Annotated in this window: 202 protein-coding genes, 1 tRNA gene and 23 pseudogenes (2 of these 226 cut by a window edge); 138 read left to right on the top strand and 88 right to left on the bottom strand. The window is 63.1% G+C overall.

Annotated elements, in window-relative coordinates; all coding sequences use genetic code 11:
* Positions 1-636: the 5' portion of a 2OG-Fe(II) oxygenase gene (locus AB3L03_RS04410; protein WP_204510873.1), read on the bottom strand. 204 nt of this gene lie to the left of the window's left edge; only the first 636 of its 840 coding nucleotides appear in the window; it begins with the start codon at positions 634-636; its stop codon lies off the left edge, out of view.
* Positions 637-938: 302 nt separating this feature from the next.
* Between AB3L03_RS04410 and AB3L03_RS04405 the strand changes: the two genes are divergently transcribed.
* Complete coding sequence (locus tag AB3L03_RS04405) at positions 939-1,160, top strand: hypothetical protein (protein WP_085358728.1); 222 nt, start codon at positions 939-941, stop codon at positions 1,158-1,160.
* A gap of 59 nt (positions 1,161-1,219) precedes the next feature.
* On the opposite strand, the gene AB3L03_RS04400 is transcribed toward AB3L03_RS04405, so the two are convergent.
* On the bottom strand, positions 1,220-1,561 hold the full coding sequence (locus AB3L03_RS04400) for an H-NS family nucleoid-associated regulatory protein (protein ID WP_085358730.1): 342 nt from the start codon (positions 1,559-1,561) through the stop codon (positions 1,220-1,222).
* A 528-nt stretch (positions 1,562-2,089) separates the two neighbouring features.
* Complete coding sequence (locus AB3L03_RS04395) at positions 2,090-2,329, bottom strand: hypothetical protein (RefSeq protein WP_204510874.1); 240 nt, start codon at positions 2,327-2,329, stop codon at positions 2,090-2,092.
* 198 nt (positions 2,330-2,527) lie between these two features.
* Here AB3L03_RS04395 and AB3L03_RS04390 point away from each other — a divergent pair, with 198 nt between their 5' ends.
* Positions 2,528-3,274, top strand: coding sequence for a response regulator transcription factor (locus AB3L03_RS04390; RefSeq protein WP_085358734.1), 747 nt, complete (start codon positions 2,528-2,530; stop codon positions 3,272-3,274).
* A 12-nt stretch (positions 3,275-3,286) separates the two neighbouring features.
* Here AB3L03_RS04390 and AB3L03_RS04385 read toward each other — a convergent pair whose 3' ends face one another.
* Positions 3,287-3,559 carry a hypothetical protein gene (locus AB3L03_RS04385; protein ID WP_162847239.1) on the bottom strand — a complete coding sequence of 91 codons (273 nt, stop codon included), beginning with the start codon at positions 3,557-3,559 and terminating at the stop codon, positions 3,287-3,289.
* 239 nt (positions 3,560-3,798) lie between these two features.
* On the opposite strand from AB3L03_RS04385, the pseudogene AB3L03_RS04380 reads away from it, so the two are divergent.
* A pseudogene (locus tag AB3L03_RS04380) lies at positions 3,799-4,078 on the top strand (hypothetical protein); the annotation flags it as partial.
* An 887-nt stretch (positions 4,079-4,965) separates the two neighbouring features.
* On the top strand, positions 4,966-5,448 hold the full coding sequence (locus AB3L03_RS04375) for a phasin family protein (RefSeq protein WP_368508285.1): 483 nt from the start codon (positions 4,966-4,968) through the stop codon (positions 5,446-5,448).
* A gap of 279 nt (positions 5,449-5,727) precedes the next feature.
* On the opposite strand, the gene AB3L03_RS04370 is transcribed toward AB3L03_RS04375, so the two are convergent.
* Positions 5,728-6,519 (bottom strand): Crp/Fnr family transcriptional regulator, encoded by a 792-nt coding sequence (locus AB3L03_RS04370; RefSeq protein WP_085352704.1) that lies wholly within the window; start codon positions 6,517-6,519, stop codon positions 5,728-5,730.
* A gap of 465 nt (positions 6,520-6,984) precedes the next feature.
* Between AB3L03_RS04370 and AB3L03_RS04365 the strand changes: the two are divergent.
* From AB3L03_RS04365 to AB3L03_RS04350, 4 genes and pseudogenes are all read left to right on the top strand, one after another.
* A pseudogene (locus tag AB3L03_RS04365) lies at positions 6,985-7,167 on the top strand (IS21-like element helper ATPase IstB); the annotation flags it as partial.
* 75 nt (positions 7,168-7,242) lie between these two features.
* A pseudogene (locus tag AB3L03_RS04360) lies at positions 7,243-8,270 on the top strand (IS110 family transposase).
* An 885-nt stretch (positions 8,271-9,155) separates the two neighbouring features.
* A complete protein-coding gene (locus tag AB3L03_RS04355) occupies positions 9,156-10,496 on the top strand; it encodes a calcium-binding protein (protein ID WP_368508284.1) in 1,341 nt (446 codons plus the stop codon).
* A gap of 2,390 nt (positions 10,497-12,886) precedes the next feature.
* Complete coding sequence (locus AB3L03_RS04350) at positions 12,887-13,027, top strand: hypothetical protein (RefSeq protein WP_162847221.1); 141 nt, start codon at positions 12,887-12,889, stop codon at positions 13,025-13,027.
* A 583-nt stretch (positions 13,028-13,610) separates the two neighbouring features.
* Here AB3L03_RS04350 and AB3L03_RS04345 read toward each other — a convergent pair.
* The 8 genes and pseudogenes from AB3L03_RS04345 to AB3L03_RS04310 all read right to left on the bottom strand — a co-directional run bounded on the left by AB3L03_RS04345 (position 13,611) and on the right by AB3L03_RS04310 (position 20,813).
* A complete protein-coding gene (locus AB3L03_RS04345; RefSeq protein WP_026233824.1) occupies positions 13,611-14,324 on the bottom strand; it encodes a class II aldolase/adducin family protein in 714 nt (237 codons plus the stop codon).
* Positions 14,321-14,647 (bottom strand): hypothetical protein, encoded by a 327-nt coding sequence (locus AB3L03_RS04340; protein ID WP_368508283.1) that lies wholly within the window; start codon positions 14,645-14,647, stop codon positions 14,321-14,323. Before AB3L03_RS04340 ends, AB3L03_RS04345 begins: the two co-directional genes overlap by 4 nt.
* Positions 14,584-15,738 (bottom strand): carbohydrate kinase, encoded by a 1,155-nt coding sequence (locus AB3L03_RS04335; protein WP_368508282.1) that lies wholly within the window; start codon positions 15,736-15,738, stop codon positions 14,584-14,586. Before AB3L03_RS04335 ends, AB3L03_RS04340 begins: the two co-directional genes overlap by 64 nt.
* A 6-nt stretch (positions 15,739-15,744) precedes the next feature.
* Positions 15,745-16,752: an ABC transporter permease gene (locus tag AB3L03_RS04330; RefSeq protein WP_085352707.1), complete on the bottom strand. Its 1,008-nt coding sequence runs from the start codon at positions 16,750-16,752 to the stop codon at positions 15,745-15,747.
* Complete coding sequence (locus AB3L03_RS04325; protein ID WP_204510876.1) at positions 16,749-17,753, bottom strand: ABC transporter permease; 1,005 nt, start codon at positions 17,751-17,753, stop codon at positions 16,749-16,751. The genes AB3L03_RS04330 and AB3L03_RS04325 overlap by 4 nt, the downstream gene beginning before the upstream one ends.
* On the bottom strand, positions 17,746-19,230 hold the full coding sequence (locus AB3L03_RS04320) for a sugar ABC transporter ATP-binding protein (RefSeq protein ID WP_204510877.1): 1,485 nt from the start codon (positions 19,228-19,230) through the stop codon (positions 17,746-17,748). The genes AB3L03_RS04325 and AB3L03_RS04320 overlap by 8 nt, the downstream gene beginning before the upstream one ends.
* A 102-nt stretch (positions 19,231-19,332) precedes the next feature.
* Positions 19,333-20,335: pseudogene (locus tag AB3L03_RS04315) on the bottom strand (autoinducer 2 ABC transporter substrate-binding protein).
* 319 nt (positions 20,336-20,654) lie between these two features.
* On the bottom strand, positions 20,655-20,813 hold the full coding sequence (locus AB3L03_RS04310; protein WP_247479436.1) for a hypothetical protein: 159 nt from the start codon (positions 20,811-20,813) through the stop codon (positions 20,655-20,657).
* 210 nt (positions 20,814-21,023) lie between these two features.
* Here AB3L03_RS04310 and AB3L03_RS04305 point away from each other — a divergent pair, with 210 nt between their 5' ends.
* The 4 genes and pseudogenes from AB3L03_RS04305 to AB3L03_RS04290 all read left to right on the top strand — a co-directional run bounded on the left by AB3L03_RS04305 (position 21,024) and on the right by AB3L03_RS04290 (position 25,824).
* Positions 21,024-22,154, top strand: coding sequence for a sugar ABC transporter substrate-binding protein (locus AB3L03_RS04305; protein ID WP_018459502.1), 1,131 nt, complete (start codon positions 21,024-21,026; stop codon positions 22,152-22,154).
* A gap of 66 nt (positions 22,155-22,220) precedes the next feature.
* Positions 22,221-23,762, top strand: a complete 1,542-nt coding sequence (locus AB3L03_RS04300) for a sugar ABC transporter ATP-binding protein (protein ID WP_204510879.1) — start codon at positions 22,221-22,223, stop codon at positions 23,760-23,762.
* A pseudogene (locus tag AB3L03_RS04295) lies at positions 23,722-24,678 on the top strand (ABC transporter permease); the annotation flags it as partial. The gene AB3L03_RS04300 and the pseudogene AB3L03_RS04295, both read left to right, overlap by 41 nt.
* Before the next feature lie 186 nt (positions 24,679-24,864).
* Positions 24,865-25,824 (top strand): ABC transporter permease, encoded by a 960-nt coding sequence (locus AB3L03_RS04290; protein ID WP_204510880.1) that lies wholly within the window; start codon positions 24,865-24,867, stop codon positions 25,822-25,824.
* 15 nt (positions 25,825-25,839) lie between these two features.
* On the opposite strand, the gene AB3L03_RS04285 is transcribed toward AB3L03_RS04290, so the two are convergent.
* Entirely contained in the window at positions 25,840-26,739 is a 900-nt protein-coding gene (locus tag AB3L03_RS04285) for an SMP-30/gluconolactonase/LRE family protein (protein ID WP_204510881.1), read from the bottom strand.
* A 201-nt stretch (positions 26,740-26,940) separates the two neighbouring features.
* Here AB3L03_RS04285 and AB3L03_RS04280 point away from each other — a divergent pair, with 201 nt between their 5' ends.
* Positions 26,941-27,966, top strand: coding sequence for an aldo/keto reductase (locus AB3L03_RS04280; RefSeq protein ID WP_204510882.1), 1,026 nt, complete (start codon positions 26,941-26,943; stop codon positions 27,964-27,966).
* Positions 27,967-28,155: 189 nt separating this feature from the next.
* Here the strand turns inward: AB3L03_RS04280 and AB3L03_RS04275 are convergent, their stop codons facing one another.
* The gene (locus AB3L03_RS04275; RefSeq protein WP_204510883.1) at positions 28,156-28,959 is read right to left on the bottom strand and encodes a DeoR/GlpR family DNA-binding transcription regulator; all 804 of its coding nucleotides are present in this window, start codon (positions 28,957-28,959) and stop codon (positions 28,156-28,158) included.
* Positions 28,960-29,192: 233 nt separating this feature from the next.
* On the opposite strand from AB3L03_RS04275, the gene AB3L03_RS04270 reads away from it, so the two are divergent.
* The 5 genes and pseudogenes from AB3L03_RS04270 (at position 29,193) to AB3L03_RS04250 (ending at position 34,134) form a co-directional block, all read left to right on the top strand.
* Positions 29,193-30,212, top strand: a complete 1,020-nt coding sequence (locus tag AB3L03_RS04270) for an ABC transporter ATP-binding protein (protein WP_085357362.1) — start codon at positions 29,193-29,195, stop codon at positions 30,210-30,212.
* Positions 30,213-30,270: 58 nt separating this feature from the next.
* Positions 30,271-31,523, top strand: a pseudogene (locus AB3L03_RS04265) (ABC transporter substrate-binding protein).
* Positions 31,524-31,568: 45 nt separating this feature from the next.
* Entirely contained in the window at positions 31,569-32,489 is a 921-nt protein-coding gene (locus tag AB3L03_RS04260) for a carbohydrate ABC transporter permease (protein ID WP_085352715.1), read from the top strand.
* A complete protein-coding gene (locus AB3L03_RS04255) occupies positions 32,486-33,295 on the top strand; it encodes a carbohydrate ABC transporter permease (RefSeq protein WP_085352716.1) in 810 nt (269 codons plus the stop codon). The genes AB3L03_RS04260 and AB3L03_RS04255 overlap by 4 nt, the downstream gene beginning before the upstream one ends.
* On the top strand, positions 33,295-34,134 hold the full coding sequence (locus AB3L03_RS04250) for an endonuclease/exonuclease/phosphatase family protein (protein ID WP_368508281.1): 840 nt from the start codon (positions 33,295-33,297) through the stop codon (positions 34,132-34,134). The genes AB3L03_RS04255 and AB3L03_RS04250 overlap by 1 nt, the downstream gene beginning before the upstream one ends.
* 182 nt (positions 34,135-34,316) lie before the next feature.
* On the opposite strand, the gene AB3L03_RS04245 is transcribed toward AB3L03_RS04250, so the two are convergent.
* Positions 34,317-34,454 (bottom strand): hypothetical protein, encoded by a 138-nt coding sequence (locus tag AB3L03_RS04245; RefSeq protein WP_018459404.1) that lies wholly within the window; start codon positions 34,452-34,454, stop codon positions 34,317-34,319.
* Between the two features lie 38 nt (positions 34,455-34,492).
* Complete coding sequence (locus AB3L03_RS04240; protein WP_085395841.1) at positions 34,493-35,596, bottom strand: DNA topoisomerase IB; 1,104 nt, start codon at positions 35,594-35,596, stop codon at positions 34,493-34,495.
* Positions 35,597-35,856: 260 nt separating this feature from the next.
* Here AB3L03_RS04240 and AB3L03_RS04235 point away from each other — a divergent pair, with 260 nt between their 5' ends.
* Positions 35,857-36,681, top strand: coding sequence for a ribonuclease HII (locus AB3L03_RS04235; protein ID WP_085395842.1), 825 nt, complete (start codon positions 35,857-35,859; stop codon positions 36,679-36,681).
* 31 nt (positions 36,682-36,712) lie between these two features.
* Here AB3L03_RS04235 and AB3L03_RS04230 read toward each other — a convergent pair.
* The 4 genes and pseudogenes from AB3L03_RS04230 to AB3L03_RS04215 form a co-directional block, all read right to left on the bottom strand.
* Positions 36,713-36,886: pseudogene (locus AB3L03_RS04230) on the bottom strand (DNA ligase); the annotation flags it as partial.
* A 237-nt stretch (positions 36,887-37,123) separates the two neighbouring features.
* Complete coding sequence (locus tag AB3L03_RS04225) at positions 37,124-37,462, bottom strand: hypothetical protein (RefSeq protein ID WP_085395844.1); 339 nt, start codon at positions 37,460-37,462, stop codon at positions 37,124-37,126.
* A gap of 64 nt (positions 37,463-37,526) precedes the next feature.
* The gene (locus AB3L03_RS04220; protein ID WP_368508280.1) at positions 37,527-37,790 is read right to left on the bottom strand and encodes a GlsB/YeaQ/YmgE family stress response membrane protein; all 264 of its coding nucleotides are present in this window, start codon (positions 37,788-37,790) and stop codon (positions 37,527-37,529) included.
* Positions 37,791-37,814: 24 nt separating this feature from the next.
* Complete coding sequence (locus tag AB3L03_RS04215) at positions 37,815-38,273, bottom strand: YidB family protein (RefSeq protein ID WP_026233798.1); 459 nt, start codon at positions 38,271-38,273, stop codon at positions 37,815-37,817.
* Between the two features lie 172 nt (positions 38,274-38,445).
* Between AB3L03_RS04215 and AB3L03_RS04210 the strand changes: the two genes are divergently transcribed.
* The 3 genes and pseudogenes from AB3L03_RS04210 to dusA all read left to right on the top strand — a co-directional run bounded on the left by AB3L03_RS04210 (position 38,446) and on the right by dusA (position 39,930).
* Positions 38,446-38,586, top strand: coding sequence for a hypothetical protein (locus AB3L03_RS04210; RefSeq protein ID WP_018459397.1), 141 nt, complete (start codon positions 38,446-38,448; stop codon positions 38,584-38,586).
* 59 nt (positions 38,587-38,645) lie between these two features.
* Positions 38,646-38,735, top strand: a pseudogene (locus AB3L03_RS04205) (DUF3606 domain-containing protein); the annotation flags it as partial.
* Positions 38,736-38,970: 235 nt separating this feature from the next.
* Complete coding sequence (dusA, locus tag AB3L03_RS04200; protein WP_231190905.1) at positions 38,971-39,930, top strand: tRNA dihydrouridine(20/20a) synthase DusA; 960 nt, start codon at positions 38,971-38,973, stop codon at positions 39,928-39,930.
* Between the two features lie 33 nt (positions 39,931-39,963).
* On the opposite strand, the gene AB3L03_RS04195 is transcribed toward dusA, so the two are convergent.
* The 5 genes from AB3L03_RS04195 to AB3L03_RS04175 form a co-directional block, all read right to left on the bottom strand.
* Complete coding sequence (locus tag AB3L03_RS04195) at positions 39,964-40,518, bottom strand: TIGR02281 family clan AA aspartic protease (RefSeq protein WP_085385588.1); 555 nt, start codon at positions 40,516-40,518, stop codon at positions 39,964-39,966.
* 28 nt (positions 40,519-40,546) lie between these two features.
* A complete protein-coding gene (locus tag AB3L03_RS04190) occupies positions 40,547-40,750 on the bottom strand; it encodes a DUF1289 domain-containing protein (protein ID WP_085385590.1) in 204 nt (67 codons plus the stop codon).
* 44 nt (positions 40,751-40,794) lie between these two features.
* Complete coding sequence (locus AB3L03_RS04185) at positions 40,795-42,390, bottom strand: HAMP domain-containing sensor histidine kinase (protein ID WP_018459393.1); 1,596 nt, start codon at positions 42,388-42,390, stop codon at positions 40,795-40,797.
* Positions 42,391-42,527: 137 nt separating this feature from the next.
* Positions 42,528-43,805, bottom strand: coding sequence for a sodium:proton antiporter NhaD (gene nhaD, locus AB3L03_RS04180; RefSeq protein ID WP_018459392.1), 1,278 nt, complete (start codon positions 43,803-43,805; stop codon positions 42,528-42,530).
* A gap of 22 nt (positions 43,806-43,827) precedes the next feature.
* On the bottom strand, positions 43,828-44,700 hold the full coding sequence (locus tag AB3L03_RS04175; RefSeq protein WP_247370874.1) for an NAD(P)-dependent oxidoreductase: 873 nt from the start codon (positions 44,698-44,700) through the stop codon (positions 43,828-43,830).
* Between the two features lie 182 nt (positions 44,701-44,882).
* Here AB3L03_RS04175 and AB3L03_RS04170 point away from each other — a divergent pair, with 182 nt between their 5' ends.
* From AB3L03_RS04170 to AB3L03_RS04155, 4 genes are all read left to right on the top strand, one after another.
* Entirely contained in the window at positions 44,883-45,320 is a 438-nt protein-coding gene (locus tag AB3L03_RS04170) for a VOC family protein (RefSeq protein WP_018459390.1), read from the top strand.
* A gap of 53 nt (positions 45,321-45,373) precedes the next feature.
* Entirely contained in the window at positions 45,374-46,516 is a 1,143-nt protein-coding gene (locus tag AB3L03_RS04165) for an Mrp/NBP35 family ATP-binding protein (protein WP_368508279.1), read from the top strand.
* Between the two features lie 218 nt (positions 46,517-46,734).
* On the top strand, positions 46,735-47,826 hold the full coding sequence (locus tag AB3L03_RS04160; RefSeq protein WP_018459388.1) for a TRAP transporter substrate-binding protein: 1,092 nt from the start codon (positions 46,735-46,737) through the stop codon (positions 47,824-47,826).
* Positions 47,827-48,231: 405 nt separating this feature from the next.
* Positions 48,232-48,576: a hypothetical protein gene (locus AB3L03_RS04155; protein WP_085353024.1), complete on the top strand. Its 345-nt coding sequence runs from the start codon at positions 48,232-48,234 to the stop codon at positions 48,574-48,576.
* 57 nt (positions 48,577-48,633) lie between these two features.
* On the opposite strand, the gene AB3L03_RS04150 is transcribed toward AB3L03_RS04155, so the two are convergent.
* On the bottom strand, positions 48,634-49,614 hold the full coding sequence (locus tag AB3L03_RS04150; protein WP_231190903.1) for a sensor histidine kinase: 981 nt from the start codon (positions 49,612-49,614) through the stop codon (positions 48,634-48,636).
* Between the two features lie 227 nt (positions 49,615-49,841).
* Entirely contained in the window at positions 49,842-50,888 is a 1,047-nt protein-coding gene (locus tag AB3L03_RS04145; RefSeq protein WP_204510888.1) for an alpha/beta fold hydrolase, read from the bottom strand.
* Positions 50,889-51,194: 306 nt separating this feature from the next.
* On the opposite strand from AB3L03_RS04145, the gene AB3L03_RS04140 reads away from it, so the two are divergent.
* Both AB3L03_RS04140 and AB3L03_RS04135 read left to right on the top strand, forming a co-directional pair.
* The gene (locus tag AB3L03_RS04140) at positions 51,195-51,869 is read left to right on the top strand and encodes a response regulator transcription factor (RefSeq protein WP_007592584.1); all 675 of its coding nucleotides are present in this window, start codon (positions 51,195-51,197) and stop codon (positions 51,867-51,869) included.
* Between the two features lies 1 nt (position 51,870).
* Positions 51,871-53,279: pseudogene (locus AB3L03_RS04135) on the top strand (sensor histidine kinase).
* A gap of 69 nt (positions 53,280-53,348) precedes the next feature.
* Here the strand turns inward: AB3L03_RS04135 and AB3L03_RS04130 are convergent.
* A complete protein-coding gene (locus AB3L03_RS04130) occupies positions 53,349-54,650 on the bottom strand; it encodes a M20/M25/M40 family metallo-hydrolase (RefSeq protein WP_247370862.1) in 1,302 nt (433 codons plus the stop codon).
* A gap of 280 nt (positions 54,651-54,930) precedes the next feature.
* Here AB3L03_RS04130 and AB3L03_RS04125 point away from each other — a divergent pair, with 280 nt between their 5' ends.
* Positions 54,931-56,019 (top strand): TRAP transporter substrate-binding protein, encoded by a 1,089-nt coding sequence (locus AB3L03_RS04125; RefSeq protein WP_085395849.1) that lies wholly within the window; start codon positions 54,931-54,933, stop codon positions 56,017-56,019.
* 76 nt (positions 56,020-56,095) lie between these two features.
* On the opposite strand, the gene AB3L03_RS04120 is transcribed toward AB3L03_RS04125, so the two are convergent.
* From AB3L03_RS04120 to AB3L03_RS04100, 5 genes are all read right to left on the bottom strand, one after another.
* Positions 56,096-57,751: a TRAP transporter large permease subunit gene (locus AB3L03_RS04120; RefSeq protein WP_085352727.1), complete on the bottom strand. Its 1,656-nt coding sequence runs from the start codon at positions 57,749-57,751 to the stop codon at positions 56,096-56,098.
* 27 nt (positions 57,752-57,778) lie between these two features.
* Positions 57,779-58,360 (bottom strand): TRAP transporter small permease subunit, encoded by a 582-nt coding sequence (locus tag AB3L03_RS04115; protein ID WP_018459380.1) that lies wholly within the window; start codon positions 58,358-58,360, stop codon positions 57,779-57,781.
* A gap of 170 nt (positions 58,361-58,530) precedes the next feature.
* Positions 58,531-59,556: a GTP 3',8-cyclase MoaA gene (gene moaA / locus AB3L03_RS04110; protein ID WP_368508278.1), complete on the bottom strand. Its 1,026-nt coding sequence runs from the start codon at positions 59,554-59,556 to the stop codon at positions 58,531-58,533.
* A gap of 107 nt (positions 59,557-59,663) precedes the next feature.
* On the bottom strand, positions 59,664-60,161 hold the full coding sequence (locus tag AB3L03_RS04105; protein WP_204510891.1) for a hypothetical protein: 498 nt from the start codon (positions 60,159-60,161) through the stop codon (positions 59,664-59,666).
* A 139-nt stretch (positions 60,162-60,300) separates the two neighbouring features.
* Positions 60,301-60,990 (bottom strand): HAD-IA family hydrolase, encoded by a 690-nt coding sequence (locus tag AB3L03_RS04100; RefSeq protein ID WP_018459377.1) that lies wholly within the window; start codon positions 60,988-60,990, stop codon positions 60,301-60,303.
* A 167-nt stretch (positions 60,991-61,157) separates the two neighbouring features.
* On the opposite strand from AB3L03_RS04100, the gene rpiA reads away from it, so the two are divergent.
* From rpiA to gor, 3 genes are read left to right on the top strand one after another with little or no spacing between them, the layout of a single operon-like run.
* Positions 61,158-61,871 carry a ribose-5-phosphate isomerase RpiA gene (gene rpiA / locus AB3L03_RS04095; protein WP_085352729.1) on the top strand — a complete coding sequence of 238 codons (714 nt, stop codon included), beginning with the start codon at positions 61,158-61,160 and terminating at the stop codon, positions 61,869-61,871.
* A gap of 2 nt (positions 61,872-61,873) precedes the next feature.
* A complete protein-coding gene (locus AB3L03_RS04090; RefSeq protein WP_085352730.1) occupies positions 61,874-62,392 on the top strand; it encodes a DUF2059 domain-containing protein in 519 nt (172 codons plus the stop codon).
* A 55-nt stretch (positions 62,393-62,447) separates the two neighbouring features.
* Positions 62,448-63,836, top strand: a complete 1,389-nt coding sequence (gor, locus tag AB3L03_RS04085) for a glutathione-disulfide reductase (RefSeq protein ID WP_018459374.1) — start codon at positions 62,448-62,450, stop codon at positions 63,834-63,836.
* Between the two features lie 6 nt (positions 63,837-63,842).
* Here the strand turns inward: gor and AB3L03_RS04080 are convergent, their stop codons facing one another.
* From AB3L03_RS04080 to AB3L03_RS04050, 7 genes and pseudogenes are all read right to left on the bottom strand, one after another.
* Positions 63,843-64,982 carry a hypothetical protein gene (locus AB3L03_RS04080; RefSeq protein WP_018459373.1) on the bottom strand — a complete coding sequence of 380 codons (1,140 nt, stop codon included), beginning with the start codon at positions 64,980-64,982 and terminating at the stop codon, positions 63,843-63,845.
* A 572-nt stretch (positions 64,983-65,554) separates the two neighbouring features.
* The gene (locus AB3L03_RS04075) at positions 65,555-66,781 is read right to left on the bottom strand and encodes a carboxylate-amine ligase (RefSeq protein WP_143275438.1); all 1,227 of its coding nucleotides are present in this window, start codon (positions 66,779-66,781) and stop codon (positions 65,555-65,557) included.
* 21 nt (positions 66,782-66,802) lie between these two features.
* Positions 66,803-67,630, bottom strand: coding sequence for a class II glutamine amidotransferase (locus AB3L03_RS04070; RefSeq protein ID WP_018459370.1), 828 nt, complete (start codon positions 67,628-67,630; stop codon positions 66,803-66,805).
* 91 nt (positions 67,631-67,721) lie between these two features.
* Positions 67,722-68,347: pseudogene (locus AB3L03_RS04065) on the bottom strand (FMN-binding negative transcriptional regulator).
* Positions 68,348-68,420: 73 nt separating this feature from the next.
* The gene (locus AB3L03_RS04060) at positions 68,421-69,875 is read right to left on the bottom strand and encodes a PLP-dependent aminotransferase family protein (protein WP_204510892.1); all 1,455 of its coding nucleotides are present in this window, start codon (positions 69,873-69,875) and stop codon (positions 68,421-68,423) included.
* Between the two features lie 50 nt (positions 69,876-69,925).
* Entirely contained in the window at positions 69,926-70,522 is a 597-nt protein-coding gene (locus AB3L03_RS04055) for a redoxin domain-containing protein (RefSeq protein ID WP_368508277.1), read from the bottom strand.
* 15 nt (positions 70,523-70,537) lie between these two features.
* A complete protein-coding gene (locus AB3L03_RS04050) occupies positions 70,538-72,295 on the bottom strand; it encodes an MOSC domain-containing protein (RefSeq protein ID WP_368508276.1) in 1,758 nt (585 codons plus the stop codon).
* Between the two features lie 167 nt (positions 72,296-72,462).
* Here AB3L03_RS04050 and AB3L03_RS04045 point away from each other — a divergent pair, with 167 nt between their 5' ends.
* The 5 genes from AB3L03_RS04045 to AB3L03_RS04025 all read left to right on the top strand — a co-directional run bounded on the left by AB3L03_RS04045 (position 72,463) and on the right by AB3L03_RS04025 (position 75,366).
* The gene (locus tag AB3L03_RS04045; RefSeq protein ID WP_204510894.1) at positions 72,463-72,843 is read left to right on the top strand and encodes a nuclear transport factor 2 family protein; all 381 of its coding nucleotides are present in this window, start codon (positions 72,463-72,465) and stop codon (positions 72,841-72,843) included.
* A gap of 434 nt (positions 72,844-73,277) precedes the next feature.
* Entirely contained in the window at positions 73,278-73,751 is a 474-nt protein-coding gene (locus tag AB3L03_RS04040; RefSeq protein ID WP_368508275.1) for a tellurite resistance TerB family protein, read from the top strand.
* A gap of 2 nt (positions 73,752-73,753) precedes the next feature.
* Positions 73,754-74,116, top strand: coding sequence for a hypothetical protein (locus AB3L03_RS04035; protein ID WP_026233786.1), 363 nt, complete (start codon positions 73,754-73,756; stop codon positions 74,114-74,116).
* Positions 74,113-74,748 carry a TerC family protein gene (locus tag AB3L03_RS04030; RefSeq protein ID WP_204510895.1) on the top strand — a complete coding sequence of 212 codons (636 nt, stop codon included), beginning with the start codon at positions 74,113-74,115 and terminating at the stop codon, positions 74,746-74,748. Before AB3L03_RS04035 ends, AB3L03_RS04030 begins: the two co-directional genes overlap by 4 nt.
* 33 nt (positions 74,749-74,781) lie before the next feature.
* Positions 74,782-75,366: a TIGR00645 family protein gene (locus AB3L03_RS04025; protein ID WP_018459361.1), complete on the top strand. Its 585-nt coding sequence runs from the start codon at positions 74,782-74,784 to the stop codon at positions 75,364-75,366.
* Positions 75,367-75,387: 21 nt separating this feature from the next.
* Here the strand turns inward: AB3L03_RS04025 and AB3L03_RS04020 are convergent, their stop codons facing one another.
* Positions 75,388-76,326 (bottom strand): LysR family transcriptional regulator, encoded by a 939-nt coding sequence (locus AB3L03_RS04020; protein WP_085362156.1) that lies wholly within the window; start codon positions 76,324-76,326, stop codon positions 75,388-75,390.
* Positions 76,327-76,484: 158 nt separating this feature from the next.
* Here AB3L03_RS04020 and AB3L03_RS04015 point away from each other — a divergent pair, with 158 nt between their 5' ends.
* Positions 76,485-77,060: a hypothetical protein gene (locus tag AB3L03_RS04015; RefSeq protein WP_247409088.1), complete on the top strand. Its 576-nt coding sequence runs from the start codon at positions 76,485-76,487 to the stop codon at positions 77,058-77,060.
* 33 nt (positions 77,061-77,093) lie between these two features.
* Here AB3L03_RS04015 and AB3L03_RS04010 read toward each other — a convergent pair whose 3' ends face one another.
* Entirely contained in the window at positions 77,094-78,176 is a 1,083-nt protein-coding gene (locus AB3L03_RS04010; RefSeq protein ID WP_204510897.1) for a substrate-binding domain-containing protein, read from the bottom strand.
* Positions 78,177-78,288: 112 nt separating this feature from the next.
* Between AB3L03_RS04010 and AB3L03_RS04005 the strand changes: the two genes are divergently transcribed.
* Together AB3L03_RS04005 and AB3L03_RS04000 are read left to right on the top strand one after the other, a co-directional pair.
* Positions 78,289-79,773 (top strand): aldehyde dehydrogenase family protein, encoded by a 1,485-nt coding sequence (locus AB3L03_RS04005; RefSeq protein ID WP_231188636.1) that lies wholly within the window; start codon positions 78,289-78,291, stop codon positions 79,771-79,773.
* Between the two features lie 186 nt (positions 79,774-79,959).
* Positions 79,960-80,223 carry a hypothetical protein gene (locus tag AB3L03_RS04000; protein WP_085352740.1) on the top strand — a complete coding sequence of 88 codons (264 nt, stop codon included), beginning with the start codon at positions 79,960-79,962 and terminating at the stop codon, positions 80,221-80,223.
* A gap of 7 nt (positions 80,224-80,230) precedes the next feature.
* On the opposite strand, the gene AB3L03_RS03995 is transcribed toward AB3L03_RS04000, so the two are convergent.
* A complete protein-coding gene (locus tag AB3L03_RS03995; RefSeq protein WP_085362159.1) occupies positions 80,231-81,127 on the bottom strand; it encodes an alpha/beta fold hydrolase in 897 nt (298 codons plus the stop codon).
* 180 nt (positions 81,128-81,307) lie between these two features.
* Between AB3L03_RS03995 and AB3L03_RS03990 the strand changes: the two genes are divergently transcribed.
* The 4 genes from AB3L03_RS03990 to AB3L03_RS03975 all read left to right on the top strand — a co-directional run bounded on the left by AB3L03_RS03990 (position 81,308) and on the right by AB3L03_RS03975 (position 85,311).
* Positions 81,308-82,696: a class II 3-deoxy-7-phosphoheptulonate synthase gene (locus AB3L03_RS03990; protein ID WP_106943045.1), complete on the top strand. Its 1,389-nt coding sequence runs from the start codon at positions 81,308-81,310 to the stop codon at positions 82,694-82,696.
* A gap of 4 nt (positions 82,697-82,700) precedes the next feature.
* Positions 82,701-83,054, top strand: a complete 354-nt coding sequence (locus AB3L03_RS03985) for a diacylglycerol kinase (protein WP_085352742.1) — start codon at positions 82,701-82,703, stop codon at positions 83,052-83,054.
* 91 nt (positions 83,055-83,145) lie between these two features.
* Entirely contained in the window at positions 83,146-84,903 is a 1,758-nt protein-coding gene (locus AB3L03_RS03980) for an NAD+ synthase (protein ID WP_247409086.1), read from the top strand.
* 147 nt (positions 84,904-85,050) lie between these two features.
* Positions 85,051-85,311 (top strand): putative immunity protein, encoded by a 261-nt coding sequence (locus tag AB3L03_RS03975; RefSeq protein ID WP_368508274.1) that lies wholly within the window; start codon positions 85,051-85,053, stop codon positions 85,309-85,311.
* A 406-nt stretch (positions 85,312-85,717) separates the two neighbouring features.
* Here AB3L03_RS03975 and AB3L03_RS03970 read toward each other — a convergent pair whose 3' ends face one another.
* Both AB3L03_RS03970 and AB3L03_RS03965 read right to left on the bottom strand, forming a co-directional pair.
* Positions 85,718-86,911: a DUF2865 domain-containing protein gene (locus AB3L03_RS03970; RefSeq protein ID WP_368508273.1), complete on the bottom strand. Its 1,194-nt coding sequence runs from the start codon at positions 86,909-86,911 to the stop codon at positions 85,718-85,720.
* Between the two features lie 131 nt (positions 86,912-87,042).
* Positions 87,043-87,348, bottom strand: a complete 306-nt coding sequence (locus AB3L03_RS03965) for a hypothetical protein (protein ID WP_026233782.1) — start codon at positions 87,346-87,348, stop codon at positions 87,043-87,045.
* Between the two features lie 291 nt (positions 87,349-87,639).
* Here AB3L03_RS03965 and cysS point away from each other — a divergent pair, with 291 nt between their 5' ends.
* The 4 genes from cysS to AB3L03_RS03945 all read left to right on the top strand — a co-directional run bounded on the left by cysS (position 87,640) and on the right by AB3L03_RS03945 (position 91,669).
* Positions 87,640-89,022, top strand: coding sequence for a cysteine--tRNA ligase (cysS, locus tag AB3L03_RS03960; protein ID WP_085352745.1), 1,383 nt, complete (start codon positions 87,640-87,642; stop codon positions 89,020-89,022).
* 115 nt (positions 89,023-89,137) lie between these two features.
* Complete coding sequence (locus AB3L03_RS03955) at positions 89,138-89,647, top strand: GNAT family N-acetyltransferase (RefSeq protein WP_085385796.1); 510 nt, start codon at positions 89,138-89,140, stop codon at positions 89,645-89,647.
* Positions 89,644-91,242, top strand: coding sequence for a citramalate synthase (gene cimA / locus AB3L03_RS03950; RefSeq protein ID WP_368508272.1), 1,599 nt, complete (start codon positions 89,644-89,646; stop codon positions 91,240-91,242). Before AB3L03_RS03955 ends, cimA begins: the two co-directional genes overlap by 4 nt.
* A 49-nt stretch (positions 91,243-91,291) precedes the next feature.
* Positions 91,292-91,669, top strand: coding sequence for a VOC family protein (locus AB3L03_RS03945; RefSeq protein WP_018459348.1), 378 nt, complete (start codon positions 91,292-91,294; stop codon positions 91,667-91,669).
* On the opposite strand, the gene AB3L03_RS03940 is transcribed toward AB3L03_RS03945, so the two are convergent.
* On the bottom strand, positions 91,666-92,271 hold the full coding sequence (locus AB3L03_RS03940) for a TIGR00730 family Rossman fold protein (RefSeq protein WP_368508271.1): 606 nt from the start codon (positions 92,269-92,271) through the stop codon (positions 91,666-91,668). The two genes, AB3L03_RS03945 and AB3L03_RS03940, sit on opposite strands and share 4 nt — an antisense overlap.
* Before the next feature lie 276 nt (positions 92,272-92,547).
* On the opposite strand from AB3L03_RS03940, the gene AB3L03_RS03935 reads away from it, so the two are divergent.
* The 4 genes and pseudogenes from AB3L03_RS03935 (at position 92,548) to AB3L03_RS03920 (ending at position 97,051) form a co-directional block, all read left to right on the top strand.
* On the top strand, positions 92,548-94,428 hold the full coding sequence (locus AB3L03_RS03935; protein WP_368508270.1) for an ABC transporter ATP-binding protein/permease: 1,881 nt from the start codon (positions 92,548-92,550) through the stop codon (positions 94,426-94,428).
* Between the two features lie 83 nt (positions 94,429-94,511).
* Positions 94,512-95,211: pseudogene (locus AB3L03_RS03930) on the top strand (phosphatidylserine decarboxylase).
* Between the two features lie 86 nt (positions 95,212-95,297).
* Positions 95,298-96,179 (top strand): phosphatidylcholine/phosphatidylserine synthase, encoded by an 882-nt coding sequence (locus AB3L03_RS03925; RefSeq protein ID WP_018459344.1) that lies wholly within the window; start codon positions 95,298-95,300, stop codon positions 96,177-96,179.
* Positions 96,180-96,331: 152 nt separating this feature from the next.
* Positions 96,332-97,051: an RraA family protein gene (locus AB3L03_RS03920; protein ID WP_018459343.1), complete on the top strand. Its 720-nt coding sequence runs from the start codon at positions 96,332-96,334 to the stop codon at positions 97,049-97,051.
* Positions 97,052-97,069: 18 nt separating this feature from the next.
* On the opposite strand, the gene AB3L03_RS03915 is transcribed toward AB3L03_RS03920, so the two are convergent.
* On the bottom strand, positions 97,070-97,363 hold the full coding sequence (locus AB3L03_RS03915) for a hypothetical protein (RefSeq protein WP_204513921.1): 294 nt from the start codon (positions 97,361-97,363) through the stop codon (positions 97,070-97,072).
* A 327-nt stretch (positions 97,364-97,690) separates the two neighbouring features.
* On the opposite strand from AB3L03_RS03915, the gene AB3L03_RS03910 reads away from it, so the two are divergent.
* From AB3L03_RS03910 to AB3L03_RS03880, 7 genes are all read left to right on the top strand, one after another.
* Positions 97,691-98,464: a motility protein A gene (locus AB3L03_RS03910; protein WP_018459340.1), complete on the top strand. Its 774-nt coding sequence runs from the start codon at positions 97,691-97,693 to the stop codon at positions 98,462-98,464.
* Positions 98,465-98,487: 23 nt separating this feature from the next.
* The gene (locus AB3L03_RS03905; RefSeq protein WP_007592497.1) at positions 98,488-99,318 is read left to right on the top strand and encodes a flagellar motor protein MotB; all 831 of its coding nucleotides are present in this window, start codon (positions 98,488-98,490) and stop codon (positions 99,316-99,318) included.
* A 271-nt stretch (positions 99,319-99,589) separates the two neighbouring features.
* Complete coding sequence (locus AB3L03_RS03900; protein WP_085385797.1) at positions 99,590-101,488, top strand: potassium transporter Kup; 1,899 nt, start codon at positions 99,590-99,592, stop codon at positions 101,486-101,488.
* A gap of 139 nt (positions 101,489-101,627) precedes the next feature.
* Positions 101,628-103,556 carry a potassium transporter Kup gene (locus tag AB3L03_RS03895; RefSeq protein ID WP_368508269.1) on the top strand — a complete coding sequence of 643 codons (1,929 nt, stop codon included), beginning with the start codon at positions 101,628-101,630 and terminating at the stop codon, positions 103,554-103,556.
* A gap of 170 nt (positions 103,557-103,726) precedes the next feature.
* A complete protein-coding gene (locus AB3L03_RS03890; protein WP_247391225.1) occupies positions 103,727-104,053 on the top strand; it encodes a rhodanese-like domain-containing protein in 327 nt (108 codons plus the stop codon).
* Positions 104,054-104,061: 8 nt separating this feature from the next.
* On the top strand, positions 104,062-105,240 hold the full coding sequence (locus tag AB3L03_RS03885; protein ID WP_085395866.1) for an aminotransferase: 1,179 nt from the start codon (positions 104,062-104,064) through the stop codon (positions 105,238-105,240).
* 4 nt (positions 105,241-105,244) lie between these two features.
* Complete coding sequence (locus AB3L03_RS03880) at positions 105,245-106,351, top strand: polyamine ABC transporter substrate-binding protein (protein ID WP_247297618.1); 1,107 nt, start codon at positions 105,245-105,247, stop codon at positions 106,349-106,351.
* A 13-nt stretch (positions 106,352-106,364) separates the two neighbouring features.
* On the opposite strand, the gene AB3L03_RS03875 is transcribed toward AB3L03_RS03880, so the two are convergent.
* The 6 genes and pseudogenes from AB3L03_RS03875 to AB3L03_RS03850 all read right to left on the bottom strand — a co-directional run bounded on the left by AB3L03_RS03875 (position 106,365) and on the right by AB3L03_RS03850 (position 111,242).
* Positions 106,365-107,297 (bottom strand): lipid A biosynthesis lauroyl acyltransferase, encoded by a 933-nt coding sequence (locus AB3L03_RS03875; protein WP_204510907.1) that lies wholly within the window; start codon positions 107,295-107,297, stop codon positions 106,365-106,367.
* An 8-nt stretch (positions 107,298-107,305) separates the two neighbouring features.
* A pseudogene (locus tag AB3L03_RS03870) lies at positions 107,306-108,582 on the bottom strand (beta-ketoacyl-ACP synthase).
* A 99-nt stretch (positions 108,583-108,681) separates the two neighbouring features.
* Positions 108,682-109,887: a beta-ketoacyl-ACP synthase gene (locus AB3L03_RS03865; protein ID WP_368508268.1), complete on the bottom strand. Its 1,206-nt coding sequence runs from the start codon at positions 109,885-109,887 to the stop codon at positions 108,682-108,684.
* The gene (locus tag AB3L03_RS03860; RefSeq protein WP_007608856.1) at positions 109,884-110,354 is read right to left on the bottom strand and encodes a 3-hydroxyacyl-ACP dehydratase FabZ family protein; all 471 of its coding nucleotides are present in this window, start codon (positions 110,352-110,354) and stop codon (positions 109,884-109,886) included. The genes AB3L03_RS03865 and AB3L03_RS03860 overlap by 4 nt, the downstream gene beginning before the upstream one ends.
* 10 nt (positions 110,355-110,364) lie before the next feature.
* Entirely contained in the window at positions 110,365-110,652 is a 288-nt protein-coding gene (locus AB3L03_RS03855) for an acyl carrier protein (RefSeq protein WP_007592476.1), read from the bottom strand.
* 248 nt (positions 110,653-110,900) lie between these two features.
* Positions 110,901-111,242, bottom strand: coding sequence for a hypothetical protein (locus AB3L03_RS03850; protein ID WP_085352754.1), 342 nt, complete (start codon positions 111,240-111,242; stop codon positions 110,901-110,903).
* A 271-nt stretch (positions 111,243-111,513) separates the two neighbouring features.
* Between AB3L03_RS03850 and AB3L03_RS03845 the strand changes: the two genes are divergently transcribed.
* Positions 111,514-112,137, top strand: a complete 624-nt coding sequence (locus AB3L03_RS03845; protein WP_085395870.1) for a ParB-like protein — start codon at positions 111,514-111,516, stop codon at positions 112,135-112,137.
* 149 nt (positions 112,138-112,286) lie between these two features.
* Positions 112,287-112,430, top strand: coding sequence for a hypothetical protein (locus tag AB3L03_RS03840; protein WP_204510908.1), 144 nt, complete (start codon positions 112,287-112,289; stop codon positions 112,428-112,430).
* 17 nt (positions 112,431-112,447) lie between these two features.
* Here AB3L03_RS03840 and AB3L03_RS03835 read toward each other — a convergent pair whose 3' ends face one another.
* From AB3L03_RS03835 to AB3L03_RS03825, 3 genes are all read right to left on the bottom strand, one after another.
* Entirely contained in the window at positions 112,448-113,389 is a 942-nt protein-coding gene (locus tag AB3L03_RS03835; protein ID WP_368508267.1) for a hypothetical protein, read from the bottom strand.
* 198 nt (positions 113,390-113,587) lie between these two features.
* A complete protein-coding gene (locus AB3L03_RS03830; protein ID WP_026233779.1) occupies positions 113,588-114,166 on the bottom strand; it encodes a peroxidase-related enzyme in 579 nt (192 codons plus the stop codon).
* A gap of 103 nt (positions 114,167-114,269) precedes the next feature.
* Positions 114,270-116,009, bottom strand: a complete 1,740-nt coding sequence (locus AB3L03_RS03825; RefSeq protein ID WP_026233778.1) for an ATP-binding protein — start codon at positions 116,007-116,009, stop codon at positions 114,270-114,272.
* A gap of 429 nt (positions 116,010-116,438) precedes the next feature.
* On the opposite strand from AB3L03_RS03825, the gene AB3L03_RS03820 reads away from it, so the two are divergent.
* A complete protein-coding gene (locus tag AB3L03_RS03820) occupies positions 116,439-117,401 on the top strand; it encodes a catechol 2,3-dioxygenase (RefSeq protein ID WP_247409079.1) in 963 nt (320 codons plus the stop codon).
* Between the two features lie 3 nt (positions 117,402-117,404).
* Here AB3L03_RS03820 and AB3L03_RS03815 read toward each other — a convergent pair whose 3' ends face one another.
* Both AB3L03_RS03815 and AB3L03_RS03810 read right to left on the bottom strand, forming a co-directional pair.
* The gene (locus tag AB3L03_RS03815; protein WP_368508266.1) at positions 117,405-120,935 is read right to left on the bottom strand and encodes a molybdopterin cofactor-binding domain-containing protein; all 3,531 of its coding nucleotides are present in this window, start codon (positions 120,933-120,935) and stop codon (positions 117,405-117,407) included.
* Positions 120,935-121,417, bottom strand: coding sequence for a (2Fe-2S)-binding protein (locus AB3L03_RS03810; protein ID WP_085395874.1), 483 nt, complete (start codon positions 121,415-121,417; stop codon positions 120,935-120,937). Before AB3L03_RS03810 ends, AB3L03_RS03815 begins: the two co-directional genes overlap by 1 nt.
* Before the next feature lie 281 nt (positions 121,418-121,698).
* On the opposite strand from AB3L03_RS03810, the gene AB3L03_RS03805 reads away from it, so the two are divergent.
* The 9 genes and pseudogenes from AB3L03_RS03805 to AB3L03_RS03765 all read left to right on the top strand — a co-directional run bounded on the left by AB3L03_RS03805 (position 121,699) and on the right by AB3L03_RS03765 (position 130,331).
* On the top strand, positions 121,699-123,156 hold the full coding sequence (locus AB3L03_RS03805; protein WP_162496408.1) for a 6-hydroxynicotinate reductase: 1,458 nt from the start codon (positions 121,699-121,701) through the stop codon (positions 123,154-123,156).
* Positions 123,153-124,048: pseudogene (locus AB3L03_RS03800) on the top strand (UPF0280 family protein). Before AB3L03_RS03805 ends, AB3L03_RS03800 begins: the two are co-directional and overlap by 4 nt.
* 27 nt (positions 124,049-124,075) lie before the next feature.
* Positions 124,076-124,660: an amino acid synthesis family protein gene (locus AB3L03_RS03795; protein ID WP_085352760.1), complete on the top strand. Its 585-nt coding sequence runs from the start codon at positions 124,076-124,078 to the stop codon at positions 124,658-124,660.
* 24 nt (positions 124,661-124,684) lie between these two features.
* Complete coding sequence (locus AB3L03_RS03790) at positions 124,685-125,887, top strand: ABC transporter substrate-binding protein (RefSeq protein WP_018459318.1); 1,203 nt, start codon at positions 124,685-124,687, stop codon at positions 125,885-125,887.
* A gap of 151 nt (positions 125,888-126,038) precedes the next feature.
* Positions 126,039-127,928, top strand: a complete 1,890-nt coding sequence (locus AB3L03_RS03785; RefSeq protein WP_085352762.1) for an ABC transporter permease — start codon at positions 126,039-126,041, stop codon at positions 127,926-127,928.
* A complete protein-coding gene (locus tag AB3L03_RS03780; protein WP_018459316.1) occupies positions 127,925-128,716 on the top strand; it encodes an ABC transporter ATP-binding protein in 792 nt (263 codons plus the stop codon). Before AB3L03_RS03785 ends, AB3L03_RS03780 begins: the two co-directional genes overlap by 4 nt.
* A complete protein-coding gene (locus AB3L03_RS03775; RefSeq protein WP_007592446.1) occupies positions 128,713-129,417 on the top strand; it encodes an ABC transporter ATP-binding protein in 705 nt (234 codons plus the stop codon). Before AB3L03_RS03780 ends, AB3L03_RS03775 begins: the two co-directional genes overlap by 4 nt.
* A 26-nt stretch (positions 129,418-129,443) precedes the next feature.
* Positions 129,444-129,899 (top strand): MarR family winged helix-turn-helix transcriptional regulator, encoded by a 456-nt coding sequence (locus AB3L03_RS03770; RefSeq protein WP_007592445.1) that lies wholly within the window; start codon positions 129,444-129,446, stop codon positions 129,897-129,899.
* Between the two features lie 42 nt (positions 129,900-129,941).
* On the top strand, positions 129,942-130,331 hold the full coding sequence (locus tag AB3L03_RS03765) for a hypothetical protein (protein ID WP_368508265.1): 390 nt from the start codon (positions 129,942-129,944) through the stop codon (positions 130,329-130,331).
* 5 nt (positions 130,332-130,336) lie between these two features.
* Here the strand turns inward: AB3L03_RS03765 and AB3L03_RS03760 are convergent, their stop codons facing one another.
* Both AB3L03_RS03760 and AB3L03_RS03755 read right to left on the bottom strand, forming a co-directional pair.
* Positions 130,337-131,026, bottom strand: coding sequence for a hypothetical protein (locus AB3L03_RS03760; protein WP_085352764.1), 690 nt, complete (start codon positions 131,024-131,026; stop codon positions 130,337-130,339).
* A gap of 108 nt (positions 131,027-131,134) precedes the next feature.
* Positions 131,135-132,331, bottom strand: a complete 1,197-nt coding sequence (locus AB3L03_RS03755) for an amidohydrolase family protein (RefSeq protein WP_018459312.1) — start codon at positions 132,329-132,331, stop codon at positions 131,135-131,137.
* Positions 132,332-132,487: 156 nt separating this feature from the next.
* On the opposite strand from AB3L03_RS03755, the gene AB3L03_RS03750 reads away from it, so the two are divergent.
* The 8 genes and pseudogenes from AB3L03_RS03750 to AB3L03_RS03715 all read left to right on the top strand — a co-directional run bounded on the left by AB3L03_RS03750 (position 132,488) and on the right by AB3L03_RS03715 (position 136,394).
* Positions 132,488-133,261 (top strand): ferredoxin--NADP reductase, encoded by a 774-nt coding sequence (locus AB3L03_RS03750; protein ID WP_018459311.1) that lies wholly within the window; start codon positions 132,488-132,490, stop codon positions 133,259-133,261.
* 105 nt (positions 133,262-133,366) lie between these two features.
* Complete coding sequence (locus AB3L03_RS03745) at positions 133,367-133,693, top strand: hypothetical protein (RefSeq protein ID WP_204510915.1); 327 nt, start codon at positions 133,367-133,369, stop codon at positions 133,691-133,693.
* 109 nt (positions 133,694-133,802) lie between these two features.
* Positions 133,803-135,073 (top strand): annotated as a pseudogene (locus AB3L03_RS03740) (cytochrome P450).
* 137 nt (positions 135,074-135,210) lie between these two features.
* Positions 135,211-135,393, top strand: a complete 183-nt coding sequence (locus AB3L03_RS03735; protein ID WP_018459308.1) for a hypothetical protein — start codon at positions 135,211-135,213, stop codon at positions 135,391-135,393.
* Positions 135,394-135,406: 13 nt separating this feature from the next.
* Positions 135,407-135,607 (top strand): hypothetical protein, encoded by a 201-nt coding sequence (locus AB3L03_RS03730; RefSeq protein ID WP_204510917.1) that lies wholly within the window; start codon positions 135,407-135,409, stop codon positions 135,605-135,607.
* A gap of 3 nt (positions 135,608-135,610) precedes the next feature.
* On the top strand, positions 135,611-135,838 hold the full coding sequence (locus AB3L03_RS03725; protein WP_204510918.1) for a hypothetical protein: 228 nt from the start codon (positions 135,611-135,613) through the stop codon (positions 135,836-135,838).
* A gap of 15 nt (positions 135,839-135,853) precedes the next feature.
* The gene (locus AB3L03_RS03720; protein WP_018459305.1) at positions 135,854-136,117 is read left to right on the top strand and encodes a hypothetical protein; all 264 of its coding nucleotides are present in this window, start codon (positions 135,854-135,856) and stop codon (positions 136,115-136,117) included.
* Between the two features lie 34 nt (positions 136,118-136,151).
* The gene (locus tag AB3L03_RS03715; protein ID WP_026233777.1) at positions 136,152-136,394 is read left to right on the top strand and encodes a hypothetical protein; all 243 of its coding nucleotides are present in this window, start codon (positions 136,152-136,154) and stop codon (positions 136,392-136,394) included.
* A 38-nt stretch (positions 136,395-136,432) separates the two neighbouring features.
* On the opposite strand, the gene AB3L03_RS03710 is transcribed toward AB3L03_RS03715, so the two are convergent.
* Complete coding sequence (locus AB3L03_RS03710) at positions 136,433-137,683, bottom strand: DUF763 domain-containing protein (protein ID WP_026233776.1); 1,251 nt, start codon at positions 137,681-137,683, stop codon at positions 136,433-136,435.
* 125 nt (positions 137,684-137,808) lie between these two features.
* Here AB3L03_RS03710 and AB3L03_RS03705 point away from each other — a divergent pair, with 125 nt between their 5' ends.
* Entirely contained in the window at positions 137,809-138,957 is a 1,149-nt protein-coding gene (locus AB3L03_RS03705) for a mechanosensitive ion channel family protein (RefSeq protein ID WP_204510919.1), read from the top strand.
* Between the two features lie 87 nt (positions 138,958-139,044).
* Here the strand turns inward: AB3L03_RS03705 and AB3L03_RS03700 are convergent, their stop codons facing one another.
* The gene (locus tag AB3L03_RS03700; RefSeq protein WP_085353040.1) at positions 139,045-140,022 is read right to left on the bottom strand and encodes a tripartite tricarboxylate transporter substrate binding protein; all 978 of its coding nucleotides are present in this window, start codon (positions 140,020-140,022) and stop codon (positions 139,045-139,047) included.
* A gap of 105 nt (positions 140,023-140,127) precedes the next feature.
* On the opposite strand from AB3L03_RS03700, the gene AB3L03_RS03695 reads away from it, so the two are divergent.
* The 7 genes from AB3L03_RS03695 to AB3L03_RS03665 are packed head-to-tail and all read left to right on the top strand — an operon-like array spanning position 140,128 to position 146,300.
* Positions 140,128-140,835 (top strand): TetR/AcrR family transcriptional regulator, encoded by a 708-nt coding sequence (locus tag AB3L03_RS03695; protein ID WP_085385611.1) that lies wholly within the window; start codon positions 140,128-140,130, stop codon positions 140,833-140,835.
* Positions 140,836-140,864: 29 nt separating this feature from the next.
* Positions 140,865-141,749 (top strand): amidohydrolase, encoded by an 885-nt coding sequence (locus AB3L03_RS03690; RefSeq protein WP_018459299.1) that lies wholly within the window; start codon positions 140,865-140,867, stop codon positions 141,747-141,749.
* The gene (gene dctA / locus AB3L03_RS03685; protein ID WP_368508264.1) at positions 141,746-143,044 is read left to right on the top strand and encodes a C4-dicarboxylate transporter DctA; all 1,299 of its coding nucleotides are present in this window, start codon (positions 141,746-141,748) and stop codon (positions 143,042-143,044) included. The genes AB3L03_RS03690 and dctA overlap by 4 nt, the downstream gene beginning before the upstream one ends.
* A 42-nt stretch (positions 143,045-143,086) precedes the next feature.
* Positions 143,087-143,800 carry a PIG-L deacetylase family protein gene (locus AB3L03_RS03680; protein ID WP_011086622.1) on the top strand — a complete coding sequence of 238 codons (714 nt, stop codon included), beginning with the start codon at positions 143,087-143,089 and terminating at the stop codon, positions 143,798-143,800.
* Positions 143,797-144,480, top strand: coding sequence for a 4-carboxy-4-hydroxy-2-oxoadipate aldolase/oxaloacetate decarboxylase (locus AB3L03_RS03675; RefSeq protein ID WP_368508263.1), 684 nt, complete (start codon positions 143,797-143,799; stop codon positions 144,478-144,480). The genes AB3L03_RS03680 and AB3L03_RS03675 overlap by 4 nt, the downstream gene beginning before the upstream one ends.
* A 27-nt stretch (positions 144,481-144,507) precedes the next feature.
* Complete coding sequence (locus AB3L03_RS03670) at positions 144,508-145,377, top strand: hypothetical protein (protein WP_368508262.1); 870 nt, start codon at positions 144,508-144,510, stop codon at positions 145,375-145,377.
* Complete coding sequence (locus AB3L03_RS03665) at positions 145,377-146,300, top strand: DUF1932 domain-containing protein (protein ID WP_368508261.1); 924 nt, start codon at positions 145,377-145,379, stop codon at positions 146,298-146,300. The genes AB3L03_RS03670 and AB3L03_RS03665 overlap by 1 nt, the downstream gene beginning before the upstream one ends.
* 12 nt (positions 146,301-146,312) lie before the next feature.
* Here AB3L03_RS03665 and AB3L03_RS03660 read toward each other — a convergent pair whose 3' ends face one another.
* Entirely contained in the window at positions 146,313-146,624 is a 312-nt protein-coding gene (locus tag AB3L03_RS03660) for a hypothetical protein (RefSeq protein WP_368509125.1), read from the bottom strand.
* 213 nt (positions 146,625-146,837) lie between these two features.
* The gene (locus AB3L03_RS03655) at positions 146,838-148,079 is read right to left on the bottom strand and encodes an amidohydrolase family protein (protein ID WP_368508260.1); all 1,242 of its coding nucleotides are present in this window, start codon (positions 148,077-148,079) and stop codon (positions 146,838-146,840) included.
* A 142-nt stretch (positions 148,080-148,221) separates the two neighbouring features.
* Between AB3L03_RS03655 and AB3L03_RS03650 the strand changes: the two genes are divergently transcribed.
* Together AB3L03_RS03650 and AB3L03_RS03645 are read left to right on the top strand one after the other, a co-directional pair.
* The gene (locus tag AB3L03_RS03650; RefSeq protein WP_368508259.1) at positions 148,222-148,641 is read left to right on the top strand and encodes a nuclear transport factor 2 family protein; all 420 of its coding nucleotides are present in this window, start codon (positions 148,222-148,224) and stop codon (positions 148,639-148,641) included.
* Positions 148,642-148,819: 178 nt separating this feature from the next.
* On the top strand, positions 148,820-149,728 hold the full coding sequence (locus AB3L03_RS03645; RefSeq protein WP_368508258.1) for an amino acid ABC transporter substrate-binding protein: 909 nt from the start codon (positions 148,820-148,822) through the stop codon (positions 149,726-149,728).
* A 218-nt stretch (positions 149,729-149,946) separates the two neighbouring features.
* Here AB3L03_RS03645 and AB3L03_RS03640 read toward each other — a convergent pair whose 3' ends face one another.
* Both AB3L03_RS03640 and AB3L03_RS03635 read right to left on the bottom strand, forming a co-directional pair.
* On the bottom strand, positions 149,947-151,158 hold the full coding sequence (locus AB3L03_RS03640) for an acyl-CoA dehydrogenase family protein (RefSeq protein ID WP_368508257.1): 1,212 nt from the start codon (positions 151,156-151,158) through the stop codon (positions 149,947-149,949).
* A 43-nt stretch (positions 151,159-151,201) separates the two neighbouring features.
* Complete coding sequence (locus tag AB3L03_RS03635; protein ID WP_368508256.1) at positions 151,202-152,827, bottom strand: long-chain fatty acid--CoA ligase; 1,626 nt, start codon at positions 152,825-152,827, stop codon at positions 151,202-151,204.
* A 177-nt stretch (positions 152,828-153,004) separates the two neighbouring features.
* Here AB3L03_RS03635 and AB3L03_RS03630 point away from each other — a divergent pair, with 177 nt between their 5' ends.
* The 14 genes and pseudogenes from AB3L03_RS03630 to AB3L03_RS03565 all read left to right on the top strand — a co-directional run bounded on the left by AB3L03_RS03630 (position 153,005) and on the right by AB3L03_RS03565 (position 164,868).
* On the top strand, positions 153,005-154,858 hold the full coding sequence (locus AB3L03_RS03630) for a flavin-containing monooxygenase (protein WP_368508255.1): 1,854 nt from the start codon (positions 153,005-153,007) through the stop codon (positions 154,856-154,858).
* 39 nt (positions 154,859-154,897) lie between these two features.
* On the top strand, positions 154,898-155,716 hold the full coding sequence (locus AB3L03_RS03625; RefSeq protein WP_368508254.1) for a lytic transglycosylase domain-containing protein: 819 nt from the start codon (positions 154,898-154,900) through the stop codon (positions 155,714-155,716).
* A 197-nt stretch (positions 155,717-155,913) separates the two neighbouring features.
* A complete protein-coding gene (locus tag AB3L03_RS03620; protein ID WP_106943097.1) occupies positions 155,914-156,135 on the top strand; it encodes a hypothetical protein in 222 nt (73 codons plus the stop codon).
* 12 nt (positions 156,136-156,147) lie between these two features.
* Entirely contained in the window at positions 156,148-156,570 is a 423-nt protein-coding gene (locus AB3L03_RS03615; protein WP_354055523.1) for a hypothetical protein, read from the top strand.
* Positions 156,571-156,940: 370 nt separating this feature from the next.
* Positions 156,941-157,390, top strand: a complete 450-nt coding sequence (locus AB3L03_RS03610; protein ID WP_018459282.1) for a MaoC family dehydratase — start codon at positions 156,941-156,943, stop codon at positions 157,388-157,390.
* 62 nt (positions 157,391-157,452) lie between these two features.
* Positions 157,453-157,965 carry a hypothetical protein gene (locus tag AB3L03_RS03605; protein WP_204510927.1) on the top strand — a complete coding sequence of 171 codons (513 nt, stop codon included), beginning with the start codon at positions 157,453-157,455 and terminating at the stop codon, positions 157,963-157,965.
* Positions 157,966-158,286: 321 nt separating this feature from the next.
* Positions 158,287-159,444 carry a LuxR C-terminal-related transcriptional regulator gene (locus tag AB3L03_RS03600; protein WP_368509124.1) on the top strand — a complete coding sequence of 386 codons (1,158 nt, stop codon included), beginning with the start codon at positions 158,287-158,289 and terminating at the stop codon, positions 159,442-159,444.
* Between the two features lie 229 nt (positions 159,445-159,673).
* Positions 159,674-160,637, top strand: a pseudogene (locus AB3L03_RS03595) (helix-turn-helix transcriptional regulator).
* A gap of 81 nt (positions 160,638-160,718) precedes the next feature.
* Positions 160,719-160,967, top strand: a complete 249-nt coding sequence (locus AB3L03_RS03590) for a hypothetical protein (RefSeq protein ID WP_204510928.1) — start codon at positions 160,719-160,721, stop codon at positions 160,965-160,967.
* 150 nt (positions 160,968-161,117) lie between these two features.
* The gene (locus AB3L03_RS03585) at positions 161,118-162,236 is read left to right on the top strand and encodes a helix-turn-helix transcriptional regulator (protein WP_018459277.1); all 1,119 of its coding nucleotides are present in this window, start codon (positions 161,118-161,120) and stop codon (positions 162,234-162,236) included.
* A 113-nt stretch (positions 162,237-162,349) separates the two neighbouring features.
* Entirely contained in the window at positions 162,350-163,468 is a 1,119-nt protein-coding gene (locus tag AB3L03_RS03580) for a helix-turn-helix transcriptional regulator (protein ID WP_368508253.1), read from the top strand.
* Between the two features lie 230 nt (positions 163,469-163,698).
* Positions 163,699-163,956, top strand: coding sequence for a hypothetical protein (locus tag AB3L03_RS03575; protein WP_085352780.1), 258 nt, complete (start codon positions 163,699-163,701; stop codon positions 163,954-163,956).
* Positions 163,949-164,125: a hypothetical protein gene (locus AB3L03_RS03570; RefSeq protein ID WP_231188607.1), complete on the top strand. Its 177-nt coding sequence runs from the start codon at positions 163,949-163,951 to the stop codon at positions 164,123-164,125. The genes AB3L03_RS03575 and AB3L03_RS03570 overlap by 8 nt, the downstream gene beginning before the upstream one ends.
* A gap of 14 nt (positions 164,126-164,139) precedes the next feature.
* A complete protein-coding gene (locus tag AB3L03_RS03565) occupies positions 164,140-164,868 on the top strand; it encodes a sulfite exporter TauE/SafE family protein (protein ID WP_085352782.1) in 729 nt (242 codons plus the stop codon).
* Here the strand turns inward: AB3L03_RS03565 and AB3L03_RS03560 are convergent.
* Positions 164,865-168,053 (bottom strand): efflux RND transporter permease subunit, encoded by a 3,189-nt coding sequence (locus AB3L03_RS03560; RefSeq protein WP_085352783.1) that lies wholly within the window; start codon positions 168,051-168,053, stop codon positions 164,865-164,867. The genes AB3L03_RS03565 and AB3L03_RS03560 overlap by 4 nt on opposite strands.
* Positions 168,054-168,203: 150 nt before the next feature.
* Complete coding sequence (locus AB3L03_RS03555) at positions 168,204-169,445, bottom strand: efflux RND transporter periplasmic adaptor subunit (RefSeq protein ID WP_231188605.1); 1,242 nt, start codon at positions 169,443-169,445, stop codon at positions 168,204-168,206.
* A gap of 199 nt (positions 169,446-169,644) precedes the next feature.
* On the opposite strand from AB3L03_RS03555, the pseudogene AB3L03_RS03550 reads away from it, so the two are divergent.
* A pseudogene (locus AB3L03_RS03550) lies at positions 169,645-170,251 on the top strand (TetR/AcrR family transcriptional regulator).
* Positions 170,252-170,269: 18 nt separating this feature from the next.
* Here the strand turns inward: AB3L03_RS03550 and AB3L03_RS03545 are convergent.
* The gene (locus tag AB3L03_RS03545) at positions 170,270-171,772 is read right to left on the bottom strand and encodes an amidase (RefSeq protein ID WP_204510932.1); all 1,503 of its coding nucleotides are present in this window, start codon (positions 171,770-171,772) and stop codon (positions 170,270-170,272) included.
* 264 nt (positions 171,773-172,036) lie between these two features.
* Between AB3L03_RS03545 and rnz the strand changes: the two are divergent.
* A pseudogene (rnz, locus tag AB3L03_RS03540) lies at positions 172,037-172,938 on the top strand (ribonuclease Z).
* 61 nt (positions 172,939-172,999) lie between these two features.
* On the opposite strand, the gene AB3L03_RS03535 reads toward rnz, so the two are convergent.
* Positions 173,000-173,073 (bottom strand) — tRNA-Gln (locus AB3L03_RS03535).
* A gap of 299 nt (positions 173,074-173,372) precedes the next feature.
* Here AB3L03_RS03535 and AB3L03_RS03530 point away from each other — a divergent pair.
* From AB3L03_RS03530 to AB3L03_RS03505, 6 genes are all read left to right on the top strand, one after another.
* Complete coding sequence (locus AB3L03_RS03530; protein ID WP_085385621.1) at positions 173,373-173,735, top strand: DUF1428 domain-containing protein; 363 nt, start codon at positions 173,373-173,375, stop codon at positions 173,733-173,735.
* A 180-nt stretch (positions 173,736-173,915) separates the two neighbouring features.
* Positions 173,916-175,169: an ABC transporter substrate-binding protein gene (locus AB3L03_RS03525; protein ID WP_018459266.1), complete on the top strand. Its 1,254-nt coding sequence runs from the start codon at positions 173,916-173,918 to the stop codon at positions 175,167-175,169.
* 64 nt (positions 175,170-175,233) lie between these two features.
* Entirely contained in the window at positions 175,234-176,097 is an 864-nt protein-coding gene (locus AB3L03_RS03520) for a branched-chain amino acid ABC transporter permease (RefSeq protein ID WP_018459265.1), read from the top strand.
* A 13-nt stretch (positions 176,098-176,110) separates the two neighbouring features.
* A complete protein-coding gene (locus AB3L03_RS03515) occupies positions 176,111-176,992 on the top strand; it encodes a branched-chain amino acid ABC transporter permease (RefSeq protein ID WP_368508252.1) in 882 nt (293 codons plus the stop codon).
* 78 nt (positions 176,993-177,070) lie between these two features.
* Entirely contained in the window at positions 177,071-177,838 is a 768-nt protein-coding gene (locus AB3L03_RS03510; RefSeq protein WP_018459263.1) for an ABC transporter ATP-binding protein, read from the top strand.
* On the top strand, positions 177,835-178,554 hold the full coding sequence (locus tag AB3L03_RS03505; protein WP_085352790.1) for an ABC transporter ATP-binding protein: 720 nt from the start codon (positions 177,835-177,837) through the stop codon (positions 178,552-178,554). The genes AB3L03_RS03510 and AB3L03_RS03505 overlap by 4 nt, the downstream gene beginning before the upstream one ends.
* A gap of 80 nt (positions 178,555-178,634) precedes the next feature.
* On the opposite strand, the gene AB3L03_RS03500 is transcribed toward AB3L03_RS03505, so the two are convergent.
* The 3 genes and pseudogenes from AB3L03_RS03500 to AB3L03_RS03490 form a co-directional block, all read right to left on the bottom strand.
* Complete coding sequence (locus AB3L03_RS03500) at positions 178,635-179,207, bottom strand: invasion associated locus B family protein (protein WP_204510935.1); 573 nt, start codon at positions 179,205-179,207, stop codon at positions 178,635-178,637.
* A gap of 66 nt (positions 179,208-179,273) precedes the next feature.
* Positions 179,274-182,419: pseudogene (locus AB3L03_RS03495) on the bottom strand (efflux RND transporter permease subunit).
* Positions 182,416-183,588, bottom strand: a complete 1,173-nt coding sequence (locus tag AB3L03_RS03490) for an efflux RND transporter periplasmic adaptor subunit (RefSeq protein WP_204510936.1) — start codon at positions 183,586-183,588, stop codon at positions 182,416-182,418. Before AB3L03_RS03490 ends, AB3L03_RS03495 begins: the two are co-directional and overlap by 4 nt.
* Positions 183,589-183,964: 376 nt before the next feature.
* Between AB3L03_RS03490 and AB3L03_RS03485 the strand changes: the two genes are divergently transcribed.
* The 6 genes from AB3L03_RS03485 (at position 183,965) to AB3L03_RS03460 (ending at position 189,721) form a co-directional block, all read left to right on the top strand.
* On the top strand, positions 183,965-184,204 hold the full coding sequence (locus AB3L03_RS03485) for a hypothetical protein (protein ID WP_085352792.1): 240 nt from the start codon (positions 183,965-183,967) through the stop codon (positions 184,202-184,204).
* A 227-nt stretch (positions 184,205-184,431) separates the two neighbouring features.
* Positions 184,432-186,828 carry a TonB-dependent siderophore receptor gene (locus AB3L03_RS03480; RefSeq protein ID WP_231188603.1) on the top strand — a complete coding sequence of 799 codons (2,397 nt, stop codon included), beginning with the start codon at positions 184,432-184,434 and terminating at the stop codon, positions 186,826-186,828.
* A 2-nt stretch (positions 186,829-186,830) separates the two neighbouring features.
* Positions 186,831-187,520: a Fe2+-dependent dioxygenase gene (locus AB3L03_RS03475; protein WP_368508251.1), complete on the top strand. Its 690-nt coding sequence runs from the start codon at positions 186,831-186,833 to the stop codon at positions 187,518-187,520.
* A complete protein-coding gene (gene exbB / locus AB3L03_RS03470) occupies positions 187,517-188,437 on the top strand; it encodes a tonB-system energizer ExbB (RefSeq protein ID WP_085395901.1) in 921 nt (306 codons plus the stop codon). Before AB3L03_RS03475 ends, exbB begins: the two co-directional genes overlap by 4 nt.
* 3 nt (positions 188,438-188,440) lie before the next feature.
* Positions 188,441-188,896 carry a TonB system transport protein ExbD gene (gene exbD / locus AB3L03_RS03465; protein WP_018459254.1) on the top strand — a complete coding sequence of 152 codons (456 nt, stop codon included), beginning with the start codon at positions 188,441-188,443 and terminating at the stop codon, positions 188,894-188,896.
* Positions 188,897-188,905: 9 nt separating this feature from the next.
* Complete coding sequence (locus AB3L03_RS03460; RefSeq protein ID WP_085352796.1) at positions 188,906-189,721, top strand: energy transducer TonB; 816 nt, start codon at positions 188,906-188,908, stop codon at positions 189,719-189,721.
* Here AB3L03_RS03460 and AB3L03_RS03455 read toward each other — a convergent pair.
* The 7 genes from AB3L03_RS03455 to AB3L03_RS03425 form a co-directional block, all read right to left on the bottom strand.
* The gene (locus AB3L03_RS03455; protein WP_018459252.1) at positions 189,709-190,131 is read right to left on the bottom strand and encodes a hypothetical protein; all 423 of its coding nucleotides are present in this window, start codon (positions 190,129-190,131) and stop codon (positions 189,709-189,711) included. The genes AB3L03_RS03460 and AB3L03_RS03455 overlap by 13 nt on opposite strands.
* A 62-nt stretch (positions 190,132-190,193) precedes the next feature.
* Positions 190,194-190,874, bottom strand: coding sequence for a site-2 protease family protein (locus tag AB3L03_RS03450; RefSeq protein WP_368509123.1), 681 nt, complete (start codon positions 190,872-190,874; stop codon positions 190,194-190,196).
* Between the two features lie 161 nt (positions 190,875-191,035).
* Positions 191,036-191,428 carry a GFA family protein gene (locus tag AB3L03_RS03445; RefSeq protein WP_018459250.1) on the bottom strand — a complete coding sequence of 131 codons (393 nt, stop codon included), beginning with the start codon at positions 191,426-191,428 and terminating at the stop codon, positions 191,036-191,038.
* Between the two features lie 7 nt (positions 191,429-191,435).
* Positions 191,436-192,182, bottom strand: a complete 747-nt coding sequence (locus tag AB3L03_RS03440; RefSeq protein ID WP_018459249.1) for an SDR family NAD(P)-dependent oxidoreductase — start codon at positions 192,180-192,182, stop codon at positions 191,436-191,438.
* 15 nt (positions 192,183-192,197) lie between these two features.
* Complete coding sequence (locus tag AB3L03_RS03435) at positions 192,198-192,929, bottom strand: SDR family oxidoreductase (protein WP_018459248.1); 732 nt, start codon at positions 192,927-192,929, stop codon at positions 192,198-192,200.
* A 113-nt stretch (positions 192,930-193,042) separates the two neighbouring features.
* Entirely contained in the window at positions 193,043-194,872 is a 1,830-nt protein-coding gene (locus tag AB3L03_RS03430; protein ID WP_018459247.1) for an IlvD/Edd family dehydratase, read from the bottom strand.
* Positions 194,873-194,994: 122 nt separating this feature from the next.
* Positions 194,995-196,095 carry a LacI family DNA-binding transcriptional regulator gene (locus AB3L03_RS03425; protein ID WP_085395903.1) on the bottom strand — a complete coding sequence of 367 codons (1,101 nt, stop codon included), beginning with the start codon at positions 196,093-196,095 and terminating at the stop codon, positions 194,995-194,997.
* Between the two features lie 202 nt (positions 196,096-196,297).
* Between AB3L03_RS03425 and AB3L03_RS03420 the strand changes: the two genes are divergently transcribed.
* From AB3L03_RS03420 to AB3L03_RS03355, 14 genes and pseudogenes are all read left to right on the top strand, one after another.
* Positions 196,298-197,359, top strand: a complete 1,062-nt coding sequence (locus tag AB3L03_RS03420; protein WP_204510938.1) for an ABC transporter ATP-binding protein — start codon at positions 196,298-196,300, stop codon at positions 197,357-197,359.
* Positions 197,360-197,437: 78 nt separating this feature from the next.
* Positions 197,438-198,751 (top strand): ABC transporter substrate-binding protein, encoded by a 1,314-nt coding sequence (locus tag AB3L03_RS03415; RefSeq protein ID WP_018459245.1) that lies wholly within the window; start codon positions 197,438-197,440, stop codon positions 198,749-198,751.
* Between the two features lie 75 nt (positions 198,752-198,826).
* A pseudogene (locus AB3L03_RS03410) lies at positions 198,827-199,766 on the top strand (carbohydrate ABC transporter permease).
* A gap of 2 nt (positions 199,767-199,768) precedes the next feature.
* Positions 199,769-200,643, top strand: a pseudogene (locus AB3L03_RS03405) (carbohydrate ABC transporter permease).
* A 79-nt stretch (positions 200,644-200,722) separates the two neighbouring features.
* Entirely contained in the window at positions 200,723-201,709 is a 987-nt protein-coding gene (denD, locus tag AB3L03_RS03400) for a D-erythronate dehydrogenase (RefSeq protein WP_018459243.1), read from the top strand.
* A gap of 78 nt (positions 201,710-201,787) precedes the next feature.
* Positions 201,788-202,714, top strand: a pseudogene (locus tag AB3L03_RS03395) (sugar kinase); the annotation flags it as partial.
* A gap of 13 nt (positions 202,715-202,727) precedes the next feature.
* A complete protein-coding gene (gene eda / locus AB3L03_RS03390) occupies positions 202,728-203,378 on the top strand; it encodes a bifunctional 4-hydroxy-2-oxoglutarate aldolase/2-dehydro-3-deoxy-phosphogluconate aldolase (RefSeq protein ID WP_018459241.1) in 651 nt (216 codons plus the stop codon).
* 59 nt (positions 203,379-203,437) lie between these two features.
* Positions 203,438-204,607: an acetyl-CoA acetyltransferase gene (locus AB3L03_RS03385; RefSeq protein ID WP_368508250.1), complete on the top strand. Its 1,170-nt coding sequence runs from the start codon at positions 203,438-203,440 to the stop codon at positions 204,605-204,607.
* 118 nt (positions 204,608-204,725) lie between these two features.
* Positions 204,726-204,932 (top strand): hypothetical protein, encoded by a 207-nt coding sequence (locus tag AB3L03_RS03380; RefSeq protein WP_368508249.1) that lies wholly within the window; start codon positions 204,726-204,728, stop codon positions 204,930-204,932.
* Positions 204,933-205,053: 121 nt separating this feature from the next.
* Positions 205,054-206,277, top strand: a complete 1,224-nt coding sequence (locus AB3L03_RS03375) for a CaiB/BaiF CoA-transferase family protein (protein ID WP_018459239.1) — start codon at positions 205,054-205,056, stop codon at positions 206,275-206,277.
* The gene (locus AB3L03_RS03370) at positions 206,274-207,410 is read left to right on the top strand and encodes a thiolase family protein (protein WP_368508248.1); all 1,137 of its coding nucleotides are present in this window, start codon (positions 206,274-206,276) and stop codon (positions 207,408-207,410) included. Before AB3L03_RS03375 ends, AB3L03_RS03370 begins: the two co-directional genes overlap by 4 nt.
* On the top strand, positions 207,407-207,766 hold the full coding sequence (locus AB3L03_RS03365) for a Zn-ribbon domain-containing OB-fold protein (protein ID WP_018459237.1): 360 nt from the start codon (positions 207,407-207,409) through the stop codon (positions 207,764-207,766). The genes AB3L03_RS03370 and AB3L03_RS03365 overlap by 4 nt, the downstream gene beginning before the upstream one ends.
* A gap of 603 nt (positions 207,767-208,369) precedes the next feature.
* On the top strand, positions 208,370-208,897 hold the full coding sequence (locus tag AB3L03_RS03360; protein ID WP_085352807.1) for a carboxymuconolactone decarboxylase family protein: 528 nt from the start codon (positions 208,370-208,372) through the stop codon (positions 208,895-208,897).
* Between the two features lie 26 nt (positions 208,898-208,923).
* Positions 208,924-209,226, top strand: a complete 303-nt coding sequence (locus AB3L03_RS03355; protein WP_026233761.1) for a nucleoside triphosphate pyrophosphohydrolase family protein — start codon at positions 208,924-208,926, stop codon at positions 209,224-209,226.
* Between the two features lie 5 nt (positions 209,227-209,231).
* Here the strand turns inward: AB3L03_RS03355 and glsA are convergent, their stop codons facing one another.
* From glsA to AB3L03_RS03335, 4 genes and pseudogenes are all read right to left on the bottom strand, one after another.
* Positions 209,232-211,079: a glutaminase A gene (gene glsA, locus AB3L03_RS03350; RefSeq protein WP_368508247.1), complete on the bottom strand. Its 1,848-nt coding sequence runs from the start codon at positions 211,077-211,079 to the stop codon at positions 209,232-209,234.
* A gap of 22 nt (positions 211,080-211,101) precedes the next feature.
* Positions 211,102-213,177, bottom strand: a complete 2,076-nt coding sequence (locus tag AB3L03_RS03345) for a TRAP transporter permease (protein ID WP_368508246.1) — start codon at positions 213,175-213,177, stop codon at positions 211,102-211,104.
* A gap of 35 nt (positions 213,178-213,212) precedes the next feature.
* Positions 213,213-214,378, bottom strand: a pseudogene (locus tag AB3L03_RS03340) (TAXI family TRAP transporter solute-binding subunit).
* Positions 214,379-214,542: 164 nt separating this feature from the next.
* On the bottom strand, positions 214,543-214,764 hold the full coding sequence (locus AB3L03_RS03335; protein WP_018459231.1) for an acetyl-CoA carboxylase biotin carboxyl carrier protein subunit: 222 nt from the start codon (positions 214,762-214,764) through the stop codon (positions 214,543-214,545).
* Between the two features lie 94 nt (positions 214,765-214,858).
* Between AB3L03_RS03335 and AB3L03_RS03330 the strand changes: the two genes are divergently transcribed.
* From AB3L03_RS03330 to AB3L03_RS03305, 6 genes are all read left to right on the top strand, one after another.
* Positions 214,859-215,833 carry an IclR family transcriptional regulator gene (locus AB3L03_RS03330; protein WP_368508245.1) on the top strand — a complete coding sequence of 325 codons (975 nt, stop codon included), beginning with the start codon at positions 214,859-214,861 and terminating at the stop codon, positions 215,831-215,833.
* Positions 215,763-217,322, top strand: a complete 1,560-nt coding sequence (locus tag AB3L03_RS03325; RefSeq protein WP_368508244.1) for an acyl-CoA carboxylase subunit beta — start codon at positions 215,763-215,765, stop codon at positions 217,320-217,322. Before AB3L03_RS03330 ends, AB3L03_RS03325 begins: the two co-directional genes overlap by 71 nt.
* Before the next feature lie 422 nt (positions 217,323-217,744).
* Positions 217,745-219,442, top strand: a complete 1,698-nt coding sequence (locus AB3L03_RS03320) for a GMC family oxidoreductase (protein ID WP_368508243.1) — start codon at positions 217,745-217,747, stop codon at positions 219,440-219,442.
* A 262-nt stretch (positions 219,443-219,704) separates the two neighbouring features.
* Positions 219,705-221,219 carry an ATPase domain-containing protein gene (locus AB3L03_RS03315; RefSeq protein ID WP_368508242.1) on the top strand — a complete coding sequence of 505 codons (1,515 nt, stop codon included), beginning with the start codon at positions 219,705-219,707 and terminating at the stop codon, positions 221,217-221,219.
* Positions 221,216-222,925: a response regulator gene (locus AB3L03_RS03310; RefSeq protein WP_368508241.1), complete on the top strand. Its 1,710-nt coding sequence runs from the start codon at positions 221,216-221,218 to the stop codon at positions 222,923-222,925. Before AB3L03_RS03315 ends, AB3L03_RS03310 begins: the two co-directional genes overlap by 4 nt.
* Positions 222,926-223,104: 179 nt before the next feature.
* The gene (locus AB3L03_RS03305; protein ID WP_368508240.1) at positions 223,105-223,791 is read left to right on the top strand and encodes a hypothetical protein; all 687 of its coding nucleotides are present in this window, start codon (positions 223,105-223,107) and stop codon (positions 223,789-223,791) included.
* 219 nt (positions 223,792-224,010) lie between these two features.
* On the opposite strand, the gene AB3L03_RS03300 is transcribed toward AB3L03_RS03305, so the two are convergent.
* From AB3L03_RS03300 to AB3L03_RS03290, 3 genes are all read right to left on the bottom strand, one after another.
* The gene (locus AB3L03_RS03300; RefSeq protein WP_368508239.1) at positions 224,011-225,306 is read right to left on the bottom strand and encodes an MFS transporter; all 1,296 of its coding nucleotides are present in this window, start codon (positions 225,304-225,306) and stop codon (positions 224,011-224,013) included.
* A gap of 106 nt (positions 225,307-225,412) precedes the next feature.
* The gene (locus AB3L03_RS03295) at positions 225,413-226,609 is read right to left on the bottom strand and encodes an acetyl-CoA C-acyltransferase (RefSeq protein ID WP_368508238.1); all 1,197 of its coding nucleotides are present in this window, start codon (positions 226,607-226,609) and stop codon (positions 225,413-225,415) included.
* Between the two features lie 142 nt (positions 226,610-226,751).
* On the bottom strand, positions 226,752-227,522 hold the full coding sequence (locus AB3L03_RS03290; RefSeq protein ID WP_018459221.1) for an enoyl-CoA hydratase: 771 nt from the start codon (positions 227,520-227,522) through the stop codon (positions 226,752-226,754).
* Between the two features lie 151 nt (positions 227,523-227,673).
* Between AB3L03_RS03290 and AB3L03_RS03285 the strand changes: the two are divergent.
* Positions 227,674-227,713: pseudogene (locus tag AB3L03_RS03285) on the top strand (PaaI family thioesterase) (it continues 499 nt past the right edge of the window).

Genomic DNA, 227,713 nt, shown 5'->3' with positions numbered 1-227,713 from the left:
CGATGCGACAGAAAGGCGCATTCGACCAGGCGGACATGTGACCGGATCAGGGAGGCCGTGAAGAGTGGCGCCGTGTGTCTCCCAGAGGATCATGGTGTTGAACTGCGGGAAGATACGGCGTCCGAGAGCTGACATGTCGGCAGGCCACAGCTCGAGGCTGCCGCCGTAGGCTTCCGGCCAATCCCGGTTGAGATAGATGAGGAGATTGACCCGGTGGAACAGTCGGGTCGTCGGATGAACCTCGAAATCGCGATGAATCTTCGTGAAGCCTCCCGGAGGCGTTCGATGTACCCCCGCGAATTTGTGGGTTGGATCGGAGAGAAGATCGCGAACTCCAGTGATGGCCGACACGAACTCACGGAAACGAGCGCTATCCACCAGGCTCAGCAGATGTTGAGTGGCTGGCCCGAGCCCGTGAGAAATCTCCTGCTTCACCAGGCGATCGGTGTTTGTGGCAATCATGTTGGTTTCATGGAGCGCGACGCATTCGGCAGCAACCATATCCAGTAATTTCTCGGGAAATGCGTCGTGGACGACAATGTGCGGCCAGGGTTTTGCACTGGCGTATTCAGAGCGCAGGGCATCGCCTCGGGCGAAGAGGCCGCTTAGCGAGTGAAGTTGTACGTCGACATGCAATTTCGCGGACTCCCGCTGTGGCGGCTACGAGCTGCCCCCTTCCAGGCATGCTGCCCACAAATTTAATTCTATGACTAAAACTCCGCGAATTAAATGTCAAATTAAATAACTGGAGGTGTGAGCTGCGCACGGTGGAGATTGGGGGATCTTCTCCGAGGCAGAAATGTCGTTTCAGTCTGCTGCTCCGCGAAGTCGAATAGGCCCTGTGACCAAATTTAAATCATTAAATTAATATACATCAGTTGCCACGCGATGATTTTGGTCTATCCTGCAAAGCGGGCTGGCTGTTGCAGGATGATCCCATGACCCATCTCGATACCGACGGCGAAGATCGTCGTGAGTTCTTGAAGAGCTGCGGAAAATTTGCCGCCGTCACCCCTCCTGCCATGACGCTGTTGCTGTCCACCTCTCTTACGTCAACCGCGATAGCCAGTTCAGGCGGTCATATTGTTCATGGCAACAATGGCTACGGCAACGGCGGCGGTGACGGCAGTCCGAACAATAAAGAGGATCGCGATCGCTAGATGTTGCTGTGGACAGCCGCGCCATAGCAGTGTCTACGGCGTCGCGACCGTCGCGGGGCTCAACCGGTGCGGCGGCGCTTGTGGCTGGATGAACGGTTGATCAACAAATCGTTCAGCTTCTTGCCGGCTCGGAGCTGCGCCTTCAGCCAGCGGGGTTGCTTGCCACGACCGGACCAAGTCTCGGACGGGTTTTTCGGATTTTGATACTTCGGCAGCACGGGCGGGTAGGGGCGGCGCGCACGTTCCCCGTTGGGGGCCCCGGAAGTTCCCTCGATCCTGCGAAGCCGCTCTTCGAGCTTGGCTTTTTCCGCAATCATTCTCCGACTAAGAACAGTCGTCACTTCATCGTAAAGCCGCCACAGCTCAGCTGTGGTCGCGGATGCCCACTCTTCGTTCCCCATGGAAGCCGTCCCCACTACTTCCGATTTGAAATAGGAGGGGGGCTTATCAGGTCGAAGCCCCGTCGGGCAAGCCTGATCGGCCCGCGCACAGAACTCTAGTGTGCAGTGCGGTACTTCTTGGCGCTACCAGCCGGGCCTGTGCCTTCGACCGGCCGGTCGCCTCCCAGCCGGTCTCCGCCGGCGGACCCTTCGCATCGGGCCGAGCAAGCGCTGCTCGGCCATCGACACGCGACTACGTAAATTCTGCAATTCGGTGAATTGAACGATCAGAGATTCATGCGTTTGCCGCAAAACAGCCGAAGAATACATATGACCACCTACTCATTACCAGCGATGTCCCGTGACCGCAGATTGAAGTTTGCCGGGTTAGCGAAAATGTCGCCCGAACTTTGCTGACCAGGTTTTCATCGGTGCTGCTGCCGAAGCAGAGCCGTTATCGTTCGCGACGTCTGATTAATGGTTGGAAAATTTCCACTCCTCATATTGATCTTGGATGAATAGTATTACTTTTTGAGCCTCCTCTTCGTGTTATGGGGCGAGGCTTTCAGCTGCCTCGCTCCGGTCAAGTTTGTCGAATGTTAGATTTGAATCGTGAATGTGACTATATATCGTTCGTAATAAGTGGTCGGTGATGAGCTTGATGGCGGTTAACCAATCCTGACAGGCAGCCACATACTGGACCGCCAGATCTGCGGGAGAGTTTTGCAGATCATAGCCAGGTGAGAAGGCGCTGTTTTGTAGATGAATCGGCTGCTTCGGATTTTCCATGGAGGACCGCAATCCTACGGTGCTGCACGCATTCTCAAAGCGAGTTACAGTGGTGTGGCCATCATGCGTTGCCGATCGCCGTGACGAATTGACAGTGCGGCATTTTGGCAGAACGGATTGTTGTGCTTCCCGCGCGTCTTGAGGTGAATGCAGGAATAAAAACTGCCGCGCGGGGTATCAGGAATAGGCAGGGGAAGCATGCGCCGCATCAGAGTCGTCATCGCGGATCGGCACCCGATCGTCTTGCAGGGGATCAGCAGCGTCCTTGCGGCGCAGCGCGATTTCGCGATCGTGGCCGCCTGCGGCGATACTGCAAGCTGCATTGGGGCCATCCGACTTTTGGTGCCCGACATTGCACTGGTCGATATTGCAATGCCCAGTATCAGTCGACCTGACATTCTGGCTATCGCAAACACCGCTGGCCAAGGTACCCGGGTCATTTTCTTCGCTGAAAAGGCCGGCGATCAAAGGTCGCAGACGCTGGCCGCGGGCCGCGCCTGCCTCGTCCTCACGAGGGATGCTGAGCCGGAGATGCTGGTCGCGACCCTGAGGAAGGTTGCGGAACGCCAGGGGCCGGCATCGCGGTCGCCGTGCACAGGTGGCGAGGTCCGTGGGGAGTCTCACATCGGTGAGGAAAAGGCTCCGACGCAGCTGACCGACCGGGAACGGCAGATCATGAGACTTGTATCGGAGGGGCTGTCGAACAAGGAGATTGGGCGTTTCCTGAACATTACCGATGGTACGATCAAAGTCCACCTTCACCACATCTTCCAGAAGCTCGATATCAGCAATCGAACAGTTCTCGCGGCATTTGCAATTTCGCAAAACGGGCAACATGCGGCCGCACGTGAACTCGCCCCTTCCGGCCTACTACAGCAGGATTCGTCGGTTCGAAACGACGAGGACGTCAAGCGTAGCAATGTCCTTCCGGAACGTACGCGTTAGCTGGACATCGCATCATGCTGGGCGGTGAGCATCGGTTGCGGCGCGCAGATGCTCGGCCATGTTGCGGCAGGCTCCTTCGGCCTCAGCCAATGTTCGGAAGGGCGACCCGCTGATCTTGATCGCGCCGTTGTTCTCGTAGAGTGGTCGCCAACTCGCCAGGTACCCGAAGCGTCCGTGAAAGCCTGGACCGGTAGGGCTCTCCAGGCTGATCACAAACGAGAAGCCATCGCCGCTCGCGCTCCAGATCTCCATGTTTTCGATTGGCCGGTGAAATTGCAGTGGCATGGCAATCATCCGTCGTGCGCTGCTCTTGACCCAGCTAATCAGATATATGCATATTAAATATTAATTTGATACTCTCGATTGGGGCTCCGGCAACGGGCTAGCAAGCCCGAAAGGCCATGGAAATGCTGGCAGTCTGCCGGCGGCGCACGCCTCGCAATCTCCATTTTTCAAACAAATTTTGGTTGAAGGTCTATTTAATATATAATATCAATAAAGTAAATTTAAATCAAGGGGAGCGCATCGTGAGCCAAAGTGGCAATGAAGATGACGACCGGCGGGCGTTCCTGAAAACCTGCGGAAGATTCGCGGCCGTGACACCCCCGTCATGACGCTGCTGCTGTCGACCTCGCTGACCTCGACAGCCATCGCACGTTCAGGCGGACAGAACGGAGCAACGCATGGCGACGACAAGGGCCAGTCGTTCCTCGACAATGATCGCCCGTCCTCTGCAGCGTCGGGGTCCTCTGGCGGCGGGGCATCTGGAGGCGGGGCATCTGGAGGGGGGCACCTGGAGGCGGTGGCGGACCTGGGGGGCGGCGTGGTGGGGCATCTGCTGCCGGAGGGCCATCCGGCGGTGGCGGCGGGTCCGGCGGAGCGACCGGTGGCGAAGGACCTTTCGCGACGGGAGGGAACTCCGGAAATCCGGCCGCATATGGAGGGGTCGATTGTGCAGATGAAGAAGACGACGAGCGGAGGCACAAGCCCGAGTGCGAGCGAGCCGCCACTCGACTTTCGAGCGCAACCCGCTCCGAGCCTTAACAACGGTTCGATCCGCTGTTGTTGCAAGCTGAGCAGCCAGACCCAATGGAGCGTGCCGCGCGCCGGGGCACATGAGTACTTTTTTAACGCGCCGCCGCATCGTCATCGGCAACGCAGCATGCCGAATTAGTCGCGTTTTCCTTTGATTGCATATTTTTGCCCAAGTCAAAGCTGGCGGAATTCTCGCGGACATATTGCTAGGAGAACTCACATGAAAATCTGCGCTCGAGTGGACAACCCTGCCGCTGTTCTTCGCCAGCGTCTCGAAGCCCTTGCCTCTCAACTCGCAGAACTTGAGAGTCTCAGGGACCGGGTGGATCGAGAAGAGAACCATCAGCGCGAGCGGCGCCAGTGCGGCTATCTCAGACGACGAGCAAGCTCAGAGTGCAACCGAGCGGTCGCTGCAACGTCGCAGATCTAAAGCTCCGCCTTGTCGCAACCCATCAAATTATTTCAGCGAGAGTCCGAAAGCGAACGGATGTTTCGAATTTAATCGATCATATTTGGCTTCGGCAGGGGGCGAGCGGTTCATCCGCAGCAGCCTCCGGTCACGCCGAGAACAGGGGCGCTGGTTTTCTGGCGCAGTACGTGCCGGGAGCGGGGGTCTTCAATCCATTAACTAGTTTCGCTTGAAAGGATGAAAGCTCGTGAATGATGCCAATGTGAAAGTCGAAACGCAGGCCGATCCGGTGAATGAGAATACGAATGGTGCAAAACCAAGGATCGATTTGCCGCTTTTGAATTTCCAGGAACTCTTCCGTGGATTCGCCGAGCAGGGCGCCGCACAGACCAAGAAAAATATCGCGAGCATGAAAGCGACTTCCGAGGAGATCAGCGACATTCTCCGTGAAGCCTGCTCAATGAACGCCAGAGGGGCCGTCGATTACGGTGCCAAGGTCATCGAGATTTCCAAAGACAATACCAGGGCCACCCTGGAGTTTTTATCCCGGCTCGCTGAGACCAGGTCGCTGCTGGATATCGTGCATCTTTCGACCGCCCGAAGCCGCGAGGCTTTCGAAGTCGTCTCCGCACAGAATCGGGAGCTCTGGGAGTTCGCGCAGAAAGTTGCGATCGAGACGACCGAGCCCATCAAGACCAGCTTCAATAGGGTGTTTCACGAGACCGTCTGAACCGAGGCTACCGGCCGCGCGGTTCGACTGGACGGACATCTCCGCGACGAGGGGACGCTCGGTCCAGTCGATGGCGGGGCAGCGTGCCCTGACCGCACAACAGGTTGCAGGAGATCAAGATGGGTGTGGTGATGATCAAATGCCCGGAAACGGGCGACGCCATTTCGACGGGTATCGAAACCGATCGCGAAAGGTTTCGTTGCAGCGCGGTATTCTTTCGCGCACCTATTGCCGGGTCTGCGCGGCTACACACGAGTGGTTCGCGCGAGAGCCCTGGGTCTACGAGCCTGCCCTGGATAGTCGGTTGCCGGGCGGCTGGCAGGCGTCTCGCGCCGGCGCGGCGTGAATAAGTCCTGCTGCGCCACGCGAAACGATCCGATCGATTCTGCGGCTCATCACCTTGTAGCACTCGCATGCCACGGCTTCGAGCCGCGGCCGGTCAATCTCGAGCTGACCGCGGCGGTTGGATTTCAAGGCTCGTGACGCGCGCAATGCCCTCACAACATGCGTGACCGTGGTGCGCCGGACCCCCAGTAGCTCCGACATAGTCTCCTGTGTCAAAGGGAGGGGATTGCTGCTATTCGCCCGGTCGTGAATTTGAAGCAGCCAGCAGGCCATCCGGGCTTCGACGGAATGCAGTGCATTGCAAGCCGCGACGTGCTGAACCTGCGTCAGCAGCGATCTCGTGAAAATCTGCGCCATGGATGCGATGGCGGGGCTGCGCCCCAGAGCTGACAAAAATTGCGCCGCCGGAATCTGCAGCACGGGCCCTGGTACGCGGACGACTACCGTCACAGATGAGTGGGATGTGCCAAGCGCCAACGTTAGACCGATCGCACCTTCACGACCGATCACCGCTGTGGCGGCAGTCTGCCCGTTCGGCAAGTCCACGATGAAGGCAATCGCGCCGCCACAGGGGAAGAGAAGGTGCTCGATCCGATCTCCCGATCGGACCAGTACGGCGTCGCGCTCGAGCACGACTTTCCGCAGGTGAGGCGCAAGCAAAGCGAAATCGGCCGGCGGCAAGGCTGCTAACAATCGATTACCAACTCTGGTCGCGTGGTCCATCATGGGATTCGTCCCCACCGATGTCCGGCGCTAGGTCTCGTGCCGGCTGGTGCCAGCTGGTCTGCACTACTCAACAGCGATCCAATCGGTCACCGGAGATATGGTTCCAATTGGGAGTCGTGCGTGTGCGACGGCACCGCCACGCACGATCCCGCGAGATCCTGCGATTGGCGCCAACTGGAGACCGGCAGGCTCGCGGGCATTGCAGTTGATTTCGGCCGAGCCTATCGCTCGTCCGCCTTCTCGGGAACCGGAAGAGTGTCCTCTGAGCGGACGCTCTATGCCTGTGGGACGGATGCCAATTTTTGGCCGAATATGCTCAGGCGGCGACTGCCTAATCATTGAACGTTCTTAACTCGTGGCTAAACTCTTAATCAGGCGGGTCCCAGGTTTGGGCCCCGCCCACCGCACCTCGCAAAGCCTTAGGCCGATCCACGGTTTGAAGACCGAATTAAAACGGCTTTTCACGTCGAGACCGGCAACGATAGCTGGCGGTTCAAAAGCCGAGACGACGATCACGCGACCCGCGCTCGTCTCGCCTCCGCTATCCCGGCCAGCTCCGACGAGACGAGCGCTACCAGCAAACCCCGCCGCGCAAAGGGGTCAAAATTGGACGCCGATGAGGGGGCAAATTTGCAAACGATGACGTAATTGCGGTCGGCGCTCGTGGTATGCAAGCCGCATTATCGTCGAGCCCTCGCAATCACCTGATTCGAAGGAGCTCCCATGAAGCAGTACGTCGGGCTGGACGTCTCACAGAGAGAAACCGCCGTATGCGTTGTCAACGAGACTGGCCAAGTAATCTTCGAAGGAAAAGCCAAGTCTAATCCTGGTGCCTTGACCGACCTGCTTCGCAACATGCGCCTCAAGCCGAGCGTATCGGCTTCGAGACGGGTGCGATGGCGAGTTGGCTATGGCATGAACTCCGCAGGGTTGAGCTTCCGGTGGTCTGCATCGACGCTCGGCATGCGCACGCAGCTTTGTCGGCCCGTATGAACAAGAGCGGTCAGAATGATGCGCGAGGCCTTGCAGAACTGGTGCGAGTGGGATGGTATCGAGAGGTCAAGGTCAAAAGTGAGGAAAGCCAAAAGATCCGAGCGATCCTTGTCGCTAGATCTCGGCTAGTGTCGATGCGCCGAGACATTGAGAACCAGATTCGTGGCTTGATCAAGGAATCTGGATTACTATTCCCTCGCGCGATCGGCCAACAGTTCCGCAACCAGGTCAGCGAATTCTTAGGCGCTGATCATTTACTCCTCAACGTGATATCGCCGCTGCTCTCGATCCATGAGAACATCTGTCGAGAACAGGAAAAGTTCGACAACGAGGTCCGCCAGTTGGCGAAGCTGGACGAGACGACGCGGCGACTGATGACGGTCCCGGGTGTCGGCGTCGTCACGGCCCTAACGTTCCGCCACACGATCGATGATCCCTCGCGCTTCCGATCGGCGTCGACAGTCGGCGCTTACCTCGGCCTTACGCCGCGATGTAGCCAATCCGGCGAAACCGACACCAACGGAAAGATATCTCGACGGGGCGACCGGCTTCTCCGAACTTACTTGTTCGAGGCCGCCACTGTCCTTCTTTCTCGAACCAAAAAGTGGTCTTCTCTAAAGGCCTGAGGCATGAAGCTCGCCAACCGGATCGGCATGAAGAAGGCAAAGGTCGCAATTGCCCGAAAGATCGCCGTGATTCTCCACTGCATCTGGGTCGATGGCACATCGTTCGACTGGGTCCAGCCGAAGCCAATCTAATATTTGCTCGCAAGTTCCTGGTCCGGTCCGCCGGACTGGCGATGTCCCGCTGGGACGGTGGTTGTGGTGACCTCGGTCAATCGGCTGGTGGCGGTTCGCCCGCACTCCGCTGCAGACGTTGAGGCGCCCGATCCGGACATCATCATGAGGCGCTCGCGACCTCGGAAAGGACCATGACCCCATCTACGACATCAACCCAACTCGCTGAAGCCGCCAACGATGTCGATTGCCAATCCCGCTAGGCAATCGTCTCGCCATCCGCGATCGCTCCGTCTCCGCAACCTGACCAGCTCCGACGGAGCAATCGCTACGGGCGTGTCACTGGAGAGAGGAAGAATGGTAACTTGACAACAAACCGCAATTAAAGGGCCGATCTCCTCCAGAAGAATGTTCAAGGCGCTCGGGCCTTCTAAGCACGCGATCGGCCATACCGGAAGGGCGGCAAAAGCACTGGGTGAAGAGGTCAAGAACCGGATCATCCCGCAGTACACCGGGAGCTTTGATCGGGCGAGCCTTTGCGGCGCTCGGGTTTCGGAGGACTCTCTCGAACGCGAGGCAATCTGCACGTCTTTGCGCCCGATGATCCGAGCTGGACGCCATCGACCTTCCAACGTCAAAACCCGCGTGAAAAAGTCCGGAATGCCGAATGGGCTGCTCACGTTGAGAGACGCCCCCCGTTTTAGAGACGTTGCGGACTAGGCACGGTACTGCATTTGGCCCCGAATTCGATCAATCCGGGCTAGAACCTTCTCTCGTGACGATAGCTGTCGATTTCAAATATATGATTTAATTCGTTTAAAAATGTGATTTAATCATAACAACGAAACGTTGTAAGTCATTTGGACGCATCTCCGCGGCAACCTGCGGACCACGAGGGAGGTTCACATGGCTGTTCTCTTTGGCGACACAAGTGGATCACTCACGGGCCGACAGCATGGCGCAGCGCAAACACTGGTTGGTTCCGATCCGACAAACACACTGTTCGGGGATGCTGGCGTGGACTTGCTCGGCCGCGCGATCGGCGGCAACGACACGTTGCTGACGTCCGGCTCTGGAAGCCTATATGGTGATGCGGGCGGAAACATTTCTGATCATGCCCGGGGCGGCAGCGACACGTTGTCCGCTCAAGTATCGGCGCCCGCTATCATTCCCGGCGAGACCTTCAGCCTGGATATGTACGGTGATGCTGGAGGCAACATTTCGGACTGGGCCATTGCGGGCAATGACATGTTCAATGTCGAATTGCCCCTGGCCTTTACGCCCGGAGTGAGGGTGAATGCCTATGGCGACGCTGGCGAAACATTGTCTGGTCAGTCCCAGGGTGGTGACGACAACTTCGGCGTCACTGCTGGCGGACATCAAACAATTATCGTGTATGGAGATGCGGGTGGAAACCTGATCAATTGCGCGGTCGGCGGTAATGACACATTCGTTGGTCACATCGGACCGGATGGGAGTTTTGTGTTCTATGGCGACGCTGGCGGAGGCTTGCTCGGGCATACCCGGGGCGGCAATGACAGCTTCACTGCGAGCGGATCCGAGTACAACAACTATCTCTATGGTGACGCCGGCGGCGGCATGGCCGGTCATGCGGCCGGCGGCAATGATAGTTTCGCTGTGAGCGGGATTAATCCGTTCAATTTTGTCTTCGGCGATGCCGGTGCAAATATGTCCGCTTCCGCCGCCGGGGGAAACGACACGTTCGACGACTCTAGCGACGCAACACTCGCTGACCGAAATGTCTTTTCCGGCGATGCTGGCGGGAACATGTCCGGCTCTGCCCACGGAGGGGACGACACGTTCAACAAGACCGGCTTAGGAGGAAGTACGTTCTATGGCGAAGTCGCGGGCGACATGTCTGGTCGTGCCCAGGGCGGCAATGACACATTCCAGGCCTCGGGCACGCAAAACCAAAATCTCTTCTACGGCGATGCCGGCGGCAATATGGGCGATCAGGCCGTTGGCGGCGACGACACCTATTTCGGTGGCAACGTATTTTCCCAGCTCATCAATCAAGCATATGGCGATGCGTCGACTATGTCGGGCCGCGCGCATGGCGGCAATGACACCCTGGTCGGCGGCAATGATCCGATCCGCATGCCGTGGGCAGCTACGAGACCATTCTCGTCGGCGATGCCCAATCCATGTCCGACTACGCGCGCGGCGGCAACGACAGGCTGGTTAGCGGCACGGGAAACGATGACATATGGGGCGATGCCCAGATGATGCTCGGCTTTGCCCAAGGAGGGAACGACACGTTCGTGTTCGATTTCGATAACGGGCACGATAAAGTCGAAGACTTCGGACAGGGACTCTCCAGATCAGGGCGCCGATCACATCGACGTCTCTGCGCTCGGTATCGAGAACTTCAGCGATCTGAGCTTCTCACCGTTCGATCCTGTCACGCACGAGAGCACGGTCACGTTCAGTCCAGGCAACGACGTGGTGGTGCATAGCCAGCAAGCACTCAGACCTCAGGATTTTATCTTCGCGCCACATCAAGACGGTTTGTTGGCCTGAGCCGTCGCTCAAGACCGCCCGCACGCTCGACATACATTCAGCCTCGTGCCTACTTCAGGGCGCGACGAGGTTATCGGGTTATGGTCGGTCCCAGACAGCGTTCGGTCCCATCCCGTCGTGCTGCATTGTTTTCCGTGTGGACACGCGAAGCTGAAAGTTGCTGCGGTGCAGGACCGCTAGTGGCCCCAAAGCGGACTCCAGCGCATCGCGCTGCCCCTGAGGGAGTAGCGAAGCCTCGAATAGCCTTGGAGCAACTTATGGGCGCACTTTCGTGACCGAGCCCGTTAACATAGTTAAATTGATTTGCTGGTTTTTCCCGATAGTTTTTTGCGCAGGGGAGAACATTCATGCGAAGCTCTCGCGCAATCCTTTATGCCCAACGACTTAGCGAACTCACCTCTCAGCTCTCAGAATTGGAATATATTCGAGGTCTAGTCGAAGAAGCAGAGCGAAGCGCCCGCAGTGTGCCTCCATTACGCTTGACACATCCTGCTTCGCGCCGTCTTCGAACTCGTGAACCAGGCGCCCTGTCTGTCCGCTTCCGTCGCCGCGCGCCACCAAGCTGGAATGCAGGCGCTATCAGCCCCTGACAACGACAACCAAGTCAATCGGACTTTGCTGGAGCCATTCCCCGACGGATGGTGGGCTTCCTCCTAAAACCTCTCCAAGCGCTCGCCTTCACTCCTGCTGAGAAGGAGGGGACGAGAGCCAGGGAAGCGCCAGCAATGATAAGCGACTTCGCACGTTGATACGCATCGCTGGCCGAGGGTCTAACCGTAGGCGTCGGTGGCTGAGAGACAATTCCGCGCTCCCGCCTGCATGTTAGGAGCGCAAAATGGCCGAAGAAGTCAGCGCCGAGACACGTGCCTGCTCGAGCGAGCCAACGAAACCATCGCTCAAAGTCGTCAGTTAGCCACGGAACGTCGCGCACTCGTCCCTGGGTGCGAACTAAATCTCCGACACAGGCTGCTCAACATTGCCACCCTGCCTACTGATGACCTGGAGCGCCGGGTCCGCGCACCTGAGGGGAGTGGACTGCACCCCCTTGTGGCCCATCAAGTTGCGCCTCGTTCGGAGGAGGTCCGCTCATCGCGCCACAGCAGACCAGGTTGTTCAACTTGAGTTCTTCGCATTTTGACCCATTGCAAAAGCTTCGAGCGTTCGTCTTTACGAACACGTGCTGGGGACCCACTCCATGCCACAGCACGGGATAAACGTTGTGCTCGACATCGCCAGGAATGTCCTCCCTTTAGCCATGAGTTGCTTCGGGGTGATTGCGGTGACCCACAGCAGTCGTCAAGCTACTGGCTAGTTTTCTTGATGCAAACTGGCTCACTGTTGGGGACGCTCTTGCAATCCCAATCTGGGCCGAAGCCAGATGCCTGATGAACGGATGGATATCGAACAAGAAAGACAGCACAGACACATATCAGAACAACGGCAAAGAGGACGACGAAGACGTCACTGCGCGCGAACTGCCACCTGAGCCATCTGATCGTTCGTTCCAGGGTTAACTACCATTCTCACAATTAGCCTCGCCTCGCTAAAGATTCATTCGACCAATTCGGAGAAATTGAGCAATTGGCGCGAGGCCAGCTTTTGGCCCATCGCTTCCTTACGCGGTGTCGCTGCATGTCGGCTCACAAGGGCAGACCGGAAGTTTGCAGCCAGGGGCCAGGTCGGCGGCTTGTGACCCGTTGCTAACGCGAGCTAGTGAGCCTTCATTGCGCGCAATAGAAAACGAAGGCCCGAGCGTTCGTCACGCTTAAGACAGCGGATCCGTTTGCGGGTCGGTTATTTCGGACTACGCAGCGTGGAGCGCTGCTCATTCCACGCCGCCAGCAGAGGTTTCAGCAGCTCGTCAAGCTGAAGCGTGCTGGGTTGGCGGCCGGACGGGACGGCATTGAAGGATCCATCGGGATTGGACTGCCGTGACGATGAAGATGCCCTGGCCAAAGCCAGGACCACCGCCAGCGAGATTGCATCTGCCCCCCGCGTGCACGACCCGCGCCGCATCGCCATTGAGGACGAGGCCAGCCGGCAAGTTACCATCATTCCAGTGATCAATCACCACACCAACATAGGAGGATGACTCCGTGGCTGCCGACAAACCGGTCGGCGACAACGCGCGCAAAGGCGCGGTGAAGAAGCGGTCGCAGACCAAGACCAGGATGGGCGGCGCGACGACCTGGACCAAGCGTGACAGGTCGAGCAGCGAGTTCATGGCCTTGAAGTAGACCAGCAAGAAAACTAGCGCCAGAAAAAGTGATCTCGTTCAGCCTTACCGCTGTCGAGCTGCTGGGCGCGTTTCGAGATATGCGCATAACCAAACGCGATCCCAAGCTTGTCATCGGGACGTTTTGTCGCTGAGCCCGATGAACTCCAGGCCGGCGTCGGCATAAAGGTCGATCAGATTGCGGTCGGCAGGGGCGCCGGAAACTCTGCCGAATATGTCGATGCGCGGTCGTCGCTGCCTCATATTTCTTGAGGACGGTGGAGTCGTGCGACTACAGTTCTCGCGAAAGCTGCTCAAAGCTGCTAACGTTTCTTCAAACGTAGACGCTGGTTTATGATTTACGGTAACCTCTTTCGCTCATCGCCATTTCTCTCTCCGGAGATCCAGGTGGCCCGCTGTGTTTTGAGCCCAAAGCCCGTTGCTCTTGCTTGCGTGTAGAATCGGTGGTGGGCGGCCTCACTCTTCCGCCACTCTCACCTTGAAAGCACCCTAGCCAACGTCCGTTGACACCTTTGCGACTGTTGCAACATTCGCGTGGGCCGGTGCTGACCGAACTCGGTGGCAGCTGTCCGTGAAATCCACCATCAATGTGCCGTCCGTTTCGAGTCCAGTAAGGCGCGCGGAACATCGCCGACATCGTCAAGGTCAGGCGCCTGGCCGTATCCCATGCGTTTCATCTGCTCATGTACCTGCGCCATTTCAGCGTCGCTGAGGCGCGGCGGCTCGCCGATAGCCAACGCATGGACATACATCTTCGCCAGCGTCTCCACCTCCAAGGCGAGCCAAAGCGCCTTTTCAAAGGTCTGGGCCGTCACGATCAAGCCATGATGGCCAAGGAGGCAAGCGTCGCGATCTTCGAGGGCCTTGAGGGCGTAGTCCGATAGTGCCTGCGTGCCGAAACAAGCATATGGCGTACACCGGACATCGTTGCCACCCGCAACTGCGACCATATAGTGGAAGCAGGGAATATCACGTTCGTGAACGGCGAGAATCGTGCTGAAGGTGGAATGCGTATGCAGCACGACGTTGACGTCTTCGCGTGCTCGCAGAATATCGCGATGAAAGCGCCATTCGGATGAAGGCCGATGGTTGCCCTGGTAGTTCGCGGCAAAATCCATCGCGACAATGTCCTCTGGCTGCATCCGATCATAGGGCAGACTGGTAGGCGTGATTAGCATGCCGTTTGGAATCCGGTGCGAAAGATTGCCGGATGTGCCCTGATTGAGACCGTTTCGATTCATCTCCCTGCAGGTATCGACAATGCCTTGGCGGAGATCGGCATGATTACGGTCTGTCATGAAGCGGGCTCCGAGAAAGCGATCCAGGACTGGTAAGCGGTGGAAAGGTCGCGCGGTTCGAACCTATCGTTGCTGAGTGATGTGACGGCTTCAAGGATCACGCTTGAAACCGGCAGCGTACGCGAGAATCGCCGCCACAGCAGCGCAGCACCAAGCGCCGTTCCGTCGGGAGATCGACTCACCCAGACACTCTGCGAGGATCGCAAAGTCGCAAGACAACGGGCGAAGGGCAGGTTTGCGGCAAAGCCACCATCGATGACTATGCGTTTTGAGCTCTCGAGCGCATCAAGGCAGCGGTTTGCGCTGAACGCTGCGTAGAGCACCGCCAATGCCTGCCATTCGGCAGGCGTTTCGAGGGCGGCCCGATGACTCGTCCGCGGCGAGCAGCGCCCGGAAACAATCCATCATCGCCGACGAATGAGGGGAGCGCCAGGGTTCCTCTCGACAGCAGGGTGGGCAATGCGGCAAGGACGGCTGCATCAGAAGCAAAATGTTCCCCGCGGATGAGGTCGTATTCGCGGCCGGCCGCGATCAACGTCGAAGGTGCATTCTCCCCATCGACATCGATATTGAGAACCATCGCGCGCGCGCAATCGAGTTTGTCCAGGGGGAGGCCGCGCTGAAAGCCGATCATCCAAGTACCGGTCGATAGGATCGAGGCATCGGCCATGCCGGCGGCCTTGTAGCGAAACAGGTTGGCGTTGGAATCATGCACGCCGCAGAGGATCTCGGTCGATTGCGCCAGGCCAGTGCGCCTGGTTACAGATTCCGAAACCGTCCCTAGCACCTCACCGGCGGGTACGCATTCGGGCAACAGATGGCTCCAACCGCGCTTACGCATAAGAGAAGAAGGCTGACGGTGGATGAGGTCCCAGATATGGCTCTGAGCCGCGAGCTGCGAGATTTCGCTGGCCGCACGTCCACCAAGCCGCAGGGCGAAAAACTGCGCGGTGGTCAGATAGGCTTTTGCGCGAGCGAATTCGACGGGATACGCGCTTTCCTGCCAAAGCAGCTGTTTTCCGAGCCGCATCGCCCCTCCGATTCCGCAAAACACCTCATCGTAACCAGGCGCGATCCGGGCATATGCTTCATCGATTGCGGGCGGAGAGACGGCATCATAGTCCATCATCGGCAGCACTGGCGTATCACCGTCGACGAGAACCGCGCCGCATCCATGCGCAGCCACGATCACGGCGCCAATGGCATGGCGTTGAGACAAGTCGGCAAGGGTATCGAGAAACCACTCTTCTAACCCGGCAAGGTCATAGGCGAGGTACGAGCCCTGAGTCATAGGCACATTTGGAAGCCCGTGTGTTTCGAGCGGCCAGCCGTCGTCGCTCGCCACGACCAGTTTGAGATTGGTCTTGCCGATGTCGAGAACTGCAATAGGGTTCGAGACGATCGAGCGCATCATCGCCGGCTACCGCGGCGCTTTGCCGGCGACATGAGGAACCGCCGCGACGGCAATCAAGATTCCACCCCAGATCGCTAGCGTGAGGAATTGGCTGAGGTTCAGAAGGTTGAATGCCGAGGAGATCACCTGAAGGATGATCAACGCAAGCAATAGCCCGCCGACTTTGCCGAAGCCGCCAAACGGATCGATGCCGCCGAGCACGGCCGCGAGAATGGTGACCAGCAGATAGCTCTCGCCGTATGCCGCGTTGGCCGAATTGAAACGTGCCAACATGACGACCGCCGCCACGCCCGCGAGCAAGCTGGAAAATAAATAGAGTTTGAGGAGGACGGCGCGGGTATTGACGCCGGAGTAACGGGTCGCCTTCTCGTTCGAGCCGATCATGTAAACCTTTGCACCGAACGGCGTCGCGTTCAGCATGAGCGCGACGGGCAAGGCGCAGAACGCAAGTACGATCAGAGCAAAGGGTACCCCGAAAACCGTTCCGTTGCCGATAAACACAATCGGCTCCGGGAATCCGGAGATGACGTTACCGCGCGACAGGCCGATCGCGAGACCCTTGCAGAGCGTCATCGTGCCGAGCGTGGCCAGGATCGGCGAAACGCCGAGATAGGCGATGACAAAACCATTGAGGAGGCCGACCAATGCAGCCACTGCAAATCCTGCAGCGATCGCAAAGACCTGAATGCCGACCCAGGCAAGGCCCTGGCTCCCCGGGATGTAGCGCGTCAGCAGGAAGGCGATGGTCAGTCCGGACAGATTGGCGGTTGCGATGATGGAAAGGTTGAGTCCACCAGATAGCAGGGCCAGCATCATCGCCAGTGAGAGGATGCCAAGTTCGGGCATCTGGAAAGCCATGGATTGCAGCGTGTTGACCGAGAAGAACCGATCGCCGATCGTGATCGCGAACACGACCCAGAGTGCGAACAACAGCAGGATGAGGGTGGCGACTGTGCCGCTGCTGGCGAGACCGACCATGCGCCGGCGAAGCGAGAGGGCAGGGGCGTTGCTCATCGGGGCGCGCTCCGGGTTCGCCGCTCGCGCTGCGACCAGGCGGTCGCAGAGACCGAAATGAGAATAACCAAGCCGACGAAGAACGGCGACCAGTAGGACGAAACGCCCAGCAAAATGATTCCATTTTGGAGTACCGCGAGCAGTGTCAGGCCCAAAAACGTGCCGAAGACCGTGCCGACGCCGCCCATCAGGCTGGCGCCGCCGAGCACGACGGCAGCGACCACATCGAGTTCCTTGCCCACCAGCACCGTCGGGGCAACGGACTGCGCGAGTTGTGCCTGAATCAGGGAGGCGATTCCGGCCATGACACCCATGTAGCAATAGACCAGTATATTGAGGCCGAAAATGTGGAAGCCGAGCCGCTGTGCGGCGTCGGTATTGCCTCCCATGGCATAGATTTGCCGGCCGATATTGGTTCGGTTAAGCAGGAGCCAGGTGACGAGAAATGCCAGCACGAGCGCGAGGATCTGCAGATTGACACCGTAGGAGCTATCCTTGCCCCATTCGAACTCGAACCAGAATATTCCGGTCGCAAACCAGTCGGGCAACGAATAGATGTATTTGCCGCCGGTGAAGAAGATCAGAAGCCCATAGAAGATGTTCAGCGTCGCGACCGAAACGATGATCGATGGTATTCGAAGTTTCTGGATGAAAATCGCGTTGAGGGCACCGAGCGCACCGCCAATTCCAATCGCGATGGCGAAGACGCCGATCCAGTTCGCCCCGTAAGCATTGGCAAGCGAAAGTGTGACATATTGCGCCACCGACGCGGTCGCGGTGAATGAGATGTCGATTCCACCGGCGATCAGGACGACCAGCAGCCCGAGCGCTAGGATGCCGACAAATGCATAGGAGGTCAGCAGATCAAACAGATTCTGCATGGTCAGGAATTGGGCGTTCGCGAAGCCCAAGCTGGCGCAGAGCCCAAGGATGACTGTCAGCAGCCAGAACTCATGGCTGCGACGAAACCTGCCGAATGATGCCATGTGCGATTCAGGCATTGACGGCCTGCCCAAGCGCATCTTCGGAAGTGGCTGCGGCAGGCACGTCGGTTGTCAAACGACCATCCCGCATCACCAGGACGCGATGACTATGATAAAGGACCTCGGAGATTTCGTCCGATATCATCAAGACCGCGACGCCGTCGCGGGCCAACCGCCGGATGATTTCGTAAATGCCGTCCTTGGCGCTGATGTCGACGCCCACCGTGGGGCTATCGAGGATAAGCACCCGCGGATTGGTCGCCATCCATTTGGCGAGCACGACCCGCTGCTGGTTGCCCCCGGAGAGCGTCTTCACCGGGTTGGCGGGATTGGAGACCTTGATCCCGAGTTCAGCAACCCACCGAGCGACATGGGTCTGTCGCGCGCGTGCGGCAATCAGGCCGAACGCGCCAGCCAGACGATCCAGCACCGCAAGCGTGACGTTCGCCGTGACGGACTGATTCAGGATGAGACCAAGCGTAAGCCTATCTTCGGATACGTAGGCGATCCCTCGATTGATCGCCTCTGCATTTGTACGGAGGGCGATGGGCCGCCCGTCAAGTGCGATAGTGCCGCGATCGGGCGGCTTCATGCCGAACAGGGATAGCGCCAATTCGGTTCGCCCTGAGCCGAGCAGACCGGTGAGACCCACTACTTCGCCCGCGCGCAGCTGCAAGCTTACATCCTCATACTCGCCCTCGCGGCCCAGGCCCTTAACTTCCAGCACAACCGGGCCAGCGGCAAGCTCAGGCGCCTGTATCTGATACTCGAAGGACTTGCCAGTCATCAGCTGGCTGAGTTTCCGCCCATCGATTGTGTCTGCGGCAAAAGTACCGACTTTGGCGCCATCCCGCAGCACCGTTACGCGCTGGGCGATTTCAAGCACCTCATCGAGACGGTGGCTGACGAAAACGACGCAGATGCCGGCACGCTTCAGCTCGCTTACGAGCGCGATCAGGGCGTTCACCTCGTGGCGGGTCAACGATGCCGTCGGCTCATCCATAATCAGGAGTTTGGCATCCGCAGCCAAGGCGCGGCAGATCGCGACCAGCTGGCGTCCGGCAATGCTGAGCTCTGACACTTTCGCGTCCGGGTCGAACGCAACGCCGATCTTTGCCATTGTGGCCTTCGCGGCGGCGCGCATTGAGGCCCAGTTCACCGAATGGAGGCCGCCAAGATGGTGCGCCATCGCGATATTCTCGGCGACGGTGAGGTTGGGGAATAGCGAAAGATCCTGGTAGATGACCTGAATGCCGCAATGCGTGGAGTAGACCGGGTTCAGTTTAGGATATTCCTTGCCGGAAATTGCGATACGGCCGCCAGGCTCCGGTGCCTCGACGCCCGAAATGATCTTGATCAGGGTGGACTTGCCGGAGCCGTTTTCACCGACCAGGCAATGCACCTCGCCGACTTCCAGAGTGAGATCGACGTCGCGGAGCGCGTGCACGCCGCCGAAGCGCTTCGATATGCCGGACATTTCCAGGAAAGTCACCAAAGGTTCGCCTGCAATGGAGTCGTGCGATCACTCGAGTGGTCCCGCATTCCCGACCGGAAGGGCCGGGAATGCAGCGCGACGAGGCGACTAAACCGGTCCGGCCTAGAGCCCTCCCGCGATCAGACCGTCGATGGTTTCCTTGTTGATGCGCATGATCTTGTCCACCTTGATCTGCTTTCCTGCAACGTCGACGGCTGCCTTGCCAAGGCCGGGTACATCGACGCCATCCGTGATCGGCTTGCCATCGAGCACGAGTTTGGCCACCGCGACCATCGCGTAACCCGCATCGGTGGGATTCCACAGAAAACCCTCGCGGATCGTATCATCCGCGATAAGCGACTTCGCCTGGCTTGGCAGTACAGTGCCGACAACGGCGATCTTCTTGCCAAGACGTTGCTGACGCACAGCATTTCCGGCCCCGATTGGTCCGTTCGAACCGAAGCCGAGAATACCACGCAGGTTGGGATAGGCCTTGATCACGTCAAGCGTCGTGCGCTGGCTGGTGTCGATCTCGTCGGCGCCAGGGAAGCGGTCGGCGACGAGCTTCATTTTTGGAAAATTTTTTCTGCTGGTAGGCAATCGCGGCATCGGCCCATTTGTTGTGAAGTGGCGTCGTAAGAGTCCCGACATAAACCACATAATCACCTTCGCCGCCCATGTCCTTGGCGAGACGTTCCATCTGCACCTCGCCGAACCGAACGGAGTCGATCAATTCCACATTCCAGTCACGGCCTTCCTGTTCCGGACCCTCATGCGTGATGACCTTGATTCCGGCGGCCTGGGCGCGCTTCAGTACGGGCTCGCAGACTTTTACATCAAGCGGCACCAAGCCGATCACGTTGACCTTCTTGGCAATCAGATCCTCAAGCAGCTTTACTTGCTGTGCCGGATCGACGTTCGCCGGGCCAACCATAGTGGCATTAATGCTGAAATCCTTCGCACCCTTCTGGATTCCCTTTTCAAGTGCGTTGAACCACGGAATTCCCGCGATCTTCACGACCGTGACCATTTCCTTTTGGGCTTGCGCAAAGGCAAAGCCCGGAAAACCGGCACCGGCCAACGCGGCCGTACCACCGATCAGCTTGAGCGTCTGGCGTCTGTCCATTGTTCCCTCCCAGGAAACGATCTTGGATTCCGCACCCTTGACCTGACAGTCGCTGGGTGGGGCAGTCGAGCCTGTTCTTGCTTGGGGGCAGAAAGTGTTGCCTGTCCAACCGCAGGACCTTGAAGGACATTAGAGACCGGCGCTTCAGAACGTGTCAAGCAAGTGACATGTTCGCCAGCCACCGTCGCGGTGCGATACCTGATCTCGCCGTCGAGCTGCTGAGTGAGGAGCTGCGAGCGATCGGCGTTGCTACAGCCATTATCTTAGCGGAGGAGCGCCAGGCCGCCGGACGAAAGCAAGTAGTCCCAGCCTCTGGTTTTCAAAACCCGGCTTCAGCAAGCGGGCTTCGTTCGGCTTCGCGTAGCGATTCACACTTTTCCCTGAGTGTCATTTTTTTCGTCACGCGCGTGGATGCCACCATGAAAGCCCGGCCATCGCCAGCTTCGCCGTTGCACAATCCCTTGCCGCCCACGAACATCCGACTGTCATTGTTACGTTTTCTGCTTCCACAATTGCCGTCGGTTTGGCCGTGCGTTCAGATCGTGTCTCGCGCCGGAGCGTCCGCCCTCGGCTTGTCAGCATCGCAAGCTGCGTGCCATCCTAGCCCGACACGCGCATGGGAAGGTCAATTCCCGGCATGGCTACGCGCCGCGTTAGGGTGGAACACAAACGCTCAGGGAGACACGACATGGTGTGGACGCTTCGTCTGGCGGGGCTGGCTTGCGCCGGCTTGCTGTTGTCATCGGTGAGTGCTCTGGCAGGTCCAAAGGTCGTCTCCGGTCCCGGCGCCGACCCCGCCTGCTTCAAGCCGTGGTCGTCCGAGACCAAATTCTTTCAGTGGCCCAAGAAGGCGGGCCCCTACAGAATCGCGCTGGTCAACGGTTTTGTCGGCAACACATGGCGCATCCAGATGGTGAAGACTGCCAAGGCTTTCGCCGATCAGCCGGGTATCAAGGAGAACATCAAGGAGTTCAAGGTTGTTTCCACCGGGACCGATGTCGCGGCGCAACTTGGCGCGATGGAGGATTTCATCAACCAAGGCTTCGACGCAATCGTTACCATTGCGGTAGCTCCCGACGGTTTTGATCGCATCATCCGTCTTGCCGACAAGAACAACGTCGTGGTGGTGCCGTTCGACAACGTCCTCGACACCGACAAGGTGATGATGGTCAACGAGGACCAGAAGGAAATGGGCCGCATGTCGGCCAAATGGCTGATCGACGAGAGCGGCAAGAAATCCGGCGACATCCTCGAAGTCCGTGGCCTCCCGGGAAACTCCGTTGACCGCGATCGTCATCTCGGTTTCCGCGAGGTAATAGAATCGCCCGGCAACAGCTTCAAAATCACCGAGGTGGTTGGTAATTGGGACACCGGCACCTCGCAGAAGGTGACTGCAGATGCGTTAGCTGTGCATGGTCATTTCGACGGAGTATTCACCCAAGGCGGATCCGACGGCACCGTGCAGGCACTGATGGCTGCCAAGCATCCCTTTGTGCCGATGTCGGGCGAGGGCGAAAACGAGTACCGTAAACAGATTGCCGATCACGCCAAGGACGGACTAAAGGGAATGTCCTACGGCCAGTCGCCGGCGCTGGTGGCGATCGCGACCAAGGCGGCGATCTCGGCGCTGCAGGGCAACATTATGCCGCAGCTGATCTCGATCCCGATTCCAGTGGCGACCTACAAGGATCTCAAGCCGGGCACGAATTACTGGCCCGAGCTCAATGCCAACTTCTTTGCGCCGAACCAGTTCACACCGTGCGGCGTGAACTTCACTGCACCGGAGATCATGTCGCAGAGCGAGAAGAACACCCAGTGACGGCTCCAGCGATGTCTCTGTCACGGCCCGGCATTCGCCGGGCCGTCGTTGCGTGAAGGCCCGGCCATGCCGGCTGCCGATCCGACGCAATCCGCCTTCCTGGAGCTTGCCGGCATCTCCAAGCGCTATGCCGGCGTTCGCGCGCTTGAAGGCGTCGACTTCGCCTGCGAACGCGGCAAGATTCATGCCGTGCTGGGCGAGAACGGCGCCGGCAAGTCGACCCTGATCAAGATCATTGCCGGTGTGGTGCAGCCCGACAGCGGTCGCATGCGCCTCGCGGGGAGCGAGGTCAGCTTCGCCACGCCGTCGGCGGCGAATGCGGCCGGTGTCGTCTGCATCTTTCAGGAACTATCGCTGATGCCCGACCTCTCGGTCGCGGACAACATCTCCATTGCATCCCCGCCGCGGCGGTTCGGCCTGATCGATGCGAAGGCGCAGCGCCGCCGCGCCGAAGAGCTTTTGTCCGAGATCGGCTGTGAGGACGTCAACCCCCTGAGGCGCGTGCGCGATCTGCCCCTATCGAGGCGCCAGGTGGTCGAGATCGCGAAGGCGCTCGGCAAGCGGCCGCAGTTGCTGATCCTCGACGAGGCGACATCGGCACTGACGAGCGCCGATGTGGAGAAGGTTTATGCGATGCTGGCGCGGCTCAAGGCCGAGGGCGTCGCAATCCTGTACATCTCGCACCGCATGCACGAGGTCGAGGCGCTCGCCGACCGGGCCTCGGTGTTTCGCAACGGCCGCCATATCGAGACCTTCGACAAGGGGAGGCGTTCGACCGCCGATATCATCCAGCTCATGATTGGGCGTGACATCGCGGCCCAGTATCCGCCCAAGCCGGCGCGAAATGCCGCGAAGCCGGTGCTGGCGCTCGAGAACCTGTGCTGGGAGAGGCAGCTCGATCGCATTTCACTGAGCATCGGCGCCGGCGAGATCGTCGGGCTCGGCGGTCTCGACGGGCAGGGCCAGAAATCCCTGTTGCTTGCGCTGTTCGGTGTTTTGCGCGGTGTCACTGGTCGCCTCACGGTGGCGGATCGCGAAGTACGTCCCGGCTCCCCGGCGGCGGCAAAATCGGTCGGCATCGCGCTCGTCCCTGAGGACCGCAAGACCGAAGGGCTGATGCTGCCGATGTCGATCGCGGACAATCTTGCGATCGCATCGCTCGACGCGCTTTCCACTGGCCCATTCATCGATACCGGCCGGGAACGCACCGCGATCCAGCGAGCCATCGCGAGGCTACAGATCAAGTTGGACGCAGCGAGTGATGCGGTCTCGACGCTGTCGGGCGGAAACCAGCAGAAGGTCGTGCTCGCCAAATGGCTGATGACCGATCCGCGCATCATCCTGCTCAACGATCCCACGCGCGGAATCGACGTAGGCACCAAGCAGGAGCTCTACCGGCTGATGCGCGAACTCGCCGACCAGGGCGCCGCAATCCTGTTCTACTCGACCGACTATGACGAGCTGATCGGCTGCTGCGACCGCGTCGTCATCATGTATGACGGCCGCATCGTGCGCGAGCTCGAGGGCGACGACCTCACCGAGACCAACATTGTCGCAAGCTCCCTGAATGTCGACACCGATACCGCAGCGGGGGCGGCGCATGCTTGACGATATCGCGATCAGGATCCGCCAGAACATCGGTCTGGTCACCGCCATCCTGTTGTTCTGTGCCCTCTACATTTTCTACAACGCCGCGCATCCCCGCGGTTTCTCCTCCGCCGTGCTGGTGCAGAATGGCGACGAAATCTTTGCGCTCGCCATGCTGGCGATGGCGCAGACAGTGCCGGTCTTGATGTCGGGCCTTGATCTCTCCGTCGGAGCGGTCATGACCATGGTGGGCTGCTTTGCGAGCTACCTCCTGACCGGCGCGGCAGGTGGTGCGCCGCTGCATCTCGACATGTTCGGCGTGCATCTCGGCCTCGGCACCTTTCCGGGCGGCGTGAGCGGCATTCTGCTCGGGATCGCCGTGTGCCTTGCGATCGGCGCGGCTGCCGGCTTTATCAATGGTTGCGTCGTCGTCTATGGGCGCATCCAGCCGATCATCGCGACGCTTGCGACCGGCGCGGTCTACATCGGCATCGCGCTTTTCCTGCGTCCGACCCCGGGCGGCAAGATCGATGTTGATCTGAACTGGGCGCTGACTAACTCGCTCGGCGATTTCGCCTCGACCGTGCACATCTTCGACGATGGCGCGGCTGCCTGGTTTGCGCCGTTCGCCTGGATCCCTGTGCCCTTTGTGCTTCTCGTTCTCATTCCGCTGCTGGTGTGGGTGCCGTTCCGCCGCTCCGTTCTCGGCCGCGCCGTCTATGCGATCGGCTCGGCCGAGGGCGCGGCTTATATGTCCGGCCTTCCGATCGAGCGCGCCAAGATCGCCGCCTTCACGCTCGCGGGCTTCTTCGCCGGCTGCGGCGGTCTCTTCCTTGCTATCCAGACTTCGTCTGGGAATGCGGACATTCCGCAGGCCGGCGCCTATACGCTCAACTCGATAGCCTCCGTGGTGATCGGCGGCACGTCGCTGCTTGGCGGAACCGGCAGTGCGATCGGGTCGATCTTCGGCGCCATGGTCTTGCGCGTGATTTCCTTCTTCTTCCGCATCTTCGACATTGCCCCTCTTCCTGCAGCCGCTGTTCGAGGGCGTGATCCTGCTCGCTGCCGTCAGCATCGGCGCGTTGGGTATGCTGCGCGTCAAGAACACGTTGGAGCTGTTTCGATGACGGCGGCCTCATTCAGCCTCTCGCGCGACGATCGCCCGATCCTGATTGCGGCGGTGTTCATCGTCGTCATTCTCGTCGCGGGTACGGTTTACACATTCGCCCGTTTCGGCAGCGCTCCCCTGTTGTCTCCGGCCTATCTTCTGCAGCAATTGCAGATCGGTGCGTTCCTCGGGATCGTCTCGGCCGGCATGATGATCGTGATCCTGATCGCGCAGATCGATCTGTCGGTGCCCTGGACGCTCGCCGCCGCGGCCATGATGGCGACCTCGGTCGGCGGTCCTCTCGCAATTCCGGTCGGGCTCGGGGTCGGCGTTCTGGTCGGGCTCGTCAACGGCGTCGGGGTCGCGTATCTGCGGGTCCCCTCGATGATCTTTACGTTGGGCGTGAACGCCGTGATGCGCGGCCTGATGGTCGCGCATACTGGCGGCTATGCACCGCAGACCGGGGCGACCGACCTGATGCGGATGCTGGCGGGCGATCGTACGCTCGGCATTCCCAACGCGCTGTTCGTCTGGGCCGCGGTGTCCGTGCTGGTGGTCGTCATCCTGCAGCGCATGTCGCTCGGCCGCTACATCTACGCCATCGGCAACAAGGAGGCGGCGGCCTATCTGGCCGGCGTCAACACGCGCCGCGTCACGGTGGTCTGCTTCGTGCTCTGCGGCCTTGCTGCCGCGCTCGCGGGCGTGCTGCTCGCCGGCTATTCCACCAAGGCCTACCAAGGCATGGGAGACGCCTATCTGCTGCCCTCGATCGCCGCCGTCGTGATTGGAGGCACCAACATCCTCGGCGGCCGCGGCCGCTATCTCGGCACGCTGATCGGCGTCGTCCTGATCGTGCTCCTGAACAGCGTATTGTCGATCATGGAGATGCCGGAGGCGGGCCGCCAGGTGATCTATGGTCTCGTTATCATCTTCATGCTGCTCGTCTACGGGCGGGGCGAACGCGTCACGAGCTAGATGGCCGGCCTAAGCTTACACGGCCGCGCGCGTATTGAGGAAGATCGAATACAACGAGGTCTGTCCGCAAATGTACAGGCGGTTGCGCCGTGGACCGCCGAAACAGACATTCGCCACGATCTCACCGATCGGGAACGTGCCGATATGCGTCCCGTCGGTCCCGTAGCAGAACACGCTCCGTCCCGCCGACGTCCAGATGTTGCCATGGATGTCGCAGCGAAATCCGTCATAGAGCCCGTCGGGGCAGGTGGAAAACAGCGAGGGCTCAGCGACCTTGTCTCCCTGCACCTTGTAGGACCAGATCGTCGCGGGCAGCCCGTCGACGTGGGTCGCGCCGGTATCGGCGACATAAAGCAGCTTCTCGTCTGGCGAGAACGCCAGCCCGTTCGGCTGCACGCGGTCAGAGACGACCAGGCTGATCTCGCCGCCCGCTGGACCGATCCGGTACACGTTGGAGGCGCCAATCTCGGATTTGGTCTGCCGGCCCTCGTAATCGCTGTCGATGCCGTAGGTCGGATCCGAGAACCAGATCGAGCCGTCCGATTTCACCACGATATCGTTGGGCGAGTTCAGCCGACGCCCTTCGAACTGCTCGGCAAGCACCGTGATGGAGCCGTCATGCTCGGTCCGGGTGACGCGGCGCATGAAGTGCTCGCAAGTGACCAGCCGCCCCTCGCGATCGGTCGTGTTGCCGTTCGAGTTGAAGCTCGGCGAGCGGAACACCGACACCGATGAATCCGTCTCGTCGAAGCGCATCATCCGGTTGTTCGGAATGTCGGACCAGATCAAATAGCGGCCGGCCGGAAAGTAAGCGGGTCCTTCGGCCCAGCGGCAGCCGCTGGTGAGTTTTTCGAGATTGGCGTGACCAAAGACCAGGCGGGCAAAGCGTGGATCGTGCGTGACATAGGGGAGCATCGTTCCTCCTTCGTTGCCGCAGGTCGTGAAGTGCCCGCGCGCCGGTTCCGCTTTTCTTAGCAACCCGAATGTATGAGCGGAATAGTCTTGTACGAGACCCGCAATCCTCGCGTTGACACCCGACGGCAAATACATACGCTGCGCGTCGCTGCAATGAGACGAGCGCGCGATCAAGGCGCGAAGAAGGAAGAGCAATCCACCATGATTTCGCAATCAGCTTTGCCGCGCCGCACACTTGGCCGGACCGGTCTCGAAGTCTCCATCCTCGGGTTCGGAACCGCACCGCTCGGCGATCTCTTTCTCGAGCTCGACGACCACACTGCAATTGCCGCAGCGAGCCGTGCCTTCGAGCTCGGCATCAATCTGCTCGATACATCGCCGCACTATGGCAACGGCCTGTCGGAGCATCGCTGCGGAACGGCGCTCCGGCGCGTGCCGCGCAAGGATGTGGTGCTTTGCACAAAAACTGGTCGCTGGATGGATCCGTTTCACCAGCCGGAGACTCGGTCCGGATTTATTGGTGGACAGCCGCACCGAGCCGTCGTCGACTATTCCTATGATGGCACCATGCGCTCGGTCGAGCAGTCGCTGTTGCGGCTTGGCACCGACCGGATCGACCTGTTGCTGATCCATGATGTCGATGTGTGGACCCACGGTAAGGACGCGATCGAGGATCGGTTTCGCGAAGCGATGTCCGGGGCCTATGTAGCGCTGGACAAACTTCGTTCCGAAGGTGTGGTCGCGGGCATCGGGATCGGCGTCAACGAGGCGGAGATGTGCGTGCGCTTTGCGCAGGCCGGGTCCTTCGAGGTGATGCTGCTCGCCGGGCGTTATTCGCTGCTGGAGCAGCCAGCACTCGAGGAGTTCATGCCGCTGGCGCTGAAGCAGGGCATCGCGGTGCTGCTTGGCGGCGTGTTCAATTCGGGGATTCTGGCGACGGGCGCCATCAAGGGCGCCAAGTACAATTATCAAGACGCACCGCCGCAGATCCTTTCGAAGGTTGCTGAGATCCAGCGTATCTGCGCAGCTCATGACGTAGCGTTGCCGACGGCCGCTCTACATTTTGCGCTGGGTCATCCCGCGGTCGCGAGCGTGGTTCTCGGGGCGCATAATGCGCAGGAGGTCGAGCGCAATGTGGCAGCGCTGACCACCACAGTGCCGGGCGCGCTCTGGAGCGATCTCAAGGCCGCGTCCCTGCTGGAATCGGAAGCGCCTGTTCCGAGGTAGACCGGATGAACACGCTTGAATTGGTTCAAGCCGAGGGCTCGGATCACCGGGAAAACAGCTCCCCACCGCTCGGGCTCGCCCCCGTAGGTGCGCGGCACGTGGGACTGGCTCAGTGCCGATTGCGGCGCGGATTGTCGGCCGTGCGTTGAAGTCCGCGATCGATCTGAGCAAGGGAGTCTATGTTGTCCGCTAGGTATGGCCAAGGCGTTCGAAATCTGCGCGGGCGTCGCGGGCCGTGTGGATCAGACCGCCATACCTGTCCGCGATTGGCTTAAACGATCCAGGCAATCGATCATCGATGACGAGATGGTGGCAGTCGTCGAGATGGCCGCCCCGGACCGTCGCATTGCGACCGAACTTGGTGATGTCGGCCACTAGCACGGACGTTCGCGAATTGGCCACAATGGATTGACGCGCCTTGACTTCATCGGCATGGAAATCGAGCAGCGTGCCGTCCTCATCAATCCCCCCGACACCGAATATACCAAAGTCGGCGCGGAAACCCGCGAAGAAGCGCGCAGCCGACTCGCCAATGATATCGCGATCGAGTTGCCGCAGCGTGCCGCCCGCGATGCTGATCTCCACGTCCGGATTGTGCGCGAATGCTGCGGCCACGTTCAGGCTGTTGGTGATCACCCGCAGATCCCGACGGCGGGAGAGCGCCTGCGCGACGTATTCGGGCGTCGTGCCAAGTCCGATCATCAGTGACGTCCCGTCAGGGATGAGGTTGGCGGTCGCGTGCGCGATCCGCCGTTTCGCGCTGGCGTTTAACCTGTGCCTGCTGCCATAGGCGAGGTTCTGGTTCTGGACCGGGAGGCCGACCCCGCCATGCACCCGCCGGAGCAGGCCCTGGTCGCAGAGTGCATTCACGAGGCGGCGAATGGTCTGCTGAGTGACATCGAAACGCACCGCGAGCTGCTCGATGGAGGCGAAGCCTTGCTCGCGCACGATCTCTAGTATGTGGGTCTGACGGGTCGTGGCGGTCCTGAGCATAGGCCCTCCGTTCTCAACGAAAGTATCATTTGAACTCCAAGGACGCAATTTTCTGGTTTCATATGGCGTTACGCTATGTTCAAATGAACATCGTGGTGGCTACGCCGACGAATGCGCGTGGCACGAGGGAGGGCGCATGGACCGGTCTGTCTGCGGTGAGCGGCCTTGCATGGGTCCGTTGCAGCGAGCCGTCGCCAGCGGCGTAGCCGCATCACGGTGAGAGCGAACAGGCCATGTCAGCGATCACGCTGAGTCATGTCTCCAAGTTCTGGGGCGCGATGCGCGCCGTCGATGACGTCAGTCTGACAGCGAACGAGGGCTCGCTACTTGTGCTGCTGGGACCGTCCGGCTGCGGTAAGTCGACCACGCTGCGGCTGATCGCCGGGCTTGAGGATGCTGATGCCGGTACGATCGCCATCGGCGGCGTCGACGTGACCCATCTGACCCCGGCGCAGCGGAATATCTCCATGGTCTTCCAGTCCTATGCGCTGTTTCCGCATTTGAGCGTAGCCGAGAACATCGTCTTCGGACTGCGTGTGCGTCGCGTGTCGCGCGCGGAACGAGACGAGCGGCTCCGGCGTGTGGCCGAGATTGTTGGCCTTGCGCATCTGCTTGAACGCAAGCCGTCGCAGCTATCTGGCGGCCAGCGCCAGCGGGTTGCACTGGGACGAGCCATCATTGCGGAAGCGCGGGTCTGCCTCATGGACGAGCCGCTTTCAAATCTGGACGCCAAGCTGCGGCATGAGATGCGGACGGAGATCCGCGCCCTGCAACAGCGGCTCGGAATGACGATGGTCTACGTGACCCACGATCAGACCGAAGCCATGACGATGGCGGATCGCGTCGTGCTGATGCGCGATGGTCGTATCGAGCAGAATGGCACACCAGAGGAGCTATATAACCGGCCGGCGACGGCATTCACGGCGCGGTTCATCGGCACGCCGCCGATGAACCTGTTGCGCCAGGGTGATCATCTCATCGGCATCCGGCCCGAGCATATCCGCATCGTGTCGGGCGGGGACCATTTTGCGCGCGTCAGGGCGATCGAGCATCTTGGGGCCGACAGCATCGTTCTGTGCGAGGTCGATGGTCAGCCCATCTCGGTGCGGCTCGAAGGTTTCAGCAAGGTTCGGCCAGGCGAGGATGTCCGGATCGCGTGGGAACCCGGGCTCGAGCATCGGTTCGATTCAAGTTCGGAAACTCGCTTGGAGACCATCGTCACAGAGGGCCAGCGGGCGATATCCGGTCGATAGCAGCGGCTGTTTCAAACGCAGTAACGAAGGAGATTGTCCCATGTTTGCGCGACGAACGATGTTGATGGCAGCGGCGTTTGCCGTACTCTCGATGGCTGCACGCCCGGCTGCCGCGGTGGATCTGACCATGTACTATCCGGTCGCGGTCGGCGGTCCCGTCACCAAGATCATCGACGACATGGTCTCGCGCTTCGAGAAGGACAATCCCGACATCAAGATGACGGCGGTCTATGCCGGCAACTACACGGATACGATGACCAAGGCGATGACCGCCATGAAGGGCGGGCAGCCGCCGCAACTGTCGGTGTTGCTGTCGACCGACGTGTTCACGCTGATGGACGAGAACGCGATCGTGCCGTTTGACGATCTCGTCGGCGACAAGGCCTGGTTCAAGGAGTTCTATCCGGCGTTCATGGCGAACGGGCAGATCGACGGCAAGACCTGGAGCGTGCCGTTCCAGCGTTCGACCATCGTGCTGTACTGGAACAAGGACGCCTTCAAGGAGGCGGGCCTTGATCCCGAGAAGGCGCCGGCGTCCTGGGACGAAATGGTCGAGATGTCGAAGAAGCTGGTCAAGAAGGATGGCGGCAACACGACGCGCTGGGGCATCGAAATTCCCTCGACCGGATATGCCTACTGGATGCTGCAGGCGCTGGCGATCGAGAACGGGCAGAAGATGATGAACGAGCCCGGCAACGAGGTCTATCTGACCGCTCCGAAGACGGTCGCTGCCCTCGAGTACTGGGTCGACCTGTCGCGCAAGCACAACGTCGCCCCGGCCGGCAGCATCGATTGGGCGACGCTGCGCAACGATTTCCTCGAAGGCAAGACGGCGATGATGTGGCACACCACCGGCAATCTGACGGCGGTCAAGGACGCCGCGAAATTCCAGTTCGGTGTGGCCATGCTGCCGGCCAGGAGCGGCGCGGATCACCGACCGGCGGCGGCAATTTCTACATCTTCAAGAGTGCGTCTCCCGAACAGCAGAAGGCGGCCGTCAAGTTCATTCAATGGATCACGGCTCCGGATCGCGCGGCCGAATGGAGCATGAAGACGGGCTACGTGGCAGTGTCGCCGGCCGCCTACAAGACGCCGACGATGGAGGCCTACGCAAAGGCCTTCCCGCAGGCCACAGTTGCGCGCGATCAGCTGGAGCACGCGGTGCCGGAGCTCTCCGTTCATGAGAACGGCCGCATCTACAAGTTCATCGGGGATGCCGTGCAGGCCGCGATCACGGGCGCGCAGAAGCCGCAGGAAGCGCTGGCCGCCGCGCAACAGCAGTCCGACCGCGTCTTGCGCGCCTACAAATAGGGACGTGGCGGGATGGCGCGCCACCGCCATCCCGCCGGCTCACAGATGTCCGACTCCATGGTCTCATCGCCAATAGCCCCGCGCCGTGCCCGATCGCAAGCGTGGTGGAACACCGTGAATGCCTGGCTGCTGCTGCTGCCGGCGGCCGTCCTGCTACTCGCATTCACGCACTTTCCGATTCTGGCGACGATCCGGCATTCGCTGTTCGTCACGCGCCGCAATGGCACGGAGGCCTTCGTCGGGCTTGACAGCTATCGGTCCATGGCGGCCGATCCGATCTTCTGGAAGGCGCTGGTCAATAATTTCTGGTTCGCGCTCGGCACGATCCCGACCTCGATTGCCCTGGCCCTGGTGATGGCGATCTGGGTCAATCGCAACATACGCGGCCGCGGCTTTCTGCGACTGGCCTATTTCACGCCGACCGTGCTGCCGATGATCGCCGTCGCCAATATCTGGCTGTTCTTCTACACGCCGGATTACGGGTTGCTGGATCAGTTGCGCGGCCTTTTCGGTCTCGGTGGCTGGAACTGGCTGGGCGATCCCTCGACGGTGATGAGCTGTCTGATCGTGATGGTGATCTGGAAGGAGGCCGGCTTCTTCATGATCTTCTACCTGGCGGCGCTGCAGCAGCTCTCGCCGGACCTCGAAGAGGCCGCGTCCATCGAAGGCGCGAGCCGGTGGTACACGTTCCGCCGGATCACGTTCCCATTGCTGATGCCGACCACGTTGTTCGTGGCGATCAACGCAGTCATCAACTCCTTCAAGTTGGTGGACCATCTGGTCATCATGACCAAGGGCGGTCCGAACAACGCCAGCACGCTGCTGCTCTACTACATTTATGAGGTTGCCTTCACCTTCCAAGATTCCTCTTACGCGGCAACGCTGACGGTTGTGCTTCTGATGCTGCTGAGCTCGGTTGCGCTGATCAAGTTCGGTTATCTCGATCGCAGGATCCACTATCAATGAGAGGCCGGACACGCCCCATTGAGGCCGTCGCAGCATGGCTCCTGGCTTTGATCTGGCTTGCCCCATTGGCCTATGCCTTTTGGAGCGCGCTGCATCCGGCCGCTTACGCCACGTCGTTCAGCCTGTCCGCGCCCTGGACGCTGGAGAATTTTGCCCGGGCCTGGAACCAGGCGCCGTTCGCTCGGTACTATCTCAACACGGTGGTGCTGGTGACGCTGATCCTGGTTGGTCAGCTCATCCTGTCGACGCTGGCCGCCTATGCCTTTGCGCGCTTCAGGTTCAGGGGCAGCGGCATCGCTTTCGCCCTCGTTCTGCTCCAGCTGATGATCATGCCCGACGTCCTGATCGTCGAGAACTACCGCGCGATCGCCAAGCTGGGATTGCTCGATACGATCCCTGCGATCGCGCTGCCCTATCTCGCGAGCGCCTTCGGCATCTTCCTGCTGCGGCAGACCTTCAAGGGGGTGCCCCAGGAGTTGGTCGAAGCCGCGCGGGTCGAGGGAGCGGGTCCGCTCGGAATCCTGTGGCGGGTCTATGTCCCGCTGGCTCGCCCGACCTATGTCGCCTTTGGCCTCGTCTCCGTCAGCTATCACTGGAACAATTTCCTGTGGCCGTTGATCGTCACGAATTCGGTGGAAGCGCGGCCGCTCACCGTGGGGCTTGCCGTGTTCGGCGCGCCTGAGACCGGCGTGGATTGGTCAGTGATCACGGCGGCAACCGTGATGACGATGGCGCCGCTGCTGATCGCGTTTCTGCTGTTCCAGCGTCAGTTCGTCCAGTCATTCATGCGTGCAGGCATCCGTTAATGAGACTTCTCACCTGGAACATACAGTGCGGAAAGGGCTGCGACGGCGTGACCGATCTGGCAAGGATCGTTGCCGTCGCTCGACAGACGCTCGATGCGGACGTGTTCTGCTTCCAGGAGGTGAGCGCGAACTTCTTGAGATTTGGTGATGGAGCGGATCAGAGCGAACAGCTGGCAGCCCTTTTGCCCGGCTACTCCGCAATATTCCGGCCCGCGATCGAAACTGTCGATCCTGATGGCAACCTCCATCGCTTCGGTAACATGACGCTGTCGAGGTTGCCGGTGCTGCAGATTGCAAACCATCTGCTGCCATGGCCGGGCGTAGCCGCGGTGCGCAGCATGCGCCGTCACGCCCTGGAGGTGACGGTTCAGGCCTCGTTTGGCGCGGTCCGCGTCGTCAACACGCATCTCGAGTTCCATTCGGCCGGCCAGCGCGAGGCGCAGATCGCTCGCCTGCTGGATTTGCAGGAGGACGCGTCAATGAGTCCGAGGCAGGCCGGCTTCCGGCACGATGAGCCATATGGAAGTCAGACCGTCGCGGCGTCGAGCCTGCTGTGTGGTGATTTCAATTTTGATGTTGCCGACCCTCAGCACGCATTGATTGCCCGATCTGGCCGGCCTCGTCTGGCGTATCGGGATGCATGGACCGCCGATCGTCCCGGCCGCGCGCGTGCGCCGACTTGCGGAATCTACGACCGCGCGCAGTGGGCCGACGGGCCCGACTGCCGCGACTTCATTTTCGTGACGGAAGATTTGACCGGCTACGTTCGCAGCATCGAGGTCAACGAAGCGACGGATGCATCCGATCACCAACCCATTGCAATCGAAGTTTCGGAATAGAGGAATAGAGGAGCTACTAAAAAGCTGTCGTTGCAAGGGGGGCTTCCTCGGTCTACGTCGCGATACGTCTGAACTCGGTCAAACAAAAAAGAATGGCACGCCACGATGAACGCGACGGCGGCTGACCTCAAAGCCGCGCCTGAATTTATGCACTCTGGCAGGTGGGCCAACACGTGATTGATTCAGAAGGCGTCCAATGCCCTTTTACGTTTGGCCGAAAGCGCGAAGGCGGCAAGCAAGCCGACAATAACAAGCACGCCGGCCAGCTTCTGTTCGCCTTCGACAGCTTCCGGCACCTGCCGAGGCGTGCGCGCAAGCATCGAGGAGGACGCGGGCGTCCGGAGACTGGTACGCGAGGCTAGGCGGGCGCCTTCAGAGAATTGAGACGCTTGCGGAGAAATGCCAGCACCACGATCTCGTCGGGAGTGAGCTTGGCGTACTGGCGCTTGAACTTCTGCGCGATCTTGGCATCAATCATCTTCACGAGGTCACCAGACATGTAGGCGTTCAGGACTTCCGGGTGCACGTAGCACTTGCGGCAGATCGCCGGTGTGTTGCCGAGCTGCTTCGAGACGCTTTCGATCGCGGCGACGACGTTGCGCTTGGCCTCGGCCTGGCTGTCGTACTTCTTGAATTCGGCAAGCGCCAACGCCGCCAGAACCGTCCCCGCCCAAGTTCGAAAATCCTTGGCGCTGAAGTCCTCGCCCGTGATGTCCTTGATGTAGGCGTTGACGTCGCCGGAATCGACGGTGCGGGGCTGTCCGTCCTCGTCCAGGTACTTGAAGAGCTCATGTCCCGGGATCTCCGCGCAGCGCTTCACGATCGCGACTATCCGCTTGTCCTCGACGCGAAGCTTCCACTGTTTGCCCGACTTGCCCGTGAAGTCGAACCGAAGGACGCCGCGCCCGACCGCGACGTGCTTGCGGCGCATGGTGGTGAGCCCGTAGGACTTGTTTTGCTCGGCATACTCGGCATTGCCCACCCGGATCAACGTCTTCTCCAGAAGACTGACGATCGTGGCCAGCACCTTCTCGCGGGGCAGTCCGTCCCGCTTCATGTCGGCGGCGACCCGCTCCCGCAGCGCTGGCAGCGCGGTCGCGAACTGGATGATGTGCTCGTACTTGTTCTGGTCGCGCAACTCGCGCCATTTTGCGTGGTAGCGGTACTGCTTGCGGCCCCGCGCATCGAGCCCGGTTGCCTGGATGTGGCCGTTCGAAGACGGGCAGATCCACACGGATTCGTAGGCCGGCGGGATGCCGATTGCTTTGATGCGTCGGATGACGGCGGCATCGGTGATTCGCTTGCCGTCCTTGTCGTAGTAGCTGAAAGTGGTTCCAGTCCGCTTGCGCGTGTACCCCGGCGCGGAGTCGCTGACATACCGGAGGCCTTCTTCCGCGATGGTGGCCGCGACCTCGGCGGTGCGGTCCAGAACCTCTTCTTCGTTGCTGGTTTGTCGGAGCATGGGCCGGTCCCTCGGAAGCACCCTGGGATCGAGGCTCCACTCTTTCTAAAGGGATGAAGACACCGGTTGGTTCCGCTCGGAGGTCGGTGGACGCGAGGTGTGGATCAGTGGCCCTCCAGAATAGCGGGACCTCAGATGGAGAGCCGGTCCGGTTCTTTCGACAAGGCGCTGCGCAGTCGATGACGGCATGGTCTAGCTTCAGACAATCGCCACAAATTTCACCGACACGCTTCCCACAGTCAATCTTCAGGAAGGCCGCCATGTCCCAGTATTCACTCGATGTATTGCGTCGGCGCTATGTCGTCGAGAAAAGACCGCTCGAAGCCAGCATCGAGCAGATCTTGCGGGCCGACGCCCGCGCGGGAGCCCGTGCCATCCTGGCCTCAATCGATAAACGGCGCTCCGAAAATAGGTCCGAGGGGCAGCGCCTGCGAAAGATGCTCCGCTTCGAGACCTCTCTCTGGGAAAGCGGCCATCATGCCGTGGCAGGCGTGGACGAGGCGGGAATGAGCCCTCTCGCCGGGCCAGTCTCTGCTGGCGCCGTGATCCTGAAGCCCGGCACGCGGATAATCGGAATCGACGACTCGAAAAAACTCGATGCCGCCGCTCGCGAAGAACTCGCGAGGGAAATCAAGGAGAAGGCAGAGAGTTGGTGTGTAGCATTCGTCGAGGTCGAGGAGATCGACGCGATCAACATCTATTGGGCAGGCATCCAGGCGATGCAGCGTGCGGTCCGGGGCCTAGGGTTGGCGCCGCAGCACTTGCTGATCGACGCGAAGCGGTTGAAGGAAATCGAGATCCCTCAGCAGTCCATCATTAAAGGTGACGCCAAGTCCGCCAGCATTGCGGCCGCCTCCATCCTCGCGAAAGTCGAGCGCGATATGGTCATGCGGACGCTCGACGTGCGTCACCCCGGCTACGGGTTCGCGGATCACAAGGGCTACCCGGTGCCGGCTCATTATGAGGCGCTCGCCAGGCTTGGTGCATGCGCAGCTCACCGGAGGTCGTTCGGACCTGTACGCAAGGCCCTCGGACTGCCGCCCCTGCCGCCGTGGCCTTCGGCATCCGAGCGCACCGCTGGTTGAACTCCTGGGGTCCACGTTTCGTCTCGGCGTACTATTTTCGCGGCCATTTCTTTTCGCGAACGACGTCCTCGGCCAATTTGTCCGACCTCAGGCCGAGATAGACCGGCTGGCGCAGCTCGCCCTTGCTGGTCCACTCCGCTAATTTCACTTCCGCGACCTACGAAGGATGCACCCAGGTCGTGACCCGCTCATCCTTTACTTTGGCTGCGGTGCTTGCTGAACGCGATCAGCTTGTGGCGCGGCAGGAGGGCCTTGAGCCGGTGCTTGCGCTATAGTTCGGCCGACATCTCTGCCCGCAGGTCCGTCAGGGCGACATTTAGGCGTGCACCTATAATCGTCAGCAGGCCAAAGGTCAGCGCGGGCGAGAACAATGAAGGCAGGGGCGATGAATGCGCAGCTGCAACATTCGTTTGCGGCTGCGCCTGTTCGAAACGTTCAGACGTCACGTTTTCGGACTTGGCTGAGGCATAGGTCCGGCTTGAGGAGTTTGAGGAGGTGTCGGAGTGCTCTGCTGCTGAAGCGCCGCGGGGTCGCCACCCGCATGAGGGACGCACGTACCGATGTTGCTGAGCAGGCGTTTGGCCTGGAGGTCGCGGACCTTTGAGTATTCGCGTCGTCGCTCGATATTGGCCGCGGCCCATCGGTCCCAGGCCTCGAAAGCGTCCGTATAGTGCTTTCGCATCTGCTCCTCGGCGGCAAGGCAATCGGCGAACTTGTCGAAAACCAGGTCGGTGTTGACCGGGGTCATGCCTCCTACCAGGACAACGAGCATCCATTTCATCTTGCCGATCGCCTTTCACACCGGGCGAATTCTCCGCTTACGCGCAGAATTCCGTTCACTGTGGTTAGATCGCCCGACGGCTGCTACCGGCTACAAAACCGTAGACGAAAAGCACGATGATGGCGCCTACCACTGCCCCCACTAGTCCTGCGCCTTCTCCTGGCCGGTACCAGCCGAGAGATTGGCCAAGATAGGTCGCTACGAACGCGCCCACTATTCCCAGGATGGTGGTCAGGATGAAACCCGAGGGCTCGTTGTCGCCGGGCATGATGAACTTCGCGATGACGCCTGCGATGAAACCGATGATGATCGTCCAGATGATGCTCATGTCTCTCCCTCGATCGCTGTGGTGTTATCCCGCCGATGAAGCCGGAAGACGTCCATCAGGCGTGTATTTGTCCACGGCAGTCGGAAGCTCTCGGGACAAACGGTCGAGAATCTCCTGCTGCGACAAGCCGGTCTGCTGCTCCAGTTTTTGAAGGACGTCCGGACCGATAGCCTGCTGGAGTTCGGGCGGGGTGACTTCGCGGTTCGGCCCCTGATTGATCCAGGATTGAGCCACATCGCCTTGCCCGTTCTGCCTGAAGTGCTCGAGCAATTCGCCGATCCCGCCGTTCAGCAGCGAACCCACGCCTCCGGTGCCCGCTAGGCCGCCAAGGCTGCCGAGCATGCCGCTCAGGGAATCCTTGGCACCCGCCGGCTGGCCGGAGGTCGCATTGCGAAACATGTCCGCCAGCTTGTCCCGATTTTGATACCCCGCGATTGCGAGCATACCCAAGAGGGCGGTCATCGATGGCATTCCGCGGCTCATTTTCGGCTCCTGAGTTCAACGATCGGCAACCAACCTACGCTGGGCTGAGAAGTTCCAAGTCTTCCCGAGCCGTGGGTTTGGGAAAGGAGGATCTAGAGAAGCATCTGCAAGAAAACGGGAGCGGGCTCCGGGCGAAAGTCCGGAGCAAACCAGCTCGCGCGACGTGCGCCAAATGGCCGCTTTGCTCATGCGGCGCGACGAAGCCTTCGTGCAGGCGGTCGAGGAACTGAAAATGGAAAAGCCCACCAAGTTGGAGCCGCGATGCTGCGTCGCTCGCGTTCGTTCGGCCTCGCGCTCGCAACAGCTTCTTTGAAGGAACTCGCGATTCCTTGAAGCGTCGCACCGCGATGAGTTTCGCGGGCGGAGGAGCAGATGGCAGCGAAGAAGAAGACCGCACGGGGACGCAAACAAGATCGCGCCCGCGTGGCTAACGGCCAGGACTACGAAGTGCGATACGATTCCTCCTGACTTGAACGCGCCAGCTGCCCGACTTGAGCTTCTTAAAGGTCGGCACCGCGTGTGCGCTCCACCCGGATTTCATGTGCGCTAGTGTGCACCGGGAGATCAAACGCGGTACAAACGTGTGCAATTTTGGCTAGTTTGGAGTGCACACGTGTGCACTTGTTCCTGCTCTAGTCCATTGTAAGGATAGGATAACTACTTGGAATATCAAGAATATCGCTTTTCCGTGGCGCCCATGATGGATTGGACCGACCGGCATTGCCGGGTGTTCCACCGTCACCTGACGAGGCGGGCGCTGCTCTATACGGAGATGCTGACCACTGGCGCCATCATTCATGGTGACCGGAAGCGGCTGCTTGGGTTCGACCTGGTCGAGCACCCGGTCGCGCTTCAGCTCGGCGGGTCGGATCCACGCGAGCTGGCGCTGGTGGCGCGGATCGGCGAGGAGTTGGGTTATGACGAAATCAACCTCAACGTCGGCTGCCCCTCCGACCGCGTGAAGGACGGCCGTTTCGGCGCTTGCCTGATGGCAGAGCCTGATCTCGTGGCGAGGTGCGTCGAGGCGATGAAGGGTGCGGTGGCCGTGCCCGTGACCGTGAAGTGCCGCATCGGGATCGACGACCAGGATCCCGAAGTCGCGCTCGACAACCTTGCGCACGCAGTCGTTGACTCCGGCTGCGATGCGCTGATCGTACATGCCCGGAAAGCATGGCTCAGCGGTTTGTCACCGAAGGAGAATCGCGACATCCCGCCGCTCGACTATGATCGCGTCTATCGCCTCAAGCGCGCGATGCCGGATGTGCCTGTCATCATCAACGGCGGCATCCCCGGTGTCGACGAGGCAAGGGCACATCTCGATCACGTTGACGGCGCGATGCTTGGACGAGCCGCCTATCAGGAGCCGTGGCGGCTGCTCTCGGTCGATACCGACATTTTCGGCGAGGCGGCGCCGCATGCCTCGATGCAGGATGCGCTCGAAGGGATGGTGCCCTACATCGAACAGCAACTCGCGCGCGGCACGAGGCTGCACTCTATGACGCGGCATTTCGTCGGCGCATTCCACGCCGTCCCCGGCGCGCGCGCCTTCCGCCGGCATCTTGCCGAGCAGGGGGTGAAGCCGGGCGCTGGCCTCGAGGTGCTACGCGAAGCGATTGCGCGTGTCGGTGCGCACGTACCGGCGGAGGCGGCGGCCTAGCCGTAATCGCATGACGAGCCGGATTGCAAGAGTCTAGTCGACTGCCAGGCGCGAGCGGCGGCGACTGGTCTGGAGCTCCGGATAACCCGTGAGCATCAGCCTGTCGGCGCGCACGCCCCAGCTCTCCAGGCGATCGAGGAAGCTCATGCCGAGCAGATTGGTCTTCATCTGCCCGCGCTGCACGACGAGGGCTGGCACCGATTTCTCGACGAGGTGACCGACGGAGAGGCGGTCGATCGTGAGGCGGGCCGCCTTGGTGTGACCGCCCGCGGTTTCGAGATCGACGTCGTATTCGAGCATCTCGAGCGGCAGCCCGATCGCCTTCGCGGTTTCCCAGGTCAGCACCACCGAGGTCGCGCCGGTGTCAATGACCATCGGTGCGGCCACGCCGTTGATCTTCGCGCGCAGCGCGAATTCGCCGCCCTGGCCGCGCGGAATCTGCACGGCGGGCGCGGGCGCTGCGGTCTGCGTGCGAAAGATATGCGAGACCTTGCTGCTCGCGCGCGCGATCTGGTCGGAATCGCCATAGGCGACGACGGCACCGGCCGTGCAGGCGAGCATGATGAGAACGAGCAGGGACCGGATCATTGCGCATCTCCAGATGCGCGCCGACCGATCAGGTGTGTTTCGGCGATCCCGCGATGGGCGGAAGTCCAGCCTGATTCATGCGCGCCGGCAACAGCGCCATGACCGTGAGGCGTTCCGCGCTCTCCATGGCGTGCCAGCGCGCGATCTCCGGCAATGTGCGTCCGCAGCCGAAGCACAGCCTGGTCTTGGGATCGATCATGCAGACGGCCACGCAAGGCGTTTCTTTGCTCATTGGGGCATAGTGGCGGATGGTCGGGCATGTCTGCAAGCACCTCGTTACGAGCCCGTACCTGCGCTCATGATCGGCTTGCGGCGGGGCCGGCGCTTCTCGTCCGCTACCGCGGAACTCTCGGGTTGGAGCGGCGGAGAATCATCCGACATCGGCGCCAGCGCGCTCATCACGCGCTCGGGCGGGAAGGTGACGATCACTTCGGTGCCGATGCGCAGCTTCGATTTCAGCGTGAACGTACCGCCATGCAGGTCGACCAGATTCTTGGCGATCGGCAGGCCGAGACCGGCGCCCTGTTCGGCCGACTTGATCGAATTGGAACCTTGGCCGAACGATGCGAGCACGACCGGGATCTCGTCCTCGGGAATCCCGGAGCCGGTGTCCTTCACCGAGAGATATTGTCCGCCTGAGGCCGTCCAGCCGGCCTTGAGCCAGATCTCGCCGCCCTGCGGAGTGAACTTGATCGAGTTGGAGAGCAGATTGAGCACGACCTGGCGGATCGCGCGCTCGTCGGCCCACAGCCGCGGCATCGCCTGCTCGAACACCTCGTGGATGGTGATGCCACGGCTCGAGGCGCGCAGCTTCATCAAATGATGGCAGTCGGCGACGATGCCGACCAGCGAGACCGCTTCCTCGTTGAGCTCGTAGCGGCCAGCCTCGATCCGCGACAGATCGAGGATCTCGTTGATGAGGTTGAGCAGGTGGACGCCGGAATTGTGGATGTCGGCCGAGTACTCCTTGTAGACCGGCACGGCATGCGCGCCGAAAATCTCGCTCTTCATCACTTCCGAGAAGCCGAGGATTGCATTGAGCGGCGTCCGCAGTTCGTGGCTCATCTGCGCCAGAAAGCGCGACTTGGCCACATTGGCGGATTCGGCGCGGTGGCGCGCTTCGTCCGAGATCGCCTTGGCTTGTTCGAGCTCGCCAATCAGCGCGTCCTTCTCGGCCCGCGCCTCGAGCGTGGCGAAGGTCGAAGAGTGCAGGCGGTGAGCCAGCAACACGAAATAGCCTTCGGCGGCGACGGCGAGCGCGGCCAGGATGTAATTATCCAGCGAGCCAGTCATCACGAAGCTCAGCGCCATCGCGACCGCGACCGGTGCGGTGGCGGCGAGGGCGGCGATCGGCAGATTGGCGGCCAGCATGCTTGATACTGCGATCACCAGCAGCATCAGGAACATCATCAGCGTTTCCGTGATCATGTCGAGCACGGGATGGATCAGGATCGCCATCCAGCAAAGGCCATAGAGCAGGTCGAGCACGACGAAACGCGTCTGCCATGCGCGCGTTGCCGCGGGCGAGGCGGGCTCGGCCAGGAAGCGGTGGCAGCTGCGGATCATTGCGGCATGAATGCAAAGCATGCCGGCGGTCCAGGCCGCGGCCGGGATCGGCTGCATCCACAGCCCAAACAGCACGCCTGTCGCGACCACAAGCAGCATCACGACATAGGAGGCCGACAGCCGCGTCTGGGCGTACTGGCGCAGCATTTCGGCATCGAAAGCCGGCCGGGTTCCACTGGTCGACGTTAACTTATCGCGCGCCTCGCGCACCCGCTGTGCCGCAGCCCGGCGATGGCTCGCCGACGGCACGCTCACCGGCTCGGCCGGAAGCTGCACAACCTCGGGCTTTTCAGCGGGTTTACTCATCGCACAACAACAATTCCTGCCCGCGCGGGACGGGCCTTCTGCATTGTCTATCTCTGGCAAGAAATCCTTAAGAGGTGACTTAAGGAGCTAAAGAATTACGTTAACCCGGCGTTAATTTTGGATCCGGCGTGAGCCGCTCAATGCAGCGCCGCGTGCTGCGCGATGTACACCACGGCGCCCGCCAGATAGCCGGCGAGCGCGGGAACGGCGATGCGGCGGGCGTACCAGAGGAACTCGATGCGCTCGAGCCCCATGGCGGCGACGCCTGCGGCCGAGCCGATGATCAGGATCGAGCCGCCGGTTCCGGCGCAATAGGCGATGAACTCCCAGATGAAGCTGTCGGGTGGATAATGCGCGAGGTCGTACATGCCCATCGTCGCGGCGACCAGCGGCACGTTGTCGATGACAGCACTGAGCAGGCCGAGCACGATCACGATGATGTCCTGTCGGCCGATCGCGGTGTCCAGCCATTTGGCCACCATGGAGAGCAGGCCGGCATGTTCGAGGCAGGCGACCGCGAGCAAGATGCCGAGGAAGAATACGATCGAGCCCATGTCGATCCGCGTCAGCGCATTCGCAAGCGTGAGGGGACCGCGGACATGCTCATCCTTTTTGCGATGAACGATCTCGCCGACCAACCACACGATGCCAAGCCCGAGCAGGACGCCCATGAAGGGCGGCAGGTGCGTGACCGTCTTGAAGGCGGGCACCGCGATCAGTACGCCGAGTCCGAGATAGAACATCACGTTCCGCTCGAACGGATCGACGCCCTGCAATCCGTCCTCTTTCGGCGGTGGTGCGATGGTCTTGCCCTTGAGTGAAAAGCTGATGAATGCGAGCGGCACCAGCAGGTTGAGCAAGGAGGGCAGGAACACCGCGCTCATGATTTTCAGGGGCGAAATCTGTCCGCCGATCCACAGCATGGTCGTGGTGACGTCGCCGATCACGGTCCATGCGCCGCCGGCATTTGCGGCGATGACGATGAGGGAGGCGAACAGCAAGCGGTCGTCGCGCTTGGCGATCAGCCGCTGGATCAGCGAGACCATGACGATGGTGGTGGTCAGATTGTCGAGGATTGCACTGAGGAAGAAGGTAACGAAGCCAATCAGCCATATCAGACGGACCTGGCTGGTCGTGCTGATGCGGGAGGTGATGACCTCGAAACCGTCATGGGCGTCGATGACCTCGACGATGGTCATCGCGCCAACCAGGAAGAACACGATCTGCGCGGTGGCAGCGACGGACTCGTCAAGCTGACGGCCGACCAGCGTGTGGTCGCCGGTCGCGAGCGCGTAGATTGTCCAGAGCACGCCCGCGCCGAGTAGCGCAGACGCGCTCTTGTTCACCCCGATAGGATGCTCGAGCGCGATCGCCGCATAGGCGAGGATGAAGATTGCGGCGAGTGCGGTCAGCAAGGCAGGATCACTTCGTGAGGTGTCAGCGATTCAGGCGCGCGAGCAGGCTCGATGTATCCCAGCGCTTGCCGCCCATCTTCTCGACCTCGGCGTAGAACTGGTCGACGAGCGCGGTCACCGGCAGATTGGCGCCATTGCGACGGGCTTCGGCCAGCGAGATCGAGAGATCCTTGCGCATCCATTCGACCGCGAAGCCGAAATCGTATTTGTCCTCGTTCATGGTCTTGTAGCGGTTCTCCATCTGCCAGGACTGCGCGGCGCCCTTGGAGATGGTTTCGATCACGGCGGCGACGTCAAGGCCACTTTTCTTGGCGAAGTGAATACCCTCGGAGAGGCCCTGGACGAGGCCGGCGATGCAGATCTGGTTGACCATTTTGGTCAGCTGGCCGGAGCCGGCGGGCCCCAGCAATTTGCACATCCGCGCATAGGCGCCTGTGATGATCGGCTCGGCGCCGGCATAGGCGTCCTGCGCGCCGCCGCACATCACCGTCAGCACGCCGTTCTCGGCGCCGGCCTGGCCGCCGGACACGGGTGCGTCGATGAACTTGAAGCCGGCCTTGGTCGCGGCCGCATCGAGCTCACGCGCGACCTCGGCGGAAGCGGTGGTGTGGTCGACGAAGGTTGCACCCTTCTTCATGCCGGCAAACGCGCCGTCGGCACCGATCGTGACCGCGCGCAGATCGTTATCGTTGCCGACGCAGCACATCACGAAATCCTGGCCCTCGGCCGCGGCCTTCGGGGTCGCCGCGGTCTTGCCGCCGAACTTGTCCGCCCACTCCTTCGCCTTGGCCGCGGTGCGGTTATAGACGGTGACCTCATGGCCCCCTTTTTTCACGAGGTGTCCGGCCATGGGGAAGCCCATCACGCCGAGACCGAGGAAAGCGACTTTAGTCATCTGTAGTACCTTGTCCGTAGTTTGGGTTTTACGGTTCTTGCCGGGCGAGGGCCGTCCGGTTCCGCCATTGCGGCAGATCGGGCGCACCATAAACCCTTGAGGCCGGAGGGCAACGGGTTCGTTTGGCCCCCGCCTGTGTTAGGATGGTGGACCTAAGGACTTCAAAAAAAGGGAGCGAAGGCATGGGCGGCGTAAGCGTGGGCGTGCTCGATCATTTCAATGTCCGGACCCGGAATCTGGCCGAAACCGTCCGCTTCTACGAGGACGTGCTGGGCCTGGAAAAAGGCGCCCGGCCGAATTTCGCCTTCCCCGGCGCCTGGATGTACAGCGAGGGAAAGCCGGTGGTGCACCTCGTCGATATTTCTCCGACTGCCGAGCCACAAAAGCCGGATTCCGGCGTTGTCCACCACGTCGCCTTCGCCAGCCGCGGGTTTGACGGCATGAAGCAGCGGCTGGCCTCAAAGGGGATGAAGTTCGACTCCCGCCAAGTGCCCGGCGGTGAGCTCTGGCAGATCTTCGTCCACGACCCCAACGGGGTCATGATCGAGCTCAACTACGAGGCGGCCCTGGAGCAGGGGGCCGCGCCCGCCGAGATGGCTGACGATATCGGCAGGCAGTAGCCTTTTGGGCGTTTCCGCTCTAATGGGGCATCTTGAATTCTAGGAGATGCGCTTTGAGCGTGACGCAGCAACAGGTTCTCGACAGCCTCGCCAGGATCAAGTCGCCCCGCGGGGGCGCGCTCACCAATGCCAATGTGCTGAGCGCGATCAGCGCGGCCGACGGCAAGGTGTTCTTCTCGATCAATGTCGATGCCGCCGAAGCGCGAGCCTGGGAATCCGTCCGGGCCGAGGCCGAGGCCGCGGTGCGCGCCATTCCCGGCGTCACCACCGTCATGGTGGCGCTGACCGCCGAGCGGAAGGCCGGCGCGGCGCCGCCACCGCCGCCAACTCCCAGCCGCGGCACGCCGGGCGTGCAGCCCGTCCACGCCCACAAGCCGCCGCCGCAGGGCGGCGCCCAATCGCCGATGGCGCGGCAGTCCGAGATTCCGGGCGTCGCGGCCGTGATCGCGGTCGCCTCGGGCAAGGGCGGTGTCGGCAAATCCACCACCGCGCTCAACCTGGCACTCGGTCTGCGCGATCTCGGCCTCAAGGTCGGGCTGCTCGATGCCGACATCTACGGCCCATCGGCGCCGCGGCTGACGGGCCTGCATGAGAAGCCGGAGCTGAACGACGAGCGCAAGATGATTCCGCTCAAGCGCTTTGGCCTGGCCATCATGTCGATCGGCTTCCTGGTGGAGGAAGAGACCGCGATGATCTGGCGCGGGCCGATGGTGATGTCGGCAGTGACGCAGATGCTGCGCGACGTCGTATGGGGCCAGCTCGATGTGCTCGTCGTCGACATGCCGCCAGGCACCGGCGATGCCCAGCTCACGCTGGCGCAGAACGTCCCTTTGAAGGGCGCCGTGATCGTCTCGACCCCGCAGGACCTGTCGCTGATCGACGCAAGGCGGGGGCTTGCGATGTTCAAGAAGGTCAACGTGCCCGTGCTCGGCATCGTCGAGAACATGAGCTATTTCCAGTGCCCGCAATGCGGCACGAAATCCGACATTTTCGGCCATGGCGGCGCGCGCCACGAGGCCGAGAAGCTCGGGGTACCATTCCTGGGCGAGATCCCCCTGCACATGGCGATCTGCGCCACCTCGGATGCGGGCACGCCCGTGGTGGACAGCGAGCCGGATGGTCCCCATGCGGCGATCTACCGCGCCATTGCGGGACAGGTGCGGGACCAGCTCAAGGGCGTCATCGCCGCGGCCTAAGCGGATCCAAGCCGATCCCTTGAAACCAATACCTTGGGGACATGCGACTTTCGTAGAGCCCTGTCATGCCAATGTCGCGTTTCGAAAGCAGGGCTTCCGTGTTAAAGGCCCACGGCAGTCAAGCCCCTTCGGTTCGACGCGGCCCAAGAACGCGTCGCCGGAATGAGCGGCAGCAAAGAGGAAGTTAGGGGAAACGCCCCAACAAGGAGAGACTGAAGATGAAGCGTCGTGATTTCCTGAAAGTGTCGGCAGCCGGCGCGGCGGCGACCGCCGCGGTGGCCTCGCCGGCGATCGCGCAGTCCTCGCCCGAGATCAAGTGGCGCCTGACGTCGAGCTTCCCGAAGTCGCTCGACACCATCTATGGCGGTGCCGAGCAGATGGCGAAGTACGTCGCCGAGATGACCGACAACAAGTTTCAGATCCAGGTCTTCCAGGCGGGTGAAATCGTCCCGGGCCTGCAGGCGCTGGATGCGACCCAGAAGGGCACCGTCGAGATGTGCCACACGGTGTCGTATTATTACGTCGGCAAAGACCCGACCTTCGCGATTTTCGCGTCGGTGCCTTTCGGCCTGAATGCACGCCAGCAGAATTCCTGGCTGTACCAAGGCGGCGGCAACGAGCTCGCCAACGAGTTCTTCAAGAAGACGAACGTGGTGGGCTTCCCCTGCGGCAACACCGGCACCCAGATGGGCGGCTGGTTCCGCAAGGAGATCAAGACCGTTGCCGACCTGTCGGGCCTGAAGATGCGCATCGGCGGCATTGCCGGCCAGGTGCTTCAGAAGGTCGGCGTGGTGCCGCAGCAGCTCGCCGGCGGCGACATCTATCCGTCGCTCGAGAAGGGCACCATCGACGCGGCCGAATGGGTCGGTCCCTACGATGACGAGAAGCTCGGCTTCGCCAAGGTCGCCAAGTACTACTACTACCCGGGCTTCTGGGAAGGCGGTCCGACCGTTCACGCCTTCGCCAACATCGACAAGTGGAACGAGCTGCCGAAGAACTATCAGGCGATCCTCACCAACGCGACCGTCAACACCAACACCTGGATGGCCGCGCGCTACGACATGGTGAACCCCGGCGCGCTGAAGCGTCTGGTCGCCGGCGGAACGCAGCTTCGCCCGTTCACCAATGAGGTTCTGGAAGCCTGCCTCAAGGCGACCAACGAATTGTGGGGCGAGATCTCGGCCAAGAATCCCGACTTCAAGAAGTCGATCGACGCCATGCAGGCCTACCGCTCCGACGAATATCTGTGGTGGCAGGTCGCCGAATACACCTACGACAGCTTCATGATCCGCTCGCGCACCCGCGGCTGATCTTCGAGCAAGTCGCAAGACGACACGCCCGGTCTCGTTCGCGAGGCCGGGCTTTTCTTTGGGGCGACGCGATCGGAATAGGCGAGCGGATATCGGCGAGCGGCGGTGTCGCCGGGGGACGGGCGGGGCCTCCAACAAAAAATCTGAAAAACAACCCCATGCACAGTAGACGAGGGGTGAGAGGACAAGGCGTTGCGAGTGTAGCCAACAGCTTGATGCGATGGGCTAATTGGCAGGCACGCCCGAGCATCGCGCGGTCGAGGGCAACTTCGTATTTTTGGGCGTCAAAGCGGGCAGGCGCGCGTGCTTCAGCGAGATCGTTTGACTCGTCGGGCAAAACAGTGGCATAAAGGCATTATCGCAAAATCCGAAATGAGCGCCTCGGCGGCTGGCCTGGGGTTGATGATGAGCTTCGATCCCGATGAGGTTCAAAGCGCGCTGCGCAAGGCCTGGTCGTTGGCAACCGCCAGTCAATGGACGGCGAGCAATCCGGCGGCGGGGCAATGCAACGTCACCTCGCTGCTGATCCACGAGCTCTTCGGCGGCGAGTTGCTGAGGACGCCGCTGCCGGCCGGCGACCATTTTTACAATCGCATCGGTGGTCGGCGGTACGACTTTACGGCCAGCCAGTTCGATCAGCCGATTGCTTACAGGGATTTACCTGCAAGCCGTGCCGATGTGGAATTGGGAGCGACAAGCGATGAACTGGCCGAACTCAGAGAGGCTTTTCAGGAGCGTCGTACGAAGTAAAGCCAAGGGCCAATCGCAGACGGGTGACAGGAGTGGGCGCGGGAAATCAGCTCAACATCAATTCGCAAGACGGTCTTTGCTCATGCGCAGGATGACCACCACACCCTCTTCCGACCAGTCAAAAGTTATAGTCCCGCCAAGCTGGGCGGCCATACTTCGGTGCACCAACTGGCTTCCAAAGCCTTCGAGCTTTGTTGGAGCGACAACGGGGGGACCACCCCGCTCCGTCCACTTGACCACGACCTCGTCCTCGTGAGCGTTGCACGATACGTCCAGGGTGCCACTTGAAAGGGACAGCGCACCGTATTTCGCAGAGTTGGTTGCCAGTTCATGCATCACCAAGGCGAGTGCTGTGCTGGAAGCCTCTCCCACGTTCATCTTGGGGACCGAGACACGAATACGAACGCTGGCTCCTTCCTCATCGTACGGCGCAAGCAGAACAGAGATGAGGTCTCCGAGAAGCGTCCCTTCTCTATTTCGTCCCGGTACCGGGCGCACAAGGTCCTGAGCACGTCCAAGAGCCATCAGGCGACTGGTCAGCTCCTGGGCCATATCCTCTTTTGATGCTGCCGAGCGTGAGCTCATTTGCGTCAGCGCCGTTGCGACGGTGAGAAGGTTTTTCAGCCGGTGGCTCATCTCGCCCGCCAGGAGCTCGTTGGCTTCCTCGGCTTGCTTGCGTTGGGTGACGTCCAGGAAAATACCGAACATCGTTCGATCCGCGATGTCGGCATCGTCGCCCTGGCCCCGCGCGGAAATCCAACGGATATCGCTGCCGGTCAGAATACGAAAATCTATCTCGTAAGAGCCTACGACTGCGCGAGTAGCGGCAAATGCCGATCTCACCCTCTCAAGATCGGCGGGGTGGATGTTCTTGGACAGTATCTCGAACGTAATTTTCTGCTCGCCCTTGGGCACCTCCCAAAGGTCGTACGCGGGTTCATCCATGGTGATGGCGTCGGTATCAACGTTCCAGGACCATAGAGCGACACCGGCGGCGCGAGTGGCAGCCCGGAGGTGCTTTTCGTGCCACAAGGGCATCGTCACCTGGCTAGGAACCATTGTGCTTCGTTTTCCCGCTTTATCTGACCAATCGGCACCTCGGCCAACGGGCGATCGACAGATACCATACCCGGTCGAAAAGGTCTCCGTTCGACCGAGAGGGCGGGTTGAAGTGTGGTCCCGCGCCCGAGTTGGCTCAGAAGCGATCCTCCGCAAACGAGCCGTGAGGTTCGCCGACGGCGATCAGCGGCGTTGTTCGTGAGCGATTACGCGTTGCTTCGCGAAACGCCTGGGCCTTCCCGTCCATGGGTCAACACGGCCTCGGCAGCAGCTTCGTCGATGGCCGCCATCACATCAGCGGTTGCGGAATGATGAATCATGTGTCCCGCTCCGTCGATCCGGTGCAATTTGCTCTGCTTGACCTCGCCATGCAGCCTGACCGACTGCTTGATATCGATCAGACGATCGTTCTGGCCCGCGATAATGATCGTCGGCATCTTGAGTTCTGCATAAGTCTTCGAACCTGAGAATGCGGCGGAGATCAACATCGTCGCTTCGGCCGCTGTGGCCCGCATCTGTGATGGGCGCAACGCCATTTCTTTCGGAAAGCCGGCGAACTTGTTCGGGACCGGCCGGGGGCCAAACAGCTTGCGCAACATCGCGGGCCACATCATCCGACCGGCTAGCGGCGAAATCGTGGAGCTGATGACGTCCCCGACCACCGGTAGGGCGGACAGCACCGACGCCGCGCTGTCCGCGCGGGGAGTCGGGAAATAATAGCCCGAGGCCAATACGAGAGCCTGCACGAACGAAGGATGTCTTGTCGCCAGCGCAACCGCAACCGACGCTCCCCATGAATGGCCAAGGACAATCGCTTGAGAGACGCCCAACTGATCGAGGGCCTTCTTGAACAGGTCCGCCTGGGCATCCGGAGTCCAGACGACGTGCCTTGGCCGCGAGCTATGCCCAAAACCGGGACGATCGAACACTATGACCCTGTAGTTCTCGGCTGCGAGATCGATCAATCCACTCGAGACGAAATCCTGGACCATGCTGCCATTGCCGTGAAACAAGACTAGCGGCTTGCCTCTGCCGCGTTCCAAATAGTGCAGGCGAACCCCCTCGACGTCGATGAACCGACCCTGCGGAGGATTATCGCGTTGCGCTTTGTTCGCGAGCCGCCGGTTTATGATTGCGGTAGCCGCAACGAGGGTACCTGCGGCAGCAAACGCGGCGGCGCCTGGATGTCGCGTGATGGCGCCCAAGCAATCGGATAGAAGGGAGCTGGAACGTGTTCGTCGTGCAAGGCGCATGTGCATTACCTTAGGTGGTCTGCACGACGCCCCATCAAATGAGAAATGTTGCAGCTGAGTTGAACGGTTCGCGGGGGTGTTCGTTCCTCGGCAGGGCCGACGGCGGCGGGGCCCAAGGAGGTAAATTTCCGGGCCATCCGCGACCTCATCCGCTCGTGCCCGGACTGGCTTACAGGAACCTGACGGAAGGGAGCGGCCGGCCCGCCGGGTGCTTTTTCGCTGGCCGAGATGCCCCGGATGATGGAAGACAGCGAAGATGCGGCGGAAGCCGTGCGGTGACACCGGAACATCCCGCGGGAAAATGCGATGCGCCTTCTGATCGTCGAGGACAATGCCGAGCTGTCGCGGCTCGTTGCCGGCGGGCTGTCGGCGGCCGGCTATGAGAGCGACATCGTCGGCAGCGCTGCCGAAGCGCGCGAGGCGGTCAGCAGCGTCAGCTATGCCGCGATGATCCTCGACCTCGGACTACCCGACGGCGATGGCCTGTCGGTGCTGCGTGAGCTTCGCCGGCAGATGGAGCCGTTGCCGGTGCTGGTGCTGACCGCGCGCGGCGGCTTGCAAGATCGTGTCAGCGGCCTGCGCAGCGGCGCCGACGACTATCTCGCCAAACCGTTCGCGATGGAGGAGCTGGTGGCGCGACTGGAGGCGATCCTGCGCCGTCCGGGCCAGTTGCTTGGCCGCTCGCTGCGCCTCGCCAACCTCGTCTATGACACCGAGAGCCGCCAGATCTTCGTCGACGACCAGCCGCGCATCATCTCCGCGCGCGAGACCTCGGTGCTCGAGATCCTGCTGCGCCGGCAGGGGCGGGTGGTACCGAAGAAGAACGTCGAGGACCACATCTTCGGCCTCGATGGCGAGGTCGCCTCCAACGCGGTCGAGGTCTACGTCTCGCGGCTGCGCAAGCAGCTCGCCGAGCATGGCGCCAAGGTCGTGATCCACACCATCCGTGGCGTCGGCTATCTCATGGCCGAGGAGAAATAGCGTGGCCCGGATCGGATCTCACGCCGGATTCCGCGCCGGGATCCATGGGAGGTCGCCGACGTTCAAATCGCTGATCTGGCGCATCGTGTTCCTGCACATCGTGGCGGTCGCGGTGGTCGCGATCTTCCTGCCGCTGGTGCTGTTCTGGCTGCTCAATTCAGAGATCGACCAGCTGCATCGCGATGCCATGCGCGCGCAGGCCGAGGTGTTGGCCGAGCGCATCGTCGCCCAGCCCGACGGGCTGCTGACGTTCAACCTGCCGGACAGTCTCAAGGGCCTTTATTCAGAAGCCTATGGCCGCTACCAGTACGACATTCGCGATGCCGGGGGAATCTGCTGTTTTCGTCGCGGCGCAAGACCGGCACTGCGGCGGCCGCGCCACCGCCGCTCTCCGAAACGATTTCCGGGGCTGGAGTCACCCGCACCATCGACGGCAAGGTGATACGCATTCGCGTCGCGGAGGACCTCGCGCACCGCGACGTCATCATCGACGACATCGTATCGAACTTCTTCCGGCGGGTCGGATGGATCACCATTCCGATCCTGCTGGTCCTGCTCGGCATCGACATCATCATCTTTCGCCGCGCTGTTGCGCCGCTATGGAAGGCCTCCGAGGAGGCGAGCAATATCGGCCCGGCGCGCACGGACATCCGCCTGCCGACGGAGCAGATTCCGCGCGAGATCATGCCGCTCGTCACCGCCGTCAACCAGGCGCTCGACCGCCTCGAGGACGGCTTTCGGGTGCAGCGGCAGTTCACCGCCGACGCCGCGCATCAATTGCGCACGCCGCTCGCGATCCTGCGCACGCGGATCGAGACGCTCGGCGATGGCGCCGCACGGCATGCGCTGCATGCGGACATCGAGGGCATGAGCCGCATCGTCGCGCAGCTACTGGAGATCGCCGAGCTCGACACGCTGGTGCTCGATCCCGGCGAGACCGCGGATTTGCGCGCGGTCTGCGCCGAGGTGGTCGGTTCGATCGCGCCGCTCGCGATCGCACAGCACAAGGATATCGCGCTGAGGGGCACCGAGGCGCCGGTGCTGATCCACGGCAATTCGGTGATGCTCCAGCGCGCGATCTTCAATCTCGCCGAAAACGCCATCAAGTTCACGGCAATGGACACGTCGGTCGATGTCGATGTGAGCGAGGATGGCGCGGTGCGCGTGCGCGATTGCGGGCCGGGAATCGCGGAAGCCGAGCGCGAATTGATCTTCCACCGCTTCTGGCGCGCCGACCGCCAGCGCAGCGACGGCGCCGGCCTCGGGCTGTCGATCGTGCGCGCCGTGGCGGATGATCACGCGGCGACGGTTGCGGTGGAGAATCGTCCGGGCGGCGGCGCGCAGTTCACGCTGCGGTTCAGGCTGGCAGAGAAGTCGGGCGACGTTGATTTGAACGCGGCGCGGCGCTGACGCGCCACTTTCTCCCACATCCGCCTTTGCCAAGGCTTCGGCGGACGTGAGGAGAGAAGGAAGATCGGGCTATTTCAGCTTGCCGGTGGACAGATCCATGATCATGCGTGTGGTCAGATAAAGCCGCGGCACGATGCTGTTGAGCTGCACATATTCGGCATCGTTGGAATGCGCGCCGAACCCCGACAGGCCCATGCCTTCCACCACGGCTCCGCTGGTCTTGAGTGCGGCAAACGCCGCGTCGGTGCCGCCGCCGGTCGCCTTCTCGTCGACTTTGAGAGGCAGTCCGATCTCCTCATAGATCGTCTTGCCGTGGGCCGCGACTCGACGTGAGGCGTCGTTGGCCTCCAGCGGCGGACGGCGCACCTCGAATTTCAGCTCGACCTTGGACTCGGGCAGCAGGTTATTCTTGATCTTCTCCTGCAGTGTCTTCTCGAGCTCGTCGAAATCGGCGACCTTAAGTGCACGTGCGTCGGCCTGGGCCGTGGCCTCCGCGGGGATCACGTTGCGGTTGGTGCCGGCCTTGGAGACCGTCCAGTTCAGTTTCAGGCCCTGCTCTGGTTTGGACAGGTCCTTCATCTGCAGGAGCTGGTGGGAGAGCTCGTACAGCGCGTTGACGCCGCCCTCGGGCCGTGAGCCTGCATGTGACGACTTGCCCTGCACCGTGAGATAGGCCGAGCCGATGCCGCTGGTGGCCAGCCGCAGCGTGCCGTCGGTACCGCCGCCTTCAAAGGAGAACACCACATCCTGATCCGCAGCGAACCTGGTGATGGTGCTGCGCCAGCCCGGTGAGGAGATCTCCTCGTCGCCATTGGTGAGCACCGTGAGCGTGCCGTAGTCCCGGAAGCTCAGCTTCTGCAGCAACGCCACGGTATGAAGAATGAGCGCGACGCCCTGCTTGTCGTCGGCAATGCCGAGGCCGTAGGCCTTGTCGCCGTCGATGCGGAACGGTTGATCCTTCAGCATGCCCTTCAGGTACACGGTGTCCATGTGGGCGATCAGCATGATCTTCTTGCTGCCGGTGCCCTTGAATACGGCGTGTACGGCCGGGCCGATCTTCTCGGGTGTGTCGTCGAGGCGATAGACGTCGGTGGGTTCGAGGATCTCCACCGTGCCGCCGAGCTGCTTGAGCTGGCCGGCAACGCGCTGGGCGATCTGGTTCAGACCTTCGACATCCTTGCTGCCGGATTCGATGCTGACGAGATCGCGCAGCGTGTCGAGCAGCGGCTGCTGCTCTTTTTGCGCCAACGCATGGACGTCGGCCATGACATTCGCGCTCAGCTCAGCATGCGCCGGCATTGCCGCACATCCCAGCCAGAGCGACGCGATCAACGAACCAACGAGCGATGGAGCAGGGTAGGATCGCGACATGCGTGGCGGCCTTAGGTTGGGGGAATGGCGCGGTATGCCCGTGTTTCCGGCGCTTGTCACGTGCCCGGCGCGCCCGTCATGCCCGGCCGAGGCGGGCGTGATGGGAACGGCCAGGGCCGCGGGCCGTCTAAGCCTAAAGTCGTAGGACCGGATGGCGCGGGAGCTGGGCATTTTCGTCCCTCACATCGTGAGGGATGGAAATCGGACGACACATGTTCCATGCTGGCCTCCAAGCCTCGGCAAGAAGGCCCACCGTCACAATCCATCAGGGTAGGAAATCATGAAAAGACGAGATTTCATCAAGGTCACCGGGCTTGGTGCGGCGGGTGTCGCCACGCTCGCCGCTCCAGCGATCGCGCAGACGACGCCCGAGATCAAATGGCGCATGCCGACGAGCTGGCCAAAATCGCTCGACACGCTCTATGGCGGCGCCGAGATGATGGCCAAGATGGTCGCGGAAGCGACCGACAACAAATTCCAGATTCAGACATTTGCCGGCGGCGAGATCGTGCCGGGCCTTCAGGTGCTCGATGCCGTGCAGAACGGCACCTGCGAAATCGGCCACACCGCGTCTTATTATTATTTCGGCAAGGACCCGACCTTCACCTTCGGCTCGGCCGTGCCGTTCGGACCGAACATGCGCATCAACCAGGCCTGGTACATGCTGGGCGGCGGCAGGGAGATTCTCAACGAGTTCTACAAGAAGTACAACGTCGTCTCGCTGCTTGCTGGCAACACCGGCTGTCAGATGGGTGGCTGGTTCCGCAAGGAGGTCAAGACGCCCCAGGACTTCAGCGGGTTGAAATTCCGCATCGGCGGCTTCGCCGGAAAAGTGATGGCCAAACTCGGCGCGGTGCCGCAGCAGATCGCCGGTGGCGACATCTATCCGGCGCTGGAGAAGGGCACCATCGACGCAGCGGAATGGGTCGGGCCCTATGACGACGAGAAGCTCGGCTTCGTGAAAGTCGCGCCGCATTATTACTTCCCGGGCTGGTGGGAAGGCGGGCCGATGCTGCTCGCCTTCGTCAACCAGGACAAGTGGAATGCTCTGCCGAAGCACTATCAGAGCATCCTCGAGCAGGCGGGGCACTACGCCAACAACTGGATGATGGCGAAGTACGACCAGGCCAATCCACCGGCGTTGCGGCGCCTGCTCGCGGCCGGCGCCAAGCTGCATCCGTTCTCGCCCGAGGTCATGCAAGCCTGCTTCAAGGCGGCAAAGGAGCTGCACACCGAAGTCTCGGCTACCAACGCGGACTTCAAGAAGGTCTACGAATCGCTGACCGCGTTCTCGAACAACGGATATCAGTGGTTCCAGGTCGCCGAAGTCGGCTATGACAACTTCATGGCGCGCAACTCGCAGAGCTGATCGCAGAGCGCACGATCGGCCCAAACGAAAAAACCCGGAGCTTTCGCTCCGGGTTTTTTTGCAGGCGGGCCGGGCGCTATTGCTTCGGCTGGCCGAAGTCGAGCGGCGGCAGATCGATCTGGGGAATATCGATCTTGATGCTGTTGGGATCGACGGTGGACTGCACGCCCTTGTAGTGCATCACCATCGACGGGAACATGATCACGAGCAGCACCATGATCATCTGGATGACGACGAACGGCACCGCACCCCAATAGATCTGTCCCGTCGTGACCGGCTCCATGCGTTTGCCGGTGACGCGATCGGTATAACGTTCCTTCGGCGCGACCGAGCGCAAATAGAACAGCGCAAATCCGAACGGCGGATGCATGAACGACGTCTGCATGTTGACGCCCAGGATGACGCCGAACCAGATCAGGTCGATGCCGAGATGCTCGGCAGCCGGCCCGAGCAGCGGGATCACGATGAAGGCAAGCTCGAAGAAGTCGAGGAAGAACGCCAGCACGAAGACGAAGGCGTTGACGAAGATCAGGAAGCCGATCTGGCCGCCGGGCAGGGATGTCAGCAGGTGCTCGACCCAGACATGGCCGCTGACGCCGTAGAAGGTGAGCGAGAACACGCGTGCCCCGACCAGGATGAAGACGACGAACGCGGACAGCTTCGCCGTCGATTCGGTGGCCTGTCGGATCAGGTCCCAGGTCAGCCGCCGCTTCGCGGCTCCGAGAATGAGGGCGCCGGCTGCACCCATCGCACCGCCTTCGGTGGGCGTCGCGACGCCGATGAAGATCGTGCCCAGCACCAGGAAGATCAGGAATAGCGGGGGCACCATGACGAAGGTGGTCTGTTGCGCCATCTTCGAGAGGAAGCGGTAGCCCGTCAGCTTGTCGAGGACCCAGTTCGCGATGGCGACGAAGAACGCGAAGAGAATGCCGAAGAACATGCTGAGCACGACGAAGTCGGCGCCGTGTGTCTCCGAATTCCGCATCATGAACCAGCCGAAGACGCAGCTCGCCAGGAACAGCACGCCGAGCGACTTGAGGCCGCGGTCGCCGCTCTCCTCGCGGAATCCGATCGCCTCCTTGGGAAGACCCGGCGCCGCCTTCGGGAAAATCATGGTCACGAGGAACGCGTAACCTGCATAGAGGCCGGCGAGCACCAGGCCCGGAATGAATGCGCCCTCGTACATGTCGCCGACCGACTTGCCGAGCTGGTCGGCCATCACGATCAGGACGAGTGAGGGCGGAATGATCTGCGCCAGCGTACCGGAGGCCGCGATGATGCCGGTCGCCACGCGGCGGTCGTAGCCGTAGCGCAGCATGATCGGCAGCGAGATCAGGCCCATCGAGATCACCGAGGCCGCCACGACGCCGGTGGTCGCCGCAAGCAGCGCGCCGACGAACACCACCGCGTAGGCGAGGCCGCCGCGGATGGTGCCGAACAACTGGCCGATGGTGTCGAGCAGATCCTCCGCCATGCCGGAGCGCTCGAGCACCAATCCCATGAAGGTGAAGAAGGGAATGGCGAGCAGCGTGTCGTTGTTCATCACGCCGTAGACGCGCTCCGGCAGGGCCTGGAGAAAGTCCGGGTGGAATTGGCCGAGCTGAACGCCGATGATGGCGAAGAACAGGCCGACGGCGCCGAGCGAAAATGCTGCCGGGTAGCCGAGCAGCAGCACGATCACGAGCGTCGCGAACATGATGGGCGCCAGATTGGCGATAATAAACGCGGTCATGACTTCCCCCTAAACCGTCGCCAACGGCTACTTCTTTTCGATCGCTTCGACGAGGTGCTCGACCTCGGCCTCCAGTGCGGACACCTGCGACTCGTGTGGGTCCGGGATCATGCCGCGCATGATCGCGATTCGCTTGATCAGCTCGGAGATGCCTTGAACGAGCAGGAGGGCGAAGCCGATCATGATCAGCGCTTTTGCCGGCCATTGTGGCAGGCCGCCCGCATTGCCGGATTGCTCGTTGATCTGGAGCGAGCGCAGGAAGAACGGTATTCCGGTCACGATCATGACAACGGTCAGCGGGATCAGGAAGAAGATGTGCCCGATGATGTCGATGATGTTGCGAGCCCGTTTCGGCATCATGCTATTGAAGATGTCGATCCGGATGTGCTCGTTGTCGAGCAGCGTCCAGGACGCGCACAGCAGGAACACGATGCTGAAAAGCACCCATTGCAGCTCGAGCCACGAGTTGGAGGACGTGTCCAATGTCTTTCGGATGATCGCATTCAGCGCCGAGATGACGACGGCGAGCAGGATCAGCCAAGCCAGACGTTTGCCCGTCCAACGTGTGAACGCGTCAATTCCATTGCTCAGCTTCAGGAGCGCTTGCAAGATTGGTCCTCCCCGATTTGCCCCGGCCGTCTTGGCTGCGCCGAGTGGGCGCGTTGGCTTGTCTCGCCGCGCAGGCATGAGGCTGCCGCACCAAACCAGCGAGCGTGCCGCCAGTCAATCGGAAGTTTGTTGATAGTTAAGGGGAATAAGCCGCGGCCGGCCAGCCGATGTTAGCCGCCGGTGACGCTCATGTGCCTGGAGACGCTGGGGCGGTCGTGGCGGCGGTCGATAATGAAATCGTGGCCCTTGGGCTTCAGCCCAATGGCGCGGTCGATCGCATCCGCAAGCAGCAGATCGTCGTCCGATGCACGCAGAGGTTTGCGCAAATCGGAGGCATCCTCGTGGCCGAGGCAGGTGTGCAACGTTCCCGTGCAAGTGACGCGCACGCGATTGCAGGATTCGCAGAAATTATGGGTCATCGGGGTGATGAAGCCGAGCTTGCCGCCGGTCTCGGCGACGCTGACATAGCGCGCCGGCCCCCCGGTGCTCTCGGCCAGATCGGTCAGCGTGAACTGCTGGGCAAGGCGCGCGCGCACCAGCGACAGCGGCAGATATTGGTCGATTCGTCCCGATCCGATCTCGCCCATCGGCATGACCTCGATCAGCGTCAGCCCCATGCCCTTGCCGTGGGCCCAGCGCATCAGGTCGGGAAGTTCATCCTCGTTGAGGTTCTTCAGCGCCACGGCGTTGATCTTGACCGCGAGGCCCGCGGCGCGTGCCGCCTCAACGCCTTCCAGCACCTTGTCGATCTCGCCCCAGCGGGTGATCTCGCGAAACTTTTGCGGGTCGAGCGTGTCGAGCGAGACGTTGATGCGGCGGACGCCGCAATCGGCGAGCTCGCTGGCATGTTTCGCAAGCTGGGTGCCGTTGGTGGTCAGCGTCAGCTCGCTCAGCGCGCCGCTCTTGAGATGCCGCGACAGCGAGCGCACCAGCGTCATCACGTTACGGCGGACCAGCGGTTCGCCGCCGGTGAGCCGCAGCTTCTTCACACCCTTGGCAATGAAGGCCGAGCAGAGCCGATCGAGTTCCTCCAGCGTCAGCAGGTCCGCCTTGGGCAGGAACGTCATGTCTTCCGACATGCAGTAGAAGCAGCGCAGGTCGCAGCGGTCGGTGACGGAGACGCGCAAATACGAGATGGTCCGTCCGAACGGATCGGTCATCGTGCTCGACAGGGGGCTCGCGGAAAGTCCGTTCATACCAAATGCCTTGTCACTTGCGGCAACGCGAGCAGTTTTGCTTCAGCGGTGTCCTGGAAGCAATCTAAGCATCGAATGCGTCAGAGACAATTGGGGGATGACGGAGGTCAGCGCATGCCCGCGTTAGGATCGGGGAAAGGCGAGCCCGCAGCCGGTGCGGCAGCAGCCGGGGCGACCGCGGCCGCCGCCGGTTTCGGTTTCTTCGGGCGGTGCGGCTTGCGGACCGGTTTTGGCGGAACGGCCGGCTGGAGCTCCGCGAAAATCGGGTTGGGGTCGGTGGTGATCGAGGCGGGCGTGGTGAAGTCGCCGGGATTTCTGATGACATTCACCGGTACGCTCACCGGCTGGTATTTTGGCAGCGCGAAAGCGACCGTGAAGGGGGCGTCGGGAGCGGGAACCGCGACGGAGCAGGGCGTCTTGCAGCCGGCACCCAGTGAGGTCGTGGCGTCAGCACCCGGGGGATTGGATTCGAGCCGGACCTGCACGGTCGGCGGGGCCGATTTGAACATGTCCCAGGACGTCGAAGACATCGAGGAGCAGCCGGCAAGGGTCGCTGCTCCCAAGAGACTGACCCCAGCTAGCGCAATCGCAATGACACGACGCATGACCATCCACTTCTACTGCGACGAACCGCCACATCCCCGGACAAACTTAGGAGTGTCGTTCCGAACGAGCAACCGGCCGGCCGCACATCGTTAGTAGATGGTTAAAGCGGGATTCCGTGGAATAACTAAGCTATCTCAGCTACTTGAGACCTGCCTGCGCGGTCATCAGGCTGCTGGCGGCTGCCGGCAGGTCGCGCATGTGATGGATCAGCCGGTCCGGCTTCAACTCGGCAATCGGGACGTCCGTATAGCCGAAGCTGACCCCGATCACGGGAACTCCGGCGCGCCGGGCCACACCGACATCGGGTCCGGCGTCGCCGACCATGATGCTGGCTTTCACCTCGCCGCCGGCCCGCGCCACCGTTTCCCGGAAAATGGTCGGATCGGGCTTCTGGACGCCAAAAGTGTCAGCGCCGCAGATCGCGGCGAAGCGCCGGCTCAGGTCGAGCTGATCCAGCAGGCGCTTCGACAACCATTCCAGCTTGTTGGTGCAGACCGCAAGGCGATGGCCCTGGGCTGCAAAATGGTCGAGCGCGGCCTCCAGACCCTCGAAGGGCCGGGATTCGACGGCGATATTGTCGGCGTAATAGCCGATGAAATCGGCCGTCATCCGGTCCATGTCGGCCACCGTGACGCTGCGGCCCTCGGCCTCCAGCCCCCGCTCGATCAGCTTGCGGGCGCCGGCGCCGATCATGTTGCGGGCCGAGGCCATCGGCACGGGCGGCAGCCCTTCGCGGTCGAGCACGTAATTGAGCGCGGTGATCAGGTCGGGCGCGGTATCCACAAGCGTGCCGTCGAGATCGAAGACGATGGTGTGGGAGGGGGTCATGGTCCAGCGCTACCGGCCCGGCCCCGCCCGCGCAAGGGCCGAAGCCATAAGATCACCTTATAAGGTGGGTCCGGAGGCCTGTTCCCCCAGACCCTGTTCTCCGAGGGAAAACGAGGCTACACAGGCCGCCGCAAGCCTAACACTCGTAATTCAGGGACGGCGCAAACGTGAACATGGACCAGTTGAAGCGGCAGGCTGCGGCGCGCGCCCTCGAGGACGTCCGTGACGGCATGCAGCTCGGGCTCGGTACCGGCTCGACTGCAAAACATTTCGTCGAGCTGCTCGGCGAGCGGGTCCGCGCCGGACTGAAAGTGATCGGCGTGCCGACCTCCGAGGCGACGCGTCTCGATGCAATCCGCTGCGGCGTGCCGCTGACCACGCTGGATGAGATCGATCATCTCGACATCACCGTCGACGGCGCCGACGAGATCGATCCCGAACTCAATCTGATCAAGGGCGGCGGCGGCGCGCTGTTGCGCGAGAAAATCGTGGCGGCCGCCTCGGATCGCATGATCGTGATTGCCGACGACACCAAATGGGTGCCGACACTCGGCGGCTTTCCGCTGCCGGTCGAAGTCATCCCGTTCGGGCTCGGCGCAACGCGTCGCGCGATCGAGAAGGCGTTTGCGGAATGCGGCGTTTCCGGGCAGATGGCGGTCCGCAACGGCAAGGACGGCCACGTTTTCGTCACCGATGGCGGCCACTGGATCCTCGATGCCCAGCTCGAAAAGATTGAGGATCCCGCCCGCCTCGCCACGGCGTTGAGCGCGATCCCCGGCGTCGTCGAGCATGGTTTGTTCATCGGCTTGGCCAGCTCGGCTGTCTTGGCGGGTGGCGAGGGAATTCGCGTGATTGAACGGCGAAAGCCGAAAGGAGACTAGGAATGAAGAGCGTTTTGAAATTGTTGCCGGTCGCGACCCTCGCTGTGGGACTGGCCCTCTCGGTCGCCCCGGCCGGGGCCCAGCAGGCGGCTCCGCCGAAATCGTCGCCGACGGCCATCGCGGCCGCCAAGGAGATCCTCGCGATCAAGAACGCCAGTGCGATGTATGCCAACGCCGTGCCCGGCCTGGTCGATAAGACCAGGATCGCGCTGATCCAGCAGAACCTCAACTATCAGAAGGATCTCACCGAGGTCGCCGGGGTCGTCAACCAGCAGCTGGCAGGCCGCGAAAAGGAGATCGGAGAAGGCATGGCGCAGGTCTATGCCAGCGAGTTCACCGAGCAGGAGCTGAAGGATCTCGTCACCTTCTACAAGTCGCCGCTGGGCAAGAAGCTGATCGAAGCCGAGCCGCGCGCGATCGGGCTGAGCATGGCCTTCATGAACTCCTGGGCTCAGAACTTCTCCGAGACCGTGATGGGTGCCTTCCGCGCCGAGATGCGCAAGCGTGGCAAGGAGATCTGACAGTCCCTATCTGATCGGAATCCGGATCATGTTCTGAAAGAGGTCGGAGTGGACAATGGCTGAATTCGACGTCGACCTCTTTGTCATCGGTGGCGGTTCGGGCGGCGTGCGCGCCGCCCGCATCGCGGCCGGCTACGGCGCCCGCGTCATGATCGCGGAAGAGTACCGCATGGGCGGGACCTGCGTGATCCGCGGCTGTGTGCCGAAGAAGCTGTTCGTCATCGGCTCGCATTTCCGCCATGAGATCGAGGACGCCGCCGGCTTTGGCTGGACCGTTCCGTCTGCGACCTTCGACTGGCCGACGCTGATCGCCAACAAGGACAAGGAGATCGCGCGTCTGGAGGCGGCTTACACCGCCAATGTCGAGAAGTCGGGCGCGCAAATCGTCAAGAGCCGCGCGGTGATCGAGGACAAGCACACCGTCCGCCTGCTCGAGAACGACCGGAAGATCACTGCAAAATACATTTTGATCGCCACCGGCGGCGCGCCCAATCACGGCGCTCCGATTCCCGGCATCGAGCACGTGATCTCCTCCAACGAGGCGTTTCACCTGGCCAAGCTGCCGAAGCGGATCGTGATCCAGGGCGGCGGCTACATCGCGCTGGAGTTCGCCGGCATCTTCGCCGGCTTCGGCTCCGACGTCACAGTCATCTATCGCGGCGACAACATTCTTCGCGGCTTCGACGAGGATGTTCGCGCCCATGTCCGCGCCGAGATGGAGAAGCAGGGCATCACCATCCTGACCGGCTGCACGGTGACGAAGGTCGATCGGCACGGCGAGGAATTCACCACGCATCTGTCGAACGGATCGAGCCTTGCCTCCGACCAGGTGATGTTCGCGATCGGCCGCCATCCCGCGGTCGCCAATCTCGGCCTGGAGAAGGCCGGCGTCGCCATCAACCCGCGGAACGGCGGCATCGCGGTCGACCATTTCTCCAAGAGCTCGGTCGACAGCATCTACGCGATCGGCGACGTCACCCATCGCTTCAACCTGACGCCGGTCGCGATCCGCGAGGGCCATGCGTTCGCCGACAGCGTGTTCGGCAAGCGCGAGGTGCAGGTCGATCACGCCAACATCCCGACCGCCGTGTTCTCGCAGCCGGAGGTCGGCACCGTCGGCCTGACCGAGACGGAAGCCCGCGCGCAATTCAGCCATATCGACATTTACAAGACCACGTTCCGGCCCATCAAGGCGACGATGTCGGGCCGCGATACCCGCGTGCTGATGAAGCTCGTCGTCGATGGTTCAACCGACCGTGTGCTCGGCTGTCACATCGTCGGCGATGCCGCAGCCGAGATCACGCAGGCAGTCGCGATTGCGGTGAAGATGAAGGCGACCAAGGCCGATTTCGACGCGACGATCGCGCTGCATCCGACCGCGTCCGAAGAGCTCGTCACCATGCGCACCCCGACCGCCCGCCACGTCCGCCAAGCGGCGGAGTAACTCCGCTCAGCCGTACAGGTATCCGACCGGCTTGCCCTCGGTGCGCAGCGGACGGATGTCCTTCTGCGTGATGATCTGACCGGCGAGGCCGTCGATCTCGTCGCGTTGCGTCGGCGTCCAGCTGCGGAGGTCGTTCATGCCCTTGAGAAGGCCGAGCCGAAGGACCTGCGTGTTCTCACCAACACCGACGAGGCTTGTGGCGTTCTTGCCCGCCGTCACCACATCGCCGGCCGCGAGCTCAAAGGTCTCGCCAGTCTTGTTCCTGAATTCGGCCGTGCCGCGGATCACGCGGTAGATCACGACCTCGCCCTTGGCGAAACATGTGGTGTCCGCCGCTGACGACGTGCTCTTGGACAAGAGCGATTGGCCGCGCGGATCGGTTGCGATGATGTGGCCGGCGACGAGGTGACCGCTCGGAGCCTCGATCCCGATATCGCGCACGTAAACCGGCATGGCCGATTTGATCGGGCTGTCGGTGAGCGGCTTGAACAGCGCATCCAGCGCCAAGGGGTCCTGGAGCCAGAAGCCTGCATCGACCGGGCGATCATGCAGAGAGTGGCTCCATGCCACCCGCGGCGTCTCGGCTTCGTTGATCTGGTCCGGACCGACGATGGTCGGGTTTGGAAACGTCGTCGGGTCAGTGATGAAGGCTTCGAGGAATTTGCCCGAATAGCCCATCGAGATTGGATCCGGCACCACCGTCTGCGGCGTCTTCAGATTCTCTTCGGTCGACAGTCCCGACCAGGTGTAGAACAGCTGTCGGTGCACGATCGCGCTTTGCAGCATCACCGCGCCGGGGCCGACATTATAGAAGCGCCCGTCATAGTCGAACGTGAACGCGCCCGACGTGACCAGCACGAGCTGAAAGCCGCCCGGCGGCAGATGAAGATGGAAGTCGGTAGGGCCGGTGTCGGGCAGATAGATCGGCAGATTGGTCGCGACCTCGTGCAGCAGGAAGGTTTCGTTGTTGGCGTGGAAACCCTCGTTGGCGCGATTGTAGAGGGCCTGCGGCCGGTACGTTGCCTCGAACTTCGCATTCCGGTCGCGATCGATCGCCACGAACTCCTGATCGTTGAGGCGAAGGGGCGCGCCGTCCGGGCGGGTGAGGCCGGTGAATTTGAGATCGCCGGTGGCATGCACGTTCATGGCATTCTCCGATCTGGCCCGCTCACCCTGTCTCGGCGCACGCATCTTGCTGAGAGCAGGGGATCAGGCCTGATGCTGCCTTGCGAATTTTAGGCCAGTCGAGGCGGTGCGCGGCACGCAAGGCTTTGCGACTCGCCGCCACGCGATGAAAAATCGAGGTTGCACTTGAGGTTAGATGACACGCTTGACCAGCCTGCATGGCCATGTTCGCCCAGTCTGCAATCCTGGTGACGAGACGTGTCTTGTCTAATTTGGCGGCATTCTGGCGCGGATGCGCAGCTGCGCCGATCAGGAGAAGTCGGCGGCCGGGTGTCTGAAGCCGTTCATTCGAAAGCTCGACGGACGGTCCGCTCGGGCTTGCCGTACGGGCTGTCAGCCCACTTCGCCATGTCCACTGCACGCGCCTCGATGAGCTCGCACCAGAGGCAGCTGAGCTCCGCGCGCCCTTTGGCCGAGAGCATCGGAATGAGGCCATGGCCACAGCCAGCGCAACATTTGACGTGATTCATCGTTCTCTCCGCGACCTTACGCATTCAGGACCGACATTGTTGCTCGCGAAGCTTGCGCGGGCGCTATGAAGGCGCGGGAACGCCTGCGGCGGGGGTGCTCGTGCCCGAGATCGTCGCGTCTGCGATCCAGCGCGACACGGCGGCGATATCTTCCGCATTGTCGCGGAAGGCGCGAAGCTGGAATTCGGCCGAGCTGCCGCGTTCGACGATGGTGCGACAGTGTTCGACCTCGGCCATGCAGTTCAGCGCGGCGGCGTCTTCGGCGATGTGCTCGATCACACGGGAGAGCAGCTCGGAGATCTCGACCGGCCCGTCCTTGGAGGCAAAGATGCAATCGGTGCCGTAGCGCTGGGCGCGCCATTTGTTTTCCACCGCAATTGCGCGTTCGACCGCGGTGACCTCTTTCGAGAGATGAGGTCGCAGGTAGAGATAGCGGGTCAGGCAGCGATAGAGCGAGGCAATGGCAACGGCGTCGTCGACGAAGGTGCAGGTATCGGGCGCACGCAGCTCGAGGGTCGGGTGCTTCATCGAGGGGCGCATGGCCCACCAGATGTGACTTTCATCGGGGATCACGCCCGAGCGCTGCAACGCGCCGACATATTCGTCGTAATCCTGCCGGCTCTCGAATAATTCGGGCAGGCCAGTGCGCGGCAGCTCGGAATAGGCGGCGAGCCGATAGCCCTTCAGTCCGGTCTTGTGTGAATTCCAGAACGGGGAGGAGGCCGACAGGGCGATGAACAAGGGCAGATGCGGCAGCATCGCTCGCATCACCGCCATGCGCTTTTCGGGATCGGGCAACTGGACGTGCACGTGCATGCCGCACATCAGGTTGCGGTGGCCGATGCTGCGCAGATCCTCAATCATCTCCTCGTAGCGTGGCTTCGGGCTCGGCTGCGACATGCGCCAGACCGCGGTCGGGTGCGTGCCGCAGGCCATGATCACGAAGCCGTATTGTGCCGCGACGTTTGCGACTTCGCGACGCAGGAAGCGAAGCTCTTCGCGCGCGTCGGCGACGTCGACATGCACGTTGGTGGCGACCTCGAGCTGCGACTGTAACATCTCCCGCATCGCCTGGCCGCCTGTCGACCAATTCGCAGATTCGAATAGCTCATTGGGGGTCTGGATCGCGACCTCCAGGCTGCGGCGATCGGCGAGGAAGTATTCCTCCTCGATACCGAACGAATATTCCGCAGCCTTGCCGCGTCCGCCGGCCGAGCGAATGACGAGGTGCTGCCTGTCCTCGGAGGAATCAAGCCGCAGCAGTTTCAAGACGTCTGACGCCAATGTCATCGTGCCACCCGGCCAAGGTATTTACCCGCGGGCGATAATCCTTCTGGCAGGAGCGGGTTCCGCGTCGACCTCACTGGAAATTGCAAGATCGAACGGAACAATTTTCGCGCTCTCGGACGCACGTGCGACCAGCGCGTGATTCGCGGGCACTTCCGTCCAGTCTGTTTCCTTGTCGAACGGCTCGGAGACGACGATGACTTGGCCGCCAGCCTCGCGGAAATAGAGCGTGTTGGCGGCATCGTTGACCGCAACCCGGAAGGCATAGAGATCCCGGCCGTTGGCGATGGCGCTGGTGAAGCGTAGCCGCTCACGAAGCTCGCCTTCGTTGACGAGGCCGACGAGGGCTCGCAGCACGCGATGCGTTGCGCCGAGCGGATCGGCGTCGAGACCCGCGCCCATCATGGCGAGAAACACGGCTTCCGAATCGGTCGTGCCTGTCCGCGAGGGGTAGTAGGCATCGGGGATCAGCGCCTCGACCTTGCGCCGTAGGCGATTCCAGCTGCCGACGAAACCATTGTGCATGAACATCCACTGGCCGCAGGCAAAGGGATGGCAGTTCTGCCGCGTCACTGCCGTGCCGGTGGCGGCGCGCACATGGGCGAAGAACAGATGCGAGCGCAAATGGCGGCAGAGGTAGCGGAGATTTTCGTCCGACCAAGCGGGGCGTGTTTCACGATAAAGACCAGGCTCCGGATGCTCACCGTACCAGCCGAGACCAAAGCCGTCGCCATTCGAGCCCGCCGTCGACTGGAGCGAGCGGATGCTTTGCGCGATGAGCGAATGCTCGGGCTCGGTGACATAGGGCTCGAAGGACGTGGTCTCGCCCCGGTATGCGATCCAGCGGCACATAGGAATTCCGTCAGGAGATGCTTGCTGAAATGTATCAACGAACCTGACAGGACGATGGTTCCCGACAGCGAGTGTCGGAACCAAGTGGCTACTAAACCGGAACCGGAATCAATGGCGCAACCTCGCGATCACCAGCGTTCTCGCTCGCTGCGAGACCTTGCGCGACGCCGACACGGTCAGCCTCGGGACGGTTCTGGCTCATCTTGCGCTTGCCTTCGAACCGCACGACGGAATCCGCACGCCGACGATTCCGCGCAGCTGAGTTGCGATGAAATCTTCGGGGGCATCGGTAACGGCCCACGGCTTTGCACGCGATCCTTCATGCCTATTCGTGAGCCGCGTCACGGCGTCGAGCAGGCGCTCGGGCTCCTGGAAGAATTCGACCGGGCCGTAGGCATGCACCGCGACGTAGTTCCAGGTCGGCACGACCTTTTCGGTTTCCTGCTTGGTCGCGTACCAGGACGGCGTCACATAGGCGTCGGGACCGCTGAAGATCGCCAGCGCATCTCCGATCGGCGGCAGTTTCCATTGCGGGTTGGCTTTCGCCACATGTCCGTACAGCACGCCATGTTCGCCTTCGCTCTCGTCGAGAAGCAGCGGCAGCGGCGTGGCGACGGGGCCTTCGCTGGTGGCCGTGACCAGGCTGGCGAGGCGGGCGCCGCGAATGGTCGCTCGGATGCTCTCGATGTCGTCCTTGAAGGCGGGAGGGATGTACATGTCTATCTCCGGTGTTGCTCTGGAGATAGCCGGAATCTGGCCTGTAAGAAACTGCCAGTTATCGTCTATTTGATCAGTCCAGTTTGGCGACGGCTTGTGCGAGAAGCCTGCAGCCGCGCTCGATCTGTGCCACCTCCAATGCCGAATAGCCCATGACGAGGCCGACCGTCTTCCGCGGTCGGCGAGGTCCGACGAACAGCGCAGAGACGGAATAGATGCCGACGCCCTTTGCATGGGCCGCCTTGATCAACGCGTCCTCTCGCTTCTGCGGCAGGTCGTCGAACCACGCCACGATGTGCAGGCCGGCGGCCGTGCCCTCGATCCGGACGCGGTCCCCGAACCTGCGGCGAAGCGCGTCGAGCAGCGCCCGCTGGCGTTCGGCGTTGCGCCGGCGCACGCGCCTGATGTGGCCGTCATAGGCGCCGCTTTCCAGCATCGACGCGAGAGCGTCCTGTTCGATCAGCGGCGTGTGCCGGTCCATGATCTGCTTGGCGGCGGCGATCAGGGATCGCAGGGCGGAGGGCACCACCAGAAAGCCGATCCGCAAGGTCGGCGAGAGCGTCTTGGAGACGGTGCCGAGATAGATCACATTGCCGCCGCCTTCCAGCGCGTGCAGCGGCGGGATCGGCTTGGTATCGTAGCGATACTCGCCGTCGTAATCGTCCTCGATCACGTAGGCGTCGTTTGCCCTGGCCCAGGCGAGCAATTGGTGCCGGCGGCCGATCGGCATGACGCCGCCGAGCGGATATTGGTGCGACGGCGTGACATAGGCGAGGCGGGCTTCGACGCCATCGAGCCGCGCTGTCTCCAGTCCGTCCACGTCGACGGGAATCGGGATCGCCTCGGCGCCCGTTGCTGCGAAAGTATGCCGCGCCATCTGGTAGCCGGGATCCTCCATCACGAAGCGGTCGCCGGCATCGAGCAGCAGGCGCGCGCAGATGTCGAGGCCCTGCTGCGAGCCGTTCACGACCACGATCTGATCGACCTCGCAGCGGACGCTACGCGACCGCCACAGATAGCCTTGAAGCGCGGTCCGCAGCCGCAGCGCTCCGCAGGGATCGTCATAGGCCAGCCGTTCGGGCTTGCGCGCCATCGCAGCGGTCACGGCCTTTTTCCATGCCAGTACCGGGAAATCCGACGGCGCGAGCTCGCCATAGCGGAAGTTCGCGACGAGCCCGCGCGGCGGCTCAGACCAGCGCGGCGGGTCTTGAAGCAACCGGCTCCCGAAGGCCGACAGCCGCACCTTCCGCGCCGACGGCCGCGACACTACGCGCGTGCGTCCTCGCTCGACGACGGCGCGAGCCACACGCGGTCGCGCGCCATGGCGTGTCTCGATGAAGCCTTCGGCGGCGAGCTGTTCGTAGGCGATCGTGACGGTCGAGCGCGCCACGCCCATCTCACCGGCCAGCGCGCGGGAGGACGGCAGCACCCCGTCGATCCCATACACCCTCGCCAGGATCTGATCTCTCAAAGCCTCGTAGATCTGGCGCGCGCCCATGCGGTCGGGATTGGTCTTCATCTGGATCATCCACATTCCGAACCGGCATTCGCCCGGGCGGACGATGTCGGAATGTGGTTCTAATCCCGTTCGCCGAGAGTTTCGACGTAAGCCTTGCCGTAGGGATGAAAATGCTCCCTGCGGCCCTGGTCCCACAGTGCCCTGAGGCCGGGCGCCGCGATGTCCCAATCCGGCCGGCACTTCATGCCGACTGCCCTGAGGTCCTGGCGGAGCTCTTCGACGGTTGGACGGCCGAAGAACCAGTAGCCGTTGTAGATCTTGTGAATGACGAGGCCGGGCTCGAGCACGATCACGTGCGGAATCATCGGATTATGGACGGGGTCGGTGTATTCGGCGATGTCGAGATCCTTCTGAACGAGGCGCCGCAAATCCGAGAGAAAGGGCCAGTGCGCTCCGACGCCGCTGCGATATTCGCTGGTCTGGGTGATGTTGTCGGTCGTGATCGTGACCATCCGGCAATAGCCCACCTCCATCTCGCGATGGAGTTGCAGCAAGCCTTCGGCCTGGCGACGATCCTTGGGACAAAATCCGCCGCGGCCGAGCACGAGCACCATTGGATCGCCCGCCTGCAGTTCGGAGAGCTTCCGGTGCTTGCCGGTGTGGTCGCTGAGTTCGTAATCCGGGAAGGTTACTCCCGGCATCATGTCAGGTCGCATTGCGCTCTCCCACTTTTACAGATCAACCACGACGTCGTTTCGGGGTCGTGAGCAGCAGATCAGGACATTGCCGTCCGCCGGCGGATCGAGCGGATCCGGCGCATAGTCAACCGTCCCCGCGATCAACCCGCTCTCGCAATTGTGGCAGACGCCGGTCCGGCACGACCAGCGCACGGGGACGTCGCACGCCTCGGCCAATTCCAGCAGGCTGGCATAGGATGGTCCCCAGCGGACATTGAGGCCACTCCGGGCGAACGAAACCATCGGGCCGGGGCCGGGGGCACCGATCGGCGGGTGCGCCCGCTTCTGCGGGGAGGACGCTATGCCGGGCGTCAAGGACGGTCCGGCGCCGAACAATTCGGTGTGGATGCGATCCGGTGCGACGCCCAACGTGGTGAGGCCAGCTTTCAGATCGTTCATGAAACCTGCCGGTCCGCACAGATAGAAATCGCCGTCACGCGGCACGCTCAGGGTCTGGAGCAGGCGTGCGTCGAGATGTCCGGCTGTGTCGAACGCCACATTGAGACGATCGTCCGGGTCAGGCGCGCTGTAGCAGACGTGGCTATGGTGACGAGAGAGCCCACCTAGCAATTCGCGCGCCTCGGCGGCGAACGCATGTTCGCGGCCATTGCGAGCGCCGTGCAGCCACCACACGTCCCGCGTCGTCGCTTCGGCGGCGAGCGCGTGAAGCATTGCGAGCAAAGGGGTGACGCCGATGGCGGCGCTCAACAGGATGACGGGGCGTGCATCTTGCCGGAGCGTGAAACTGCCGCGTGGCGCACCTAGTTGCACGGCAGCGCCGGCCAGCAGCTCGTCGGCAATGTAACGGCTGGCGGCGCCGTGAACTTCGCGCTTGATGCTGACGCGATAGGACGCGGCATCGGCGCCGCCCGACAGCGAATAGCTGCGTGTCATCGCCTGCGCACCGGAGGGCTCGAGCTTGATGACGACGAATTGACCGGGCAGGGCGGCCGCCACGGGATGTCCGTCGGCGGGTTCGAGGATCAGCGACGTCACGTTGCCGCTTTCGGCGATCTTTCGCGCCACGCGAAAGGAGCGGAATCCGCGCCAGGCCGGAGCTGGGCTCGCCGCCGGCCCAAGCCCGGCGTTTCCCGCGGTCTTGTTGTCCTTCTGCTGCTCGAGCAGCGCCTCGAAAGAACGGCGCCAGCCGCGGCTCAGCGCGGGAATCCGCAGCGCGCGCTCCAGGCGTTCGCGCGGATGAGGCGGCAGGTAAAGCAGCGCATTGATCTCGAACACGCTCATGCGCTCGGGTCCCACAGCGATCTGTGTGATCTCGTCACCGGCTTCGACGTCGCCTTCCTCGATCACACGGAAATAGAATCCGGGCCGCCCGTGCCTGACGAGCAGCGCGGCCATGTCCGGCTCGTCCATGCGAATGCCGAGACGGTAGCAGGTGACGCGCGGCTGCGTCACTTCGAACACCGCGGAGCCGATCCTGTAGCGGTCTCCGATGCACACGTTGGTGTCGGCGAGGCCCTCGACCGTAAAGTTCTCGCCGAACTGGCCATGAACGAGGTTCGATCGACCCAGATGCTCCTGCCAGTACCGGTAGGATTCATCCTGATAGACGAATACGGCACGATGTTCGCCGCCATGACCGGCCGTATCGCCCTGGCCGTCGCCATCGATGTTGAGCCGGCGCACCCTGCGCGGGCCTGTGACCTGTGCCTTCCAGATGCCGGTGTGGACGGTCCGACCCTGCCAAGCGACGTCGCGCGGCAGGCCGACATTGACCGAAAGCAGACGTGCCATTGCGTGTTCCCGATCTGGCTGCGCGGTTCTGCCGTCATCATTGCATCGGATGGGGTTTTTGGCTCGTTAGTCGTTGTTAGACGTTGCGAGCAAGCCTTGCCACCGGCGGCGCTGAGGCCAATTTGAAATGCGTAACGTAAACGCAGTCGGTACAACGGGAGATCACGATGGATGATCAGGGCAAGCTGGCCGCGCTCCAGCGCCATTGGGATGCTTCGGATGCGAACGATTTCGAGGCCGAGCACGACATCTATCGCGAGGACGCGGTGCTCGACTATCCGCAGTCCGGCGAGCGCATCCGCGGTCGCAGGAAGATTCAAGAGAGCCGGTTCGTGCAGCCGAACAAGAAGCGCTTCACGGTTCGGCGGATCGTCGGCAGTAACGATCTCTGGGTGAGCGAATTCGTGCTGACCTATGACGGGGTGCCGTCTTACGTCGTGAGTATCATGGAATTCCGCGACGACCTCGTGGCGCACGAGACGCAATATTTCGGCGACAGGTTCGAGCCGTCGCCCTCGCGGGCGCATCTTGTCGAGCAGGTGGGGTAGGCTGAGTGCTCCGCACTCCGCTGTCATCGCCCGCGCAGGCGGGGAATCCAGTACGCTGCGGCTTCTCGACAAACTACGGACGTCTCGGAGTACTGGATCGCCCGCCTGCGCGGGCGATGACAGTAAAGGACATGATCGCAGGTGCGGAGCGCGCAGAACTGCTTAGCCAATGTGGAAACACGGAACCCGATGCGGCGGCTGGTCGCAGTCGCGTCGTCTTGATTCCGACAGCCCCATCTTTATGTGTGAAACGAACAAGAATCCGGGCCCCTCTGGCGAGGAAGTCGACGCTGTCGGCAAAACCTCGTGATGTCGGATGACCTGTCCCGCGCGAATGCGATGGATCGGCCGATCGTCGGGCCTTCTTGAGTCTCTCCGACCGAATCGTCCCCATCGCAGCTCCGTGCGGTCTTTCGCAAGATAAGGGAGCAACGATGTCCGACGCCAAGCATTCAAATCCGATCGAAATCGAGATCACCGAGCCATCCAGCCTGAACGAGCAGGCTGCGGTGGCACTGGTGATCGTCGGCGCGCTGGTTGCCGTCGCCGACCGGCAAGTTTCGCCGGTCGAACGCGACGAGGTCGTCCGGTTCATCCGGGATCGCAAGCTGGCGCCGCATATCTCGGACGACCGGCTCTACGCGATGTTCGACGAGCTTGCTGAACGACTCGAGGAGCCGGATTTCGCCAATGTGGTGATCGAGAATTTGCGTCCGGTTTCAGACCTGCCGCTGTCGGCTCATTTGATGGAACTGTCGGAGCGCGTCGCGGCCGCGGACGAGGACGTGCATCCCCACGAAGTGCAGGCGATCAAGCTGTTGCGCCTGCTGACGCTGGTGCTGCCGCGCGCAAAGCAGGTGAAGCCGGGTGCAGTGCGCGCCGAACACCGCATCGCCGCCGAGGAGTAAGCATGAGCGTAGTTTCGGACGAGGATAAGACAGGGACTGCGGGCGCTAGCGGCCAGATGGCTGGCGGCGACCCGCGCCTCGACAAGCTTGTCCGTCGCCTGCCGCCGCGCATGGGCGACACCGTCACCTATCTGCTCAAGCCATCCAGCCGCTGGGTGAGAATCCCTTCGGGTGCGCTGCTGATTGTCGGCGGCGTGCTCTCCTTCCTGCCGGTGCTCGGCGTCTGGATGCTACCGCTCGGCCTCGCTTTGCTCGCGGAAGACGTGCCCGCGCTGCGCTCCGGGCGCGCCAAGGTTCTGGATTGGGTCGAGCGAAAGAAGCCGCACTGGCTCGATCCGTCCGCACCGAAAAATGACCAATCGTGACTGAATTCATCACCACCGAAGCGCTGACCGCGCTGCTTCAGGTCGTCCTGATCGACCTCGTGCTCGCCGGCGACAACGCCGTCATCATCGGCCTTGCCGCAGCCGGCCTCCCGGCCGAGCAGCGCCGGCGCGCCATCGTCGTCGGCATCATCGCCGCCACCGCCCTGCGCATCGTCTTTGCCGGCGTCGCGACCCAGCTTCTGCAAGTGATCGGGCTATTGCTCGCCGGCGGCGTGCTGCTGCTCTGGGTGTGCTGGAAGATGTGGCGGGAGCTGCGCGAGCAGTCCGCGCATGCGAACGAGCTCGCGTTCAGCCATGGCGGCAGCAGCGCTGCGCCTGCGTCCCGAAAGACCTTCAGGCAGGCGGCGGTGCAGATCGTCGCCGCCGACGTCTCGATGTCGCTCGACAACGTGCTCGCGGTCGCGGGCGCTGCGCGCGAGCATCCCTACATCCTCGCTTTCGGCCTGCTATTGTCGGTCGCGTTGATGGGCGTCGCCGCCGATTTGCTCGGCCGCGTGCTCCAGAAGCAGCGCTGGATCGGCTATGTCGGCCTCGCCATCATCGTTTACGTCGCCTTCGAGATGATCTATCGCGGATCGCTCGAGCTCGCGCCTGTGATCGCGAGTCTCTGAGGCAACGCGCCTGTCCATCATCCGGAGTGATCAATGACGTCCGAACCCAAAGCACCTTCGGCGGATTCCGTGCCGGCGCCGCAAATCGGCCCGTTTGCCCAACTCATCTTTGGCTCGCGCTGGCTGCAGGTCCCGCTTTATGTCGGCCTCATCGTCGCGCAGGCCGTCTATGTGCTGCTGTTCCTGAAGGAGCTCTGGCACCTGGTCGTGCACTCGTTCGACGCCAGCGAGCAGCAGATCATGCTGGTCGTGCTCGGGCTGATCGACGTCGTGATGATCTCGAACCTGCTGGTGATGGTGATCGTCGGCGGTTACGAGACCTTCGTCTCGCGCCTGAACCTCAGCGGTCATCCGGACGAGCCGGAATGGCTCAGCCACGTCAATGCCAGCGTGCTCAAGATCAAGCTTGCGATGGCGATCATCGGCATCTCCTCGATCTCGCTGCTCAGGACCTTCATCGAGGCGGGCAATCTCGGCACGACGCGGAGCAATTTCACCGAGAGCGGCGTGATGTGGCAGGTGCTGATCCACCTGACCTTCATCATCTCCGCGATCGGCATCGCCTGGGTCGACCGCCTCGGCGATAGCGGCCAGCGCAAGGGAGCCGGCCACGGCTGAGCGTCAGACGTCGGCGTTTGATCAGGCGATCTGCGGATGCGCCGCGTTTTCCCGCCGCTCGCGCTCGCCCAGTTCGCGCACCAGCTCCTGGAGGAAGGATTCCGTGTAAGCGGGGAGGGTGCGCTCGGCGCGAACGTAGATGCCGAGATCTGACCACACCGGGCTGCCGGCATTGTCGAGCGGCAGGAAGACGAGCCGGCTGTCGCGCGACAGCCTGCTGATGCCGAGCTGGGTCTGGAAGGCGACGCCGACGCCGCGCGCCGCGAGCTCGCGCATCAGGTCGATCGAGTTGGCCTGGATGGCCGGCTCCGGTGTCTCGGAGAGCTGCGCGATCAGCGGCTGGAGCAGATGATAGATCGACAGCTCCGGCAGCGCGTGGATGACGGGAAAGGCGAGACATTGGGGCAGCGTGACCGTCTTGCCGCGCGCCAGTGGATGCTCGCGCGCGACGACCGCGCCCAGGCGAAACCGTTTCAAGGCGACCTGGCGCAGGTCCGGCGGATGCCGCAGCGCCATGGCGATGCCGATGTCGGCCTCGCCGCGGCTCAGGGCCTCCAGCACGTCCGACGATCCCTTCACCTCGGTGGTGAAGCTGACGCGCCGGGCGCGGCCGCGATGGGAGGCTATCAGGTCGGGCAGCACCGACTCCGTGAGCGACTCGATGCAGGCAATGCTGACGGTGCCGTGCCAAGTCCCCGCCAGGGATGCGACGTCCGAGCGGAAGCGGTCGAGGTCCTGGAGCACGTTCATGACGTGCCGGGCCAACATCTCGCCGACCGTCGTCAGCGTCAGGCCGCGCGCATTGCGCTCGAACAAGGGTGACCCAACCTCCTGTTCAAGCTTGAGAATCTGGCGGCTTACGGCCGACGAGGCAACGTTCAGCATGCGCGCAGCGGCCCGGATCGAGCCGGTGCGGCGGACGGCGTGGAAGTACTGGATGGCCGGTGAGTGAAATCGCATGGGACCCCCGGCCGGACTATAGCCGTTGCCGAAACGGCATCAACGTGTACGAAATTCTGTGCTTTTCGAGTGCGCTCCTCCCACCTAGGTTCGCCGCCGGCTTGGCCGGTCCTGTCGGGCCGTCATGCCATGCGCAACGAGGCGCCAGGGGATCCCGGGTGGACGAGAACATTGTTTGCGAGGTCGCGCCGGACACGCGTCTGGTCGATCGCCGTCGCGCGGCGGCCTATGTCGGCGTGACCGCCGGACGCTTCGAGCAGCTGGTGCGCGACAGCGTCGTGCCACCGCCGGTCATGGTGGACAACAAGCGGCGCTGGCCGCTCGCGTTGCTCGACGTTGCGAAGGACGCGGTTGTCGCCAGCAGCATGCCGTGCCTGCCGCAGGTGATGGTCGAGATTGCGCAGGACGCGCGTCCCTGCGAACGGGCCCCCGCACCAGCCTCGCACGAACTGCCGGATAAAAACTGGTTCGAGCAGCGCGCGCGGTTCGTTCAGCGCGTGCGCCGGTCGCTGCTGTCGGGCAACGAGATACGGCTCTTGCGCGAGTTCAAGCTGCTCAGGCAGAACCAGATCAGCATGTTCGGCTATTACGGCAGTTTCGAAGCCCTGATGGTGCGCGGCTACATCGTCGAGCTCGCGCGAAAGCCGCCGTCGAGCCGTCCGCTGGTGACGTACCGGCTGACCGCGCAGGGCGAGCGGGTCATGGCGGCGCTCAAGGGCGAGCCGGCGATCTGACCGGCGCGGACAAGGCGATGGCATCCTCCGGCATCATCGCACGGCGTGCATCTCCAGAAATGCCTTCACGCCGGTGACGGTGCCCGTATCCGACGGCACATAACCGGGCAGGGTGGCGATGGCTGCGCGAAAATCGGCGCTGCGGATGATCTCCAGGATGCGCTGCATCGGCCCGGTGTCCAGGAACGCGCGCTTGCAGACGAAGAAATAATCCTCGGTCAGGAGCCGGATGAAATCGAGGCCGAAATGCCGGGCGGCGGCTTCGACGCCGAAGCTCGCATCAGCCATGCCGCTCGCGACATAGGCTGCGACCGCGGCGTGGGTGAATTCGATCTGCTGCGCGCCGTTGATCCTGCTCTCGTCGATGCCGTTTGCCGCAAGCAGTTGGTCGAACAGAAGCCGCGTGCCGGAATCGTGGTCGCGGTTGACGAAGCGGACTTTTGGTCCGGTGAGATCATCGAGCGAAGCGATGCGCAGCGGATTGCCGCGCGCGACCATCAATCCCATTTCGCGTGTGACGAAGCTGATGATGCGATCCTCGCGCGGATCGAGCCATTCGCGCGCAGCCTTGATGCCCTGAGCCCGCAGCGCGCCGTGCGGCAGATGCAGGCCGGAGAGATCGCAGGCGCCCTGCGCCAGCGAGACCAGCGAATGCTGGTTGCTGACATAGCGCAGATCGACGCCGATGCCGGGCTCGCGGTCGAGGAATTCGCGCAGTTTTGCGACCGCAAAACCGTGACTGGCATGCACGCGGATCACCGACGGGCGCTGCTCGAGGAACGGCTTGATCTCGCTCGCCAGCTCCTGTGCCAGATTCTCAAGCTGAGGTCCGAGCCGGGCCTGCATGCGCTCGCCCGCCCACACCAGCCGCTCGCCGAACGGCGTGAGTTTCGAGCCCTTGCCGCGCTGGGTTTGCACCAGCGGCGTGCCGAAGAACTCCGACCATTGCTCGATCAGATTCCAGACATGGCGATAGGAGAGGTGCGCATCCTTGGCCGCGCTGGTGATCTTCCCGGTTCTCCTGATCTCGTTGAGGACGCCAAGCATGATGACGGCGGTGCGCGGATTGCCCTCCCGGCGAAACCGCCAGACGGCCTCGATCTCGATCTGAAGCATTGGTCCTCCCTATGAACTACATTTCATATGACCGCGGTCCATTTGCAATCCATATCATATTTACTCCCGTCCACAGGCGCCTAGTCTGGTATACCAGAACTGGAGGAATATGATGTCTGCTGCATATGACTTTGCACACTCGCCGGCCACCGAGTTCATGTCCCGGCCACAGCATCTGCTGATCGACGGTCGCCGCGTCCCGGCGAGCTCCGGTCGCACATTCAAGTCGCTCAATCCGGCCACCGGGCAGGTCATCGCCATCGTCGCCGAAGGCAACGAGGCCGATGTCGATCATGCAGTAGCGGCCGCGCGCCGGGCCTTCGAAGGCCCCTGGCGCACGATGCGGGCGTCCGAGCGCGGCCAGATCCTGCTACGCTGGGCAGACCTGCTCAAGGCTCACGCGGAGGAGATCATCGAACTCGAGTCGATCGATGCGGGCAAGCCGATCGCCGCGACATCGCGGCAGGATTTTCCGGCCGCCGTCGACACGCTGATCTACTACGCCGGTTGGGCCGACAAGATCAGCGGCGACGTCGTGCCCGTGCGCGATGATGCCCTGACCTACACCGTGCGCGAGCCGGTCGGCGTGGTCGCGGCGATCGTGCCCTGGAATTTCCCGCTGATGATCGGGATGTGGAAGCTCGCGCCGGCGCTGGCCTGCGGGTGCACCATCGTGATGAAGCCGGCCGAGCTGACCTCGCTGTCGGCGCTACGCATCGCCGAGCTCGCGCTCGAAGCCGGCCTGCCGGCGGGCGTCTTCAACGTCGTCACTGGCCCCGGCCGCGTCGTCGGCGACGCGCTGGTCAATCACCCTGACGTCGACAAGGTCACCTTCACCGGCTCTCCCGGTGTCGGGCGGGGAATCATGAAGGGCGCCGCAAGCAACTTCAAGCGCATCTCGCTCGAGCTGGGAGGCAAGTCGGCCAACGTCATTTTCGACGATGCCGATCTCGAAGCCGCATCGAAAGCTGCGGCTTCCGGCATCTTCTTCAATGCGGGCCAGGTCTGCTCGGCCGGCTCCCGCGTGCTGGTGCAGGAGAAGGCCTATGACGAGGTCGTCGAGCGGCTGGCGGCGCGCGCAAAGTCGCTCAGGATCGGCGACCCGCTCGACCGCAAGACGGTGCTCGGTCCCGTCATCTCCGAGAAGCAGATGAAGTCGGTCCTCGATTATGTCGACATCGGCCGGAAGGAGGGCGCGACCCTCGTCACCGGTGGCGAGAAGGTCGGCGATCGCGGCTACTTCATCAGCCCCGCGGTGTTCGCGAATGTCGCGCACGAGATGCGGATCTCGCAGGAAGAGATCTTTGGCCCGGTCGTCAGTGTCATCAAGTTCAAGGACGAGGCCGACGCTTTGCGGATTGCCAACGGCACGGCTTACAGTCTCGCCGCCGGCGTCTGGAGCCGCGACATCGGCAAGCTGCAGCGCTTCGCCAAGCGAGCGCGCGCGGGCACAGTCTGGATGAACACCTATGGCTATACCGACGTGCGGCTGCCCTGGGGCGGCGAGCGCGACTCCGGCCTCGGCCGCGAGCACGGCACCGCCGCGCTAGACAATTTCACCGAGCCCAAGGCGGTCTGGATGAATCTGGCCGTTTGATACCTCCCGAGCGGCCAAGCCTGGAGCCCGCCTGACCACCCGTGCAGGCGGGCTCTTTTTCGAGATCGATAAAATTGTCTGCATTCCGCTCAGCTGCGGCAAACCGTGCGGACAAGAACCGCGCGGCCTTAAACCCCGGCTTTGGAACCGGCGTGCATCCTGCCTGCAAAAGGGTGGGGCATCAGCATGTCAGTTCTCAGGGAGGTCGTCGTCGCAATCGCGGGAGTCTACGCACTTCTGTTTGCGTGCGACGCAATGTTCGGGATCGGCGAGGCGCGCTTCGACGACGTTTATTACAGCGCCAGCTTCTATGCGCCGCGGCCGAAGGAGTTTCGTTTCGCCGGCGATACGCCGCCGGCGGTCCGCGTCAGCGAGGCGTTTGCGCAATTCGCGCCGGGCGAAGCCAAGCCGAACAAGCGCTACTCGTCGCTGACCACGATCCTCCGGTAAGCACTGTCTATTCTCCCTGGATCCATTCCGCGACGCCACGCCACAATGTGTCGCGATGTTCGGGGCGGAAGAAGCCGAAATGGCCAATCGCCTTGGCGCCGACGTCGGACGGCTTCACGTTGATTACCTCCGGCTTGATTGCGGTGAATCCGCTCGCAAGCAGCTCGACCGCGGGCCGCGTCGCCCAGGGATCGTCGGAGAAGCAGAGTGTGCGCAACTCGCCCTTGAACCTGGCGAAATTCTCCAGCGCCGGCAGCTTTGAATCGAAGAGATAACGGGGGCTCGAGACCCACTCGGCCCATTGCAGGAAGACGCCCTTGGGCAGATCCTCGCCGATGCCGGCCCAGCCCGGCGCGTAACCGAGCGCGTGGACGAGCGGCACGCCGACAAAATTCATGAAGGCGAAGACGCGGTATTTTTCCGGCGACGTCATCAGCCGCCAGGTCGCCGCCTGCGAGGCCACGAACGCGGCGCGCGAGATGTCCGCGTTGTTCGCGATCAGCCCGAGCGCCTGGCCGCCAAAGGAGTGCCCGACATAGGCCAAGGGCAGAGTGTGGTAGCGCTCGCGCATCCAGTGCACTGCGGCGGTGACGTCGAGCGCGGCCCAGTCCGACATCGAGGCCTTGAAGCCGACCAGCGATTTCGGTTGGTTGTAGCCAACCATCGCCGGCAGCCGGGAGTCGCCGATGCCGCGATAGTCGTAGGTCAGGACTGCGCAGCCGCGATGGGCGAGATAGGAGGCAAAGCCGCGATAGATTTTTCGCGGGACGGCAGTCGCCGAATTGACCAACACGGCATGACGTTTGGTGCCGCGGGGCAGGAATAGCGTGCCGGCCAGCGCATACCCGTCGGTCGCCGGGAAGCTGATCTCGTCGATGAAAACGTCGTCCAGTGCCGCGTCCATGGACCGAAGGTATCTGCCAGTTTCCAAGCCGTTTCCCAGCAAATGCGAATTTGGCTTTCCCCGCAAGGCTTTGCAGTGCCAGACGGATTTACAACTGGCGGCCGGTGGCCAGCCTGTGTATAAGGCGACCCTCGCAACCCACAGATCAGGTTGTGCTTTTTGCTTCACGGAGAGATTGCGATGTCCGAGCGGTGGACGCCCGAGTCCTGGCGCAGCAAGCCGGTGCTACAGGTGCCCGATTATCCCGACGCCAAGGCCCTGGCCGACGTCGAGGCGCAGCTTGCGACCTTTCCGCCGCTGGTGTTCGCGGGCGAGGCGCGCAATCTGAAGAAGGCGCTGGCGCGGGTCGCGGCCGGAGAGGCCTTCCTGCTGCAGGGCGGCGACTGCGCCGAGAGCTTTGCCGAGCACGGCGCCAACAACATCCGCGACTTCTTTCGCGTGCTGCTCCAGATGGCGGTGGTACTGACCTATGCCGGCGCCGTCCCGGTGGTGAAGGTCGGGCGCGTCGCCGGCCAGTTCGCAAAGCCGCGCTCCTCGCCGATGGAGAAGATCGACGGGGTCGAGCTGCCGAGCTATCGCGGCGACATCGTCAACGACATCGCTTTCACCAAGCAAGCGCGCGTCCCTGATCCGCAGCGCCAGCTGATGGCCTATCGCCAGTCGGCCGCGACGCTGAACCTGCTGCGTGCGTTCGCGACCGGCGGTTACGCCAATCTCGGCAGCGTGCATCAGTGGATGCTCGGCTTCCTCAAGGACAGTCCGCAGTCCCGTCGCTACAAGGAATTGGCCGACCGCATCTCCGATGCGCTCAACTTCATGCGCGCCTGCGGCCTCGATCTCGAGGCCCATCCCGAGCTGCGCGCCACTGATTTCTACACCAGCCACGAGGCCCTGCTGCTCGGCTACGAGCAGGCCATGACCCGGGTCGATTCCACCACCGGCGACTGGTACGCGACCTCGGGCCACATGATCTGGATCGGCGACCGCACCCGCCAGCTCGACCACGGCCATATCGAATATTTCCGCGGCATCAAGAATCCGATCGGGCTCAAATGCGGCCCGTCGCTCAAGCCCGACGAACTGCTGAAGCTGATCGACGTGCTCAATCCCGACAACGAACCGGGCCGGCTGACGCTGATCGGCCGCTTCGGTTCCGACAAGATCGGCGAGCATCTGCCGAACATGATCCGCGCCGTAAAGCGCGAGGGCAAAGTGGTGGTCTGGTCGTGCGATCCCATGCACGGCAACACCATCACCTCGACGTCGGGTTACAAGACGCGCCCCTTCGACCGCATCCTGTCCGAGGTGAAGTCGTTCTTCGCGATCCACGCCGCGGAAGGTACCCATGCCGGCGGCGTGCATCTGGAGATGACCGGCCAGGACGTCACCGAGTGTCTCGGCGGCGCCCGCGCGATCACCGACGAGGATCTCAACGACCGCTATCACACGGTCTGTGATCCCCGGCTCAATGCCGAGCAATCCATCGACATGGCTTTCCTGGTCGCAGAACTGCTGAAGCAGGAACGCGCCGGCAAGGTCAGGCCGATGCCCGCCGCAGCGGGGCTCTAGAACCTTGCTGCGGATCTGGAAGGCCACGATCAATTCCCGTAACGGTCTGGCCTTTGCGTTCCACTCGGAGCAGGCCGTCCGCGAGGAAATCGTTGCGCTCCTCTTGTCGCTGCCGCTTGCATGGTTCGTCGGCGCGACCGCGATGCGCGCGGTCGAGCTGATCTGCGCGGTCGCGTTCGTGCTGGTGGTCGAGCTGCTCAATACGGCGATCGAGAAGCTTGCCGACCGGCTGACCATGGATCACGACAAGCAGATCGGACGGGTCAAGGACATGGGCTCGGCCGCGGTCGGTGTCGCGCTGCTGATGGCCGGCGCGTTCTGGATCATCGCCATCATCGAGCGCTTGGGATTTCTTTAAAGCGCGTATCGCGCTTTAAACTGTTTTTTGAGCATGATCTTTTCGGAAAACCGCTTCACTCTTTTCCGGATCATGCTCTGATCGGAGCGCCATGACCGAACGTCTCAACGCATTCGCGGTCACGCTCGCCCAGCTCAATCCGACCATGGGCGACATCGAGGGCAATGCCGCGAAAGCGCGCGCGGCGCGCGTGCAGGCAGCCGCCGACGGTGCCGATCTCGTGCTGTTTCCGGAATTGTTCATCGCCGGTTACCCGCCGGAAGATCTCGTGCAGAAGCCTTCCTTTCAGGCCGCCTGCCGCGCTGCGATCGAAGCGCTGGCGCGCGAGACCGCCGATGGCGGGCCGGCCATGCTGGTCGGCACGCCCTGGGTCGAGGAGGGCAGGCTCTATAATGCCTGCACGCTGCTCGATGGCGGCCGTATCGCTGGTCTGCGCTTCAAATGCAATCTGCCGAATTACGGCGTGTTCGACGAGAAACGGCTGTTTTCGCGCGGGCCTGCCGCCGGCCCCGTCACCGTGCGCGGCGTGCGCGTCGGTGTGCCGATCTGCGAGGACATCTGGCTTGAGGAGTCCGAGGACTACGAGAACGTGGTCGAGACGCTGGCCGAGACCGGCGCCGAGATCATCCTCGTGCCGAACGGCTCGCCTTACGCCCGCGACAAGGCCGACGTGCGCTTGTCGGTCGCGGTCGCGCGCGTCACCGAGAGCGGTCTGCCGCTGGTCTATCTCAACCAGGTTTGCGGCCAGGACGAGTTGGTGTTCGACGGCGCCTCCTTTGCGCTCAACGGCGACCTTTCGCTCGCAGCGCAATTGCCGGCGTTCGCGGAGAGCATCACCACACTGCACTTCACGAGAAGCGGCGATGATTGGCGTTGCGCCGGGCCGATCGCCGCGCAGCCCGAGGCAGACTACGCCGACTACGCGGCCTGCGTGCTGGGCTTGCGCGACTACGTCGCCAAGAATGGCTTTCCCGGCGTGCTGCTCGGCATTTCCGGCGGCATCGACTCCGCGCTGTGCGCGGCGATCGCGGTCGATGCACTCGGTTCCGATCAGGTGCACGGCGTGATGCTGCCTTATCGCTACACCGCGGCAAGCTCGATTGCGGACGCCGGCGAGCTCGCCGGCCATCTCGGCATCCGCTACGAGGTGCTGCCGATCGCCGAAGCGGTGACCGGGTTCGAGACCATCCTGTCCGGCGTCTTCAAGAATCTGCCGCCCGATGTCACCGAGGAGAATCTCCAGGCCCGCACCCGCGGCACGCTGCTGATGGCGATCTCGAACAAGACCGGCCTGATGGTGGTGACCACAGGCAACAAGTCGGAGATGTCGGTCGGCTACGCCACGCTCTATGGCGACATGAACGGCGGCTTCAATCCGATCAAGGACATCTACAAGACGCAGGTGTTTCGGCTGGCAAGCTTGCGTAATTCGTGGAAGCCCGAGGGGGCGCTGGGGCCGGCCGGTGAGGTGATCCCGCCCGACATCATCACGCGTCCGCCGACCGCGGAGCTGCGCGAGAACCAGACCGACCAGGATTCGTTGCCGGCTTACGACGCGCTTGATGCCATCCTGGAGCGTCTCATCGAGCGCGAAGAGCCGCTCGATATAATCATCGCCGCGGGCTTTGACCGCGAGACGGTCACCCGCATCGACCATCTCCTCAACGTCGCCGAATACAAGCGCCGCCAGGCCGCGCCCGGCGTCAAGGTCACAGCCAGGAATTTCGGCCGCGACCGCCGCTATCCCATCACCAACCGCTTTCGCGACAAAGGCGAGCAGCTCGCCGCTCCGGATGAGACGCTGGTCTCGCGTGGGAGCAAAGCCTCGATCGACGCGTTTGAGGGGTAGGGGCTGCCAGTTCGGGTAGCTTGGAGATTGCATTCCGCTGTCGTCATCCAATGAGGTGATCCATATCTTCTGGCATCCTGCTTGGGCGATCGAATTCGACCATAGAGCATTCATAGGTGTGCTCCGGAGCTGGTGGTGGGCGAAAGCATGGCAGACGAAATCTCCCTTGACATGGATGATCTCCGAGAGGTTGCAGCCTATGCGGCGGCAAATGCCGCGGACGTGCTGGAAATATTCGAGCGGGCGCATCCAGTGGATTTCCGGCCGCGTGACGCAGTCGAAGCAGCGCGGACCTTCGCGAAGGGAGGCAAGCGGGTAAAGACCCTGCGCGATGCAGCCTGGGCAGCGCTGAAGGCAGCAAACAGATCAAAGGTGCGGCAGCCAGCCAAGCCGCACGCGCGGCGATGAGTGCCTCATCCGCGGCGTATCTTCATCCCCTGGCTCGATCGACCCAGGTCAGGCACATTCTTGGCGCGGCGGCCCACGCCGCACGGGCCCTCGAACTCGAAACGGCTGCAGATCCCGGTGTCGGTGTAGACTATATTGAGCACGCCGCCCGGCGCGCGACGCCTAGATTTGTTCGTGTCTTGGGGCGCTACCCGACAGCGCCGCTTGGCGGCGGCCGGGTCGGGGAACTCTTGCGCGCAATTGATTGGATGATTCGCGAGGCAAACGGTCTCGCCACCCATTTCGCTGTTATCAGCCGCGAAAGCAGATGATCCAGTACGCTGCGCCGGTCGTCGTGAAAACCAGCTGATGCCAGCGTACAGGATGGCCCCCGCTTTCGCGGGGGCATGACAGCGGAGGACGTGACCTACTTCTGCTGCTGGGGCAAGAAGCTTGGTCCGACCGAACGGATCGGCTTGTTCTCGGACGAGGTCGTAGCGGTGCCGGTTTCCACCGGCGGCGTTGCTGCCGGGGCGCCAGCCGCCGTCGGCGCCGGAGTCGCACCCTTTTTGCCATTGGCGGCAGGCGTGCCCTTGTTGAGCTGCCGCTGCTGCATTTTCTTGGCGCTCTCCTCGGTGACGATGATGTCACCTTGCTGTTCGGCCGACGCCTTGTCGTCGGCCGATTTGAGCGCGTCCGCCCAGGTCTGGCCCGCGGCCTTGCAGGAGCAGGACGGGTTGAACTCGCTGCGGAATTTGAACGCGGTCGGCAGCGCCGTGTAGGGCTGGCCGCTGGTGGAGACCGCGGAGTTCATGTCTTCACCGGGATTGCGATGGGTGTAGAGCACGGCCTCGGCGGCCGGGCACAGCGCCTTGCAGGTCTTCTCGTCGTCGGGGAAGCGCGCCGGCACGGTCGCAAACGAGACCGGGAAGTAGGCGCCGTCGCAGGTGCGCACGCACACAGTGCGATAGGTGCCTGATTGCGGGCCGAGATCGGACGGCGGCACGCCTTGCGGATTATTGGGGTTGTTGCCGCCGAACAGATTGCTCAGGAAATTGCCGCCGCCTTGCGACTGCGCCGCATTGGCATATTGCGGGCCGCAATTGTTCTGCGCCAGCGCTGCCAGCACCGAGCGGCGCTGGTTGTCACGCTCGGGGCTAAAGCCGCCGGGGCCGCCGCCGCGCAGGCGTTCGAGATTGCCGGTGATCTGGTCCAGATTGGCGCGCATCTGCTGGATCTGGGTGTTGACCGGACCGCATTGCGCCGACTGGCCGCTGAACAGCGAGAAGAAGCCGGAGGAATCGCAACCCATGCGCTTGGCCTGCATGGTGACACGATCGAGCTCGGCCTGCTGCTTGGTCTGAGATTCCTGATAGCGGCGGATCTGGTCTTCGCGCGCGGGATCACCGCCGCCGCCACGATCGAGACCGGCGAGCTGACCTTCCAGGCGCGCGCACATCGGGTTGGGTCCGAGCCCGTTCTGGCCGGGCTGAGGCGGCGGTCCCGGCGGGCCGGCCTGTGCGAACGCGTTATTGGCGAGCGCAACCGTGCTGAAGAGCACGGCAGAGGCAAGGATCAAGCGAGCACGGGAGAGAGACATAAATTCAGGCATATCCGCCATTCTAGCGAGGTCACGGCCAGGCGTGATGTGGGGAGGCCGGAGCGCGCCCTCCCATAGCCGCTTCCTGCGGCATCGTCACGTCGTTTCAGAGGCCAGCGATTGGGCCTAAGGTACGCCAGTTCCGAGCGAATTCAGCGCTGGCAGGTGATTGCGACATATTCGTCGCAATGGCCATGGGAGCAGTTTGCGCCGGATTTGGGGACAGAGCCGGTAATTTCGTCGGGATCGACCCGGCGATAGGCCGAAGCCTGGGCAAAATCGCGTGACTGGCAGTAGGTGCGGGCGACCTGCGCGCCGCATTTGTCGCTCTTGGCCAGGCACTGATCGACGCCGTAGCCGTCCGCCTGGTTCGGGATGATGAAGACGCGGGTCTCCGCGAGAGCGCTGGACGCCGCAAGGATGGAGGCGCAGGACATGAGCGCGAGCAATGATCGCATGAAAACACCGGGGCAAAAAATGTGAACTGCCAGTTCCAGAATGGGCTCAAATGGTTAAGGAGATGAACCATCCGCGCGCGGCGGCTGCGCATTGCGGAGATAAGACGGCGTTTTCGCGGCTCTCTTGACGCGGGGCCGCCTCATAGCCCATATGTTCCGTCATGAACGGTCTCCTCGTCATTTGCGCCATTTGCCGCGAGATTACGAGCTAGCGATTCGCTGGCTGGAGCCGTCTTTTCTCAAAACCATTGAGAGCACTGGACGCCCGGCCAACAGCCGACGGGTATCCTTATGGAATTGCGCCTTTACGATACGCTGAGCCGGGAAAAGCGCACCTTCGTGCCGCTCGATGCCAAGAACGTCCGCATGTATGTCTGCGGACCGACGGTCTATGACTTCGCCCATATCGGCAATGCCCGGCCGGTGATCGTGTTCGACGTGCTGTTTCGGCTGCTGCGCCATCTCTACGGTGAGGCGCACGTCAAATATGTCCGCAACATCACCGACGTGGACGACAAGATCAACGACCGCGCCGCGCGGGATTTCCCCGGCCTGCCGCTGAACGAGGCGATCCGGAAAGTCACCGAGCAGACCGGCAAACAGTTTCACGCTGACGTCGACGCGCTCGGCGCGCTGCGGCCGAGCGTCGAGCCGCGCGCCACCGAGCATATCGGCGAGATGCGCGAGATCATCGAACGGCTGGTTGCCGGCGGCTTTGCCTATGTTGCCGAGGATCACGTGCTGTTCTCGCCGCAGGCGATGAACGCGGCCGATGCCGGGCTGCCGCGCTATGGCGCGCTGTCCAATCGTTCGCTGGACGAGATGGTTGCCGGCGCCCGCGTCGATGTCGCGCCCTACAAGAAAGGCAACACCGACTTCGTGCTGTGGAAGCCGTCCAAGCCCGGCGAGCCGTCATGGCCGTCACCCGCCGGCGTCGCCGCGCAGGGGCGCCCGGGCTGGCATGTCGAGTGCTCGGCCATGGCCTGGAAGCATCTCGGCGAGCACTTCGACATCCATGGCGGCGGCATCGATCTCGTGTTTCCGCATCACGAGAACGAGGTCGCGCAGACCTGCTGCGCCTTCCACCGGGAGCGCATGGCGAACTACTGGATGCACAACGGCTTCCTGCAGGTCGAGAGCGAGAAGATGTCGAAATCGCTAGGCAACTTCGTCACGATTCACGAGCTGCTCGCGGACTGGCCGGGCGAAGTGCTGCGCCTGAATATGCTCAAGACGCATTACCGCTCGCCGATCGACTGGACGATGAAGTCGCTGGAGGAGAGCGCCAGGACGCTCGACGATTGGTATCGGGTTGCGGCTGACGTCGCATCCGGCAAGCCCGCCCCCTCACTGGTCGAGCCGCTGCTCGACGACCTCAACACGCCGCTGGCGATCGCGGCGCTGCATGGGCTGCGCGGCAGCGATGTTGGTGCCCTCGCGGGTTCGTTGCGTCTGCTCGGCTTTCTCTCCGAGAGTGCCGCGCAGTGGGAAGGACGCAAGCAGCAGGCGAGCGGCGTCGATGCCAAGGAAGTCGAGCGCCTGATCTCGGAGCGGACGGCCGCGCGTGCGCGCAAGGACTTTGCGGAGTCCGATCGTATCCGCGATCTGCTCGCCACGATGGGCGTTGCGATCAAGGATTCCAAGGAAGGGACGACGTGGGAGGTCGTACGATGAAGCGGCCCGACACGCCTTTTCCGCGGCACTGGTTCTATTACATCGCGCTGAAAATCCTGCTGCTCGGCGCTGCCGTGGCGCTGGCGCTGAAACTCTATGGGATGTGGTGAAGACGATGGCACAAGCACTCCCAAAGCCTGGCTTGCGGCCCTTCCTGCCGGAGGACGTGCCGGTTCTCGCCGCGATCTTCACCGCCAGCATCGAAGAGCTGACCGGCGAGGACTATAGCGAGGCCCAACAACAGGCCTGGATGGCGTCGGCGGAAGACGAAGAGTTCGGCAAGGGGCTCGCCTCCGACCTGACGCTGATCGCAACGCTGGAGGGGTCACCGGTGGGTTTTGCCTCGCTGCAGGGCAAGGATCATATCCGCATGCTCTATGTGCATCCGGCCGTGGCCGGGCAGGGCCTCGCGACCATGCTCGTCGATGCGCTGGAAAAGCTTGCGGGCGGCCGCGGCGCCGACAAGCTGACGGTCGATGCCAGCGACAACGCGCAGGGCTTTTTCGCCAAGCGCGGCTATGTCGCCATGCAGCGCAACAGCATCACTGTCAACGACGAATGGCTGGCCAACACCACCATGCAGAAGACGCTCGGCAGTGGACCCGCGTCGGGAGCGCTGCAATGAGCAAGGAGCGCCTCTATCTGTTCGACACCACGCTGCGCGACGGCGCGCAGACCAACGGCGTCGATTTCACGCTGACCGACAAGCAAATCATCGCCCAGATGCTCGATGAACTCGGCATCGACTATGTCGAGGGCGGCTATCCCGGCGCCAATCCGACCGACACCGAGTTCTTCGGCACCAAGCCGAAGTTTTCGCATGCGCGCTTCACCGCCTTCGGCATGACGCGGCGAGCGGGGCGCTCGGTCTCCAACGATCCCGGTGTGGCCGGGCTGCTGGAGGCCAAGGCCGACGTGATCTGCTTCGTGGCGAAGTCGTCGGCCTATCAGGTGCGCGTTGCCCTGGAGACGACGAAGGAGGAGAACCTCGCCTCGATCCGCGACAGCGTCGCAGCGGCGAAGGCCGCCGACCGCGAGGTGATGCTCGACTGCGAACACTTCTTCGACGGTTACAAGGAGGATTCCGGTTTCGCGCTCGCCTGCGCGAAAGCTGCTTATGAAGCCGGCGCGCGCTGGGTGGTGCTGTGCGACACCAACGGCGGCACCATGCCCAACGAGGTCGAAGCGATCGTCGCCGAGGTGGCGAAGCACATCCCCGGCGATCATCTCGGCATTCACGCCCATAACGACACCGAGCAGGCGGTGGCGAATTCGCTCGCCGCGGTGCGCGCCGGCGCGCGGCAGATCCAGGGCACGCTGAACGGCCTCGGCGAGCGCTGCGGCAACGCCAATCTCTGCTCGCTGATTCCGACCTTGAAGCTGAAGGCCGAGTTTGCCGACGCCTTCGAGATCGGCGTCACGGCGGAGAAGCTCGCGACCCTGGTCAAGGTGTCGCGCACGCTCGACGACATGCTCAACCGCGTTCCGAACCGTCATGCGGCCTATGTCGGCGAGAGCGCGTTCGTCACCAAGACCGGCATCCATGCCTCCGCCGTGCTGAAGGATCCGCAGACCTACGAGCACGTGTTGCCGGAGCTGGTCGGCAATCATCGCAAGGTGCTGGTGTCCGATCAGGCCGGCCGCTCCAATGTCATTGCCGAGCTCGACCGCGCCGGTATCGCCTACGAGAAGAGCGATCCGAAACTGTCGCGGCTGGTCGAGGAGTTGAAGGAGCGCGAGGCGCAAGGCTACGCCTATGAATCCGCCAACGCCTCGTTCGAGCTGCTGGCGCGGCGCACGCTCGGCAAGGTGCCGCATTATTTCGAGGTCGAGCAGTTCGACGTCAATGTCGAGCAGCGTTACAATTCGCATGGCGAACGCGTCACCGTGGCGCTGGCGGTGGTCAAGGTCGACGTCGCCGGCGAGCATCTGATCTCGGCGGCCGAAGGCAACGGTCCCGTCAACGCGCTCGACGTCGCGCTGCGTAAGGACCTCGGCAAGTACCAGAAATATATCGAAGGCCTGACGCTGATCGACTACCGCGTTCGTATCCTCAACGGCGGCACCGGCGCGGTCACGCGCGTCCTGATCGAGAGCGAGGACGAGAACGGCGACAGCTGGACCACGGTCGGGGTGTCCCCCAACATCATCGACGCCTCGTTCCAGGCGCTGATGGATTCGGTGATCTACAAGCTGGTGAAGTCGGGCGCGCCGGCGTAGGGCGGCGGTGCCACAAACGGGATGACGAGCAGGAGAGGGGGCGCGACCCATGATCGATCACATCTCTGTCGGCGTCAGCGATCTCCAGCGCTCGGCGACATTTTACGAGGCAACACTCGCCGCGCTCGGTCTCGCTCGCCTCGTCACGCGGCCGCGGACGATCGGCTTCGGCAAGGCCTATCCCGAATTCTGGATCAATCTGCGCGAGGGCATGCCGCACGTGCCGCCGGAGAGCGGCGTCCATATCTGCCTGCGGGCAAAGACGACCGTCGAGGTCGATGCATTTCACGCCGCAGCGCTGTCGGCCGGCGGCGCATCCGACGGCGCGCCGGGTATCCGCCCGCACGATCGCGTGCGTTATTACGCAGCCTTCGTTGTCGACCCCGATGGTAACCGGATCGAGGCGGTGACGTTTCCTGCGGACTAGAGCTTGCGCGCCATTTCCGGTGCGAGCTGCTTTTCCGCATCTTCGATCTGCGCTGCAGCCGATTTCAGCTTCGGCAAAATCTCTTCGATCCGATCGGCCTTGAGGATGTCAACCGAAAGGCCGGCGCGGATGAACTCGGTCTGGCGCATGTGCGACAGCAGCGAGAGCAGCGGCTCCCAGAAATTATCGATGTTGGCAAGCAGCACCGGCTTGGCGTGACGTCCCAGCTGCTTCCAGGTCAATTGCTCGACCAACTCCTCCAGCGTGCCGACGCCGCCCGGCAGCGCCACGAAGGCGTCGGAGCGTTCGAACATCAGTCGCTTGCGCTCGTGCATGTCGGGGGTGACGATCATCTCCTGCACGCGCGTCAGCGCGTTTTCCCGCATCCGCAGGAAATCGGGGATGATGCCGGTGACAGTGCCGCCGTGATCGAGGACGGAGGTCGCCACCGAGCCCATCAGGCCGAGCGAGCCGCCGCCATAGACGAGGCGGATGTTGTTCTCGGCGAGCGCCTTGCCGAACGCCTTGGCGCCTTCGGTGAAACGGGGATTGGTTCCTGGGCCGGAGCCGCAATAGACACAGACGGTTTTGATCGTGCTCATTGGTGCCATGATGCATTGCAGCGAAGAGGCGTCAAGCCCAATCGGTGATTCGGGGCTTCCGGAAATCTACCGGTAAACGACGACGAACAATCCAAGATTCGCCATCTGGCGGGGTGCATGGGCATCGGTAAGGCTCTATATGACAAACGAAAATCCTTAATGGCAACGCAGCCCGCATTCGACGGGCTTTTCAGGCTTCTTGATGGACCAAGCTCAATCGCCCGCCGGCGCCAACGTTCCTGATCCCGCCGGGGGCCGCTGGAGCGGGCCACGCTGATGGGCACGCTGGCGCATCTGTGGCCCTATATCTGGCCGGGCGACCGTTTCGACCTGAAGATGCGCGTGGTCTGGTCGATGGTGCTGCTGCTCGCCGCCAAGCTGATCACGCTGACGGTTCCTTTCAGCTTCAAATGGGCGACCGACGCGCTGACCGGCGCCAACAGTGCGCCAGTTCAGGCCGACAATTGGCGCCTCTGGGTGATCGCCTCGCCGCTGCTGCTGACCGCCAGCTACGGCGTGATGCGCATCGTGATGGCGGTGCTGACGCAATGGCGCGACGGCATTTTCGCGCGCGTTGCCATGCACGCGGTGCGCAAGCTCGCCACCATCACTTTCATCCACATGCACGAGTTGTCACTGCGCTTCCACCTGGAGCGCAAGACCGGCGGCCTGACGCGCGTGCTCGAGCGCGGCCGCGAGGGCATCGAGGTCATCGTGCGCATGGTGATCCTGCAGCTGATCCCGACCATCGTCGAGGTCTCGCTGCTGATGGCCGTGCTGCTGTGGCAGTTCGATTGGCGCTACGTGCTTGCGACCCTCGTCACTGTCGCGGTCTACATGTACTACACCTACATCGCGACCGAGTGGCGGATCGGCATCCGCCGCAAGATGAACGATGCCGACACCGAGGCGAACACCAAGGCGATCGACTCGCTGCTCAACTACGAGACCGTCAAATATTTCAGCGCCGAGGCCCGTGAGTCACAGCGCTACGACCGGTCGGTCGCGCGTTACGAGGAGTCGAGCGTCCAGGCCTATACTTCGCTGGCCGTCCTCAACACCGGGCAGGCCGTGATCTTCACGCTGGGGCTGACCGCGACCATGCTGATGTGCGCGATCGGCGTGCGCAACGGCACCAACACGGTCGGCGATTTCGTGCTGGTCAACGCGATGATGATCCAGCTCTACCAGCCCTTGAACTTCATGGGCATGGTCTATCGCGAGATCAAGCAGGCGATCATCGACATCGAGAAGATGTTCAACGTGCTGGGGCGCGAGGCCGAGATCAAGGATGCGCCGGGCGCGAAGCCACTGGTGGTCTCCGCGGGCAATGTGCGTTTCGAGGATGTGCGCTTTGCCTATGAGCCGTCCCGTCCGATCCTCAAGGGCATCAGCTTCGAGGTGCCGGCCGGCAAGACGGTCGCGATCGTCGGCCCGTCAGGTGCGGGCAAGTCGACCATCTCGCGGCTTCTGTTTCGCCTCTACGACATCTCAGGCGGCAAGATCCTGATCGACGGCCAGGACATTCGCGAAGTCACGCAGGCGAGCTTGCGCGCGTCCATCGGCATGGTGCCGCAGGACACCGTGCTGTTCAACGACACCATCCGCTACAACATCCGCTACGGCCGTTGGGACGCCAGCGATGCCGAGGTCGAGCAGGCAGCGCAGCTGGCGCAGATCGATCATTTCATCCGCATGGCGCCGAAAGGCTACGAGACCCAGGTCGGCGAGCGCGGCCTGAAACTGTCCGGCGGCGAAAAACAACGGGTCGCGATCGCGCGCACCGTGTTGAAGGCGCCGCCGATCCTGGTGCTGGACGAGGCGACCTCCGCGCTTGACACCCACACCGAGCACGAAATTCAGGGTGCGCTCGAGCGCGTGGCGAAGAACCGCACTTCGCTGGTGATCGCCCATCGGCTCTCGACCATCGTCGGCGCCGACGAGATCATCGTGCTGGACCAGGGCCGCATCGCCGAGCGCGGCACCCACGCGAAACTGCTTGGGGAGGGGGGACTTTACGCCAGCATGTGGAACAGGCAGCGCGAGGCCGAGGCGGCGCGCGAGAAACTGGCGAGGATGGCCGATTCCGGCGAGGCGCCCAACCGGGAGCCACCGCCGGTCGCCGATGTCCTGACGGCGCCTGCGGCGGCGGAGTGACCTTGTCTCCGGTCCCAACTCTGGCCTAAACAACACCACCGCGCGGGACGACCTGCGCCATCAACCCTGAGCGGCAGATAGCGATGTCCATTCTCGATTCGATCCAGCGTCAGATCCCGCCGATCCACAAGGAGGGATATCCCTTCATCGGCGGCTTTGCGCTGGCAAGCCTCCTCCTGTTCTGGCTGTGGTCGCCGTTGGGGTGGATCGGCACCATCCTGACCGTATGGTGCGCGCTGTTCTTCCGCGACCCCGTGCGCGTGACCCCCGTGCGCGAGGGGGCTCGTGGTGTCGCCCGCCGACGGCCGCGTCTCCATGATCACTATGGCGCTGCCGCCGGCCGAGCTCGGCCTCGGCGATCGGCCGCTGCCGCGCATCTCGGTGTTCATGAGCGTGTTCAACTGCCATGTGAACCGCAGCCCGATCGCGGGCCGGGTGGACCGTATCGCCTACCGGCCCGGCCTGTTCATCAATGCCGAGCTGGACAAGGCGAGCGAGGATAATGAGCGCAACTCGCTGGCGATCACGACGCCGACGGCGCGGATCGGCGTGGTCCAGATCGCGGGCCTCGTCGCCAAGCGCATCGTCTGCTTCGTCAAAGAGGGGCAGGCAATCGGCGCCGGTGAGCGCTTCGGTCTGATCCGATTCGGCTCGCGGCTCGACGTCTATCTGCCGCTGGGCACGAAGGCGCTGGTCTCGGAAGGCCAGATCGCGATCGCCGGCGAGACGATTCTGGCGGATCTTGCCGGAGACGACCCGAGCCGCGCCTACCGCTCCAATTAACCAATAAGTCGGCCTGAGGGGCCTTCCGCCGCAATGGCGGAGGGGAACGCGGCTTGCTATATCTCGCCTCAAGGTGAGGACGAGCCATGACGCCCTACGACTTCAAGGACCCTGATGTGCGCCGCCGGCGGTTCCGCCCGATCCCGGTGCGCATGCTGGTGCCCAACGTCATCACGCTGCTGGCGATCTGCGCCGGCCTGACCTCGATCCGGCTCTCGATCGAAGGGCGCATGTCACTTGCCGTCTATGCCATTGTGTTCGCGGCGGCGCTCGACGGCATCGACGGCCGCATCGCGCGCATGATCAAGGGGCAGTCCAAGTTCGGCGCCGAGCTCGACAGCCTCGCCGACTTCGTCAATTTCGGCGTGGCGCCCGGCCTGATGTTGTATTTCTGGCAGCTGCACGAGCTCGGCAATGCCGGCTGGATCGCCGCCATGGTATTCGCGATTTCCGGTGGCCTCCGCCTGGCGCGCTTCAATGCCACCATGGACGATCCCAACAAGCCGGCCTTCGCCGCCAATTTCTTCACGGGCGTGCCGGCGCCGGCCGGCGCGATCACGGTGCTGCTGCCGATCTATGTCGCGTTCCTCGATCTCGGCCGGCTGCCTGCGGCGGTGACGGCTGCGTATACGCTGCTGATCGCCTTCCTGATGGTGTCGCGCCTGCCGGTGTTCTCCGGCAAGACCAAGCGCATGCGCGTGCCGCCCGAGCTGGTGCTGCCGGCGTTCGTCGCGGTGGTCGTGTTCATCGCGATCCTGATCGCCTATCCCTGGCACGTGCTGTCCATCGGAACGGTGCTGTATCTGCTCGCTTTGCCGCTCGGCTACAAATCCTATCGCGACCAGGCGCGCGCGATGGAAGCCACCGCGCCGGCTGGAGGCGAGGTCTCCTCGCCGCCTTCGGCGCCGACGCTGGCAAACCTGTCGGAGCCGCCGCGCGAAGACGACCGGCCCGACCGGCTGCACTGAACGGCAAGCGCCAAGCAGCCAAGGCACTGAACAGCGAGACTTGGATATCTGCCATGAGGCGCCCTGAGTTGGGTTGAAGCCCGATCTCGGCTATATCGCCCGGTGCAGGCGGCACCGCACCAACAGCGGCCGCCAATCTGGGAGAGAACGCTGTGACGAATACTGCGACCGGGCCGCTGCCCGCTTCCGTCCTCGAAGCGCTGGGCCGCTATGACACGCCGACGATCTGCAATGCCATGGAGATCGTGGCGCCCGAGCGCCGGCTGATCGGCTACACCACCAAACCACTGGTCTGCCCATTTCCCGATCTGCCCCCGATCGTCGGCTATGCCCGCACGGTCGCGATCCGCTCGGTGCTGAAAAATTCACTACCGCCGGAAGAGCAGTCCAAGCGCCGCATCGCATATTACGAATATGTCGGTACCGGCCACGGTCCGCGCATCTCGGTGATCCAGGACATCGACGGTCCCGACGTCGGCTACGGTGCGTTTTGGGGCGAGGTGCAGAGCAACGTGCACAAGGCGCTCGGCTGCCTCGGCGTCATCACCGACGGTTCGATCCGCGACATTCCGCAATGGGCGCCGGGCTTCCAGGCACTGGCCGGCTCGATCGGCCCGTCGCATGCATGGGTGCACGCCGAGAGCTTTGGCGGCGAAGTGCGCGTCGCCGGCATGACCGTGAAGTCGGACGATCTGATCCATGCCGACCAGCACGGCGCCGTCGTAATTCCGCACGATATTGCCGCAAAGCTGCCCGAGGCCGCCGAACTCTGTGGCCGCCGCGAGACGCCGATCCTCGAGATCGCCCGCAGCCCCGACTTCTCGTTGGAGAAGTTGAAGGCTGCGCTGAAGCGCTCGGCGGAGATTCACTAACGGCGGGACCGCGATGATCTACGGTTGCGACGCCGCTCGCAGGCTGCCCTGTTCCGTCAGGAACAAGGCGGCCTGATCCGGCTCGCCGAGCACCGCGGCAGCGCATCCGATCAAGGTGAAGCCGCCGGCAAAATCCCACAGGGTGATATCTTCCGCATTGTCCGGCATGTGGATCAGGTGCGCTACGATCACGGCGAGGGCCGCCTCGGCAAAGAGCAGCACGCTGAACGCCGGCAGGACGAGCCCGGGTTCGAGCATGTGGAGCGCCAGCACTGCGGGAAGCGCGGTGAGAAGACTGAACAGCGTCACCATTGCGATGCCTTCCGCCATGAGGTGCCGGCCGGGTCCAGAATACCAATTGATCGGTCGCCCCCGATGTGGCGCAGGGCCGCAGCCGAAGGGATCGCGTGCACGGGTGACGGGTGCGCGCGACACCGTATGGTTAGCAAAATGTTGAGATCCGTGTCGGCAGTCGGCAAAAGCCGGCGCCTTTCAGCGCGCTGCGGCCGCCAGGCGCGCCGGCTCAACTTAACCTTTACGCGTCTTTAATCGCGGCTCACTAGGGTTTCCGATGCGGTTCGGGGTTGGGCCGCGCCATCGGCCAGGACGGCCGTTGTTGCGTTCGCGTTGGAGTCTCCCATGGATATCATGACGAGCATCGGGCTCGTGGCGGGCATCGTCGTCATCGCGACGATGATGCTGCTGGGCGGCGATCTCCACATGTTCGTTTCCGAGCATGCGATGATCATCATCTTCGGCGGCTCGACGGCCGCGACCATGATCCGCTTTCCGCTCTCGACGCTGATCCACGGCCTACCGCTCGGCGCCAAGTTTGCCTTCACTATGAGCCGTCTGTCGGCGCACGATCTGGTCGACGAACTCGCCCGCATCGCCGAGATCGCCCGCAAGCAAGGGCCCGTGGGTTTGGAAAAGGTCGAGACCGACGAGCCGTTCCTCGCCAAGGGCATCCGCTACGTCGCCGACGGCTACGACCTGGACTTCATTCGCGACAATCTCGAGCGCGACCGCGATAATTTTTTGATGCATCTGGATGAAGGCAGCAAGATCTACCGCGCCATCGGCGACTGCGCCCCGGCCTTCGGCATGGTCGGCACGCTGATCGGCATGGTGCAGATGTTCGCCAACATGACCGACCCGTCAAAGCTCGGCCCGTTCATGGCGACCGCGCTGCTCGCGACTCTCTACGGCGCGCTGGTCGCCAACCTGTTTTGTACCCCGATCGCCGACAAGCTGCATGGAAAGCTCCTGGACGAAGAGACCAACCGCACGCTGATCATCGACGGCATCCTGATGATCCGCGACTCCAAGAGCCCCACGTTGGTCCGCGAAATGCTGCTGGCCTATCTGCCCGAGAAGCACCGCCACGCTGAAGGCGAGCCGGTGCCGGCCTGAGGCCGCGCGCCGGGATTTGAGATATGGCCAAGAAGAAGCGCGGCGATTCACACGGAGGCGGTCACGGCTGGTTCGTGACCTTCGCCGATCTGATGGGCCTGATGATGAGCTTCTTCGTGATGCTCGTCGCGTTCTCGACCCAGGATGCCAACAAGCTGAAGGTCGTCGCAGGCTCCATGCGCGACGCCTTCGGTGTCCAGACCGAAGCGCGCTATTCCGGCATCGTCGAGTCCGACGGGCTGCCGACCCGCCCTCGGCTGAAGAACGTCGATCACATTCAGCCCGAGGACTCCTCCAACACGCCGACGCCGGACCAGGAGGATCGTGACCGCACGTCGGGCGCGAAGATCAAGGTCGACCGCAATTTTGCGCTGGCGGCGGCCTCGCTGCGCCAAGCGTTGCAGGACATGCCGGAATTGACCGAGATGTCGAAGCACATCATGTTCGAGGAGACCAAGCAGGGCCTCAACCTCGAGATCGTGGACCAGGACGGTCGCTCGATGTTCGCCGACGGCTCCAAAGTCCCCTATGACCGCACCCGCCGCCTGATCGAGAAGCTCGCTGTCCCGCTCAAGGCGACGCCGCTGCGCGTCTCCATCGCCGGCCACACCGCGGCTGGATTCGTGCCGACCCGCAGCGACTACGGCGCCTTCGATCTGTCGGCCGACCGCGCCAATGCCGTGCGTCAGATCCTCGAACGCGAGGGCCTGCCGGCCGCCCATGTCTTCGCCGTCGCCGGCAAGGCGGATACCCAGCCGCTGTTTCCGGACGATCCCTCGCTCGCGGCCAACCGGCGGGTGACCATCACCCTGATGCGCGAAGATCCGCCGCTGCCGCCGAATCTGAAGCCGTAGGGCGCATTCGAGCGAAGTGGACCCTGTTTCGCGCGAAGAAGCGTGACAAAACAAGGATGTAGAGCCAATTCCCCTTCAATCGGGGACTGAAGGCTCAGGGCTCTTGTGCCACCATCTTACCTGAGGCATGTCGTCGCGTGGGCAACGACCGTTGCTGCGCCGTCACAGCATCTGGCCCGGTGCCTGCTATGGTGATGTGCCGATTGACAGGGGCGCCGGAACCGTCAAAAGGCGCCGGATCAATTCTCGGGCAGAAGCGTTCCAGTTTCATATGACGGCGAGCATCACATCGACCGAAGCTCCGGACGGGCCGGTCACCTCGGGTTTCTGGGGCCTGACGCTCGGGAGCATCGGCGTCGTCTTCGGCGACATCGGCACGTCGCCGCTCTACGCATTCCACGAGGCCGTCAGGGGCGCGGCCCATGGCCAGCCGGTCTCGCGGGTCATGGTGCTCGGCGTGCTCTCGCTGATCCTTTGGGCGCTGCTGATCGTCGTCACCGCCAAATACGTGCTGCTGCTGCTGCGCGCCGACAACAACGGGGAGGGCGGCACGCTTTCCCTCATGGCGCTCGGCCAGCGCGCGCTCGGGCGGCGGAGCTGGTTCCTGATGGCGCTCGGCGTCGTCGGCGCCTCCATGTTCATCGGCGATTCCATGATCACGCCGGCGATCTCGGTGTTGTCGGCGGTCGAGGGTCTGAAGCTCGCAACGCCCGCCTTCGAGCACTATGTCGTTCCCCTGACCGTTCTCATCCTGACGCTGCTGTTTGCGGTCCAGAGCAAGGGGACGGCACTGGTCGCCTCAGCCTTCGGGCCGGTGATGGTCGTCTGGTTCACCGTTCTTGCCGTGCTGGGTGCCGTTCACATCGCCGACGATCCGTCGGTGCTGGCAGCGATCAATCCCTATTACGCCCTGCAATTCCTGCTGTCGCACGGCACGATCGGCCTGGTGACACTGGGCGCGGTGTTCCTCGCGGTGACCGGCGGCGAGGCGCTCTACGCAGACCTCGGCCATTTCGGCCGCAAGCCGATCCAGTCGGCCTGGATGTTCTTCGTGCTGCCTGCGCTCCTGATCAACTATTTCGGGCAGGGCGCACTGGTGCTGTCGGATCCCAGCGCGATCGAACACTCCTTCTATCGCATGGTGCCCGAGCATTTCGTGCTGCCGCTGGTCGGACTTGCGACCGCGGCGACCGTGATCGCGAGCCAGGCGGTAATCACGGGGGCCTATTCCCTGGTCTATCAGGCAGTGCAGCTCGGCCTCCTGCCGCGCTTCGAGGTGCGCTTCACCTCGGAAACTCATGCCGGCCAGATCTATCTGCCGCGTGTAAACCGGCTGCTGCTGATCGGTGTGATGCTGCTGGTGCTGTTGTTCCACACCCCCAGCAATCTGGCTTCGGCCTACGGTATTGCGGTCTCCACCACCATGGTTGCTGACGGCATCATGGGCTTCATCGTGATCTGGAAATTGTGGAACTGGCGCGCGGCGACGGCCGCAGCGGTGATCCTGCCCTTCGTCGTGGTCGACATCAGCTTCTTCAGCGCGAATCTTCTGAAGCTGCTCGAAGGCGCCTGGGTGCCGCTGCTGTTCGGCGTGATCATGGCCGGGACAATCTGGACCTGGCGGCGAGGGTCCGGGATCCTGATCCAGAAAACGCGCCGCATCGAGGTGCCGCTGGACGATCTGATCCGGAGCCTGGAAAAGCGGCCGCCGCACATCGTCAAGGGCACCGCGGTGTTCCTGACCAGCGATCCCTCCTTCGTGCCGACCGCGCTGCTGCACAATCTCAAGCACAACAAGGTGCTACACGAGCACAACGTGGTCCTGACCATCGAGACCGCGCATACGCCGCGGGTCGATCTGTCGGAGCGGTTCCGGATGGAGAGGATCAGCGACAAGTTCTTCAAGGTCCGCCTGCGCTTCGGCTACATGGAGCAGCCGAACGTGCCCAAGGCACTCGCGATCGCGCGCAAGCAGGGCTGGCAATTCGACATCATGTCGACCTCATTCTTCGTGTCGCGGCGCTCGCTGAAGGCGTCGGCGCAGTCCGGCATGCCGCTTTGGCAGGACCATTTGTTCATCGCGCTGAGCCGGTCCGCCAACGACGCCACCGACTATTTCCAGATTCCCACCGGACGCGTGGTTGAAGTCGGAACCCAGGTCACCATCTAAGCGGCGGCCGGCCAAGCCATGCAAATGTGCATGGCTAAGGTCCAAAATCTGGCTAGGCTATGCCGGCAGCGCAGGCCTATAAGCCCCGCGCCCTTCTGCCGTTGTGCAGTGAAGCATTTAGAGGCCACCAGGCTCTCCCATGACAAGTGATATCGCGATTCCCGCCCCGGAAACGGCGGCGGCCAGTGGGCATGGCGATGCCCACACCACTGCCGGCTTCGGTGCGCTGACACTCGGCAGCATCGGCGTCGTCTACGGTGACATCGGCACCAGCCCGCTCTACGCGTTCCGCGAGGCGGTCATGGCGGCTTCCGGCGCGGAGGGGGTGCCGACGCCGGCGGCCGTGCTCGGCGTGCTCTCCCTGATCCTGTGGGCGCTCATCGTCGTTGTGACGCTCAAATACGTCGTGATCCTGCTCCGTGCCGACAACAACGGCGAGGGCGGCACGTTGGCGCTGATGGCGCTGGCCCAGCGCGCAGCCGGCACCCGCGGAACAACCATCGTCCTGCTCGGCATCATTTCCGGAGCCCTGTTCTACGGCGACGCCGTGATCACGCCGGCGCTCTCGGTGCTGTCGGCGCTCGAAGGCATGAAGGACGTCACCCTGCACTTCGAGCCCTACATCGTGCCGCTGACCGTGATCATCCTGGTCGGTCTGTTTGCCGTGCAGTCCCGTGGCACCGCTCGCGTCGCCGCCTTCTTCGGCCCGATCATGTGCGTCTGGTTCGCGGTGATCGCGATCGCGGCGATCCACCCGATCATCCAGCAACCGCAGGTGCTGTTCGCGCTGAACCCGCTCTACGCCGTGTCCTTCATGATCCACCACGGCATCATCGGCTTCGTGACGCTCGGCGCGGTGTTCCTGGCGGTCACCGGTGCCGAGGCGCTCTATGCCGACCTCGGCCATTTCGGCAAGCGGCCGATCCAGACTGCCTGGCTGTTCATCGTGGTGCCGTCGCTGGCATTGAACTATCTGGGGCAGGGCGCCCTCGTGCTCGGCGACCCCGGCGCGATCGTGAGCCCGTTCTTCCAGCTCTTTCCGCAAGGTTTTTTCCGCGGCTGCATGGTGGTGCTGGCGACCGCCGCAACGGTTATCGCGAGCCAGGCGGTCATCACCGGTGCCTATTCGCTGACGCGTCAGGCGATCCAGCTCGGTCTGTTGCCGCGGTTTGAAATTCGCCATACGTCCGAAGCCCATTCCGGCCAGATCTTCATCCCGCGCATCAACCAGCTCCTGCTCGTCGCAGTGGTCCTGCTGGTGCTCTTATTCCGCTCCTCCAGCGCGCTGGCCTCGGCCTACGGCATCTCCGTCACCGGGACCATGGTGGTTACGGCGATGATGGGCTTCGTGGTGATCTGGAAGGTATGGCGGTGGTCGCCGTTCACGGCTGCCGCCCTGATCGCGCCGTTCTTGTTTCTCGACCTCACCTTCCTGGCCGCCAATCTGCTCAAGGTGTTCGAGGGCGGCTGGGTGCCGCTGGCGCTCGGCGCGCTCATGATCATCCTGATGTACACGTGGCGGCGCGGCAGCCGGCTGCTGTTCGAGAAGTCGCGCAAGCTCGAATTCCCGCTCGCCGACCTGGTGGCCATGCTGGAGAAGCGGCCGCCGCAGCGCGTGCCCGGCACCGCCGTGTTCCTGACCAGCGATCCCCTCAGCGCGCCGACCGCGCTGATGCATAGTCTGAAGCACTACAAGGTGCTGCACGAGAAGAACGTCATTCTCACCATCGAGACCGCACAGACCCCGCGCATCGATCCGGCCGAGCGGGTGAAGCTGGAACAGATCTCGCCGACCTTCTCCAAGGTGACGCTGAAGTTCGGCTTCATGGAATCGCCCAACGTGCCGAAGGCGCTGGCGATCGCCCGCAAGCTCGGCTGGCAGTTCGACATCATGTCGACCTCGTTCTTCCTGTCGCGGAGGGCGCTCAAGCCGGCCGCCCATTCCGGCATGCCGCGCTGGCAGGACCGGCTGTTCATCTCGCTCAGCCGTTCCGCCAACGACGCCACCGATTATTTCCAGATCCCCTCCGGCCGCGTCGTCGAGGTCGGCACCCAGGTGACCATCTAAGTGACGATCTGATCCTCCGTTGGAAGGTCGCGCTTCAAGTCGCTGCGATTTAGCTTTAACTTGCGCAAGGCAGCTCAAGCCTTTGTAGCGCTTGATTTTCGCGGGCCAAGAGGCGAGGTTGCCGGCCGCCGGGATCGCCCCGGCAGCGGCCCGCGACGTTGGAGGATGATGTGGCAAATCAAGTACAGGATCTGACCCCGGACGAGGTCTCCAAGGGTGTTGCGGAAGGGCGCTATCTCCTCGTCGACGTGCGCGAGCCGAACGAGGTCGAGGCCGAGGCTTATCCCTACGGCGTGGTCGTGCCGCTCGCGACCTTCGATCCCAAAGCGATCCCCGATCCGGAGGGTAAGGAGGTCGTGTTCGCCTGCCGCTCGGGCAAGCGTTCGGTGACGGCCTCACTGGCGGCGCAGGCCGCGGGCCTGCCTTACGACAAACATCTGGCCGGCGGCATGCTGGGCTGGAAGGCGGCGGGTCTTCCCAGCAAGGTCGGCGGCTGACCCCGCCGATGTCCAAGAGCTCGTCCCTCAACAAGGTCTTCGCAGACCTTCCCGTCACCATCTTCGAGGCGATGTCGCAGGCTGCGCGCGACAATGCCGCCATCAATCTTGGGCAGGGCTTTCCCGACGATCCCGGGCCCGAGGACATCCGCCGCGCCGCGGCCGAGGCCTCGCTGAACGGCTACAACCAGTACCCGTCGATGATGGGCCTGCCGGAACTCCGTCAGGCGATCGCGACCCATTACGGCCACTGGCACGGCCTCGAGCTCGATCCGATGAGCGAGGTGATGGTGACCTCCGGCGGCACCGAGGCCCTGACCTCGGCCATCCTCGCCGTGGTCCAGCCCGGTGACGAGGTGGTGTGCTTCCAGCCGGTGTACGATTCCTATCTGCCGATTATCCGCCAGGCCGGCGGCATTCCGCGCCTGGTCCGGCTCGAGCCGCCGCATTGGCGGCTGAATGAGGACATGCTGAAAAGTGTCTTCAATTCAAAGACCAAGGCGGTGCTTTTCAACAACCCCCTGAATCCGTCCGCGGTGGTGTTTCCGCGGGAGGACCTCGAGCTGCTGGCGCGCTACTGCCAGGAGTTCGACGTCATCGCGATCTGCGACGAGGTCTGGGAGCACGTCACTTTCGACGAGCACAAGCACATCCCGCTGATCACCATCCCCGGCATGCGCGACCGCACCATCAAGGTCGGCTCGGCCGGCAAGATCTTCTCGTTGACAGGCTGGAAGATCGGCTTCGTGTGCGCCGCGCCGCCGTTGCTGCGCGTTGCCGCCAAGGTGCACCAGTTCCTGACCTTCACCACCGCGCCGAACCTCCAGGCCGCCGTCGCCTACGGCCTCGGCAAGCCCGACGAGTATTTCCTGTCGATGCGCAAGGACCTGACGCGGAGCAGGGACCGCCTCGCCAAGGGCCTGGAGAGCCTCGGCTTCCCCGTGCTGAAGTCGCAGGGCACCTACTTCCTCACCGTCGACCTGTCCCCGCTCGGGCTGAACGAGAGCGACACCGAGTTCTGCTGGCGGATCGTGAAGGACTACAAGGTCGCGGCTATCCCGGTCTCGGCCTTCTACGAGCAGGACCCTGTGACCTCGGTGGTGCGCTTCTGCTTTGCCAAGAAGGACGAGACGCTCGACACCGCACTGGAGCGACTGTCGGACGCGGTGCGCGGGCGCAAGAGGTAGGGAGATGACCAACGTCAGCCGCTGTGGTTTTGGCCTTGCGATCGCCGCCGCGCTGACGTTGCTCTCCGCTCCTGCCGTGGCCGAGGAGCGGGTCGTCAACTTCTACAATTGGTCGAACTACGTGGCGCCCGACGTCCTCCAGGCCTTCACCAGGGAGACGGGCATCAGGGTGGTCTACGACACGTTTGACGCCAACGAGACGCTGGAGACGCGCCTGATGGCCGGCAAATCCGGCTATGACGTCGTGGTGCCCACCGCCTATTTCCTCCAGCGCCAGATCAAGGCCAACATCTTCCAGAAGCTCGACAAGTCGAAGCTGCCGAACCTGGCCAATGCCTGGCCGGTGGTGACCGAACGTCTCGCGATCTACGACCCCGGCAACGTCTACGCCGCCAATTACATGTGGGGCACGACCGGCATCGGCTACAATGTCGCCAAGCTGAAGCAGATTCTCGGAGCGGATGCCAAGATTGACAGCTGGGACATCGTGTTCAAGCCGGAGAACCTCGCGAAATTCAAAGACTGCGGCGTCCACATGCTGGATTCCGCCGACGACATCTTTCCGGCGGCGTTGAACTATCTCGGGCTCGATCCGAACTCGACCAAGCAGGCCGACCTCGAAAAGGCCGCCGATGTCGTCACCAAGGTGCGGCCCTCCGTGCGCAAGTTTCATTCGTCCGAATATCTGAGCGCGCTCGCCACCGGCGAGATCTGCTTCGTGGTCGGCTGGTCCGGCGACATCATGCAGGCCCGCGCCCGCGCTGCCGAAGCCAAAAGCGGCATCGAGATCGGCTACGCCATCCCGAAGGAGGGCGCGCAGATGTTCTTCGATAATCTCGCGATCCCCGCGGATGCCAGGAACGTCAGCGAAGCCTACGAGCTGATCAACTATCTCTACCGTCCGGACGTGGCCGCCAGGAATACGGACTTCCTGTCCTACGCCAATGGCAACCTCGCCAGCCAGAAACTGGTCGATCCGAAAATATTGAACGACAAGAACATCTATCCGGACGAGGCGACGCTCGCAAAGCTGTTCGTCATCACGGCGCGTGAGCCCGCGACCCAGCGGGTCATCAATAGGCTTTGGACCAGGGTGAAGACGGGGCGGTAAGCACTACTGTCCGCTACCGCCACCTGCGGTGCAGCCACAGCCACTGCTCCGGATGCTCGCGCACCCAGTTTTCCACCACGCTCGTGATCGCCTGCGTGGTGCCCTGGATGTCGATCTTGCCGTCGGCGTCGCGCACCGGGTGGACCTCTTCGGTGATCTCGGCGGTGAAGCGGCCGCCGGGCAGGCGGATGACGCGGACGCCGTGGATCGGGCATTCGACCTGTCGTAACAGGCGCGCCAGCATCGGATTGGCGCGGGTCTTGCGGCCGAAGAAGGTGACCTCGACTCCGCCGGTCAGATACTGGTCGATCAGCATCGCGACGTGCTTGCCGTCCTTGAGCGCCTGGGCAAGCCGCAGCGGCGCGTCGCGCCCCGCCGGGATCAGCGTGCCCATGTTGACCTGTCGCATCTCCTGGATGATGCGGTCGGCGGAGGCGATATTCGGGCGGCGGTAGAGGATCGCTGCATCGAGCCCGTGTGCGACCGCGGCGAGCGCCGGTAATTCCCAATTGGCCAAATGTGCGGCGAAGATCAACGCCGGCTTGCCGTCGTCGCGGATTTGATCGAACAGCTCGATGCTGCGGCTGGGCAGTTCGATCCGACTGTTTTCTGGATGATCGCGGTCGTAATCCCAGACCTGGTCCATATGGGCGAATTCGGCGCCGACGCGACCGAGATTGTCCCAGACGCCCATCAGGATGGCTTCGATTTCCTCGGGCGACTTGTCCGGAAACGCCGCGGTGAGATTGGCGCGGCCGATGCGGTGCTCGCGCAGGCGCGGGCCGATCAGTTTGGTGACGCGTGCGAAAAAGTCCGAGGTCTTGGCTGGATCGAAATAACGCGTGGTGCGCAACATGCCGACGGTGGCAGCGCCGATCAGCCCTCCACCGATCGACTTTGCCGTCTGCCGCGCGCGGGCCTTCGTCCTCGCCGGAAGCAGCGCCATGCGTCCGGTCAGGCCGGTTCGCGGGTCAGGATCAGCGAGGCGTTCTGGCCGCCGAAGCCGAACGAGTTCGACATCACCGCGGTGACGCGGGCATCGCGTGCCTTGTTGCCGACGACGTCGAACAGGATCGTGGGATCCGGATTGTCGTAGTTGATCGTCGGCGGGATACGCTGATGCTCCAGCGTCAGCAGCGAGAAGATCGCCTCGACCGCGCCCGCGGCCGAGATGGTGTGGCCGACCATCGACTTGTTGGAGGTGACCGAATCTTCGAGACGAGCTCGCCGAACACGGCCGATGTCGTATTGTACTCCATCTTGTCGTTCTCGGGCGTCGCGGTGCCGTGCGCGTTGATGTGGTCGATCTGATCCGGCGTCATGCCGGCATCGGCCAGCGTCTTGTTCATGCAGCCGATGATCGGCTTGCCGTCGGGCGAGGAGCGGGTGCGATGGAAGGAATCGGTGAGCTCGCCGCAGCCGGCGATTACGCCGAGTATTTTTGCGCCGCGCGCGGTGGCGGCTTCATAGCTTTCGAGCACCAGCGCACCGGCGCCTTCGGCCATGACAAAACCGTCGCGGTTCTTGGAGAAGGGACGGGAGGCCGCCTGCGGCGGGTCGTTCTGGGTCGAAAGCGCCGAGAGCAGCGAGAAGCGCACCAGCGCCTCCGGATTCACGGTGCCGTCGGTCGCCACGCACAGCGCGGCATCGGTCTCGCCGCGGCGGATCGCCTCGACGCCGAGCTGAATCGAGGTCGCGCCCGAAGCGCAGGCCGTCGACAACGAGATCGGCGAGCCCTTGGTGCCGAAGGTCTCGGCGAGGTAGGCGGCGACCGAACCGAACATGAAGCGGTGGTGATAGGCGCTGTACTTGCCGCCACCGGAGATGCGCAGCAGATCGTCGTAATTGAAGTCGGGTTTGCCGACGGCGCGGCCGAGTTCGCGGCGCTGCGGCCATTCGACTTCGACCGGTGCGACCGCAAGAAAGAGAGGACCCGGGAAATCCGCCTTGGTGCCGATCCCGGCCTGGTCCAGCGCTTCCTGCGTCACCAGTTCGGCCATCCGTTCGGACAGGCCGGTGGAGGAGAACGGATCGACGCTGACGAAATCCACCGTGCCGGCCATCGTGGTTTTGAGGCCGTCGACCGGAAAGCGCGTGATGGTGCGGATGCCGGATTCGCCGGCGACGAGCTTCGCCCAATTGTCGGTCTTGCCGTTGCCGAGCGAGGTCATGATGCCCATGCCGGTGACGACGACGACGGGACGCCCGAGTTTGTCGCGTGGTGCAGTCATGTCGATCCCCGCTTGAGCTGGAGCATGATCCGAAAAAGCGTGACGCGGTTTTCCGAGAAGATCATACCCAAACAATAACCTGCCAAAGCGTAACGCGCTTTAGCTTACTGCCTCGACCAGCGCCATGCCTTCGCCGCGCCAGTGTCCGGCCCCCACCACCACAATCTGGGTGGGCGCTCCCTGCATTTCAATCTCGGTGCCCGTGGAATCGTTCGGCGGAAACAGCGCGCCGCGAGAGGTCGACAGCGCGGCGAGCGCGATGCCGAGCGGGAATTGCGTCTCCATGGTGTGGCCGAACATCGTGCCGGTCGAGCGCACCGGGAAATCGGCGTGGCCCTTCAGGAAGGCGCGCTCTTCTGATGTCGCAGGCTCCGCGCCGGTCGCGCCGGATATGATCGCGCCCTTGCCGTCGCGCTTCGGCAACTTTGCCCAAAGCTTCTCCAGCGTCGCGGCCATGTCGCCGGGGGTCTTACGACGGGCAAGGTCGGCAACGACGCTCGACAGCTTTGCGAATGGTTTTGCGCCGCGCGCTTCCGCATGGGCCTTCGATTCCAGCACCAAGAACGCGCCAGCCGAGCCGAGCGCGAAGCCGGCGTGGTCCTTGCGTGCCCACACGGGGGCGAACTTGTCCTTCAGATTGAAGTCGCCGAATTCGTAGAGGACCATCAGGTCCTTGCGCTCGCCATTGTGCGAGCCGCCGATCAGCGCGATGTCGCTCTCGCCGGAGGCGATGCGCGACAATGCAATGCGGGCGGCATCGGCGCCGGCAACCTCTTCACCCATGAAGGTGCGCGAGGTGCCGCCAATGCCGTGCACGATGGCGATGTTGCCGGCGAGCAGGTTGGAGAGCTGGGCCAGGAACAGCGTCGGCCTGAGATCGCTCATCAGCCGCTCATTGAGGAAGCCGGGCGCGTTGGCGCCCTTGGCCTCGGCCGTGAGCACGCCGGTGTCGACGTTGAGATCGCGTTCACCGCCGCCGGCGGCGACCACCATGTCGATCTTCGACAGGATGTCCTTGTTGCCCTTGATCCCGGCGGAGTCGAGCGCAAGCCCGGCCGCATAGGTGCCGATGCGCTGCCAGGCTTCCATCTGGCGCTGGTCGCCCTTCTTGGGGATCTGGCTGTCGAAGGTGACAGGCATCAGGGGGTGCACGATGTAGGGTGCAAAGCCCTTCTCGTCGACATTGATGCGCTTCTCCTGAAGCGCGGCCCAGTTGGCGTCCAGGCCCTCGCCGAGCGAGGTGGCCAGGCCAATGCCGGTGATCCAGACTTCCGTCTGGGCAGGCTTCGAAGCAGTCTCGGTCATGGCGATACGGCCTGTTGCGGAAAGCCGACGCGTTTGGCGACCGCGTCCATGTGGGCGCGCATATCCGCATGGGGAAAGGGAATCTGCGTGAAGGTCAGCGTCGAATTCGCGCGCAGCTTGCCGCCGACCTTGATCTTGGCTTCGGTCACGGCGTAGCCTGAGCCCTGATGGGCCAGGCTCGCCTCGATGCTCATGAGATCGCCGGGGAAGACCGAGCCGCGGACCTTGGCCTCCTTGACGGCAGCCAGGATCGGCATACGCTCGAATTTGAGCACGCCAAGCTGAAGCCAGCCCGAGGCCTGCGCCATCGATTCGATCAGGAGCACGCCGGGCATCAGGGGATAGCCCGGGAAGTGCCCTTCGAAGATGGTGCTCTCCATCGGGACCTGAGCCTCGACAACAATCGTCTTCGCGTCGACGTTGAGGTCGACGACGCGATCTATCATGTGGAAGTATTCGAGTTGCATGACCGCGCGCTTAGGCGCTCGCGCCCTTGGCCGCAACCAGTTCGTCGATGCGGGCGCACAGGTTTTTCAGCACGAAATACTGCTCGGTGGTCGCTTTGCCGTCGTTAACCTCCTGAGTCCACTTTTCCAGCGGCAGCTTGATACCGAACTGCTTGTCGATCGCGAACGCGATGTCCAGGAAATCGAGGCTGTCGATGCCGAGGTCATCGATGGCATGGCTATCCGGCGTGATCGTGTCGCGCGGGATGTCGCAGGTTTCAGCGATGATCGTAGCGACCTGATCGAATGTGGAGGACATCACTAAGCCTTTGATATATTGCAGATGTTTGTCAGATTTTCCAGAGTGGAACGATGGGTGGGCATCGCGCCCCGATGACGCCCTCAACCCCCTCTGGCCGGGTCGAAAGCCCGTATATCGGAGCGCCGCCCTGAGTTCAATGGAGCCGGACGGGTGTGGGGACCGGGCGGGGGACGCCCCGGCTGAGCCGTTTCGGCCGAAGGAGCGCCAGCGGGCCTACCAGACGTCTTGCTTACCAGATGTCCTGCCTAGATGTGCGGCGTCGTGATCTTGACGCAGTCGCGGCGGCCCATCAGCACGCAATCCTGGGTCCGGCGCAGGTCGGCGATGCTCACCGCGAGCCAGATCCCGATCGCGGTCAGTGCGATGGTGAAGGCCAGCGCCGCGATATTGGCGAGCATGCGACGGCGGAAATCGTCCGGTTCGGTGCGGGGCTCCTCGTAGCGCGACAGGTCGAGCCGCTCGGGCGCGACGCGCAATTGCTGCACGCTAGCGTTGCCGCGGTGGGCCGTCGGGGAAGGCGAGGTGCGCGGCCTGAACTGGAGCACCCGGTGCTCGTCATCCGAGCTTATGGGCCGCTGGGTTGTCATGGTGCAGGGATCACTCCGAAGCAGCGATTTTTAGATAGCATACGTAGTGAACGCGTTGCAGAAAATTTTCTCAACGCGCACGTGCATTGCGCGTTCGCACTATCCTGCAGGACTGCGAACGAAGGACCGTGGAACCGTGGTCGTTCCGGGCCTGCAGAGGGTGCGATGCAATAATATCCACCGAGCCGAATGCATTTGCCGGCGCGGTGCCCATGACATAGTCCAGGGAACCTGACCACGCAGCTGCAACCATGTTAGGGGCCTTTCGACCATGACCAATACGCGCGAACCGAGAGTGCATCCGGTGTCGATCCTGTCGCTGCGGCCGACGCAGATGACGGTCGGGATGCGCGAGGTCAAGGAGAAGCGCAAGCGCTGGCGCGAGCACGACAAGAAGAAGCAGGCCGATCTGCTCGGCAAGCATATGATCCCCGTCGTGCACGGCCCCGACGAGCGCTATTACGTGATCGACCATCATCATCTCGGTCGCGCGCTGCACGACGAGGGCGTCAAGGAGGTGCTGGTCACCATCATCGGCGACCTCAGGATGGTCGAGCGCGAAGCGTTCTGGGGCGTGATGGACAACAAGCGCTGGGTTTACCCCTACGACGCCAAGGGCGAACGGCGACCATTCCGCGATTTGCCCAAATCCGTCGTCGACCTCAAGGACGATCCCTTCCGGAGCCTTGCCGGCGAACTGCGCCGCATGGGCGGCTTCGCCAAGGACACCACGCCGTTCTCCGAATTCCTGTGGGCCGACTATCTGCGTCGAAAGCTGTCGCGCAAGACTGTGGATGCCAATTTCGACAAGGCGCTCGAGAAGGCGATGTCCTCAGCCAAGAGCAAGGATGCGATCTATCTGCCCGGCTGGTGTGGGCCAGCGGAGGATGATTAGGCGCAACGCTCGCAGCAGCAGGCATGCGGCTCCGCAAACTGGATCTGATCACAGCCTCTTGAGCGAAACCATCTTCCGTCCGCACGAAGCAGTGCTGAAACCAAGCCGTGCCATCTGTTGGAATTGTCGAGCTCACACAGGAGGCCGAAATGCGCCATCTGGTTTTCGCCGTTGCCCTGCTCGTGGTCGCTTCAGCCGGGATCTCGGCGTCGTTTGCCGCAGTTCACCATGCCAAGACGTTGACTTTTTCCGAGCGCTTTGCCCCGGCGCTCGAGTTGATGGCGCAGCGCTAGGACAGGTTCACGCCAGTTCAACCAGCAGCGTCGCGATCGATTTTGCGCAACCGCACAAAGGCGGCCCAGGCCCGCGGATAATCCTTGTCCGCGGGATCAATCGTAAGTAGCGCGCGGCATGCTTCCTTGATCTCCTCGGGCGAAGGACGCTTGGCCGGAACCCCGGATGATTTGGCCTCCTCCCAGCGAGCCTCGATGCCTTTCGCAAACGCCAGGGCCTCGGCGCTCGTCCGCTTCTGCGCCGATTTCGCCAGCGGATGGTCCGAGGGGAAGTTCGGCCATGCAGCCGGCGGCTGATCGACACGCCACGTCAGTTCATCTGCTTGTCGCGCCTCCACGCCCGAACCTGAATGCTGTGCTGCTGGCGCCCATCCTGCCCCTGCCGAGGCTGGCGAACCCGATGAGCCGGCTGATCTCCGCGGGACCGCCGAACCTGGCGCGACCGCCGCTGTCTGTGCAGCCAGCTGGCCAAGCTGTTGTTCCATCGTTCCGCCGCTGGACTTGGGGATGACTTTTTCGATGGTCTTGATCATCGACAGCGCGCCTGGCGATATCAGCGTGTTCTGGTCGGCAATTTTGTCGTCGGCCGCGCCCGGGCAGGGCTTGTAAGCAGAGCGCTGCGACGTCATCCGGCCGTCGTCGTCGATACGGGCAAAATCGATCGCGACGGTGTAAACGAACGCGGCCTCGACATACTGCCTCTCCTTGTCCATCGCTTTTACGGAGCCGCATACGTATCTTGCCTGGTCTGCATCGATCGTTCGCAGGCCGTTGAAGTGAGCTGAATTCGGCGCAACGAGGACGCGCAAGACGGCAGCCCGCGCCTTGCCATGCTCCGATCTGAACATGCTCCATATCTCGTTCGCGTTGATGATCTCCGGCTGATAGTTCCATGCGTATCCGGCCGCGAAGAATGCCGTGCCAATACAGGTCGCGATAACAAATGCCCGCACGTTCATGAGAAGCCCCCCAACAGGCACGGCTCATCCGCGTCTCCGGGGACGGAAACTGCGCAAGTTGTGCCAAGGCGTTTGTGCTAGTTGAGGGTGAGATTCTTAATTAAACGTGTGCGATTGCGAAAACACAGAGTTCCCGTCAAGCGGGAACTCATCCGCTGCATTGTGGCGATGCGTTCCTTCCGCGCTCGCGGCGGTCGGTCATTTCTTCGGCAGCCGTCCCATCAGATAGAATTCGTCGTTCGGCCGCATGCCGGTGAAATTCGCCAGCCGGTTCGACAGTGCGAAGAAGGCGGAGATTGCGGCGATGTCCCAGATGTCGTCGTCGCTAAAGCCATGCGGCGCGAGCGCGGTGAAATCGTCCTCGGAAATCCGCTGCGCATCGGCCGAGACCTTCATCGCGAAGTCGAGCATCGCCTTTTGCCGCGGCGTGATGTCGGCCTTGCGGTAGTTCGTGGCGATCTGGTCGGCGATCAGCGGGTTCTTGGCACGGATACGCAGGATCGCGCCATGCGCGATCACGCAATACTGGCACTGATTGGCTGCCGAGGTCGCGACCACGATCATCTCGCGTTCGGCTTTGCTGAGGCCGCCGTCCTTCTCCATCAGTGCGTCGTGGTAGGCGAAGAAGGCGCGGAACTCGTCCGGGCGGTAGGCCAGCGTCAAGAACACGTTCGGCACGAAGCCGCTCTTCTCCTGGACGGCGAGGAGACGCGTGCGGATGTCGTCAGGGAGCGCATCGAGGGCGGGAGCGGCGAAGCGTTGCACAGGCTTTGTCATGGGCATGGATTCCGGCTTGGGGCCGGCAACCATAGTCGATGCGGGTGCCATGCTCAACGTGACGCCAGGCTCGCAATGCCGGCGCTGGAAAACGAGCGTCGCTTTACCGCAGCGGCTTCTTCAGCAGCGAGAAGCGGTCCGGATCCAACCCCATCGACGGTTGCAGCATCGGAGTTTCGATGCTGGAGAGCGTCTTCGCGGGCGGCGCCGAGAACACCGGATCGTTCGGCACGTCGCGCTGCGAGGTGGCACCGCGCCAGCGCTCGAGCACGGCGCCGACGAAATGCATGTCGTGACCGGAGGTGACGGAGGGCACGCTGCTGATGGTGGCTTCGCCGCGCGGCAATTGATGCGGCGGCACCTCCTTGAAGCGCAGCCGCGTCGGCAGCGCGACACCTTCGCCGAATGCCAGCACTTCTCGGGTGCCGAGCGAGGGCACGAACGAAAGCAGGTTCGCGGCCGCATCCGACACCGCGGCGCGCAGCAGCGCCTGGTCGCGCTCGTTGGCAAGGCGCATCGTGAACAGCGTGTTGCACTGGGAGATGATGGTGGCGTCGAGCTCGGCCGGACGCTGGGTGATGAGGCCGAGATAGACACCGTATTTGCGGCCTTCCTTGGCGATGCGCGACACCGCCTTGCGGGTCGGCCCGAAGCCGACATTGCGATCGGCCGAGGCGTAGCGGTGAGCCTCCTCACAGACGAACAGCATCGGCGAAACGCCGTCGCTCCACAAGCCGAAGTCGAAGGCCATGCGGCAGAGCACCGAGACGACGGAATCGATGACCTCGGCCGGGAAGCCGGCGAGCTGCATCACCGTCATCGGTTTGCCGTTGGCCGGCAGGCGGAACAGGTGACTGATCACCTCGGCCATGGTGTCACCGCCGACATTGGCGTTGTCGAACATGAAGGCGTAGCGCGGGTCGTTGCGGACCGCCTCGATGCGGGAGATCAGCTTGTGATAGATGATGCGCGAGGAGCGGTTCTCGAGCTTGCCCATGCGCTCGTCGATTAGCGACATCAGATCAACCAGGCGATAAGGCACCGGCGTATCGACGGTGTAGCCGATCTGCTTGGGATCGATGCGCTTCAAGCCGATGCGGTCGGCGTTCTGGTACTGGGTATAGACGCCCTTGGCGAGCGGAATGACCTCGGCGAGGACGTCGAGCTCCTCGGGCACGCCGGCGCGGCCGCCGAACAGCACGTCGACGATTTCCTCGAAATTGAACAGCCAGAATGGCAGTTTCAGATTGCGCGGGTTGAGCACCAGCGCGCGGTCGCCGAAGCAGCGGCCATATTCGTTGTGCACATCGAGCAGGAAGATGCGCAGGTTCGGGCGTGCCTTGAGGATCTCGTTGAGCAACAGCGACACACCGGTCGATTTGCCGACGCCGGTCGATCCCAGCACTGCAAAGTGCTTGGAGAGCATTTCCTCGATGTCGACATAGGCGACGACGGAGCTGTCCTGCTGAAGGAAGCCGACATTGATCTGGTCGGAACCGGTGGGCGCGTAGATCGTGCGCAGCTCCTGGCTCGTGATCAGGTCGACCGAATCGCCGATGGTCGGATAGTTGGTGACGCCGCGCTGGAATTTGGCCTTGCCGGTCGCGTTGAGGATTTCGCCCAGCAGGTCGACCGAGGCGATGGCGATCAGATTGTCGTTGCTCGAGAGGTTCTCGCAGGACACCTCGGTGATCATGGCGACGATGACCGAGCTGGCGCAGCGGATACTGACGAAGCGGCCGACGGTGGCCCGAACTTCCGAGACCGGCATGCGGCTTTCAGCCAGCAGCCCGACCCGGGCGAGCGATCCGCGAACCGAAATCACGCGTCCAAAGGATGTCACAATGAATGAACCTGGCAAGAGCAACGGGTTGCCCGGACTATGCACGGCCGTCGCTGGACAAACGGTTAAGCGGCAGGCGCCGGCGCTTCGTTAAATCCGCGACAATTCGGGTGCGAGGTTTGTTCCCATACATACTTGTGGGCAGAAACGGTGGGAATGCTGCTTTTTGCCGGCCGGGGCCCCGGGAGGTTTAAGCAAGATTTTACCATTCGGGCAGTCGGTCCCCTTTCTGGGGACGGCTCGTCGTCCCGAACGGCCCGTCATTCGCAGCGCCGATGCTGGATTTGTTGACGAGACCTAATCATTTGTACATTAGTACAAATAAACCGGCGGCCTCGCTGCCGCCCACCGGCTCGTGAGCGCATTACAGCCTGCGCCGGATCGCGGGACCGGTCCAGCGGATCGCAAGCCACGTCTTGGAGGAGACCCATGCAGCCCGAACCGATCTTCGATCTCGCTCATCTCGGCCACATGGAGCTGCTGACGCCGAAGCCGGACGAGAGCCTGAAATTCTTCGTCGACGTGATGGGCATGACCGTCAGCGGAGAAAAGGGCGAGTCGGTCTATTTGCGCGGCTGGGACGATTATGAGCGCTATTCGCTCAAACTGACGGCGTCGAAGACGTCAGGCATGGAGCACATGGCGTTGCGTGCGCGCAGCCAGCAGGCGCTGGAGCGCCGCGTCGCGGCGCTGAAGGGGTCCGGCTTCGACATCGGCTGGATCGACGGCGACATGGGGCAGGGGCCGACCTTCCGCTGCCGCGATCCCGATGGACACATCGTCGAGCTCTATTACGAGACCGAATGGTATCAGGCGCCGCCCGAGCTGAAGCCCGCCCTGAAGAACCAGGCACAGCGCTTTCCCGCGCGCGGCGTCAATGTCCGCCGCCTCGACCACCTCAATTGCCTCGCCGTGGACATCAAGGCCAACCGCGAGTTCTTCGAGAACTATCTCGGCTGCCGGCTCACCGAGCAGATCGTGCTGAACGACGGCCGCGAAGCGGCGATGTGGCTGACGATGTCGAACAAGAGCTACGATTTTGCCTATTCGCTTGATCATTCCGGCACGCCCGGCCGCTTCCACCACGTCACCTACGCCCTCGACAGCCGCGAGGAGATCCTGCGCGCCGCCGACATCTTCCTGGAGAACGGCATCCACATCGAGACCGGCCCGCATAAGCACGCGATCCAGCAGACCTTCTTCCTCTATGTCTACGAGCCCGGCGGCAACCGCGTCGAAGTCGCCAATGCCGGCGCGCGCCTCATCCTTGCGCCCGACTGGAAGCCGATCGTGTGGACGGAAGAGGAACGCAAGAAGGGGCAGGCGTGGGGCCTCAAGACGATCGAATCGTTTCACACGCACGGCACGCCGCCGGTGCAGCACAAGAAGTAGCGCTCAGCTCGCGGCGGCTCTCACCCGCGCAATCGTCTCCTTCACACCGATCCATGCTGGCCTGTCCGGTGCGAACTGCTTGCGCAGGAAGGTGACCAGTTCCTCGACCTGCGCATCGCTCATGCTGTTCTTGAAGGCCGGCATATAGCCGAGATCGCTCGACACCGGCTCGGCGATGCCGTGCAGGATGATTTGCACGAGATTGTCCGATGTGGCGCTGTGCAGGTTGCTGTTGAGGGCGAGCGAGGGGCGGCTGCCGAACAGCGCCAGGCCGCCGACCTCGTGGCAGACGGCGCAGGCGCCCTGATAGAGGCGCGCGCCGGTTGAGGACGCCATCGTGACTTGCGTTGAAGCTTCTAGCTTCAGAGCGATCGCATCCTGCGCTTTCGCGTCGGTCGCGGTGTCATAGAACGAGTTGAGATACACGGCCATGGCGCGGATGTCCTGATCGGGCAAGGCTGTGAGATCCCTGACAACAGGCGCCATCGGTCCGGCGGCGACGCCATGATACCGCGAGTGGCCCGTGCGCAAATAGGCGAACAGCTCGTCCTCGCTCCATGGGATCGGCGCGTGCGAGAGCGAGGTCAGCGGCGGCGCCTCCCAGCCCTCGGCAAAGCCGCCGGCGAGATAGGCGCCGCGCTGCTCGGCGCCGAGCGCGTTGCGCGGCGAATGGCAGGCGCTGCAATGGCCGAGGCCCTCGACCAGATAAGCGCCGCGATTCCAGACTTCGGACTTGGCAGGATCAGGTTTGAACTCGCGCGTCTGATGGAACAGCGTATTCCATCCGGCAAGTAGCGGGCGGAGATTGAACGGGAAGGCGAGCGTATTCGCAGGCTGCGTCGCGCGCACCGCAGGCTGTGCCATTAGATAGGCATAAAGCGCCTGCATGTCGGCATCGCCAGTCTTCGAAAAGTGCGTGTAGGGGAAGGCGGGATAGAGTTGCCGTCCGTCGCGATGCAGCCCGTCGCGCATCGCGCGCTCGAATGCGGGATAGGACCAGGCGCCGATGCCGGTCTCGACGTCGGGCGTGATGTTGGTCGCGTAGATCGTGCCGAACGGCGTCTCCAGCGCGCGGCCACCGGCGTTGAGCGCACCGCCGATCATGGTGTGGCACTCCGCGCAATTGCCGAGTGCGGCCAGTTGTTGCCCGCGCGCGATCGTCGCTGCGGAATAGACCGATGGGTCTGGCCGCGCGATCGGTGCGATGGCGCGGCCGGGCAAAACAGCCGCACCGATGCCAATCGCCGCGGTGCAGACGGCCGCGACCGTCGCGAAGATGCCGGCGCGTTTGGCGAATGGATTCTCCCAGATACGGGATGGTTGTGGCGCAGCGGGAGTGGGCAGCGCCTGCGGCGTGGTCGGCCCGCCGCTGTGCAATCCATTCAGGATGCGCTCGGGCGTGAACGGCGGCTCGCGAAATCGCACGCCGGTGGCATCGAAGATCGCGTTCGCAATCGCAGCCGCACTCGGGACCGAGGCGGATTCGCCGACGCCGAGCGGCGGCTGGTCCGGCCGCGGCAGCAACAACACGTCGATCTTGGGCACGTCAGGGAAGGGGATGATCGGATAGGCGCCCCATTCCCGCGCCGCGACTGCGCCGCGCTCGAACGAGACCTCCTCCATCAGTGCGCGGCTGGTTGACTGGATGACGTTGCCATGGATCTGGTGGCGCACACCGTCCGGGTTGATCATCAATCCGGAGTCCTGCCCAGCAACCACGCGCGTCACGCTGACCTCGCCGGTCGACTTGTTCACGGCAACGTCGGTGACCCAGGCCGACCAAGCCGCGCCATAGCCGGGGAATTTGCTGTGGACGTAGAGCGCATAGGCAAAGCCGCGCCCATGCACGATCTCGCCGTCTTTCTCTTCGCGCACCGGCCGCGGCGTCCAGCCCGCCCGCTCGGCGACCGCATGGACGAGATCGACCGCGCGCTGGTCCTTCAGGTAACGCAGGCGATATTCGATCGGATCGACGCCGGCCTCGGTTGCGGCCTCGTCGATATAGGATTCATGCGCAAAGGTGTTGGGCAGGGCCGAGACGCCGCGAAACCAGGACGCGCGCACGATCGGCGCCATGTCGTGGGCTACGACGCGCATGTGGCCGTAATCGTAAGGCGGGATCGCGGTGCGGTCGCCCATCTGGAGGACGTCCGGCCTCGGCGATATCCGTCCCGTCAGCAACAGCGCCAACGTCGGCGCGGCATTCGACGGATAGCGCGTAGCGAGATCGTAGGCAGCGACGTCGCCCGCCGCATCCAGACCGCCATTGACGTCGATGAGCTGCGCGGCGCCTTTGGGCTCCCAGGCGTGTTCCTGCTCGCGCGTCAGCTGTACGCGCACGGGCCGGCCGACCGCGCGCGAGAGCAACAAAGCGTCCGCGGTGACATCGTCGGCGCAGTTGCGGCCGTAGCATCCGGCGGCCTCCAACCTGATGACCTCGATCTCGCTCTCGGGACGCTCGATCAGCAGTGACAGGTCTGCGCGCAGCACGTGCGGGTTCTGCGTGCCCGACCAGACACGGATGTTGCCGTCCTGGAAGTCGGCGACCGCGCAGGACGGGCCGATCGAGGCATGCATCTGATATGGCCAGACGTAAGTGCGCCGCATCGGCTTGGCCGCACCGGCAATGGCAGCATCGACGTCGCCCTTGTCGATCAGCGTGCGCGGCGTGGACGGGCTGGCACGCAGCGCCGTTTCGACGTTGGCGAGATCGGTCAGATCCGGCGTCGGTCGCCAGCTCACCGCAAGCTGCTCCGCCGCGCGGATCGCGTTCTCCTCGCGCTCCGCGACGATTCCGACGAAATCGCCGATGCGTACGACGGCCATGATGCCGGGAATGTCGCGCACCGAGGATTCATCGACCGAAATCAGGCTGGTGCCGACGAACGGGCCGGCGTCGACGCCGGCATAGGGCGGGCGCACCACGCGGCCGTGCAGCATGCCCGGCATACGGATGTCGTGCACGAAGGTCAGCTCGCCCGTGGCCTTGGCGGGCAGGTCGACGCGTGGCATCGATTGGCCGACAATGGCGTAATCGCCGACCGGCTTGACGGCGACGTCGTCGGCAAGCTCGAGACGAATGGTCTCTCCGCCGATCAACTCGCCATAGCTGACGCTGCGATTGTCGTGCCCGCGCACGAGGCCGTCTTCGATCCTGAGATCGGCTGCCGGCAGCTCCAGGCGCTCGGCCGCACGTGCGATCAGGAAGTGACGCGCCTGCGCGGCGGCTTTGCGCAGGGGAACGGCAGTGATCTGAATGGTCTCGCTTGCGATCGTGGCGCCCTGGTTCGGCACCGTTGCGGTGTCGCCGAGCACCACGACGAGGCGGGCAAAGGAGACGTCGAGCTCTTCAGCCACGATCTGGCCAAGCGCCGTGCGGATGCCGGTGCCGAGATCGACATGACCATTGTAGGCTGTGACCGAACCGTCCGCGGTGATGCGGACGAAGGTCTCGAATGTGCACTCGTCCACCGTGCGGACGACGACGAGCGAGCCGGATTGCAGCTCAGCTCCGTTCGGATGCGGGGAGGCCATCAATCACCGGCCTCGGCAAGCTGACCAGACGCACGCATCACGGCGCGAAGGATTTCGATATGCGTGCCGCAGCGACAGAGATTGTAGCGCAGCGCCGCCAGCGCCTCCTGTTCGGTGGGCTGAGGGTTGATCGCAAGCAGCGCCTTGGTCGTCATGATCATGCCGTTGAGGCAATAGCCGCATTGCGCGGCCTGCTCGTCGATGAAGGCCTGCTGCACCACATCCGGCTCGGCGCGGGTGCCGAGCCCCTCGAGCGTCACGATGTCGCGGCCGGCGCAGCCACTGATCGGAATGACGCAGGAGCGCGCCGCAGCGCCACCGATCAGGACAGTGCAGGTGCCGCATTCACCGAGGCCGCAACCGTATTTCGGACCGTTGAGCGCGAGATCGTTGCGCAGCACGTAGAGCAGCGGCGTGTCTCGCGCCGCAGTGATCTCGTGGATTCTGCCGTTCACGGTGATGCGGATCGGTGTCTGCGTCATCCTCGTTCCCAAGTCGAGTCGTTGAGCGCCGCGGCCAAGGCTTCGCGAATTCCAAGTCCGCGCAAAATCTACGTTGCGACGATACCGTTTGTACACAAACGTGCAAGCCAGACATGCCGCAGTGCAGCGCGAGTGCCTTCTTTGTGGACAGGGCGGATAGGCAAATGAGGTTTTATGCGGCAGGCGTATGTTTTGCGCCGCACCGCCGCTTGACAGTCATCGGGAGGGCGCGCAACATCGTTCGTGTACAAATGATAACTGCACAGTCGGCTGGCTTTGACATGGTGACTGAACCTACGAGCGCCGCCATCGACAAGATCCGCTGCGATGCGTGTCCGGTGATGTGCTACATCAAGCCGGGCGCGGCGGGCGCCTGCGACCGCTATGCCAATCACGAAGGCAAGCTCGTCCGCGTCGATCCGCATGTGATCCTGGAGCGCACCGTGTCGCATGGCGGCAAGCTCGTTCCGTTCAGCCGCACCGAAGATTGGGACGGCAAGATCGTCCACGAGCCTTCCACCTTTGTAACGGCGATCGGCGCGGGGACCACCTATCCCGACTACAAGCCGGCGCCGTTCATCGTCTCGGCGGAGGTCGATGGCGTCGACATGGTGACTGTCGTCACCGAGGGCATCTTCTCGTACTGCGGCATCAAGGTGAAGATCGACACCGACCGTTATCTCGGGCCGGAGACGGCGACCGTCCGTGCACAAGGCGAGGCGGTCGGTCATGTCACCACCAGCGAATACGGTTCGCAGATGCTGTCGCTCGGCGGCGTGCACCATCTGACCGGCGGCTCCAAGAAGGAAGGCCGCGTCACCTGCGACACGCTGATGGACCTCGCAAATTGCAAGGCGGTCGAACTCACCATCGACGGCGGCGCGAGCGTGGTGGTGCAGGCCGGCCAGCCGCCGATCGTCAACGGCATGAAAGAAGAGCGCATGCGCGTCGGCTGCGGCTCGGCGACCATCGGCATGTTCGCCAAGCAATGGCACGGCAAGGTCGACGAGGTCGTCGTGGTCGACGACCATATCACCGGCGTGCTCTCGGAGCACCAGGCCGGCAAGCTGCTCGACATCGCCGATACCGGCATCAAGATGAATGGGCGCCGCTCGACGCCCGGCCGCTATTTCCAGGTCGCCGATCCCGGCACGGGTTGGGGCGGCACCAATATCTCCGATCCGCTCGCAATCCTGGGACCGTTCGACGCGAAGGAGGCCAAGCCTGGCCTCTCGATGCTGATGGTCTCCACGACGGGCGAGCATTCGTCCTATTACGTGCTCGACGAAGCCTTGAAGCCGGTCGAGACCGAGATGCCGGAGGACCTCAAGTTTTCGGTCGAGCGCATTCAGGAGAATTGCGAACCGGCGCTGTGTACGGTGCTGTTCATGGCGGGCGCCGGTGGTTCCTTGCGGGCGGGCGTGACCGACAATCCGGTGCGGCTGACGCGCTCGGTGAAGGACGCGCTGACGCGCGTCACCAGTGGCGGCGCGCCGGTCTATGTCTGGCCGGGCGGCGGCATCACCTACATGGTCGACGTGACGCAGATGCCGGCGGGGGCATTCGGTTACGTGCCGACGCCCGCGCTGGTGGCGCCGATCGAATTCACGATGAAGCTGTCGGACTATGCGGCGCTCGGCGGGCACATGGATTATGTGAAGCCGCTCGCCGAAGTTCAGGGCGGCGACGATGTCCGCCAATTGCCCTGGCAGAACCCGATCCCGGGACCCCGGGCATGACAAGGCTCCCGCAAATCGCGTTGCTGTCTGACGGCCGGCGGCTGCATTTGCAGGATGGACCGATTGACCTGATCGTCGAGGCGGGGGGGCGGCCGACGCAGTGCGCGAGGCCTATAAGGCTGCGGCCGAACGGTTCACCGGGCTTCTCGACGAGCTCTGCGCGGAACTGCCGGAACTGCGGACCGCTGTCGAGGAGCGGACCTCGTTGAGAGGCGTTGTGGCGCGTCGCATGCACGCCGCGGTGGCGCCCTATGCCGGTGATGGCTTCATCACGCCGATGGCCGCTGTGGCCGGCAGCGTGGCGGAGGAGGTGTTGGGCGCAATGCTGAACGCTGCGGCGCTCGATCGGGCCTATGTCAACAATGGCGGAGACATTGCCCTGCATCTCGGCGAGGGCGAGCATTTTTCGGTCGGCCTGATGGACCGGCCCGATCGCGACGGCGTGATGCGGACAATCAGGGTGGACGCCGATGATCCCGTGCGTGGCATTGCGACCAGCGGACGGCACGGCCGCAGCTTTTCCCTCGGGATTGCCGATGCGGTGACCGTGCTGGCCGGAACGGCGTCGCAAGCCGACGCGGCCGCGACGATCGTTGCGAACGCCGTCGATCTGCCGGAGCATCCCGCCATCATCCGAAAACCTGCGAACGAACTTCAGCCCGACAGCGATCTTGGCGCGCGGCTCGTGACCCGCAACGTTGGTGGATTGTCGCAGAACGAGATCACCACCGCGCTCGAATCTGGCGCGGAATGTGCACGGCAATTATTCGATCGCGGATTGATCGAGGGTGCCGTGTTGCAGCTTTGTGGTGATATGATTGTCATCGGGACCAAGGATATTGAACGGCAACGATCGCGCCCGCTTGTACAAGAGAACGCGGTCCATGCCTGAACTGGGAAGCGGTTTGAGGAAACAATCATGAGCGCGATCATCCGCAAGATCGTCACCGTCGTCGAAGAGACGCAGATGGAGATGGGCCGCCAGGTCTCACCGCCGACGCGGCGTGCGGCGGCGATCGCCGTGATCGAGAATCCGTTTGCTGGAAAGTATGTCGAGGATCTCTCGCCGCTGATCGCGATTGGCGAGGAGCTCGGCGAGCTGCTCTCGAAGCGCGCGGTGGCGGCGCTCGGCATCGACGGGTCCAAGGCGCAGAGCTATGGCAAGGCCGCGGCCGTCGGCGAGAATGGCGAGCTGGAGCATGCAGCCGCCATCCTTCACCCGAAAATGGGCGCGCCGGTGCGTAAAGTGCTGGGCAAAGGCGCTGCGCTGATCCCGTCGTCGAAGAAGCGCAGTGGACCCGGCACGACGCTGGACGTTCCGCTGGGCCACAAGGATGCAGCCTTCGTGCGCAGTCATTTCGATGGCATGGAAGTGCAGATCAACGACGCGCCGCGCGCCAACGAGATCATGGTCGCGGTCGCCGTCACCGACAGTGGCCGTCCTTTGCCGCGCGTCGGCGGGCTGACCGTTGCGGAGATCAAGGGCGAAGACGGACTGCGTTAATCTTTTCAGAAAGTGGAGGTTGGGATGCGAGCAAAGAACTATTTTGTCGGGGCGGCGTTCGCGCTGTTGGCAAGCGGCATGGCTCATTCGGCCCTTGCGCAGGACATCAAGATCGGCGAGATCAACAGCTACTCGCTGCTGCCGGCGTTCACTGAGCCCTATCGCAAGGGCTGGCAGCTCGCGGTCGAAGAGATCAATGCGGCCGGCGGCATCAACGGCAAGAAGCTCATCGTCGTCTCCAAGGACGATGGTGGCAAGCCGGCAGATGCGCAGACCGCGGCCAACGAGCTGGTGTCGAGCGAGGGCGTGGCGATGCTGACGGGTACGTTCCTGTCGAACATCGGTCTTGCGGTCAGCGACTTCGCCAACCAGAAGAAGGTGTTCTTTCTGGCGGCCGAGCCTCTGACGGACGCCATCACCTGGTCGAAAGGCAACAAGTACACGTTCCGACTGCGTCCTTCGAACTACATGCAGGCCGCGATGCTGGTGGAAGCGGCCAGCAAGCTGCCCGCAAAGCGCTGGGCGACGATCGCGCCGAACTATGAATACGGCCAGTCCGCGGTCGCGGTGTTCAAGAAGCTGATGTCGGAGAAGCGGCCCGACATCCAGTGGGTCGATGAGCAGTGGCCGCCGCAGGGCAAGATCGACGCCGGTCCGGTAGTGCAGGCGGTTGCCGCGGCCAATCCCGAAGCGATCCTCAACGTCACCTTCGGCGCCGATCTCGTCAAGCTCGTGCGCGAAGGCAACACCCGCGGCCTGTTCAAGGGACGCGAGGTCGTCTCCTTCCTCACCGGTGAGCCGGAATATCTCGATCCACTCAAGGAGGAGACACCCGAGGGTTGGATCGTCACCGGCTATCCCTGGTACTCGATCAAGACGCCCGAGCACGACGCGTTCCTGAAGGCCTATCAGGCCAAGTACAACGACTATCCGCGCCTCGGCTCGATCGTTGGCTACCAGACCATCAAGTCGGCGGCGGCGATCCTGGCGAAGGCCAATTCGACCGATCCGGAGAAGCTGATCACTGCGGCGGAAGGACTTTCGATGCCGTCGCCGCTGGGCGAGATCACCTTCCGCAAGATCGATCACCAGTCGACGCTCGGTGCCTATGTCGGCAAGACCGCGCTGAAGGACGGTAAGGGCGTGATGGTGGACTCGTCTTACAAGAAGGGCGCGGACTATCTACCAAGTGATGCCGAAGTCGAGAAGCTGCGTCCGAAGGATTGATCCAAAGTGAGACCGGGGCCTCGTGGTTCGAGACGCGCGGCGCAGCCGCGCTCCTCACCATGAGGGTCCCGACCTCATCCTGAGGAGGCGCGTAGCGCCGCCTCGAAGGATGAAGCCTAATATTGCGACTTACGCTTAACCCGGACCGCAGATGGCCTTTTACGTCGTACAGTTTCTGACCGGTCTCGCCAGCGCAGCGTCGCTTTTCCTGGTGGCGTCGGGCCTGTCGATCATCTTTGGCGTGACGCGGATCGTGAATTTTGCGCATGGCGCCTTTTACATGATCGGCGCCTATGTCGCCTTCACGCTGACGGAGCGCCTGTCAGGTGCATTCGGCTTCTGGGGCGGCATCGTGGTGGCGGCGTTCGCGGTGGCGCTGATCGGCGTCATCGTCGAGATGGTGCTGCTCCGGCGCATCTATCACGCGCCCGAGCTGTTCCAGCTGCTTGCGACCTTCGGCCTGACCTTGATGGTCGAGGACCTCGTCGTCCTGATCTGGGGCCCAGACGATCTCGTGGGGCGCCGTGCGCCCGGCTTCAAGGGGGCGATCGACTTCTTCGGCCAGAACATTCCGAGCTATGATCTGTTTCTGATCGTGCTCGGACCGGTCGTGCTCGGCATTCTCTGGCTCTTGTTCCAGCGCACGCGCTGGGGCGTTCTGGTGCGCGCAGCGACGCAGGACCGCGACATGGTCGCGGCGCTGGGCGTCAATCAGAAATGGTTGTTCACGAGCGTGTTTGCGGTCGGCGTTTTCCTCGCCGCTCTCGGCGGTGCGCTCCAGATCCCACGCGATGCCGTGCATCATGCGATGGATTTGCGCATCATCGTCGAGGTCTTCGTCGTCGTGGTGATCGGAGGCCTCGGTAGCATCATCGGCGCTTTCGTCGCGGCTGTGCTGGTCTCCGAGCTCAACGCCTTCGGCATCCTGATCTTTCCAAAAATCTCTATCATCCTGGTCTTCCTGGTGATGGCGGTGGTGCTGATCGTGCGGCCCTGGGGCTTGTTCGGCAGGCCCGAGGCGCCGGCCCGCAAGACGCCGGGTCTCACCGTCAATCCCTGGCGACCGCTGACGTCGAATGAGCGGTTGGCTGCGTTTGCAGCGCTCGTCGTCGCGGCGACACTACCGCTGTTCGCCGGCAATTATGCACTGACCGTCGGCTCGGAGATCGCGATCTCAGTGATCTTCGCCGTCAGCCTGCACTTCCTGATGTCGGTCGGCGGGCTCGCGTCCTTTGGTCACGCCGCCTATTTCGGCCTCGGCGCTTACGGCGTCGCTTTCCTCGCCAAGATGGCCGGACTGCCGATGATCGTCTGCCTGTTGCTCGGTCCGCTGCTCGGCTGCATGGGCGCTGCCGTGTTCGGCTTCTTCGCGGTGCAGCTCTCCGGCGTCTATTTCGCGATGCTGACGCTCGCCTTCGCGCAGATCGTCTGGTCGATCGCGTTCCAGTGGGTGAGCGTCACCGGCGGCGACAACGGCATCCTGGGCGTCTGGCCCTCGAGCTGGGCGGCGAGCCCATCGCATTTCTATTGGCTGTCGCTCGGTGTTGCGGCGCTCGTGACGATCGCTTTGCGGGCCATGGTGTTCTCGCCGTTCGGCTATGCGCTGAGGGCGACGCGCGACTCGCTGCTGCGCAGCGAAGCGGTCGGCATCAACACCAAGCGTATCCAGTGGACCGCCTTCGTGATCGCGGGCACGACCGCGGGCATTGGCGGCGCGCTGTTCGCCTACCTCAAGGGCAGCGTCTTTCCGGACAATCTCGGCATCTCGCTCTCGGTCGACGCCCTTGTCATGGTGCTGCTCGGCGGCGTCGAGACGGTGTCGGGCGCGGTGATCGGCGCCATCGTCTACAAGGCCTTGAACATCTGGCTGGTCAGTCAGACCGACCTGTCAAAACTCGTGCTCGGCGGTTTCATCGTTCTGATCGTCGTCGTCTTCCCCAAGGGCATCGTCGGCATGCTGGAGATGCTAGCGCAGCGCCGCAGGAAGACGTCGCCGCCGGGGTCACCCTTGCTTGCCAAGCCGATCGAGTCCGCCGAATGAGCGTCGCGCCCCCACTTCTCGCGGTCGAAGGACTGACCAAATCCTATGGCGGCGTCCATGCCGTGCGCGGCGTCTCGTTCTCGCTGCGCGCCGGTGAAATCCTGGCGCTGATCGGACCGAACGGCGCGGGCAAGAGCACCTGTTTCGACATGCTCAATGGCCAGAACAAGCCTGATACCGGCCACGTCCGCCTGCTCGGCGAGGACACAACCGGCAGGAAGCCGCGCGAGATCTGGCGGATGGGCGTGGGTCGCACCTTCCAGATCACCGCGACCTTCGCGACCATGACGGTGCGCGAGAACGTGCAAGTCGCGCTGATCTCGCATGGCAAGCAATTGTACAATCTTTGGGGCTCGGCGCCGAACTTCGACCGCGGCGAAGCCGGGCGACTGCTCGAGCTGGTCGGCATGGGCGGTTACGCCGATCGCCCCTGCGGCGAGCTTGCCTATGGCGATCTCAAGCGGCTCGAGCTCGCCGTCGCGCTCGCCAACCAGCCAAAGCTGCTGCTGATGGACGAGCCGACCGCCGGCATGGCGCCGCGCGAGCGGGTCGATTTGATGCGGCTGACCGCGCAGATCGCCCGGGAAAAATCGATCGGCGTTCTCTTCACCGAGCACGACATGGACGTGGTGTTCGAGCACGCCGACCGCATCATCGTGCTCAACCGCGGCACGCTGATCGCCGAGGGCTCGCCCGCCCAGGTCCGCGGCAATCCGCAAGTGCAGGCGGTCTACCTCGGCGAGGGCCTGCTTTACGAGGCCGGGCATCGCGAGGGAGCATCGGCATGAAGCTCACGGTGCAGGACCTCAATAGTCATTACGGCCCGGCCCATATCCTGTTCGACATCGGCTTCGAAGTCGGCGAGGGGGAAGTCGTGGCATTGCTCGGCCGCAATGGCGCCGGCAAGTCGACGACGTTTCGCTCGATCGTCGGGCTCGTCGCGCAGCGCTCAGGACGGATCATGTTCGAAGGCAAGGATGTCTCGGCGCGTCCGACACATGAGATCGTGCGGGATGGGCTTGGTTACGTGCCGGAGGAGCGGCGTATCTTCACCGATTTGACGGTGGAAGAGAATCTCGAGGTCGGCCGCCAGCCGAAGCGCCCGAACGCGCCGCACTGGACTCGCGACAAGCTGTTTTCGCTGTTCCCTAACCTCGGCGAGATGAAAAATCGCCCGGGCGGCCGCATGAGCGGCGGCGAGCAGCAGATGCTCACCATCGCGCGCACGCTGATGGGCAATCCATCGCTGGTGCTGCTGGATGAGCCCTCGGAAGGCCTGTCGCCGAAAATCGTGGAGCAGATGGTCGAGGCCATCCTGACCATGAAGAAGGAGGGCGTCAGCATCGTCGTCTCCGAGCAGAATCTGCATTTTGCGCGGCTGATCTCCGATCGCGCCTATATCATCGAGCGCGGCCGCATCTGCTTCGGCGGCACCATGGCCGAGCTCGACGCGCGTCCGGATATCCGCGACGCGCATCTGTCGTTGTGAAGGCAAAGGGCAAGGGCATCGAGCGGATGGCGAGAAGCGTCGCGGCGAAGAAAAGCGTCAAACCGGCAAAGCCGCCTTATGTGCTCGACGAGCAGGTCGGCTTCATCCTTCGCCAGGTCTGGCAGCGCCACAGCGCGATCTTCTCTCGCGAGATCGGCACCAACATTACGCCGACGCAATGGGCGGCGCTGTCGAAGCTCGCCGAGGCCGGGCCATGCTCGCAGAACCAGCTCGGGCGCCTGACGGCGATGGACGTGGCGACCATCAAGGGCGTGATCGATCGGTTGACGGCGCGCGGCCTCACCGAGACCAGCCAGGATCCGGAGGATGGACGGCGGCTTCTGGTCAGCCTGACGCGCGCGGGCCAGCAATTGGCGGAAAAGGTCGCGCCGAATGCGCTTGCGATCACACGAGAGACGCTGGCGCCGCTCGAGGCAAAGGAGCGCGAGATGCTGATGGCGCTGTTGAACAAGCTGCGGTGAGGCGCGACTAACCTCGGTGAAGGTCTTGTCGAGGTTTTTGACATGAGAGCGGCGACCCGGTTTGCTATGGCTCTGGGCATGAGTGTGATGCTGGCGGGCCAGTCTGCCCCCGCCCCGGCGGCGCAAGCCTATGAGGGGTTCTGGGCGTCAACCAAAAAGGATTGCCGCGACGAGGACAGCGCCAACCGCATGAGCATCGAGGGCGGCAACCGTCTCTATTGGTACGAGACCCGGTGCCGCGCCAGCGAGATCACTGCCGACGGGAAGCTCGCCTGGAAAATGAAGCTCGCCTGCGAAGGCGAGGGTGAGAAGTATCGCTCCAGTCCCCGGGTTTCCATTGCCGCGGACGGCAAGCTGGTGATGGACAACAGCCCGGTCGGGCCGGGCAAGCGCCAGACCTATGTGCGTTGTGAGATAGCGAAACCGCGGTGATCCTGCTACGTCTTCCCCGGCCATTTTGCGCGATAGCGGATTTCGCTGCCATCGGCGAGCCGCCGCCACGTTCCGAACTCCGGCGTATGCGGAGCCGAGGCCGTCAATCCGATCGGGTAGATTCGGCTGGGCTGTCCCTGGATGTTGACGGCGAGTTGCCGGTGCGAGGTTCGGAACGCCAGTTCGACTTCGCCTGCGATGACGGGCTGATCGCCGTCACTATGGAAGCCAGCTGCGTTCAATTCGCCCGGCATGGTGTTGAGGTCCGTCTGCAATTCGATGGTGATATCTTGCGGTGATTTCGGCACTGTTGCGCCGGCCGGAAGGCGAACCTCGAAGACGAGCAGAGGAGTGGCGCCGTTTCGGTTGAGCCAGGGCGTGGCCGTCATGTACGCGACGCCCAGGTAGGTGGCGGCGGCGGCCACGCAAAGCAGGACCACGACACCAAGCGATTTCAGGCTGTTGCGCGCGAGACCGCTATTGCCTGCATCCGTGCCGGAACGCGTCACCAGCCAGCTGGCAAGCACCACGCCAGCGATCGCTCCGATGGGTGAGTAGACGAACAGTGCCAACAGGCCAGACGTGATCGGGTCCGCCCGGTTGCCCAGATCGAGCACTGAAAACAGCACAAAGGTCGCGACATAACCTCCGACCGCACCGGCTACACCGGCGGCAATCCGCGACGAATTCTTCATGTCTCCCTCGGCGTTCCAGCAATGAACTGCCTGCGTTAGACGCAGCAGGCCGACGACTTGTTCAATGCTGTCAAGGGAGCACGGGAGCGGCGAGCCGCTCCGGCTGCGTCACTTCGCCACCACCTCGGGCACCCTGCCGGCCGGCGGGGTGTTGCGGCTGCGCTGGGTGCGCACGATACCGTCAATGATGGTCATGCCGATGCCGGGGAGGTCGCCGAGTTGGACGCTGTCCAAAATGTTCTTGCCGGCCGAGTGCTGCGCCTTGTCCATGATGACGAAATCGGCCGAGCGGCCCACTTCGATCAGGCCGCAATCCAATTCGCGCATCCGCGCCGTGTTGCCGGTCGCCAGGCAAAACGCGACCTCGGCCGGGAGGTCGCCAAGCGAGGACAGCATCGACACCATGCGGAGAATGCCGAGCGGCTGCACGCCGGAGCCGGCCGGCGCATCGGTGCCGAGGATGACGCGGTGCAGATCGCCCATCTCGCGCGCAATGCGCAACGTGAACAGCGCCGAGCGCTCGTTGCCATTGTGAACGAGCTCGAGGCCGCGCTTGCAGCCCTCGCAGATGCAGCGGATCTGGTCGTCGGGAAGCGCGGTGTGACCGCCATTGATGTGGCCAACCACGTCGGTGTCTGCCTCAAGCACCACATCCTTGTCGATCAATCCGGAGCCGGGGATCGAAGGACCGCCGGTGTGGATCGTGCTCTGGATGCCATATTTGCGGGCCCAGCCGACCATTTTTCGCGCCGTGGGGCCGTCCTTGACGCCGCCCAGGCCGACTTCGCCGAGCAGCTTGACGCCGGCTGCGGCCAACTCCTTGAAGTCCTCCTCCACCATCTCGCACTCGATCACAGGCGCGCCGGCGTGAACCTTCACGCCGCCAGGCCGCAGATTCCAGAATGCACGCTGCGCGAAGATGGCCATCGCCTTCAACCCCACGACGTCGCGCGGGCGGCCGGGCATATGCACCTCGCCGGCGGAAATCATCGTGGTGACGCCGCCATGCAAATTGCTGTCGATCCAGCCGATCTGGTTCTGGCGCGGCGTCCAGTCGCCCGCAACAGGATGGACATGGCTGTCGATCAGGCCGGGCGCCACCGTGGTGCCGTTGGCCTCGACGATGGTGGTCGCGCCTTCGGTGTTGAGGTCCTTGAAGCGGCCGATCGCGGTGATCTTGCCGTTCTCGGCGACGATGGTGTCGCCGTCCAGGATCGGCTTTTCCAGCGCGCCGGACAGGATCAGGCCGATATTGCGGATCACGAGCTTCGAGGGTCCGGTGGCCTGGGGTGCGTCATGCGCCATGGAATGGGTCCTTGTCCTTAACTGCAACGCTTCCGATCTTGGGCAGCCTTGACCGCGGGATCAAGCCGGATTATTCATTAGTATACAAATGATCGGATACAAACGACGCATAGCTGCCGCCTTGAAAACCGCCACGACGCGCCACGGAAGGGTGAGATGAGCAATTTCAATCAGGAAGCCGTTTTGAGCGTCCACCACTGGACCGACACGCTGTTCTCCTTCAAGACCACCCGCAGCCCGACCTTCCGCTTCCGCAACGGCGAATTCACCATGATCGGGCTCAAGGTCGGCGAGAAGCCGCTGCTGCGGGCCTACAGCGTCGCCAGCGCCAATTACGAGGACACGCTGGAGTTCTTCTCGATCAAGGTCGCGGACGGCCCGCTCACCTCACGGCTCCAGCATCTAAAGGAAGGCGACGAGATCATCGTCAGCCGCAAGGCCACCGGCACGCTGGTGATCGACAATCTGGAAGACGGCCGCAACCTCTACCTCATCGGCACCGGTACGGGCCTTGCGCCGTTCCTGAGCGTGATCAAGGACCCCGAAACCTACGAGCGGTTCGAGAAGGTCGTGCTGCTGCACGGTTGCCGACACGTGAAGGAGCTCGCCTATGGCGAGATGATCACCGAGACGCTGCCCAAGGACGAGCTGATCGGCGAGTACATCCGCAACCAGCTGATCTACTATCCGACCGTGACGCGCGATCCCTTCCGCAATCGCGGGCGCATCACCGATCTCATCACCTCGGGCAAGCTGTTTTCCGACATCGGCCTGCCGGCACTGGAAGCCGCCCACGATCGCGTCATGATCTGCGGCAGCCCGGCGCTGGTGGCGGATACCCGCGTGCTCCTCGGCGAGCGGGGTCTTGTCGAGGGCAATCACGGCGAGCCGGCCCAATTCGTGGTCGAAAAGGCCTTCGCCGAGCGCTGAGCCCGGAACCCCGCGCAAGAAGACCGTATTTTCGCCGCCGCGCGCCCGTTGCGGCGTCGATTCGGCACGCGATACACTGTGGGAACGGATCAGCGGAGTTCCCACATGGTTGCGGACAGCGACAGCAATATCGCCTGGCACCGGGTTCAGTTGAAGAAGAACCGCGCCGAGTTGAAGACGCTCGAAACCGCGCGCTTCACGATGGGCGAGATCGCGTCTTCGAAGCGGAACGGCCAGACCCAGAAGGCGCTCGGGGAACTCAAGCGCAAGATCCTGCAATCCGAGCGCGTGATCGCCGATCACGACAAGCGCACGCGCCGTCCGCTCACCACCGACCTGCGAAGCCTCAGCAACGGCAGCTGGAGCAATTGGGACGCCTACACCAACCAGCAGCAGCGCAAGATCGGCCCGCGTTCGCCGGGGCGGGGGTAGACTCGACTCTCACGCCTGCACCGAAGCCGAAGCGGAGGTTCCGTATCCCTTGCGCGGGCGGCGTCGTGCACCATCTTGGTGAGACCCCGTCAACCGCTTCGGTGATCACATGGCACCACGCCTCGATTTCACCAGCGAGGCCTTCTTTCGCGATCCGCCCAAGGCGATCGCAACGTTGCGCATGTCCGGTCCTGTGGTCGCGGCGCGATTTCCTCTCGTCGGCGATGTTTGGATCACCACGACCCATGAGGCCACCGCGCAGGTCCTGAAGGACGGCACCGATTTCACGCTGCGCAAGGAGGATGGGGACGTCGCGGGTTTGCGCTGGTGGATGCCGAACTACGTCAGAACCATCGCCAACAACATGCTGACAATGGACGAGCCTGACCACACAAGGCTGCGCAGCATTGTTGACGAGGCCTTCCGCCGCCGCGCGATCGTCCGATGGAGCCGCACATCCGCGCCATCGCGGACGGTCTCGCCGACGAGCTGTTCCTGGCAGGAAGCCCGGCCGATCTCGTCCAGCGCTATGCGCGCATCCTGCCGCTCGCGGTGATCTCCGAGCTGCTCGGATTGCCGTTGGCCGATCGCCCCCGCTTCATCGCCTGGGCCAATACGATGTCCTCACTTACGAACGTCGCCAGCTTCTTCCGCATGCTGTTCGCGTTCCGCAAGATGCGAGCCTACCTCGAACGGCAGCTGCAGATTGCCCGCGTGCGGGGCGGCGAAGGCCTGATCGCGGAGCTGGTTCAGGTCGAGCGCGAGGGCGGCCAGATCACGCCGGACGAAATGGTGTCGATGGTGTTCCTACTGCTCGCGGCGGGCTCCGAGACCACCACGCATCTCATCAGCGGTTCTGTCTACGAGCTCCTCAGAAATCCCGGCGTCCGCGACTGGCTGGCACAGGACTGGAGCCGCGTCGGGCTTGCGGTGGAGGAATTCCTGCGCTTCGTGTCGCCGGTGCAGTTCTCCAAGCCCCGCTATGTGAGGCGGGATATCGAGCTCGCGGGCGTGCGTCTCAAGAAGGGCGATCGCGTCATGGTGATGCTCGCCGCCGCGAACATGGACCCGGCGATGCATGAGCGCCCCGAGAGCCTCGATCCCGCGCGCAAGCCGAACCGTCACATGTCCTTCGGAACGGGCATCCATTTCTGCCTCGGCCATCAACTCGCGCGCATCGAGGCAGCGTGTGCCCTGGAAGCGTTGTTTGTGCGATGGCCGCGGCTTGGCTTTGCTGTGGACGTGTCTCAGATCCACTGGCGCAAGCGACCGGGCATGCGAGCGATCGCGAACCTCCCTGTCGCGCCCGACGGCCACGCAGCACAGGCGACAGCATCAGCTGGATCGATGTTGGTTCGTTCCCAGCCAGTGGCCTGCTGAGACTTACACCTTGCGGAAAATTTCTCTGCAGTCGTCGGTAGGAACGGCATGCCGTTGCTCTAGTTGTTTTTGCGACATCGAAACCCGCGACGAGTTCCTCCGGTCGATGTCGCAGATCAACAACAGGAGACAGCATCATGACCGGCAAGATGCCACCTGTTCCCGCCGAGAATCAAAGTCCGAAGGGAACCGGCGACAGCAAGCAAGTGTCCTCGACTGCCCCGCGCGGCCAGCAGCGTGCGCAAAATCCGGACCAGCAAGGGCAGCAGGGCAACATCAAGCAGAACACCACCAACCAAGGCTATCAGCAAGATCGCTGAGGAGCGGACCCTCATGTCGACATCCACCAAGACACCGAACAGCATCCGTCAGGGCGGACCAGGCGCATCGCATGAGAATGCGAAGGCACCGCTCGAAGTGAAGAAGCCCGCGGCGGACGACCCGCAGCGCAACCACAGCCGCGTCTCCGGCGGAGGTGGCGAGCACGATTCACACCACAGGCATGACGAGGCCGGAAAAGGCGGAGGCAGGTGAGGCATGACCAACAAGCAACCCAAACTCTACGCACCGACGGAAAAGGATATGCAAAATAACCCCATGATCGGCGGATCGAAGGGCGCAACGATGGCCGGTATCTCGCCTGAGGACCTCGAGGACGCCTTGGGCGAGAACACGATCGAAGGCGACGTCGAGAACGACGTGAACGCCGCTGGCGACATCGACAAGGACATCGCACGCAGTGGCACGCACCGAAGAGGCCGATAGCTCCGGAGGACGAGCATGCAAGGCAAGAAGACCCACGAGCAACAGGTTCGCATCCTCGAGCGCAAGCCGGATGTTCCAGACGCGCGAGAGCTTGAGCGCGCCCTCGGCCACAATCCGGAGAATACGGCCGTTCACCGGGCGCGACCTGAGGCGCGACAGAGTGAATTCCCGGTGAGCCGAGGCGGCCTCAACCAGGAAAGCGATCACAACAAGCACAATGATTCCGGCCAAAGCGGACACAAGCCGCCGAAACCGACGCCGGCACAGCAGAAGCATTGAGCTGCACGGGCGATCAAAGCAAGAGGAGAAAAAGATGCCAGGTGGTCGTGGCAGCAAGACGCATTTCAGATCGGGCATGCACGGCAAGGGCGACGGCAGCGGCGCCATGACGGACGTGCCCAAGGAGAAGATCGGCGACAACATGGTGCTGTCAAACCGCGACAAGGCGCAGCACTCGGACATTCGCGGCATGGACGGCAAGGCGATCCAGACCGAACAATATCAGGACCACTCGGCCAACCGGCTCGACGAGGAGCCGGGCACCGACGAGACCTGAGAGCGGCGTTCCTTCCCGCTGAACTCGCGGACCGGCTTTCAGCCGGTCTGCTTTTTTGTCGACCCGAGATCACGCTCCCAGCCGAACACGGAACGGCCGTCGAGATCGGGCGAGGCCGCACGCTCTCCGGCGATATAGGATTCGACGGATGGCCCATGCGCGGTGCGCTCCAGCCGCCGCGCCTGGTCGTCGAGGCGCTTGATGGCTTGCATCTCTTCCTCGCGCCCGAGCTTTGCGTTCTGAATCGCCCCCTTCAGCACGCGAATGGTTTCGTCATAGACCTTGAGTGGAACAGGGTAGGGATGCCGGTCCTTGCCGCCGTGGGCAAGCGAGAAGCGCGCGGGATCGTTGAAGCGGTAGGGCGCGCCGTGCACGACTTCGGCGACCATCGCCAGCGAACGAACGGTGCGAGCGCCAACGCCGGGAGTCAGCAGCAGCTCCGGAAAGTCGACCGGGCCGCGCTCGGCCGCAGCAGCGAGTGTGCCGTGCAGGCGGCGCGCAAACACGTCCTTCGGCCGCACGTCGTGATGCCCGGGCATGATCAGGTGCGGCAGCGTCGCCTGTGCGGGCGCGGGCGCAGTTCCGGTGAGCCGCTCGAATTCGGAAAGGATACGATCCGGGCCGAGATCGCTCAGAAGCTCGAGCTGCGCGGTGCGCGAGATCTCGGCGCGATGGTCGGTGAGGTTGACGATCTCGCCTTGCCGCGGCCCGTCGATCGCGCTGTGCGGTGCGTCGACAAAACTCTTCAGCGCCTCGGAATGCCAGTGATAGCGGCGGGCCTGCCGCTTGTCGCCGTTCATGCCTTGCTGCACCACGGTCCATTTGGCGTCGGCGGTGACGAAGAAGCCGTGCAGGTAAAGGTCAAAGCCGTCCTGGACCGCGGCGCTGTCAACCTTCGCCACGAGGCGACTCGCACGCGTGAGCTTTGCGCCGTCGAAGCCGATTCGGTCGCCGAGCTGCATCAGCTCGTCCGGGGTCTTGCGCGAGTGCTGGCCACGCCCGCCGCAGACGTAGATTCCGAGCTCGTCCTGGAGCGGTCCCAGCCCGCGCTTCAGCGCGCCAATCACCGACGTCGTGATGCCGGAGGAGTGCCAATCCATCCCCATGACGGCGCCGAACGACTGGAACCAGAACGGGTGCGAGAGCCGCTGGAGGAATGCATCGCGTCCGTAGTGATGCACGATCGCCTGTGTGACGATCGCGCCGAGCGACGACATGCGGGTCGCCAGCCAGGGTGGAACCCGGCCGGTGTGAAGGGGAAGATCGGCGCTGCCGGTCCGTCGAGTCATGATTGACCACAAATAGCGCAGTTCGGCGATGATTGCACCAGAGGGATGCTGCATTGCACCGAGCGGGGGAGCGAACGACGCTGCAACGCGTTGAACGCAAGCGCGGATGCAATGCGGGGACATTAATGGATTGGCAGACCCTTTTGGCCGACATCGACAGGATGTTCGGGTGGATCCCGTCGTGGTTCGTCGGCCTCACTCTAGTCTTGGGCGCGATCCTGATCGCCCTGTCGATCTATCGCCTCTCGGTTTGGCTGTTCAACCGCGCCTTCGGAACCCGCCTCCCGCTCGTGAGCGTGTTCATCGCCCGCACCGCGGGCCCAACTCAGCTGGCCCTCAGTCTTGCCGCCGTAGCGTTGGTGCTGCCGCTCGCGCCGCTGGACGACGCCTTCCGCACGCCGCTGACGCGCCTGTTCGTCGTCGCCTTCATTGCGCTGATCGGCTGGATCTCGATCCGGATCGTGGATATGAGCGCGGCACGGTATCTCCAGAACTTTCGCGACGTCACCGAGAATTTTGTCGCGCGCAAGCACGTCACCCAGGTCCGCGTCTTCAAGCGCGTCACCGATATCATCATCGTCATCATCACGGTGTCGACCGCGCTGATGACATTCGACTCGGTCAGGCAATACGGCGTCAGCCTGTTCGCCTCCGCCGGTGCCGCCGGTATCATCGTTGGTCTTGCCGCCCGGCCGCTGCTGAGCAATCTGATCGCGGGCATGCAGATCGCAATCACCCAGCCGATCCGCATCGAGGATGCCGTCATCATCGAGAACGAGTGGGGCTGGGTCGAGGACATCGCCGCGACCTATGTGGTGATCCGGCTGTGGGACTGGCGCCGCATGGTGGTGCCGCTGTCTTATTTCATCGAAAAGCCATTCCAGAACTGGACCCGCGACACTGCGTCCCTGATCGGCGTGATTGCGTTTCATGTCGATTATCGTGCCGACGTGCCGCGGATCCGGCGCTGGCTGGAAGAAGCAGTGAAGGAGTCCAAGCTCTGGGACGGCGAGGTGGTCAATCTCCAGGTCGTTGACGCGGATGCTCGCACCATCGAGCTCCGCGCCCTCGTCAGCGCCAGGAACGCGCCGCAGTCCTGGGACCTGCGCTGCGAGATGAGGGAGAAGCTCATCGCCTTCATCCGGGACGAGATGCCGGAAGCGCTGCCGCGCGAGCGCGCGATCCTGATCCCGTCGGGAGGAGGCGACGATGACGCCGATTTCGTGCGGCGTCCCGCGCCGCCGGAGAAGATGCGGGCGAGCGCACGCATTTGACCTACTTGCGCGTCGGCCTTCGTGGCGCCGCGCAAGCCTGCCTGGCGCTGGATCGTGTCCAGCGCGCTGGTCCTCATGCGAAGCACCTCACTGCGCGCGGATGTCGGCGGCCTTCAGCACCGGCTCCCATTTGGTCGCCTCGGCATGCATGTAGGCGCCGAAATCCCTCGACGATGAGCCGACCGGGGCCGCGCCGATCTTGCCGAGCGTCGACAGTACGTTTGGGTCCTGCAGCGCCGCCTTCAGATCGCTTTCGAGCTTCGTGACGATCTCCGGCGGCATTTTTGCGGGACCAAGAACGCCCCACCAGACGGAGACGTCGTAACCCGGCACGCCCGACTCGGCGACGGTCGGAACATTGGGCAGCGCCTTGGAGCGTTCGGCCGAGGTCACCGCGAGCGCGCGCACCGCGCCGCCTTCGATCTGGCTGATGGCTTCCGCAAGTGGATTGATGCTGAGCGGAATGTCGCCGGCGATCACGGCGGTCAGCGCGGGGGCGCCGCCCTTGTAGGGGATCGCGACGATCTTGGTGCCGGACATGTATTTCAACAGCTCACCCGCGAGGTGCGCCGAGGTGCCGTTGCCGGACATGCCGTAGGAGAGCTTATCCGGCTCCTTTTTCGCCGCGATGAGGAGATCACTGAGCGTCTTATAGGGGCTGTCCTTGGCCACGACGATCGCGAGCGGGGAGGAGGCGACTTCGCTGATCGCGGTGAAATCCTTGAACGTGTCATAGGGCACCCTCGGATAGATGAACTGGTTGAGTGGATGGCCGCTCGCGACGAGGATCAGCGTGTAGCCGTCGGGCGCGGCCTGCGTCAGCGCTTGGGACGCGACGATTCCGCCGGCGCCGGGACGATTGTCGATCACCGGCTGCTGGCCCCAAGTCCCGGCCAGCGCCTGAGCCAAGGTGCGCGCGAGCACGTCGACGGCGCCGCCGGCCGCATAAGGCACCAGGATGTGGACCGGCTTGCTCGGATATTTGTCGGCCTGTGCGGCGGTCCCCGCGAGCAGCAGACCGGCGCCCACCATCAGACCGCTGATGGTCTTGTTGAAACCCAGCATTTCCCAGCACTCCTTTGCACCCAGCGGCGGTCTCTCGGCCTTTCCGGGTGTCATCCATGGTTTTTGTTGACGAGACCTGATCTTTTGTACGATAGTACAAATCACATGATCCGCAACCCCGCCAGCAAGGAAACGGCCCGCAAGCCGAACATGCGCGAGGCGATCCTCGCCGCGGCCGAGGAGCTGTTCGCCACCAACGGCTTCAACGCCGTGTCGGTGCGCGATATCGCACAGGCCGCCGGCGCCAATCCCGGCAGCGTCACCTATCATTTCAAGACCAAGGACGGCCTGCTGCTGGAGATCTACCGGCGCCATTGCGGGCCAATGAATTTGCGCCGTTCCGAGCTGCTCGCGGCCGCCAAGCGCGTGCGCGATCTCCAGGATCGGCTCGAAGCGGTGGTGCGGGCCTATGTCGTGCCGGCCTTCACCTCGGGCAGTGATCTTGCCGGGGGCGGGGCGCGGTTCACGCGGCTGCGCGCGGTGATGTCCGCGGAGGGCAATGAAGTCGCGCGAAAGATCATCGCACAGACTTTTGACGACACCAGCCACGCCTTCATCGATGCTGTTCACGAAAGCCTGCCGCACGTTCCGCGCACCGATATCGTCTGGCGCAGCCACTTCCTGCTTGGCGCACTCTATTATTCGCTGGTGACGCCGGATCGCGTCTCGCGCCTGTCGCGCGGCGAGGCCGACGGCAGCGATGCCGCAAGTGCCATCGAGCAATTGGTGCAAGCCACCGTGGCCGCGTTCCAGGCGCCGGCGCTGGATCAGGCGCCAGCACGGCGACGGCCGGTCGTCAGCAGCAAGACTTGAAGACACGATCTGGTTCGGCGGTTTATCTGATGGCAATGATGTACACGCCGACCATTCCGCCGCCCGATCCGGACACGCGCACGCCGAAGTTCAGACTGCCGAACCTGTCTTGCGATGCGCATTGCCACATCTTCGGGCCCGGCGCGAAATACCCTTACGCGCCGGAGCGTTCCTACACGCCGCCGGATGCGCCGCTCGAGGATTTCCGCGCGCTGCATGCCAAGCTCGGCGTTGGACGCGCCGTCATCGTCAATGCGAGTGTGCATGGCACCGACAACACGGTGGCGCTTGACGCCATCGCGCAGAGCAACGGGGCCTATCGCGCGGTTGCCAATATCGACGACACCATCACCGAGCGCGAGCTTCGCGTGCTGCATGAGGGCGGCTTCCGCGGCTGCCGCTTCAATTTCGTCCGCCATCTCGGCGGGGTCCCGGACAAGCAGGTGTTCGACCGCATCGTCGCGCTGGTCGCACCGCTCGGCTGGCATATTGATCTGCATTTCGATGCGATCGACCTGCCTGAACATGCCGACACGCTGATAAGGCTGCCGCTGAGCTACACCATCGACCATATGGGACGGGTGAAGGCGTCCGAAGGGCTCGACCAGCTGCCGTTCAAGATCCTGGTCGAGCTGATGCAGCGCGACGAGAAATGCTGGGTCAAGATCTGCGGCTCGGAGCGGGTGTCATCGGCCGGTCCGCCGTTCACCGACGCCGTGCCGTTCGCGCGAAAAATTGTCGAGACGGCGCCCGACCGCGTCATCTGGGGCACCGATTGGCCGCATCCCAATGTCAAGGCGATGCCGAACGACGGCGATCTCGTCGACCTAATCCCGCTGTTCGCGCCGGAGCCGGAGTATCAGCAGAAGATCCTCGTCGATAATCCAGCGCGGCTGTTCGAGTTCGGCCAATGACGGCGCTAGCGATCGACAAGCCGCGCGGCCGCGCCTGGTGGAAGGAGCTCTGGATCCAGGTGCTCATCGCCATGGCGGCCGGAATCGCGCTTGGGATCGTCAATCCCGAGGGGGGCGCCAGGATGCAGCCGCTTGGCGACGCCTTCATCAAGGCGATCCGGATGCTGATCGCGCCGATCATCTTCTGCACGGTCGTCCATGGCATCGCGCATATGGCCGATATGGCCCGTGTCGGGCGCGTCGCCGTCAAGGCGATCGTCTATTTCGAGATCATGACCACGATCGCGCTGATCATCGGTCTCATTGCGGTGAACTTGCTCAAGCCAGGCGCCGGCATGAACATCGATCCCGCCAGCATCAACGCCAGCGCGATCGAGCCCTATGTCAAGCAGACCGCCGTGATCGGCTTCGTGCCGTTTCTATTGAACATCGTACCCGCCACCTTCATCGGCGCTTTTGCCGAGGGCAACATCCTCCAGGTGCTGTTCATCGCCGTGCTGTGCGGATTTGCGCTGGTACAGCTCGGGGAGCGCGGCGCCCCGCTGGTCAACCTGATCGACGTCGCCGCCAAGATGATATTCGCCGTGGTCGGCTTCGTGATGTGGGCGGCGCCGCTCGGCGCCTTCGGCGCCATCGCCTTCACGGTCGGCAAGTTCGGCGTGGGATCGCTGGCCTCGCTGGGCAAGCTGCTGGGCGGCTTTTATCTCACCTGCGTGATCTTCATCATCGTGGCGCTGGGCCCGGTGGCGCGGCTCTGCGGCTTCTCGCTGCTCAAGCTGATCCGCTACATCTGGGAAGAGCTGCTGATCTGCATTGCCACGACCTCGTCCGAGACGGTGCTGCCGCGGATGCTGACCAAGCTGGAAAAAGCCGGCTGCGAGAAGAGCGTGGTCGGCCTCGTGATCCCGACCGGCTATTCCTTCAATCTCGACGGTACCTGTCTCTACCTCGCCGCCGCCTCGGTGTTCCTGGCGCAGGCGACCAACACGCCGTTCGGGCTCGCCGAGCAGATCGAGCTGCTGCTGATCCTGCTCGTGACCTCCAAGGGCGCGGCGGGAATCGCGGGCGCCGCCTTCGTCGTGCTGGCGGCAACACTGTCCGCCACCGGCAGCATTCCGGTGACGAGCGTGGCGCTCGTGCTCGGCATCCACCGCCTGATGTCGCAGGGGTTGACGCCGACCAATTTGATCGGGAACGCGGTCGCGACCATCGCGATTGCCAAATGGGAAGGCGCGCTCGATCGCGACCGCCTGAAGCGCGTGCTCGACGGCGAGGAGCCCGCCGCCGCGGCTTGATGAACCTATGATGCTTACGAACAGAAGAGGGGAGTTTGTCCCATGAAAACAGGTCTCGTGGTCACGGCCCATCCCGGCGACTTCGTCTGGCGCGCCGGCGGTGCCATCGCGCTGCATGCGAAGAAGGGCTATCGCATGAAGATCGTCTGCATGTCCTTTGGTGAGCGCGGCGAGAGCCAGTTCGCCTGGAAGGAGAAGGGCGCCACGCTGGAATCGGTCAAGGCGGGCCGCAAGGATGAGGCGGAGCGCGCCGCAAAGCTGCTCGGCGCCGAGATCGAGTTCTTCGACTGCGGCGACTATCCGCTGAAGCTGACGGAGGCGCATTTTGATCGCATGGTCGACATCTACCGCGAGCTCAATCCGAGCTTCGTGCTGACGCATGCGCTGGAAGACCCCTACAATTTCGACCATCCGAACGCCGCGCATTTCGCGCAGGAGACCCGTGTGGTCGCGCAGGCCATGGGCCACAAGCCCGGCGCGCAGTACAAATACTCCGCGCCGCCGGTGTTCCTGTTCGAGCCGCACCAGCCCGAGCAGTGCAACTACAAGCCGGACCTGCTCCTCAAGATCGACGAGGTCTGGAAGGAGAAGTACGAGGCGTTCCAGATCCTCGCCGCGCAGAAGCACCTCTGGGGCTATTACGAGCGCGTCGCGCTCAATCGCGGCATCCAGGGCAGCCGCAACACCGGTGTGCCCATGACGTATGGCGAGGCCTATCAGCGGCTGTTTCCGACGGTAGCGGAGGAGCTGGCATGAAGCCGGTTGTCGTTCGCAACATCAAGCGTGCCGATCCCGCCGGGATGGCCGAGTACGGCGTCTCGACCGTGCACGAGGCCTATGGCCGGTCCGGCCTGATGAAGCCTTACTTGCGGCCCGTCTGGGCCGGCGCGTCGATTGCCGGACCCGCCGTCACCGTGCTGGCGCAGCCCGGCGATAATTGGATGATCCATGTCGCCGTCGAGCAGTGCAAGAAGGGCGACATCCTCGTCGTCGGCTGCACCACCGACAATACCGACGGCATGTTCGGTGAGCTGCTCGCGACCTCGCTGCAGGCGCGAGGCGTGCAGGGGCTGATCATCGATGCCGGCTGCCGCGACGTCAAAGCGCTGCACGAGATGAAGTTTCCGGTGTGGTCGCGCGCGGTTTCGGCCAAGGGCACGGTGAAGGCGACGCTCGGCTCGGTCAACATTCCCGTGGTCTGTGCCGGCGTCAACGTCGATCCCGGTGACATCATCGTGGCCGATGACGACGGCGTGGTGGTGGTGCCGAAGCGCTACGCGGCCGAAGTCGCCGAGAAGGCAATGAAGCGCAACGCGGACGAAGGCGGCAAGCGCAAGCGGCTGACTTCGGGTGAGCTGGGCCTCGACATGTACAGCATGCGCGAGGCCTTGGCGAAGGCCGGGCTCGTTTACGTCGATAATCCCGAGGACGTCTGAGCGGGACAAGAGAAGCGGAGCGGGCGTATGGATCGTCTCAAGCTGAAAGCCGTGCTCGGCAATCACCCCCATGTTCAGGCGGTGAAGAGCGGCGAGCTCCGCTCCGATCGCTTCGACCTCGACTTCATCGCATACACGCCGACCAACGCGGCATTCAAGCCGATGGTGCGCGAGCAGGCCTTCGACGTCTGCGAGATGGCGATCGTGACCTATCTCATGGCGAAGGCGCATGGCAAGCCGCTGGTGCTGCTGCCGGCGACCATGCTGGGCCGTTTCCAGCATTCCTATGCGCTCCACAATCCTGAACGGGGAACGCTTGGGCCGTCCGATCTCGCGGGCAAGCGGGTCGGCATTCGCTCGTTCACGACGACGACCGGCGCCTGGATCAGGGGCATTCTCGCCAACGACTACGGCGTCAATCTCGACAAGATACGCTGGGTCACCTTCGAGGATCCGCATGTGGCAGAATATATCGACTCCACCGAGCGCGCGCCGAAGGGCAAGAAGATCTTGCAGATGCTGATCGACGGCGAGCTCGATGCCGTCCTCGGCGAGGTCTCCGATGATCCGAAGCTGAAGACGCTGTTCCCCGATCCGGCCGCGGAAGCCGCCAAATGGTACGCGCGTTGCGGCGTCGTGCCGGTCAATCATCTCGTGGTGGTGACCGAACAGCTGGCGAAATCGCATCCCGACGTGGTGGCGGGCGTCTATGATCTGCTGAAGCGGAACAAGACCCGGATGGGGCCTGCGGCGACGCCCGATCTCGTTCCGTTCGGGATCGAGGCGAACAGGAAGCCGCTGGAGCTGATCGTCGACTACGCGTTCCAGCAGGCGCTGATCCCGCGCCGCTATGCGGTCGAGGAGCTGTTCGACGAGACGACGCGAGGACTGAACTGATGGCGGGTGATCCAAGACGATGGCAGATCGGACTGGTCGGTTACGGCGAGGTCGGCAGGATCCTGGCCGAGGATCTGCGCCAGCAGGACATCAAGGTCTCTGCCTATGACATCAAGCTCGGAGGCGAGCAGGGCGGTTCGCTGCAGGAGCATGCTAAAAAATTCGGTGTCGGGCTCGCAGCCTCGCACACTGAGCTGACCGCCAAATCCGATTTCATCATCTCCGCGGTCACCGCGAGCCAAACTGTGCCGGTGGCAGAGGCCTGCGCCGCCGCGATCAATCAAGGCACCTGGTTCCTGGATTTCAATTCGGCGTCTCCCGGCGCCAAGCAGCGCGCCGCCGCGTTGATCGATGGTGCCGCAGGACGCTATGTCGAGGGTGCGGTGATGACGTCGGTGCCGCCTTATCGTATCAAGGTGCCGCTGCTGCTCGGTGGTCCCGGTGCCAGGGAGCTGGAGCCGCTTTTGAACACGATCGGTTTTGCCGCAAAGGTTGCGAGCGACAAGCTCGGGGTTTCATCGGCGATGAAGATGTGCCGCAGCATCATGATCAAGGGCCTGGAGGCCATGGTGATCGAAAGCTTCACCACCGCGCGCGCCTATGGCGTCGAGGATGCGGTGTTGGCTTCGCTGGCGGAAACCTTTCCCACGATCGATTGGGAGAAGCAGGGTGCTTATTGCTTCCAGCGCGTGATCGAGCATGGCCGCCGCCGCGCGGAGGAAGTACGCGAAGTCGCCGAAACCGTGCATGAAGCCGGGCTGACGCCGTGGTCCGCGCAGGGCACTGCCGAGCGTCAGGCTTGGGTGGCGGACCTTGCCGATGAGGGCCTGTTCGGAACGAAAGGCACCAAGGAGTTCGCCCGCAGCGCCGACTGGCGCACCGAGGCGGACCGAATCCTGGCGAAGATCAATCGCGAGAAATAGGGCGGCTCCTGCTCAGGACTTCGCCGTGCGACAGCCGGTGAGCTCGTCGCGGGTGCGTTCGATCGACGCCATCAGGTCTTCGGCCTTGCAGGCCAGCCGATCGCTCGCGGCTTCGGTACGGAATTCGGCGCGGATCGATCGAATACACTTGTCGGCGGTATCGAGCGTCAGGAGCATGCGCGTCAGGTCATCCTGTGTCCGGACGCCCGCCAGATCGAGGTCCGACAGGACGTGCCTGATGCCGTCGAGCCGCTTCACGGCGGCCTCGCTGAGCGTTCTCGTTCGCTTGGATTGTTCGTCGATGCCGCTGAATGCGCTGAACATGTCGATGCTTCCCCGTTGAATGCAGACATCAGTGCCGGTCCTACTATGACCGGCACCGCGGGACTTGCAATGCGCGGAGCTATCGAGAATCAGCAAGAATCTACTATCCGGTGTTCTACCGGATTCGGAATTGCGGAACGATAGGCGGTAACATCGAACGGGAGCCGCGGGGAAATCAGCCGCCGTTCAATGCAGATATGCGTTGAGAGCGGATCAGGAACCCGGGCGGAACAGAGTGGGGCGTTGCCGTGCAAAAGTCTGTCGGCCGCTCTTGAAGCCCATCACGATATCCGGCAGCTCGGCGATCGCGAAGCGGCTTTCTTGCGTATCGAGCACGACGAGATCGGCAGGGTTTCCGACCTTGATGCCGTAATTCCGTAGATTCATCAACCGCGCCGGCAGCTCGGTCACGAGATCGAGGCAGGTATCGAAGTCGTTGACCGAGGCATGCGCGACGTTGGCGTAGAAATTCGCCATTCGCAGCAGTGAAGCGTCGCCGAACGGCGTGAAGGGATTGAGCACGTTGTTGGTCGCGATCGAGCACACCACGCCGTTGCCGGCCAGCTTGTGGGCGAGCGTCAGCCCGCGTGGCGCGTTGTGGCTTGCTTCGCGCCCCATCAGGTAGAGATCGGTCGCCGGCAGCACGGTGACGGCAACGCCGGCCTTCGCCAGTTGCGCGGTGGCGGCCCTCAGCCGCTCCGGTGGCAGTGCGGACAGTTTCGTCGCATGGCCGATTGCCACGCGCCCCCCGTAGTTGCGCCGCTCGGTCTGCCGGCAGACCTCGTCGAGGTGCCACCAAGAGGGATCGAGATCGAAATCGAGATGGAGATCGACGTCCAGGTCGAACGCCTCGGCGAGATCGAAGATGCGTGCGAGATGGGCGTTGGGATCGGTGTCCGTGTAGGGGCAGCCGCCGATCACCTCGCCACCATCGCGCAGCGCCTGGATCAGAAGCTCCTCGCTGCCGGGATCGTTGGTGAGGCCTTCCTGCGGAAAGACACAGAGCGACAGGTCGATCGCCCAGGCATAGTTACGCTTCAGCGCCTTCACCGCCTCGAAGCCGCGCAAGCCGATGCGCGGATCGATCTCGACGTGGGTTCGCATGCGCGTGGTGCCGTGCACGATGGCACGTTCGAGCACCCGGGCGCCGCGCGCGTAGACGTCCTCGACCGAGAAATCCTTCTTCATCCCGGCGACGGCGCGGATCGCTTCCGAGACGCTGCCATGATCATGCCCGCAGCGGCCGAGCAGGCAGGCCTTGTCGAGATGGATATGGCTGTCGACGAAGCCGGGCAGGGCGAGACGTCCGCCGATATCGACCTCGACGGCCTCGCAGGCGAGCGTCGGTTCGATGGCGGTGATCCGGCCGCGCGTGACGCCGATGTCCATCGGGCCGGCGGCACCACGCAGCAAGGCGTTGCGAAAGATGAGGTCAAAGGCGGGTTGCGTGGTCATGGCTCTTGGGGAGGGAATTTAGTGCGGTCGGCCGCGTTTGGCGGCTCCAGATTGTCTGCAGTGTAGCGACGGAAATGTTCAAAATATATGCACGTATTCCCCGAGCGCAGCGTTAGTATTCCGCAAACCCGGAGAATGAGCCATGTCCGCTACCGCAAAAGCCGAAGCCGGTCCGTTGTCCGACGCCGAGATCGTGGAAGCCTATCTCACGGCGTCGATGATCCCCGATCCGGACGCCGCGGCGGCCTATATGGCGCCGGGCACGGTGATCACCTTTACCGGCGGGCGCCAGTTCGATCATCCGCGCGGCCCGACCGGGTTCAACGCCAAGCGCTACCGCTGGGTGAAGAAGAAAATGGACCGTTTTGACGTCTGCCCCGGCGACGGCGAGACAGTGGTCTATAGTGTCGGCACGCTCTACGGCGAATGGATGGATGGGACCGCGTTCGAGGGCAACCGCTACGTCGACCGCTTCGTGGTGCGGAATGGCCAGATCACCAAGATGGACGTCTGGAATGACAGCGCCGAGCGGATCCTGGTCCAGCGCGGCATCGACGCGTAACAGCCATCCTGGTGCTTGAGGCGCCTCGACTCCAGGCGGACAAAAGGCCGGTCACCATATCGCAAGCCGCGATAGCTGCTAGACGCAAGCTCGTCTGGCGGCTGTCGCGGGCCTGCGCTATCAACGGTGCGATTGCTGCGCCCGGCATGGAGGCGCGAGCCTCCTCGAGGAGTTCCCGATGCGTCTGCCCACTGTTGTCCTGGCCCTCACATGCCTTGCAACTGCCGCCTCCGCCGAAGACCTGTCGGGTACGCTTCAGAAAGTCAAAGAGACCAAGAAGATCACGCTCGGCTATCAGGAGGCCTCGGTCCCATTCAGCTATCTCGACGGCAATCAGAAGCCGGTCGGCTTTGCCATGGATATCTGCCTTAGAATCGTGGATGCCGTGAAGAAGCAGCTCGGCATGCCCGACATCGCCGTCGACACCCTCGCGGTGACGTCGTCGAACCGGATTCCGCTGATGGTCAACGGGACGCTCGACCTGCATTGCTCGGCGACCACCAACAACGCCGATCGCCAGAAGCAGGTCGCCTTCACCAACACGCACTTCCTCAGCGCCACGCGATTTGCGGCCAAGAAAGCCGCAAAGATCAACACCATCGACGATCTCAAGGGCAAAGCGGTGACGGCGGTGGCCGGCTCGGTCAACCTGACGCAGCTCGCCAAGGTCAACACCGAGCGCAATCTCGGCATCAATGTGATGCCGGCCAAGGACCAGGCCGAGGCCTTCCTGCTGCTCGAAACCGACCGCGCGCAGGCCTACGCGCTCGACGACGTGCAGCTCGCGGTCGCGATCGCGCGCTCGAAGGAACCTCAGCTCTTCATGATCAGCGAGGAGACGTTCTCGAAGCCGGAGCCTTACGGGATCATGCTGCGGCGGGAGGACGCGCCGTTCAAGGCGCTCGCCGACCGCGCGACTGCAGAGCTGTACGCCAGCCAGGAGATCGAGGTCCTCTACAAGAAATGGCTGGAATCGCCGACGCCACCGAACGGCCTCAACTACAACGTCCCGATGGCGGGCGCCTTGCGCAATGCCTTCAAGAAGCCGAGCTCAAGCTTCGATCCCGACGTCTACATGGTGAACTGAGCGAGCCCTGACGCATCCGCGGGCGCAAAGGGGATTTACGCTCCGCATTATTGCGCCCTCTCCCCTTGCGGGAGAGGGCAGCTCAGCTGGTGGACGCAGACTCACTTGGGTGAGGGGTTTGTCTCCGCCGAGAGAGACCCTCATCCGGCGCTTCGCGTCACCTTCTCCCGCAAGGGGAGAAGGGAAGATGGCACTGTGCTTCCGGCGAGTGCAATGTTTTACGCGTTCGAATATTTCTTCAGCTCGAACCGCGCGATCTGGTTTCTGTGGACTTCGTCCGGGCCGTCGGCGAGACGCAGCAAACGCGCGGTCGCATAGGCCTGGGTCAATCCGAAATCGTTCGACGTGCCGCCGCCGCCATGGGCCTGGATCGCCCAGTCGATGATCTGGCAGGCCATGTTGGGCACGGCGACCTTGATCATCGCGATCTCAGCTTTTGCCACCTTGTTGCCGACGGTGTCCATCGCGTAGGCGGCGTTGAGCGTCAGCAGCCGTGCCTGCTCGATCATGATGCGGGCCTCTGCGATGCGCTCCTGCGTCACCGTCTGCTCGGAAACCGGCTTGCCGAAGGCGACGCGGCTGCGCACCCTCCGGCACATCTTCTCCAGCGTGCGTTCGGAAAGCCCGATCAGCCGCATGCAATGGTGGATGCGGCCGGGGCCGAGGCGGCCCTGCGCGATCTCGAAACCGCGGCCTTCGCCCAGCAGCATGTTCTCCTTGGGGACACGCACGTTGGTGAAGACGACCTCGGAGGCACGGTCGGGCACGCCGTAGAAGCCGAACACGGGCAGGGCACGCTTGACCTCGACGCCCGCTGTGTCCATCGGCACCAGGATCATGGATTGCTGCTTGTGGCGGTCTGCATTGTCGGGATCGGTCTTGCCCATGAAGATGCAGATCTTGCAGCGCGGATCGGTCGCGTTGGTCGTGTACCATTTGCGGCCGTTGATGATGTAATGGTCGCCGTGGCGGACGATCGAGCTTTCGATGTTGGTCGCATCGGACGAGGCGACAGCAGGCTCGGTCATGGCGAAGCAGGAGCGGATTTCGCCTGCGAGCAGCGGCTTCAGCCAGCGCTCCTTGTCCTTCTCCGTGCCATAGCGCTCCAGCACCTCCATGTTGCCGGTGTCGGGCGCCGAGCAGTTGAAGACTTCGGGGGCGAGATGCGAGCGGCCCATGACTTCGCAGAGCGGCGCATATTCGAGATTGGTCAGGCCTGCGCCGTGGCCGGAGTCCGGCAGGAACAGATTCCAGAGGCCTTCGGCGCGCGCCAACGGCTTCAGCTCCTCGACGACGGGATAGACCTTCCAGGGCCCCAGCTCCTCCGCCTCGCGATAAAAGCGCTCCTCATTCGGAAAGATGTGCCGGTCCATGAAACTTTCGAGCTTGCGCTTGAGCTCGACGACTTTAGGCGACATCGGGTAGAGCATCTTTGGTCTCCTCGATCGATGGACAGGCTGATGCGCAATCGGCTCAGGCGACGCGATACTCTCGGAATTTCTCGCGCAGCGCTGATTTAAGCACCTTGCCGGTGCCGGTCATCGGGAACTCGTCCATGAACTCGACGGCGTCGGGCATCCACCAGCTCGCGATCTTCGGGCGCATGTGGTCGAGCAGCGTCTTCCCGTCGACGGTCGCTCCCTTCTTGCGGACGACGAGGAGCAGGGGCCGCTCCTGCCATTTCTCATGGTTGATCGCGACCACGGCGGCTTGCAGCACATCGGGGTGAGACAGGGCGACGTCCTCGAGTTGGATCGAGGAGATCCATTCGCCGCCGGACTTGATCACATCCTTGGAGCGGTCGGTCAGCGTGATGTGGCCCTGGGGATCGATCACGGCCATGTCGCCGGTAATCAGCCAGCCGTCGCGGTCCAGGCCTTCGTCGAGCTTCATGTAGCCGGACGCAACCCACGGTCCCCGCGCGCGCAGATGGCCAACGCTCTTGCCGTCGTGCGGCAGCTCGTTGCCGCCGTCGTCGACGATGCGCAAGGCGGTGCCGAAACAGGCGCGGCCGGACACCTGGCGGCGGTCGAACTTCTCCTTGTCCTCAAGATGCTCGGAGCCCGGCCGCAAGCCCGGCATCGAGCAGCCGAGCGCCTCGGTCATGCCCCAGGCCTGGATGTAGTCGATGTCATACTCGCGCTTGAGCTTCTCGACCATCGCGCGCGGCGGCGCCGAGCCCGACGACAATGTTGCACGAAGCGTCGAGAACCTGTTGCCGGTGCGTCCGAGCCAGTCGAGCAGGATCAGCCAGAAGCTCGGCACGCCCGCCGACAGCGTTACCTTCTCGCCTTCGAGCAGCTCGTAGAGCTTGTCGGGCTCGTAATTGCGGCCGGGCAGCACCAGCTTCGAGCCGGTATACGGGGCGGTGAACGGCATGTTCCAGCCGTTGCCGTGGAACAGCGGCGCCATCGGCATCATCACCTCGCGCACGCCTTCCAGGTGCCCGGGCAGGAAGTCGAAATTGCAGGAGACCATGGTCTGCAGGATCGCGGCGCGGTGCGAATAGATTACGCCCTTCGGATTGCCGGTGGTGCCGGAGGTGTAGCAGATCGTGGACGCCAATTTTTCGTCGAACTCCGGCCACGCGAAGCCGGCGTCGTTCTCCTTGTCCAGAAGCTCCTCGTAGCAATGCACGTTGGCAAGCTTGGTCTCCGGCATCCGCTCGCGCGAGCACATCACGACATAGGCTTCGATCGATGTGAGCTGCGGCGCGATTGCCTCCACGATCGGCAGCGTGGCGCGGTCGATGAACAGCAGGCGGTCCTCGGCGTGATTGACGATGTAGATGAGCTGCTCGGGGAACAGTCGCGGGTTGATGGTGTGCAGCACATAGCCCATGCCCGGCGCGGCGTAGAACATCTCGAAATGCCGATGCGTATTCCAGGCCAGCGTGCCGACGCGGTCGCCTTGCTTCATGCCGAGCCGCTTGAGCGCCAGCGCCATGCACTTGATGCGCGGATGGGCGTCGGCATAGGTGTAGCGATGGATGTCGCCTTCGATCTCGCGGGCGACCACCTCGGCCTCGCCGTGATAATCGGCCGCATACTGGATCAGGCCGCTGATCAGGAGCGGCATGTCCATCATCAATCCCTGCATCGTCTCCTCCGGACCGCCATGTCGTTGCATGACGTACGCTTGTGATGTGCGATTGAGGTTAGCGGAACGCCTCGCCACGTTCACGCAAAAAGCGAGAGACGTGATTGCATGCGTCACTTTTTCAGGGCTAAGTGATGCGTGCTGCCGGCGAAGCAGTGTCCGCCGGGGAGGGAACGGATGTCAGCGCAAAGACACAAGACCGGCGCAGCCGGCGAATCTACACTCGACATTGACGCACTCCGTGCGCGCTATCGCGACGAGCGCGATCGGCGCCTGCGCACCGAGGGCAAGGCGCAATATGTCGAGGTGACCGGCGAGTTCGGGCGCTATTTCGACGATCCCTGGGCCAATTCCGGATTTGCGCGCGAGGCCGTCAGCGAACAGACCGAGGTGCTCATCGTCGGCGGCGGCTTCGGCGGCCTTCTGTGCGGCGCGCGACTGCGCGAAGCCGGCATCGATGATTTCCGGGTCGTGGAAAAGGCGGCTGATTTCGGCGGCACCTGGTACTGGAATCGCTACCCTGGCGCGGCCTGCGATACCGAGAGCTACATCTACCTGCCGTTGCTGGAAGAGACCGGCTACATGCCGGTGCGCAAATATGCGCGAGCCCCCGAGATCTACGAACATTCGCGCCGCATCGGCCATCACTTCGGCCTCTATGAGCGCGCGCTGTTCCAGACCGTTATCGCGCGCATGGAATGGCAGGAGCAGGAGGCGCGTTGGTTGGTCGAGACCGATCGCGGTGATTGCATCCGCGCGCGCTTCGTCATCCTTGCTGGAGGCCCACTGAGCCGTCCGAAGCTGCCGGGCATTCCCGGTATCGAAAGCTTCAAGGGACACAGCTTCCACACCAGCCGCTGGGATTACGCCTACACCGGCGGCACGGCCGAAGGTGATCTTAGTGGTCTTGGCGACAAACGCGTCGGGATCATCGGCACCGGTGCCACCGCCGTGCAATGCGTGCCGCATCTCGGCCGCTCGGCCAAGGAGCTCTACGTCTTCCAACGTACGCCATCGGCGATCGGCGTGCGCGACGACCGCCCGACGGATCAGAGCTGGGCGCAGCGGCTCAGGCCTGGCTGGCAGCGCGAGCGCATGGACAATTTCACCGCCGTGATCTCGGGCGAGCCATTCGAACAGGATCTGGTGCAGGACGGCTGGACCGGCCTGCTCGGCGAGATCCTGCTGGCGCCGCGCCGCCAGAAGCAGCCGGTGACCTCGATCGAGGAGGCGCTCAAGGTCATCGAGCAGGCCGATTATCGCAAGATGGAGGAGATCCGGGCGCGCGTCGATGCGATCGTCAAGGACGAGGCGACGGCTTCGGCGTTGAAACCCTGGTACAAGGCCTTCTGCAAGCGGCCGTGTTTCCACGACGAATATCTCGACACCTTCAATCGCGCCAACGTGCATCTCGTCGACACCAGGGGACAGGGCGTCGCTCGCATCACCGAGAATGCCGTCGTGGTCGACGGCCACGCCTACGAACTCGACTGCCTGATCTATGCCAGCGGTTTTGAAGTCGGCACCGACTACGCCCGCCGCATGGGCTTCGAGGTCTACGGCCGTGACGGCGTGAGCCTGTCCGAGCGCTGGCGCGACGGCGTCAAGACGATGCATGGCTTCTACAGCCGCGGCTTCCCGAACTGCTTCCTGATCGTCATGGTGCAGGCCGGCCAGAGCGCCAACTTCCCGCACATCATCGACGAGCAGTCGCAGCACATCGCCTACGTGATCGCCGAAGCGCGCAAGCGCAAGGCGCGAACCCTCGAGCCGACGCTGGCGGCCGAAAACGCCTGGGTCGAGGAGGTGGTCAAAGCCGCGCTCGGACGCCAGACCTATCTCGCCGAATGCACGCCCGGCTACTACAACAATGAAGGCGTGTTCGATCCGATCGCGGCGAGAAACAGCCAATATTGGCGCGGGCCGGTGGCATTCCTGCGGCTGCTCGACAAGTGGCGCAAGGAGGGCAATTTGGATGGACTGGAACTGTCGTATGATCACGCCATGGAGTCGGCGCCTTCGTCCGGGTAAGCTCGGGCTTTGGATCGCGCCAGTGAGAGGACATCGGACATGATCAGGGGCAGAACTGTAGCTGCGGCGGTTTTCGGGGCGATGACGCTGCTCGGCTGCCTCGCGCCCGCCGCCCACGCCGCGCAATGCGGCAGTTCGTCGGTCGGCTTCGAGGCCTGGAAGCGCGAGTTCAGTGCGGAAGCGCAGGGCAAAGGCGTCGGCCAGACCGCGCTCGCGGCGCTGATGCAGACCAATTACGCCAGTGCCACCATCGCGGCCGATCGCGGCCAGCGCAGCTTCTCGCTGACGCTTGACCAATTCCTCGCCAAGCGCGGCGCCACTACCATCGTCGCCAAGGGGCGCCAGCTCAAGCAGTCGCAGGCCGCCTTGTTCGCCTCGATCCAGCAGCGCTATGGCGTCCCGCCGGGGCCGCTGATCGCGATCTGGGGCATGGAGACCGGGTTCGGCAGCCAGCGCGGCAACCAGAACATGCTCTCCTCGATCGCAACGCTTGCCTATGACTGCCGCCGTCCCGAATTCTTCACCGAGCAGCTCTATGCGGCGCTGAAGCTGATCGATCGCGGCACGCTGTCGGGGGCAACCCGCGGCTCAATGCATGGCGAAGTCGGCCAGACCCAGTTCATGCCCAAGAACATCCTGGCCTATGGCACCGGCAATCTCGAAGTTGCCGCCAATGCGCTGAACTCGACGGCGAATTTCCTCAAGGCCCATGGCTGGCGTGCAGGAGCCGGTTACCAGCCGGGCGAGCCGAATTTCGCCGCCATCGAAGCCTGGAATGCCGCCGGCGTTTATCAGAAGGCGATCGCCCTGATGGGACGGCAGATCGACGAGGGCGGAGGTACGGCCGCCTCGCGCTGAGCAGAGCCCCGTTTTGAACGGGGCTCTAGCTTCTTGTTTTTGGCGCGTTTTCTTTATGCGAACCGGCATCCACTTCGCTTGAGAGCGCTCTTGCTCAGCAAGGCGTGATGCGCGGGCAAGAGAAAGTTGTTGCCATCAGGAACCGACGGCACGACGTTTGCTTTGATCGGACAGGGCTGGGCATGAGGAGACTCAACATGGCAACCCAGATCGTGATGGACCAGACTGGCGACACGCGCCACGAGTTTGATCCTGGCAATGCCGAAGCGCTGGCGCGGGCCGAACGGCGCTTTCGGGAGCTCACCGGAGCGGGCTTCACCGCCGCGCTGCGAACCGGACCCGGCGAAGTCACCCGGATCCGATCGTTTGACCCGACCGTGCAGGAAACGCTGTTCTATCCCCGCCTGGTCGGCGGTTGATCTGAGCTGCTCATGATCGCGGCAGTCTGGCTCCGCGCGCCAGCGCGTGCGCGTCTGCATGCGCTACGCGAACTCTATCGGCGCTTCTTCGGCGAGAACACGCCGGATGCCCGCGGCCGCCGGCTTCTGGCCGATTGGCTGTCGCCGGCGCAGCGCGCGCAATTCGAGCAGCACCGGCATTTCGATGTCGTCGGCTGCGATACCGGCAAGACCTATCGCATCCATTATGGCACTGCGGCCAATGTCCATGAGATCGATGCGGCCGGAAATGCGACGATGGGGTGGTGCTTCGTCCCGTCAGGCTTTCTCGTTCCCGGCGACGTCATGCTCGCACAGAAGATCGCGCTCGAGACAGACGAAAGGGGAGCTCTCGCGCTCGCCAACAGGTTTCCGCCAGCAACGCATTCGGAGCACTTCTACCGACGGCCGTTCTAGGGCGTGGCTATCAGTAATGGGTGGAGCGATAGGCATCCACCGCGTGCGCTGCAAAAACGCCGACGCTGCAAAGCGCGAGCAAGGCTGAGATCAGCTCGATCATAACTCGTCCTCCTGCGGCGGCAGGGAGACGAGGTGCTGACAGCAGGAATAATCCCAGATCAGGTTGAGGAAGAATTGCATGGTGGCCGTCCCTGTATGCTTTTGACAACGAGATAACCGACCATCTGTTTCAGGCGTGTTTCGTCGCATCTGGAAACGGGTTTCTTGGGGAACCCCGGGCTGGTTTGTGCGCTGCGGAGCCGCTACATCCCGCTCTTGCTCAATCCCATTAGCCGCGAGGCGGCGCATCACATTGCGAGGCGAAATCATGGCGCAGGTCGAGTGGTTCGACGATCTCACCATTGGAATGCAGTTCAAATCCCCCGAAGTTCACGTCACCGAGGCCGACATCAAGCGGTTCGCGGCCGAGTTCGATCCGCAGCCGATGCATCTCGACCACGAAGCCGCCAAGCAGACCCTGTTCAGGGGTCTCGCTGCCTCGGGATGGCACACCGCCGCGATTGCCATGAGCCTCGCGATCCAGACCCGCCCGTTCGGCCCGCATCCGTTGATCGGCGCCGGCGTCGACGGGCTGCGCTGGACCATCCCGGTGCGGCCCGGCGACCGCCTGCATCTGGTCGGGGAGGTCATGAGCCTGACGCCATCGAAGTCGAAGCCGCAGGGCATCGCACTGGTGAAATGGACGATGTTCAATCAGAACGGCGAGGAGGTTTACACCTTCACCCCGATCGCGATCGTGCCGCGGCGAACCGCCTGAAGCCCTTGCGGGTCACCGGCAGAGGTGGTCATCTCAGTCCAGGGAACACGCTGGAGGCTGACATGAAACGATATCTTCTCGCCGCCGGGCTCCTGGCAGGCGCCTTGAGCGCAGTCGCTTTGACCGCAAGACCGGTGCAGGCGCAACAATCCAAGGTCGGCGACTGGACCATCGAAAAGCGTACGCAGGACGCGCATTGCAATGCGAGCCGCGGCTACAAGGACAAGGAAGACGAGAACCGGGACTACGTCATCGTCATCACCCATTCCGAGAAGGCGATCGTGATCGTGATGATCTATGACGGTTGGGAGTGGGACAAGGTCGGCGAGATCCTCCGGGCCGATGTCGGCACCGACGACGCCGATATCATGAAGAAGGCGAAGTGGGAGGTCATGGACAAGACCACCGTGCGCGGCATCTTCGAATACGATCAGTCCATGATGGACCGGCTGTCCAAGGCCAAGCGTCTCTCGCTCGATTTCGAGGACGATGACGATGACAGCATCGAGATGCAGGTGCCGCGTGCCGGCGAAGCGCTGGCGGCGCTGAAGTTCTGCGAGGAGAATCGCAAGTAAACTGCCGGAACCGAATGCGAGGCCGGCGAGATCGGTGGCGACACGGTTCTGCGGTGCGCGCCGGTGTCTGACTCATCGCACGCGTGACGCATCGCATATAGTCCGCGCGCTGTTCGCATTTATCCTAGTCTTTGGCGAAAACGTCCAAGCCGCATCCTGCGGTTGACGTTACGCAAGGACGATGTTCGATATTCCAGCATTTCGTTGCAACGTTTTCTCCCCGTCGAAGGCGGCCATTGGACGGCCCGTCTCCTTCGCCAGTCCCCGGATCGCGATCTTTCTCGCACGCCCGAGCCATACGCAGATTGCGTCGTCCGGCCGATGACAATCCTCCACGCAAATCGATTCTCGTCCCTTGTCGGCGAGATCTACGACGCCGCGGTCGATCCCGCACTGCGCAGCGGGGTGCTGGAACAGGTTTCGCATTTCGTCGGCGGATGTGCCGCGACCATCCTGTCCAGGGACAGAGCCAGGCTCTCGATCGAGATCCACGAGCATTTTGGCACCGAATCCCGCTTCCGCCAGCTTTATCGCGACCGATATGTGGAGCTGGACTCTCTACTCGATCGCCATTTTACGCTCGCGGCGGAGCAGACGATCGGCGTAGCCGACATCATGCCTCAGGCGGATTTTCTGGCAACGAGCTTCTATCGCGAGTGGGTGGAACCGCAAGGAGCGATAGACCTTGCAACCATTGCCCTCGAGAAGTCGGACACGCGCACCACAATCCTGCAGGTGTTGCGCCACCGGTCGCGCGGAATGGTTGACGAGCCGATGCGTGAGCGCATGCGGCTGCTGGCTCCGCACCTTCAGCGCTCCAGGATCATGGGCCGACAGATCAGGGCACGCTCGCATACCGTGGACGACCTTGCCGAGGTCTTGGATGGGCTGAGCACGGCGATCTGCCTGCTCGACGCAGATGGCCGCGTCGTGCATGCCAACGCAGCATGCCGCGGGCTGTTCGCCGATGCCAGCCTGCTCGCAATGGTCGGCGACCGGATCGTGGCCCGCAACACCCAGACTGATAAAATATTCCGCGGCCTGTGCGAAATCGATTCAGGCAGCGAAACTCGTTCCGCTGCCCGCCGCCAGATCGAGCTTGCGACATCAGTTGATGGACAGCACTATCTGCTCCACGCCTTTCCCTTGAAGCGCTGTCGCACTCCATCGCGAGATGCTGCAGCCACGGTGCTGTTCGTTCAGAAGGCATCGGCGGCGACATGGCTCGCGGCTGATGCGATTGCGGCGGCCTTCAGGCTGACACCGTCCGAACTGCGCGTTTTAATGGCCATCATCGAGATTGGCGGTGTTCCCGACATTGCGGCAAAGCTCGGCATCGCCGAAACGACGGTGAAGACGCATCTCGGTCGCCTGTTCGAGAAGACCGGCACCGGCAGGCAGGCCGACTTGGTCAAGATCGCCACCGGCTTTGCCGTTCCATTCGCGCATCGAACGAATGGCGGTGACGACGCCGTGTGATCCATTTCACAAGGCTCGCCGATACGTGCCGCGATCTCAATGCATTGTGATGAGCCGAGCTCCCGTGTCCTCCGAATGCAGGACGCGAGTCATTTGATACTTTCGTATATCGCGATCCAGAAAAGTGAAGAGCAGCAAGCGCCACGAAGAGATGCGACGACGGCGTCAAACGCGAGTGTGAGGAAACGACAGCGCACGGCCGGACCTGCTCGTCGGTTGGAGGATTGCAGTGAGCCAGTTTGATTTTTCCATTATTAATGTTTCGACGAACGAAATTCCCGAAAACGAGCGTATCCCGCTGCTTCGCGATTTCTACTGCCGCGGGGTGTTGAAGGCGGAGGTCGAGGCGAGAGAAGGAAAGCCGGCTACGGCGAGCTTCACGTCCCACGTCTTGCCGGAAGCCCAATTGCTGATCGGAGGATTGTGCGGAGCGCGGGTCAGTCGCACCAAACACCTGGTTGCCGATGGCGACGACAGCCTGGCCCTGATCGTGAATCGATCTGGCGTACTTGGAATATCCGAGCGGGGACACGATCTGAGCCTTCGTGCAGGGGAGGCGGTCCTGACCAGCGCGGAGGACGTCACGACGTTCGAGCGATTGTCGCTGGGTAGCTGCTTCTCCCTACGCGTGCCGAGACGCGTGCTGGCGCCGATGATCGTGGATGTCGATGACGCCGTAATGCGTGTCATGCCGGAGAGCTCGACAGGACTTCGATTGCTGGTCAACTATGCGGAGACACTGGTGCGGGAGAAGGCGTTCGCGACGCCAAATTTGCGCCAGCTCGGGGTCGGGCATCTGCACGATCTTCTGGCAATCGTTCTCGGTGCCACCAACGAGCCCCGGGAGCTGGCCGGGCGGCGCGGCGGCACGGCTGCAGAAGGCCAAAGTCTCCATCGCCAACAATTGCTGGCGGCAGGACCTGTCGGTGGCCACAGTCGCCCAGGAGCTCGGCGTGACGCCGCGTTATCTCCAGCGCCTGTTCGAGGCCGACGGCAAGACGTTCTCGTCCTTCGTGATCGAACAACGCGTCAAGCGCGCCCATCGCATGTTGCGGGAACCCGGATACGCCGAGCGGACGGTCAGCTCGATCGCCTACGATGTCGGCTTCGGCGATCTCTCCTATTTTAACCGCTGCTTCCGTCGAACTTATGGCGCCACGCCCAGTGACGTCAGGAGCGGCGAAATGTCGTGACCGCGCACGACTGAGTTTCAAGTCAAATGCCGCTTGGAGACGGCAGGGGCGGGCGTGCGCCGCCCCCAGTTGGAGTGTTGCATGCGCCGTTTTTTCTTTGATCTTATGATCGGCAATATCGTGAAGATCGATCCGGGCGGCATGGTGTTCGAATGCCCCGAAGCGACATTCGTGGTGGCCAACGAGATGGCAAGCCACCTGTTCGTCTGGCGCGACGATTTGCGCGACCGCGATGCCTGCATCCGGGTCAGAAACGCCGACGGGCGCGAGATCTATCGCGCCGCGGTCTGGTCGGAGAATCTGGAGAAGGTCGGCTGGGACGAGATGTGAGCATCCCGGTGCGGTATCGCGACTCTGCATCAGTAGCACCCGAAACGAATATCCGCTCGTTACCGGCCGACGCCTCATCCGATCGGAGGATGCCGCATGCTGTGGTTGTGGTATGCTTGGTGATATTGATCACCCAGGCCATTTATAGCCATGCACGGACCACGGAAACTGCCCGACCTGGTCGAGGCCATCTACGATGCCGGGCTCGATCCCTCGCTGTGGAATAACGTCGTCACCGGCATCCGCGACTTCGTCGGCGGCCAGGCCTGCGGGCTGTTTTCCAAGGACTCGATCAGCAAATTCGGCGTCACGCACTATTATTGCGGGGCGGACCCGCACTACATCCGGCTCTATTCCGAGACGCATTCGAAGTTCGATCCGCTGACGGTCCTGCCGCCGCATGGCCAGATCGTCAGCATCCCGGATCTCGTCAATTTCGATGAATATCGGCGAGGACGCTTTTACCAGGAATGGATGCGGCCGCAGGGTTGCAGCGATGCGGCTAACGTCGTGCTCGAGAATTCGAATGCGAGCTGCCCCGTGATGATGACGGTGCTGTCGGGCCGCCGGATGGTGGATCCGGTGATGAAGCAGCGCCTCTCGCTGATCTTGCCGCACGCCAGCCGAGCGTTGCTGATCAACCGCGCCATGACCTCGCAACTGACGCTGGCGACGGCGTTGGCGGAGGTCCTGGACAATTTGGCCTGTGGCATCTTCCTGCTCGATGGCTTCTGCCGGGTGGTGCACGCGAATTCCGCAGGGCACGCCTTGCTTGCGGCCGACGATCTGGTTCGGTCCGTTGCCGGGCAATTGGTGACCAGCAGTGCGGAGGCCAATCAGACACTGTGGGAAGCGTTCGCGACCCGCCATGAAATTGCGCTGCTTGCCGCAAAGGGGCACGCGTTTTCGCTGCTTTCGCCTTCGGGCGAGCGCTACGTCGCGCACATCCTGCCGCTGTCGTCCGTCCTGCGGGACGGCAGCGAGCGGGTGGTCGATGCCGTCGGTGCGCTGCTGCTGCGTAAGGTATCGCTCGGCGGACAGTCCTATGGCGAATTGATCGCGCGGACATTCGACCTTACGCCGGCCGAGCTGCGCGTGTTCCTGTCGATCGTCGAGGTTGGCGGCGTCCCGGAGACGGCGGTCGCGCTTGGTATCGCGGAAACGACGGCGAAGACGCATCTGCATCGCGTGTTCGCCAAGACGGGCGTTTCGCGTCAGGCCGATCTCGTTAAGCTCGCGGCAGGATTCTCCAATCCGCTTGTGAATTAGACTGTTGAATTTTGCCTTCACGATTGAACCTTTCGCTCCCGCGAAAGACTCACGGAAGCCGCCAGGCATGAAGAACATTTCGCCATCTCCATGTGTCACCATTGGCTCTTCCGATGCCCCGACCTCCAAAACCGTCCGAGTTGATCGAGACTATCTATGACGCGGGTCTCCACCCGGAGTTGTGGAGCGAGGTCGTTGTCAAACTCAATGCCTTCATTGGCAGCCAAGCCTGTGGTCTGATTTCGAAGGACCCGGTCAGCAAATCAGGCGCGACGCATTATTATTGCGGGGTCGATCCGTACTACATTCAGCTCTATGCGGAGACCTACTCCCGATACGACCCGCTTGCTCGGCTTCCGCGCTATGGCGAGGTGCGCAATATCCCTGATCTCGTGGATTTCGACGAATACCGCCGCGGCCGCTTCTACCAGGAATGGCTGCGCCCCCAGGGCTGCGTCGACGTCGCCAACGTGGTGCTGGAGCAGTCGAAGTCGCCGTGTCCGATGCTAATGACCGTGATCCCGGGCAGGGAGATGCTCGGCGCGGAACAGCGGGCGCGAATGCAGTTCCTGGCTCCGCATGCGAGCCGGGCGCTGTTGATCAACCGGGCGATCGAGCGGAAGCAGCAGCGCGCGGTCGCGCTTGCCGACGTCGTGGACCGACTGAATGCCGGTGTCATCCTGCTCGATTCGACCTGTCATATCATCCACAGCAATCCGGCCGCGGCGATGATCCTAGACGTCGACGATGTCCTGCGGTCTGTCTCGGGCAGGTTGGTGGCAAGATCTTCCGCTGCTAATTCAGCCTTGCGCGATATTTTCCGTGACACCAGCGAGGTCGCGTTGGCGGCATCTTCGGGACGGAAAATTCCGTTGATGTCGCATGACGGTTCCTACTACGTCGCGAAAATCATCGCGCTGCCATCATTGCTGCGCGACGGGGTGGCCGAGCGCAGTTCGGCAGTGGGAGCCCTGTTCATCTGGAAAGCGGAACTCGACGGCCGCTCGTGTGCCGGGCTCATTGACCGCACCTTCGAGCTCACGCCTGCCGAACTGAGGGTCTTGCAGTCAATCGTCGATGTCGGCGGCGTGCCGGAGACGGCGGTTGCGCTCGGTATCGCCGAGACGACGGTGAAGACGCATCTGCATCGCGTGTTCGCCAAGACCGGCGTTTCTCGTCAGGCCGATCTCGTCAAGCTCGCAGCTGGATTTTCCAATCCGCTCGTGCACTGAGACGCGTTCAAAAACGCAGGCGAGTCGCCGTAGCTCGCAATAGGTTCAATCACAAGCATCATTAGAAAGTTATCGCACGTCGTTCGATCGAATGACGCGATTTTCCGCGTTGTCTTCTACTAGACGTCACACGATCTGTTGTTCGACCTACCAGACATTGTTGTGAAGCAACTCACTGCGAGCGGAAACGAATTCCGTCAATCTCTCGTGCAGGTTGAGAGGAGATTGTCATGCGGACGGCGTCACCAGTTCTGACAGGAAGATTCCGCGATATCGTCGCCCGCATGGGCGCGGTACTCCGCGCGCAGCGGGAAATCGACGCGGAGCGCGTGTTGCGGCGCTATCGCCACCTGCTGGACCAGCCGCACGAAGCGCCGTGTTTGAATGAAATTATTCCCGTTTCCCGTGAAGAGGATATCTTTGAAAATGCCAACGGAGTTGATCCGCGCGAGCGCACGAGCGACCACCCCAAATTCGAACGTGCGTAACGCCAGCATCGTCGCAATCGCGCTGACGGCAGCGCTCGTCGCTCTCGAACTGGTCGGCCTCGCGATGCTGGAGCGATCTCATGCTTACGCGCAGCCGTCGGTTCCACTCGTGCCGACCGTTTGCACCGAGAGCACCGATGTCCCCGTCTCGCAAATTCCCTACGATTGATCGGAGGGCAAATTGTGCCTGATGTCACGACTCTGATGCTGCTCAGCGTTGCCGTGTTCGCCGGCGCCTTTGTCTCCGGACTCTCGGGATTTGCCTTTTCCGCGGTAGCGGGCGCCATCCTGCTCCGGGTGTTTCAGCCGCTCGAAGCCGTACCGCTGATGATGGCGTGCAGCATCGGCGTGCAGGCCACCAATCTGTGGTCGCTTCGGCGCAATATCCGCTGGGAAGGCAGTCTGCTGCTGATCGTCGGCGGCTTGATCGGCGTTCCCATCGCGGTGTCGCTGCTCCAGAGCACCGATACGCATCTGCTCCGGCGCGGCTTCGGCATTATCGTTGCGCTCTATGCGGCCTACATGCTGCTGCGGCCGACGCTGGTGACGGCCGGCGAGGCGGTCGGGCGGCACTGGGTCGCGTTGATCGGGTTCGGTGGAGGACTGGTCGGCGGACTGACCGCGATGCCGGGCGCGATCCCGACGATCTGGTGCGACATGCGCGGCATGCCCAAGAGCGAGCAGCGCGGCCTGGTGCAGCCGTTCATCGCCGCGATGCAGCTGTTCGCGATCGCGCTGCTGTTCGGACATCAGGATCTGTCGTCAAAGGTCTTCGTCGATCTCGCGGTTAGCCTGCCGGCGCTGTTCGCAGGCTCCGCGCTGGGCGTGATCGCGTTCCACAGGGTCAACGAGACGGTCTTTCGCAAGACCGTGCTCGTTTTGTTGTTGCTGTCGGGGATTTCCCTGATCTAGTGCCCGACGGGTTGCACCGGCGCCGCGCTGGTGTCGCTGCCGTGATGCGTCAGCGGCTTCATGCCAGTGACGGTCCGCAGCAGCACATAGAACACCGGCGTCAGGAACAGGCCGAATACGGTGACGCCGATCATGCCGGAGAACACGGCGACGCCCATGGCGCGCCGCATCTCCGAGCCGGCCCCGGTCGAGAGCACCAGCGGCAGCACGCCCATGATGAACGCCATCGACGTCATCAGGATCGGGCGCAACCGCAGCCGGCTCGCCTCGATTGCGGCCCGGATCGGGGTGCGGCCTGCGAATTCGAGCTCGCGCGCGAATTCGACGATCAGGATCGCGTTCTTGGCCGAGAGTCCCACCAGCACGATCAAGCCGATCTGGGTGAAGACGTTGTTGTCGCCCTTGGAGATCCAGACACCGAACATAGCAGCCAGCAGACCCATCGGCACGATCATGATGATCGAGAGCGGCAAGGTCAGGCTCTCATAGAGCGCGGCCAGCACCAGGAACACCAGGAGGATCGCCAGCGGAAACACCCACAGTCCGGAATTGCCGGCGATGAACTCCTGATAGGTCAGGTCGGTCCATTCGAAGGCAAAGCCGGGCGGCAGCGTCTCCGCCGCGATCCGCGTCGCGACCTCCTGCGCCTGTCCGGAGGAGAAGCCGGGAGCAGCCGCCGCGTTGATATCGGAGGACAGGAAGCCGTTGTAGCGGATCGCCCGCTCGGGTCCCGCGCTCTGGCGAACGCTCAAGAGCGCCGAGAGCGGCACCATGTCGCCCGAGGACGAGCGCACCTTCAACTGCCGGATGTCGTCGGCGCGGGCGCGGAACGGCGCGTCGGCCTGCACCCGGACCGAATAGGTGCGGCCAAACTTGTTGAAGTCGTTGACGTAGTAGGAGCCCAGGTAAATCTGCAGCGTGTTGAACACCTCCGTCACGGGCACGCCCAATTGGAGCGCCTTGGTGCGATCGATGTCGGCGAACAGCTGGGGCACGTTGACCTGGAAGCTCGAGAACACGCCGGCGATCTCCGGCGCCTTCTGCATCGCCGCCATGAACGCCTTGGTCGCCTCGTTCAGCGCCTCATAACCGAGACCGGCACGGTCCTCGATCTGCAGCTTGAAGCCGCCGATGGTGCCAAGGCCGTTGACCGGCGGCGGCGGGAACATGGCGATGAAGGCTTCCTGGATGCCGGCATATTTCTTGTTCAGCTCGGCCGCCAGCGCGGGGCCGCTGAGAGAAGGATCCTTGCGCTCGTCGAACGGCTTGAGCGTGGAGAACACGATGCCGGCATTGGAGGAGTTGGTGAAGCCGGCGATCGACAGGCCCGGAAAGGCGACCGAACTCTCGACACCTGGCTGGGTCAGCGCGATGTCGCTCATCTTGCGGATCACCTCTTCAGTGCGATCGAGCGCTGCGCCGTCGGGCAGCCGCGAGAAGCCGACCAGATACTGTTTGTCCTGGCCCGGCACGAAGCCGCTCGGCACCTGCTGGAACAGAAGCGCGGTCACGCCGATCAACACCACATACAGTCCCATCACTGCGGCCTTGCCTGATATCACCTTGGTGACGGTGCCGCTGTAATTCTCCGACGAGCGTGTGAACACCTTGTTGAAGCCACGGAAGAACCAGCCAAGGCCCTTTTCCATGATGATCGTCAGCCGGTCCTTCGGCTCATTGTGTCCCTTGAGCAGCAGCGCCGACAACGCAGGCGACAGCGTCAGCGAATTGATGGCGGAGATCACGGTCGAGATCGCGATCGTCAGCGCGAACTGCTTGTAGAACTGCCCGGTGAGGCCGGAGATGAAGGCGAGCGGCACGAACACCGCGATCAGCACCATCGCAATCGCGATGATCGGCCCCGACACTTCGCGCATCGCCTGGTAGGTGGCGTCGCGCGGCGACAGCCCTCCCTCGATGTTGCGTTCGACGTTCTCGACTACGACGATGGCGTCGTCGACGACGATGCCGATTGCGAGCACGAGCCCGAACAGGCTGAGCGCGTTGATCGAGAAGCCGAACACGTGCATGACCGCGAATGTGCCGACGATCGACACGGGCACCGCCAGCAGCGGAATAATCGAGGCGCGCCAGGTCTGCAGGAACAGGATCACCACCAGCACCACCAGCGCGATCGCCTCCAGCAGCGTGTGAATGACGGCCTCGATCGAGGAGCGCACGAACTGGGTGGGATCGTAAACGATCTGGTAGGACACGCCTTCCGGCATATTCTTCTTGATCTCGGCCATGGTGGCACGGACATGATCGGAGATCTCCAGCGCGTTGGAGCCGGGCGCCTGGAAGATCGGAATCGCCACTGCCTGCTTGTTGTCGAGTAGCGAGCGCAGGCCGTATTCGGACGCGCCGAGCTCGATGCGGGCGACGTCGCGCAAGCGCACGACTTCGCCACGCGTACCGGTCTTGACCACGATGTCGCCGAATTGCTCTTCGTTCGCAAGCCGCCCTTCCGCGTTGACGGACAGCTGCAGGTCGATGCCCTTGACATTCGGGGAGGAGCCGACCACGCCGGCAGCGGCCTCGACGTTCTGCGCCTGGATCGCCTTGACGATGTCGCTTGCGGTGAGCCCGTGTTCGGCAGCCTTCTGCGGATCGACCCAGACCCGCATCGAATAGTCGCCGGCGCCATAGAGCTGGACGTCGCCGACGCCGTCGATCCGTGCAAGACGGTCCTTGACATTGAGCACGGCGTAATTGCGCAAATACGTCATGTCGTAGCGGCCGGTGGGCGACAACAGATGCACGACCATGGTGAGGTCGGGCGACGACTTCTTGGTGATGATGCCGAGCTGCCGCACCACGGCGGGCAGGCGCGGCTCGGCCTGCTGCACACGGTTCTGCACCAGCTGCGTCGCCTTGTCAGGATCGGTGCCGAGCCGGAATGTCACCGTCAGCGTCATCGCGCCATCGGTGGTCGCCTGGCTTGACATGTACAGCATGCCTTCGACGCCGTTGATCTGCTCTTCGATGGGAGTCGCCACCGTCTCGGCGATCACCTTGGGATTGGCCCCGGGATAGGTCGCGCGCACGAGGACGGAGGGCGGCACGACATCGGGATATTCCGAGATCGGCATCGCGAACAGCGAGATCAGGCCGGCGAGGAAGATCAGGACCGAGAGCACACCGGCAAAAATCGGACGATCGATGAAGAACTTCGAGAGATTCATGGCTTTGCCCCTGCGCGAGAGACGACCCTCCCGCCATTCCCGGGCGCGGGAAAAGCCCGCAAATCCGGAAATCCAGAAGTGATGTCTTGGTAGTTCAACAAATTCGACATTCCGGCTCGCGCTGCCCGCGCGCTCCGGAAGCGGAGAATGCTAGCGTTGCACCACGTCCTGTTTGCTGTGGTTGGAGGCCTGCTGCGGCCCGCGCGCGCCCATCGACGCGATCTCCGTCTTGAGCAGGGCGCCGGGACGCACGCGCTGGAGGCCGTTGACGATAATGCGATCGCCGGTCTTCAGTCCCGTCGTCACGATACGCAACCCGTCGACCGAGCCGCCGAGGGTGATCGGCCGGTAGACCGCGCGGCTGTCGTCGCCGACCGCCATCACGAACTTCTTGTCCTGGTCGGTACCGATCGCGCGCTCGTCGATCATGACCAGCGATTGCTGCTTGGGCTGGCCCATGCGCACGCGGGCGAACTGGCCGGGGATGAGACGCCCGTCCTCGTTTCTGAACACCGCGCGGACACGGATGGTGCCGCTCTGGCCGTTGACCTGGTTGTCGATGAGCTGGATGTGGCCCTTGGCCGAGAGGCCGCCTGAGGTCGTCATCTCCACCGGGATCTGGTCCAAATTGCCGCGCTTGCCGGAGACATCTGCGATCGAGTTCAGCGCCCGCAGCACCACCTCCTCATCCGCATCGAACGACGCGTAGATCGGATTGACCGAGACCAGCGAGGTCAGCACGGGGGAGGCGGTGCCGGCGGCGACGAGATTGCCGACGGTGATTTCGATCTTGCCGACGCGGCCGTCCACGGGTGCACGTACCTCGGTGTAGTCGAGATTAAGCTTTGCGGTCTGGAGCGTCGCCTCGGCTGCCTTCACGTTGGCGATGGCCTCGCGGTTGGCGTTGTCGCGCTGGTCGTAGTCGCGCCGCGTCACCACGGCGTTGCCGACCAGCTGCGCGCCGCGCTCAAGTTCATTCTGCGTGAACACGACGCGCGCTTTCGCAGCTTCGAGCTGGGCCGCGGCCTTGTCGACCTCGGCTGCGTAGGGCGCCGCGTCGATCTTGAACAGGATGTCACCAGCCTTCACCAGCGCGCCTTCGATGAAGTTGGCCGACAGGATCGCGCCGGCCACGCGCGGGCGAAGCTCGACGCGTTGAATGGCCTCGAGCCGACCGGAGAAATCGTCCCACAGCACGGTCTGCTTTGGTTCGATCAGCGCGACCGTGACAGGGACGGCTTGCTCGGCCGCGGCGGTCGCGGTCGCCTGCGCGGCACGAAAGTAATGGCCGGTCGCGATCGAGCCGGCTACGGCGAGAGCGCCCACGATGGCGACGCCGCCCAGAAGGCGGCGGACATGGCCGGGGCGAGAGGTATTTTGGGAGGGGGGCATTTGCGCTCCAGATATGTAGTGTTCACTACAGATGTGGAGCTGGATACCGCAGCGCAAGATACTTATGTACCATTCGCTAAGAAAATTGTAGCGGTTTACCGCAAGAATTGGCAAGTGGAAGAGAAAATAAAGCGAGAACAAAGAGATAGGATCCGGCGTTAGGGTCAGGGACGACGCCGATTTCGAGGAGAAGAGGCAAATGGGCATGGGACGCCCCCGCGAATTCGACGCCGAAACGGCGTTGGACCAGGCGATGGAAGTGTTTTGGCGCCATGGCTATGAGGGTGCCACGATCGCTCAGTTGACCGAAGCCATGGGGATCAATCCGCCCAGCCTCTATGCCTGTTTCGGCAACAAGGAAGGGCTGCTGAAAGCCGCGCTCGACCGCTATACAAAACTGCGCAACGTCTGGATGGACGAGGTCGTGGCAGCGCCGACTGCCCGCGACGTCGCCGAACGGATGCTGATGGGCATCGCCGACAAGCAGACCGATCCCGCCAACCCGCCCGGTTGCCTGCTCGTGCAGGGCGGCATTGCATGCGGCACCGGATCAGAAAGCGTCCCCTTCGAACTCGCCGCTCGGCGCGCCCAGAACGAGGACCAGCTTCGCGATCGTTTTGTTCGCGCCAAGGCCGAAGGCGATCTCAAACCGACCTCCAGATCCCGCGGCACTCGCGCGCTACGTTTCGGCCGTCTCCGTCGGCATGGGCGTGATGGCGTCCTCAGGCTCCGACCGCGAGGCATTGCAGCAGGTCGCGAGCGTGGCGGTGCAGGCGGTCGAGGCGCAGTCGACTGCAAGAACATGACGAGCGTTGTCGTCTCTATCATCTCATCGATTGCGTGGCAGGCAGCGACGGCGGCGGGACGAAGCCGCCGAACGCGCGTTCGATCAGTCCGGCGAGCGCAATCGGTGTGCGGTCCTCGAGATAAGGCCCGATGATCTGGACGCCGATCGGCAGCCCCGATGGCGTGCGCTCGATCGGAACGGCCGTTGCAGGCAGTCCGCAGGTCGAAGCGGGGTCTGCCCAGATGAAGCACGCATCGGCATAGGGATAGAGCTGTCCATCGATATCGAGTTGCCGCGCGTCGAACGGCTCGGACTGGTCCTGTGGAAACGCCGGTACGGCGGCGGCCGGGTAGATTACTGCGTCGAACTCGCGGAACAGCTCCTGCCATCGTTGTTGCAGCCGCAGGCGCGCCGCGTCGGTCGCCAGCCATTCGCGATGGACCATCGCCCAGCCGCGCGCGCGCTCGGCCTGCAGGCTGCGGTCGTCGGGCGAGAGTTCTGCGGCAACTCCTTGCGCCTCTGCGAGGGCGGCCGGTGTCAGGCGTGGACTTCGCGCTGCGTTCAACAGCTTCATGTAAAGGCGGGCGGATTCGGCGAGATCGGGCAGAGACGCACTCGAGCGCGCGACGCGTGCGCCTGATCGTTCGAGCCGTTCCGACAACCGCCCGATGGCGGAACGCACGGCATCGCCTGTCGGCATCAACGGATGCGTATCGATCACGAGAATCCTGAAACCCCTGAACTGGTCGTGTCGTGAGGCCGGCAACGCAAGACGATAGCCGATCCCGTCGCGCGTCTCGTCGGGGCCGGCGATCACGTCGAGGGCGAGCGCGAGGTCCGAGGCGGTGCGCGTCATCGGCCCGACGACGGCGAGATCACCCTGGCCGGCAACGGGCGGTGCCGGCGGAAGGTTGTATCCGCGCAGCGGGACCAGGCCGAGGCTCGGCTTGTGTCCGAACACACCGCAGAAATGCGCGGGCACCCGGATCGAGCCGCCAATATCCGAGCCGATCGACAGCGGTCCGAATCCCGCAGCCAGCGCCGCTCCTGATCCGCCTGAAGAGCCGCCGGGCGATCGGCCGAGATCCCACGGATTGTTCGTCGTACCGTAGATGTCATTGTAGCTCTGGAAATCTCTGAGGCCGATCGGGATATTGGTCTTGCCGATGATGACAGCACCCGCCGCCTTCAACCGCGAGACGACAAGGGCGTCCTCCGCGGGTTGGAAATCTTTGAAATGCGGAAAGCCCCACGTCGTCGGCAGGCCAGCGACGTTGAACGGTTCTTTCAACGTCACGGGGATGCCGAGCAATGGCTGCCGCTCGCCGCGACCAAGTGCGGTATCGGCGGCGCGCGCGGCGTCTCGTGCGCGATCGAAATCGCGAACGATGACGGCATTGATCTGCCCGTCCAGCGCCTCGATGCGCGCGATCGTATGCTCGATCAACTCGGACGCAGAAAGCTTGCGCGCGTGCAGGGCGCTCAGCAATGTGCTGATCGAGCCGTAGTCCCAGTCAGTGGCGGTCAATCCGGGCGGCATCACGATCTCCATTGTCTTGCATCGCCGCGTCGATGTCGCTCGGCTGCAAATCGATCCGAGTATCGAGCATGCAATTTGGCGGATGGTATGAGGAGGCCACGCAACGGGAACCAGATCTGTCCGCGGGTCGGGGGCCGGAGGCGGCGCCTGGCCATCAGATCGCGGGATACCCACTGCTTGCCGCGGTCTATGCGCGATCGAGGGCTCTGTACGGGCTGCTGCTCACGTGGCATTGGGGGCGGCGAAGCCTGGATACTGACGACCATGTTCGCCCTGACATTCCTTGGGACCTCCGCCAGCGTTCCGTCGGCGGAGCGCAACCATCCGGCTCTCCTGGTGGAGGCCACGGGCAAGCGCGTCCTCATCGATTGCGGCGAGGGCACGCAGCGCCAGTTGCTGCGCAGCGGCGCGGGCTTTCGACGGCTTGACCGCATTCTGCTGACGCATGCCCATCTCGATCACGTGCTCGGTATCCCCGGTCTCTTCTCGACGCTGGGGTTGCGTCAGCAATCGGACGCGATGACCGTCTATGGAGGCCAGGGCACGCTCGACATCGTCATCCGCATGCTTGCCGGCCTGTGGGGCGCGGGCAGGGCGCCGATCCCGGTGGAGTTCGCACCGCTGACCGAAGGACAGGTTATCGACGCCGGCGACTTCACCATCGATTGCTTTCCGGTCCGTCACCGCGACACCGACAGCTTTGGTTTTTGCTTCCAGAGTCCGGCACGCCGCCATCTTGAGCGGGAGCGCCTCGCCGAGCTCGGTGTTCCCGATGGGCCGCTGCGCGGAGAACTGGCCGCGGCACGACCAGTCGTGATCGCCGGCCGCACGATCTATCCCGAAGACGTCATGGGGCCGCCGAGCGGCGGCAGGAAGCTTGTGGTCATCGGCGACACCGAAACCACTGACGGGCTGTCCAGGCATGTCGCCGACGCCGATCTGCTGGTGATCGAGGCGACCTTCCTCGATCGCGACGCGCGACCGCCCGGGACTATGGTCATCTCACCGCGCGCGAGGCGGCTTCATTTGCCGCCGCGAACAACGTCAGGCAACTCGTGCTGAATCACATGTCGGGGCGTTATCGCGACGAAGAGATTCTGGCCGAAGCGACAACGATTTTTCCAAACACGCGGATCGCCGCCGACTTCGATCGCGTCGTGATTTAGCGGCACCGCTCAAAGAGAGCGCAACCTCTGACTGTCTGATTGTGAGCTGCTTAACCTGCGGTGGCTGGGGAACTAGGATTCGAACCTAGACAAACAGAGTCAGAGTCTGTTGTGCTACCGTTACACCATTCCCCAACGGAATAGCCGAACAAATTCAATGACTTGTTGATTTGTCCGGCTGTGGCCTATGGCACTTATCGCGCAAATCACGGCTCAGGCGTGGAGGGTTTCTACCCGCTCGGCTGTGGGCTGGCAAGCGCTGCGACGCAGGGATGTTTTGCGGTCCACATGGGACGTGCGGGCCGTGGCATCGTGGGCTCCGGCGGAGCGCCGCGGCGGCGCGCGACCGTTTGCCTCATCCGAAAATCACGGTTCCTGGTCGGATCGTCACGCACCGCATCGTCCTTCGGACACACAACCCAAGGAGATCCGTGATGCCCTATGTCGATGGTTTCGTGCTGGCCGTGCCGAAGGACAACATCGAGGCTTACAAGGCGCTGGCGAAAACGGCCTGCGCGATCTGGATGGAGCACGGTGCGCTCGATTATGTCGAATGCATCGGCGACGACGTGCCCTACGGCGAGCTGACTTCGTTTCCGCGCGCGGTGATGGCGAAGGAAGACGAGATCGTGGTGTTCGCCTGGATCGTCTATCGCGACCGGGAGACTCGCGACACCGTCAACAAGAAGGTGATGGCGGACCCGCGGCTGAAGTTGGATGGTATGCCGTTCGACGGCAAGCGCATGATCTACGGCGGCTTCACGACGCTGCTGCGGGCGAGCGACGTGATGGGGTAAGGACGCTGACCCGGCCCACACGTCGGTGCTTGTCCATGCAGCGTCGTGGCAAGCCGTTTTACTTGCCGGTACGGGGCCAGCATGCCATCCTCTCATCGCCAGGCATAAACAACCGGAAGCGGGCGCTTAGCCGAGCTTCCAAAAAAACTGGTTGGGGAAACCCTTGGGAGGTTTGATTTCATGAGATTGAAGCACGTCACCGGGCTGCTTTGCGCGGCCGCGATGTCCCTTGCGCTCGCTTCAGCCGCGCAGGCCCAGGACAAGGTCGTCAAGATCGGCGCGATCCTGCCGATGTCCGGCGGCACCGCCTCGATCGGGGCGCACGCCAAGGCGGCGCTCGAGGTCGCAATGGACATCATCAACAACGCTCATCCCGAGCTCGGCACTCTGCCGCTGGCCAAGAACGCAGGCCTTGCGGGCCTCGGCGGCGCCAAGATCGAGATCGTGTTCGCCGACAACCAGGGCAACCCGGCGACAGGCCAGAACCAGGCGCTGCGCCTGATCACGGAAGACAAGGTAGCCGCCGTGTTCGGCTCGTATCAGTCCGGCGTCACGCTGACCTCGAGCGCCATCGCCGAAAAATACGGCATTCCCTTTCTAAACTCCGAGTCGGTCGCCGCCAATCTCACCGAGCGCGGCTTCAAATGGTTCTTCCGCACCACGCCGATCGCCACCGACTTCGCCAAGGCCTATGTCGATTTCCTCGCCGACATCAAGGCGCAGGGCGCCAAGACCGATGCAATCGCGCTGGTTCACGACAACACCGAATACGGCACCTCGGTCGCCAACACGATCAGCGCCGCCTTCAAGGAGAAGGGCCAAGCCATCGCAGTTGACGTCGCCTATCCCGTAAATGCGACCGATGTTCAGGGCCAAGTGCTCCAGCTCAAGGAGAAGAAGCCCGACGTGATCATCATGATCAGCTACACGTCGGATGCAATCCTGTTCGCCAAGACCATGCAGTCGCTCGACTACAAGCCGGCGGTGCTTTTGGCCGATGACGCCGGCTATTCCGATCCCTCCTTCATCAAGGCGGTCGGCAAGATATCGCAAGGCGTCTTCAACCGTTCGTCATGGTCGGTGGGGCCGGCCGGCTCACCATCGGCCATCATCGCCGACATGTACAAGAAGAAGAGCGGCGAGGAGATGGACGACACCGTCGGCCGTCAGATGCAGGGCTTCTTCGTGCTGGCCGACGCGATCGACCGCGCCGGCTCGACCGACCCGGCAAAGATCCAGGCCGCGTTGAAGACGACCGATCTGAAGCCCGAGCAATTGATGATGGGTTACAAGGGCGTGAAGTTTGACGACAAGGGCCAGAATATCCTCGCCTCCGGGCTCATCATCCAGCTCCAGGATGGCGAGAACTACACCGCGGTATGGCCGAAGGCCAACGCCGCGAAGGCGCCGGTGCTGCCCTACAAGGGCTGGTGAGATTGAAGGCGGGGCTGCGCGCCCCGCCATTTCCGAAATGATTTGATCAGAGCAACGCTGGCTCATGTCCTTTGTACTCGTGCAGGTGATCGTCGGCGGACTTCTGCTTGGCGCTGTCTATGCCCTGTTTTCCTCAGGCCTCACGCTGGTGTGGGGCATGATGAACATCGTCAATTTCGCGCATGGCGATTTCGTCATGCTCGGCATGTACGTCGCCTATGTCGTCTACACGCTGTTGGGAGGAGGGCCGATCCTCGGCGCGCCGCTGGCAACCCTGGTGCTCGCGACCGTCGGCGTCGTCGTCTATTTCGCCCTGATCCGCGATATCATGAAGGGACCGATGCTGGCGCAGATCCTCGGCACTTTCGGGCTTGCGCTATTGCTGCGTTATTCCGTGTTCTGGTGGTTCGGGGCCAACTTCCTGTCGATGCCTCCGGACATCGTGGGCGGCACTTATGCGTTCGCGGGCCTGCGCATCGAGGCCTCGCGGCTGCTTGCCGGCGTGGTCGCGCTGCTGGTCACGCTCGGGCTGCATCTGCTGCTCACGCGGACCTCGCTCGGCTCGAAAATGCTGGCGGTGGCGGAGGATCAAACAGCGGCCCAGCTCATGGGCATCCGTCCCGATACCATGCAGGCGATCGCCTGGGCGATTGCGGCCGGTGCCACCGGGCTTGCCGGCGCGCTGATTGCGAACTTCTTCTACATCGTGCCGACCGTCGGCGAGACGCTTGGCATCGTCGCCTTCGTCACGGTGTCGCTCGGCGGTTTTGGCAGTGTGCCGGGCGCCCTTGTCGCAGGCCTGCTGATCGGCATGATCGAATCGCTGTCGGGCTATCTGATCGGCGCGATCTACAAGGACATCGTCGTCTATGTCCTGTTCCTGCTCTTCCTCTGGTTCCGGCCGCAAGGCCTGATGGGCAAGACCTGATGGGAAGGCTGTGATGCGGCGCTTGATCTGGCTCTCGGTCGTCGCAGCGTTCGCGATCTGCTATCCGCTGCTGCTGTCCTCGCCGTTCCAGCAGCGTCTGGGCGCGCTGGTGCTGCTTTATGCGATTGCAGCGTCCGCGTGGAATATCGTCGGCGGCTATGCCGGCCAGGTCTCGGTCGGCCACGTCGTCTTTTTCGGCTGCGGTGCTTATGCCGCGATGGGATCCTACGCAAAGTTCGGCCTGTCGCCCCTGTTCGGCATCCCCGGCGGGATCGTGCTCGCCGTGGGCTTGGCCGCGATCATCGGCGTGCCGACGCTGCGTCTGTCGGGCCATTATTTCAGTATGGCGACCATCGCGGTCGCCGAGACGATGCGGCTGATCGTGACCAACACCGACTGGCTCGGTGCGGCCGTCGGGCTCTCAGGGCCGACCGTGCCGCGCAACATCTTCGATCTCTCGTTCCTGTCGTCGCTGCCGTATTACTATCTCTTCCTCGCAATCCTCGTGATCACGCTGTTGATCACCTGGTGGATGACCAACAGCCGCATGGGATTTTACCTGCGCGCGATCAAGGACTCCGAGCGCGCGGCGCGCTCGCTCGGCGCACCCGCCAGTCGCACCAAGCTCTACGCCTACATGCTGAGTGCGGCGCTGACGAGCGTCGCCGGCGCGCTCTATGCCATGATGTTCGGCTTCGTCGACCCCGAGTCCGGGTTCGGGATCCTGATTTCGGTGAAAATCCTGATCATGGCGGCGCTGGGCGGGGCAGGGCTGTTGTTCGGGCCCTGGTCGGTGCCGCGATCCTGGTGCCGCTGGAGGAGATCTCGAACAGCTGGCTCGGCGGCAAGGGCGCCGGGCTCACCTTCGTGCTCTATGGCGCGATCATCGTGGTGATCGCGCGCTTCCAGCCCGGCGGTCTGCTCAGCCTGTTCACTCGGCGCAGCAAGCCGACGAAGGACACGGGAGCTGGCCATGCTCCTTGAGGCACGCGAAATTACGAAGGCGTTCGGAAGCTTCAAGGCGGTGGACGATGCCTCCGTGACCTTGGAGCAAGGCGACATCCTCGGCCTGATCGGCCCGAATGGCGCGGGCAAGTCCACCTTCTTCAATTGCCTGACTGGCGATCTCAAGACCACTTCGGGCTGCGTCCTGTTCGAGGGCCGTGACATCACCGACTTCGCGCCGGAGCTGCGCGCCGGGCTTGGGCTCGCTCGTACCTTCCAGGTGCCGCAGACATTTGAGGGCATGACGGTGCTGGAGAACGTCATGATCGGCGCATTCCTGCGCACCTCGCATCGCAAGGACGCCGAGACCAGGGCGCGCGCGGTGCTCGAGCGCGTCGGCATGATCAGGCTTGCGGATGCGCCGGCGCGCTCGCTCGGCACCCCCGGTCGCAAGCGGCTGGAGATCGCGCGGGCGCTGGCAACCGAACCGAAGGTGCTTCTGCTCGACGAAGCCATGGCCGGCCTCAACGCCCATGAGGTGAGGCTCGCCATCGACCTCGTGCGCGACATCCATCGTTCCGGCATCACCCTCGTGATCGTCGAGCACATCATGGAAGTGATCATGTCACTCGCCAGCCGCGTGATGGTGTTCCACCAGGGCAAGGAGATCGCCCGCGGATCGCCGCGCGAGGTCACATCCAACCCGGCGGTGATCGAGGCCTATCTCGGCAAGCGTGCAGCCAAGGCAGCGGCCGGCCACACGCCGGTCGAACTGATGGGCGGGCCGGACCTATGAGCGGGCCGTTGCTGCGGATCGAGCACCTCGAGGTGCGCTACGGCGATCTCATCGGCGTGTCCGACGTCTCGCTGGAGGTTCCTGAAGGCAGCGTCGTGGCGCTACTCGGCTCCAATGGCGGCGGCAAGACCACGACGCTGAACGCGATCGCCGGCCTCATTCCCGTGCATTCCGGATCGATCCGCTTTCGCGGCGAGGATATCGCCGGCGAGAGAGCCTTTGCGATCGTGCGCAAGGGGCTGGCGCTGTCGCCAGAAGGCTGGCGGCTGTTCGTGCAGCAGAGCGTCGAGAACAATTTGATGCTTGGCGCAACGCCGCTGCGCGACAAGTCGCGCCAGGCCACGCTGCTCGAACGTGTCTACGAGATCTTTCCGCGCCTGAAGGAGCGCCGCAACCAGCGTGCGGGCACCATGTCCGGTGGCGAACGGCAGATGCTCGCGGTCGGGCGCGCGCTGATGAGCGACCCGAAGCTGTTGATGCTGGATGAACCTTCGCTCGGTCTCGCGCCGGCGGTGGTCGAGTCCATGTACGAGACCTTCGGCCGCCTGCATCGCGAGGGCCTGACCATTCTGCTCGCCGAGCAGTCGATCGAGCTCGCACTGGAGGTCTCGGATTTCGCCACGGTGCTCCAGGTCGGCAAGAGCGTGCTGTCGGGCACGGCGGCGGCGCTCGCGGAGGATCCGCAGGTGCAGAAGGCTTATCTGGGCGTGGACTGACCGATTTTCCGCCTGGAGGCGCCCGGTATCGGCGGCGTTAGGCTGCAAAATGGATATGCAACAGTAACGGCGAGGCGTCGCTACTTGATCTTGTCGTAGGCCGCCGCGAAATCGCCGAGCGGCATCGGGATCGCGATCGTTTCCTTGGCCATGTTCTGGAAGGAGACCTTGAGCTGCTTGCCCGACCGCAAGGTCGCAAGCAGGTCCGGCGCGATCGGCGTGGAGGCGTAGCAGCCGCGGTTCTCGCAGGTCTGGATCTGGAGATCGACCGTCTTGCCCTCGTCAACCTGGAGCTTGGCGCCGATGGGAAGGTTGAGGCCAAGCGGCAATTGCAGCAGCGCCACCGGTGTGCGGGTGTCGGGCGCGATGCGGATGTTGATCAGAACGATGGTCTGGCCGGTCTTGGTCAGCACCGCGTTCTGCTCCATCGCGCATTCGAGCGGTGCGTCGCGGCTGACGCTGGTGCAGCGCACGACCCAGCCGGGCTGCTGCGCCGCAGCGCCGTCAGCCTGCGGCTGCGTCGGAGCCGGTGCGGGCTGTGCCGCCGGGGCAGACGGAGCTGCATTCTTCTTGGCGCCTTGCTGGGCATGCGCGGCACCCGCCGACAACAGGACAGCGGCGGCAAGCGCGACAAGTCTGGATTGGATGGGCATGGCAAGACCGCGTTGACGTGAACCGAGGGTCTCGCTGTAACGTCGTGAGGCGCGCGGTGCAAGCTGCTACTCGGCAGCTTCCTTAACGGTGCCGTGCTCGACCGTCTCGTCGCCTTCGCCGTCACCCTTGCGGCCCCAGCCCGAGAACCAGTTGTTGAGCTCGTCGAGATAGAGATAGACGACCGGGGTGGTGAACAGCGTCAGCGCCTGGCTGACGATCAGACCGCCGACCATAGCGTAGCCGAGCGGCTGGCGAATCTCGGCGCCGGTGCCGTGGCCCAGCATCAGGGGCACGCCGCCGAGCAGGGCAGCCATCGTCGTCATCATGATCGGACGGAAGCGCAACAGCGCTGCCTGCCGGATCGATTCCGCCGGCGTCTTGTGCTCGTCGCGCTCCGCGGCGATGGCGAAGTCCACCATCATGATGCCGTTCTTCTTCACGATGCCGATCAGCAGAATGACTCCGATCAAAGCAATGAGGCTGAACTCGAAGCCCGCCGCCATCAGGATCGCGAGCGCGCCGACGCCGGCCGAGGGCAGCGTCGACAGAATCGTGATCGGATGGATGTAGCTCTCGTAGAGGATGCCGAGGATCAGATAGACCACGACCAGCGCGGCGAGGATGAGGAGCGGCACGGTGCCGAGCGACTGCTGGAACGCCTGTGCCGTGCCCTGGAAGCTCGAATTGAGCGTCGGCGGCGCGCCGAGGTCCGCCATCGCCTTCTGCACGGCCTCCGTAGCCTGGCCGAGCGCGACGCCCTGGGCGAGGTTGAAGCTGATCGTGATCGCCGGGAACTGGCCCTGGTGGCTGATCGAGAGCGGGCGAACCGGATCGGTGCTCCAGGTCGCGAAGGTCGACAGCGGCACCTGGTCGCCGGTCAGCGGAGACTTCAGGTAGAGCTTGTTCAGGCTCTCGAGGCTGCCCTGCATCTCCGGCAGGATCTCGAGAATCACCTTGTAGGTGTTGAGCTGGGTGAAATACTGCGTGACTTGGCGCTGTCCGAAGGCGTCGTACAGCGTGTCGTCGATCAGCTGCGGCTGGATGCCGTAACGCGCAGCCGTATCGCGGTTGATCTTGAGCTGAACCGTGGTGCCCTGGGTCTGCTGGTCGGTCGCGACGTCGCGCAGTTGCGGCAAAGTCTGCATCTTGGCGAGAATCTTCGGCGCCCAGTCATTGAGCTCGGCGAGATCGGCGTCCTGCAGGGTGAACTCGAACTGCGTACGCGTCGGCCGGCCGCCGAGCCGGACGTCCTGGGCCGCCTGCATGTAGAGGCGGGCGCCGGACACCTTCTCGAGCTTGGGACGCAGCCGCGCGATGATCTGCTGCGCCGAGGCATTGCGGACGCTGAGCGGCTTCAGCGTGATGAACATGTTGCCGTTGTTGCCGGCGCGGCCACTGCCGCCGATGTTCATCGCGATCGTTGCGACGTCGGGGTCGTCCATTACGATTTTGCCGAGCTCGACCTGGCGGCGCTGCATCTCCGCGAACGAGATGTCCTGGGAGGCTTCCGAGGTCGCCGTGATCAGGCCGACGTCCTGTTGCGGGAAGAAGCCTTTCGGGATCAGCACGAACAGATAGACCGACAGGGCAAGGGTGGCGAAGAAGATCGTGAGCGTGGTGCGGCGCCAGCTCAGGGCATGGTCGAGCACCCATTCGTAGCCGCGCAACATTGCATCGAAGCCGCGCTCGCTCCATTGGTAGAACTTGCCGTGGGTGACCTCGCCATGGGCGCGCAGGAAGCGCGAGGCCATCATCGGCGTCAGGGTCAGCGACACGAACATCGAAACGAAGATTGTCATCGCCAGCACGACGGCGAATTCGCGGAACAGGCGTCCGATGATGCCGCCCATCAGCAGCAGTGGAATCAGCACTGCGACCAGCGAGATGCTGATCGACACGATGGTGAAGCCGATTTCCTTGGAGCCCTTGAAGGCCGCCGCCATCGGCGATCGCCTTCTTCGATGTAGCGCGTAATGTTCTCGAGCATCACGATAGCGTCGTCGACGACGAATCCGACCGCGATGGTGAGCGCCATCAGCGACAGATTGTCGAGCGAATAGCCGACGACCCACATCAAGGCGCACGCGCCCAGCAGCGCCAGCGGCACTGTGATTGTGGGAATGACGGTCGCCCAAAAACTGCGCAGGAAAATGAAGATGACCATGACCACCAGCGCTATGGTCAGCAGCAGCGTGAACTGGACGTCCTCGACCGCGGCGCGGATCGTCGTGGTGCGGTCGCTGATGAGCTCGATCTTGATCGCGGGCGGGATCGCGGCGACGAGGCGAGGCAGGGTGGCCTTGATCCGGTCGACGGTTTCGATAACGTTGGCGCCCGGCTGCTTGAAGATCACCAGGAACACGCCGCGCTTGCCGTTGGCCCAGGCCGCCTGCTTGGCGTCCTCGGCGCCGCTGACCGCTTGGCCGACATCGCGGATTCGCAAGGGACCGCCATTGCGATAAGCGATGATGACGTCGTTCCAGTCCTTGGCCTGCGTGAGCTGGTCGTTGGCGTAGATCGTGTAGGCGCGCTTCGGGCCGTCGATGTTGCCCTTGGGGCTGTCGACCGTGGTGATCGCGATCTGGCTGCGCACGTCCTCCATCGACAGGCCCTTGGCGACGAGTTTCGCCGGGTCGATCTGGATGCGGATAGACGGTTTCTGCTGGCCCCCGATGAAGACCTGCGCGACGCCGGAGAGCTGGCTGATCTGCTGGGCGAGCTGGGCGTCGACCGCGTCGCTGACGCTGGTCAGCGGCAATGTGTCTGAGGTTGCCGACAGCAGCAGGATCGGCGCGTCGGCCGGGTTGACCTTGCGGTAGGTCGGCGGCGACGGCAGGTTCTTCGGCAGCTGACCGCTCGCGGCGTTGATGGCGCCCTGCACGTCGTTGGCGGCGCCGTCGATGCTGCGGTTGAGGTCGAACTGGATGGTGATCGACGCGGTGCCCAGATAGCTCGTCGAGGTCATCTGGGCGATGCCCGGGATCTGGGCGAATTGCCGTTCGAGCGGCTGGGCCACCGACGAAGCCATGGTCTCTGGGCTGCCGCCCGGCAGATTGGCTGTGATCTGGATGGTCGGGAAGTCTACCTGCGGCAGTGGCGCGACCGGCAGCAGGGGATAGGCGACGAGACCGACGAAGAGAATGCCGGCCATCAGCAGCGAGGTGCCGATGGGATAACGGATGAAAGGTGCCGAAATCCCGCCCGCGTTCATTCCTGTCGGACCTTGTTCTGGGCCGGATCCGTACTCGCCACGGCCGTGGAGACGAGGCTTCCGGGCTGGACCTTGAATTGGCCGCCGGTGATCACTTGCTGCCCGGGCGTCAGCCCTTCGTCGACGACCGAACGTCCGTCGATGCTGTAGCTGACCTTGATCTTGTGCACCTCGGCCTTGTTGTCCTGATTGACAGAATAGGCGTAGAGGCCGTTGGTGGAGTGCTGGACCGCGTCATCCGGGACAACGGTCGCATCCTTGAGGGTGCGCACCAGCAGGCGTGTCGACACCGATTGACCGGGCCAAAGCGCGTGGTCCTTGTTCTCGAACACCGCCTTGAGCCGGATCGTGCCGCTGCTGGTGTCGACCTGGTTGTTGATGACGGCAAGCTTGCCCTCGGCCAGCGTCTTCTTGCCGTCGGTGGTGAAGGCGATCACCCTGAGCGCGCCGGCCTTCTGGCCCTCGCTGATATAGGGCAGCTGATCCTCCGGCGCGGTGAAGATCACCGAGATCGGCTCGACCTGCGAGATCGTGACGATACCGGTCTGCGTCGAGGCGTTGACGATGTTACCGATGTCGACCTGGCGCAGGCCCGCGACGCCGGTGATCGGCGCCTTGACCTGGGTGTAGTCGAGCTGGGTCTGCGCGTTGGAGATCGCGGCATCGTCGGCGGCGATCTGCGCCGTGAGCTGGGCGACCGTGGAACGCTGGGTGTCGACCCGCTGGGCGGTGGCGAATTCGCCGAGCTTCATGGCGCGCTGGAGCTCGAGATTGGCGTTGGCCAGATTTGCCTCGTCCTGGGCCTTCTTGGCCTTGGCCTGGTCGAGCGTGGCTTGATAGGGACGGGGATCGATCGAGGCGAGAAGCTGGCCCTCCTTGACGATCTGGCCTTCGGTGAAGGCGATCTTGTCGATCTGGCCATCCACCCTGGTCCGGACTTGGACGGTGTTGAAGCCCGCAACCGTGCCCAGACCGGTCAGGTAAACCGGAAAGTCCACCTTTTGAACCGGCGAAACGCTCACAGGGACGGCGGACGGGCGCTGCGGCCCCTTTTGTGCGGTCTGGGTTTTTCCGGCGTCGGGCGAGCCGAATTTCTGCCAACCATAGTAACCTGCGGAGGCCACGGCCGCGATGATCAGAATCCAGAGGATCGGCCGGGACTTTTTCATATCGTCTCGTGTCGGCTCTTATGCCCTAAGCTACGAATTATGAGGCAATCATAGGGTTCCAGGAGGCTTGTATAATACACGCCAAGTTCCAGTGTAAACAGCACTATCGGTTGAGAATCCTAAACAATTGGAAAGCTTTGCACGGGTTAGGCAGCTCCGTGTCACTACGGTGTGCCGTGCTGCATTCCCCCCTCAGGAACGATCAGCGTGCAAAGTTTGTGCAATGCTCGAAAGCGGTGTGCTCTGGACTGAGCGGCGCCGCGCCCTAGGCCGCAAGGCGACGGCTGGCAGGAACGGTTCTAATCGTGCGGAGCTCGTTTCGGTTGTCAGGGAAATCGGCATCGGTCATATCGACGCGCCACAACGGGAGCGCAGCATGGACGAACTGAACGGCAAGCTGATCGCGTGTCAGATCCTGATCACGGGACTGATCGCACGCGTCGCCAACGAGCAGCGTGATCCCTTGCGCTTTCTCACCGAGTTCCGCGACGAGATCAGAGCCGTCGTCAACGGCGTCAACATCGCAGGCATGGACAACAGCGACCGCGTGCGCGCGGTGGCGCGGAAGACCGTCGATGAATTGTTCTCGTTGATGAAGCCGCCAAGCAGCGATTGACCATGCGCCCGCGACCGCCGATTTAGCAGCATTTTCACGCGCTCTTTAGAACGACTCAATCTCGATTTAGAACGATTTCAAACGGCAGTTTAGAATCGCTTTGATCTGGACTTATTCAAGCGTTCTCGCGGCTTACTCGCATTGACCCGCAATTTTGCGGCCGATACCAACACTCCAATCGCTCATCGAAGTGAATGGGCGAACTGGAATATGGGGCGTGTTTGGTAATGGGGCAGGTGGTCGCACCGAAGTCGTTGCGTTCGGTCGCAGCATTCGATGAAAAGTTCACGAGCGTTTCCGGCAAGAAGGTCTCCGCTGTCGCCGGCCTGATCGCAGCAGCATCGGTGTCGAGCGGCGCGGAGGCTCAGCAGTCGAACCTGCCGCCGGTGACGGTCGATGCGCCGGTCGCGCGTCCGCGCCCGGTGGCTTCGAAGCCGACGGCGGATCAGGTCCGCGCGCGCAATGCGCTTCGCCGCGCCGCGCAGCGGCAGCAGGCGGCGCAGCAGACCGCTCCCACCACGCCGTCCGGCGAGGTTGACCGCAATCCGTATTCGGATCCGGCGGCGCCATACAAGGTCGACCACGTCCAGGCCTCCGGCAAGTTTCCCGAGCCGATGCTGAACACGCCGAAGACCATCACCGTGCTCAGCAAGGAAGTTCTCGAGGACAAGAACGCCACGACGCTGAAGGAGATCGGGCGCTCCACCGCTGGCGTGACGCTGGGGTCGGGCGAGGGCGGCAACGCGTTTGGCGACCGCTTCTTCATCCGCGGCTTCGATGCGCGCAACGACGTCTTCATCGACGGTATCCGCGATCCCGCGGTCTCAATCCGCGAAAACTTCTTCACCGAGCAGATCGAGATCCTGCGGGGCCCCGCCTCGTCCTACGCCGGCCGCGGCACCGCTGGCGGTGCCATCAACATCGTCACCAAGCAGGCGGGCGACGTTAATTTCAAGCGGATGGATACCGAGTTCGGCACCGACAGAACCAAGCGCGTCACGCTCGACGTCAACCAGGTCGTCGATCCGACCTTCTCCGTGCGCGTGGGCGGCCTGTTCCAGGACGCCAACGTCGCCGGCCGCAACTATATCACCGACGATCGCTGGGGTTCTTTCATCTCGACCAAGTACACCCCGACCAACGACATCAAGATCACGACGAACTATGTCCACACCGATCTTAGCGGCTACCCGGATTTCGGCGTGCCCTTCTACAGGCAGGGCAATGTCCCTGTGACGTCGGCGGGCATTCCGCGCGGAAACTGGTACGGCTTCCTCAATCGCGACTTCCAGACCGCACGGCAGGATTTCGGCACCGGAACGATCGAGTACAAGGTCAACGATGCCATTACGCTGACCAGCAAGGTTCGCGGCGAGCACTCGCTGCTGAACTACATCGGCACCTTGCCGCAGAACCCGAACACGACCAGCCCCAATCCGCTGCTCTGGACCACCACGGCCAGCGCGCAGAGCCGCTTCCAGAACGTCGACGTGTGGGCCAACCAGAACGAGGCCACTTTCAAGCTCGTCACCGGAGGGGTCAAGCACACCGCGGTGTTCGGCGTGGAATACGCCAACGAGAACATCTCGATCGACCGTTACACCGGCCTCTCGTCGGAACTATTCGGCGGCGGCTCGACCAGCAACGGAGCGGTCACGGGGGTCAACCTCTACTCGCCGCAGTACACCTACATTCCCTTCAGCAACACGCCATCGCTGGTTGGAAATCCCACGCGCTATGGTGTCAACACCAGCAGCGTCTACGTCATGGACACTGCGAACTGGCAGGACACCATCATTGTGAATGGCGGCGTGCGCTACGACGGCTATAATATGAGTGCGTCAGTCAACGCGCCCCCCGCCCTAAAAATGAACGCCGATCTTGTCAATTACAATGTCGGCGCGGTCTACAAGCCGATCTCGATCGGCAGCCTTTATGCAGCCTATGCGACCTCGGCCAATCCGTTCGGGTCGGAGCTTGATGCGACCGCGACCGATTACGGTGGTGTTCCGCCCAACACGACCGTTTTGCTCGGACCCGAGCGCAACAAGGCAATCGAGCTCGGCACCAAATGGGAGCTTGCCGACCGTCACCTGCTGGTGACCGGTGCGCTGTTCCAGACGACCAAGGACAATGCGCGCGAGACCGTCAACAGCGTGCTGACTTCGGGCGCCGCCTACAGGATCCAGGGCATCGACATCGAGGCCGAGGGCAAGCTCACCGACCGCTGGAGCATTTTTGGCGGCCTGGTGCTGATGCAGTCGAAGGTCACGCAGAGCGGCGTTGCCTCGAATCTCGGTCTGCAACTCGCCAACATAGCCCACCAATCGTTCAGCATGTTGACCAAGTACAAGTTCGACGGCGGCTGGGAACTCGGCGGGCAGGCGGTGTACCGCTCGAAGGTCTATGGCGGCACGTTCGCGGCCAACACCAACGAGTTGCCGAGCTATTGGCGGTTCGACGCGTTCCTCGAGAAGAAGATCGACCAGAACTGGACCATGAAGTTCTACGCCCAGAACCTGACGAACAAGCTCTACTACGACTCGTTCTATCGCAGTGCCGTGCCTTTCGTGGCGGTCGCGCCGGGACGGGCGTTCTACCTCGTGACGACGGCGAAGTTCTGATCATGTTGACGTGCCTGCCTGGCGTTCTGAGCAAGGATGATGTGGCGGATTTCCGCCGCATCATGGACGCCAGCGATTGGGAGGACGGGCGCTCCACCGCCGGCTCGCAGTCGGCGATGGTCAAGCGCAACGAGCAATTGCCGCCCGACAGCGAAGTCGCGCGAAAACTCGGCAACCGCATCATTTCGGCGCTGACCTCGAACCCGCGCTTCATCGCGGCGGCGATCCCGCTCCAGATATTCCCGCCGCTGTTCAACCGCTATGCAGCCAGCAGCGGCCACCGTTTCGGCCTGCACGTCGACAATGCCATCCGCGGCGACCGCCTGACCGGCCTCCGCATCCGCACAGACCTGTCGGTGACGCTGTTCCTGGCCGAGCCGGAGGAGTACGACGGTGGCGAACTTGTGATCGAGGACAGTTACGGTTCGCACGAAGTCAAGTTGCAGGCCGGGGACTGCGTGCTCTATCCCTCGACCAGCCTCCATCTGGTCACCCCGGTGACGAGGGGAACGCGGGTTGCGTCTTTCTTCTGGCTTCAGAGCATGATACGGGACGATCAAGCCCGGAGCATGATCTTTGACCTCGACACCGCGATACAGGCGCTGGTGGAACGGCTCGGGCGTGACGATCCCGAAACGGTCAAATTGACGGGTATCTATCACAACCTCATTCGCTACTGGGCCGAAGTATGAAGATCATGTCCTTCCAAGCAAGCCTTGCCGCAGCTCTTGTGCTGGCGGCCGCCTGGCTTGCATCCCCTGTTTCCGCCCAGACACAGGCCACGCCCGCGGCACCGGTCCAGTCGACGGCTCAGCCGTCCCCGGTCGGCCCGGCCCCGGTTGTTGCTCCGCCTGCGGCGCCGCAAGCTGCCGCGCCTGCGGCTGCAAAGTCCGATACTGCAGCCGGCATCGCGCCCGCCATGAAGGAATTGTCGCCCTGGGTGATGTTCATGTCGGCGGACATCATCGTGAAGGCGGTGATGATCGGGCTCGCTTTTGCATCGCTGATGACCTGGACGGTGCTGATCGCCAAGTCGATCGAGCTGTCGATCGCCGCGACCAAGCTTCGCTCGGCGCTGAAGAAGATCGCGGAGGCGCGCTCGCTCGCGGAAGCGCAGATGGCGCTCGGCTCCAAAGCGGGGATCCTGCCGTCCTTCCTGGCGGCGGCGCTGCGGGAGGCGCGGATGTCGGCCGGCCTGTCCAGTGACACCGGCATCAAGGAGCGGGCGGCTTCGAGCTTCTCCGAGATCATGCGCGCGGAGGCGCGGCGCATCCGCGTCGGCATGGGTGTGCTCGCGACCATCGGCTCGACCTCGCCCTTCGTCGGCCTGTTCGGCACGGTGTGGGGCATCATGAACAGCTTCATCGGCATCTCGAAGTCGCAGACCACGAACCTCGCCGTCGTTGCGCCCGGTATCGCCGAGGCGCTGCTCGCCACCGCGATCGGTCTGGTCGCCGCCATTCCCGCCGTCATCATCTACAATTACTTCTCGCGCGTGACGAAGAGCTATCTCGAGCTCGTCAGCCGTGCCTCGGGCGCGGCGGGGCGGTTGCTCTCGCGCGATCTCGACCGCAGCCACGGCAGCGTGCATTCGCGCGCGGCGGAGTGAACCATGGGCGTTTCGCTCGCAGACAATGATGACGACGACGATTTCGGCGAAACGCATGAAATCAACGTCACGCCGTTCATCGACGTCATCCTGGTGCTGCTGATCATCTTCATGGTCGCAGCGCCGCTCTCGACCGTCGACCTGCCGATCGATCTGCCGACGTCGAGCGCGACGCCGCAGAAGAAGCCGGACAAGCCGACCTATCTCAGCATCAAGCCCGATTTGACGCTTGCCATCGGAGAGAACCCGGTCCACCGCGCCGAGTTGATCGGCACCCTCGACGGGCTGTCCGACATGAGCAAGGACAAGTACGTGTTCCTGCGCGCCGATCGCTCGGTGCCGTATGGCGAGTTGATGGGCGTCATGGAGCTGTTGCGCTCAGGCGGCTATTCGCGGGTGAAGCTGGTTGCGCTGGAAGGCGCTCCGGGGGCGCCCGCGGCAGGCGCCGCTCAGCCTTAGAGGCCCGCTATGTCGGACGAGTCCAGACCAGCCCGGACGCTTTGGATTTTGGCAGCGATGGCGGCGCTCGCGCTCCATCTGGGCGGGGCCGCGCTCGCGTTGGCGCACCTGCGGGCCGATGACGCCGATGACGGCCTCGGCGCGGCCGGCGCGGAGTTCGCTGTCGAGATGGCCTCGCCGAAGGCGCCTGACACCGACCTTCCGCCGGGACCGGATAGTGAAGCGATGCAGGAGCAGCAGGCGCTTCCCGAGCAAAAGGCCGAGACCAAGGAAACCGAGCTTCCAAAGGATCAGTCGCAACAGGTCGACGATCCCGATCGGGTCGTCACCGAGAACATTTCGAAGAAGCCGCAGGACGAGGATCCGAAGATTGCGGCGGTCGAAACGCCCGCTGCGGAGGCCTCGCCGAAGTCCGTTGCGACGGCGCGGCAGACGCTCGACGAGGACGCGCGCGAGGCCGAGAAGGCACTGGCGCCCGTGCTGGGCATCGGCAAGGACATTCTAAAGCTCACGGCAGACTGGAATCGCAAGATTAGCGCGCACCTTACGGCCCACAAGGTCAATCCGGAAGGCAAGGAGCCCAACAATCAGAAAGTCAAGGTCAGCTTCGCGATCAACCGACGGGGCAACGTGCTTTCAGTCGACGTTGTCGAGTCGTCCGGGGATGCAGCTTACGATGCGGCCGCGATCTCGATTGTCCGCAAATCCGATCCCATCCCGCAGCCGCCTGCCAGCCTGACCGACGACCGGTTCGAGCGCACCGTCGACATCATCTTCACGCCGCCGGACGCAAGGAAAAAGAAGAAGACGGCTCAGCGCCAGTAGAGCCTGATCCCGACATAGACCACGACCAGGCAGGCGAAGATCAGGGCCACCGGGAGCGGCCGCTTCTGGGTTGCGCCCGCGGTCGCTGCCCGGAAGAAACTGGCCTTCTTCAGCTTCGGTTCGGGGCGGCGGAAAGCGGTAACATTGTCCGCCGCCGGTTCAGCCGCCCGGGGGCGGACGTCAGGTGGAGTTCCCGCGCCGCCCATCTCGGCATAGTAGGCCTTGTAGATGGCGCCGATGGTGGCCTCGGTAGCCTCACCCTCGTTCATCTGCGCCCGCAGGTTCTTGTAGCTCAGGAGGAACTCCTGCGCCTCCGGAGGCAGCGCGGACGACCCGTTGAGCTTGGCCATCATCTTCCAGGTGGCAAAATCGGCGCGAGCGCGGGTATCAGCGCGTCGCGCGATCAGCATATCGGCAGCTTTGACCAAGTCGGCCTCGAGCCCTTCGGCTTGTGTTCGGGTGTGCTGTTCAACTACGTATTGCCGGTCAGAATGAGAACAGCCTGAATCACATAACCGGTCAACGTTCGCAGTATTGCTGAAATAACATCAAGATTTAGACCGAACTGCGAGCCTGCCAGCGGTAGCAGGATCAGCAAGCCGATCAGAATCAGCATCCCGAACGGCTCGAGCCGCGCCAGCGGGAGGGCGAGTGGCCGGGGCAGCAGCCCTACCGCGACGCGCCCGCCGTCGAGCGGCGGGATCGGCATCATGTTGAACACCGCCAGCACCGCGTTGATCAGCAGTGCGTTCTTGAGATTGTCAAAGATCCATTGCGCCGAGTTCGCTGGGGCCCAGGGCAGGGCGTGCAGGGCAAGAGCTGCGGACAGCGCCAGCAGGATGTTGGTGGCGGGCCCGGCCAGCGCCACCCAGACCATGCCGAGTCTGGGGTCGTTGAGCTTGCGGAAATTCACCGGCATAGGCTTGGCATAGCCGAACAGGAATGGCGAATGCGCGAACAGCAGCATCGCCGGCAATATCAGCGTGCCGAACGGGTCGATGTGGCGGAGCGGGTTGAAGCTGACACGGCCGAGCTGCCATGCGGTATCATCACCGAGACGATGTGCGACGAAGGCGTGGGCAGCCTCGTGGAAGGTGATGGCGAGCACCAGCGGCAGCACCCACACCGAGAGGTCATACAAGGAAATGTTCACGGCTCGTCCGTCCCGGTTTGCCTGCGGTCTTGCAGCCGACCCAGCCAACCGGTGGTGCAGCAACGCGTCACCCCAACATAGGGTGGGCGGTCCCGAAATGCCACGCCGCAAATGATCGGCGAGACCAGCGGCCGTGACGTGGAGCCTTGGCGCCGGATGAGCTACGTCGGGATCGTCCCGTCATATCGGATCATGCCGTCCTCGATCGTCACCCAGCCCATCTTTTCGCTGACCCAGATGTGCTCGGTGGGCACAAACGCGTTGCGATCGTCGAAGGTCGCCAGCGCAACGCCAGCCAGCGTGCCGTTGCGCCGCCAGGCGAACAGGCGCGTGCCGCAGCGCTTACAGAACACGCGGTCGATGTTCTCGGACGACGCATAGCGCTCGGTGTCGCCCTCGACAGTCAGTGCGCGCTGGTCGAATTGCGCGCGGGCGAAGTAGGGCGAGCCCATCGCCTTCTGACAGAGGCGGCAATGGCAGATGCGGACGTTGAGCGGCTCGCCCTCCGCCTTGAACCGCACCGCGCCGCACAGACATCCGCCTTCTCGGATCATGGCTGCCTCAATAGGTTGCCCGCCCACCCGAGATGTCGAACACGGCGCCGGTCGAGAACGCGCAGTCCTCGGATGCGAGCCAGCTCACCATCGCGGCTAGCTCTTCCACCAGCACAAAGCGCGCTTTCGGGATTTTCGACAGCATGAAGTCGATATGCTGCTGCGTCATCTGGTCGAAGATCGCCGTCTTCGCAGCCGCGGGAGTCACCGCATTGACGAGAATGTCGTGTGCGGCCAATTCCTTGCCGAGCGACTTGGTCAGCGCGATCAGGCCGGCCTTGGACGCCGAATAATGCGAGGCGTTGGGATTGCCTTCCTTGCCGGCGATCGAGGCGATGTTGACGATGCGCCCGTACTTCTGCTTGAGCATCCAAGGCACGATCGCCTTGCAGACGATGAAAGGGCCGTCGAGGTTGATGCGCAGAACTTTCCGCCATTCCTCGAGATCGGTCTCCCAGACCGGCTTGTTGACGCCGGCGATGCCGGCATTGTTGACGAGGATGTCGATCTTGCCGAAGGCGGCCAGCGTCGCGTCGCGGGCCTGCTCGACGGCCGCGGTATCGGTGACGTCGACCTTGAAGACGCAGGTGTTATCGCCGATTTCCTTTGCCGTCTTCTCGGCCAGGGCTGCATCAAAATCCCAGATCGCGACCTTGGCGCCGGAGGCGACGAAGCGCTGAACAATGGCGCGGCCAAAGCCCTGCGCGCCGCCGGTGACGATGGCGACACGGCCGTTGAGATCGATCTTGTTCATGCCGGGCCTCTGGCGTCAGAGCATGTAGCCGCCGTCGACCACGAGGTCGACACCGGTGGTGAAGGCGCTCTCGTCGCTGCCGAGATAGACCGCCATGGATGCGATCTCGTCGGCGGTGCCGAGCCGGCCCATCTTCTGGCGGGAGACGAACATCTCCTTGCCCTGCGGCCCTTGCGCTGCGGCACGGTCGAGCATCGAAGGCGTCTCGACGGTGCCCGGGCAGATGCTGTTGCAGCGGATGCCCTTGGTGATGAAGTCGAGCGCGACCGCGCGCGTCAGCAGCGACACCGCTGCCTTCGAAGCGCTGTAGACGTAACGGTTGGCCGGTGGCCGCAGCGCCGCGCAGGAGGAGATGTTGACGATGCTGCCGCCGCCGCCCGCGAGCATGTCCGGCAGGAAGGCCCTGATGGTCCGGTGCATCGACTTGACGTTGAGGTCGAACGAGAAATCAAAATCCTCTTCCGAACACTCCAGGATGGTGCCGTGGTGCACGAAGCCCGCCGCGTTGAGCAGGATGTCGACCTTGCCGACGCGCTTGGCGAAGGCGTTAACGTCGGCGGTGCTGCGCACGTCGAGCTTCGCAGTCTCGGCAATACCTTCCTTAGCCAGGCTCGCGATGCCGCTCTCATTGATGTCGGTGGCGATGACGGTTGCGCCTTCACGCGCGAATGCAATGGCGCATGCGCGCCCGATGCCTGCCGCTGCAGCCGTGATGACGGCGCGCTTTCCCTTGAGGCGGTCTGCCATTTGTATTCTCCTCGATTTTCTCAGTGCCGTAGCCCGGATGAGCGCGCGAGCGCGATATCCGGGAGCGGATGTCCCGGGTGTCGCTCCGCTCACCCGGGCTACGTGTTCCTAACTCAGTGATTATCCCGCGCTACGCCAAATGTGCCGGCGACGTTCTGATAGCGCGTAGCGAGCTCCATGCAGGCACCGGTCGACTGCTGGCCGACGGTGTTGCGATAAAGCTCCTGCCACGGCGTCTGGTTCGGCGGATGCTTGAAGCCGCCATTCGCCGCCAGCTCGGCGTGGCGCTTCTTCACCTCGTCGTCGGAGATGAGAATGTTGGCACTGCCCTTGTTCAGATCGACGCGTACCTTGTCGCCGTTTCTGAGGATCGCGAGCCCGCCATTGGCGGCGGCTTCCGGCGAAGCATTGAGGATCGAAGGGGAGCCCGAGGTGCCCGACTGGCGGCCGTCGCCGATGCAGGGCAGGGACATGATGCCGCGCTTGATCAGCGCCGCAGGGGGCTGCATGTTCACGACCTCGGCGCCGCCGGGATAGCCGATCGGGCCGGTGCCGCGGATGAACAGCACGCAGCGCTCGTCGATCTCGAGTGAGGGATCGTCGATCCGCTCGTGATAGTCCTCGGGACCCTCGAACACGATGGCGCGGCCCTCGAATGCATTGAGATCGGTCGGGTTGCTGAGGTAGCGATCGCGGAACTCCTTGGAGATCACGCTGGTCTTCATGATCGCGGAATCGAACAGATTGCCCTTCAGCACCAGGAAGCCGGCGTCCTTCACCAGCGGCTTGTCGTAAGACCAGATCACGTCGTTGTCGGGTTTTGGCGCATTGGCGCAGTTCTCGCCGATGCCGCGGCCGTTGACCGTGACCGCGTCCTCGTGGATGCGCTTGTGCTTCATCAGTTCGCGCACCACGGCCGGCACGCCGCCGGCGCGGTGGAATTCCTCGCCGAGATAGAAGCCGGCCGGCTGCATGTTCACCAGCAGCGGCACGTCGTGGCCGACCTTCTGCCAGTCGTCGATGGAGAGCTCGACGCCGATGTGGCGCGCCAGCGCGTTAATGTGGATCGGTGCGTTGGTCGAGCCGCCGATCGCCGAATTGATCACGATGCAGTTCTCGAACGCCTTGCGGGTCAGGATGTCCGAAGGCTTGAGGTCTTCCCAGACCATGTCGACGATGCGTTTTCCCGTCTCGTAGGCGATCTGGCCGCGCTCGCGATAGGGGGCGGGGATCGCCGCACAGCCCGGCAGCGAGAAGCCGAGCGCTTCCGCGAGCCCGTTCATGGTCGAAGCGGTGCCCATGGTGTTGCAATGGCCGACCGAGGGCGCCGATGACGCCACGATCTCCATGAATTCTTCATAGTCAATCTCGCCGGCGGCGAGGCGCTCGCGCGATTTCCAGACGATGGTGCCGGAGCCGGTGCGCTCGCCATTGTGCCAGCCGTTCAGCATCGGCCCGCCCGACAGCACGATCGCGGGCAGGTTGACGGTCGCCGCCGCCATCATGCAGGCCGGCGTGGTCTTGTCGCAGCCCGTGGTCAGCACCACGCCGTCGAGCGGATAGCCGTAGAGGATTTCGACGAGGCCGAGATAAGCGAGGTTGCGGTCGAGCGCCGCGGTCGGGCGCTTGCCGGTCTCCTGGATCGGATGGGTCGGGAATTCCATCGCAATGCCGCCGGCCTCGCGGATGCCTTCGCGGACGCGATGGGCAAGCTCGATATGGTGGCGGTTGCAGGGGGAGAGGTCGTTGCCGGTCTGCGCGATGCCGATGATCGGTTTGCCGGACTGGAGCTCGGCGCGGGTGAGACCGTAGTTCAAATAGCGCTCCATATAGAGCGCGGTCATGCCCGGATTATGCGGATTGTTGAACCATTCCTGCGAGCGGAGGTGGCGGCGAGCGCCGTTGCCGGCGGGGGCATGCCCATTGGTTGGTTTTTTTGTCATTGGTTTCTCCTGCAATGCAAACGCACTGGCGTCCGTTTTATGGTATCGGCTTGTGCGATGCCCAACGGCGCGAGCGACGATTTGCCTGCCCGCTGGCGGGTCGTTTCCTCACAAATCCGATACTAGTCATGGCCACTTGGTAACGCTACCATTTTGTTCGCAACACCCCCGCCTGAAACGGCTGGCCGGTTGTCGGAACGCCGGGCCGACGAGCTTTGCCGCTCGATCACCTTGAAGCCGAGATCGAGCACCGGCTGCTCCGGACGCCGTCCGTCGATCGCGTCGATCAGCATGCTGGCGGCCGTGTTGCCCATCTCGTAGCGGTTGGTGCGCACGCTCGTCAAAGTCGGGACGGCGGAGGCCATGAATTCGAGATCGTTGAAGCCAACGATCGCGATCTGTTCGGGGATCGCGATCTCGCGGCGCCTGCATTCGAACAGCACACCCAGCGCGAGGTCGTCATTGGCGCAGAACACCGCGTCCATGCCGGGCTCCCGCGCCAGGAGATCGGTGAACAGGGCGCCTCCGAGCGTTACCGAGGTCGGAGTCGCCGTGGTGACGACGAGGCGTTGGTCGAACAGTCCGGCGTCTTTCATGGCCGAGACGTATCCGTCGAGCCGGCGCTGCACCCGCGGATCCATCCGTGCGCCGACGAAACCGATCTTGCGGTGACCTTGCGCGAACAGATGCGCAACCGCCGCACGGGCTGCGTCATAGTGCGAAAAGCCGATCATCATGTCGATCGGATTGGGTCCGATCTCCATGATCTGCACGATCGGGCAGTCGGCGGCATCGAGCATTGCGCGCGATTCCGTGGTCTGGTCGATGCCGGTGACGATCAGCCCGGCCGGCTTCTGCGCAAGAAACAGCCGCAGCAGCTTCTCCTCCTGGAGAATACTGTAGCGTGTGTTGGACAACTGGATCGAGTAACGGCTGTTTTCGGAGGCGTCGTAGATGCCGCGTAGCACGTCGGAGAACACGTTATTGGTCAGCGACGGAATCAAGACACCGATCACCTCGGTGCGCTGCGAGGCCAACGCGCGCGCCGCCAGGTTCGGTACATAGCCGAGCTCCCTGGCTGCGCTCTCGACCCGGGTCCGTTTGGCGAGCGACAGCGCCTCGGGATTGCGGAAGAAGCGGGACGCTGTGATCGGGCTGACGCCGGCGAGCTCGGCGACTTCCGCCAGCCGGATTTTGCCTGACTTGGTGCGGTTTCGACCCATTTGCTGCTCTTAACACACTCAATGTCGCAAACAAAGGAACGTTGACAGCGCTACCAGCACGGACTAACCAAAGACAAATTGCCAAAACCGCACAAACTGCCGACAATGTCGCCCGCTAAGGTTGGGCTTCGCTCGGTGAAGTCTGAAAAACAAGACGGTCGCGGCGCGAGATGCGTCGTGGACTTTCGAGGAGGGGAGCTAGATGTCGTCTGTGCAAATCCGCGACGTGCGGAAATCGTTCGGCAATTTTGAAGTCCTGCACGGCGTTTCGATTCCGATCGAGGACGGCCAGTTCGTTGTCCTGGTTGGCCCCTCCGGCTGCGGCAAGTCGACGCTTCTGCGCATGCTCGCCGGTCTCGAGAACATCACCTCAGGCACGATCTCGATCGGCGACCGCGTCGTCAACAATGTCCAGCCCAAGGAGCGGGACATTGCGATGGTGTTCCAGAACTACGCGCTCTATCCGCACATGACGGTCGGCGAGAACATGGGCTTCTCGATGAAGCTGCGGGGCGAGAGCACCGAAGAGATCAACAAGCGCGTCAAGCGCGCCGCCGAGATCCTGGCACTGTCGCCGCTGCTCGAACGCTATCCGCGCCAGCTCTCCGGCGGCCAGCGCCAGCGCGTCGCCATGGGCCGCGCCATCGTGCGCGATCCGCAGGTGTTCCTGTTCGACGAGCCCTTGTCGAACCTCGACGCCAAGCTGCGCGTCGCGATGCGCACCGAGATCAAGGAGCTGCACCAGCGGCTGAAGACCACGACGGTCTACGTCACCCACGATCAGATCGAGGCCATGACCATGGCCGATAAAATCGTGGTCATGCATGACGGCATCGTCGAGCAGATGGGTACGCCGCTCGAGCTCTACGACAAGCCCGAGAACCAGTTCGTCGCCGGCTTTATCGGCTCGCCGTCCATGAACTTCCTGAAGGGTCATGTGCGGGTCAACGGCGTTGCGATCTTCGAGGGGCCGAATGGCGTCAAGCTGCCGCTCAGGAACGCGCCGGCGGCGTCCGACGGGCGTCCTGTCGTTTACGGCGTGCGTCCCGAGCATTTCACCATCGCTGACGACGGCGCCGATGCCGAGATCGTCGTGGTCGAGCCGACCGGCTCGGAAACGCAGGTGTTTGCGAAGCTCGGTGGTGAGCAGGTCGTCGCGGTCTTCCGCGAACGTCACCAGTTCAACCCGGGCGACAAGGTCAAGCTGAAGCCCGATCCTTCCGTGATTCATCTGTTCGACGAGGCGACGGGCAAACGCGTATAGCGACGCCAAAGAACTGCCAAGCAGAACTGCCCCAATACAAGACGACCCAATACAAATATAAAATTTAGGGAGAGAACGATGAGCGATTTCGACAGGCGAAGTGTGCTTAAAGTCGGTCTGGGCGGCGCGGCGCTGCTGGCCGGCCCGGGCATTGTCCCGGTACGCGCGGCGGAGTGGACCAACACGCCCGAGCCGAACGCTTCCATCCGCGTCTTGCGCTGGAAGCAGTTCATTCAGGCCGAGTTCGACAAATTCGCCGAGCAGACCAAGGCGTTCTCCGAGAAGACCGGCGTCAAGATCAAGCTCGAGGCCGAGAGCTGGGAGGACATCCGCCCCAAAGCCGCGGTCGCCGCCAATGTCGGCGCCGGTCCCGACCTGATCATCGGAACGCTCGATGATCCCCACAAATTCCCGGAAAAGCTGATCGACATGACTGACGTCGCCGACTATCTCGGCGCGCAGTATGGCGGCTGGTACCCGGTTGCCGAACGCTACGGCAAGAAGGGCAACAGCTGGATCGCCATTCCGCAGGGCGCGACCGGCGGCTGCCTGAACTATCGCGTTAGCCACGTGAAGGCCGCCGGCTTCGATGAATTTCCCAAGGACACTGCCGGCTTCCTCAAGCTCTGCCAGGCGCTGAAGAAGAACAACACGCCGGCCGGCTTCGCGCTCGGCCACGCCACGGGTGACGCCAACGGCTGGTGCCAGTGGGCGCTGTGGGCCTTCGGCGGCAAAGTCGTCAATGAAAAGAACGAGGTCGTGATCGACTCGCCGGAGACGATCGCCGCGCTCGAATACGTCAAGCAGCTCTACGAGACCTTCATCCCCGGCGTGCTGTCGTGGAACGACTCGAACAACAACAAGGCGTTCCTCAACGGCGAGCTCAGCCTGACGCTGAACGGCATCTCTATCTGGACCGTCGGAAAGAACTCGACCGATCCGAAGCAGCAGGAGATCGCCAAGGACATGAACCACGCGCCGATGCCGATCGGTCCGGTCGGCGTGTCGACCGAGCAGCAGAACGTGCTGGTTTATTACGGCTACAAGCACTCGAAGTATCCGAAGGCGGTCAAGGAATACATCAAGTTCATGATGGACAAGGCGAACTACGACGCCTGGGAGGTCTCCTCCAACGGCTACGTGTCGCCGCCGCTTCCGGCCTACAACGACAACCCGGTGTGGACGTCGGATCCGAAGATCACGCCGTATCGCGACTGCCTGAAGCGCTGCCGCGACAACGGCTATGCCGGCGACCTCGGCTATGCCTCGGCCGCCGTGATGGGCGACTTCGTCGTCGTCGACATGTTCGCCGAGGCGGCGTCGGGCTCCGTGACGCCGAAGGCGGCAGCCGCACGCGCAGCCGAGCGCGCCAAGCGCTACTATCAGGTCTGATCAGCTCCAATCTACGCGGCGTCCGGTTCGCCGGACGCCGCGACTTTTCGTCGAGGGGAATCCGACATGGCAGTTATGGCCGAGTCCACTGTCGCGCAGGCCAAGCGCAGCAGCTTGTGGACCAGAGCATTCGAGAGCCGGCATTTCCTCGGCGCGATGTTCATGGTGCCGGCAATCGCCATCCTCATCCTGTTTCTGGCTTACCCGCTGGCGCTGGGCTTCTGGCTCGGCATGACCGACACCAAGATCGGCGGCGCCGGGCGCTACATCGGCTTCCAGAATTTCGTCTCGCTGGCGAAGGACTCAGTGTTCTGGCTTTCGGTGTTCAACACGATCTTCTACACGGTCGCCGCCAGCGCGGTGAAATTCGCCATCGGCCTTTACCTGGCGCTGCTGCTCAACGAGCGGCTGCCGATGAAGTCGATGATCCGGGCGATCGTGCTGTTGCCCTTCGTCGTGCCCACGGTGCTCTCTGCGATTGCGTTCTGGTGGATTTATGACAGCCAGTTCTCGATCATCTCCTGGGTGTTGATCAAGGCCGGCCTGATCACGCGCTATATCGATTTCCTTGGCGATCCCTGGAATGCGCGCTGGTCGGTCGTCGCCGCCAATATCTGGCGCGGCGTGCCTTTCGTGGCGATCACGCTGCTGGCGGGATTACAGACCATCTCGCCCTCGCTCTATGAGGCCGCCAATCTCGACGGCGCCACCAATCTGCAGCGCTTCCGCCACATCACGCTGCCGATGCTGTCGCCGATCATCGCGGTCGTGATGACGTTCTCGGTGCTGATGACCTTCACCGACTTTCAGCTCATCTACACCATCACGCGGGGTGGACCGATCAACTCCACCCATCTGATGGCGACGCTGTCGTTCCAGCGCGCCATCACCGGCGGCAATCTCGGCGAGGGGGGCGGCGATCTCGAACGCGATGATTCCGTTCCTGGTCGCGGCGATCCTGCTCAGCTTTTTCGGGCTTCAGCGTTCCCGCTGGCAGCAGGGCGGGAGGGACTGACCATGACCACGGCAGACGACCAAAGCGTCGGAATGGACTATCTCGAGAGCTTCCCGCGGAAGTTTTTCGGGTCTACCTTCCGCTCGGCCTGATCATCTTCTTCCTGCTGTTCCCGTTCTACTGGATGGCGGTCGCGACGTTCAAGCCGGACGCGGAGATGTACGACTACGAAAAGTACAATCCGTTCTGGATCGTGCATCCGACGCTGGAGCACATCAAGAAGCTGTTCTTCGACACCGACTATCCGCTCTGGATGTGGAACACCGTGATCGTCTCGGTGTCCTCGACCTTCATCTCCCTGTTCGCCAGCGTCTGCGCCGCCTATGCGATCGAACGCCTTCGCTACAAGGGCTCGCGCTATGTCGGCCTTGCGATCTTCCTCGGCTATCTGGTGCCGCCCTCCATTCTGTTCATTCCGCTGGCGGCGATCGTGTTTCAGCTCGGGCTGTTCGACGGCAATTTGGCGCTGATCCTGACCTATCCGACCTTCCTGATCCCGTTCTGCACCTGGCTCCTGATGGGCTATTTCCGCACCATCCCCTATGAGCTGGAGGAGTGTGCGCTGATCGACGGGGCGACGCGGCTGCAGATTCTGATGAAGATCACGCTGCCGCTTTCGCTGCCGGGCGTGATCTCGGCGGGCATCTTCGCCTTCACGTTGTCCTGGAACGAGTTCATTTACGCGCTGACCTTCATCTCCTCGTCCGAAAACAAGACGATCCCGGTCGGCGCGATCACCGAGCTCGTCAATGGCGACGTCTACCACTGGGGGGCCCTGATGGCGGCGGCTCTGACCGGCTCGGTTCCCGTAGTTATCCTTTATTCCTTCTTCGTGGAGTATTATGTGTCGGCGATGACCGGCGCCGTGAAGGAATGATCGCGGGGCCTGCCTCGAGAGCGCGCCAGGACGAATTGCCGAAATCGGCGCGTTCCGGCCAATAAAAAGGAGTAGGCTCTTGCACATTCTGGTTCTGGGCGCCGCCGGCATGGTCGGCCGCAAATTGTGCGAACGGTTGTCGCGCGACGGCCGGCTCGGCAAGAGCGACATCACCAAGCTGACCATGCATGACGTGGTCGAGCCGAAGGCGCCCGAAAGAGCCGGTTTTGCCGTCGAGACCGTGTCGAGCGATTTCGCCGTGCCGGGTGCGGCCGAAAAGCTGATCGCCGGCCGTCCGGACGTGATCTTTCATCTCGCCGCGATCGTCTCGGGCGAAGCCGAGCTCGATTTCGACAAGGGCTACCGCATCAATCTCGACGGCACGCGAATGCTGCTCGATGCCGTCAGGCTTGCAGGCGGCGGCTACAAGCCGCGCGTGGTCTTCACGTCCTCGATCGCGGTGTTCGGCGCGCCGTTCCCCGATGCGATCGGCGACGAGTTCTTCCACACGCCGCTTCTGAGCTACGGTACGCAGAAGGCGATCGGCGAATTACTGCTGGCCGACTATTCCCGCCGCGGCTTCCTCGATGGCATCGGCATCCGCCTGCCGACCATCTGCATCAGGCCCGGCCTGCCCAACAAGGCGGCATCGGGCTTCTTCTCCAACATCCTGCGCGAGCCGCTGGCCGGCAAGGAAGCGGTTCTTCCCGTGTCCGAGGACGTCCGCCACTGGCATGCCACGCCGCGCTCCGCCGTCGGCTTCCTGCTGCATGCCGGCACCATGGACCTCGCCGCGGTGGGGCCGCGCCGTAATTTGACCATGCCGGGCCTGTCGGCGACGGTTGGCGAGCAGATCGCTGCGCTGAAGCGCGTCGCCGGCGACAAGGTCGCCGCCCGCATCAAGCGGGAGCCCGATCCCTTTATCGTCGGCATCGTCGGCGGCTGGCCGCGCAACTTCAATGCAAAGCGGTCGCTCGAGCTCGGCTTCACCACTGCCGAGAAGACTTTCGACGACATCATCCGCATTCACATCGAAGACGAGCTCGGCGGCAATTTCGTCGCCTGATCTCTGACTGAGCGGGTAAAGTGATGGCGAGCGTTGCTTGCATCGGCGAATGCATGGTCGAGCTCCGGCAGGCCCAGGGTGGACAATCCGCCGGACCTTCCAGCGGGCAGGGCGGGGGGCCTCTACTCGCGTGGATTCGGCGGCGACACCCTCAACACGGCCGTTTACCTCGCGCGGCTCGAGGTCAAGGTCGATTATTTCACCGCGCTTGGCGACGATGCCCTGAGCGATGAGATGATCGCGGCCTGGACTGCGGAGGGCGTCGGCACGAGGCGCGTCGCGCGGCTGCCGGGCAAGCTGCCCGGCCTCTACATGATCCAGCTGGATGCGAAGGGAGAGCGCCAGTTCTTCCACTGGCGCGACAGTGCGGCGGCGCGCCAGCTGATGAACCTGCCGGAAACGGACGATCTCCTCAACTCGCTGATGAGCTACGACATCGTCTATCTCTCTGCGATCACGCTCTCGATCTACGACGCGGCCGGGCGCGAGCGCCTGTTCGCGGCGATCAAGCGCGCGCGTCTGCTTGGCACCCGCTTCGTGTTCGACACCAATTTTCGCGCGCGGGGATGGCCGGATCGTGAGGTCGCGCGCGAGGTGTTTTCAGCGGCCTTCGCGGCAGCCGACATCGTGCTGACCTCGACCGAGGATCTGCTCGCCCTCTATCCCGGTGAGAGCCACGAGCAGTTGATGGCGCGCATCCCAAGCTCCGAGCTGGTGTTCCGGCTCGCCGAGCCGGTCAGCCTGCTGCGCTTTCCCGGGGGGCCCTATGAGGTCCGCGCGGAGCCCACGACTAAACCCGTGGTCGACACCACCGCGGCCGGCGATAGCTTTGCGGCGGCCTATATCGCGGCACGGCTCGCCGGTTCCGACCCGGTCGAGGCCGCCCAGGCCGGGCACCGCCTCGCCAGCCTCGTCATCTGCTATTCCGGCGCCATCATTCCGGGTTATGCCATGCCGCCGAAGAAACGGCACCGGCCGGCGACCACGCGTCAAGCGACCAAGTGAAACGAAAGCCAAGATGACCACGACTGCCCAACAGAACCACCTCGCCGCGCTGTTCAAGGCCGCGACTGTCATTCCCGTCCTCACCATCGAGCGTATCCAGGATGCGGTGCCGCTGGCGCGTGCGCTGGTGGCCGGCGGCGTCCGCACGCTGGAGGTGACCATGCGTACCCCTGTTGCGATCGAGGCGGCGAGGGCGATGATGGCCGAGGTGCCCGAGGCGGTGGTCGGCATCGGCACGATTCTCAATCCGGCCGACTTTACCCGTGTCGAGAAGCTCGGCGTTGCGTTCGGCATCAGCCCGGGCTTGACCCCGGACCTCTTGAAGGCCGCCACCCATAGCTCCTTGCCGTTTGCGCCGGGTATCGCCACGGCCTCCGAGCTGATGATGGCGCTGTCCTACGGCTTCGACATTGCAAAATTTTTCCCGGCCGAGCAGGCCGGCGGCATCAAGGGGCTGCGCTCGCTGGGTGGGCCGTTCCCGAACGTGCGGTTCTGCCCGACCGGCGGGGTCGGCGAGGCCAATGCAGCAACCTGGCTCGCGGAGCCCAATGTGGTCGCGGTCGGCGGTTCCTGGCTGTGCCCGACGGCGGAGATCAGGGCCGGGAACTGGGCCGGCATAACTGCCATCTGCCAGCGCACCCTCGAGGCCCTTAAACCCGCGTGAAGTCTTGCCATCCCTGAGCTAAGACTTAGGTCAGCAAGAGACCGCCAGGGAGAATGACCATGACCGCCAGCATCGTCGGATGGGCGCATACGCCGTTCGGCAAGTTCGACACCGAGACTGTGGAAAGCCTTGTGGTGAAGGTCGCCAATGAGGCGCTGGCGGATGCCGGCATTTCGGCCGGCGATGTCGACGAGATCGTGCTCGGCCATTTCAACGCCGGCTTCTCGCCCCAGGATTTTACCGCCTCGCTGGTGCTCCAGGCCGACCCGAAGCTGCGCTTCAAGCCGGCGACCCGGGTCGAGAACGCCTGCGCCACCGGCTCCGCCGCCGTCCATCAGGGCGTGCGCGCGATCGCGGCCGGCGCGGCCAGGATTGTCCTCGTTGTCGGGGTCGAACAGATGACGCGCACGCCGGGCCCGGAGATCGGCAAGAACCTGCTCAAGGCGTCCTATCTTCCCGAGGACGGCGACACTGTCGGCGGCTTCGCCGGCGTGTTCGGCAAGATCGCCAGCTCCTATTTCCAGAAATACGGCGACCAGTCCGATGCACTGGCGCTGATCGCGGCCAAGAACCATAAGAACGGCGTCGCCAATCCCTTCGCCCAGATGCGCAAGGACTTTGGCTTCGACTTCTGCCGCGCCGAGAGCGAGAAGAACCCCTACGTCGCCGGCCCCCTGAAGCGCACCGACTGCTCGCTGGTCTCGGACGGTGCCGCTGCCCTGGTGCTGGCCGACGCGGAAACCGCCAAGGGCATGAGCAAGTCGATCGGCTTCCGCGCCACCGCGCACGCCCAGGATTTCCTGCCGATGTCCAAGCGCGACATCCTCCAGTTCGAGGGCTGCACGGTCGCTTGGCAGCGCGCACTGGAGAAGGCGGGCGTTACACTTTCCGATCTCTCCTTCGTCGAGACCCATGACTGCTTCACCGTCGCCGAGCTGATCGAGTACGAAGCGATGGGCTTGACGCAGCGGGGGCAGGGTGCCCGTGCCATCAAGGAAGGCTGGACGCTCAAGGACGGCAAGCTGCCGGTCAATCCGTCCGGTGGCCTGAAAGCCAAGGGCCATCCGATCGGCGCCACCGGCGTCTCCATGCACGTGATGACCGCGATGCAGCTCGCCGGCCAAGCGCCCGAGGGCATGCAGCTCAAGAATGCAAAGCTCGGCGGCATTTTCAACATGGGCGGTGCGGCGGTTGCCAACTACGTCTCCGTGCTGGAGCCGCTGAAGTAAGGCTGCTGCACGGTAGGCAAGGCGTGAAGCGCCGTGCCCACCTTCTTATCTTGCGCTAGATCATGGTGGGCCCGCTGGGGGCCCTTAAAGCTCTTGATCGATTTGCAGGGGATGCATCATGAGCAATGACTACGAAGATCTGCTGTCGATGGACGCACTCAACGATCGCATCGCGATTCTCGAGGACAATATCCGCCAGCTCATCGAGCAGGCCGCGGCCGCCTCGGGTGAGCAGAACGAGTCGCGGATCGCTGACCGCATCAACCAGCAGAATGATGAGCTCGACCGCCTCCTCAAGATTCGCGATTCCCGTCAGAAGAAATAGCCGCCTTTCGCCGCCGGCGCATGCGGCCATACGCCGGCGGCTCTTGCGCATGCGCCGCCACTGCCGTTAGCTGGACCGAGATCGCAGGCCTCACTTGAGGCCGCGCAATCGGGAGCGAACGATGGGGCCGCTGAAGGGCATCAAGGTCGTCGACATGACCACCGTGCTGATGGGCCCCTATGCGACCCAGATGCTCGGCGATTACGGCGCAGACGTCATCAAGGTGGAGTCTCTGGACGGCGACGTCACCCGCCTGATCGGCCCGATGCGGCACGCAGGCATGGGCCCGGTGTTTCTCAACACCAACCGTAGCAAGCGCTCGATCTGCCTTGACCTGAAGAAGCCCGCCGGCCGCGAGGCCGTGCTCCGCTTGCTGAAAGACGCCGACGTTCTCGTCTACAACGTCCGCCCGCAGGCGATGGCGCGGCTTCAACTCGGCTATGACGTTGTTTCCAAAATCAATCCGCGGCTGGTCTATGCCGGCGTGTTCGGCTTCGGCCAGGACGGGCCCTATGCTGCAAAACCGGCCTATGACGATCTGATCCAGGGCGCCACCGCGCTGCCCGCCTTGATGGCGCAGACCGGTGACGGTGTGCCGCGCTATGTGCCGAACGCACTGGTCGATCGCATCGTAGGCTTGACTGCCGTGGGCGCGATCTGCGCCAGCCTCGTGCACCGCGACCGCACCGGCCGCGGCCAGCGCGTCGACATCCCGATGTTCGAGACCATGGCCGGCTTCGTCATGGGCGACCACATGGGCGGATTGACCTATGAGCCCCCGCTCGACAAGGGCGGTTACGCCCGCCACCTCTCGCGCGACCGCCGGCCCTACAAGACATCGGACGGTTATCTCAGCGTCATCGTCTACAACGACAAGCAGTGGGAGAACTTCTTTAAGGCGACGCGACGCGACGACCTGCGCGCCGACGCGATGTTCGCGACATTCGCCGGGCGCGCCGCCAATATCGACGTCGTCTATGCCGAGCTCGCGCGCATCTTCGAGACGCGCAGCACCGCGGAATGGATCGACCTGCTCACCAAGGCCGACGTGCCGGTGATGCCCATGCACGACCTCGCGTCGATGCTGCACGATGAGCATCTGGAGGCGACCGGCTTTTTCCCAGTGGTGAACCATCCAACTGAAGGGCCGATCCGGAGCATGAGGGTGACGGCCACCTGGTCCGAAACCGAAGCCGAACCGGTGCGGCTCGCGCCGCAGCTCAACGAGCACGGCGCGGAAATCCTGCGCGAGATCGGCTATTCCGCCGACGAGATCGACGCCATGGTCCGCGATGGCGTCACCCGTTCGCCGCCCCGGAATGACGATGCACTGGTGCGCCCATGAGCTTCATCACCGGCGTCGGTCTCACGCCTTTCGGCAAGCACGAAGGCTCGTCCTCGCTGGAGCTGATGAGCAAGGCCGCGCAGGCTGCGCTCGACGATGCCGGGCTCAAGCGTGCCGAGATCGACGGCATCCTCTGCGGCTACTCCACCGTCTCGCCGCACATCATGTTGGCGACCGTTTTTGCCGAGCATTTTGGCATCCGCCCCAGTTACGCCCATGCCGTCCAGGTCGGTGGCGCGACCGGGCTCGCGATGACCATGCTCGCCCATCATCTCGTCGAAGCGGGCGTCGCCCGCAATGTGCTCGTCGTGGCCGGCGAGAACCGCCTCACTGGGCAGAGCCGCGACGCCTCGATCCAAGCGCTGGCGCAGGTCGGCCATCCCGACTACGAACTGCCGCTCGGCCCGACCATCCCGGCCTATTACGGCCTCGTCGCTAACAGATACATGCACGAGTACGGCGTGACGGAAGAAGACCTCGCCGAATTCGCGGTGCTGATGCGCACCCACGCCTGCACTCATCCTGGTGCGCAATTCCAGGATTCCATCGAGGTCGCAGACGTCATGGCCTCGAAGCCGGTGGCGATGCCGCTGAAGCTGCTCGATTGCTGCCCGGTGTCCGACGGCGGCGCAGCCTTCGTCATCAGTCGCGAGCGGACCGGAGAGGCCCGCGTGCGCATTCGCGGCTGTGCCCAGGCCCATACCCATCAGCACGTCACTGCAGCCCCCGCCCTGAGCGAGCTCGGCGCCGAGATCTCCATCGCTCGCGCCAGGGAGGTTACCGGCCTTGCCATTTCCGACGTGCGCTACGCGGCGATCTACGACAGCTTTACGATCACGCTCGCGATGCTGCTGGAAGATCTTGGCCTCGCTGGCCGGGGCGAGGCAGCCGCGCGCGTGCGCGCTGGCCATTTCAGCCGCAATGGAGCGATGCCGCTGAACACCCATGGCGGCCTGCTCAGCTACGGTCATTGCGGCGTTGGTGGCGCCATGGCGCATCTGGTGGAAACGCATCTGCAGATGACGGGGCGGGCGGCGAATCGTCAGGTGCGCGACGCCTCGATCGCGCTGCTGCACGGCGACGGCGGCGTGCTGTCGTCTCACGTCAGCATGTTCCTGGAGCGGGTGCGATGAGCGAGCGTCTAGCCGACTGGACCAAGGGCGAACAGGCCGTCATTTATCAGACCTGCACCGCATGCGGCCATGTGCAGTATATTCGTCGCGCCTTCTGCGCGGCCTGCGGCGCGTCCGATCCGCGCGAGCAGTGCGCCAGCGGCAAGGGCAGGGTCTACGCGACGTCGCTGGTCTGCCGCGCCGCCACGCCCGAGACGCGCGCGTACGTGCCCTACAACATCCTGCTGGTCGATTGCGCCGAGGGTTTTCGCATGATGGCGCATGGTGAGAATGATCTCGCCATCGGCGATGAGGTCAGTGCGAGCTTCAAACTGTTCGCCGGCAAGCTGGTGCCGTTCTTCGCCAAAGACAGATAGTGAAATTTAGATGCTCCAATGTGGCCCGGATGGAGCGGACCGAAATCCGGGTTTTCGCCTCACCGATAGACTTTCCCGGATTGCGCGCCCCATCCGGGCTATTGCGGCAACGCGAGCGGTGGGATCCGTCATTCGGGGGCGGTCCTGAGAGACCGAGCCTGGAACGGGAATTCTGGGCCTGGCCTGTGCGAGGGCCACCCCGGAATGACGAAAGCTCTCACCCGACTCTTAACTAGCGCCCGTAGAACAGGATGCTGGCGATGACGAGCATCGCCATCACCGCTAGCATATGCGCGAACGCTTCCGAGGCCGCCCCCTTGGTGGCTTCCTTCATTCCATTTTCTCCCTAGACTTGGGCGTGACTCATCGATGCGCGGTTAGCGCCCAACGGCCAATTGTTTTTACTGGAACACCCCTTGCGAGTATCCGCCGCGATCAAGTCCCCACGCGGCGAATATCGACTGTGCCAAGGTCGTTCAGCAATGCGGCGGCATTTTGACTCGATGTTGTTGCTCCTGCGGACGCGCAAGAATACAGTTTCGTGGAAATTTCGCCGCTAACGACAAAAAGCATCAAAGGCTTAGGGAAAACTTCAGGAAAATCATGGCCCGCATCAACTACAGCGACCCGTCCAAGGCATCCGACCGCACCCGCGAGATCCTCGACAAGAACCGCAATGCCAACATCTTCCGGATGATGTCGCATTCGCCGAGCTATTTCGAGCAGTACTGCCGGCTCGGCGGCGCCATCCGCCACAAGGGCGAGCTCGATCCGATCGTGCGCGAACTCGCGATCACCCGCACCGGCATTTTGTGCGAGGCGCCGTATGAGATCGTCGCGCACAAGCGCATCGGCAAGAATGTCGGCGTCACCGACGAGCAGAACGAGGCGCTCGAGAACTGGCAGGCCGCGAACTGTTTCAATGAAGTGCAGCGCGCCGCGCTCGCCTTCACCGACGAGATCGTCAAGCTGAACAAGCCGACGGATGCGACCTTCAAGGCGATCTCATCGAAGCTGACGCCGGCCGCACTGGTTGAACTGCAGCTCTCGGTCGGATTCTACATCATGACGTCAAAGTTTCTGGAGACCTTCGAGATCGACCTTCAGCCGGTCACCGAAGTGGTCGGCTGATCGAGCAATTGCTGTGAGGGATGCTCATGACGATCGATGAATATGCCGCCTGGGCTGCAACGATTGCGAAAGTCGATGAGCGTCCGTCGAACGAACGGCTGTCCTATCTCGGGCTCGGCCTCGCCGGCGAGTCCGGCGAAGTCGCCGACCATATCAAGAAGCTGCTCCGCGATGACTGGCTCGACCAGGCGGGCCTCGTCGAAGAGCTCGGCGATGTCATCTATTACTGGGCCTGCCTCTGCGTGGCGACCGGCCAGCAGCCATCGGAGCTGCTCAAGACCAGTGCCGCCAAGATCAAGCGGCGGATCAGCGAGGCGGCGAGCCGCTAGGCCGCTCAGGTGGAGGTCAAGATATCCACTTTGGCGTTGGCGACGATCAGGCGCTCGGCCAGAAGCTGCGCAAGATTGCGCATGATGCGTTCGCTGGCGTGCGGGTGCTGCTTGCGGAAGCGCTCGAACGCTTTCAGAGGCGCCTCGAACGCGGTCGCAGCCATATCCGCGAACACGTCCGCGGAGCGGGTGGTCTCGATCAGGGCCATCTCGCCGAACGCCATGCCGGCGGTGAGTGTTGCGAGCCGCACTCCGTCGGGCAGGGTGACATGCACCGCGCCGCTGCGCAGGAAGAACAGGGAATCGGCTGCGGCGCCAGTGGTGAGGATTTTCGCGCCAGACTGATAGATCCGGATCGTGCAGATTGAGGCGAGGTCGGTCAGCTCTTCCGCGCTGAGGCCTGCGAGCAGAGGCTGCTCGGAAAGCTCGGTGGTCTCGCGAAAATCGATCGAGCCGCCATAGCGGTAGACGATCTGGTCTTCGGCCCATTCGATCGCGGTGTCGAGCACATAGAAGTCGCGGACGTTCTTCAGCTCCGCGGTCCACTCCCGCAGGCTGTCCCATTCTTTGGAGGCGCGCCTGACGCCTGACAGGACGACGGTCACATTCAGCGCCGCCAGCTCCTCGAACGCTTCAGCCACCAGCCGCGCCCCGGCGCGTGTGGTGGAGGTGACGCGGTGGAGATCGAAAATCACGAATTGCGGCCGCGGCCGGCCCGCAAGCCGGCGTGAGACATAGTCGACCGCCGACAGCGACAGCGTGCCGACCAGCTCGATGATCCGCACCTCCTGCTCGAGGGCTGCGAGAATATCGCGCTCCTGCGGGCGGCGCACGCGCCGCGACGGGCTCTTGCCGATGTCGTAATCGGCGATGACGGCGTTGCGTGCGTCGTCGCTGCGGTTGAGCATATGCAGATCGTAATGCGAGGACAGCGCCTCGCAGACCTTGATGCCGCGCACGCTGTTGCCGTGCTTGTCGAGCCTTGGCGAATAGCTGCCGAGCCCGAGGCGGGCGGGGAGTGCGGCGAGAATTCCGCCGCCGACGCCACTCTTGGCGGGGATGCCGATCCGGTAGATCCATTCGCCGGCATAGTCGTACATGCCCGACGACGTCATCACCGACAGCGTGCGCGAGATCGCGTAAGGCGTCAGCACCTGCTCGCCGGTAACCGGGTTGACGCCACGGTTGGCGAGCGTTGCCGCCATCACAGCGATGTCGCGCGCGGTGACCAGCACCGCGCATTGCCGGAAATAGACGTCGAGTACGGCCGCGACATTGTCCGAGATCACCGCATTGGTCTTGAGGAGATAGCCGATGGCACGGTTGCGGTCGCCGGTCTGGCTTTCGGAAGCGTAGACGGCCTCGTCGACGGCGAGATCGCGGCCGGCAAAACGACTAAGCGCGAGGCGAATTTGCTCGAAGGCATCCGGACCCTTGCTGTCGTGGATCAGCCCGGTGCAGGCGATCGCGCCGGCATTGACCATCGGGTTGAATGGATGATTCTCCGAGTTGAGCCGGATCGAGTTGAAAGGATCGCCGGAGGGCTCGACGCCGATTGCGCTCTCCACCCTGTTTGCGCCGAGCAGGTCCAGCGCCAGCGCGAACACGAACGGCTTTGACATCGACTGGATGGTGAAGGGCGCCCTGGAGTCGCCGACCTCGTAGACATGACCGTCCAGGGTCGCGAGGCTGATGCCGAAACAGGCAGGATCGGCCTTGCCGAGCTCGGGAATGTAGTCGGCGACCGCGCCCGAGGTCTCTGCCGAGAATTCGTTGAGGCAATTGTCCAGAAACCGCAGCAAAGGCGGCTTCGAGCGCGTCCAGGCGGTAGCGAGAGGCGAAAGCGGTTTCATTGCCTCTCTTTGTGCAACGCAATCAGGGCACGCGCAACCCGTCCGGCACCACGGTCTGCCGCCGGACCAGCAGCAGGGCGAGCAAAATCGTGGGGATCAGGATGGCGAGGCCGAGCAGCGTCACCTGCATCTGCGACAGCGGCATGATGCCGCCGCCGGGGGTGGCCACCACGAAACCGCCGATCACCAGCAGCACGCGGATGGGCCACTCCAGCGCACCGGCGCCGCGGAGATCGCCGACGAAGGGCTGGTAGCCCTGGATGCCGCCGCAGATGAACAGCGTGCCGAACGCCGCGAGCGCCATCAAGCCGAGACCGGCCAGATAGGGGCTCGGCCCCTGCAGCACCAGCGCGGGATTGAGCACGAAGAAGAACGGGATGAAATAGATGATGCTGCCGACCCACATCGATTCCCAGCCCGTCTTCATCGCCGGCGAGCCGGCAATACCTGCCGCTGCGAATGATGCAATCGCGACCGGCGGGGTGATCGACGACAGCATGCCCCAGTAGAAAATGAACATGTGCACGGCCATTTTGTTCAGCCCGAGCTTCTCCAGCGCGGGTGCGACCAGGATGGCGAGGAAGATGTAGCAGGCCGTCGTGGTCAGGCCGAGCCCGAGAATCAGGCTAGTCAGGGCGCACATGCCGAGCAGCAGGAACGGATTGTCGCCGGCGATATGCAGCAGGTCGTTGGCGAGGCTCGACACCACGCCGGTCATCGAGAAGGCGCCGATCAGCAGGCCGCACCCGGCGAGGATGCCGACAAGCTCGACGAAGGTGCGGCCGTTGACCTCGAGGAATTTGCCGATGGTCGCGACAGTCCAGCGCGTGTCCTTCGAGAACAGCTGGTTGAGCACAAGAAGCAATGCGGTGGCGTAGAATGGCGCATGGCTCTCGCGCTTGAAGTAGAGCAGCATCACGATCAGGAGGGCGATGACGAAGACGTAGTACCAGCCATCCTTGATTGTATCCATGACCCGCGGCAGCTCCGCGCGCGGAATGCCCTTCAGCCCGTGTCGTGCGGCGTAGGAATCGACCTGCATGAACAGGCCGATATAATAGAGCGCGGCGGGAATGATGGCCGCGATCGCGACATCGGCGTAGCTGACATTGAGGAACTGCGCGATTACGAAGGCGGTCGCGCCCATCACCGGCGGCGCCAGCACCGCGCCGGTCGAGGCACAAGCCTCGATCGCGCCCGCATAGGAGGCGCGAAAGCCGCTCTTCTTCATCACCGGAATGGTCATGGTGCCGGCGGTCAGCACGTTGGAGATGATCGAGCCTGACATCATGCCGAGCAGGCCGCTGGCGAAGATGCACACCTTGGCCGCGCCGCCGCGGAACGTGCCACACAGCGCGAAGGCGAGATTGATGAAGAACTTTCCGGCGCCGGTCATCATCAACGCGGTGCCGAACACCAGGAAGCCGATCACGGTGTCGGCAAACGCCTGGATGGGAATGCCGAGCAGGCTCTCGCCCGACAGCACGTGATAGGCGGTCGCCTGCTCCAGCGTCGACTGCGTGCCGCGGAACGGCCCGAGCCAGCTGGATTCCGCGAACAGCGGATAGACGGTGAAGGGAAGCACGCTCAGTAGCAGGCTCCAGCCGCCGGTGCGGCGCAGCGCCTCCATCAACATCACCCACATCACGAGACCGGCTGCGATCACGCTGTTCGGCGCGCCGCCGAATTCCCAGCCGGCCTCGGCGGCCTTGCGGACGTTCGACATCAACAGCAGCGCGGCGGCAAAGGTCACGACGAAGCAGAGAAGGTCATACCAGGGAATGCGATCGAGCGGCGCGCGCGGGGTCCCCGGGAAGATCAGGAACGTGAACGGCAGCATCAGGGCGATCAGGAGGTAGAAGTATTCCGTGTTGAGCTGGGTGTAGCCGACGAAGAAGCGCAGCGAGAATTGCTGGTTGATGCAGAGCAGGATGGTCGCGGCGGTCGCGAGGACGAGCAGCCAGCGCCACGCGCCACGCAAGCTTCGCACGCGCGTAACTTCCGCTTCCTGCATGTTGGCGGCGGCGCCATGCGGATCGTCGAACACGATCCGCTTGGCCCCGTCCTGGGAGGGGGTGGAGACTGAAGCAGACGACATGATCGACCTCGGGCGTGGACAATTAACGCTGTGAACTAATCCTCGAACCCGTTCGGCATGTCGGCCTTCGCAAGCGCCGCGGCACGCGCCTTCATCCAGGCGTCGAGGAACGCCTTATCATCCGCAGGCGGATTGGATTTTCCGTAGTCGGTCCACGCGGCGCCAAGCACCTCTTGCCGCTTGATCAGTCCGTTGTTGTGCGCCTCCTGTGCGTCGTTCCATTGCCCGGCCTCCTTCAAAGCCTTCACCGCGCCGGGATGCACCGGCACCACCCAGTTCTTGGTCTGGCGATCGGCCGCAAGCCCGCCGGCGCCGGGCGCGGAGTCCTTGTAGGAATCGTAGTTCACGATCATCGCCTTGGTGATCGCATAGACCTGCTCGGGGGCTTGCGAGGCGTAGGCGACGAAGATCGGATAGGGATAGTTGCCGAGCTCGATCGGCTTGTCCGGCGAGATACCGGCGCCGCAGGTCGCGGTCTGCGGGAAGAAGAACGAGCCGACCTTCTGCATCCGTGCCCAACCTTCCTTGTCCTTGGCGGGCAGCGGCGGCCAGACCAGCCCGCGCGGCGAAGTCTCGGCTTCCTTGGCGGGACCGGTGATGGTGGTGCCGAAGGCCGCATCGGTGTCGTTGTTGATCAAGCCCTTCCACATCGCGCCGTAGCTTGCGAACTCGACGATCTTGACGTCCTTCTGCGTCAGGCCGGCGAAGGCGAGCACCGCGAGCGAGTTCTGGTTCAGTGCCGGCGAGCCGACGACGAAGCCGACGCGCTTTCCTTGAGGTCCTTCAGCTCCTTCACCCCTGTATCCGCGGCCACGCCGAGCGAACCGCAATTGCAATCAACGCTCGAGAGCAGGATCTGGAGCGGCTGCGGGCCCCATTCCCTGGAGCCGAACTCGAACACGCCCTCCTGCGCGAAATATGTCCCCGATCCCATCGCCGCGGAGACCGCGCGCTTGGCGCGCAGCGGCGCCAGACGCGCGACATCGTTGCCTGCGGGGAGCACGCGCACGTCGGTCGAGTATTTGTCCTTCATCATCTTGCCGACGCCGACCGCGATGTTGAAGCCGGCGGTACCGGTGTCATAGGCGGTGAACGTCAATGTTGCCGGCAGCTTGATGTCGTCGGCGAATGCATAGCGTGTAGACACAAAAGAAAGGCCTGCCACCACGGCAGGCGCGAGCATGATCAGCCCACGACGCATGTTTCCCTCCAATGATCCTCGCGTTTGCCGCGACGATTTCTTTCTTTGTTTGAAACAGGTTTTGTTTGAGAGATCATGTCATCGCGGTCAGGCAATGGCAACGCCGTACCGCGAACACAGCAATGAGGCTGACAGAATGTCGCGGAAAACGACGGAGAATGCAGTCAGCTTGCGACGATTGCGATCGCCTGTCCTTCGGTAACGACGTCGTCGAGCTTCACCAGAAGCGATGTGATCTCGCCGCTCACAGGCGAAAGCACCGGTATCTCCATCTTCATCGCTTCGACCACCACAATCTCATCGCCATCTGCAACGGTTCCTCCAACTTGCACGGGAGTTGCGCAGACGCGTCCGGCGATCTCCGTGACGATCTTAATTTCTGGCATGCCATCGCCTTTTTGTTGTGGTCGCAAAATGCCTGAGGTAGTTTCTTCTGCAAGCGGAATTTAATTCCGCACAGCGGAACAAGCGGTAGGGATCATGGGACGACGTTCGGAGCGGTTGAGTAGACAAGGTGCGCTCGCTGGCGAAGCCGGTGAGGGTGATGTCATCCAGGTGGTGTCGCGCGCGTTCGACGTGTTGCGGTGCTTCGAAGGCCACGAGGCCAGGCTTGGCAATCTCGAAATTTCAAATCGCTGCGGCCTGCCGCGCTCCACGGTGTCGCGGTTGACGCACACGCTGACGCGGATGGGGCAACTGGTTTATCTGCCGCGCGATCAGAAATATCGCATCGGGCCGAGCGCGGTGGCGATGAGCGCCTCGATGATGAAGGGCGCGCAGCTGCGCAGCATGATCCGCCAGCGGCTCCAGGAAGTCGCCGAGCAACTGCCGGGCACCGTCGGCTTCGTGGTCCCCGATCGCTTCCATCTGGTCTATCTCCAGTTCGCGCGTTCGGCCTCGGCACTCGGGCTGCACGAGGGCACCGGCAGCCGCATCTCGATGGCCTCGACCGCTGCAGGCGCAGCCTACACCGCGGCATTGGCGCCCGAGGTCGGCGATGCCTTCATCGCGGACATGGAGCGGGAAGCTCCCGAGGCTGCGAAAATCCTGCGGCCCCGCATCGAGGCCAACCGGCAGTCGCTGCATGAGCGCGGCTATGTCGTGGCCTGCGGCCTGTGGAGCCCGCATATCAACGGGCTCGCGGTGCCGATCTGGTCGCCGCAATACCAGACCTTCGTCGTCATCACGATCGGTCTTCTGTCGGCGATGTACGACGAAGAGCGCCTGCATGCCGAAGTCGCGCCGCTGATGCTCGCGCTTGGCCGTTCGCTCGGCAGCCTGATGGAGGGCGCGGAAGGCGAAGTCTTCAACGCCCGCATCCCGCGTAAACCGGTCGCCATGGCCGTGCACAACAATAACAAGCCGATCAATTCGGAGGGAGTGAATGAACTGGAAGCCGGAACTCGACGAGCTCGCCCGGCGCGAAGCCTTCGCGCGGGAGATGGGCGGCGTTGACAAGGTCAAGCGTCAGCATGACCAGGGCCGACTGACTGTTCGGGAGCGTATCGACAGACTGACCGACAAGGGCAGCTTTCACGAGATCGGTGCCGTCTCCGGCGTCGGTGAATACGATTCCAGCGGCGAGTTGCAGAAATTGACGCCGGCGAACTGCGTGTTCGGCCGCGCGCGCATCGAAGGCCGCACCGTCGTCGTGGTCGGCGACGATTTCACCGTGCGCGGCGGCTCGGCGGACGCGTCCATCTCCGCAAAACCGCTGATGGCGGAGGAGATGGCGCATGATCTCCGCCTGCCCATCGTCCGCATCATCGAAGGCTCCGGCGGCGGCGGCTCGGTCAAGACTATCGAGACCAAGGGCGCGGCGAACTTGCCGGGCGGCATCGGCGGCACACGCTGGTATCGCTTCACCACCGAGAATTTGTCGCGCGTGCCCGTGGTCGCGCTCGGCCTCGGCTCGGTCGCAGGGCTCGGTGCCGCGCGTCTTGCCGCCAGCCACTATTCCATCATGACCCGGAAGTCCGCGATGTTCGTCGCAGGTCCGCCGGTGGTGAAGGCGCTGGGGCAGGACCTCTCGAGGGAAGAGCTCGGCGGCGCCGACATCCAGACCCGCGCCGGCGCGGTCGATCATGCCGTCGACACCGAGGAGGAGGCGTTTGCCTGCGCCCGGCGATTCCTGTCCTATCTGCCGTCGTCGGTCTACGAGCTACCACCGACCTTGCCCTGCACCGACAATCCGGAGCGCACAGAAGAGGCGCTGATGAGCGCGGTGCCACGCAACCGCAAGCAGGTCTACAAGATACGGCCGATCGTCGAGCAGGTCGTGGACAAGGGCTCGTTCTTCGAGGTCGCCAAAAATTTCGGCAAGCCGATCATTGTCGGCCTCGCGCGGCTCGAGGGCAGGGCGGTGATGGTGCTCGCCAGCGACAGCTTTCACTATGGCGGCTCCTGGACGGCGGATGCCTGCCAGAAGGTGGTGCGCTGGGTCGACTTCGCCGAGACCTTCCATTTGCCGATCGTCTATCTCATGGACTGCCCCGGCTTCATGATCGGCCTCGATGCGGAGAAGGCGGGCACCATCCGCCATGGCGTTCGCGCTATGGCCGCGGTCAACCAGGCCACGGTGCCCTGGTGCACGGTGATCCTGCGTAACGCCTTCGGCGTCGCCGGCGTGGTGCATCAGCCCGCCGACCGCTTCTCGATCCGCTACGCCTGGCCGTCGGCTTATTGGGGCTCGCTCCCGCTCGAAGGCGGCATCGAAGCCGCCTACCGCGCGGACATCGACGCGGCCGAGGACAAGGCGGAGAAACTGAAAGAGATCGAGGACCGCCTCAACAGGCTGCGCTCGCCATTCCGTTCCGCCGAAAAATTCTGGGTGGAGGAGATCATCGATCCCAGGAAGACGCGGTCGCTGCTGTGCGAGTTCGCGCGGCTGTCGGAGCCATTGCGGAAGCCAGGGCCGCCGGAGAGTTTTTCGATCAGGCCGTAGCCTCAGCCGTCACTGCGAGCTGCTGATGCCGATCTCAGCCTAATTGCAGTTCGGCAAAATTGATCTATCGCAACACGTAGCGTTCGATTGTCTGCAAGCGTCTCGTTTGAAACGAGGGAGAGACGTCATGACAAATGCGGGTAACGCGCTGCTTTGGACAGCCATATTTTTCTGCCTGTCGTTCGCTTCGATTTTTGTAGTCTGGTTTGCCGAGAGGTTGCGCGCGGGCTTCGTAAGGAAGCCGTAAAGCCTCCTCGGTTCGCTCCCTCGTCACCTGCTGACCGGACGGCAGATGCCTGCCGCCGGGCGGTGCCCTCGGCGTCGACGGCGTTGTGCTCGCGCTTTGCCGCGGCAGCGATGACGTGACCTCAAAACAATAACGCGCTACGCTTCCCGGGCAAGAACAAGAGGAAGCGCCAATCGTGTACGACTTCATTATCGTGGGCGGCGGCTCGGCGGGGTCCGTGCTGGCCCACCGGCTCTCCGCGAGGAGCGCCAACAAGGTCCTGCTCTGCGAGGCTGGACAGGACACACCGCCCGGAGACGAGCCGGCCGAGATCAAGGACAGCTATCCGGGGACGGCCTATTTCGATCCGCGCTTCCACTGGACCGAGCTCAAGGTCACGACCCAGATCGTCAGTCACAACAACCCGGACGAAGGGCGCCCGCCCCTGCGCAAATACGAGCAGGCTCGCGTGCTTGGCGGCGGCTCCTCGATCAACGGCCAGATGGCCAACCGCGGCGCGCCGACCGATTACGACGAATGGGAAGCGCGCGGCGCCGCGGGGTGGAGCTGGAATGATGTGCTGCCCTTCTTCAAGAAGGTCGAGCGCGACCTCGATTTCGACGGTCCCTACCACGGCAAGGACGGCCGCATCCCGGTCCGCCGAATCCCCAGGGAGCACTGGACGCGGCATTCGCAGGCGTTCGCGCAAGCCTTCCAGCAGGCCGGACATCAGTTCCTGCCCGACCAGAATGGCGAGTTCGTCGACGGGTTTTTCCCGGTGACGCACTCGAACCAGGCCGAGCAACGCGTCTCGGCTGCCATGGGCTATCTCGATCGAGACACGCGCAAGCGCGCCAACCTCACGATCTCCACCAACACGCAAGTCAGGGAGTTGCTGTTCGAGGGCACGCATTGCGTCGGCGTGAAGGCGGTGGTCGACGGGCGGGAGCAGGAATTCCGCGCCCGCGAGATCATTCTCTCCAGCGGCGCCATCCATTCGCCGGCGCATCTGTTGCGCGCCGGCATCGGCCCGGTCGGTCACCTCAGGGATATGGGCATTCCCGTGTTGATGGGGCTGCAGGGCGTCGGCCAGCGCCTGATGGATCATCCCTCGATCTCGCTATCGTCCTTTGTCCGCCGCGGCGCGCGGATGAACGAGCACACCAGGCGCCATATGCAGCTTGGCCTGCGTTACTCGTCCGGGCTCGAAGGCGTGCCGAAAGGCGACATGTTCGTCGTGCTGCTCAGCAAATCGGCCTGGCACGCCGTCGGTGAGCAAATCGGATCGCTGCTGACGTTCGTCAACAAGACCTATTCCGAGACCGGACAGGTCAAACTTGCCTCGCGCGACCCGGCAGTCGAGCCGATCGTCGAGTTCAACCTGTTGTCCGACCGGCGCGACCTCGATCGCCTGATGAGCGGCTTTCGCAAGATGGCGGCCGTGCAGATGAGCGACGTCGTCAGGGCCGTGACGGACAAGCCGTTCCCGGCCTCCTATACCGATCGCGTGCGCAAGATCGGCGTGGTCAACACCAAGAATCGGATTCTGACCAAGATCGCCGCGGCCCTGATGGACGGGCCGGCGGCGCTGCGCCACTACATGATCGACAATTTCGTGGTCGAGGGCTTCACCTTCGACGACGTCATCAACGATGACGAGGCGTTGGAAGCCTTCGTGCGCAAGGCCACGATCGGCGTGTGGCACGCCTCCTGCTCGTGCCGCATGGGCCGGACCGATGATCCGATGGCGGTGGTCGATCCACAGGGGCGCGTCAAGGGCGTGCAGGGCCTGCGCGTCGTCGATGCCTCGATCTTCCCGGTGGTGCCGTGCGCCAACACCAATTTTCCGGTCCTGATGTCGGCGGAGAAGATCGCGGCCGCGATGATGCAGTGAGCCGGCGCGGCTTTTCGGCTGGCGAACCGCCTTGTCGACGCTGACCGTCCAGGACCGCTAGTGAGACCGCAAAAGCTGAAATGGTGGGCGAGAACGGTTCCGCGGCCGACGGTCTGGCGGACATGCGTCCTTAGGCGGAACTTGGAACCCGGCTTCGGCGTTCTTTGCCAGATTTCGCCTTACGACTGAGACGGGCCGCTGACCGCGCGTCCCATCTCGGGGCCGGAGCGCACTGTCGGCGATGGAGCTTCACGGGGGTTCAATGATCAATTCATCAAGCCGGGCGCAAACCAGCGACCCCGGAGAGTTGCCCAGGATTTCGACCGGCAGTGACGGCCTCGACGATATCCTCTACGGCGGGCTCGATCCCAATCGCATGTACCTCTACGAGGGTCGGCCCGGCTCGGGCAAGACCACGATGGCGCTTCAATTCCTTCTCGAGGGCGCCCGCTCCGGTGAACGCGTGCTCTATATCTCCTTGTCGGAAACCAAGCGTGAGCTGACGCTGGTTGCACAGCGGCACGGCTGGTCGTTGCAAGGAGTCGACATCTTCGAACTGGTGCCGCCTGAGACGACGCTCGATCCGGAGCGCGAGCTCACCGTCTTCCACCCCGCCGAGATGGAGCTGAGCGAAACCACGGGCCTGATATTCAAAGAGGTCGAACGGATCAATCCCGCGCGCGTGGTGCTGGACAGCCTGTCCGAGCTCCGCCTCCTTGCGCAGAACCCGCTGCGGTACCGGCGCCAGGTTCTGGCCCTGAAGCACTTTTTCACCAACCGCAACTGCACGGTCATCCTCCTCGACGATCTCTCGTCCTCCCAGGACGATCTGCAACTCCATTCGATCGCGCATGGCGTCGTGATGCTCGAACAGCTCGCCATTGATTATGGGGCAGAGCGCCGGCGGCTTCGCGTGATCAAGATGCGCGGCATTCGATTTCGCGGCGGTTTCCACGATTTCACGATCGAAGCGGGAGGGGTGCGGATATTCCCCCGTCTGGTGGCGGCGGAACATCACACCTCGTTTATCGGTGAGTTGACGCCCAGCGGCAATGCACAACTCGACCAGCTCCTGGGAGGAGGGCTCGAGCGCGGCACCAGTGCGCTGCTCTTGGGCGCCGCCGGTGTCGGCAAGTCGTCTCTCGCGCTGACCTATGCGATCGCGGCGGCAGATCGCGGTGAGCATGCGGTGTTCTTTGCCTTCGATGAAGGTCGCGGTACAGTGGAGGCCCGGGCTCGAACGCTGGGCCTGCCGCTTGAAAGCCATCTGCAATCGGGACTCATCCGATTTAAACAGATCGATCCCGCCGAAATGTCCCCCGGCGAATTCGCCGCCAATGTGCGCAACAGCGTCGAAAAGGACAACGCCCGAATTGTTGTCATCGACAGTCTGAACGGCTACCTCAACGCAATGCCGGATGAGCGATTTCTCATCCTCCAGATGCACGAGCTCTTGAGCTATCTCGGGCAGAAAGGCGTGCTGACCGTCCTTATCCTCGCTCAGCATGGGCTGGTCGGCCCGATGGAAACGGCCCTCGATATCAGTTATTTGAGCGATGCCGTGCTCATGCTGCGCTATTTCGAAGTCGGCGGAACGGTGCGGCGCGCCCTCTCGGTCGTGAAGAAGCGCAGCGGCAATCATGAAAATTCCATCCGCGAGTTTCGTCTTGGCAGTGCCGGCATTACGGTAGGTCCTCCGCTGACCGGATTCAGCGGCATCTTTTCCGGGAATCCGCGTTACTCGGGCACGGAGATACCGGAGGGGCTGTCGGAATGAGCGCCGACCGCGATCATTGCGTCCTCGTGTTTGCTCCGATTGGCCGCGATGGACCGGCATCGGTCGAGCTTCTCCGCAATTCGGATCTCGTGGCAATCAATTGTCGAGGTCTGCCTGAACTGGTCAACGAGATGTCGGCTGGCGTGGGCGCGGTGCTTCTCGCCGAGGAGGGCTTGTTCGGAAAGGATACCCAGCCGCTGGCACATTGGATCGAGCGGCAGCCGCCCTGGTCCGACCTGCCCTTTGTCATTCTCACCAGCCACCGGGAGCAGCCGGCGGTGGTTGCCTGGCGCCGCAGCATCGTCGAGACACTCCGCAACGTTTCGCTGCTCGAGCGCCCGGTTCAGCCGATCACGCTGACGAGCGCAATTCAATCCGCGATGCGGGCCCGCCGGCGGCAATATGAAATTCGGACCTTGCTGCAGGCGCGCGAGCGGACGGCCCAGGAGCTCGAGAAGCTCGTGGTCGAGCGCACCCGTGCCCTCGAGGAGGCCAACAAGCATCTGCGGGCCGAAATGGAAGAGCGCGCCCGCGTCGAGGAGACCCTTCGTCAGGCCCAGAAGATCGAAGCCATCGGGCAATTGACCGGCGGAGTAGCTCACGACTTCAATAATCTGCTGATGGTGATCTCCGGTGGATTGGACATGCTCGACCGGCAGACTGATCCTGATCGGCGGCGTCGTCTGCTGGAAGGAATGGTTCAGGCGGCGCAGCGTGGTGCCGGCCTGACCAGGCAGCTTCTGGCTTTTTCACGGCGGCAGAAGCTCCGGCCCGAGGCCGTCGACATCCCAGCGCAGATCGGCGGCATGCGCGAATTGCTCGATCGGAGCCTCAGAGGCGACGTTCACGTCGAGTTCGATTTTCCGGAGGGGCTTTGGCCGGTGGAGGTCGATCCGGGAGAGCTCGAGCTGGTCATTCTCAACCTGGCGGTCAACGCCCGCGATGCGATGCCGAACGGTGGCACGATCGTTGTCCGCGGCGAGAACCTGGCCGGCCTGATTGAGGACGAGATCGCGGGCGATTACGTTCGTCTGTCCGTGATCGATAGAGGTGTTGGAATGAGCCCCGAGATCCTGGCGCGGGTCTTCGAACCGTTCTTCACGACCAAGGATGTCGGGAAAGGCTCGGGCCTGGGGCTTGCTCAGGTCCACGGATTTGCCACGCAATCACGCGGGATGGTTCGAATAAAATCGGTTGTCGACGAGGGCACCAGCATCGAGCTCTATTTGCCGCGATCCAGGAATATCCCTTCGGGTGAACGGCACCTCATCGACCTGAACAGGGCGCGGCCCAAGAAGGCCAATCAGGGCCGAATCCTCCTCGTCGAAGACGACGACGAGGTCGCCGCGCTCGTCAGCGAGATGCTTGCGCAGCTCGGTTACCAGGTCACGCGGGCGGCCAGCGCTGCGGCGGCTCTCGGTGCCCTAGCGGACGGCCGCTCCGTCGATCTGGTGTTTTCCGATATCATGATGCCGGGCGGCATGAACGGTGTCGAACTCGCGCGCGAGATCAGAAGAAGGCGAAGCGACATTCCGGTCCTGCTGACGAGCGGATACGCCGAAGCCGCGGTTCACGACGCCGAGCAGGCCGGGATCCGGATCCTATCGAAGCCTTACCACATCGACGAGCTCGCCGCAGCGCTCGGCGCTGCAAAATCGGACTTTGCGATAGCCACAGGAGCGGGTTTGGCGACGACTCGGGGTTGACCAAGCGCGCAACAATCACCGGCCGGGTTTATGGCTCGAGGGGTACCCTGCGCAATTGTGCGCTCGGGCCGGTCGACGCCCATCGCTGAGCGGCGCGTGCACATCCGATCGCGTTTTCAGTTGCGACGAGACGCGTTCGTTCTCTGCGAGTTATCTATCTCCGCCGCTACGTCTGGGCTATGAGGACTGCAGAAATCGGCCTGCAAATGAAGCCACTTTTGGCCGTTCTTTTAGCCGATTTCAGCCAAACTGTTATTGGTTTCTCATTGCCGGGGCAGGGATCTTCAATTTGGAGCCCTGCAATGTTCAAGGCGGTTCTTTCTGCGTGTCTCTTGGTTGCCCTCAGCTCCGTCGCTTCCGAAGCACGGACTTATCGCATTCATCAAGTACCTGAATGCAACGTCACGATGCCCTGCGACTTCTCATATGCGCAACCGCGCCGTGAGCGGACTTCCCGGTCCCCACTGAATCCCAGGTCCTCGCTACAAGCCTATCGCGCGACGCAATTGACAGTGACCGACGCGGGCGGCGCCCCGACGACGAGCATCTCCAGCGCCCGCATCGTCGGCAGTCGTCCGGCAGGGTGTCCTTCCTCCTTCTGCGGCTGCGGCGCGGCTCTGCGCGTGTTCGGCCGTATCGTGCCGGAATTGAATCTTGCGGCCAATTGGCTGCGCTTCCCGCGGACATCACCCGCACCGGGAATGGTCGCAGCGCGACGTGGACATGTATTCGTCCTCGAGCAGCATTTGGAAGGGGACACCTGGATGGCGTACGACGCCAACTCGGGCGGACACGCGACGCGAATGCATGCGCGTTCATTGCGTGGCTATACGATCGTCAACCCGCGCGGGGGGTCCCTCGCCTGAGCGGCCAGCCGACATAATTGCGACGCATGAACATCCGCAAGGCGTCTGTTGACGGTTACGGCAGGTTCGCCTTGCTGATTTTCGATCTGCGACGGCTGGTCGCGCTTTATTTCAGGTACGTCTTCCGCAATCGAGCGGCACCCCGAACCCGGACGACCCGCCTCGTGTCGGGCGGATCGGTGACGCCGCACTCTACGGCGTCACCGGCACCATCAGATACTAAGCCATCGCGGCTTGCGGCTTCGGCTTCGGTTGTCGCGACAGCGTCAGCACGATCAGCGAGGCGAACACGCAGAGCGCGCCGGCGATGAAGAAGGCGGGCAGGTAGTTCTGATAGACCGTCCGCGAGAGACCGGCGCCGAAGGCAGCGGTGCCCGCGCCGAGCTGGTGGCCGGCAAAGATCCAGCCGAACACCAGATTGGCGCGCTCGGGTCCGAATTTCTGTGCGGTCAGGCGCACCGTGGGCGGCACAGTTGCAATCCAGTCGAGCCCGTAGAACATCGCGAAGATCGAGAGCCCAAAGAACGAGAAATCGCTGAAGGGGAGGAAGATCAGCGAGAGCCCGCGCAGGCCGTAGTACCAGAACAGCAAATAGCGGTTGTCGTAGCGGTCCGAAAGCCATCCCGACATGATGGTGCCGAAGAAGTCGAAGATGCCCATTGCAGCCAGCAAGCCCGCGGCCTGCACCTGCGGGATGCCGAAATCGAGGCACATCGGAATCAGATGCACCTGCACGAGGCCGTTGGTGGATGCGCCGCAGACGAAGAACGTCGCAAACAGGACCCAGAACGCGCCGCTCTTCGAGGCGTCGCGCAGCGTGCCGAGTGCGACGCCGGTGATCGAGCCATGGCTGACGGGCGGCGCGGGCAGGGGTGTGGTGCCTTCGTCGCCGAAAGGGCGCAGGCCCAAATCGCTCGGACGGTCGCGCATCGCGAGCAGGACCGCGAGGGCGGAAACACCAAGCGCGATGCAGACGAAGCCGAGCGCCAGCCGCCAGCCGAAACGTTCGGTGAGGCTTGCCAGCAGCGGCAGGAACACGAGCTGACCGGTGGCGACGCTCGCGGTCATGATGCCGACGACGAGGCCGCGCCGCGCCGCGAACCAGCGCGTCGCGATGGTGGCGCCCAGCACCAGCGCGGTCATGCCGGTGCCGATCCCGATCACGACGCCCCACAGCGCGACGAGCTGCCAGACCTCTGTCATGCCGAGCGAGAGCACCAGCGCCGAGACCACGATCAGCTGCGCGGTCAGCGTGACGTTGCGCAGGCCGTAGCGGTTGAGCAGGGCAGCCGCGAACGGCGCCATCAGCCCGAACAGGATGAAGCGGATCGACAACGCCGACGAGATCTCCGCCGTGCTCCAGCCGAACTCCTTCTGAAGCGGAACGATGAACACGCCGGGCGCGCCGACCGTGCCGGCGCTGATCAGCGCGGTGAGGAAGGTCACGCCGACCATCACCCAGCCGTAGTGGATATTGCGGCGGCCGAGTGTTGCCGCGAGCCAGTTCGAGATCATTGGGCCTCAATCTTGATGGGCAGGCGAGAGCCTGCGCAAGTTTTCAGAATGGCACGGGACGCGTCTGTCGGAAATGACAGAGTTCCCTCATTTCCGGACGTTCACGTCAGTGCGTCAGGCGCTCTACCGCGATCGCAGTAGCTTCGCCGCCGCCGATGCAGAGCGCGGCGACGCCACGCTTGAGGTTTCGCGCCTCGAGCGCATGCAGCAGCGTCACGATCAGCCGTGCGCCGGTGGCGCCGATGGGATGGCCGAGCGCGCAGGCGCCGCCGTGGATGTTGAGCTTGTCGCGGGGAATGCCGAGATCGCGCTGGGCCGCCATCGCCACCACGGCGAAGGCTTCGTTGATCTCGAACAGATCGACATCGCCGGCATTCCAGCCGACTTTGTCCAAGAGCTTGCGGATCGCCGGGATCGGGGCCGTAGTGAACCATTGCGGCTCCTGGCTGTGGGTGGTGTGGCCTTTGATCACGGCGAGAGCCGGCAGGCCGCTGCGATCGGCGAGCGAGCGCTTCGTCAGCACCAGCGCAGCGGCGCCGTCGGCGTTGGCGGAGGAGGCCGCCGGCGTGATGGTGCCGTTGGCGCGGAACGCCGGCTTCAGCCCGGGGATCTTTGCGGGATCGACCTTGAGCGGATGTTCGTCATTGGCGACGATGCGGGGGCCGGCCTTCTCACTCAGCGTGATCGGCGCGATCTCGGCCTTGAACGCACCGCCCTCGACCGCCTTGCGTGCGCGGCTGAGCGTTTCCATCGCAAAGGCGTCCTGGTCCTTGCGGGTGAACTGATAGGCTTCTGCGGTGGCCTCGCCGAAATCGCCCATGGAGCGGCCGGTCTCGTAGGCGTCTTCGAGGCCGTCCATCATCATATGGTCGATGATGCGATCATGGCCGGCGCGATAGCCGCCACGCGCCTTGGCGAGCAGATACGGCGCGTTGCTCATGCTTTCCATGCCGCCGGAGACGACGATCTCGGCCGAGCCGGCGCAAATGATGTCGTGCGCCAGCATGGTCGCTTTCATGCCGGAGCCGCAGACCTTGTTGACAGTAGTCGCGCCGGTGGCATCGGGTAGGCCGGCGGCCCGCGCAGCCTGGCGCGCGGGGGCCTGGCCCTGGCCGGCGGGAAGGACGCAGCCCATGAAAACCTCGTCGATTTTCTCCGGCGCAAGCTTGGCACGCTCCAGTGCCGCGCCGATCACGTGCGATCCGAGCTTGTGCGCGGCCAGCGGCGAAAGCTCGCCCATGAAGCGGCCGAGCGGTGTCCGGACGGCGGAGACGATGACGACGGGATCGGCGGCTTCGGCCATGGGTGAGACTCCGTGAGATGCCAACTATGTAAGATTACGGTCATCATATGATGCGGCGCAAAAAATGCAACTGCGCGGGGCATGAGAAATTGTCGTAGGTCGGATGAGATTTGCTCGTTCGATCGGACGAGGTGGAGAGCGCCTACCGCTTCCGATTCACAAACGCGCCCATCAGCCGCGTCGGCTCGTCCGTCAGGAACGACTCGCCGAAGACTTTGACGCTCAAATTTACCGACTCGGTCAGCGGCAGCTCCTCCCATTGCCGCAGCAATGCCTTCTGCGACCGCAGCGCCTCGGGGCCGCATTCGAGCAGGGCCTTCACGAGGTGCTCGACCTCGGCATCGAGCCCACCCTCCGGCGCGACCTTGTCGACCAACCCCCAGGCCAGCGCCGTCGGCGCGTCGATGTTCTCAGCGGTCATCACCAGCCAGCGCGCGCGGGCCCACCCGATCAGGCGCGGCAGCAGCGCGGCATGGATCACCGAGGGAATGCCGACCCGCACCTCCGGCATGCCGAAATGCGCATCACGGGCGGCGATCCGGAAATCGCAGGCCGCGGCGACTTCGAGCCCGCCGCCGAGGCACCAGCCGGGCATGCGCGCGATCATAGGGGCCGGGAAGGCGCGCACGGCCTCGCAGAGGTCGCGCAGGCGGCTGATGAAGGCCTCGGCGGACTTCTGGTCGAGCTTGGCCATCTCCTTGATGTCGGCGCCGCCGATCATGCTCTTCTCGCTCTGGCCGCGCAGCACCACGACCCGGATGCTGCGGTCGGACGAGAGCTGCTGCAGGCCTTCGCGCACCGCATCGGTGACGGGCGAGCTCAAAATGTTCAGCGAGCCGGCATTGCAGATCGCGACATGAACGACGCCGCGCGCATCGCGCGTCACGCCGCAGTGGTTGTTGAGCATTTCCATGAGAGGATCTCTGAGCTTCGTAGACGTGCGAATACGCCGGTCAGGTCACACTTCCGGGCCGAAACGCATTGCTTGTCAAGCCGGCGGGGAGGGAGTTGCCAGCGCTAAGTCCGCAGCATAGTATGATGAAAATCATACAAAAGAGGCCGCGATGACCGACATCGATCAACTCGACCTGTTTTCGCCTGCGG

Origin of the sequence: Bradyrhizobium lupini, assembly GCF_040939785.1 — a bacterium.
Lineage (GTDB): Bacteria > Pseudomonadota > Alphaproteobacteria > Rhizobiales > Xanthobacteraceae > Bradyrhizobium > Bradyrhizobium canariense_D.
This window is presented reverse-complemented; position numbering and strand designations above follow the sequence as displayed.

Excerpts from the sequence above, each read along its gene's own strand:
- AB3L03_RS04405 (WP_085358728.1), top strand. The coding sequence starts at position 939 with ATGACCCATCTCGATACCGACGGCGAAGATCGTCGTGAGTTCTTGAAG.
- AB3L03_RS04400 (WP_085358730.1), bottom strand. The coding sequence starts at position 1,561 with ATGGGGAACGAAGAGTGGGCATCCGCGACCACAGCTGAGCTGTGGCGG.
- AB3L03_RS04395 (WP_204510874.1), bottom strand. The coding sequence starts at position 2,329 with ATGGAAAATCCGAAGCAGCCGATTCATCTACAAAACAGCGCCTTCTCA.
- AB3L03_RS04390 (WP_085358734.1), top strand. The coding sequence starts at position 2,528 with ATGCGCCGCATCAGAGTCGTCATCGCGGATCGGCACCCGATCGTCTTG.
- AB3L03_RS04385 (WP_162847239.1), bottom strand. The coding sequence starts at position 3,559 with ATGCCACTGCAATTTCACCGGCCAATCGAAAACATGGAGATCTGGAGC.
- AB3L03_RS04370 (WP_085352704.1), bottom strand. The coding sequence starts at position 6,519 with ATGATGGACCACGCGACCAGAGTTGGTAATCGATTGTTAGCAGCCTTG.
- AB3L03_RS04355 (WP_368508284.1), top strand. The coding sequence starts at position 9,156 with ATGGCTGTTCTCTTTGGCGACACAAGTGGATCACTCACGGGCCGACAG.
- AB3L03_RS04345 (WP_026233824.1), bottom strand. The coding sequence starts at position 14,324 with ATGACAGACCGTAATCATGCCGATCTCCGCCAAGGCATTGTCGATACC.
- AB3L03_RS04335 (WP_368508282.1), bottom strand. The coding sequence starts at position 15,738 with ATGATGCGCTCGATCGTCTCGAACCCTATTGCAGTTCTCGACATCGGC.
- AB3L03_RS04330 (WP_085352707.1), bottom strand. The coding sequence starts at position 16,752 with ATGAGCAACGCCCCTGCCCTCTCGCTTCGCCGGCGCATGGTCGGTCTC.
- AB3L03_RS04325 (WP_204510876.1), bottom strand. The coding sequence starts at position 17,753 with ATGCCTGAATCGCACATGGCATCATTCGGCAGGTTTCGTCGCAGCCAT.
- AB3L03_RS04310 (WP_247479436.1), bottom strand. The coding sequence starts at position 20,813 with ATGTTCGTGGGCGGCAAGGGATTGTGCAACGGCGAAGCTGGCGATGGC.
- AB3L03_RS04305 (WP_018459502.1), top strand. The coding sequence starts at position 21,024 with ATGGTGTGGACGCTTCGTCTGGCGGGGCTGGCTTGCGCCGGCTTGCTG.
- AB3L03_RS04300 (WP_204510879.1), top strand. The coding sequence starts at position 22,221 with ATGCCGGCTGCCGATCCGACGCAATCCGCCTTCCTGGAGCTTGCCGGC.
- AB3L03_RS04290 (WP_204510880.1), top strand. The coding sequence starts at position 24,865 with ATGACGGCGGCCTCATTCAGCCTCTCGCGCGACGATCGCCCGATCCTG.
- AB3L03_RS04285 (WP_204510881.1), bottom strand. The coding sequence starts at position 26,739 with ATGCTCCCCTATGTCACGCACGATCCACGCTTTGCCCGCCTGGTCTTT.
- AB3L03_RS04280 (WP_204510882.1), top strand. The coding sequence starts at position 26,941 with ATGATTTCGCAATCAGCTTTGCCGCGCCGCACACTTGGCCGGACCGGT.
- AB3L03_RS04275 (WP_204510883.1), bottom strand. The coding sequence starts at position 28,959 with ATGCTCAGGACCGCCACGACCCGTCAGACCCACATACTAGAGATCGTG.
- AB3L03_RS04270 (WP_085357362.1), top strand. The coding sequence starts at position 29,193 with ATGTCAGCGATCACGCTGAGTCATGTCTCCAAGTTCTGGGGCGCGATG.
- AB3L03_RS04260 (WP_085352715.1), top strand. The coding sequence starts at position 31,569 with ATGTCCGACTCCATGGTCTCATCGCCAATAGCCCCGCGCCGTGCCCGA.
- AB3L03_RS04255 (WP_085352716.1), top strand. The coding sequence starts at position 32,486 with ATGAGAGGCCGGACACGCCCCATTGAGGCCGTCGCAGCATGGCTCCTG.
- AB3L03_RS04250 (WP_368508281.1), top strand. The coding sequence starts at position 33,295 with ATGAGACTTCTCACCTGGAACATACAGTGCGGAAAGGGCTGCGACGGC.
- AB3L03_RS04245 (WP_018459404.1), bottom strand. The coding sequence starts at position 34,454 with ATGCTTGCGCGCACGCCTCGGCAGGTGCCGGAAGCTGTCGAAGGCGAA.
- AB3L03_RS04240 (WP_085395841.1), bottom strand. The coding sequence starts at position 35,596 with ATGCTCCGACAAACCAGCAACGAAGAAGAGGTTCTGGACCGCACCGCC.
- AB3L03_RS04235 (WP_085395842.1), top strand. The coding sequence starts at position 35,857 with ATGTCCCAGTATTCACTCGATGTATTGCGTCGGCGCTATGTCGTCGAG.
- AB3L03_RS04225 (WP_085395844.1), bottom strand. The coding sequence starts at position 37,462 with ATGAAATGGATGCTCGTTGTCCTGGTAGGAGGCATGACCCCGGTCAAC.
- AB3L03_RS04220 (WP_368508280.1), bottom strand. The coding sequence starts at position 37,790 with ATGAGCATCATCTGGACGATCATCATCGGTTTCATCGCAGGCGTCATC.
- AB3L03_RS04215 (WP_026233798.1), bottom strand. The coding sequence starts at position 38,273 with ATGAGCCGCGGAATGCCATCGATGACCGCCCTCTTGGGTATGCTCGCA.
- AB3L03_RS04210 (WP_018459397.1), top strand. The coding sequence starts at position 38,446 with ATGGCCGCTTTGCTCATGCGGCGCGACGAAGCCTTCGTGCAGGCGGTC.
- dusA (WP_231190905.1), top strand. The coding sequence starts at position 38,971 with ATGATGGATTGGACCGACCGGCATTGCCGGGTGTTCCACCGTCACCTG.
- AB3L03_RS04195 (WP_085385588.1), bottom strand. The coding sequence starts at position 40,518 with ATGATCCGGTCCCTGCTCGTTCTCATCATGCTCGCCTGCACGGCCGGT.
- AB3L03_RS04190 (WP_085385590.1), bottom strand. The coding sequence starts at position 40,750 with ATGAGCAAAGAAACGCCTTGCGTGGCCGTCTGCATGATCGATCCCAAG.
- AB3L03_RS04185 (WP_018459393.1), bottom strand. The coding sequence starts at position 42,390 with ATGAGTAAACCCGCTGAAAAGCCCGAGGTTGTGCAGCTTCCGGCCGAG.
- AB3L03_RS04175 (WP_247370874.1), bottom strand. The coding sequence starts at position 44,700 with ATGACTAAAGTCGCTTTCCTCGGTCTCGGCGTGATGGGCTTCCCCATG.
- AB3L03_RS04170 (WP_018459390.1), top strand. The coding sequence starts at position 44,883 with ATGGGCGGCGTAAGCGTGGGCGTGCTCGATCATTTCAATGTCCGGACC.
- AB3L03_RS04160 (WP_018459388.1), top strand. The coding sequence starts at position 46,735 with ATGAAGCGTCGTGATTTCCTGAAAGTGTCGGCAGCCGGCGCGGCGGCG.
- AB3L03_RS04155 (WP_085353024.1), top strand. The coding sequence starts at position 48,232 with ATGAGCTTCGATCCCGATGAGGTTCAAAGCGCGCTGCGCAAGGCCTGG.
- AB3L03_RS04150 (WP_231190903.1), bottom strand. The coding sequence starts at position 49,614 with ATGCCCTTGTGGCACGAAAAGCACCTCCGGGCTGCCACTCGCGCCGCC.
- AB3L03_RS04145 (WP_204510888.1), bottom strand. The coding sequence starts at position 50,888 with ATGCGCCTTGCACGACGAACACGTTCCAGCTCCCTTCTATCCGATTGC.
- AB3L03_RS04140 (WP_007592584.1), top strand. The coding sequence starts at position 51,195 with ATGCGCCTTCTGATCGTCGAGGACAATGCCGAGCTGTCGCGGCTCGTT.
- AB3L03_RS04130 (WP_247370862.1), bottom strand. The coding sequence starts at position 54,650 with ATGTCGCGATCCTACCCTGCTCCATCGCTCGTTGGTTCGTTGATCGCG.
- AB3L03_RS04125 (WP_085395849.1), top strand. The coding sequence starts at position 54,931 with ATGAAAAGACGAGATTTCATCAAGGTCACCGGGCTTGGTGCGGCGGGT.
- AB3L03_RS04120 (WP_085352727.1), bottom strand. The coding sequence starts at position 57,751 with ATGACCGCGTTTATTATCGCCAATCTGGCGCCCATCATGTTCGCGACG.
- moaA (WP_368508278.1), bottom strand. The coding sequence starts at position 59,556 with ATGAACGGACTTTCCGCGAGCCCCCTGTCGAGCACGATGACCGATCCG.
- AB3L03_RS04105 (WP_204510891.1), bottom strand. The coding sequence starts at position 60,161 with ATGCGTCGTGTCATTGCGATTGCGCTAGCTGGGGTCAGTCTCTTGGGA.
- AB3L03_RS04100 (WP_018459377.1), bottom strand. The coding sequence starts at position 60,990 with ATGACCCCCTCCCACACCATCGTCTTCGATCTCGACGGCACGCTTGTG.
- AB3L03_RS04090 (WP_085352730.1), top strand. The coding sequence starts at position 61,874 with ATGAAGAGCGTTTTGAAATTGTTGCCGGTCGCGACCCTCGCTGTGGGA.
- gor (WP_018459374.1), top strand. The coding sequence starts at position 62,448 with ATGGCTGAATTCGACGTCGACCTCTTTGTCATCGGTGGCGGTTCGGGC.
- AB3L03_RS04080 (WP_018459373.1), bottom strand. The coding sequence starts at position 64,982 with ATGAACGTGCATGCCACCGGCGATCTCAAATTCACCGGCCTCACCCGC.
- AB3L03_RS04075 (WP_143275438.1), bottom strand. The coding sequence starts at position 66,781 with ATGACATTGGCGTCAGACGTCTTGAAACTGCTGCGGCTTGATTCCTCC.
- AB3L03_RS04070 (WP_018459370.1), bottom strand. The coding sequence starts at position 67,630 with ATGTGCCGCTGGATCGCATACCGGGGCGAGACCACGTCCTTCGAGCCC.
- AB3L03_RS04060 (WP_204510892.1), bottom strand. The coding sequence starts at position 69,875 with ATGATCCAGATGAAGACCAATCCCGACCGCATGGGCGCGCGCCAGATC.
- AB3L03_RS04055 (WP_368508277.1), bottom strand. The coding sequence starts at position 70,522 with ATGCGACCTGACATGATGCCGGGAGTAACCTTCCCGGATTACGAACTC.
- AB3L03_RS04050 (WP_368508276.1), bottom strand. The coding sequence starts at position 72,295 with ATGGCACGTCTGCTTTCGGTCAATGTCGGCCTGCCGCGCGACGTCGCT.
- AB3L03_RS04045 (WP_204510894.1), top strand. The coding sequence starts at position 72,463 with ATGGATGATCAGGGCAAGCTGGCCGCGCTCCAGCGCCATTGGGATGCT.
- AB3L03_RS04040 (WP_368508275.1), top strand. The coding sequence starts at position 73,278 with ATGTCCGACGCCAAGCATTCAAATCCGATCGAAATCGAGATCACCGAG.
- AB3L03_RS04035 (WP_026233786.1), top strand. The coding sequence starts at position 73,754 with ATGAGCGTAGTTTCGGACGAGGATAAGACAGGGACTGCGGGCGCTAGC.
- AB3L03_RS04025 (WP_018459361.1), top strand. The coding sequence starts at position 74,782 with ATGACGTCCGAACCCAAAGCACCTTCGGCGGATTCCGTGCCGGCGCCG.
- AB3L03_RS04020 (WP_085362156.1), bottom strand. The coding sequence starts at position 76,326 with ATGCGATTTCACTCACCGGCCATCCAGTACTTCCACGCCGTCCGCCGC.
- AB3L03_RS04010 (WP_204510897.1), bottom strand. The coding sequence starts at position 78,176 with ATGCTTCAGATCGAGATCGAGGCCGTCTGGCGGTTTCGCCGGGAGGGC.
- AB3L03_RS04005 (WP_231188636.1), top strand. The coding sequence starts at position 78,289 with ATGTCTGCTGCATATGACTTTGCACACTCGCCGGCCACCGAGTTCATG.
- AB3L03_RS04000 (WP_085352740.1), top strand. The coding sequence starts at position 79,960 with ATGTCAGTTCTCAGGGAGGTCGTCGTCGCAATCGCGGGAGTCTACGCA.
- AB3L03_RS03995 (WP_085362159.1), bottom strand. The coding sequence starts at position 81,127 with ATGGACGCGGCACTGGACGACGTTTTCATCGACGAGATCAGCTTCCCG.
- AB3L03_RS03990 (WP_106943045.1), top strand. The coding sequence starts at position 81,308 with ATGTCCGAGCGGTGGACGCCCGAGTCCTGGCGCAGCAAGCCGGTGCTA.
- AB3L03_RS03980 (WP_247409086.1), top strand. The coding sequence starts at position 83,146 with ATGACCGAACGTCTCAACGCATTCGCGGTCACGCTCGCCCAGCTCAAT.
- AB3L03_RS03975 (WP_368508274.1), top strand. The coding sequence starts at position 85,051 with ATGGCAGACGAAATCTCCCTTGACATGGATGATCTCCGAGAGGTTGCA.
- AB3L03_RS03970 (WP_368508273.1), bottom strand. The coding sequence starts at position 86,911 with ATGGCGGATATGCCTGAATTTATGTCTCTCTCCCGTGCTCGCTTGATC.
- AB3L03_RS03965 (WP_026233782.1), bottom strand. The coding sequence starts at position 87,348 with ATGCGATCATTGCTCGCGCTCATGTCCTGCGCCTCCATCCTTGCGGCG.
- cysS (WP_085352745.1), top strand. The coding sequence starts at position 87,640 with ATGGAATTGCGCCTTTACGATACGCTGAGCCGGGAAAAGCGCACCTTC.
- AB3L03_RS03955 (WP_085385796.1), top strand. The coding sequence starts at position 89,138 with ATGGCACAAGCACTCCCAAAGCCTGGCTTGCGGCCCTTCCTGCCGGAG.
- cimA (WP_368508272.1), top strand. The coding sequence starts at position 89,644 with ATGAGCAAGGAGCGCCTCTATCTGTTCGACACCACGCTGCGCGACGGC.
- AB3L03_RS03945 (WP_018459348.1), top strand. The coding sequence starts at position 91,292 with ATGATCGATCACATCTCTGTCGGCGTCAGCGATCTCCAGCGCTCGGCG.
- AB3L03_RS03940 (WP_368508271.1), bottom strand. The coding sequence starts at position 92,271 with ATGAGCACGATCAAAACCGTCTGTGTCTATTGCGGCTCCGGCCCAGGA.
- AB3L03_RS03935 (WP_368508270.1), top strand. The coding sequence starts at position 92,548 with ATGGGCACGCTGGCGCATCTGTGGCCCTATATCTGGCCGGGCGACCGT.
- AB3L03_RS03925 (WP_018459344.1), top strand. The coding sequence starts at position 95,298 with ATGACGCCCTACGACTTCAAGGACCCTGATGTGCGCCGCCGGCGGTTC.
- AB3L03_RS03915 (WP_204513921.1), bottom strand. The coding sequence starts at position 97,363 with ATGGTGACGCTGTTCAGTCTTCTCACCGCGCTTCCCGCAGTGCTGGCG.
- AB3L03_RS03910 (WP_018459340.1), top strand. The coding sequence starts at position 97,691 with ATGGATATCATGACGAGCATCGGGCTCGTGGCGGGCATCGTCGTCATC.
- AB3L03_RS03905 (WP_007592497.1), top strand. The coding sequence starts at position 98,488 with ATGGCCAAGAAGAAGCGCGGCGATTCACACGGAGGCGGTCACGGCTGG.
- AB3L03_RS03900 (WP_085385797.1), top strand. The coding sequence starts at position 99,590 with ATGACGGCGAGCATCACATCGACCGAAGCTCCGGACGGGCCGGTCACC.
- AB3L03_RS03895 (WP_368508269.1), top strand. The coding sequence starts at position 101,628 with ATGACAAGTGATATCGCGATTCCCGCCCCGGAAACGGCGGCGGCCAGT.
- AB3L03_RS03885 (WP_085395866.1), top strand. The coding sequence starts at position 104,062 with ATGTCCAAGAGCTCGTCCCTCAACAAGGTCTTCGCAGACCTTCCCGTC.
- AB3L03_RS03880 (WP_247297618.1), top strand. The coding sequence starts at position 105,245 with ATGACCAACGTCAGCCGCTGTGGTTTTGGCCTTGCGATCGCCGCCGCG.
- AB3L03_RS03875 (WP_204510907.1), bottom strand. The coding sequence starts at position 107,297 with ATGGCGCTGCTTCCGGCGAGGACGAAGGCCCGCGCGCGGCAGACGGCA.
- AB3L03_RS03865 (WP_368508268.1), bottom strand. The coding sequence starts at position 109,887 with ATGACCGAGACTGCTTCGAAGCCTGCCCAGACGGAAGTCTGGATCACC.
- AB3L03_RS03860 (WP_007608856.1), bottom strand. The coding sequence starts at position 110,354 with ATGCAACTCGAATACTTCCACATGATAGATCGCGTCGTCGACCTCAAC.
- AB3L03_RS03855 (WP_007592476.1), bottom strand. The coding sequence starts at position 110,652 with ATGTCCTCCACATTCGATCAGGTCGCTACGATCATCGCTGAAACCTGC.
- AB3L03_RS03850 (WP_085352754.1), bottom strand. The coding sequence starts at position 111,242 with ATGACAACCCAGCGGCCCATAAGCTCGGATGACGAGCACCGGGTGCTC.
- AB3L03_RS03845 (WP_085395870.1), top strand. The coding sequence starts at position 111,514 with ATGACCAATACGCGCGAACCGAGAGTGCATCCGGTGTCGATCCTGTCG.
- AB3L03_RS03840 (WP_204510908.1), top strand. The coding sequence starts at position 112,287 with ATGCGCCATCTGGTTTTCGCCGTTGCCCTGCTCGTGGTCGCTTCAGCC.
- AB3L03_RS03835 (WP_368508267.1), bottom strand. The coding sequence starts at position 113,389 with ATGAACGTGCGGGCATTTGTTATCGCGACCTGTATTGGCACGGCATTC.
- AB3L03_RS03830 (WP_026233779.1), bottom strand. The coding sequence starts at position 114,166 with ATGACAAAGCCTGTGCAACGCTTCGCCGCTCCCGCCCTCGATGCGCTC.
- AB3L03_RS03820 (WP_247409079.1), top strand. The coding sequence starts at position 116,439 with ATGCAGCCCGAACCGATCTTCGATCTCGCTCATCTCGGCCACATGGAG.
- AB3L03_RS03815 (WP_368508266.1), bottom strand. The coding sequence starts at position 120,935 with ATGGCCTCCCCGCATCCGAACGGAGCTGAGCTGCAATCCGGCTCGCTC.
- AB3L03_RS03810 (WP_085395874.1), bottom strand. The coding sequence starts at position 121,417 with ATGACGCAGACACCGATCCGCATCACCGTGAACGGCAGAATCCACGAG.
- AB3L03_RS03805 (WP_162496408.1), top strand. The coding sequence starts at position 121,699 with ATGGTGACTGAACCTACGAGCGCCGCCATCGACAAGATCCGCTGCGAT.
- AB3L03_RS03795 (WP_085352760.1), top strand. The coding sequence starts at position 124,076 with ATGAGCGCGATCATCCGCAAGATCGTCACCGTCGTCGAAGAGACGCAG.
- AB3L03_RS03790 (WP_018459318.1), top strand. The coding sequence starts at position 124,685 with ATGCGAGCAAAGAACTATTTTGTCGGGGCGGCGTTCGCGCTGTTGGCA.
- AB3L03_RS03785 (WP_085352762.1), top strand. The coding sequence starts at position 126,039 with ATGGCCTTTTACGTCGTACAGTTTCTGACCGGTCTCGCCAGCGCAGCG.
- AB3L03_RS03780 (WP_018459316.1), top strand. The coding sequence starts at position 127,925 with ATGAGCGTCGCGCCCCCACTTCTCGCGGTCGAAGGACTGACCAAATCC.
- AB3L03_RS03775 (WP_007592446.1), top strand. The coding sequence starts at position 128,713 with ATGAAGCTCACGGTGCAGGACCTCAATAGTCATTACGGCCCGGCCCAT.
- AB3L03_RS03770 (WP_007592445.1), top strand. The coding sequence starts at position 129,444 with ATGGCGAGAAGCGTCGCGGCGAAGAAAAGCGTCAAACCGGCAAAGCCG.
- AB3L03_RS03765 (WP_368508265.1), top strand. The coding sequence starts at position 129,942 with ATGAGAGCGGCGACCCGGTTTGCTATGGCTCTGGGCATGAGTGTGATG.
- AB3L03_RS03760 (WP_085352764.1), bottom strand. The coding sequence starts at position 131,026 with ATGAAGAATTCGTCGCGGATTGCCGCCGGTGTAGCCGGTGCGGTCGGA.
- AB3L03_RS03755 (WP_018459312.1), bottom strand. The coding sequence starts at position 132,331 with ATGGCGCATGACGCACCCCAGGCCACCGGACCCTCGAAGCTCGTGATC.
- AB3L03_RS03750 (WP_018459311.1), top strand. The coding sequence starts at position 132,488 with ATGAGCAATTTCAATCAGGAAGCCGTTTTGAGCGTCCACCACTGGACC.
- AB3L03_RS03745 (WP_204510915.1), top strand. The coding sequence starts at position 133,367 with ATGGTTGCGGACAGCGACAGCAATATCGCCTGGCACCGGGTTCAGTTG.
- AB3L03_RS03735 (WP_018459308.1), top strand. The coding sequence starts at position 135,211 with ATGACCGGCAAGATGCCACCTGTTCCCGCCGAGAATCAAAGTCCGAAG.
- AB3L03_RS03730 (WP_204510917.1), top strand. The coding sequence starts at position 135,407 with ATGTCGACATCCACCAAGACACCGAACAGCATCCGTCAGGGCGGACCA.
- AB3L03_RS03725 (WP_204510918.1), top strand. The coding sequence starts at position 135,611 with ATGACCAACAAGCAACCCAAACTCTACGCACCGACGGAAAAGGATATG.
- AB3L03_RS03720 (WP_018459305.1), top strand. The coding sequence starts at position 135,854 with ATGCAAGGCAAGAAGACCCACGAGCAACAGGTTCGCATCCTCGAGCGC.
- AB3L03_RS03715 (WP_026233777.1), top strand. The coding sequence starts at position 136,152 with ATGCCAGGTGGTCGTGGCAGCAAGACGCATTTCAGATCGGGCATGCAC.
- AB3L03_RS03710 (WP_026233776.1), bottom strand. The coding sequence starts at position 137,683 with ATGACTCGACGGACCGGCAGCGCCGATCTTCCCCTTCACACCGGCCGG.
- AB3L03_RS03705 (WP_204510919.1), top strand. The coding sequence starts at position 137,809 with ATGGATTGGCAGACCCTTTTGGCCGACATCGACAGGATGTTCGGGTGG.
- AB3L03_RS03700 (WP_085353040.1), bottom strand. The coding sequence starts at position 140,022 with ATGCTGGGTTTCAACAAGACCATCAGCGGTCTGATGGTGGGCGCCGGT.
- AB3L03_RS03695 (WP_085385611.1), top strand. The coding sequence starts at position 140,128 with ATGATCCGCAACCCCGCCAGCAAGGAAACGGCCCGCAAGCCGAACATG.
- AB3L03_RS03690 (WP_018459299.1), top strand. The coding sequence starts at position 140,865 with ATGGCAATGATGTACACGCCGACCATTCCGCCGCCCGATCCGGACACG.
- dctA (WP_368508264.1), top strand. The coding sequence starts at position 141,746 with ATGACGGCGCTAGCGATCGACAAGCCGCGCGGCCGCGCCTGGTGGAAG.
- AB3L03_RS03680 (WP_011086622.1), top strand. The coding sequence starts at position 143,087 with ATGAAAACAGGTCTCGTGGTCACGGCCCATCCCGGCGACTTCGTCTGG.
- AB3L03_RS03675 (WP_368508263.1), top strand. The coding sequence starts at position 143,797 with ATGAAGCCGGTTGTCGTTCGCAACATCAAGCGTGCCGATCCCGCCGGG.
- AB3L03_RS03670 (WP_368508262.1), top strand. The coding sequence starts at position 144,508 with ATGGATCGTCTCAAGCTGAAAGCCGTGCTCGGCAATCACCCCCATGTT.
- AB3L03_RS03665 (WP_368508261.1), top strand. The coding sequence starts at position 145,377 with ATGGCGGGTGATCCAAGACGATGGCAGATCGGACTGGTCGGTTACGGC.
- AB3L03_RS03660 (WP_368509125.1), bottom strand. The coding sequence starts at position 146,624 with ATGTTCAGCGCATTCAGCGGCATCGACGAACAATCCAAGCGAACGAGA.
- AB3L03_RS03655 (WP_368508260.1), bottom strand. The coding sequence starts at position 148,079 with ATGACCACGCAACCCGCCTTTGACCTCATCTTTCGCAACGCCTTGCTG.
- AB3L03_RS03650 (WP_368508259.1), top strand. The coding sequence starts at position 148,222 with ATGTCCGCTACCGCAAAAGCCGAAGCCGGTCCGTTGTCCGACGCCGAG.
- AB3L03_RS03645 (WP_368508258.1), top strand. The coding sequence starts at position 148,820 with ATGCGTCTGCCCACTGTTGTCCTGGCCCTCACATGCCTTGCAACTGCC.
- AB3L03_RS03640 (WP_368508257.1), bottom strand. The coding sequence starts at position 151,158 with ATGCTCTACCCGATGTCGCCTAAAGTCGTCGAGCTCAAGCGCAAGCTC.
- AB3L03_RS03635 (WP_368508256.1), bottom strand. The coding sequence starts at position 152,827 with ATGCAGGGATTGATGATGGACATGCCGCTCCTGATCAGCGGCCTGATC.
- AB3L03_RS03630 (WP_368508255.1), top strand. The coding sequence starts at position 153,005 with ATGTCAGCGCAAAGACACAAGACCGGCGCAGCCGGCGAATCTACACTC.
- AB3L03_RS03625 (WP_368508254.1), top strand. The coding sequence starts at position 154,898 with ATGATCAGGGGCAGAACTGTAGCTGCGGCGGTTTTCGGGGCGATGACG.
- AB3L03_RS03620 (WP_106943097.1), top strand. The coding sequence starts at position 155,914 with ATGGCAACCCAGATCGTGATGGACCAGACTGGCGACACGCGCCACGAG.
- AB3L03_RS03615 (WP_354055523.1), top strand. The coding sequence starts at position 156,148 with ATGATCGCGGCAGTCTGGCTCCGCGCGCCAGCGCGTGCGCGTCTGCAT.
- AB3L03_RS03610 (WP_018459282.1), top strand. The coding sequence starts at position 156,941 with ATGGCGCAGGTCGAGTGGTTCGACGATCTCACCATTGGAATGCAGTTC.
- AB3L03_RS03605 (WP_204510927.1), top strand. The coding sequence starts at position 157,453 with ATGAAACGATATCTTCTCGCCGCCGGGCTCCTGGCAGGCGCCTTGAGC.
- AB3L03_RS03600 (WP_368509124.1), top strand. The coding sequence starts at position 158,287 with ATGACAATCCTCCACGCAAATCGATTCTCGTCCCTTGTCGGCGAGATC.
- AB3L03_RS03590 (WP_204510928.1), top strand. The coding sequence starts at position 160,719 with ATGCGCCGTTTTTTCTTTGATCTTATGATCGGCAATATCGTGAAGATC.
- AB3L03_RS03585 (WP_018459277.1), top strand. The coding sequence starts at position 161,118 with ATGCACGGACCACGGAAACTGCCCGACCTGGTCGAGGCCATCTACGAT.
- AB3L03_RS03580 (WP_368508253.1), top strand. The coding sequence starts at position 162,350 with ATGCCCCGACCTCCAAAACCGTCCGAGTTGATCGAGACTATCTATGAC.
- AB3L03_RS03575 (WP_085352780.1), top strand. The coding sequence starts at position 163,699 with ATGCGGACGGCGTCACCAGTTCTGACAGGAAGATTCCGCGATATCGTC.
- AB3L03_RS03560 (WP_085352783.1), bottom strand. The coding sequence starts at position 168,053 with ATGAATCTCTCGAAGTTCTTCATCGATCGTCCGATTTTTGCCGGTGTG.
- AB3L03_RS03555 (WP_231188605.1), bottom strand. The coding sequence starts at position 169,445 with ATGCCCCCCTCCCAAAATACCTCTCGCCCCGGCCATGTCCGCCGCCTT.
- AB3L03_RS03545 (WP_204510932.1), bottom strand. The coding sequence starts at position 171,772 with ATGCCGCCCGGATTGACCGCCACTGACTGGGACTACGGCTCGATCAGC.
- AB3L03_RS03530 (WP_085385621.1), top strand. The coding sequence starts at position 173,373 with ATGCCCTATGTCGATGGTTTCGTGCTGGCCGTGCCGAAGGACAACATC.
- AB3L03_RS03525 (WP_018459266.1), top strand. The coding sequence starts at position 173,916 with ATGAGATTGAAGCACGTCACCGGGCTGCTTTGCGCGGCCGCGATGTCC.
- AB3L03_RS03520 (WP_018459265.1), top strand. The coding sequence starts at position 175,234 with ATGTCCTTTGTACTCGTGCAGGTGATCGTCGGCGGACTTCTGCTTGGC.
- AB3L03_RS03515 (WP_368508252.1), top strand. The coding sequence starts at position 176,111 with ATGCGGCGCTTGATCTGGCTCTCGGTCGTCGCAGCGTTCGCGATCTGC.
- AB3L03_RS03510 (WP_018459263.1), top strand. The coding sequence starts at position 177,071 with ATGCTCCTTGAGGCACGCGAAATTACGAAGGCGTTCGGAAGCTTCAAG.
- AB3L03_RS03505 (WP_085352790.1), top strand. The coding sequence starts at position 177,835 with ATGAGCGGGCCGTTGCTGCGGATCGAGCACCTCGAGGTGCGCTACGGC.
- AB3L03_RS03500 (WP_204510935.1), bottom strand. The coding sequence starts at position 179,207 with ATGCCCATCCAATCCAGACTTGTCGCGCTTGCCGCCGCTGTCCTGTTG.
- AB3L03_RS03490 (WP_204510936.1), bottom strand. The coding sequence starts at position 183,588 with ATGAAAAAGTCCCGGCCGATCCTCTGGATTCTGATCATCGCGGCCGTG.
- AB3L03_RS03485 (WP_085352792.1), top strand. The coding sequence starts at position 183,965 with ATGGACGAACTGAACGGCAAGCTGATCGCGTGTCAGATCCTGATCACG.
- AB3L03_RS03480 (WP_231188603.1), top strand. The coding sequence starts at position 184,432 with ATGGGGCAGGTGGTCGCACCGAAGTCGTTGCGTTCGGTCGCAGCATTC.
- AB3L03_RS03475 (WP_368508251.1), top strand. The coding sequence starts at position 186,831 with ATGTTGACGTGCCTGCCTGGCGTTCTGAGCAAGGATGATGTGGCGGAT.
- exbB (WP_085395901.1), top strand. The coding sequence starts at position 187,517 with ATGAAGATCATGTCCTTCCAAGCAAGCCTTGCCGCAGCTCTTGTGCTG.
- exbD (WP_018459254.1), top strand. The coding sequence starts at position 188,441 with ATGGGCGTTTCGCTCGCAGACAATGATGACGACGACGATTTCGGCGAA.
- AB3L03_RS03460 (WP_085352796.1), top strand. The coding sequence starts at position 188,906 with ATGTCGGACGAGTCCAGACCAGCCCGGACGCTTTGGATTTTGGCAGCG.
- AB3L03_RS03455 (WP_018459252.1), bottom strand. The coding sequence starts at position 190,131 with ATGCTGATCGCGCGACGCGCTGATACCCGCGCTCGCGCCGATTTTGCC.
- AB3L03_RS03445 (WP_018459250.1), bottom strand. The coding sequence starts at position 191,428 with ATGATCCGAGAAGGCGGATGTCTGTGCGGCGCGGTGCGGTTCAAGGCG.
- AB3L03_RS03440 (WP_018459249.1), bottom strand. The coding sequence starts at position 192,182 with ATGAACAAGATCGATCTCAACGGCCGTGTCGCCATCGTCACCGGCGGC.
- AB3L03_RS03435 (WP_018459248.1), bottom strand. The coding sequence starts at position 192,929 with ATGGCAGACCGCCTCAAGGGAAAGCGCGCCGTCATCACGGCTGCAGCG.
- AB3L03_RS03430 (WP_018459247.1), bottom strand. The coding sequence starts at position 194,872 with ATGACAAAAAAACCAACCAATGGGCATGCCCCCGCCGGCAACGGCGCT.
- AB3L03_RS03425 (WP_085395903.1), bottom strand. The coding sequence starts at position 196,095 with ATGGGTCGAAACCGCACCAAGTCAGGCAAAATCCGGCTGGCGGAAGTC.
- AB3L03_RS03420 (WP_204510938.1), top strand. The coding sequence starts at position 196,298 with ATGTCGTCTGTGCAAATCCGCGACGTGCGGAAATCGTTCGGCAATTTT.
- AB3L03_RS03415 (WP_018459245.1), top strand. The coding sequence starts at position 197,438 with ATGAGCGATTTCGACAGGCGAAGTGTGCTTAAAGTCGGTCTGGGCGGC.
- eda (WP_018459241.1), top strand. The coding sequence starts at position 202,728 with ATGACCACGACTGCCCAACAGAACCACCTCGCCGCGCTGTTCAAGGCC.
- AB3L03_RS03385 (WP_368508250.1), top strand. The coding sequence starts at position 203,438 with ATGACCGCCAGCATCGTCGGATGGGCGCATACGCCGTTCGGCAAGTTC.
- AB3L03_RS03380 (WP_368508249.1), top strand. The coding sequence starts at position 204,726 with ATGAGCAATGACTACGAAGATCTGCTGTCGATGGACGCACTCAACGAT.
- AB3L03_RS03375 (WP_018459239.1), top strand. The coding sequence starts at position 205,054 with ATGGGGCCGCTGAAGGGCATCAAGGTCGTCGACATGACCACCGTGCTG.
- AB3L03_RS03370 (WP_368508248.1), top strand. The coding sequence starts at position 206,274 with ATGAGCTTCATCACCGGCGTCGGTCTCACGCCTTTCGGCAAGCACGAA.
- AB3L03_RS03365 (WP_018459237.1), top strand. The coding sequence starts at position 207,407 with ATGAGCGAGCGTCTAGCCGACTGGACCAAGGGCGAACAGGCCGTCATT.
- AB3L03_RS03360 (WP_085352807.1), top strand. The coding sequence starts at position 208,370 with ATGGCCCGCATCAACTACAGCGACCCGTCCAAGGCATCCGACCGCACC.
- AB3L03_RS03355 (WP_026233761.1), top strand. The coding sequence starts at position 208,924 with ATGACGATCGATGAATATGCCGCCTGGGCTGCAACGATTGCGAAAGTC.
- glsA (WP_368508247.1), bottom strand. The coding sequence starts at position 211,079 with ATGAAACCGCTTTCGCCTCTCGCTACCGCCTGGACGCGCTCGAAGCCG.
- AB3L03_RS03345 (WP_368508246.1), bottom strand. The coding sequence starts at position 213,177 with ATGTCGTCTGCTTCAGTCTCCACCCCCTCCCAGGACGGGGCCAAGCGG.
- AB3L03_RS03335 (WP_018459231.1), bottom strand. The coding sequence starts at position 214,764 with ATGCCAGAAATTAAGATCGTCACGGAGATCGCCGGACGCGTCTGCGCA.
- AB3L03_RS03330 (WP_368508245.1), top strand. The coding sequence starts at position 214,859 with ATGGGACGACGTTCGGAGCGGTTGAGTAGACAAGGTGCGCTCGCTGGC.
- AB3L03_RS03325 (WP_368508244.1), top strand. The coding sequence starts at position 215,763 with ATGAACTGGAAGCCGGAACTCGACGAGCTCGCCCGGCGCGAAGCCTTC.
- AB3L03_RS03315 (WP_368508242.1), top strand. The coding sequence starts at position 219,705 with ATGATCAATTCATCAAGCCGGGCGCAAACCAGCGACCCCGGAGAGTTG.
- AB3L03_RS03310 (WP_368508241.1), top strand. The coding sequence starts at position 221,216 with ATGAGCGCCGACCGCGATCATTGCGTCCTCGTGTTTGCTCCGATTGGC.
- AB3L03_RS03305 (WP_368508240.1), top strand. The coding sequence starts at position 223,105 with ATGAGGACTGCAGAAATCGGCCTGCAAATGAAGCCACTTTTGGCCGTT.
- AB3L03_RS03300 (WP_368508239.1), bottom strand. The coding sequence starts at position 225,306 with ATGATCTCGAACTGGCTCGCGGCAACACTCGGCCGCCGCAATATCCAC.
- AB3L03_RS03295 (WP_368508238.1), bottom strand. The coding sequence starts at position 226,609 with ATGGCCGAAGCCGCCGATCCCGTCGTCATCGTCTCCGCCGTCCGGACA.
- AB3L03_RS03290 (WP_018459221.1), bottom strand. The coding sequence starts at position 227,522 with ATGGAAATGCTCAACAACCACTGCGGCGTGACGCGCGATGCGCGCGGC.